Raw genomic sequence first — 230,686 nt, 5'->3', positions numbered from 1 at the left:
GATACCCCCAGCAGCGACGGCTACATGCTGCTCCATTCCACCGACGCTGCGAATGGCGGCATCCGGCTGTGGGTCAACCGCAAGGACAAATACATGAAGCAGATCAAGCAAATGTGGGAATCTGCCGCCGCCAGCCAAGCGGCGCAGGGGCAGCCCGTCCTGGCCGATCGGAACTGGACCGTCGTCCAACCGGACGAGATCCAGTAACGTCACCCCTTTCGCTCCATGAAAGCATGAAGGCCCCGGCCGGGACAACCGCCGGGGCCTTTGCTTGGACCTTCGCTTGTGCGCCCAGCATGGGCGCGTTCTTGACGGTGGAAGTCCCTCTGTAAGCTTAGTCACGGCGAACGAAGTGAAACGCAACTGCGAAAGGGTGACGATGCCGCTGTCCACCGGTCATGCTCCGATGCGGGTGGGAAGAGGCTTGACCCAGAAGCGAAGGGGTTTGGCGGTCTCCTCCCGGTCGCAGGCGTTCCTGGTCGAGCGGTGCGCCGGTGGCCGCCGCAATCATGCGGTTGCGGTCGAAGGCCGCCAGGATGAGCCCACCCGGCAAGCCGCCGAGACCGGAGAGATAGCGCTCCTCATAAGCGGCCGAACCGGAATAGAGGAACGGAAACTCACCCAGCACCGCCAGCCGCAGGGCAACCAACTCCTCCAGCCGGCCGGCAAGGACGGCGCCGGCCAGCCGCTCGATCCGAATGTCTCCCGGCTGCCGCCGCCCGCTTGGTGGCATTGGCCGCGCCGGAGGAGCGGCTGCGACGCGCCCGTCCGGGAGAGCCCGCGCGCTCACCGCGCCGGCACCGGCAGGAACCGCCTTAGGAACGCGAAGCGGGCGGATCGCGGAGCGACGGCGGTTCGCCCGAAACTCTGGGTGATGCGGTCGAGGATGATCGCCAGCAGCACGACGCTGAGGCCGCTCTCGAAGCCGAGCGCGATGTCCAGGCGCTGGATGCCCTGCAACACGACATTGCCCAGCCCGCCGGCGCCGATCATCGAAGCGATGACGATCATCGACAGCGCCATCATCATGGTCTGGTTCACCCCGGCCATGATCGAGGGCAGGGCGTTGGGCAGCTGCACCTTGAACAGCAGCTGGCGGTCATGGCAGCCGAAGGCCTTGCCGGCCTCGACGATCTCCGCCGGCACCTGCTGGATGCCCAGCGCCGTCAGGCGCACGGCCGGCGGCATGGCGAAGATCACGGTGGCGAGGATGCCCGGCACCCGGCCCAGCCCGAAGAACATCACGGCCGGGATCAGATAGACGAAGGCCGGCATGGTCTGCATGAAGTCCAGCGTGGTGCGGACGATGCTTTCGACCACGCGGTTGCGCGCCATCCAGACGCCCAGCGGCACGCCGGCCAGAAGACAGAGCAGGGTGGAGGTCAGGACCAGGCCGAGGGTGGAGGCCGTCTCCGCCCAAAGCCCCATGCCGACGATCAGCAGCAGGGAGGCGACCGTGAAGACGGCGAAGCCGACGCCGACACGCCACAGGGAGACCGCGACGATCAGCCCAATCAGCAGCCAGGCGGGCGCTCCGACCAGCACGAAATCGACGGCGGCGCCGAAGCCGTTCACCACCAGCGAGATCGCGTCGAAGGTCGATTGGAAATGGTCGAGCATGAAGCTGACCAGTTCCTCGACCCACTTGCCGATTCTGAAGTCGAAATCCATCGGTCAATCCCCCCGGACCAGAGTGTGGAGCATGAGGGCGCGCGAGATGGCGCCGAGGAAGTTGTGGTCGTCGTCGACGACCGGCACCGGCCATTCGGTGTCGGCGACAAGCGCCAGCAGGGAATGGATGGGGGTGGCGGCGTTCACGGTTTGGACGTCGGGCAGGAAGGCGTTGACGAAGCGGGGCTGCGGCCCTTTCAACTCGCGCTCCAGCGTCGTCTGCGACACGATCCCTTCGAAACGGCCGCCCTGGGTACGGACATAGCCGAAATCGTGATGGTTCTCGCGCAGCTGGTGCAGGGCCGGAGTCAGCTCGCCGGGCAGGCGGATGACGGTGTTGGTCGCCTCGTAGCGCGCCACGTCGCCGGCCCGCAGTACCTTGGAGGCGTCGACGTTGCGGAAGAAGGAGCGGACGTAATCATCGGCCGGACGGCTGAGGATCTCGTAAGGCGTGCCGACCTGCACGATGCGTCCGCCCTCCATGATGGCGATGCGGTCGCCGATGCGCATCGCCTCGTCCAGGTCGTGGGAGATGAAGACGATGGTGCGCTGGTGCTCGTGCTGCAGGCGCAGCAGCTCGTCCTGCATTTCGGTGCGGATCAGCGGGTCGAGGGCGGAGAAGGCCTCGTCCATCAGCAGGATGGTCGGGTCGTTGGCGAGCGCACGGGCGAGACCGACGCGCTGCTGCATGCCGCCGGACATCTCGCGCGGGTAGCGGTGGGCGTAGGCGCCCAAGCCCACCTGTTCCAGCGCCTGCTGCGCCGCCTTGTGACGCTCCGCCTTCGAGGCGCCGGAGATTTCCAGGCCGAAGGCGGCGTTGTCCAGCGCGCTCAGATGCGGCATCAGGGCGAAGGACTGGAAGACCATGCCCATGTTCCGGCGGCGGGCCTGGATCAGCTCGGCCTTGGACATGCTGACCAGATCCTTGCCATCCAGCAGGATTTCGCCGCTGCTGGGCTCGATCAACCGGTTCAGCAGCCGGATCATGGTGGATTTGCCGGACCCCGACAGCCCCATGATGACGAAGATCTCGCCGGTGCGAACCTGAAAGCTGGCGTCGAGCACACCGACATTGACGTTCAGCTTTTCCAGAACCTCCGCCTTGCTGGCGCCCTGGCGCAGCATCGTCAGCGCAGGCTTGGGGTCGGCGGAGAAGATCTTGTAGACGTTCCGGACCTCGAGGCGGACCGCCGCGTCGTCTCCGGCGGTCACCCCGGCGGTGCCGCGGGGTAAGCCCAGACTGGCCGGCCCGCCGACCGAAACCGCGCTTCGCATCATCGTATTCATCGACAGGCCTCCCCCGGCTTCGCGACAACGTGACCCGTGGCACTCGGAGGATCGTTTTGCATGGTCATGGAAGCATTCCCTGTTCGACAAGGCTGTCGTAGATGGCCAGCGCTCCCGCTTCGGCTGACGGGTTGACCAGCAGTTGGCCTCTTCCGCTCTTGCTCTCGGTCGCCGCCTTCAGCCGGTCCAGGGCCGAGCCGCCGCGTTTCACGCGCATCAGCTTGGGCTTCGGGCGCCACGGTCGGTGCTCGCAGTCCGACAGGAAGAGATCGGCGGTCGCCTGGACCTCCAGCGGCTCGACGACGCCCCGGCGGGCCGGGCCGAAGGCCGACGGACGCGCGGGCGGGGCGGACGGGTGGATGGCCGCCACGAGGCGGCCCGAGACGGTCAGCGCCCGCCGCTGCCCGCGCGGCAGCGCCTGGACGAGGTCGGCCTTGCCCGTCACCGCGTCCGCGACGTCGGGTGTATCGGTGGGGTCGATCCGCACCACGTCGGAGACGACCGCGGCATCGAGCCCGCGGGCGATCAGATAGGGCAGCATGCCGCTGCCTTCGCCGGTCTCCGCCTGCCGTCCGGTCAGCACCAGCGACGGGGCGAGGCGGCGCAGATGGGCGATCAGCGGTTCGACCGGATCGCTTCCCTCCGGCAGGACCAGCAGGGTCAGCCGCTCCAGCCCCATGCCGAGATAGGCGCGCAGCGCTTCGGCGTCGACGGCCGGTCCGGCATGGATCGCCGTCAGCCGCCGCGGGCGCAGCGCCAGCGCCATTTCCAACGCCTGGGCGTCGGTGGCGGCGCGGCGGGCGCGGCCGGAGACCGGATGGCGGCCGATCGACAGCAGGACGGCGACATCGCTCATGACGGCGTCAGGCATGGCGGCGCTCCCGGATGAGCCGGATCAGGGCGGGCATGACGTCCTGGGCATCGGCGACGATGGACAGGTCGGCCCGCTTGATCATCTCGGCGTGAAGGTCGGTGTTGACGGCGATCACATGCCGGACGGCGGTGATGCCCTGGAGATGCTGCGGCGCGCCGGCGATGCCGACGGCAAGATAGCAGCGCGCGCCGACCACCGTGCCCGAGGCGCCGACCTGCCGTTCGCGCGGCAGATGGCCGGCATCGCAGACCACGCGGCTGCCGGCGCGGGTGGCACCCAGCGCCTCGCCCAGTTCGGCGAAGCTCCGCCAGTCGGTCACGCCGTTGCCGGCGCTGAGGATGAAGTCGGTCTCCGACAGGGCGAGCGCGTCGGGATCGACGGCCAGCCGGCGGGCGCCGCCCAGCCTGGGCAGCCCCTCCTCCCCCGCCATGACCGGGTCGGGCAGGGCGAGCGGCCGGGCCTCGTGCCGCACGCCGTCGAGCGGCGCGAGGGCGTCCGCCGCGACCGTCATCAGCCGGGTCGGGCAGTGTCCGGTCTCCAGCGATCCGCCGGCCGACTGGCGGGTCGCCCGGTCGGGGCCGAGGCTCTGCACACCGGTGAACAGCCGCTCTCCCACCGCCGCCGCGAGCCGCCGCGCCACGTCGCCGCCGTCCTGGCTGTCCGGGAACAGGATGTGGCGGGGGGACAGCGCCGCCATCAGCGCCGACGCGGCGGCGGCCCGCCGTTCCGGCACGTAATCGTCGGCCCAGCCGTCGGGCAGGGCGACATGGCGGTCGGACCCGGCCTCTGCCAGCGCCTCGCCCGAGCCGGTACAGACGGTCACCACGGCACCGCCCCCCGCGTCGGCCAGCAGGCGGGCGGCGGCGATCACCTGCCGGTCATGTTCGCTGACCTCGCCGCCGGGGCGGTCGAGCATGGCGAGGATCAGATAGGCCGGCTCGGCGATCACCTGAACCGGGATCGCGGGGGCGGGGGCGGCGGTGCCGGCGATTGCCGCAGCGGTGCCGGTCGTGGCCGCATCGCGCGTCCAGTCGTAGCGCGGGCGCGGCTGACTCTGGACCAACGCGGCGGCCCGAAGGGCACGCGGGTCGCGGCGGCGTTCATTGACAGCGGCGGTAACCGGCTGGCGCAGCAGGCGTGGGCGCGGGCCGGTCAGGATGGTGCGGGCGGCGCGCTCGGCACGGGGATCGACACGGCGGCGGCCGATCGGGAAGCTGGTTGGGAGGCTGGTCATCGGGCGGCCTCCGTCGCGGCGAGCACCAGTTCGGCGATCTCCGCCACCTCCGGCCGGGGGCCGACGACGCCTTCCAGCATCAGGGCGCAGTTCGGGCAGGCGACGGCGACCAGCGAGGCGCCGGTCTCGCGGACATGCTCCATGCGGACGTCGGGGATGCGGCGTTCGCCCGACACGTCGGTCAGCGGGGCGCCGCCGCCGCCGCCACAGCAGCTCGACCGCAGGCCGGAGCGCAGCATCTCCCGGCGCTCCACGCCGATGGCGTCGAGCAGGACGCGCGGCGCCTCGATCTCGCCATTGTAACGGCCGAGATAGCAGGGGTCGTGGAAGGTGACGCTACGCCCGACCGGCTTGGTCACCGTCAGCGCGCCGCCGGTGATCAGCTCCAGCAGCAGGGCGCTATGGTGAACGACCGTCCAGCCGCCGCCGAAGGCCGGATATTCGTTGCGCAGCGTGTGCAGCGCGTGGGGATCGGCGGTGACGATGCGATTGAGGCGGCGGGCGTTCAGCGTCGCGATGTTGCGGGTCGCCAGCGACTGGAAGGTCGCCTCGTCGCCCAGACGGCGGGCGACATCGCCGCAATCCAGCTCGTCGTCGCCCAGCACGGCGAAGTCCACCCCGGCGCGGCGCAGCAGCAGGACGAGTGCCCGCAGCGAACGTTGGACCCGCAGGTCGAAGGCGCCGTCGCCGACCCAGAGCAGCGTATCGCAGGAGCCGCCGGCCGGCAGCCGGGGCAGCGACAGGTCGGCCGCCCAGTCCCAGCGCCGGGCGAGCGCGCGGCCGCCGGGCGTGTCGGTGGCGCGCAGCTCCTCCAGCATGATGGCGGCCTTGGCCGGAGTGGCGCCCAGCTCCAGCGTCTGGAAGCGGCGGAGATCGACGACCGCGTCCACATGTTCGATCATCATCGGGCATTCCTGCACGCAGGCGCGGCAGGTGGTGCAGGACCACAGCGTGTCGGGATGGATCATCGCATCCGGCCCGATCAGCGGCAGCGCCGCACCGCCATGGGCCTCGCCCACGCCGCGGCCGGGATGTGGATTGCCGGCATAGGCGGCGTCGCTGGCCTGGCTGTCCATGGCGGCGACCAGATCCTGCACCAGCTTCTTCGGGTTCAGCGGCAGGCCGGCGGCATAGGCCGGACAGGCGGTCTCGCAGCGCCCGCACTGGACACAGGCGTCGAAGCCGAGCAACCGGTTCCAGGCGAAATCGATGGGACGTTCCACGCCCAGGGCGCCCGGCCCGGCGGTGGTGGCATCCTCCACCGGGGCGAGCGGCAGCGGCTTCAGCCCGGTGTCGCGCCCCTTGCCGTCATGGAAGCGGGCTGGGCGCGGGTGGAAGGCCAGATGCAATGAGCCATGCACGGCATGCTTCAGCGGTCCCTTCCACACACCCCAGACCAGATCGGCCATCGCCACCCCGGCGACCGCGATCAGCGCAAGCGCCAGGACCTCCGGCATCACGCCGCCCAGCGCCTGATCAAGCGCCACCACCAGCAGGCAGCCGGAAAATCCCGGAAGCGACAGGGGAAGGCGGGCGAAACGGCCCTGCGACAGCTCCCGCGGACGCAGCACCCGGCGGCGATGCCGGACCATCAGGGCGCCAGCCAGCATGACCGCCAGCGCCAGTGCCAGCACCAGCCAGAGAATGCGCGATCCGGCCCAGGAATTGGTCATGGCGACGCCCATCGCCACCAGCAGCGCAAGCGCCGCGAGGAAACCGCCGGCGACCAGCGCATGGAAGCGGGCATTGAACGGCGTGCGCCCCACCACATGGTGGACATCCACGAGATAGCGGCCGGGCAGGGCGCGCAGGCCGGCGACCACATCGACCGCCGCCGGACGGCCGGCCAGCCAGCGCCGCGACTGCCAGCCGGCCAATGCCGCGCCGATGGCGAGAACGGCAAGGACGACGGTGGAAAGAGCGGTTGCGATCACGTCGGACGGCTCCTGTCGCGTGGCGGAGGGCGAGGTGTCAGATGTCCTTGCAGAGACGCGCCGCGTCGTAGATGGCGGCGTGGATGTTGCGGCCGGCCACCGCGTCGCCGATGCGATGCAGGGTGTAGCCGCCATGGCCGTTGGCCTGCACCGGCTGCGGCCGGCCGGCGATCAGGCTGTCGAGGTCGGTTTCGCCGCGGTTCAGCGAGCGGTCCTTCAGGTCGAAATAGAGACCGTCATTCGGCAGGGTGCCGAGTTCGACAACGATTTGGTCGACCAGCCGCTCCTCCTCCTCGTGGGTGTATTCATTGCGCAGGACCGCGACGCGGCGGTTGCCCTCCGGGTAAATTTCCACGAGCTGGTGATTGGTGGTCATCACCACGTTCAGCTTGTACAGCTCGCGCAGATGGATCGGCTGGTTGGTGGTGCCGACCTCCTCCGCGACCATGCGGTCGGGGGTGGCGATCTCCACCAGCGCCCCGCGCCTGGCCATGAATTCCGCGCAGGAGGCGCCGTGATGTTGGCCGGTGCCGTCATACATCAGGACAGTCCCGGTCGGCTCAACCGCCCCGGTCAGGATATCCCAGCTCGACACCGCCAGATCGGCGCCCTTGAAGTCACCGCGGTTGGGACGGCCGCCGGTCGCGAGGATCACCACGTCGGGAGTCTCGGCCTCGATGGCGGCGCGGTCGGCCTCCACGCCCAGACGGACATCGACACCCAGCTTGGTGACCTGCTGGGACAGCCAGCGGGTGATGCCGGTCATCGCCTCGCGCCAGGTCGCCTTGGCGGCGATGGCGATCTGACCGCCGGGAGCGGCGTTGCGCTCGAGCAGCACGACCGAATGGCCGCGCTCGGCGCAGACGCGGGCGGCCTCCAACCCGCCGGGCCCGCCGCCGACCACGACGACGCGGCGCCTGCGCTCCGCCTTCGGGATCACATGCGGCATGCTGCGCTCGCGGCCGGTCGCGGCGTTCTGGATGCACAGCGCGTCGCCGCCGACATAGATGCGGTCGATGCAATAGCCGGCGCCGACGCATTGGCGCACGTCGTCCAGCCGCCCCTCCATCAGCTTGCGCACCAGATGCGGGTCGGCGATGTGGGCGCGGGTCATGGCGACCATGTCGACATGGCCTTCCTCCACCGCGCGGGCGGCGGTGGCGAGGTCGGTCACGCGCTGGGCGTGGAAGACCGGAATGCCGGCCTCGCGCTTGATGCCGCTGGCCAGATGCAGGAAGGGCGCGACCGGGAAGGACATGTTGGGCAGCGAGATGGCGTGCGCCAGATGATCGCGCGCCTGTCCGCCCAGCACATTCACGAAATCGATCAGCCCGCGTTCGGCATAGCTGCGGGCGATGGCGATGCAGTCGTCGTGGCTGAGGCCGTCGTCGATCAGCTCATCGCCCGACATGCGCATGCCGATGACGTAATCGTCGCCGACCTCGGCGCGGATCGCCTCGAACACCTCGATGCCGAAGCGCATGCGGTTTTCCAGGCTGCCGCCATATTTGTCGGTGCGGCGGTTGGCCGACGGGCTCCAGAACTGGTCGATCAGGTGGCCATGGGCCGCCGACAGCTCGAAGCCATCCAGGCCGCCCTCCTTGCAGCGGCGGGCGGCGGCGGCATAGCCGGCGATGATCCGCTTGAAGTCGAAATCCTCCATCTCCTTGGGCGTGTTGCGGTGCGCCGGTTCGCGGGCGGCCGAGGCGGAGACGGTCGGCAGCCAGTTCTCGGTGTCCCAGCGGGTGCGCCGGCCCATGTGGGTAAGCTGGATCATCAGCGCCGCGCCATGGCGGTGCACCCGGTCGGAGAATTCCCGGAAGAAGGGGATGACGCTGTCGTCGGCGACGGATATCTGGTTCCAGGGTGCCGCCGGGCTGTCCACCGCGACCGAGGAGGAGCCGCCGAACATCGTCAGGCCGATGCCGCCCTTGGCTTTTTCCTCATGGTAGAGCTGGTAGCGCTCCTTGGGCTTGCCTTCGGACCCGTAGCCCGGCGCGTGGCTCGTGCTCATCACGCGGTTCCGGATCGTCAAATGCTTGATGTGCAGAGGCTTCAAAAGGGCTTCGGCGGGTGAGGACATGGCAGGAACGACCCCCGGTATTGAGCCTGCCTAGGATTCACCATCGCCACCATTGCCGCGTTGCCCCCCGCGACCGGGAATTACCTTTTTGCGACAGGGAGGGGACAACTTGAGGATGGTCTGTCAAATATTTGAATTATTTGAAGAAACCAAGGTCATGCCCGGTTACTCCGCCTCCGCGCCGCCTTGAGCCGCCAGTGCCGGATCTTCGAAGAGGCGACGGTCGGGCAGAAGGGAATCCCCATTCGTGCGCCGGAAAGCGGCGAGCGGTGAAAAATGCGGATCGACCTCCGCATCCGGCTCCACGGTGCGCCGGGCCTCCGACGGCGAGACGCCGAACAGGTCCCGGAACTGGCGGGAGAAATGGGCGCAATCGGCGAAGCCGGCCTCGTTGGCGATGGCGGTGACCGAGCGCTTGGTGTTGCGCAACAGCCAATGACCATAACGCAGACGCAGCGTCCGGTAGTAGGTGGCCGGGCTGGTGCCCACGGCCAGACGGAAGAGTCGTTCGAATTGTCGGGTGCTGACATTCAGCCGGTGGACGATCTCCTCCACCGACAGGGGATCGCTGATGTGCTGCTCCATCAGCAGCAGGGCGCGGCGGACCCGGTCGTTGGTGATCTCCACGACCGTCGGCGGCTGCGGTTGCGATTGGCTGGCGGGCCGGGCCTTGTCGATCAGCAGGATGTGCATGGTTTTCTGGGCTGTGGCGCGGCCCAGATGGCGCTCGATCAGGAAGGCGGCCAGATCCGCCACCCCGGCGCCGCCCGAACAGGTGATGCGGTCGCGGTCCACCACGTAAAGCTGGTCGGCCACCGGCACCAGATCGGGGAATTCCTCGATGAAATCGCGGTGATGGTACCAACTGACGCAGCAACGGCGGTTCTTCATCAGACCGATGCGGCTCAGCACGAAGCTGCCGGTACACACGCCGACCAGGGTCACGCCATAGGATGCCGCGGCGCGCAGATAGGCCAGCGCTTCGTCGTCCAATTGCGGGCCGGCATGCAGCAACCCGCCAACCACCACCACATAGTCGAAGCGGCGGGGATCGGTCAGCGGCTCCCAGCGGGCGACGCCGATACCGCAGCTGGACATCACCGGCTCCGCCCGCGACCCCATGATGGTCCAGCGGCAACGGATCTGCCGCGACCGGTCGCCCTCGTCGGCCGCCAGCCGCAGGGCGTCGATGAAGGGGGCGAGCGCCGTCAGGGTGAAGTTGTTGGTCAGGATGAACCCGACCGACAAGAGCGCGCGTTCCTCCTGCCGGGGTGCGGGATCGCTACCGCCGAAACGGCGATATTCCACTGTCTTCCCCACCAGGACAACCTCTCAGTCTGACGGCCGTTATCCGTCCTTCGGAATGTTAGCGTCAGCGGCTTGCCCCCGGAAGACAATTCATGCGGGATGCTTCTAGCGCTCTATCACCAGATCGCTGGTCGGACGGCTGCAGCAGAGCAGGATCAGCCCCTGGTCGATTTCGCGTTTGCGGATGCCGCCGGTATGGTTCATCTCCACGGTGCCGGCGATCAACCTCGTCTTGCAGGTTCCGCACAATCCTTGAGAGCAGGATGTCGGAACCCGGATATCGGCGGCCGATGCCGCATCCGCCACCGGCATATCCGGCGGGCAGGTGAAGACCTTGCCGCTCTTGGCGAATTCGACGCGGAAGCCGGTCGGGGACGGCATGTCCAGGATCGGCGCGGCCATGGGCGGCGGCGCTCCGGCGGCGAGCACGGCCGCCATTTCCTCGAAGTTGAAACTCTCCTGATGGTAGCGGCTCATATCGAAGCCACCTTCCTCCAGGAAGGCGCGCACTGCTTTCATGAAGGGGCCGGGGCCACAGACGAAAACCTCGCGGTCCTTGAAGTCCGGCGCGATCAGCCCGAGCATCGGCAGCGACAGCCGCCCGGTGAAGCCGGCCCAATGGGCCTCGCCGCCGACCTCCTCGCAGACATGGGCGACGCGCAGGTGGCGGCCGGGGCCGGTCAGCGCGTCCAGTTCGCGGCGGAAGACGATGTCGGCAGGAGTCCGGGCGGCGTGGACGAAGATGATGTCGTGATCGTCGCCCAGATCATCGAAGGTCCGGGTCATCGACATCAGGGGCGTGATGCCGCTGCCGCCGGACAGGAACAGGAACTTGCGCGGCGCTTCGGAGACGCCGGGGGTGAACTCGCCGAGCGGGCCGACCGCGCGGATGGTGTCGCCCGGCTTCAGATGGTCATGCAACCAGTTCGACACCGGGCCGCCGGGCACACGCTTGACGGTGATCGAGAGCCGGTGCGGCCGCGCGGCGGACGAGGAGACGGTGTAGCTGCGGTGAATGGTTTCGCCGCCGATGGGCAGTTCCAACGTGATGAACTGCCCCGGCTTGAACCGGAACAGGCAGGGGTGCCGCGGTGCGAAGACGAAGGTCTTCACATCTTGCGTCTCATCCCGCACCGCCCGGCACACCAGCGTGTCATCGGTCTCGGGATCCCAATTCCGGACCGGAGGCGGCCCCGCATCCTGCTGCATCGTCATCCCTCCCTGAGCCGTGGACAGCGGGCGTCGCGTCATTCGGCGGCGACACCCATGGCGGCCTGCTTGCCCAGCAGATGCTCGGACATGCGGCCGACATACCACTCCGTGAACTTCTCCACGAGCGGCTCGGTGTAGGGTGAGTAGGGGCCCGGCTCGTAGGCGGGGCTGAGGGTGCCTTTGTGCGAGATCTCGACCAGATCGGCATCCTGCTGGTTGGTCGCCTCCCACACCTCGGTCAGGCGGTTCAGGTCGTAATCGACGCCTTCCACCGCGTCCTTGTGGACCAGCCAGCGGGTGCGCAGCAGGTTGCGGTCTGGACCGAGCGGAAGCACCGAGAAGGTGACGATGTGGTCGCTCATGAAGTGGTTCCAGGAATTCGGCTGGGTCCAGAAGGACAAAGCACCCAGCTTGCGCTCGCCAATGGAGCCCAGCAGCTTCCTTGAGGCGCTGCGGGTATCCTTGGTGTGGGCCTCGCCGGCACCATCCAGCGGCAGGCGTTCGGTGCGGAAGCCGGTGACGTCGGCCAGGCGCTCGACCTCGCGGCTGGGGAAGCCGGCCGCTTCCCAGCCGGCGTGGCAGGATTGCACCAGCGCCTCGTATTTGGCGGCATGTTCCATCCGCTTCGGGTTGGTGCCATCGGGAGCGAAGCCGAAGCCGTATTCGAACAGCGGGATGGTCAGTTCCGGATGGTTGCCGACGCAGTGGTAGCATTCACGATTGTTCTCCATCGTGAGCTTCCAATTGCCCTTCTCGATCAGATCCACCGTCTTGGCGACCTTGCAGTTCCTCAGATCGTGGGGAAGGATGTAGGGCTCGATGGCCGCCGCCATGCGGTCGATGTCGTCCGGCGCCTCTTCGGCCAGGCAGATGAAGATCAGGCCACCGACCGACCGGATATGGACCTTCTTCAGATTCCGGCACTTGCGGTCGAAATCGTTGCCCATATGCTCGGCGAACAGAAGCTCGCCATCCTGGCCGTAGGTCCACTGATGATAGCTGCACACCAGATTGCCGACCGAGGTCTTATCCTTCAGGATGATGCGCGCGCCGCGATGGCGGCAGACATTGTGATAGGCGCGCAGTTCCATGTCGTCGTCCCGCATGACGATGACGGAGGTCTTGCCGATATCCACCACCATCACGTCACCCGGCTCCGGCACATCGGGTTCCACACCCACATGCAGCCAATGGCGACCGAAGATGATCTCCATGTCCAGCTTGAAGATCTCCTCGCTGGTGTAGAACGGGGCTTCCAGGCTGTACCCCTTCTTTCGGCGCGTCAGCAGGGCTTCTATGGAAATCTCGGACGACATGACGGTTGACCTTCTGCGGAAGTGGGGCCGTGCGTTCGCGGAACCGCTTCGCCCTTGACCGGGCGCCGCTTTTTCGATTCCACGACGCACAGCCTGCCGCCCGCCGCAGCGCATCGCGTTCTGGATTGCGACATCAACTTTAAAAAGGCCGACAGTCCGTCCTGTCTTTTTGCGCATGCCGGCCTGGGGCAATGGTCGGTTTGCGACATCTCGCGATCGTCCAAAAGCGAAGACCGCTTCGTTCAATCGGGAAAGTGATGGATTTCCGGGTGGATGTTCAAACACCCGCATGTGAGCCACACGGCACTCGGGGTGGTGAGACGTTTGTATGAAGTTGTCGCAAATCCGATAATAATTGCCGCTGTGATGCAGGTTTTTTGCTTTCGCGGCCCGCATTCTCGCTCAATCGGAACTGATGCCCGCGATGATGCGCGCCGGTTGGAAAACAGCTTTTCATGATTCTGGAAGCTGATCCGGCATCCGTTCAATGGATGCGGGTCCGTCACCCGATCGCGCTTACCGCCAAGACGGAGGTGACCTCCCGAGTCATAGCACGCGTCCGGCCCAAGTCCTGGCGCGATGGATCGGACAGTCGGAAACAAAAAAGACCAAACAAGCGAGTCTGAACAAACAAGCGATACGAGGAGGCTTCTTGATGAAAATCTTCGGTAAAGCCTTGGGCATGCTGCTGTCGGCGGCCATGACGGTCGGTCTGGGGACCGTCGTGATCGCAAATCCGGCGCAGGCCGCCGAGAAGTCCATCAACATCGGCTGGACCGCCTGGTCGGACGCCGAGGCGGTGACGAAACTGGCCAAGCGTGTGATCGAGGAGCGGTTCGGCTACAAGGTCGAGCTGACCATGGCCGACATCGGCATCCAATATCAGGGCATCGCCAGCGGCAAGCTGGACGCCATGCTGATGTCCTGGCAGCCGCTGACCCACAAGCCCTATCTCGACAAGGTCGGCAAGGACATCGTCGATCTCGGCCCGCTCTACACCCGCGCCCGGCTGGGCTGGGTGGTGCCGGATTACATCCCCGTCGATCAGGTCAAATCCATCGAAGACCTGAAAAAGCCGGAGGTGCAGAAGCAGCTCGGCGGCAAGATCCAAGGGATCGACCCCGGATCGGGGCTGATGCAGGCGTCGGAGAAGGCGCTGAAGACCTATGATCTGAAGGGATTGCAACTGGTGTCGGCCAGCGACGCCGCGATGCTCGCCGCTCTGGAGCGCGCCATGAAGCGCAACGAATGGATCGTCGTGACGAGTTGGAGCCCGCACTGGATGTTCGCCAATTGGAAACTGCGCTACCTCGAGGATCCGAAGGGCGCGCTGGGCGGACTGGAAAGCGTCAATGCCATTGTCCGCAAGGGCTTATATCAGGATCATCCGGAAATATTCGAATTCCTGAACCGGATGGTCCTGCCGATCGGTGACCTTGAGGCGATGATGCAGGAAGCCCGCCAGACCAGCTATGAGCAGGCGGTCGACAATTACATCAAGAACAACAAGACCCGGATCGATTACTGGGTCACCGGCAAGCTTTGATCCGCAACCGCGCCGCCGCCGGGGTGGTGGCGCACCCTTTCCCGTAACGCTTCCGGGGCGGCCGGTTCAAAGCGCAGTCGCGTGACGGACGGCCGTCTCCAGCCATTCCCGCCTTCAGCCAATCGATGATCGAGGTCGCCGATGGACTCATCAGCACTCAGTGGCGGCCGTCGCCGGCGGGGGGCTCGTTACCCGGCATGCCATCCAACGACCCCGCGATCGGCGCCTGAGGCAGGAAGGGAAGTCGCCGGTCGACGGGAACCGCCGGCCGGACCGTCATGCGCCAGAGCGCGAAGGTCAGCGCGGCACCCGCCACCAGCGCCGAAAACAGGAACAAGCCATCCTGTTCGAACACCGCCATCACCACGGAGGCCAGGAAGGGGCCGGCGATGGCGCCCGCCGAGAATCCCAGCACCATGCCGCCGCTCGCCGGCACCATCTCGGCGGGCGTCAGGAAGTCGTTGGTATGCGAGACGCAGATCGGGTAGATCGCGAAGATGATCCCGCCGAACAGGGCGACGCCGACGACGAGGGGGCCGAACCCGCTCGGGGGAAGCATCGTCATGCCGATGCTGACGATGATCAGGGCGCCGAACAGGCCGACCAGAACCAGCCGTCGGTCCAGAAGGTCGGAAAGCTTTCCAAACGGCCACTGGAGGAGCATGCCGCCAATGATGGCGGCGCTGACGAAGGTCGCTGATTGGCCGAGGTCATAGCCGAGGTGCCGGATATAGATCGGACCCAGCCCATAGAAGGCGCCGACCACCAGCCCGCTGATCACCGTGCCGGCGAACCCGAGCGGACTCGCCCGATAAAGATGACGGATATGGACGGGCGCCAGCTTCTGAAGAAGCGGCGGGGCGCTGCGGCTCAACACGACCGGGAGAAGGGCCAGGGAGATCAGGATCGACACCAGGACGAATTGTCTGAAGCCATGTGGATCGTCGACGACCATCAGATACTGCCCCGCCCCTTGCGCTCCATAGAGGGCGATCATGTAGAGGGCCAGGATCCGCCCGCGTGTGCCGGATGTGGCGCTCTGGTTGAGCCAGCTTTCGATGCAGACGAACAAGCCGGCCATGCAGCATCCCTCGACGAGGCGGAGGGCGATCCAGGCCAGGGGATCGGCTCCCAGGGTGTGTCCCAAGGTGGCCGCGACGAGAACCGTCGCCGAGGCGCTGAAAGCGCGGATATGGCCGACCTGCCCGACGAGCCGGTATGCCTGCATCGAGCCGATCGTCACCCCCAGGTAATAGGCGGCGGTCAGCGCGCCGAGCAGGATGGGCGACGCCCCCGCCGCGTCAAGGCGGACGCTGACGATGGTCGTCAGCGCTCCCGTCCCGCCCATCATCAGGAACACCGCGACGAGCAACGGGACGATCGGCTGGATGATGGACATCGCGCTTGATCCGGCGGCGGAGAAGGGAAACGCCCATATGTCGAGGCTGAGGGGCCTGACCGGGAGGAAACACCATCCTTAATGGCCGGGCGTGGCCAATGTCCATCTCGACCTGACTCGGTTTCGCGACGCACCGCTTCGGCTGATCGGTCTGCCGGCGCCAGCCCCTTTCACCGGCCATGCGGGTCGGCGGACGGGCCAGCGAGCCGGCGGGGGATGACGTCAGGCGAGGTCGACGATGATCGGCTCATAGCCGAGGCGTCTCAGGAACACCGACAAATCGTCGGGGTGCATCGACAGTGTCGCGCGGTTGGTCATCGGGTGGAAATTGACGGTGTCGCCGGCGAGAACACGCCGCTCCAGCACCAGACGGACCCGGCGCTCCTTGTCCGCCACCAGGGCCAGCGGGCTCACTCCGCCCGGCTCGATGGACAGGACCTGCTCCAGCGTGACCGGCGAGGCGAAGGACAGTTTGGCCGAGCCGATGACCGGGGCGAGTTCCTTCATGTTCACCGACTGGTCGTGCGGAAGAACGACCAGCCAGAGGACGCCCTTGGCATCCTTCAGAAGCAGGTTCTTGGTGTGCACGCCGGGGACGCTGCGCCAGTGTTCCTCGGCATCGGCGACGGTGCGCACCGGCGGATGGGCGTGCAGCTGCATCGGCGCCGACGCCAGCGCGAGTTCCCGGCACAGCTCCTCGGGAATGCCGGCCTCACGCCAGTGGCGCTGCATGGTGTCGTTGTCGTCGAGCATGTTCGCCGTCCTTGCCATTTCATGGACCGTAGCATGGCGAAAGGATCCACCCGCCGATTGTACGGGTGCGTCACCGGCGTTGAATGGGACGGCCTTGATGGAGTCTCAGCCCCTGCGGAAGACGGACGGTGTCATGCCGCGGCGTTCCTTGAAGGCGCGGACGAAGTGCGAGGAATCACAGAAGCCGACGGCGGCGGCGATCTCCGTCACCGACTGTTCGGTGTTGCGCAGCAGGAATTCGGCATGTTCCAGCCGCATGATCCGGTAGGCCTCTGTCGGCGTCATGCCCAACGCGTTCTGGAAATGCCGTTCCATCTGGCGCCGGGCGGCTCCCAGGCGGCGCGCCATCTCCGCCACCGACAAGGGCACGTCGATGTTCTGCTGCATCAGCAGCAGCGCCTTCCGCACCACCTCGTCATTGGTGGAGAAGTCGAGTGGGATGCCCGGCTGCGGCTTCTCCCCACGCAGCGCATCGTCGATGATCATGATGTGCAGGCTCTTGCGCGCCTGGGCCCGCCCGACATGCTTTTCGACGAGATAGGCCGCGAGATGGGCCGAGCTGGTCCCGCCCGAGCAGGTCAGCCGGTCGCGGTCGACGATGAAAATCTGATCGGATACCGGGGTGATCCCATCGAACTGTTCCAGGAAATCGGCATGGTGGAACCAGCTGATGCAGCAGCGATAGCCGTCCATCAGCCCGGCGCGTTGCAGGATGAAGGCGCCGGTGCAGACGCCGGCCAGCGGGATCTTCGCCGCCGCCGCCTGACGCAGATAGCCGATGTAGTCCGGGCTGAGGTTGGAGATCTCGTCGATCAGCCCGCCGATCACGACGATGTAGTCGAACTTGGCCGGGTCGCCCAGCCGTTCCGTCGGTTGAACCAGCATGCCGCAGCTTGATGCCACCGGCCGCATCTGGTCGGACAGCACCGCCCACTCGCACAGGATCGGCCGGCTGCGGTCGCCCTCGTCGGCGGCGAGCCGCAGCACGTCGACGAAATTGGCGAAGGCGCACAAGGTGAAGCGGTGGGCCAGGATGAAGCCGACGGACAGGCGCGGCGAGGCGGAGCGGGTCGGGAACCGGCCGCCCCTGGCGGCGTTGGACCTCGCAGCGCCCGCCGCGATGCCGCCACCCCCGATATCGTTCGTCATGTCGCCTCCGTCGGACGCGTCGTCGCACAGGTGACATTAAACTGACGCATCCATTCTGTCCAATGGTCGGACGCTTTCCGATACTGTCAGCACGTTGAACTTCGCGGTGCTGCCATGACCCGCTTCTCATTCTCCTCGCTGTTGACCAACGCGCTGACCGGAAACAAGAACTGGCAGCCTCAATGGCCCGATGCGGAACCGAAATCCGAATATGACGTCGTGATCGTCGGTGCGGGCGGGCATGGCCTGGGTGCGGCTTACTATCTCGCCAAGGAACACGGCATCACCAACGTCGCGGTGGTGGACAAGGGCTGGCTCGGCGGCGGCAACACCGGCCGCAACACCACCATCATCCGCTCCAACTATCTCTATGACGAGAGCGCCCGGCTCTACGAGCATGCGGTGAAGCTGTGGGAAGGGCTGAGCCAGGAGCTGAACTACAACGTCATGTTCTCGCAGCGCGGCGTGATGATGCTGGCGCACACGGTGCATGACATCCAGAGCTTCAAGCGCCACATCCACTCCAACCGCCTGAACGGCATCGACAACGAGTGGCTGACGCCGGAGCAGGCCAAGGAATACTGCCCGCCGCTGAACATCGCCGCCAACGCCCGCTATCCGGTGATGGGGGCCGCGTTGCAGCGGCGCGGCGGCACCGCCCGCCACGACGCGGTGGCCTGGGGCTATGCGCGGGCCGCAGCGGCGCGCGGGGTCGACATCATCCAGAACTGCCCGGTGACCGCCATCCGCCGCGACGCCTCCGGCCGCGTCTCCGGGGTGGAGACGGCGCGCGGCTTCATCAAGGCCGGAAAGGTGGCGGTGTCGGCCGCCGGCAACACGTCGGTGGTGATGGACACCGCCGGCGTCCGGCTGCCGCTGGAAAGCTATCCGTTGCAGGCGCTGGTGTCGGAGCCGGTGAAGCCGGCCTTCCCCTGCGTGGTGATGTCCAACACCGTGCATGCCTACATCAGCCAGTCGGACAAGGGCGAGTTGGTCATCGGGTCCGGCACCGACCAGTATACCTCCTACAGCCAGCGTGGCGGGCTGCCGCTGATCGAACACACCGTCGCCGCCATCTGCGAGGTGTTCCCGATTTTCAACCGCATGCGCATGCTGCGCAAATGGGGCGGCATCGTCGATGTCACGCCCGACCGCTCGCCGATCATCGCCAAGACGCCGGTGCCGGGGCTGTATGTCAATTGCGGCTGGGGAACCGGCGGCTTCAAGGCGACGCCGGGGTCGGCCAACGTCTTCGCCCACACCATCGCCCGCGACGAACCGCACCCGATCAACGCGCCCTTCACGCTGGAACGCTTCAAGACCGGCCGGCTGATCGACGAGGCCGCCGCCGCCGCGGTCGCGCATTGAGGAGACGACCATGCTGCTCATCCGCTGCCCCTATTGCGAAGCCGAGCGTCCGGAGGTGGAGTTCACCTATGCCGGCGAGGCGCACATCGCCCGCCCGGCGGATCCCTCCGCCCTGTCCGACGACGAGTGGCGCGACTTCCTGTTCATCCGCACCAACCCGCGCGGCCGGCATTTCGAACGCTGGCGCCACATGCATGGCTGCGGCCGCTTCTTCAACGCGGTGCGCGATACCGTGACCGACAAATTCGCCATGACCTACAAGGCGGGGGCTCCGCGTCCAAGCGACGAGGAGATCGCGCTTGCCGCCGCCACCAGCGCCGGGGAGGCGCGTCCATGAGCAATTTCCGCATCGCCGGCAAGGGCAGGGTCAACCGTGGCCGTCAGGTCCGCTTCAGCTTCGACGGCGTGGACTACACCGGTTGCGAGGGCGATACCCTGGCCTCCGCGCTCCTGGCGAACGGCGTCCATCTCGTCGGACGGTCCTTCAAATACCATCGTCCGCGCGGCATCCTGACGGCCGGGTCGGAGGAGCCGAACGCGCTGGTCGGCAGCAACCGTGGCAACGGCCGGTTCGAGCCGAACACGCGGGCGACCGTGCTGGAGGTCTTCGAAGGGCTGAAGACCGAGAGCCAGAACCGCTGGCCGTCGCTGACCCGCGACATCGGCGCGGTGAACGACGCGCTCTACAGGCTGTTCTCGGCCGGCTTCTACTACAAGACCTTCATGTGGCCGAGGAGCTTCTGGGACAAGCTCTACGAGCCGGTCATCCGCAACGCCGCCGGCCTGGGCAAGGCACCGACCGCTCCCGACCCCGACAGCTACGCCAGCCGCTTCGCCCATTGCGACGTGCTGGTCGTCGGTGGCGGTGCCGCCGGTCTCGCCGCGGCGCTGGAAGCCGGGCGCGGCGGCGCGTCGGTCATCCTGTGCGACGAGCAGAACGAGCTGGGCGGCTCGCTGCTGTCGGAACCGGCGGCCGAGATCAACGGGCAACTGGCCTGGGACTGGCTGGAGGACACCAACGCCGCGCTGGCGGCGATGCCGAACGTCACCGTGCTGCCGCGCACCACGGCCATCGGCTATTATCACCAGAATTTCGTCGGGCTGTGCCAGCGGCTGACCGATCATCTCGCCATCGTGCCGGACGGCGCCCCGCGCGAGCGGATGTGGAAGGTCCGGGCCAAGCGGGTGGTGCTGGCCCAGGGCGCCCTTGAGAAGCCGCTGGTGTTCGCCGGCAACGACCGGCCGGGCGTGATGCTGGCGGGTGCCGCGCGCACCTATCTGAACCGCTACGGCGTCAAGGTCGGCAACCGGGTGGTCGTCGTCACCAGCCACGACAGCGCCTGGCACGCCGCCTTCGATCTGGCCAAGGCGGGGGTGGAGGTCGCGGCCATCGTCGATATCCGGGGGAGCGTGCCGAGCCAACTGGCGGCGGCGGCCGACGCGCTCCGCATCAAGACGCTGATCGGCTGGACCGTCAGCGACACCAAGGGCCGGCTGCGCATCTCGTCGGTGCGGGTCAATCCGGTCACCGGCGGCAAGGTCGGCGGTGCCGAGACCATCGCTTGCGACGCCCTGCTGATGTCGGGCGGCTGGACCCCCAGCGTCCATCTGTTCTCGCACACCCAGGGTTCGCTCACCTGGAACGAGGACGGCCAGATGTTCCTGCCCGGCCATGGCAAGGAGGAGTGCCGTCTGGCCGGCGCCGGCATGGGCCGCTTCGGGCTGAAGGCCGCCTTCGAGGATGGCGCCGCCGCCGGAGCCGCCGCCGCCGCCGCCGCGGATGTCGGGTTCGCCGCCGAGCCGGCGGCCTATCATGTGGAAGGCGAGCTCTCCTTCACCGGCGTGACCAGCCGGGAGCTGCCGACCGACCGCGATCCGGGCCATGCCAAGGCGTTCGTCGATTTCCAGAACGACGTGATGGCCAAGGACATCCGGCTGGCGGTGCGCGAAGGCTTCAAGTCGATCGAGCACATCAAGCGCTACACCACCAACGGCATGGCGACGGACCAGGGCAAGACCTCCAACATCAACGGTCTGGCGGTCGCGTCGGACGCGCTGAAGCGGCCGATCCCGGCGGTGGGCCTCACCACCTTCCGCCCGCCCTACACCCCGACCAGCTTCGGCACCTTCGCCGGCTACAATAAGGGCGCGCTGTTCGAAGTGACGCGCAAGACGCCGATCGACGGCTGGGCCGCGGAGAACGGCGCGGTGTTCGAGCCGGTGTCGCTGTGGCGCCGCGCCTGGTACTTCCCCCAGGTCGGCGAGGACATGCATGCGGCGGTGGCGCGCGAGTGCAAGGCGGTTCGCTCGTCCCTTGGGATGTTCGACGCCTCCACCCTCGGCAAGATCGAGATCGTCGGTCCCGACGCCGCCGAGTTCATGAACCGCATGTACACCAACGCCTGGACCAAGCTGGCGCCCGGCCGCTGCCGCTACGGCCTGCTGCTGGGCGAGGACGGCTTCATCCGTGACGACGGCGTGATCGGGCGTCTGGCACACGACCGGTTCCACGTCACCACCACCACCGGCGGCGCCGCCCGCGTGCTGGGCATGATGGAGGACTACCTCCAGACCGAATGGCCGGACCTGAAGGTCTGGCTGACCTCGACCACCGAGCAGTGGTCGGTCATCGCGCTGCAAGGTCCGAACGCCCGCAAGCTGATCGAGCCGTTCGTCGAGGGCATCGACCTGTCGGAGGGCGCCTTCCCGCACATGGCGGTGGCGACCGGCAGGATTTGCGGCGTGCCGACCCGGCTGTTCCGCGTGTCCTTCACCGGCGAACTCGGCTTCGAGATCAATGTGCCGGCGCGCTACGGCCGCGCGGTGTGGGAAAAGCTGTTCGAGGCCGGGCAGCGCTTCGGCATCACCCCCTATGGCACCGAGACGATGCACGTCCTGCGTGCCGAAAAGGGCTACATCATCGTCGGCCAGGATACGGATGGCACGTTGACTCCGGACGATGCCGGCCTGTCCTGGGCCATCGGCAAGACCAAGCCGGACTTCGTCGGCAAACGCTCCCTGTCGCGGCCCGACATGCTGGCGACCAACCGCAAGCAACTGGTCGGCCTGCTGACCAGCGATCCGAAGACCGTGCTGGAAGAGGGCGCGCAGATCATCCTCGATCCCAACCAGCCGGTGCCGATGGAGATGGTCGGCCATGTGACCTCGTCCTACTGGAGCGCCGAACTGGGGCGGTCCATCGCCCTGGCGGTGATCCAGGGCGGCCGGGCGATGGAGGGCCGGACCGTGCATGTGCCGATGCCGGACAAGGTTCATGCCGCGACGATCACCGGCATGGTGTTCGTCGACCCCGAGAACAAACGTCTCAGCGCATAGGAGACTCACCCGTGCTTCTGGCCAATCACCCGTTGCTGGGCAAGATCATCCCCGGCGATACCGCAAGCCGGCTGAGCATCCGTGCCGCCGAGGACACCGCCCGTTTCAGCCTGCGCATCGCACCCGCCGCCGTCGAGGCGGCCGGGGCGGCTTTCGGCTCGCCGCTCCCCACCCGCATCGGCGGACTGGTGGAGTCCGGCGGGCGGGCCGCGCTTCAACTCGGCCCCGACGAATGGATGCTGACGGCGCCGGTCGCGGAGAGCGACGGCATCGCCGAGTCCTTCGCCGCCCTTCAGGAACCGCACAGCCTGGTCGATACCGGCCATCGCGAGGTCGCCATCCTGGTGGAAGGGGAGGCGGCGGCGCTCGCCCTGCGCTCGGCCATCGCCTTCGACATCGAAGCGATGGCGGTCGGCAGCGGCTGCCGCACCCTGTTCGACAAGGCGCAGATCGTCCTGGTCCGCGAGGACAAGAACCGCTTCCGGATCGAGGTCTGGCGCTCCTTCGCCGACCATGTCTGGGGACTCCTGCACGCCGTCAGCCGCGAAATCGCGCTCGGCATCTGATCAAGGAAACCGTTCATGAACCGTCATCAGTCTCTGCCAAAGCCCGATCTCGCCGATGCCGCGATCGCCGCGGCCATTGGGCGCGAATTGAACCGCCAGAAGTACGAGATCGAGCTGATCGCCTCGGAGAACATCGTCTCGGCGGACGTGCTGGCCGCCCAAGGCTCCATCCTCACAAACAAATACGCCGAAGGCTATCCGGGCCGCCGCTATTACGGCGGCTGCGCGTTCGTGGACGAGATCGAGACCATCGCCATCGACCGCGCCAAGCAATTGTTCGGCGCCGGCTTCGTCAATGTCCAGCCGCATTCGGGCGCCCAGGCCAATCAGGCCGTCTTCCTGGCACTGCTCCAGCCGGGTGACCGGGTGATGGGCATGTCGCTGGCCCATGGCGGCCACCTGACCCACGGCTCGCCGGTGACCATGTCGGGCAAATGGTTCGACATCGTCAGCTACGAGGTGCGCGAGAGCGACCAACTGATCGACTATGACGCCCTGCGTGCCAAGGCGCTGGAAACCAGGCCGAAGCTGATCGTCGCCGGCGCCTCGGCCTACCCGCGGGTGATCGATTTCGCCGAGTTCCGCCGCATCGCCGACGAGGTCGGCGCCTATCTGATGGTGGACATGGCCCATTACGCCGGGCTGGTTGCCACCGGCAACTACCCGGACCCGCTGCCGCATGCCCATGTGGTGACCACCACCACCCACAAGACCTTGCGCGGTCCTCGCGGCGGCATGATCCTGACCAACGACGAGGCGCTGGCCAAGAAGTTCAATTCGGCGGTGTTCCCCGGCAACCAGGGCGGGCCGCTGATGCATGTCATCGCCGCCAAGGCGGTCGCCTTCGGCGAGGCGCTGACTCCGGAGTTCAAGGCTTACGCCGCGCAGGTGGTGGCCAACGCCAGGGCGCTGTCCGCCACGCTGGTCAAGGGCGGCCTGGACATCGTCTCCGGCGGCACCGACTGCCACATGGTGCTGGTCGATCTGCGGCCGAAGGGCGTGAAGGGCCGCGATGCCGAACGTGCGCTGGAACGGGCCGGCCTGACCTGCAACAAGAACGCCATCCCATTCGACCCGGAAAAGCCGGCGGTGACCTCAGGCGTTCGGCTCGGCACCGCGGCGGGCACCACCCGCGGCTTCGGAGAGGCGGAGTTCACCCGCATCGGCGAACTGATCCTGACCGTCGTCGACGCGCTCGCCGCCGCCGGACCGGACGGCGATGCCGAGGTCGAGAAGCGGGTGCACGGCGAGGTTCGCGAATTGTGTGAGCGCTTCCCGATCTACGGCTGACGTGGTTTCCTGCCACCGGCAGACCCTGTCTTGGGCCGACGGATGTGACCTGACGAGGCACCGATGTTTCTCAGTGTTTTCGATGTGTTCAAGATCGGCATCGGCCCGTCCTCGTCACACACGATGGGGCCGATGACCGCGGCTGTGCGGTTCCTCGACCTGCTGCGGGCGCGGACGGAGGTCGCGCCCGTGGCGATCAGGGTCCGACTGCACGGCTCGCTCGCCTTCACCGGCAAGGGCCATGCGACGGACCGTGCCGTGCTGCTCGGCCTTCTCGATTACCGGCCGGACAATCTCGACGTCGACAAGGCTGAAGAGCGCATCGCCGAACTGTGGCGGACACGGAGACTACAGCCCGGCGGCCTGCCGGCGCTGGACTTCGATCCGGAAACGGATCTGGTCTTCGACTTCGGGCCGCCGTTGCCGGGCCATGCCAACGGTTTGGTTTTCCAGGCTCTGGACCGGGCGGGCAGGGTGGTGCTTTCGGAAATCTTCTATTCCATCGGCGGCGGCTTCGTCGTCACGGCGGCGGAGCGGGAGTCCCCACCGGCGGTGTTCGAAAACGAGTCCGCCGGCTGGCCCTATCCTTTCCACAACGCCGCGGCGATGCTGCGGATGGCGCGGGAAAGTGGCTTGTCGATCGCCGGGATGAAACGCGCCAACGAGATCGTCGTCCGCTCCGCCGCCGAGGTGGAGGAAAAGCTCGGCGATATCTGGGCGGCGATGAATGGCTGTATCGAGCGCGGTCTCGGCCTGGATGGCCAGCTTCCCGGCAGCCTGAAGGTGAAGCGGCGGGCCAAGGCCATCCACCAGCAGCTTCTGCGCGAGCGCGGGGCGAATTCCAGTCTTCCGCATGTCGCCTCAGACTGGCTCAGCATCTATGCGATGGCCGTCAATGAGGAGAATGCGGCCGGCGGCAAGGTGGTGACCGCGCCCACCAACGGGGCGGCGGGGGTCGTGCCGGCGGTGATCCGCTATTACCTCGACCATTGCGCCGGGGCCGAGTCGGCGAAGGTCGCCGATTTCCTGCTCACCGCGGCGGCGATCGGCGGCCTCATCAAGCACAACGCGTCGATCTCCGGGGCGGAGGCCGGCTGTCAGGGCGAGGTCGGGTCCGCCGCCGCCATGGCCGCGGCCGGATTGTGCGCCGTGCTGGGCGGAACGCCGGAGCAGGTGGAGAATGCGGCGGAGATCGCGCTGGAACATCACCTCGGCATGACCTGCGACCCGGTCGCCGGTCTGGTGCAGGTGCCCTGCATCGAGCGCAATGCCATCGGCGCGACCAAGGCGGTGGCCGCCGCCTCCCTGGCGCTACGCGGCGACGGCCAGCACTTCATGCCGCTGGACAACTGCATCCAGGCGATGAGGCAGACCGGCGAAGAGATGAGCACGAAATTCAAGGAAACCAGTCTCGGCGGGCTCGCGGTCAATTTGCCGGAATGCTGACGATCTTCAGAGGGAGGGGGAGAAGCGCGGCCTCGGACCGGAGACGATAAAGCCCCGAAGGGCCGGCGTCGGCCACCGCAACATTCCGCCATCGACCGGCAGTTCCGCCCCAGTGATGAAGCTCGCCTCCTCACTGGCGAGGAACAGCGACGTTTGCGCCCACAAGCCAATAATTTCCATAATTTCCGTTATGCGTTTTTACTGTGTAGGCGGGGTAGGTTCTATTCTGAAGTGCAACTTTCCTGTAATCACAGGGCTTTACGGGTGGTGAGCGCTGATGGGTGAGCATTATTCGCAGATCGATTTCGCCGAGCGCCGCCGCATCCAGGATATGCGCGACGCCAAGATGCCGGTGACGGCGATAGCCGAGGCTTCGGGTCGTCACCGGTCGACCATCCACCGGGAAATCCGGCGCAACTTCTATCACGACCCGTTTCGAGATCGCTGGGGCAAAGAGTACAAGGGCTACTTCTGCACCAGCGCCCAGAAGTATGCCCATGATCAACGCTCTCGTCGTAGATTGAAACTGACGCTCAAGCCGGTTCTGCGCGACCACGTGATCGCCAAGCTGCGGGAGGGCTGGTCGCCACAACAGATTGCTGGCCGCCTCAAGTTGGATGCTTCTGATAGCGCGACAGTGTCGCACGAGACGATTTACCGCTTCATCTACGGTCCAGAAGGGCGAACCCTTAATCTCTATGCGCTTTTGGCCGTCGCCCGGCGTCGGCGTCGCAAGCGCATGGGGCGCAAACCACGCAACAGTCCGATCCCCGCTGAGCGCTCAATCGCCAATCGTCCGGCCGAGGTGGAGACCCGGCAGAGTTTCGGGCACTGGGAATGTGACTTGGTGATCTTCAGCCCTCAGCTCGGCAAATCGAACATCACGTCTCTTCAGGAACGTCAGAGCCGATACCACATCCTCATTGCCAATGAGGATCGCCGCTCAGCCGGGGTGATTAGCCGGATCGGAACGGTGCTTGGCAAATTTCCACATCATGCATGCCGAACCATTACTTTTGACCGGGGAACGGAGTTCCTATCATACAAAAGCCTATCGTTGGACAGTTATTTTTGCAATCCGCACAGCCCCTGGCAAAAGGGTGGTGTTGAGAATGCCAACGGACGTTTGCGGCGATATTTGCCTCTGGGCGTCCCTGTAGCGGAGCGCAATGGCTCAGCACTTGCCGCCCTCGCGAAGCGGCTCAACGATACGCCACGCCGCTGCCTTGACTACAGGACGCCAGCCGAAGTCTTTGGTGAATACCAGCTACGCCTGAGCGCCATGAGAGGCCGTGAAACCAGCAGACCTCCCCTGCCCCGCCGCTCGCACCGGTGGGTCCACAGGCTTGATCCGCCATCGCGATGGAGGCGCGCGGATCAAGCCTATGGACTACCGGTACGAGCTCTCCTCTCCCAACATGATGGCTAAAAAGCTGGCCCCCCGATCAACAAAAACGTGTTGTCGCACTTCAGCTTGATTCCGCGGCAAAGCTAAACTGTCAGTCCAGCGCAACATAGACGCCGCGGTCTCCTGTCGGAAGAACCGGAGAGCGACCATTCCGATGCCAATCCTCATCATAGCCGGGTTGCACGGGAGGTAACGAATTTTAACGATCCAGGTCTGGGCTTTTCCGATTGCAACAGGCATACGGACATCGTCGATTTGGTTTTGTTGCATGGTGGCTCTTGCGGGATCGATGGCTGTACTCGATTGATCGGTGCGGATCGCCAGGCCAGGCTCTTTCTGGTCCACGAGCGGACTCCGTCATGTCTTGCCCACCGAACCGCGACTGAGATGCCCGTCCGATCGATTGGAACGATGATTGTCGGGATCTGGCAAGGCATGGGACTGCGAGCCCGCCTTGAGGTCTTTATCATTGCCGCTTTTTTCCCCCTGATCATCTTCATCGCATCGTTGTTCCAGCAACAACGGCATGCGGACATCGACCACGCCCGCCAACGCGTTCTCGCGCTTGCCACGCAGGGAGCGTCCCAGCAGGCGGAAATAATGACCCGTGTTCGCGGGACGCTGCAGACCCTGGCCATGATACCGGATGTCTATCGGTACCAATCGGAAAACTGCGGGGCGACCTTGCGCAGGATCCTGCCGTTCCAGCCCTGGAGCACCGGATTCGCCATCGCCACCCCGGATGGCCGAATCCCGTGTCGGTCGGCGCTGGGGGCAAGCATCATACAGTCCATGGCCGACCAGGGTTATTTTCAGAAGGCGCTCGCCACAAGAACCTTCAGCACCAGCGATTTCCGCATCGGGCGCGAGTCGGGCAAGGCCGTTGTCGGCGCCGCGCAACCGATACTGGACGATGACGGCACGGTGCGGATGGTGTTGCTGGCAGGGCTTGACCTGAAATGGGTCGGCGAACTGATCAAGGAGGCCGCCGAGGCGCCCGGAACCACTGTGACCATGTTCGACGCCCAGTGCACGGTCCTGGCGAGAGAGCCGGACCCGCACGGTCTGATCGGCAAGGCTATGATGGACCATCCCGTCTGCCGGGGGCTTTTCCGCGCGGATGAGGGGGTTCTGGAAGAGAACGGCCTGGACGGTCGGCCGATGATCATCGGCTTCGCGACGCTGGATGATACGGGCGGGCGAATCGCGGTCAGCATCCTCCGCGATTTTGCGCTCGAAGAGGTGAATCGCAAAACGATGTGGGGGATCACCATTCTGGCCGGTGTCGTCGCCACCATCGTCATCGGCATCTGGTTCCTGCTCGACCTGCTGGTGCTGAGAGGATTGCGGGACCTTCAGCAATCCGCCAGCGCGCTGTCGGCCGGCCGGGTCGACAGCGTTGGCGCGACGACCGCAGCCGGATTGCGGGCCCGCGAGATCGGCAATGCGGCCCAGGCGGTGCAGAACATGGGCGTCGCCTTGCAGAGCATCGCCTTCAAGGACCAGTTGACGGGCTTGGCGAACCGCAGACATCTGGAAGGCCTAATCCTGGATCTGCAGGCATCGTCCTTCGATCGCCGGAGAACGCTGGCGTTGCTCTGCATCGATCTCGACGGTTTCAAGCCGGTGAATGATCGGTATGGGCACCATGTCGGCGACGCCGTGCTGGCGGAGGTCGGTTGCCGGCTGCTCCAGTGCGTGCGCGGGAACGACGAAGCCATACGGCTGGGCGGCGACGAATTCCTTGTTTGCCTTTCACTCGCCTTGCCCGACAGGGCGATGCCGATGGAGGCCGCGTCGCGCATCATCGCCTCCCTGTCGGCACCGATGGTCCTGGGCGGGGTCGAGGTCCGGATCGGATGCAGTATCGGAATGGCGCTCTGGCCGATCGACGATGCGGATTTCGATACGGCCCTGCGCTATGCCGACCAAGCCCTCTATCAGGCCAAACGGAACGGACGGGGCAGGATCGAGCGGCACGGTACGGCGACCTCCACCGATATGAATGTCCCCGATATCAACATCCCCGACGAGAACGCCACCGACCTGAGCGCCGATGCACCCGCCGGTTCCAAGGCCGATTGACCGCCGCCCCTCCCACGCCTCGCCTTTCCGGAGCGGTCTCTTCACCGCTTCCCCCGCCCGGCCCCGTCCGTTATCGTCGCGGCCTCTCCCCTTCCCTCCCCCGTACCCCGGAGACCGCAAGACATGACCCGCAACATCGACCGGCTGCTCGACGTGATGGCGCGGCTGCGGAATCCCGACGGTGGCTGTCCATGGGATTTGGAACAGACCTATCGCACCATCGCCCCGCACACGATCGAAGAGGCCTATGAGGTCGCCGACGCCGTCGAGAAGGACGACAAGGTCGCCCTGCGCGAGGAACTGGGCGATCTGCTGTTCCAGGTCGTCTATTACAGCCAGATGGCGCGCGAGGAGGGGCTGTTCGATTTCGACGAGGTGGCCGGCGTCATCACCGACAAGATGATCCGCCGCCATCCCCATGTCTTCGGACCGGAGGAGGTGAAGACCTCAGACCAGCAGACCTCGCGCTGGGAGGAGCACAAGGCGGCCGAGCGGGCGGCGAAGGCGGCGGAGGAAGGCAGGGCGCCCTCTGCGCTGGAAGGGGTGATCGCCGGGCTGCCGGCGCTGACCCGCGCGCTGAAGTTGCAGAACCGCGCGGCGCGTGTCGGCTTCGACTGGACCGATGCCCGCGACATTCTCGACAAGATCGAGGAGGAGGTGCGGGAGTTGCGGGCGGAGATGGATGCCGGCTCGGGACAGGAACGGGTGGCGGACGAATTGGGCGACCTGCTGTTCGCGCTGGTCAATCTCGCCCGCCGGATGAAGGTGGAGCCGGAGACCGCGCTGCGCGGCACCAACGCCAAGTTCGAACGACGTTTCCATCGCATCGAAGCGCTGCTGGCCGCCGAGAGGCGCAAGCCGCAGGACGCCACGCTGGATGAGATGGAAGCGATGTGGCAGCGGGCCAAGCGGGAGGAACGCGGCGAGGCGTGACAGCCGGACGGATCGGCAAACCCGACCGATCGGCCGGGAAGGAATAGGCCAAATCGCATGGTATGGAATGGTCCATGACCAATTCCTGATTCACTTCATATGCATATAAATGTATGAAGAAATTGAGGCCCTCCGACGCTCCTTACGGGAAATCCAGATCGGTAGCCGTTGCGTAAAATCGTACGCTTCAGGCACCGGAACCGAGGATCGTCCACAAAATGACCGTCGAGCTGACAGATCTACAGGCCAAGCGACTCGCCACCTTCTCCATAACCGATGACGATCTTGCCCGATTGCGGAACAACCGCGCGTTCGCCGAACAGCGGCTCCCGGCACTTCTTGAGGAATGGCACCGGCATTTCGACGCATGGCCGGAAATACAGGCGGCCTTGAGGATGCCGGAGGTGCATGCCGCGCGGCTGGACCATTGGATGCGGGTCGCGTCCGGCCGGATCGATGCCGGGTTCGCCGAGTCCGCCGAACGGCTCGCGGGCCTGTTCTACCGGAACGGCGTTCCCGCCTATGCGGTGGCGATCTGCCACCATGTCGTCAGTTCCGGCATCGCCCGCGAACTGGGCCTCTCGGGCGACGGTGACGGTTTGGCATCCGCCTTGTTCGGCGCGGGCGCCCGCCGCAGCCGCGCCGCACAGCTTGAAACGCTGAGCAAGATCGCGTGGTTCGACATGGAACTGCTCCTGGAGACCTACAAGGCGGCGGAGGAGGACAGCAAACGAGCCACGCTCGACCAGCTCGCCACCAGTTTCGAGGACAGCGTGAAGGGCATCGTGGAAGGCACCGTCGCCGCCTCCAACCAGATGCAGGCCAATGCCAAGCGCATGTCGGAGATCGCCAGCAGCACCAGCCGCCGCTCCTGCGACGTTGCGTCGGAGACCGAGGTGGCGGCGTCCAGCATGCAGACGGTGGCGGCGGCGACCGAACAGCTCGCCAGCTCCATCGCCGACATCAGCCGCAATGTCACCCAATCGTCCCGGATCTCCTCCTCCGCCGTCGATGAGGCGGAGCGGACCAAGGAGACGGTCAGCGGCCTGGTCGAAGCGGCCCAGCGCATCGGCGACGTGGTCAGCCTGATCAACAGCATCGCCAGCCAGACCAATCTGCTGGCCCTGAACGCCACCATCGAGGCGGCGCGGGCCGGCGAGGCGGGCAAGGGCTTCGCCGTCGTCGCCAGCGAGGTGAAGCATCTCGCCAACCAGACGGCCAAGGCGACGGAGGATATCTCCGGCCAGATCACCGGCATGCAGAGCGCCGCCGCCAACGCCGCCGCTGCGATCCACGCGGTCGGGCGAACCATCACCAACATCAACGAGATCGTCACTACCGTCGCCGCCACGGTGGAGGAGCAGACCGCCGCGACGCAGGAGATCACCCGCAATGTGCAGGAGGTCGCGGTCGGCTCCCGCCGGGTCACGGAATCCATCGGTCAGGTCACACAATCCTCCTCGGAGACCGGAAACATCGCCCGTGAGGTGCTGGCGGCTTCCGGCCTGCTGCACCGGCAGGCGGACGAACTGCACCGCGGCGTCGGCGAGTTCCTGACACGGATCCGCACCGCCCGCTGATCGTCCCTCCCCCACCGCGCCTGCCCCGCGCATGGCTGCCGCGCCCGTTCCCCCGCTGGACGGGCGGGGTCGGCGGCAGGCAGCATGCCGGCATCGCCAATCAGTCGCTCAAGGGATGAGGTCGTGTCGGGTGTTGGGGACGGAATGGGATGGGGCAGGCTGACACCGAAGGCCCGGAAGCCGATGCAATGGGCCGGCCTGCTTGGCCTGTCCGCAGCGGCGACCCTGGGGCTGGACGCCGTCGGTCTGCCGGCCGCCTGGCTGATCGGTCCGATGATCGGCGCGATCGCGTTCGGCGTCGGCGGCGCCTCCATCCGGGTTCCGCCGCCGGGTTTCACCATGGCGCAGGCGATCATCGGCTGTCTCGTCGCCCATGCCGTGACGTCGTCGATCCTGCTGTCCATCGCCCGGAATTGGCCGCTGATGCTGGGGACCGTCGGGCTGACCGTGCTGGTCAGCGGCATCGTCGGCTGGCTGTTCGTCCGCTATGGCAGCCTGCCCGGCACCACCGCGGCCTGGGGTGTGTCTCCGGGTGCGGCCTCCGCCATGGTGGCGATGGCCGGGGAATACGGGGCGGATGTCCGGCTCGTCGCGGTGATGCAGTATCTGCGCGTGGTGCTGGTCGTGTTCAGCGCATCGCTGGTGACGCATGCCTTGACCGCCGGCCCGCAGGGCGGCGCCATACCGGCGGCGCCCGTTGAAGCGCTGGATCCGGGAGGATTGGCGGCGACGCTGCTGGTCGCCGTGGCCGGGGGCTGGATCGGCGTCCGTTTCCGCATTCCCTCGGGCGCATTGCTGGTGCCGATGGTGCTCGGTGCGCTGGTGCAGGGCGGCATCGGGGTGACCCTGCAACTGCCGCACCTGCTGCTGACCGTCACCTATGCCGTCATCGGCTGGAGCATTGGATTGCGCTTCACGGCCGAAGTGCTGCGCCATGCCCTGCGCGCCGTGCCGCAGATGCTGCTGTCGACCGGGTTGATGATCGCCCTGTGCAGCCTGTCGGCCTGGATGCTGGTCACGCTGCTGCCGACCGACCCGCTGACCGCCTTTCTCGCCACCAGCCCGGGCGGTCTCGATTCCGTGGTGGTGATCGCGCTGGGCAGCGGGGTGGATCTGCCGCTGGTGCTGGCACTTCAGACCCTGCGGCTGTTCGTGGTCGTCCTGTCGGGGCCGCCGCTGGCCCGGCTGATCGCCCGCCACGCCTGATGCGCGAACAGTCCGCATCATCGACCATTTGCCATCGAAACATATTGCGGCGAAATGTACGAACTGGTACGTATGTTGGCACCAATGAAACATGCCGCTGCCGAAGGGGCACCCCATGCCGTCCAGCGCTTTCACCTTCAAAAAGTCGATCGCCACCGTCTCGCTCAGCGGCACCCTGCCGGAGAAGCTGGAGGCGGCGGCGGCCATCGGCTTCGACGGGGTCGAGATCTTCGAGAATGACCTGCTGACTTTCGACGGGTCGCCCGCCGACGTCCGCCGCATCGCCGAATCCCTGGGGCTGGAAATCACCATTTTCCAGCCTTTCCGCGATTTCGAGGCGATGCCGGACCCGATCCGCGTCCGCAACCTCGACCGGGCGGAACGCAAGTTCGACGTGATGCAGGAACTCGGCACCGATCTCGTGCTGGTCTGCTCCAACGTCCAGCCCGCCGCGATCGATGATCCCGCCCGCGCCGCCGCCGACCTCGCCGAGATGGCGGAACGGGCGCGGCGCCGGGGCTTGCGCATCGGCTACGAGGCGCTGGCCTGGGGCCGCCACGTCAACCGCTGGCGCCAAGCCTGGGACATCGTGCAGCGCGCCGACCACCCGGCGCTGGGATTGATCGTCGACAGCTTCCACACTTTGGCGCTGGATGACGATCCATCCGGCATCGCCGAGCTGCCGGGCGAGCGCATCTTCTTCGTCCAACTGGCCGACGCGCCGAAGCTGTCGATGGATGTGCTGTCCTGGAGCCGCCATTTCCGCAATTTCCCCGGCCAGGGCCAGTTGCCGGTCCAGGGCTTCGTCGATGCGGTGCTGGCGTCCGGCTATCGCGGCCCGCTGTCGCTGGAGATCTTCAATGACGAGTTCCGCGCCGCCCCGGCCCGCCTGACCGCTCTCGACGGGCTGCGCTCGCTGATCCATGCCGAGGCGGAGGCCGGCTTCGGTCCCGGTTTGCCGGCGCCGCCGGTCTGCCAGGGGGTGGAGTTCCTCGAATTCGCCGTCGACGCGGCGGCACGCGACCGGCTGTCCGCCCTGCTCGCCAGCCTGGGCTTCCACCATGCCGGACGCCATCGCTCCAAGGATGTCGATCTCTATCGCCAGGGTGGCGTCAACCTCGTGCTGAATAGCGAGGAGGATTCGGCGGCGTCGGAGCATTTCCAGATGCATGGCCCGTCGGTCTGCGCCATGGCCTTCACGGTCGACGATGCCGCCCGCACCATCGCCCGCGCCGAGGCGTTGCGCTGCGTTCTGTGGCGCGAGCGGGTCGGCGACGGCGAGCGCCGCATCCCGGCGCTGCGCGCCCCGGACGGCACGCTGATCTATCTGGTCGACGACAAGGAAGCCCGCCGCAGCATCTGGGAGGACGACTTCCACCTCTTCCCCGCGGAGGAGCCGGCGACGTCGGGCGAACCGCCCCTGCTCGGCATCGACCATGTCGCCCAGGCCCTGCCCTTCGGCCGGATGGACAGCTTCGTCCTGTTCTACCGCGCCGTCTTCGGCTTCGTGCCGGAAAGCCTGTGGGAGTTGCCCGACCCCTATGGCCTGATCCGCAGCCGGGCGCTGGTCAGCCCCGATGCGGAGCCGGGCCGGGGTGTGCGGCTGCCGCTGAACATCTCCGAAAGCCGACGGACCGCGACCGGGCGTTTCGTCAGCGCCACCGCAGGGGCCGGCGTCCACCACATCGCCTTCGCCGCATCCGACGCCGCCGCCCTGGTGGGGGAGCGTCTGGCCGCCGGCGCGCCCTTCCTGCCGATCCCCGCCAATTACTATGACGACCTGGCGGTCAAGCACCCGCTGGACGATGCGGCGCTGGAGGCGCTGAAACAGCGCGAGCTGCTGTATGACCGCGACGACCAGGGTGACTTCCTGCACGCCTACACCGACAGCTTCGCCGACCGATTCTTCTTCGAGATGGTGGAACGGCGTGGCGGTTACCGCCAGTTCGGCGCCGTCAACGCCGCCGTGCGCATGGCGGTCCAGGCCCAACTGCGCGAAGGCGCCAGACCCGAGTTTCTTCTCGACTGAAAATGACCGAAACAGTGCGTTTATTGGGAGACGCCCACCGATGAGCAGCCCCGTCCTGATCCTGAACGGCCCCAACCTGAACCTGCTGGGCAAGCGCGAGCCGCACATCTATGGCCACGAGACCCTGGCGGATGTCGAGGCCGATTGCCGCCGCACCGCCGAGACGCTGGGGCTTGTCCTGGAGTTCCGCCAGTCCAATGCCGAACATGTGCTGATCGACTGGATCCACGAGGCGCGCGAGACGGCGGCCGGGCTGATCATCAATCCAGCCGGCCTCAGCCACACCTCGGTTTCGCTGATGGACGCGCTGTCGGCCTGCGCCTTCCCGATCCTGGAGGTCCATATCTCCAACATCCACCGGCGCGAGGAATTCCGCCATTTCTCCTATGTGTCGCGGGTCGCCGCCGGGGTGATCTGCGGTTTCGGCACCCAGGGCTATGCGCTGGCCGTACAGCGGATGGCCCGCCTGCTGGAAAGCGCCGCGCAATGAACGCCATCCCCCGGCCCTCCTCCGTCGCCCCCTCCATCCTCGCCGGCCTGATCGGCGCCGGCATCCAGGCCTCCCGCACCCCGGCGATGCATGAGCGGGAGGCCGACGCGCTCGGACTGCGCTGCCTCTACCGGCTGATCGATCTCGACCGCCTCGGCCTCGGCCCCGATGCCCTGCCCGATCTCCTGCTGGGCGCCGAGCGCATGGGCTACACCGGCCTGAACATCACCTATCCGTGCAAGCAGGCGATCATCCCCCTGCTGGACGCGCTGTCCGACGATGCCCGCGCCATCGGGGCGGTCAACACCGTCGTGCTGAGGGATGGCCGCCGGGTCGGTCATAACACCGACTGCTCCGGCTTCGCCGAAGGCTTCCGCCGCGGTCTCGGCAAGGTGCCGATGGAGCGGGTGGTGCTGCTGGGCGCCGGTGGCGCCGGGGCGGCGGTCGGCCATGCCGCCTTCCATCTCGGCATCGGCCGGCTGGACATCTTCGATGCCGATCCGGCGCGGGCGGCGCTGCTGGCCGACCAGTTGAATGCCCGCTTCGGCGCCGGACGCGCCGCCGCGCTCCCTGGCCAGGACGGTCTGCGTGCCGCGATGGACGCCGCCGACGGGCTGATCCACGCCACGCCGACGGGCATGGCGAAATTCCCCGGCCTGCCGCTGCCGGCCGACATGCTGCATGCGCGGCTTTGGGTGGCCGAGATCGTCTATTTCCCACTGGAGACCGAACTGCTGCGCCGCGCCCGCGCCATCGGTTGCCGGACGCTGGACGGCGGCGGCATGGCGGTGTTCCAGGCGGTGGACGCGTTCCGACTGTTCACTGGGGTTTCCCCCGATGCCGAACGCGTCCGCGCGCATTTCGCATCGATGGACGCCGGTCCGCCGGCCACGTGATACTGATTTCCAAAGACATCAAGAAACCGGCCCGTGAGGCCGGTCCCCGGGAGGACCGCATGAGACAGCTGGTCGAGGCCTATTTCACCCTGATCAAGATCCTGATGGCGCTGTGCATGGCCGGCATGGTCGTGCTGGTGTTCGGCAACGTCGTTCTGCGCTACGCCTTCAACAGCGGCATCACCGTGTCGGAGGAGCTGTCGCGCCTGTTCTTCGTCTGGATGTGCTTCCTCGGCGCCATCCTCGGCCTGCGCGAGCGGGCGCATCTGGGCGTCGACACGCTGGTCGCGCGGCTGCCGCGCGCCGGCAAGATGGCCTGCGCGGTGGTCAGTTGCGGCCTGATGCTGTGGGTCACCTGGCTGGTGCTTCAGGGAAGCTGGACCCAGACGCTGATCAACTGGGACGCCCAAGCGCCGGCGACCGGCCTGTCGATGGGCCTGCTGTACGGCGTCGGCGTGGTGTTCGCCCTGTCGACCGGCGCCATCCTGCTGCACGAGATGGTTCGGCTGCTGACCGGAAAAATCTCCGACGCCGACCTCGTGATGGTCTCGGAATCGGAGGATCTGCCGGAGGCGACCGCCCATGGCGTCCACACCGGCGGGCATCGCACGCATCAGCAGGACGCCAACCGGCAAGGGGCTCCGCCCCTGCCCTCCAACACCGCCTCCAGCCGCTGAGGACGACGGACCATGACCATCACCATCTTCCTCGGCTCCCTGCTGGGCGCCATGGCCATCGGCATGCCCATCGCCTATGCCCTGCTGCTGTGCGGGGTGGCGCTGATGATCCAGCTCGACCTGTTCGACGCGCAGATCGTGGCGCAAAACCTGATCAACGGCGCCGACAGCTTCCCGCTGATGGCCGTGCCGTTCTTCATGCTGGCCGGCGAGATCATGAACACCGGCGGCCTCGCCAAGCGCATCGTCAACCTCGCCATGGCGATGGTCGGCCATATCCGCGGCGGGCTCGGCTATGTCGCCATCCTGGCGGCGACGGTGATGGCCAGCCTGTCGGGCTCGGCCGTGGCCGACGCCGCCGCACTCGCCACCCTGCTGGTGCCGATGATGGTGGCGGCGGGGCATGACCGCAACCAGTCGGCCGGGCTGATCTCCGCCAGCGCCATCATCGCGCCGATCATTCCACCCTCGATCGGCTTCGTCATCTACGGTGTCGCCGGCAACGTCTCGGTCACCAAGCTGTTCCTGGCGGGCATCTTCCCCGGCATCCTGCTGGCCATCGGCCTGTGCGGCGCCTGGTGGTACGTGTCGCGCAAGGAGAACCTGACACCGCCGCCGCGCCGCTCCCTGCGCGAAATCCTGGCGATCCTGCGCGAGGGCGTGTGGGCGCTGATGCTGCCGGTGATCATCATCGTCGGGCTGAAGTTCGGCGTCTTCACCCCGACCGAGGCCGCGGTGGTCGCCGCCGTCTATTCGCTGTTCGTCGCCGTCTGCGTCTATCGCGAAATGTCGATCGCCGACATCTATCCGGCCCTGCTGGGGGCGGCGAAGACGACCAGCGTCGTCATGTTCCTGGTCGCGGCGGCGCTGGTGTCGTCCTGGCTGATCACGGTCGCCAACCTGCCGGGCATGGTGACCGACCTGTTGACGCCGTTGATGGACAGCCCGACGCTGCTGCTGCTGGCGATGATGGCGCTGGTGGTGGCGATCGGCACCGCCATGGACATGACGCCGACCATCCTGATCCTGACGCCGATCCTGGTTCCGGTGTGCAGGCAGGCCGGCATCGACCCCGTCTATTTCGGCGTGCTGTTCATCATCAACAACGCCATCGGCCTGATCACGCCGCCGGTCGGCACCGTGCTGAACGTCGTCTGCGGCGTGTCGAAGGTCAGCATGGAGGGCGTCATCCGCGGCGTCTGGCCCTTCATGCTGGTCCAGTTGTTCGTCCTGTTCCTGCTGACCCTGTTCCCGTCGCTGGTCATGGTGCCGGCCGCCTGGCTCAGCCACTGATCCCCCGCCCTCACCAAGAAAGAATCCCGGAGGAACCCCTATGAAGACGCGCATGAAGTCCTTGCTGGCCGCTCTGATCCTGCCCGGCCTGCTGTTCGGCGGTGCGGCCGCTTCCGCCGAGTACAAGGAGCGCTCGGTCAAGTTCGCCTTCCAGAACGTCAAGGAACACCCGCAGGGCCAGGGCGCCCAGAAATTCGCCGACATCGTCGAGGCCAAGAGCGGCGGCAAGATCAAGGTGAAGCTGTTCCCCGGCGGCACGCTGGGCGGCGACGTGCAGACGGTGTCGGCGATGCAGGGCGGCATCATCGAGATGTCGGTGATGAATGCCGGCATCCTGGTTTCCCAGGCCAAGGAATTCGCCCTGGTCGACCTGCCCTTCCTGTTCAACAGCGCGACGGAGGCGGACGCCCTGCTGGACGGCCCGGTGGGCGAACAGCTGATGGCGAAGCTGCCGGAGAAGGGGTTGGTCGGCCTCGGTTTCTGGGATCTGGGATTCCGCAACCTGACCAACAACCGCCGGCCGGTTAAGAGCGCCGCCGACATCGCCGGCCTCAAGATCCGCGTGATCCAGACGCCGATCTACATCGACATCTTCAAGGCGCTGGGCGCCAATCCGGTGCCGCTGGCCTTCCCCGAACTCTACAGCGCGCTGGAGACCGGCACCGTCGACGGACAGGAGAACCCGGCCAAGACCATCGAGCTGACCAAATTCAACGAAGTCCAGAAATACATGACGATCACGCGGCACATCTACAATCCACAATCTTTGATTGTGTCCAAGAAGTTCTGGGACACGCTGAACGCCGACGAGAAGTCGCTGTTCCAGAGCGCCGCCGCCGAGGCCACCGTCTTCCAGCGCAAGCTGTCGCGCGAACAGGAGGCCGATGCGCTGGCCTCGCTGAAGGCCAAGGGCATGACCATCGACGAGCTGCCGGCCGACGAGCTCGCCAAGATCCGCGAGAAGGTCAAGCCGGTGGTCGACAAGTACAAGGCCGAGATCGGCGAGGCTCTGGTCACCCAGGCCTATGCGACGATCGAGAAGAAGCGCGCGGCGAACTGACGCGGACACGGGCGGAGGAGCGGATTTGTCCGCTCCTCCATTCCGGTATTGTGCATTCGACCGGGTTCGTTCATTACCCCCGGCGGCGGCGCTCCGGGCGCCACAGGACTATGGGACAGGACATGACGGCGGACGACGCGACCGGAATCACCAGGACAGGCAAGCCGAGCCGCAAGAACGATCCGGAAGGCACCCGTCAGGACATCCTCGAGGTCGCGACGGAAGAGTTCGCCTCGCTGGGCTTCAGCGGCGGCCGGGTCGATGCCATCGCCGCGCGAACCCGCACGACCAAGCGGATGATCTATTATTACTTCGGCGGCAAGGAGGAGCTGTATCTCGCCGTCCTGGAAAAGGCCTATGGCGACATCCGCGCCATCGAGAACCGGCTGAATCTTCAGGACCTGGAGCCGGAAACGGCGATCCGCACCCTGATCGACTTCACCTTCGATTATCATGAGCGACACGAGGATTTCATCAGGCTGGTCAGCATCGAGAACATCCACCGCGCCGAACATATGCGGAAATCAAAGGCGATCGCCAACCTGAACGTCACCGTCATCGACACGCTGGCCCGCATTCTGGAGCGCGGCCGTGCCAAGGGCGTGTTCAAGGCCGAGGTCAAGCCCATCGACCTCCATATGATGATCAGCGCCTTCTGTTTCTTCCGGGTCTCGAACCGCCATACCTTCAACCTGATCTTCCATCAGGATCTGGCGGCGTCCGATACCCGCTCCCGCCACAAGACGATGATCGCCGATACCATCGTCAGCCTGCTCAAGACGGAACCGTCATCGGTATGAGGCGGCGGCGGCCTAATTGTCTGGCCAAGGTCCAGGTCGCCGACACCCTGTTCAAGGCGGTCGATACCGCGATCCAGGCCTGCGGCGCGCGGCTATTCCAAGGACACGGTGCTGGAATGGATTTACCCGCTATGCCAGGCAGGCCAAGCTGGTCGACGGCGCGTCGGAGGTCCGCAAGATGGTGCTGAGCCGCGGCCACCTGTCCGAAGGCGACGGCTTCCGGAACTGGGCATGAACGGCGGCTGTCCCGACGCCGGACGCAAGGCCGCCCTGGAAGGCCGCCCTGGAAGGCCGCGCGGGCTGACCGCCCGGCTGGTACCTGTGCCTCGGCGGCGCCATCGCGGCCGGCGCCTTGCTCGTATGGTTCAGGCCCGATGCGCCGCGGTCATCGGGCCTGACGGTCGCCCGCCCTCAGGAATAGCGGATCGTCACCATGTCGGCCGCCCGCTTGGCGCGCGCCCGCGCGTCGTCGGTATCGGTGCCGGTGGCGAGCGCCACCCCCATGCGGCGGTTCTTGCGGGTGGTCGGCTTGCCGAACAGCCGGACATCGACCTCCTGCTCCGTCGATCCGATGCCGAGCGCCGCGGCCAGCCCGTCGATATGGAAGCTCTCCGCTTCGCGGTCGGCCAGGATGACGGCGGAGGCCGACGGGGCGCGGCAGACGATGTTCGGGATCGGCAGCCCCAGAATGGCACGGGCGTGCAATTCGAACTCCGACAGGTTCTGCGACAGCAGCGTCACCATGCCGGTGTCGTGCGGGCGCGGCGACAGTTCGGAGAAGACCACCTCGTCGGCGGTGACGAAGAACTCGACACCGAAGATGCCGTAACCGCCGAGATTGTCGACGACGCGGGCGGCCATCGCCTTGGCGTCGTCCAGCATCGCCTGCGGCATGGCGACCGGCTGCCAGGATTCCTGGTAGTCGCCACGTTCCTGCCGGTGTCCGATCGGCTCGCAATAGAGGATGCCGTCGCGGGTGCGGACGGTCAGCAGGGTGATCTCATAGTCGAAGGGGACGAATTCCTCGACGATCACCTTGCGGCGGTCGCCGCGCATGTTCGCCACCGCATAGTCCCAGGCAGCCTCCAGACCGGCCGCGTCCCTGACCGTGCTCTGCCCCTTGCCGGACGAGGACATCACCGGCTTGATCACACAGGGGAAGCCGGTGTGGTCGGCTCCGGCACGCACCTCCTCCAGGCTTTCGGCGTAGCGGTAGCGCGAGGTGCGCAGGCCAAGCTCGGTCGCCGCGACCTCACGGATGCGGTCGCGGTTCATCGTCATGGTCGCGGCGCGGGCCGACGGCACGACGATGGTGCCGGCATCCTCGAACTCGTGCAGTACCTCGGTGCGGATCGCCTCCACCTCGGGCACGATATAGTCGGGACGGTGCTTGGCGATCGCCGCGCGCAGAGCGTCGGCATCCAGCATGGAGAACACCTCCGCCCTGTCGGCGACCTGCATCGCCGGGGCATTGGCGTAGCTGTCGCAGGCGATGACCTCGCAGCCCAACCGCTTGGCCGCGATGACGAATTCCTTGCCCAGCTCCCCGGAGCCGAGCAGAAGGATCCTGGCGGTGAACATCCACGCACTCCCATATTGGCGACAGCTGCCAGACCATAGGGCGTCGCGCCGGCCGGGCCAAGCCCCGCCGTGTGTCCCACTCCCATCGGCGACGGGGCAGGCGGGAGACCGCAGCAATATTTCCAAAAAGAAATTGTATTGGCATTGGATGGAAATGCGGATCCCGCATGTTTGTCCGTGAAAGAACTCTTGGGTTGGGAGGCGGCGGTGAAAGCGGATGCATGGCGACGTCTATCGGGTGGCAGGACCGCCTTGGCTGGTTGCCTCGCGCTGTCTCTGGCGCTTCCGGGCTGTGCCGGCAACGGCAACGACGATGTGGCGGGGGCTTTGCTGATCGGCGCGGCCGTTGTCGGGCTCGGACTGCTGGCGGCGACCGCCGGCAACGATGACGACGAGTCCGGCCGTGATCGGCACAATCGCCATCGCGGCGGCTATGACGGCTCCTACGGCAACGGCTATTACGGCGGCCGTGGCGGCTACGGCTCCTACGGCAGTCCCTATGCGGGCAATGGCCAGTGCGACGACGCGCGCTACCGCACCTCCAACGGTGGCCGGGCGGAAGCCGGGACCGACGAATGGGATTGCCGCCGCTTCGGCGACGGCCGCAAGTGAGCATCGGCCTTCCGGCAACCGGTCAGCGCCGCCGCCCTTCCAGATTCTTGCGGACGATGGCGGCGACGATCAGCAGGAAGGCCAACAGGCGCAACAGATAGACCCAACCCTGCTCCTCGCGCTCCAGCCCACCCAGGGCCAGCACGATCTGGTTCAGCGCCAGCAGAGCGAAGGCGAGCGCGAAGCTGACGAACAGCGCGTCGCGTGTCCGCTTCCAGAAACTGAGGAAGAACAGTCCGGCGGTCGCGTAGAGCGCGGCGAGCGCTCCGGTGAAAAAGCTTGAGGTGCCGGGCGGCATCACTCGGCATCCCAGATGAAGCCGTACAGCAGAACCCCCACGCCGGCCATGGCGGAGAACTGGCGCAGCGGCAGCAGATCGACCTGGGTGGGCAGGACGACGATGTCGATGAACAGCAGCAGGTTGTTGATGGCCAGCCCGACAAAGCACAGGGTGCTCCACAGCAGAAGGCGGCTGCGCGAGCGCAGATAGCTGCGCAGCAGCAACAGCATGCACAGCAGGCTGGCGGCGAAACACAGCAGATAGACCGCCGATTTCACGACGTCCATCCGAGCGCCCTCATTTCCCGCTTTCCACCCGGGACGGGCGGCGCGCATTCCCGACGATGTGAACGCCAGACGATGTGAATGGTGGTGATGTCAATCATGGGCTTCAGTCATTGGAGCGGAACCGGAAGGAATCGGCGAAGATCTGCACCTTGTTGCCGGGAGCGGCGAAGATCTCCCGGATGATGGCGGACGGACGGCTGGCATAGGCCTGCCCGATCTCCCCGACCCACTGGTCCAGAAGCGGCGCCGCCGGACGGTAGCGGTGGCGGCCGTCGGCCAGCGCCACCAGCAGACCGGCGCCGAGGAAGCCGGCCAGCGCATCCTGCACCACCACCTCGCTGCCGCGCAATTCGCTCACCAGCTCGGCGTTCGACCAGTCGCGGTCGGGGGTCCGGCGCAGCAGGAGAATGAGCTCCAGCGCCCAGACGGACCGGATCGATCCTCGCAGCAACGTCAGCGCATCGTCGGACAAAACCATGAACCGGAACCTGACCTGATAAGCGCAACCGGCGGCCCGGGGTCATGCCGCCCTCGATTTTCCTGGTCATCCCCGGACGGCCTCCGCCGGGACGAGAGGGGCCTGTGACTCCAGCGCACGCCGCAGGGCACGGGCCAGATCGCCGTTGCGGTAGGGCTTGGGCAGGGTTTCCGCCCGCGCCAGCACGGCTCCCAGCACGGCGCCGGGATCGATGGCCCGGCCGGTGTCGGTGGGTGCGCCGGCCTCCGGTTCCGGCGCGCTGGTTCCATTGGCATAGCCCGACGCGAACAGGATCCGCAAGGACGGGTGGCGGCGCAGCCCCTCCAGCGCCAGCTCGCGCCCGTTCGGACCGCCGGGCATGACGATGTCGGTGAACAGAAGATCGACCGGCTGGCGGTCCAGCAGACCGAGCGCCGCCTCCGCCCCGTCGGCCTCCAGCACACGGTATCCCAGCGCCGCGACCGCCTGGGCGGCGACCGACCGCACGTCGGCATCGTCATCCACCACCAGCACGGCCTCGCCGCGTCCGGCGAACGCCTCGTCGGCGACCTCCTCGTCGGCGGTGACGGCATGCGGGCCATCCATCGCCGCCCGCGGCAGATAGAGGCGGAAGGTGGTGCCGGCGCCGGGAACGCTGTCGATGCCGATCAAGCCGCCCGACTGCTTGACGAAGCCATGGATCATGGCGAGGCCGAGGCCGGTGCCCTTGCCCGACTCCTTGGTGGTGAAGAAGGGCTCGAAGGCACGGTCCAGGATGTCCGGCGGCATGCCGCATCCATTGTCCGACACCGACAGCAGGACATAATCGCCGGCCGGCACCGTCATGCCATGCGCCGCCCGCGGCTCCTCGAACCGGGCGTTCTCCGTGCGGATCCGCAGGGTGCCGCCGCCGGGCATGGCGTCGCGGGCGTTGATGACGAGGTTCAGCAGGGCCGACTCCGCCTGCGAGCGGTCGACCGATGCGATCCACAGCGGCCCGGCCCCGGCCGGCGGGGCCTCGATGGCGATGGCGACGCCACCGCCCAGCGTGCGTTCCATCAGCTCGCCCATGCCGGTGACCAGCGCGCCGAGATCCACCGGCTCCGGGTGCAACTGCTGGCGCCGGGCGAAGGTCAACAGCCGCCGCGTCATGTCCGAACAGCGCAGCGCCGCCTGCAAGGCCATCTCCGCCCGCCGCGCCGCCTTGGAATCGGCGGCAAGGCCGGGGGCAAGCCGTTCCAGGCTGCCGATCACCACCATCAGCATGTTGTTGAAATCATGGGCGATGCCGCCGGTCAGCCGGCCGACCATCTCCATCTTCTGCGCATGGGCGAGCTGATGCTGGGCCTGACGGGTTTCGGTCACGTCCAGGATGGTGCCGAACAGCTCGGTCGGCCTGCCATCCTCGTCGCGCACGACGACAGCCTGGTCCAGCAGATGGCGCTCGAGGCCGTCGGGGCCGCGCCAGCGATATTCCACCGTGCTCAGCCCGGTGCGATGGATCGACTCCAGCTGGCGCAGGACGCGGTCGCGGTCGTCGGGATGCAGCCGCGATTGCCAGAATTGCGGATCCTCGATAAAGCGGGCGGCGGAACAGCCCAGCACGGTCCCGGCGCTGTCCGACAGGTAGCGGAAGGGAATGCCCGGCGTCAGGCCGGCGGTGTAGAGCACGATGGGAAGCTGGCCCAGGATTAGCGCCTGCCGCTCCTCCGACCGGCGCAGCGCCTGTTCGGCCTGCCGCATATCGCGCCGCACCCGCTCATTCTCGTCCAGCAGGCGCTGCTTGGCCTCGACCTCGCGCTTCACCTCCTCCGTCTTGCGGTAGAGATCGACGAAGACCGACACCTTGCTCTTCAGGATCTGCGGATCGACCGGCTTGAACATGTAATCCACGGCGCCGGTGGCATAGCCGCGGAAGATGTGGGTCTCATCCTTGTTGATGGCGGTCAGGAAGATGATCGGGATGTGGCGCGACCTCTCCCGCAGGCGGATCAGCTCCGCCGTCTCGTAGCCGTCCATGCCCGGCATGTGGACGTCCAGCAGGATCAGGGCGAAGTCCTGACGCAGCAGATGCTTCAGCGCCTCCTCGCCCGAGCGGGCGAGCACCAGCCGCGCCCCCAGATCCTCCAGCGTCTCGCGCATGGCGAACAGGTTGCGCGGATCGTCATCGACGATCAGGATCGCGACATCCGCCTTGTCGGGGGCCCTGTCGGGGGCCTTGTCGGGCCGCGGCTGCGACTCGGTGGTCATGGTTCCGCTTTCCCATCCGGCGACGGTGGCGGCGGCTGGCGGCGTCACCACGGGCACGGGGGCCGGCAGCGGCGGAAGCGATTGGCGGACGGCGTCCGGACCGGAAGGCTGGACGCCGGCGGTGCAGAGCAGGCGCGACCGCCGGAACGGCGGGTGCCGCGCCGGACGCGCCGGCCCGAGCTTGCGGCGGGTCACGCCTGCACCCCGCCGCGCTGCTGCGTCCGAATGCTCTTGCCGGTCCAGATCCGCAGCAAGGACAGCAGATGGTCGATGTCCACCGGCTTGGCGATGTAATCGGTCGCCCCGGCCTCGATGCATTTGTCGCGGTCGCCCTTCATCGCCTTGGCGGTGACGGCGATCATCGGCAGGGCGCGGAACTCGTCGATGCTGCGGATCGTGCGCATCGTCTCGTAGCCGTCCATTTCCGGCATCATGATATCCACCAGCACGACGTCGACACCGGGGTCGGCGCGCAGCCGCGCGATCCCCTCGCGCCCGCTTTCGGCATGCAGGACCTCGATCCTGTGGGCCTCCATCACGCTGGCGAGCGAGAAGATGTTGCGGATGTCGTCGTCGATCACCAGCACCCGCTTGCCGGCCAGCGACGGGTCGTGCTGGCGCAGATCCAGGATGCTGCGCCGCTTCTCGTCGGGCAGCCGGTCGACGGCGCGGTGCAGGAACAGCGCCGTCTCATCCAACAACCCGGCCGGCGAGCGGGCGCTCTTCAGCACCACCGTCTCGGCCAGCCGACGCAGCCTTGCCTCGTCCTCCGCCGCGATGTCGGCGGCGGCATAGACCACCACCGGCATCCAGGCGAGCGTGTCGCGGGTGCGCAGCCATTCGACCAGCTCGAAATCGACGGCGACCGGGCCGGACAGGGTCGGGCTCGACAAATCCAGCACCAGGCAGTCGAAGCGGTCGGCGGTCAGCGCCGCCATCGCCGCCTCGATCGAGGTCACGGTGCGGGTCTCGACGTCGCCGTTGCCGATCAGGGCGGCGACGGCACCCGGCTGCGGGCTGTCCTTCTCCACCACCAGAAGCTTGCGGTGGCCGCGTTCCTTGAAGCTCTTGACCCGGTTCAGGGCGTCGAAGATCGCCTCGCGCTCCACCGGCTTTTCCGAATAGTCGAAGGCGCCCATCGACAGGCCGCGCCGCCGCTCGTCCTTGGCGGAGATGACATGGACCGGGATATGCCGGGTCTGCGGATCGCGCTTCAGCAGGTCGAGCAAGGCCCAGCCATCCATGTCCGGCAGCCCGATGTCGAGCAGGACGGCGTCCGGCCGGTATTTGCGTGCCAGCGGCAGCGCCGCCGAGCCGCCGCTCGACAGGATGGCGCGGAAGCCCTTTTCCCGCGCCAGATCGATCAGGATGGAGGCGAAGGTGCTGTCGTCCTCGACGATCAGCACCACCGGTTCGCCGGCGCGGATGCGGTCGCGGTCGTCGCCGGCCGGATGCATGTCCAGCAGGGCCAGCCCGTCCTGCGGGCCGGAGGCCACCACCGGGCGGGTCGCCGTGTCCGTCCGCTTCGGCGGAAGACCGGCGGGAGGAAGCACGGCGCTGGCGGCCGCGATGGCCGGGACGCCCAGCGGTGCCGCGGTTTCGGCGACGATGTCGTAGCTGCGCGGAACGAACAGGGTGAAGACGCTGCCCTTGCCGGGCGTGCTGGCGACGCGGATTTCGCCGCCCAGCAGCCGGGCGATCTCGCGGCTGATCGACAGGCCGAGACCGGTGCCGCCATATTTGCGGCTGGTGGTGCCGTCCGCCTGCTGGAACGCCTCGAAGATGATGCGCTGCTTGTCCTCGGGAATGCCGATGCCGGTGTCGATGACGGTGAAGGCCAGCACCGACGCCGCCGCGTCCAGCGTCGGGTGCGCCGCACTCCATCCCCCCGTCGCCGGGGCGACGCGGAAGGTGATGCCGCCGGTCTCGGTGAATTTGAAGGCGTTGGACAGCAGGTTGTTCAGCACCTGCGACAGCCGCTTCTCGTCGGTCTGGATCCCGGCGGGCAATGCGGCATCCATCTCGATGGTGAAGGCCAGCTTCTTCTCCTGCGCCACCTGCGAGAAGGTGCGTTCGACATGGTTGCGCAGGTCGCCCAGCACGACCTCGCCGATCTCCAGGGTCACGGTGCCGGATTCGATCTTCGACAGGTCGAGGATGTCGTTGATCAACCCCAGCAGGTCGGATCCGGCGGAATGGATGGTGCGGGCGAACTCGACCTGACGGTCGGACAGGTTGGTGTCGGGGTTGTCGGCCAGCAGCTTCGACAGGATCAGCAGGCTGTTCAGCGGCGTGCGCAGCTCGTGGCTCATGTTCGCCAGGAACTGCGACTTGTATTTGGAGGTCAGGGCGAGCTGTTCGGCCTTCTCCTCCAGCGCCGCCTTGGCGAACACGACCTCGCGGTTCTTGCGCTCGACCTCGATGTTCTGCTTCTCGAGCTGTTCGGCCTTCTCCTCCAGCGCCTCGTTGGTGGTGGTCAGCTTTTCCTGCTGGGCCTTCAGCAGCTCCTCCGACTTGCGCAGCGAGGCGGCCTGCTGCTCCAGTCGCTCGTTGGTGGCGGTCAGCTCCTCCTGCTGGCTCTGCAACTCGCTGGTCAGGCGCTGCGACTGCTTCAGCAGCCCTTCGGTGCGCATGTTGGCGGCGATCGTGTTCAGCACGATGCCGATGCTCTCGGTCAGCTGTTCGAGGAAGCTCTGGTGCGTCTCGCTGAAGCGGCCGAAGCTCGCCAGCTCGATCACCGCCTTGACGTCATCCTCGAACAGCACCGGCAGGACGATGATGTTCAGCGGCGGCGCCTCGCCCAGGCCGGAGCTGATGGCGACATAGTCGCGCGGCACGTTGGTCAGCAGGATGCGCTTCTTCTCATAGGCGCACTGCCCGACCAACCCCTCCTTCAGGTGGAAGCGGTTGGACAGGTTCTTGCGCTCCTTCAGCGCGTAGGAGGCGACCAGTTCCAGCAGCGGCTCGTCGCGGTCGCGGGTGGCGACATAGAAGACGCCATGCTGGGCGTTCACCAGCGGCGCGATCTCCGACAGGATCATGTTGGAGACGGTGACCAGATCGCGCTCGCCCTGCAACATCCGGGTGAATTTGGCGAGGTTGGTCTTCAGCCAGTCCTGTTCCGCGTTCTTCAGCGTCGTGTCGCGAAGGTTGCGGATCATCTCGTTGATGTTGTCCTTCAGCGCCGCGACCTCGCCCATCGCCTCCACGGTGATGGAACGGGTCAGGTCGCCCTTGGTCACCGCGGTGGCGACCTCGGCGATGGCGCGCACCTGGGTGGTCAGGTTGGCGGCAAGCTGGTTCACATTCTCCGTCAGATCCTTCCACAGGCCGGCCGCGCCCGGCACACGGGCCTGACCGCCCAGCTTGCCTTCGATGCCGACCTCGCGCGCCACGTTGGTGACCTGGTCGGCGAAGGTCGCCAGCGTGTCGATCATGCCGTTGATGGTGTTGGCCAGCGCCGCGATCTCGCCCTTGGCGTCCACCGCCAGCTTGCGCTTCAGGTCGCCGTCGGCGACCGCGGTGACGACGCTGGCGATGCCGCGCACCTGCCCGGTGAGGTTCGCCGCCATCATGTTCACATTGTCGGTCAGGTCCTTCCAGGTGCCGCCGACCCCCTCCACCTTCGCCTGTCCGCCAAGCTTGCCCTCGGACCCCACCTCGCGCGCCACGCGCGTCACTTCCGAGGCGAAGCTGTTCAGCTGGTCCACCATGGTGTTGATGGTCGATTTCAACTCGAAGATCTCGCCCTTCACATCGACGGTGATCTTCTTCGACAGATCGCCCTTGGCGACCGCCGTCGTCACCTCGGCGATGTTGCGGACCTGCCCCGTGAGGTTCGCCGCCATCATGTTCACATTGTCGGTCAGATCCTTCCAGGTGCCGGCGACCCCCTTCACCTGGGCCTGACCGCCCAGCTTGCCCTCGATCCCCACCTCGCGCGCCACGCGGGCGACTTCGGAGGCGAAGCTGTTCAGCTGGTCCACCATGGTATTGATGGTCGATTTCAGCTCCAGGATCTCACCCTTCACATCGACGGTGATCTTCTTCGACAGATCACCGTTGGCGACCGCGGTCGTCACCTCGGCGATGTTGCGGACCTGACCGGTCAGGTTGGTCGCCATCGCGTTCACATTGTCGGTCAGATCCTTCCAGGTGCCGCCGACCCCCTTCACCTGGGCCTGACCGCCCAGCTTGCCTTCGGAGCCCACCTCCCTTGCGACGCGCGTGACTTCCGAGGCGAAGCTGTTCAGCTGGTCCACCATGGTGTTGATGGTCGATTTCAGCTCCAGGATCTCGCCCTTCACGTCGACGGTGATCTTCTTCGACAAATCGCCATTCGCCACGGCGGTCGTCACCTCGGCGATGTTGCGGACCTGCCCCGTCAGGTTGGTCGCCATCGCGTTGACGCTGTCGGTCAAATCCTTCCAGGTGCCGCCGACACCCCTCACCTGGGCCTGACCGCCGAGCTTGCCCTCGGAGCCCACCTCGCGCGCCACCCGCGTCACTTCCGACGCGAAGCTGTTCAACTGGTCCACCATCGTGTTGATGGTGTTCTTCAGCTCCAGGATCTCACCCTTCACCGGCACGGTGATCTTCTTCGACAGATCGCCGTTGGCGACGGCGGTGGTCACGTCGGCGATGTTGCGGACCTGCCCCGTCAGGTTGGCCGCCATCAAATTCACGCTGTCGGTCAAATCCTTCCAGGTGCCGCCGACACCCTCGACGCGCGCCTGACCGCCGAGCTTGCCTTCGGAGCCCACCTCGCGCGCCACCCGCGTTACTTCCGACGCGAAGCTGTTCAGCTGGTCCACCATGGTGTTGATGGTGGATTTCAGCTCCAGGATCTCGCCCTTCACATCGACGGTGATCTTCTTCGACAGGTCGCCCGTCGCGACGGCGGTGGTGACGTCGGCGATGTTGCGGACCTGACCGGTGAGGTTCGCCGCCATCATGTTCACGCTGTCGGTCAGATCCTTCCAGGTGCCGCCGACCCCCTTCACCTGGGCCTGACCGCCCAGCTTGCCTTCGGAGCCCACCTCGCGCGCCACCCGCGTCACCTCCGAGGCGAAGCTGTTGAGCTGGTCCACCATGGTGTTGATGGTCGATTTCAGCTCCAGGATCTCGCCCTTCACATCGACGGTGATCTTCTTCGACAAATCGCCCTTGGCGACCGCCGTCGTCACCTCGGCGATGTTGCGGACCTGGCCGGTCAGGTTCTCCGCCATCATGTTGACGTTGTCGGTCAAATCCTTCCAGGTGCCGCCGACGCCCTCCACCTTCGCCTGACCACCCAGCTTGCCTTCGGAGCCCACCTCGCGCGCCACCCGCGTCACCTCCGAGGCGAAGCTGTTCAACTGGTCCACCATGGTGTTGATGGTCGATTTCAGCTCCAGGATCTCGCCCTTCACGTCGACGGTGATCTTCTTCGACAGGTCGCCCTTGGCGACCGCCGTCGTCACCTCGGCGATGTTGCGGACCTGACCGGTCAGGTTGGCCGCCATCACGTTGACGTTCTCTGTCAGATCCTTCCAACTGCCGGCGACCCCCTTCACCTGGGCCTGACCGCCCAGCTTGCCCTCGATCCCCACCTCGCGCGCCACGCGCGTCAACTCTGTGGTGACGGTGACGAGCTGCTCCACCATGGTGTTGACGTCGCGGGCGGTACGCAGGAACTCGCCCTGCAAGGGCCGTCCCTCGATCTCCAGCGCCATGGTCTTGGACAGGTCGCCCTTGGCGACGGCGCCGATGACACGGGCGATTTCCGTCGTCGGCTGGATCATGTCGCCGACCAGCGTGTTGATGCTGTCGACGCAGGTCTCCCAGCCGCCCGACGCGTTGTTCAGCTTGGCGCGCTGGCTGATGCGGCCTTCCTTGCCGATGGCGACGCTGAGCCGGCTGGCCTCGGTGGTCAGGGTCTGGTTCAGTTCGACCACGTCGTTGAAGGCGGCGGCGATCTCGCCGTCGATCCCGGTCAGGTCGAGCGGCAGCCGTACCGAGAAATCACCCTTGCGCAGGTGCCGCAGGGCCATCAGCAGAACCTTCGGATCCAACGCGTCCGCCGTCTCGACCATCGCCGTCATGCCATTCCCCAATCCGCAAGCCGCGCCCACCACGGGCCATGGCTCCGTCCATCATCAGAACCGCTTCCCCGCGCGGCCGAAGAAAACGCAAGCCCCGTGACCTGGATGCCAAATTCCCGCACGGAGACTATGCGTACTCCACTCCAATCCGGAATGTGACTCCGCAGTCCTACAGGCCCGCACGATGAAGTAAAGACGAATCCGGTCAATTTGGCCTTTCGTAGATACTCCCAAACCTTGGCGTAATATCTATGACTATGACCTCGGACGGATATGCGAGGCCCTTGATAGTTCCAGAATTTGTCACGCCCCTCGCTCCTTGGGCTCCCGACCAACGCCGCCGAGGCCCCCCTCACATCCGATCACGCAATCGTGTAGTCACCGTGATTTGCCGACCGCCGATGGCCGCCCTATGGTTAGTGGCAGGAATGGTCCGTTCGGGAGAGGGTCGATGCTGTTCAAATTCCCCACCGCGTCCCAGGCGCGCGAGGCGGAGGTCACGCCACGGGAGCTGTTCCTGTCGCGCCGAAGCCTGATGGCCGGCGGTGCCGCCACGATGGCGCTGGGCGGCCTGCCGCTGGGCAGCGCGCTGGCGGCGGCGTTCGGGGCGCCGACCACGATCAAGCCGGCCGACCCGAAATTCGATCCGACGACGCCGATGAAATCGGCCACCACCTACAACAACTTCTATGAGTTCGGCACCGGCAAGGGCGATCCGGCCGAGAATGCCGGCACCCTGAAGACCCGTCCCTGGGAAATCGCCATCGGCGGCGAGGTCGCCAAGCCGATGACCATCGGCATCGAGGATCTGCTGAAATTCCCGATGGAGGAGCGGATCTACCGCCTGCGCTGCGTCGAAGGCTGGTCGATGGTGATCCCCTGGATCGGCTTCCCGCTGGCCGAGCTGCTCAAACGGGTCGAGCCGACCGGCAACGCCCGATATGTCGCCTTCCAGACCCTGAACGACCCCAAGCAGATGCCCGGCCTGCGCTCCTGGGTGCTGGATTGGCCCTATACCGAGGGGCTGCGGCTGGACGAGGCGATGAACCCCCTGGCCCTGCTGGCCGTCGGCATGTATGGCGAAGTGCTGCCCAACCAGAACGGCGCCCCGATCCGGCTGGTGGTGCCGTGGAAATACGGTTTCAAGTCGATCAAGTCGATCGTGAGGATCACGCTGGTGAAGGACCAGCCGGCGACCGCCTGGAACAAGGCGCAGCCGCGTGAATACGGCTTCTACTCCAACGTCAATCCCGAGGTCGACCACCCGCGCTGGAGCCAGGCGACGGAACGGCGCGTCGGCGAGTTCTCCCGCCGCAAGACCCTGCCCTTCAACGGCTATGCCGAGGAGGTCGCGTCGCTTTATGCCGGCATGGACCTCAAGGCGAACTACTGACCATGACGGATCTCCGCAACGCGGCCAACGCGGCCCTGGCGTCCCGCTGGGCCAAGCCCATCGTCTTCACCCTGGCCCTGGTCCCCCTGGTCTGGACCCTCTGGCTCGCCTACACCGGCGAGTTGGGGGCCGAGCCGGTGCTGGAGAGCGTCAAGGCCAGCGGGCTGTGGGCCTTGCGCTTCCTGCTGATCGCGCTGGCGCTGACGCCGCTGCGGATGCTGACGGGGGTGGCGGGGCTGGCGCGCTTCCGCCGGATGCTGGGGCTGTTCGCCTTCTTCTACGCCGCCATCCACCTGTCGACCTATGTCGGGCTGGACCAGTTCTTCGACTGGGCAACGATCTGGAAGGAGATCGTCAAGCGCCCCTACATCACCGTCGGGATGGGCGCCTTCCTGATCCTGACGGCGCTGGCCGCCACCTCCACCGACGGCATGGTGAAGCGGCTGGGGGGCAGGCGCTGGCGCGCCCTTCATAAGAGCGTGTTCGTCGCCGGGCTGGCCGGCTGCCTGCACTTCGTCATGCTGGCGAAGGGCTGGCAGACGGCGCCGCTGGTCTATGCGCTGCTCTGCGCCGGGCTGCTGGCCTTCCGCCGCTGGCCGATCCGGCTCGGAAGCCGGACGGACGGACGGCGGAAGGATGTTCAACCGATCAAAACGACCTTGGTCAGAACACCGCCCGCAGCAACCCCACGGTCCGCCGAAGCGCCAGGACGGCACTTTCCGGATGGAAGCTTCCCCGCTCATCGCAGTTGAAACCATGCCCGGCCGGATAGACATGCACCGGCGCCCACGGATAGCGTGACCGCACCCCTTCCGCGACCGACAGCGGGATGGCATGGTCCTGCTCGCCGAAATGCAACAGCGTCGGCACGCGGGGGGCGCTGTCCAGCGTCTTGCCGATGTCGCCGCCATAATAGCAGATGGCCGCCCGCACCGGCAGCGCCGCCGCCGCCGCCCAGGCGATGCTGCCGCCCCAGCAATAGCCGACGACCGCCGCCGCCCCGTCGCCACCGAGATGGGCCAGCGTCGCGGCGACATCCTGCAAAGCGTCGGCGGTCGAAACCGCCCCCTTCAGCGCGATGCCCTTCTGGATGCCGGCGTCGTCATAGGGCAATTCCACCCCGCGTTCGGCGCGATCGAACAGGTCCGGCGCGACGGCGGTGAAGCCCTGCTGGGCGAAGCCATCGCACACGCCGCGGATGTGATGGTTGATGCCGAAGATCTCCGGGGCGACGATCAGGCGCCCGATCTCCTCGCCCTTGGCCGGCGCCTGATAGGCGCGCATCCGATGGCCGTCGGCCGCCGTCAACTCGATCCAACCGGCTGCCCAATCGGCCGCCCGGCCGATTTTCGCGTCACTCATGTCCCGAACCCTCGTCTGCAAGACCGTCCAGGCGGTCGTTGCCAATGATCATAATGGGTTGGATGATCATGGCAACCGGCGACGACACAACCCAGGGCGACGGGGTCGGGGTGGGAAAACCGTTTGCCAGCCCTCACGCCTCCGCCGCTCAAGCCGCGCGGATGCCGGCCAGGAAGGTTTCGATCTCCCGCCGCAAATCCGCCGCCTGGCGGGTCAGGCCGGTGGAGGCATCGAAGACCTGCGATGCCGCGCGGCCGGTCTGGGTGGCGGCCTCATGCACCTGCGCGATGTTGGCGCTCACTTCGCCGGTGCCCTGCGCCGCCTGCTGGATGTTGCGGGAGATCTCCACCGTGGTGGCGCTCTGCTCCTCGATCGCGGCGGCGATGGTCGCGGCGATCTCGTTCATCGTGCCGATGGTGCCGCCGATCCCCTCGATGGCGTTCACCGTCCCGTGGGTGGCGCTCTGGACGCTGTCGATCTGGGCGGAGATGTCCTCGGTCGCCTTGGCGGTCTGGTTGGCCAATTGCTTCACCTCGCTCGCCACCACGGCGAAGCCCTTGCCGGCATCCCCGGCCCGCGCCGCCTCGATGGTAGCGTTCAGCGCCAGAAGATTGGTCTGGCTGGCGATATCCTGGATCAGCTTCACCACGTCGCCGATGCGCGCGACCTCTCCGGCCAGATTACGGACGGTCCCCGTGGTATCCTGCGCTTCCCGCACCGCACGGGCGGCGACGCTGTTGGAGCGGGAGACCTGCTGGCTGATCTCGCTGATCGAAGCCGCCATCTCTTCGGTCGCCGACGCCACCGTCTGCACGTTCATCGAGGTCTGTTCCGCCGCGGCGGTGGTGGCCGACGCCTGATGGTTGGTCTGCTCCGCCAGACTGGCCATCGAGCCCGCGGTCTCGCTCAGCTGGGCGGAAGCGCCGGACACGCTGTTCAGGATGGCCGAGACGGTGCGGTCGAACTCCTGCACCATCCGTTCGACGGTCGCCGTCCGCTTCTCGCGGGCGGCGCGCTGGGCCTGCTGCTCGGCCTCCAGCCGCACGCGCTCCGCGCCGTTCTCCTTCAGAATCTGGATCGCCCGCGCCATGGCGCCGATCTCGTCCTTCTGCTCGGAATAGCCGATGTCGACTCCGAGGTCGCCGTCGGCCAGCCGGACGACGGTGGAGGTCAGGGATCCCAGGCGCCGCGTGACCTGGACCGACAGCATGAACAGCACGACGGCGAAGGTGATGCAGACCGCGGCCAGAACCACGCCGGCAAGGATCAGATGGGCCCAGGCCTGTGAGATATTCTCCTCGTTCAAGTCATGCGCCACGACGATGGCGGCGTCACGCATCACCAGGATATTGTTCAGCATCGGCGTCACCCAGGGTCGCCAGTCGGCAAGCTGGATCGGTGCCGGCGCGCCCTTCCGCGCGGCGTCGAGCACGCTTTGGAAGCGCTGCGCCCCGTCCGTCATCATGGTGGAGCGCACATGCTCCAGCGCCTTGGTCAGTTCCGGCGGGTTGCCGAGATTGAGGACGGACTGCTGCATCATCTGCCACAGCAGGGCGATCTTGCCGGTGTCCTCCGTCGCGGCCTGCTGGCGCTCGGGTCCGAACGGCAGGCCCGCCACGAACAGGCCGACGGACGCCGAACGGCCGCCGGCGATGTCGCGCATGTCCTGGGCGATACGCGCCAGATTGACATGTCCGAACAGGTCCGGACTGTTGACGATCGTCGACCGGTAGGCATCGTCGATCGCCTTGACGACGCTCTGGTTCGCCGCCGCCAGCGCGTCGACCGTCGCGGTGGTGATGGTCGGCGGGCGGGCGGGCTTCGCCTGCTCCGCCGCCTGCCGGGCCGCGCCGCGGGCGGCCTTCAACTGGGTGACCGCGCTGATGATCGGGGTGGGAGAAAGGCCCGCGGCCTCGATCTGCAACCGCGCCTTGTCCAGAGCGGCATCGGTCGCCGCCACCGCGGCATCAAGCGGCTGCGCCGTACCGCCGTCCAACGGCTTGTCGCTGTCGAACGCGACGGCCCATCGCCCGCGCTCGACCGCCAACGCCGGACCGATCTGTAGCGACGCTTCGAAGGCGGTGAGCGATCTGCCGGTCTGGTTGCTCTGCCGCAGCATGGCGACCGCGTTCCAGGCGAGGACGATCGCGATGCAAATCGGAAAGGCGGCGATCAAAATATTTGCGCATAAAATCTTCGTGCGAATATTCATGCGGTTTCTCCCACCGGCCGGCTTCCATCCCTTCAACGTGGAGACTCTAAAGCTTGCCAGGCATCGAGTCACCTAGGGGCAGTACCGATACGGGAAAGAGTCTTACTGAATCCGTAATGAGGGATGGATTCGGACCGACGGCTTCCCATCCCTCACCCGCCCCGCGGAGGCGATGAGGCTGCGGCGGGTCACGACCAGCCAGACCGGATAGCAGAGCAGGGGGAGCGTCAGCGCCTGCTTGATCCACATCTGGGTCGGCCGGTAGAACCAGCCGCCATAGAAATGCAGCCCCATACCCAGCACGACCAGCCCGAGCAGCATCGACACCGCCCCGGCCCGCGGCCGGCGATGCTCGACCAGCGCGGCCAGCGTCGCCAGAACCGCGATGCTGAGATAGGAGCCTTCCTCCGTCCGCGGGTTGAACAGCACCAGATACCAGGCGCCCAGCATCAGCGTGACGATCATGGCGGTGACCTGGTCGAGACGGCGGACGGCGGCCCAGACGACCCCGACCGCCAACAGCGCCCCAGCCAGCCGCAAGCCGGTCATGGTGGCGTAATCCGGCACCACCCCGGCTTCCGCCAGAAGCCGGGTCAGGTCGAACCAGCGGCCACTGTCGGGCGCCGCCGCCGTGGCCAGCTTGCAGATCATCGCCGCGTATTGCCCGGCGACGTAACCCGGGTCCGGGTGCAGGAACGGCACGAGGAACGCGATCAGCAGACCGGTCGCCAGCGGCCACCGCACGCCGGGCCGGGCGGCGGCGAACAGCAGGGCCGGGATCAGGGCGAGCGGCTTCAGCGCCGCCGCCAGCGCCAGCATCACCGCGCCCCGCCGGTCATGCCCGCGCGCCAGATCGACCACCGCATGCAGGATCACCGACAACATCATCAGTTCGCACTGGCCGCGCAGGATGTTGATCGACGCGGTCGGGATCGCCGCCACCAGAACCCAGGCGGCCAAGGTCCGCCCCATGGTGGGATGAAGCAGCAGCGCCACCCGGTAGACGGCGCCGGTGAACACCGCCACCATCACCAGCCGCCAGATCTGGTCCCCCACCGCCAGCGGCAGGGCCGCCAACGGCCCGAGCAGGACCGCGCTGGACGGGAAATAGAGGAAGCCATGGATACCCGGCGTGTAAACCGGGACCGATGACCACCAGTCGATCGCGGCGTTCCGGTAAATGTGCGTGATCGGCCGCTCCGGCCGGATCACCGCCAGCACCGCGATCGACAGCACGAACACACACCACACGCCCACCGCCCAGGCGTTGGCATTGCCACGCAACAGGGAAACGCCGCGCGAAAGGCGCGACGGATTCATTTCATTGAGCTTCATGAAGGATACCGGACCCCAAGCCCTTAGCAAGCGAAGCTTTTTAGGGAAACTCCTGATTTTCGAATAATTAAAACCAATTCATCATCAACCTTGAACTGTTTCACTTTTATGTCTCCACGTCATGACGATGCGTCCCGGCCCCCGTCGAACCGGACTGTGTGGCGCGGCAAGGACAGGTCGTCCCGTCGCCGGCGGCACCACCCGCGCACTCCGCTCGCCGGCGGGTCCGCGATCGAGGACCACGCTTCGGCCGGAAGCGATGATTACGATGCTTTCATGAAGAGAGCGTGGAGACGATTTCCGGCGCTTGACCTGCTCCGGCAAGGGGAGTAGAGGGGCGGCATCGTCACCGCATGATCGACCGGTCGCCCCCTTCTCCGGGTTCGGCGGCTTGGTCGAAAAGGCAAGAGATGGACAGCCCCAGTAGTCGATCTACTCACATACCCCTGACGACGTCGATCGCGGGCTGACCTGTTTTCGTGGGTCCTCCCGCGGCCCGGTGTCTTCGGGCCGATCAGAGGTGGACCATGGTGAAGTTTCTCACCAACCGGATTTCCGTGCGCCGCACCCCCACCGGGCGCGATTGTTTTTCCGTGACGGGTGATCTACGCCCGCCAAGTCGGTGATCCGACACCCCATCCTCCTGAAAAATCCGCAGCGGCGCTTCATGCGGCGCCGCTACCGTTCCTATTGCCGGCCGGTCCCAGAAGGGGGCCGCAGGATGGATATCCATGGTTTGGATCAACACGAATATTTCGGTGAAGGCGACCGACGCCACGCCGAACCGGTGGGACGTCGTCGCCCTGCCGCTGGTCATCGGGTTGCTGGCGCTGCTGGCCATCGGCGGCCACCAGATGGCGCTGCCGCTGGGCAGCATCGAAGAGGTGCCGATCACCCTCGACCCCTGGATGCTGCCGGAATACGCCCTGCGCTCCACCTTGCGCATGCTGGCGGCGATGGCGGCCTCGCTGCTGTTCACCTTCACCTACGCCACGCTGGCGGCCAAGAGCCGGCGGGCCGGCATGCTGCTGATCCCCGTGCTGGACGTGCTGCAATCGGTGCCGGTGCTGGGCTACATCTCCTTCACCGTCGTCTTCTTCCTCTCGCTGTTTCCGGGCAGCGTGCTGGGGGCGGAATGCGCGGCGATCTTCGCCATCTTCACCAGCCAGGCCTGGAACATGGCCTTCAGCTTCTACCAATCGCTGCGCACCGTGCCGCGCGACCTGGACGAGGCCGCGACCGGCTTCGGCTTTTCCGGCTGGCAGCGCTTCTGGACGCTGGAGGCGCCCTATGCCGCCCCCGGTCTGGTGTGGAACATGATGATGTCGATGTCCGGCGGCTGGTTCTTCGTCGTCGCGTCGGAGGCGATCACCGTCGGCGACAAGACCATCACGCTGCCCGGCATCGGCTCCTACCTCGCCAAGGCGATCGACGGGCAGCGGCTGGATGCGGTGGGCTGGGCGGTTCTGGCCATGCTGCTGGTCATCCTGGCCTATGACCAGCTGCTGTTCCGCCCGCTGGTCGCCTGGGCCGACAAGTTCCGGGTCGAGCTGACCGGGGCGCAGGAGGTTCCCGAATCCTGGCTGCTCACCCTGTTCCAGCGCACGCGCTTCTTCCGCGCCATCTTCGCGCCGTTCGACAGCCTGCTCGGCCGGCTGATCTGGCTGCGCCTGCCGACGGGCGGCCTGGGTCGCGGCGCGGCGGGCGGCCTGCGGTCGGTCGGCGGCCTGCTCGACCGGGTGCCGGCGCGCGCGGTCGACATGGGCTGGTATCTGCTGCTGGCGGTCACCGGCCTGTGGGCGGGCTGGTCGATGGTCGTCTTCATCGCCTCCGGCGTCGCCTGGGGTGATGTCGGCACCGTGCTGCTGCTGGGCGGCGCCACGCTGCTGCGGGTGCTGGTGCTGATCGCGCTGGCGACGCTGGTCTGGGTGCCGCTGGGCGTGCTGATCGGGCTGCGGCCGCGGCTGGCGGAAAAGGTCCAGCCGGTGGCCCAGTTCCTCGCCGCCTTCCCGGCCAACCTGCTGTTCCCGGTGGCGGTCGTCGTCATCGTCCGCTTCGACCTCAACCCCGACATCTGGCTCAGCCCGCTGATGATCCTGGGCACCCAGTGGTACATCCTGTTCAACGTGGTGGCCGGCGCCACCGCCTTCCCCAGCGACCTGAAGGAGGCGGCGGCCAACTTCCGCATCCGCGGCTGGCAATGGTGGCGTGACGTCATGCTGCCGGGCGTCTTCCCCTACTATGTCACCGGAGCGGTCACCGCGTCCGGCGGCTCGTGGAACGCCAGCATCGTGGCGGAGGCGGTGAACTGGGGCGATACCCAACTGACCGCCCATGGCTTGGGCAGCTATATCGCCCAGGCCACCACCGCCGGCGACTATCCGCGCATCGTGCTGGGCATCGCCGTCATGTCGCTGTTCGTCATCCTGTTCAACCGTCTGCTGTGGCGTCCGCTGTACGCGTTCGCCGAGCGCCGCCTGCGCCTCGCCTGAGGAGGACCCCGCCATGCTGAACACCCGCAACACCACCATCTTCGAACTGAGCGGCGTCCGTCAGGCCTATGCCAAGCCGTCGGGGCAGGATTACGTCGTGCTCGACAATGTCGACCTGACTCTGCAAGACGGCGAGGTCGTCGGACTGCTCGGCCGCTCCGGCTCCGGCAAGTCGACGCTGCTGCGCATCGTCGCCGGGCTGGTCAAGCCGACCGGCGGCTCCGTCCGCCACCATGGCGAACCGGTCACCGGCGCCACCGACGGGGTCGCGATGGTCTTCCAGACCTTCGCCCTGTTCCCCTGGCTGACCGTCTGGGAGAACGTCATGGCCGGGCTGAAGGCCAAGGGCGTGCCGACCAAGGAGGCCGAGGCGCGGACCGAGGAGGCCATCGACCTGATCGGCCTGTCGGGCTTCGAATCCGCCTATCCCAAGGAACTGTCCGGCGGTATGCGCCAGCGGGTGGGCTTCGCCCGCGCTCTGGTGGTCCATCCGGAAATCCTGCTGATGGACGAGCCCTTCTCCGCGCTGGACGTGCTGACCGCCGAGACGCTGCGCACCGATCTGCTCGACCTGTGGATGGAGCAGCGGCTGCCGATCAAGTCGATCCTGATGGTCACCCACAACATCGAGGAAGCGGTGCTGATGTGCGACCGCATCCTGGTCTTCTCCTCCAACCCCGGACGGGTGGCGGCGGAGATCCGGGTGGAACTGCCGCATCCGCGCAACCGCCTGGATCCGCAGTTCCGCGCCATGGTCGACGACATCTATGGCCGGATGACCTCGCGCAAGCCGCTGGTGGCGCCCTCTCCCGCCACGGCGCAGCCGCCGGTCTATGCGGTGCCGTTGCAGCATGTCTCCACCAACCTGCTGGCCGGCCTGCTGGAGACGCTGGCCTCGACCGCCTATCACGGCAAGGCCGACCTGCCGCATCTGGCGGCGTCGCTCCAGCACGAGATCGACGATCTGTTCCCGATCGCCGAGACGTTGCAGACGCTGGGCTTCGCCGAAGTGGCGGAGGGCGACATCCATCTGACCGAGGCCGGGCGGCTGTTCGCCGAGTCCGGGCTGGACGACCGCAAGCGGCTGTTCGCGGAGCATCTGATCCGCTATGTCCCGCTGGCCGCCCACATCCATGCCCTGCTGAAGGAATCGGCGGCGCAACGCGTGCCGAGCGGTCGCATCCATGCGGAACTGGACCCCTTCATGAGCGAGGAGTATGCCGAGGAGACGCTGAAGGCGGTCACCAGCTGGGCACGCTATGCCGAGCTGTTCACCTACGACACCGAAGCCGAGGCCTTCACCTTCGAGGATGAGGACTGACGGCTTCCGCCAGGGGGCAACCGAATGAGCAACGAAAAGGAAGCGGTGGCACTCGGCTCCATCCTGGCGAGCGGGGCGATGACGGTGGGCAAGTTCGCGGTCGGGCTGTCCACCGGCAGCCTCGGGCTGCTGTCGGAGGGGTTGCACAGCCTGCTCGATCTTGGCGCGACGGTGATGACCTGGTTCGCCGTGCGGGTCAGCGACAAGCCGGCCGATGCCGGGCATCCCTATGGCCACGGCAAGATCGAGAGCGTCACCGCGCTTGCCGAAACCGGCCTGCTGTTCCTGACCAGCGCCTGGATCGCCTATGAGGCGGTCCGCCGGCTGATCGATGGCGGGGTCGAGGTCGAGGCGACCTGGTGGTCGGTCGGGGTGGTGGTGATCTGCATCGCCATCGACGCCTACCGTGCCCGCGAGCTGTCGCGCGTCGCCAAGGAAACCCGCAGCCAGGCGCTGGAGGCCGACGCCCTGCATTTCTCCTCCGACATCCTCAGCTCGACGGTGGTGCTGGTCGGGCTGGGACTGGTGTGGCTCGGCTATCCGAAGGGCGACGCCCTGGCGGCCATCGGCGTGTCGGTGTTCGTCTGCCATGCCGGCTACCAGCTCGGCCGGCGGACCATCGATACGCTGATCGATGCGGCGCCGGCCGGCACGGCGGATCGGGTCGAAACGGCGGTGGCGCGCCTTCCGGGCGTCGCCGGGGTCCAGCGCGTGCGGGTCCGGCCGGCCGGCAGCGTGCTGTTCGTCGATCTCGACCTTCTGGTCGGGCGCACCCTGTCGCTCGACGCCGCGGGGGCGGTTCGCGAGCAGGCGATCAGGGCGGTCCAGGCCGAAATGCCGGAGGCCGAGGTTTCCGTCGCCACCCATCCGCTGGCGCTCGACGACGAGACGGTGATGGACCGGGTGGCGGTGCGCGCCGCCGGGCTGGGGCTGGCGGTCCATCACGTCACCGTCCAGCGGGTGAACGGGCGTCTGGCGGTGGGGTTCGACCTGGAGGTCGACGGCTCGCTGCCGATCGAGGAGGCGCATGCGCTGTCCTCGCGGCTGGAGGCCGGCATCCGGGAGGAGCTGGGGAGCGACATCGAGGTCGAGAGCCACATCGAGCCGTTGCAGGACAACGGCCTGACCGGTGTCGATGCCGAACCGGACCTGCTGCGTGCCATCGGGGCGCATCTCGCCGCCTCCCGTCCGGTCGCCGGCCCCTTGCGCGATGTCCACAACCTTCGGGTCCGCCGCAGCGCCGCCGGTCTGGTCGTGACGTTCCACAGCCATGTGGCACCGGGAACGACCGTCGTGGCGGTGCATGACGCCATCGATGCCCTGGAACGCGATCTGCGCGGGCGCTGGCCGGACATCGTCCGGGTCATCGGTCACTCCGAACCCGATCATGATGATCGGCCGTCGGTTGGGAGAGAGCGGGTGGCGGAGAAGCCTGGGCATCGGGGGGCACCGGATGCAGCTTGACCTGTCCGATGCCGCCGTCGCGGCGACCACCTTCCTGCGCTTCGGCATCGCCTTCGTCCTGGGGGCCTTGATCGGCTTCGAACGCCAGTACCGGCAGCGCACCGCCGGGCTGCGCACCAACGTGCTGGTCGCCGTCGGGGCCGCCGCCTTCGCCGAGATCGGCATGCGGCTGCTCGGAGCGGAGGGGGCGACGCGGATCGTCGCCTATGTGGTGTCCGGCATCGGCTTCCTCGGCGCCGGTGTCATCATGAAGGAGGGAACCAACGTCCGTGGCCTGAACACCGCGGCGACCCTGTGGTGTTCGGCGGCGGTCGGGGCCTGTTCCGGCTGCGGCCTGCCGTTGGAGGCGGTGATACTGACCTTCTTCGTGCTGGCCGGGAACACGCTGCTGCGGCCGCTGGTGAACTACGTCAACCGCCTGCCGATCGACGAACGGGTGACCGAGGCGCATTATCGGGTCCATGTCGTCGCCGACCCGGAAGAGCTTTCGGACGTCCGCGATGCCCTGGCCAGGGAGCTGGAGGCGCTCGATTACCCGATCCGCGACATCGAGGTCCTGTCGGAGAGCGAGGAGCAGGTGGAATTGGCGGCCATGCTGGTTCCCACCACTGCCAACCCCGACGAACTCGACCGCGCCGTGCTCAATCTGGAACGCACCGCCGGCATCCGCAACGCCACCTGGACCGTCAGCACCACGACGTGACCGGGGGGCGGCCGGGGCGGCATTCCCGCCTCGGCTTTCCCTTCAATGGCCGGCTTCGGACTCGATCAATGTCGGCCGCCTCACCGCGCAATGCGCCACGCATTTCTCGATCTGCGAGAAATCATCCAGCCCACACCAGAACACCTTCCACTTCTCCTGTTTGAAGCAACCGTCGGATTGGGCATAGTAGAAGATATTGATCTGGTTCTTATGACGGGAGCGCCAGAACAGTTGAGGCGTCTCCTTGCGCATCACCTTCCACACCGCGCGGCCCAGTCCCTCGCCCTGAGCCTCATCGAGCACGGCGAATTTATCCAGATAGGGAACCCCATCCTCTTCGGTCAGGATCACGGCGGCACGATAATTCTCGCTGACGTAAGCCCGAAGCAGCCGGGTGCGCTGGAAGTAATCCTCGACAAGGCGCCGGCCGAAACTGGATTCGATCAGCATGCGCAAGCGCGTCAGGTCCAACTCGTCCCAACATGTCGCGCGGGACACGCGCTCACCGCGGCGCACGAGCGTGCCGGAACCCTTGTGGGTGAACAGTTCATTGGCCAGATTGGCCGGGTTGGTGATCGAGATCGACGATTCCGGCGGCAGACGGTCCAGCAGATCCTTCATCTGCTCCACCGTGAAGGTGATCGCGCTCCGCAGGCAGGAGTCCCGGTCGAAGTGATCATACTCGGTGGACAGGTTGATCGCGTCGATCACGCGGCCATTCGCATCGAGCAAGCCACCGGCGCCGGTGAGGAAAATGATCTTGAACGGTTGCAGCAGCCGCACCAGCGCATTGGTGGCGCGATCGCACTCGATGCCGAGACTCTGGCCACCCGCCGTTTCGCCCAGGCTGCTGATCACCGGGATGGACCCGGCATGCAGGCTGGCCTCCACCGGTGCCAGCCTCACCGCACGGACCGTGCCGAGGGAACCGCGGACCTCACGGCCCAGATGCCCCGCCTCGAACACCCCCCCGGTGATCGAGGTGGCGCGCACCCCTTTCCGGCGGAGCCGCTCGACAAGGCTGCGATTCAAGGCCTGGAACGTTTCATACGGGAACGCCGGACCTGCGGGCGCCTCCCTATCCGGGCCGTCGCCGCTCTCCTCGTCAACGCCGGAGGCCGGCGGTTCCTCCCGCGATCCTGGTGCCGTTCCAAGCAGAACGATCGGAGTGAGCCCCACCGCCTGCAGGAACGACAGCGACGATGCCACAGCCTCGGCCTCCACCCCGTCGCGCAGGATGGCGTCGTTGATGTTGACCACCGCGAAGCGCTTTGCGTCCAGCTGCGAGAAGCGCTTGAGATATTGATTGATCTCTTTCGTGCTGGCCAGGATCGAGAGCAGGCGCACGATGGTCTGGCGGGTTTCGCTTTGCAGGACGGGCAAGGTCATTGGAAGCCTTCGGAAAGACCGGCGCTGCGGCCTTGAGCTGTTGAATCGGGACTGCGGACGATCGACGCGGGATCATACCCGATCGGGCCCCACCATCGGAAATTCCCACCCCACCCCGCAAGGGAAGAAGGGCCTCCGAGATCGGTGAGGTCTCGATTTCATCCCGGACCCGATGGCCATGCCTGCGGATGACGCTCCCCCAGCACCATATTTCCCAACACCAGCTGTTTACGTCACGCATGTTATACATTTGATCATCGCTAAATTGATGACATATTCCCTTGTTGCTGAATATCCTTTGATGTAGCGTCATCAACGCCTCCCCGCACCGCGAAAGCGTCGGCGGACAACGCCATGGGCGGCGGACCAACCCACCAAGAAACACCCACCAAGAAACACCAGGCATCAACCGATGAAATGGCTGCAATCGCTTCTCGTCGCCGGCCTCCTCCAGGCCGCCGCCGTCACCGCTGGCTCCTCCGCCTGGGCCCAGGCCGACCTCGACCGCATCAAGGCCGACGGCGCGCTGAAGATCGGGACCGAGGGCACCTATGCCCCCTTCACCTATCATGACGCCTCGGGCGCGCTGGTCGGCTTCGATGTGGAGATCGGCCGCGAGATCGCCAAGCGCATCGGCGTGAAGGTGGAGTTCCTGGAGGGCAAGTGGGACGGGCTGATCGCCGGCCTGGACGCCCGCCGCTACGACGCCGTCATCAATCAGGTCGGCATCACCGAGGCGCGCAAGGCCAAATACGATTTCTCAGACCCCTACATCACCAGCCGCGCCGTCCTGATCGTGCGCGGCGACAATGATGCCATCAAGGGCTTCGCCGACTTGAAGGGCAGGAAATCGGCCCAGTCGCTGACCAGCAATTTCGGCAAGCTGGCCGAGGCGGCGGGCGCGCAGCTGGTCGGCACCGACGGCTTCGACCAGTCGATCCAGCTCGTCCTCAACGGCCGGGCCGACGCGACGGTCAATGACAGCCTGTCCTTCCTCGACTTCAAGAAGCACAAGCCTGACGCCGACGTGAAGATCGTCGCCACCCGCGACGATGCCGACCAGTCGGGCATCATCGTCCGCAAGGGCGAGGCCAAGCTGGTCGCCGCCATCAACGAGGCGCTGGCCGCGATCAAGGCCGATGGCACCTATGCCACCATCTCGCAGAAATATTTCGGCGCCGACGTTTCCAAGTAAGGGCGCCGCCTTATTTCCCAGCCTGCCGCAATGCCCCCTGCCCCATCCGGGCCGGGGGCATTGTCGTTCCTTCCTCACGAGAGGCACAGTTTCCTTGCTGCACTGGCTAACCTTGATGGCGACCTCGCTGCCGTCGCTGCTGTGGGCGGCGCTGGTCTTCACCGTTCCGCTGACGCTGGCCTCCTTCGCGCTGGGCCTGATCGTCGGACTGGTGGCGGCGGTCGTCCGGCTGTTCGGGCCGGCACCGCTGGCCGCCGCCGTCCGTTTCTATGTCTGGATCATCCGCGGCACGCCGCTGCTGGTGCAGCTCTTCCTGATCTTCTACGGCCTGCCCAGCGCCGGCATCGTGCTGGACGCCTTCCCGGCGGCGCTGATCGGCTTCACCCTGAATGTCAGCGCCTACACCTCCGAGATCATCCGCGCCGTCATCGGCTCGGTGCCCAAGGGACAGTGGGAGGCCGCCTATTCCATCGGCATGAGCTGGCCGCAGGCGATGCGGCGCACCATCCTGCCGCAGGCCGCCCGCGTCGCCGTGCCGCCGCTGTCCAACAGCTTCATCTCGCTGGTGAAGGACACCTCGCTGGCCGCCGCCATCACGGTGCCCGAGCTGTTCCAGGCGGCCCAGCGCATCGTCGCCACCAGCTACGAGCCGCTGATCCTCTATGTGGAGGCGGCCCTGATCTATCTGGTGCTGAGTTCCGTCCTGTCGGCGCTCCAGGTCCGGCTGGAGCGGCGGCTCAACCGGTATGGTGGTTTCCTGGAGGCCAAGTCGTGATCCGTCTGACCAACATCGAAAAGCGCTTCGGCGACCTGACCGTGCTGAAGGGGGTGACGGTGACGGTGGCCGAAGGACGCGTCACCGCCCTGATCGGCCCGTCCGGCGGCGGCAAGAGCACGCTTCTGCGCTGCATCAACCTGCTGGAGATCCCGACCTCCGGCAGCGTGCGCATCGGCGGGGAGGAGTTGGCCTTCCACCCCGGCGGCAAGCCCGGCCGGGCGGACATCCAGCGGCTGCGCGGCCAGACCGGGATGGTGTTCCAGAATTTTCAGCTCTTCCCCCACCGCACCGCGGTGGAGAATGTGATGGAGGGGCTGGTGACCGTGCGGAAATGGCCGGCGGAAAAGGCGCGCGGCCGCGCCATGGAGCTGCTGCGCAAGGTCGGCATGGCGCACAAGGCCGATGCCTGGCCGGCGACCCTGTCGGGCGGCCAGCAGCAGCGCGTCGCCATCGCCCGCGCGCTCGCCCCGTCGCCGCGGGTGCTGCTGTGCGACGAGCCGACCTCCGCCCTCGACCCCGAACTGTCGGGCGAGGTGGTGGAGGTGCTGGGCACGCTGGCCGCCGAGGGCACCACCATGGTGATGGCGACCCACGACCTGCGCCTCGCCTCGCGCATCGCCCACGAGGTGGTGTTCCTCGACGGCGGACAGGTGGTGGAGTCCGGCCCGTCGCAGGCGCTGTTCTCCACCCCCATCCACGAGCGCACCCGGCGCTTCATCGCCACCCTGACCCAGCAGGGCCGGACCGGGACCTGACGGACCGGCCGGAGGGGCCGGGTCACGGCGCGCCCGGCCCCATCGCGCTGGCGAGGATGAACACCCCCAGGGCGATCAGGCTGATTCCGGCGAGCGCCTGAAGGGCCAGCACTTCGCCGAACAGCCACCAGCCGGCGATGGCGGCGCCGGCCATGCCGAATCCCGCCCACACCGAATAGACCAGCGAGACCGGGAAGCGCTGGAGCGAGACCGACAGCAGCCAGAAGGACAGGGCGTAGCCGATGACGACGATCATCATCGGCCCGACCCTGGACATGCCGTCGGACGCCTTCAGGGCGATGGTGGCGCTGATTTCCGCCAGGATCGCCAGGCCGAGCAGGCCATAGCCGACGGTCACCATCACGCCGCCACCGACTTGGGCAGGTTTCCGGGCAGCATGGACTCCTGAACCCCGTCGAACATGCCGAGATCGTCGGCGAACTGGTCGATGATCGACAGCCCGGCCGGGGCCGACAGGCAGGCCGGCAGATACTCCGCCAGCGTCGGCGGCAGCGGGAAGCCCTCGTCGGTCAGGCGCCCGTTGTCGAAGGCGACGCCCAGCGTGCTGAACTGATAGTAGGAGCGCATCGCCCGCAGCATGGCGACGTTCAGCGGCCCGCTCAGGCCGAAGGCCATCTGGAAGCGGGCGCGCAGCAGCTTCCAGTCCCCGGCGTCGAAGCGGCTGTAGCTGCGGCGGCCGCCCTGGGGATCGCAGCGCTCGAAGGCGGCGGCGAGATCGCTCCAGGTCGTGCGCTTGCGCAGCCCGGCGGAGAGGTGATAGGCGTCATGGGCCAGCTCCGGCTTCAGCATCAGCCCGACCAGCACCTCGGCGGTCCAGTCCACCGGCACCACGTCGATGCCGCCATCCAGATCGCCCGCCACCAGCCGCAGCCGGTCGCCGGCGCGGAACATCCAGAAGATGCTGCTGCTGGGAATGCAACCGCGGCTGCGGTGGCCGGTGACGATCGACGGGCGCACCATGACGACCGGCAGATCGGCGAACTCGTGGCGCAGCATCGCCTCGGTCGTCGCCTTGGTGCGGGTGTAGGGCACGATGTGCTCGGCCGCCGGAGCCGGCGCATCGTCTTCCCGCACGAGATCGGGCGGGTTGCCGCCGCAGATCATCGCGGTGCCGCCATAGAGGAAGCGGCACAGGCCCGGCATCCGCCGCGCCCGCTCCGCCAGGGCACGGGTCCCCTCGACATTGACGCGGTGGCAATGCTCCTGCGCCCGGAAGGAGGTGTCGGCGGCGAGATGCAGGATGTGGGTCACCGCATCCAGCCGGCGATCCTCCAGGCTCGCCGGGGCGGTGATGTCGCCGACGACGATCTCGACGCGGCGGATGGCATGACGGGCGGCGGCGGCATCCATGAAGCGGGACAGGTTTTCCAGAAGACGGTCACGGGCCTGGGCGGCGCCACTGCCCCGGACGAGGCAGATCCAGCGGACATCGGGAGTGCTGTCGAGGCCGTGGGCGAGCACCGCGCCGCCGATGAAGCCGGTGGCGCCGGTCAGGAGAACAGTCGTCATTTCCAGATGGTCCTTGGTCGGAAGGGAGGAATTCAAGGCTGCGTCGCAATTGGGCGACGTCGGCTGACCGACGGTGTCCCATCGCTGTGTGCAGATTGCGTGGAGCATCCGTCGATGCCGGGTCGGCGGGCGGCTCCAGGGGACCGCCGACCCCACTCAACGCCTTGATCGGCCGCCATCCGGCGTCTCTGCGCAATCTTGACAATCGGCCCACGGCGGCTTGACGGCCCGCGTCCATCTGTCTTCCGCGCATCGCGTGGAAAGGTTTTTTCGATGGTTTCGCTTGCCCGCCAGACACTCATACATGAATGGAAACGCTTCGCAGCGGCGATCCTGACCCTGGCCTTCTCCGGCCTGCTGATCCTGATCCAGGTCGGCCTCCTGCTGGGGCAGCTCGACGCCTTCACCATTCCGGTGACGCGCTCCAAGGCCGATCTCTGGGTCACCGCCGCCAACATCCGCAGCTGGGACCAGTCGACCATCGTTCCGGCGCGGAGCGAGGGGCTGTTCTGGTCGCACCCGGCCATCCGCGACGTCCGCGAGATGGGAATCGGCTATCTCGACTGGAAGACCGGGAACGGCACCCGCCAGAGCGTGATGGTCGTCGGCGTGCCGCTCCAGCCGGGCGCGCTGTCCGGCTTCCGGGGATTTTCCGCCGAGGCGCAGGCGATCCTGTCCCATCCCGACACCGTGGTGGTGGACGAGGCCGACATGGCCAAGCTGGGGGCGGAGATCGGTGGAACGGCTGAGATCGGCGGCAAGCGCGTGACCATCGGCGGGATCGTCCGCGGCTTCCGCAGCAACCTGCTGCCGCTGGTCTTCGCCTCGCCCTCCTCCCTGCGGTCGATCACCATGGATCCGGGCATCAACGGCCCGCCCTATTTCCTGCTGAAGCTCGACCCCCGCTTCGATCTCGCCACGGTGCGCCACCAGCTCGAAGCCTTCGACACGGCGGAAAGCTATGCCATCGCCACGCCGGACGAGCTGACCTGGATGTCGGCACAGTTCTGGCTGGAGGAATCGGGCGCCGGCACCTCCTTCGGCTTCTCGATGCTGCTGGCCCTGCTGGTCGGGGTCGGCGTGACCGGACAGACCCTGCGCGGCGCGGTGATCGCCTCGATGAAGGAATATGCCGCCCTGCGCGCGCTCGGCGTGCGGGTCGGCCAACTGCGCGCCATCGTCCTGGAACAGTCGCTGTGGGTGGCGCTGGCCGGCAACGTCGCGATGTTCGCCATCGCCGCGGCGCTCTGCGCGCTCGCCTGGTTCCTCGACATCCCGATGGTGATGAGCCCGTGGCTCTGCGCCGTCACCAGCCTGTTCGTCACCGCCATCGCCTGTGTCTCGGGCCTGCTCGCCCTGTCGGTCCTGTACCGCAGCGAGCCCGCCGACCTGCTGCGATAAGGATCCCGCGAGATGCAAGTTTCCTCCGACACCCCGGCCGTATCGGCCCGCGGCCTGCACAAATCCTACCGCAACGGCGACATCAGGATGGACATCCTGAAGGGGATCGACCTGACGGCGCGACAGGGTGAGCTGACCCTGCTGATGGGGCCGTCCGGATCCGGGAAATCGACGCTGATGTCGGTGCTGGCCGGGCTGTCGCGTCCCGACCGGGGCAGCGTCAGCATCCTCGGCCAGCCCACCGGCACGCTGGACGAGGATGATCTGACCGACATCCGCCTGCGCCATTGCGGCTTCATTTTCCAGAGCCCCAACCTGTTCGGCGCGCTCAGCGCGCTGGATCAGGTGCGCCTCGTCCTGCAGATGACCGGCACGCCTGCGGCGGAGATCACCCCTCGAGCAAGGCAGGCGCTGAAGGAGGTCGGTCTGGACGACCGCGCCCATCTGAAGCCGGTGGCGCTGTCCGGTGGCGAGAAGCAGCGCGTCGCCATCGCCCGCGCCCTGGTCAAGCGCCCCTCCCTGCTGTTCGCCGACGAACCGACCTCGGCGCTCGACCGCTACAACGGCGACATGGTCACGCTGATCCTGCGCCGCATCGCCCATCTCCACCGGACGGCGGTGCTGTGCGTCACCCATGACAGCCGCCTGATCGCCCATGCCGACCGCGTCATCACCATCGATGACGGCCGCATCCTGTCGGATGAACGGCCCGACCGCGACACCTTCCATTCACAGGATTCCGACGATGCCGCGTCTTAAGACAGTCATTCTGGCCGGGCTGGCGTCGATCGCCATAGCCTCAAGCATGGGAGCGGTCTATTCCGCCGCGGTCGGCGATGAACAGACGCATGGCGGTCCGGCCGGCGGCGAGGTGCTGTCGGTTGGCACGCCGGTGGTGGCCGCCGGACGCGGACGCGTCGACGTCGAAGGCGGCATGATCCAGATCGCCGCCCAGCGCGACGGCGTGATCACCGAGATTTTCGTGACCGAGGGAGCGGATGTGCGAGCCGGCGATCTGCTGGCCCGCCAGGACGACCGCGCTGCCCGCGCCGCGCTGGAGGAGGCCAAGGCCGCGCTTGCCGAGGCGGTGGCGCGCGGCGGCACCCTGCGGGTCCGCGTCTCCGCCGCCCGGCGCGAGCGCAACCGCCTGGACCGTCTGCGCCGCGACGGCGCCGAAGCGGTGAAGCTGTATGACGAGGCGCAAAGCCGCCTGGAGGAGGCGGAGGCCGAGCTCACCGCCCATGACGCCACCGTCCGGCTCGCCCGCGCCCGCGTCGCGTCGGCCGAGATGGAGATCGCCCAGCGCGAGGTCCGGGCCCCGGTGGATGGCCGGATCGTCCGGCTGCTGGCCCGCCCCGGCAGCGGCGCCTCCACCCTCAACGTCTCGACCCTGTTCACCTTGGTGCCCAACGAGCGCTTCATCCTGCGCGTCGACATCGAGGAGCGTCTGATGCGGCAGGTCGTTCCCGGCCAGCCGGTCACCATCCAGCTCGACAGCGGAACGGAAACGCTGTCCGGCGAGGTTCTGCGCATCGGCCAGCTCCTGGGGCAGCGCAAGCTCGACCCCAGCGACGCCCAGCAGCGCGTCGACGAGCGGGTGGTGGAGGCCATCGTGTCGCTGCCGTCCCGCCCCGACCGCCGCTATCTGATCGGTCAGCGCGGCCTGGCGAAATTCCTCGTCCCGTCCCAGCCGGCCACCGCCCTGCTGCCGGAACGGCCGGCATTGCGGACCACCAAGGAGGTGTTGCCGTGACCGCGCTCCGCAAGGCGCACCGCCGTCCGGCCCTGCTCGCCTCCCTTTGCGGAGCGGCGCTGCTCGCCGGCTGCTCGCTGGCCCCGCCCTATGAACGCCCGGCCGCGCCGATCCCCGCCAGCTATCCGGCTCCGGTGACGCTCCCCGGCCCGCCGCGAAATGCGGCGCCCTGGTGCGCGCGGCAGCCCGATCCCCGCCTGGAACGGCTGATCGCCGCGGCGCTGGAGCACAACCGCGACCTGAGGCTGGCCGTCGCCCGGGTGGCGGAGGCCCGCGCCCAGAGCGGCTTCCAGTCCGCCACCCGCCGGCCCGCCGTTTCGCTGGAGGCGACCAGCACCAACCCGCCCCAGGACAATGACTCGGCCCAGCAGCTCGGGCTCGCCCTGTCGTCCTATGAGCTGGATTTCTTCGACAAGGCCAAGAACCTGTCCGACGCCGCCCTGCACGAGCTTCTGGCGACCGAGCAGGCGCAGCGGACGGCCCGCGTCAGCCTGATCGCCGAGGTGGCGCGGGCCTATGTGACGGAGCGCGCCGCCGACGCGCGCGCCACCATCGCCCGGCGCGCCATCGCCTCGCGCAAGGCGGGCGTCGCGCTGCTGGACCGGCGGCTCGCCGCCGGCGCCTCCTCCCCGCTGGAGGTGCAGCAGGCCAGGACCCTGGTCGCCTCGGCGGAAGCCGACCTGATCGAACAGGAATTGACCCGCGAGCGTGCAGCCAACCAGTTGGCCCTGCTGACCGGCTACAGCGGCGGCGGAGCCGGCGGAGACGACGCCCGCACCGCTCCAGCCTTCGGCACCGCGGCCTTCGCCGCCGGCTGGGGGCCGTTGCAGCCGGGCCTGCCGTCCGAACTGCTGACCAAACGGCCGGACATCATGGCGGCGGAACAGCGGCTGATGGCCGCGAACGCCCAGATCGGCGCGGCGCGCGCCGCCTTCTTCCCGTCGATCCGGCTGACGACGATGGCCGGCCTCGCCTCCAACGAACTGCACTCCCTGTTCCGGGTGGGCAGCGGCGCCTGGCAGTTCGTCCCGCAGATCAGCATCCCCCTGTTCGACGGCGGCCGCAACCAGGCCAACCTCGATCTGGCGAAGGCGCGCGAGTCCATCGCGGTGGTCGAGTATGAGCGGACGATCCAGACCGCGTTCCGCGAGGTCGCCGACGCGCTGGCCGGCCAGACCATGCTGGAACGCGACGCGGCGGCGCGCCGGACGATGCGCGAGCTGGAGGGCAAGCGCCATGCCCTGACCATGAAGCGCTATCTCGCCGGGGCGGTCGGCTATCTGGAGGTGCTGGATGCCGAACGCGGCCTGTTCGCCGCCGATCAGGCGTTGATCGACGCCCAGCGGGGGCGGCTGGAGAATGCCGTGGCCCTCTACCGCGCCCTGGGCGGCTTCGGCGAGGGCTGCCGGCAGGCATCTGGATGAGGCCATCAGGGTAAAACCGGCTCTTGTGCAACGGGCCGGATAGGGTGAAGTCTTGGCTTAACATTGGCGGAGCCGCCGCGGCCCTGGACCGGCGCGGCGGTGTCCGGGAGATGAGGGACGATATGAACGCACTGGTTTTGGTTGCCGAGGATGACCCCGACGTCGCCCGGATCATCATGGGCTATCTCGATCGCGAGGGGCTGCGCACGGTCAGGGCCGAAAATGGGCAGATCGCCCTCGACCTGCACCAGCAATTGAAGCCCGACCTCGTCATCCTCGACGTGAAGATGCCGAAGCTGGACGGTTTCGAGGTGCTGATGGGACTGCGCCGCCGGGGGGACACCCCGGTGATCATGGTCACCGCCCTCGACGAGGATCTCGACAAGCTCCAGGCCCTGCGCATCGGCGCCGACGATTATATCGTCAAGCCGTTCAACCCGCTGGAGGTGGTGGCCAGGGTCAAGGCCGTGCTGCGCCGGGCGATGGGCCGGGGCGACAGCGCGGTGATCCGGGTCGGTCCGGTGGAGATCGACCAGAGCGCCTATGCCGTGACCGTCCAGGCCGGCGACGGGCGGGTGCGCGTCGATCTGACGGCGACGGAGTTCCGCATCCTCTCCCACATGGCGCGCCAGCCGACCCGCGTGTTCAGCCGCGCCGAGCTGATCGATGCCTGCCTGCCCGAAAGCGACACGCTGGAACGGACCATCGACACCCATGCCAGCAACATCCGGCGCAAGCTGCACGCCACCGGGATCGCCGCCTTCTTCGAAGGTGTCCGCGGCGTCGGCTACCGGCTGACGACCTCGTCATGAAGCCGATCAAGCCGCTGAACCGGCAGCTGGTGACGGCCATGGCCGGCGTGACCGGGATGGCGCTGGTGCTGATGTGCGCCGGCATGTTCCTGTTCTATGGCTTCATCTATTTCCGCTTCTTCATGCCGGAAGGCTTCGAGGAGGTTCCGGAGCCCGACAGCTATTGGCCATCGGTTCCCGAATGGATCGCCTTCCTGACGCTCTGGGCCATCGGGCTGACGGGGGCCATCCTGGTGGCGATGCGATTCGCCACCCAGCTCATCCGGCCGCTGGACGCCGTCGCCACCGCGGCGCGGCGGATCGCCACCGGCGACCTCGGCGCCCGCGCCACGGTCACGAAGGCCTCCTTTTCCGAAACCCGCCAACTGATCGAGGATTTCAACCACATGGCCGGCCAGCTGAGCCGGGCCGAGGCGGAGATGCGGGCCTGGCATGCCGCCGTCGCCCACGAGTTGCGCACACCGCTGACCATTCTGCGCGGCCAGTTGCAGGGCTATGTCGATGGCGTCTTCGTCCCCGACACGCCGTCCCTCCGCTCCCTTCTGGGGCAGGTGGAGGGATTGAGCCGGATCGTCGACGACCTGAAGATTTTGACCCTGGTGCAGACTGGCCGGCTGGAGCTGCGCCTGGAACCGATCGATCTGGCCCAGGAGGCGGCGTCCGTGGCGGCGGCGATCGGCCCCATGCTGCAACTGGCGGACGTCACCTTGCGGCTCGACCTTGGAACGGTGGTGGTCAATGCCGACGGCGCCCGCGTCCGTCAGGCCCTGGTGGCGCTGCTCGACAATGTCCGGCGCCACGCCTCTCCCGGCGAGGTGGTGATCGAAACCCGGCTGACCCGCGACCATGCCATCCTGCGCGTCTGCGACAACGGCCCCGGATTGCCGGAGGGGGCGGCGACCGGCATCTTCACCCCCTTCTGGCGACCCGACGAGTCCCGGTCGCGCGACACCGGCGGCAGCGGTCTGGGTTTGGCGGTGGTGAAGGCGATCGCCCAGGCGCATGGCGGCAACGTCCGGGCCAAGCCATCCGAGCCGCATGGCGCGACCTTCGAGATCGAGCTGCCGCTCCAGCCCGTGAAGAAGGCCGATCCCGCCGGATGAGAAGGATCGGCGGCGGCCCGCTCATCACGGCGCCGGTCCGGAGCCGCGCGCGTCCTGGCCGGAGGGAGGCGGCGGCACCTCGTCGCTTCCTTCGCTGCGGTCGCGGTAGAGGGCGGCGCGGGCCAGCAGCATCAGGGTGATGGGGGTGGTGATCACCATCAGGGCGGTGATCAGCGCCTCGTGCAGGATCGCCCGGGATTGCAGAACGGAGAAGACCAGCATGGAGGCCAGCAGGATGCAGCCGATGCCGAGTGTCGAGCCGAGCGTCGGGGCATGGACCCGCTGGTAGAAGCTGCCGAAGCGCAGCAGCCCGACGGTTCCGATCAGGGTCAGTCCGGCGCCGGCGAGCAGCAGCAAGGCGGCGACGGCGGCCGCCCAGTCGGGAAGCCCGGCCAGATGGTTGGTCATTCGATCACCTCCCCGCGCATCAGGAATTTCGCCAGCGCCGCCGTCGACACGAAGCCGAGCAGGGCGATGATCAGGGCCGCCTCGAAATAGAGCATGCTGGCGGTGCGGATGCCGAAGGTCAGCAGCAGCATCGTCGCCGTGACATAGAGGGTGTCGAGCCCCAGAACCCGGTCCTGCGCCCGTGGTCCCCGCAGAATCCGGAAGGTCGCGAACGCCATGGCGACGACGAGCATGATCTGGGTCAGGAAGATGGCGCCCATCAGCAACTTCAGTGTCATTCGAACAGCTCCATCAGCCGCGTCTCGTAGCGCCCCTTGATGGTGTCGATCCAAACCCGCTCGTCCACCAGATCGAGGATATGCAGGAGGATGGTGTTGCGGCGCCGGTCATAGGCGACCCACACCGTGCCCGGTGTCGCGGTGACGATGCAGGCGAGCGTCGCCAGCCCATAGGGCGCCCTGAGGTCGAGCGGGATGCGCAGGAAACCCGACACCCGCCCGCCGCTTCCCGGACGCAGGATGATCTTGGCGACCGCCCAGTTGGAGCGCAGGATGTCCACCAGCACCACCCCCAGCAGCGACAGGGCGGCCCGCGGACGGCGGAAGCGCCCGCCCGGCAGGTCCAGCACGCCGAGCGTGGCGACCGTCGCCAGCGACAGCACGCCGCCCACGAGGATCGTGCCCGGCGCCATGCTCTCGTTCAGCAGCAGCCAAACCACCAGCAGGGTCGCCGTCATCAGGGGATAGGCCAGCAATCGAGCCATCAGCCGCTTCATCGCACACCGCCTGCCGCCGGGCCCACCGTCGGGCCCGCCGTCGGGCCCGCCGTCGGAATGCCGGACAGCACGGCACCATTGTAATCCCGCGGCACATGGAGCGAGCGGGCGGTGTCCTCCATGTAGCGCATCGCCGGCCCGGCCTGGATGGTCAGCGCCAGATTGAGCGAAAGCAGCAGCAGGACGGGGGCGATCTCCGCCACCCGCACCCGCGGCACCTCGGCGGCGGGCGAGGCCCAGAAGACGTCGAGTCCCACCCGCGTCATCGCCACCACCGTCGCCAGCCCCGACAGCACCAGCGCCGCCATCAGGACCCAGGTGGTGATGGGAACCTGCGGCCCGGCGGCCAACAGCGGCGACAGGATGGCGAATTTGGCGAGGAAGCCCGACAGCGGCGGCAGGCCGGCCAGCAGCAGCGCGCTGGACAGGAAACCGATGCCGAGGATCGCCATCGTCGCCGGAATGGGAACGCCGGCGCCGCCCCCGCCTCCGCCATCGTCCGCATCCTCGTCGTCGCCTTCGCCGAAGGCCTCGCGGGTCACCGCCAGCACGTCGGCGCCGACGCCGCGGCCGCGCTCCACCAGCTCGATCAGCAGGAAGAAGCCGGCGACCGCCAGGACGGAGCTGGTCAGGTAGAACAGGGCGCCGCCGGTCACCGGCACCTGTCCGGCGCCGATGGCGGCCAGCAGGGTCCCGGACGATACCAGCACGCAGGCCCCGGCCAGCCGCGCCATGTTCTGCGTCGCCAGCACGGCGATCGAGCCGAATCCGACGGTCAGCAGCCCGCCGACCAGCAGCACGGTGCCGCCGAAGCCGCTGGACTCCCCCGCCCCGTCGCCGAACAGCAGCAGCCAAAGCCGCAGCACGGCATAGATGCCGACCTTGCTGAGGATCGAGACGATGGCGGCCGAGGCCGGGCCCAGGGTGGAATAGGTGTTGGGCAGCCAGAAGCCGAGCGGCCACATCCCCGCCTTGATCAGGAAGGCGAGGCCGAGGATCGCCGCCCCGGCCTCCAGCAGCCCGCGGTCCTCGGCGGCCAGCCCGGCGACCCGGCCGGCGAGATCGGCCATGTTGAGGGTGCCGGAAATGCCGTAGATCATGCTGACGCCGATCAGGAACAGCAGCGACGCCGACAGGTTGATCGCGATGTAATGCAGCCCCGCCCGCACCCGCGCCAGACCGGACCCATGCAGCGAGAGCCCGTAGGAGGCCGCCAGCATGATCTCGAAGAAGACGAACAGGTTGAAAAGGTCGCCGGTCAGGAAGGCGCCGTTCAGCCCCATCAGCTGGAACTGGAACAGCGGATGGAAATGCGCCCCCGCCTTCTGCCAGCGCGGCAGCGAGAAGGTCAGGGCGGCGACCCCCAGGATTCCGGTCAGCATCAGCATGAGGGCGGCGAAGCGGTCCAGCACCAGGACGATGCCGAAATGCGCCGGCCAATTGCCGAGCCGGTAGACGCGGATACCGGCCACGCCGGAATCGGCGACGGCCAGGGCCAGGACCGCCAGCGCCAGCAGCGACAGCGCCGACGCCATGCCGATCACCGCCTTCAGTGTCCGCCGCCGCTCGTCGATCAGCATCATCACCGCCCCCGCCAGCAGGGGCAGGACGATGGGGGCGATCGTCAGATGGTCCATCCAGCCGCTCACCGGCCGCTCTCCTTTCCGTCGACATGGTCCGTCCCGGTCAGGCCGCGGGCGGCGAGCAGCAGGACGAGGAACAGGGCGGTGGTGGCGAAGCCGATGACGATCGCCGTCAGCACCAGCGCCTGGGGCACCGGGTCGGCATGCATGGCCAGATTGCCGGCCCGGCCGCCCTCCAGGATCGGCGGCGCCCCGGTGCGCAGGCCGCCGGTGGAGAAGATGAAGAGGTTGACGGCATAGGACAGCAGCGACAGGCCGACGATCACCTGGAAGGTGCGGGGCCGCAGCAGAAGCCACACGCCGGAGCCGGTCAGCACGCCGATGCCGAGCGAAAGGATCAGTTCCATCAGTCGTCTCCCACGGCGGTCTCTCCCAAGGGGACCGGCACCGGTTCGGGCACCGCCGGAACCTCCGGCGGGCGGGGAGCGGCGGCGCGGTGGCCGCGCAGCGATTGGCGGGCCAGCGCGATCAGGATCAGGATGGTGGCGCCGACCACCAGGGCGAAGACGCCGATGTCGAACAGCAGCGCGCTCGCCACCGGGATCTTCCCCAGCAGCGGAATTTGCGAATAGGCGAAATAGCTGGTCAGGAACGGCCGTCCGACCGCCCAGGCGCCGAGCCCGGTGCCGGCGGCCAGCAGCAGGCCGATGCCCATCCAGCGCATCGGCAGCACCCGCAGCCGCGCCTCGACCCATTGGGTGCCGCCGAACATGTATTGCAGGATCATCGCGATGGCGACGGTCAGCCCGGCGGTGAAGCCGCCGCCCGGCAGATCATGGCCGCGCAGCAGCAGGAACAGCGCCACCAGCAGGATCAGCGGGAACAGAAGACGCGCGATCAGCGACGGGATGAACAGCCAGTCGGCCACCGTGTCGCCGTCCTTGCGGTCGGGACGCGAGGCGTCGAAGGCGCTCTGGTCACGCTGCTGTTCGGGAACGTCGACGCTGTCCGCCGCCGGGCGGAAACGGCGCAGCAGGGCATAGGCGGTCATCGCCACCACCCCGAGCACGGCGATCTCTCCCATGGTGTCGAAGCCGCGGAAATCGACCAGGATGACGTTGACGACATTGGTGCCGCCGCCCTCGCTGTAGGCCAGCTCCAGGAAATGGCGGGCCAGCAGTTCCGGCGGGAAGCGCGTCATCACCCCGAAGGCCAGCCCGGCCATGCCGGCCCCGGCGGCGACGGCGATGCCGAGATCGCGCAGGCGGCGGGTCAGGGTGACCGCCTCCGCCCCGCGGCTGCCGGGGATGTCCAGCCGCTTGGGCAGCCAGCGCAGGCCCAGCAGAAGCAGGATGGTGGTGACCACCTCCACCAGCAGCTGGGTCAAAGCGAGGTCGGGGGCGGAGAACCAGACGAAGGTGACGCAGACCACCAGCCCGGTGCCGCCGAGCAGGATCAGCGCCGCCAGCCGGTGGAACTTCGCCTGCCAGGCCGCCCCCAGCGCGCAGGCGGCCCCCAGCAGCCAGACCAGCGCCAGCACCGGGTCGATGCCGGACGGCGCCAGGTTGCCCGGCCCCACCCCGCGCGTCCACACGGTCCAGCCGGCGGCCAGCACCGCGGCGACCACCACCAGCCGGAGCTGCGGTTGCAGGCGGCGGGTGCCGAGCAGCCCCTCCGCCGTGCGGGCCAGCCGCCAGGACAGGAAGACCATCGTCCGCTCGAACATCCGCCGGCCCTCCAGGCTGCGGATCAGCGGCGGTCCCTCGATGCCCTTGGCGAGATGGCTCTGGAGCAGACGGTAGAGGATCAGCCCGGCGGCGAAGGCGGCCATGCTCATCATGAGCGGCAGATTGAAGCCGTGCCAGACGGCGAGGCTGTAGTCCGGCGTCGCCGCCCCCAGGGCGGCGCGGGCGGCCATGTCGAGATAGGGGCCGACGGTGGAGGCCGGCAGGATGCCGATGATGATGCAGGCCAGCACCAGCACCTCGACCGGGAAGCGCATCCAGGACGGCGGCTCATGCGGCTTGTGCGGCAGGTCGACCGGGTCCGGCCCGAAGAAGGTGCCGTGGATGAAGCGCAGCGAATAGGCGACGCTGAAGGCGCTGGCCACCATCGCGGCGACCGGCAGCACGTCGAAGAAGACCGGCAGCGGTTCCTTGGCGGACAAAGCCTCGGCGAAGAACATCTCCTTCGACAGGAAGCCGTTGAGCAGCGGCACGCCCGCCATGGCGCCGGCGGCGATCAGGGCGAGGCGGGCGGTGAAGGGCATGAAGCGGTTCAGCCCCGACAGCCGCCGGATGTCGCGCGTCCCCGTCTCGTGGTCGATGATTCCGGCGGCCATGAACAGCGAGGCCTTGAAGGTCGCGTGGTTGATGACGTGGAAGATCGCCGCCACCATCGCCAACTCGCTGTTCAGGCCGAGCAGCAGGGTGATCAGGCCGAGATGGCTGATCGTCGAATAGGCCAGCAGCCCCTTCAGGTCATGCTGGAAGATGGCGATGTAGGCGCCGAGCAGCAGGGTGGCGAGGCCGGCGGTGCCGACGATCCAGAACCAGGCCTCCGTCCCCGCCAGCACCGGCCACAGCCGGGCCATCAGGAAGATGCCGGCCTTCACCAGCGTCGCCGAATGCAGGTAGGCCGACACCGGGGTCGGCGCCGCCATGGCGTGCGGCAGCCAGAAATGGAAGGGGAACTGCGCGCTCTTGGTCAGGGCGCCGAGCAGGATCAGCACCAGGGCCGCCAGATAGAGCGGATGGGTCCGGATGCGGTCGCCGGCCGCCAGCACGGCGTCCAGCTCGTAGCTGCCGACGATGTGGCCGAGGATCAGCACGCCGGCGAACAGGCACAGGCCGCCGGTCGCCGTGACCGTCAGTGCCATGCGGGCGCCGTCGCGCGCCGCGGCGGTATGGTGCCAGTAGCCGATCAGCAGGAAGGAGAAGAGGCTGGTCAGCTCCCAGAAGAAGGCGAGCTGGATCAGGTTGCCCGACAGCACCACCCCCGCCATCGACCCCATGAAGGCGAGCAGGAAGGCGAAGAAGCGCGGCACCGGATCCTCGGCCGCCATGTAGTAGCGGGCATAGACCACCACCAGCGCGCCCACCCCGAACACCAGCCCGGCGAACAGCCAGGCGAAGCCGTCCATGCGCAGCGAGAAATCCAGCCCGAGCGACGGCATCCAGCCGGCCGAAAGGCGGAGCACGCCGCCCACCGAGACCGTCGGAAAGGCCGCCCACACCATCGCCAGCCCGACCAGCGTCACCCCGCCGGCCAGCCACGCCGCCGCGTTGCGCGCATGGGTGGGCAGCAGCCCGGCGGCGGCGGCACCGGCGAAGGGAAGGACGAGGGCGATCAGGAGCGGGAGTGCGTCGGGCATGAATTCCTGCGGCGGACGGGCGGCAAACCGGCGGCGAACCGGGGCGGCGGCGCTTGGCGGATGGGAGGCGGGAGGAATCAGAGCGGCGGCACGTCGTCCGGATCCCGGTCCTCCGCATCCTGATCGACGGATTGCAGGATGATCTGGGCCGCATCCTCGGGCGTCTTCGCCCCGCGCAGCCGGCGCAACGACTGCGGATCGCGCAGCCCCCCGCAGATTTCCGCCATGGCGGCCAGCAGACCCTTGCGGTTCGACGCCGGCCACAGCGCCAGGAAGACCAGATCGACCGGCTCGTCATCGCGCGCGTCGAAGTCGATCGCGCGCTGGAGCCGGGCGAACAGGACGACGGGGGCCGCAAGCCCGGCAAGCTCGGTGTGGGGAAGCGCCACGCCCCGGCCGAGCGCGGTGGAGCCGATCTTCTCCCGCGCCAGCAACGCCTCCAGGATTTCCGGCGCCGACCGCCCGCTGCGGACGGCGGCCTCCGCCGCCAGCCGGTCGAGCAGCGCCGCCTTGGTGCCGGGCGCCGCGTCGAGAATGACGTCGGTCGCGGAAAAAAGCTCGGTGATGGCCATCCGGTTCTCCATTGGGGCGCAAAATCAGGGCCGGGGGGTCGGGTCGGACACCGCGGACCGCCCGTCGCCCGTGCCACCGATCAGAACGTCGCAGGGCAGCGTCTCGATCACCTCGGACGCCGTGCTGCCGAAGAGGACGCGGGAAACGCCGCCGCGCCGGGCGGAGCCCATGGCGACCAGATCGTACCGTCCGTCCCGCGCCCGCTCGACGATCCTCCGGGCCGGAGAGCCGGCGAGCAGGATCGTCTCCACCGCCGCCCCGCCGGTCGAGCCGCCGAGCACGTTCCGGAAATCGTGCGCGATGTGCTCCCTGTCCAGGGCGATCATGTCCAGCGGCGCGGCGTCCGGCGTGGACATGGCCTGAAGCGGACCGGACTGTCCGGCGTTCCCCGGCAGGTCCAGGACATGCAGCAGGTGGATGCACCCCTCCCGCGCCAGCATCCGCGCACCGTCCACCGACGGCCGCGACCGTTCGGAGAAGTCGACCGGCACCAGCACCCGCCGATAGGGCTGGAGCGGCTTGTCCCTCACGATCAGCATCGGCGTTCCATCGGCGATGGCGATGCGCTCGACGGTGGAGGCCAGGAAGAGATCCGCCACCCAGTCCCGCTGATGCAGGCCGACAACCAGAAGGTCGGGCCGCCACAGCCCGGCATAGCCGGCGACCCGGTGCTCGACCGCCTCGCCGCGCACCGCGACCGCCTGGGCCCGGATGCCGGCCCCGCCACTCGCGGCCCGCATGTGGCGGTGCAGTTCGTTTTCCACATGGTGCGGCGGCAGGCAGCCATAAGGGCCGCCGCCGTCGATGACATGCAAGGCCGTCAGTTCCGCGTCGAACCGCCGGGCGAGCTGGACGGCACGCTCCAGGGCGCGGTCCGATTTCGGTTCCAGGTCGGTTGCCAGCAGAATGCGCCTTAAGCTCGTCATCGTGATCGTCCCGGTCCCGTGATGTCTCCGGTCTGTGCCCGCCCCCCGACGGAAATCGCTCCGCAGGAACGCTGTTAATGATCGGAAGCCGGCGGCAGTCTGTCCATGCCGGGAAATACGGACTTGAAAGGGCTGTGCGTGGCGCCGCCGGCTGTCCGTAGTAATACGGGGCGGATGATTTCACCTGATGCGGTTGGAGCCGGCTGGCGTTACCATCCCCCCCATGCCACAGACTATCCGCCACCGATGGATGTTCATTCCGGCCTATCTGGCCGCCCATGTCTTTCTCGACTGGATCAGCTTCATCCATGCGGTCTCCTCGATCAACATCACGCCGTGGAACCCGCCGGCCGGGCTGATGATGGGGCTGTCGGTGCTGCTCGGCCTCCGCGCGGCGCCGCTGGTCTGGCTGGGGCTGACCGCCGCCGACATCGTGGTGCGCGATCTGCCGGTCGTCCTGTGGCTGGCCTCCCTGTGGTCCGTCTCGCTCTGGACGCCGCTTCTGGCGAACGGCGTCGTCGCCGCGGGCTATGGCGTGGCGGGCCTGCTGCTGCGCCGCAGGATCGATCCGGGGCTGCCGCGGCTGCGCGACATCGTGCTGCTGCTGGGCGGCGGCGCGGTGGCGGTGCTGGCGATCGGGCTCTGTTTCATCGCCATCCACACCATGGCCGGGCTGTTCGAGTGGAGGCGCTTTCCGGAGGTGCTGCTGCATTATTGGACGGGCGAGGTGATCGGCATCGCCGTCCTGACGCCGATGGTGCTGATCGGCCGGCGCATGCCGGCGCCGCGCTGGTCCTGGAGCGGGGCGGCGGAGATCCCGGCCTGGGGGGCGTTGATCGGCTTCGCCCTCTGGCTCGATTTCGGACCGTTGGCCTCCTCGCAATACGAGCATTTCTACCTGCTGTTCCTGCCGGCGATCGGGATCGCGGTGCGCCACGGGCTGGGCGGCGCGGTGCTGGCCTCGGCCGCGACGCAGGCCGGGCTGATCGCCGCCATCCAGGCGACCGGCGTCGACACCGGGCGGATGGCGCATTTCCAACTGCTGATGCTGACGCTGGCGATCACCATCCTGCTGCTGGGCGCCGTGGTCAGCGAACGCCGCCGGGCGGAGGACCGGCTGCGGGTGCGGCAGTCCGACCTCGCCCATGCCTCCCGCCTGATCGAGGCGGGCGAGATGGCGGCGGCGCTGGCCCATGAGCTGAACCAGCCGCTGGCGGCGACGATGGGATACGCCCGCGCCGCCCGCAAGGTGGCGCGGCTCGAAGCGGCCTCCCCCCGGCTGACCGAGATCCTCGACAAGACCGTCGCCCAGGCGGAACGGGCCGACCGGGTCATCCGCAGCCTGCGCGATTTCGTGCGCAAGGGCGCCGGCAGCCGCGACCCGCTGCCGGTCGCCACGCTGATCGCCGACTGCCTGGCTCTGGCCGGGCCGCAGGCCAGCCGCCATTCGGTCGAGATAACGGCGGAGGTCGAGCCCGCGCTTCCGGCGATCGGCGGGGATGCCATCCAGTTGCAGCAGGCGATCCTCAACCTTGTCCGCAACGCCGCGGAGGCGATGGGCGGGATCGCGGACGACGCCCCCTCCGCCACACCGCACCCGCCCCGGCGCCGCATCGTGATCTTCGCCCGCCCGGCGACCCAGCCCGGCTTCGTCGCCATCGGCGTGCGCGACAGCGGCCCCGGCCTTGCCGAAATGGTGGAGCGCAACCTGTTCGCCCCCTTCGTCACGACCAAGCCGACCGGCATGGGGCTTGGGCTGTCCATCGTCCGCACCATCGTCGAGAGCCATGGCGGCGCCCTGACCGCCGGACGCGGCCCCGACGGAAGCGGAGGCGGCGGGGGAACCGTGTTCCAGTTCACCATTCCCGTCCATGCGGCGGACAAGGACGGAGACGCCGCATGACGACCGGGACGCAAGCCACCACACCAATCGCCTTCGTAGTGGACGATGATGAAGCCGTGCGCGACGCCCTGGCGCTCCATCTGGATCTCGCCGGGCTGGCCGTGCGCTGCTGCGCCTCGGCCGCCGAGTTCCTGGAAACGGTCTCCCCCGATCAGCCGGGCTGCGCCATCCTCGACATCCGCATGCCGGGCATGGACGGGTTGGACTTGCAGCAGGAGATGATCCGGCGTGGCCTGACCCTGCCGGTGATCATCATCACCGGCCATGGCGACGTCACTGCCGCGGTGCGGGCCTTCCGGGCCGGTGCCGTGGATTTCCTACAGAAGCCGTTCGACGAGGATCTGCTGATCGAGCGGGTGCAGGAGGCGTTCGAGCGCGACCTCGCCGCACGCCGCGCCGATGTCGAGGCCGGCGAGATCCGCCGCCGTCTCGCCCTGCTCAGCCCGCGCGAACTGGAGGTGATGGAGCTGGTCGCCCAGGGATTGCCCAACAAGACGATCGCCCACCAGCTCGCCATCGGCATCCGCACGGTGGAAACCCACCGCGCCCGCGTGCTGGAAAAGATGGAGGCCCGCAACGCCCCGGAACTGGCGCTGATGCGGATGAAGCTGGGCGGCCGCCACGACTGAACCGCAGCGGCCGGGCGTCGCTCCCGCCTACACACCGACGATGGCGTCGCGCAACTCGTCGGCGAAGGGGCCGGCCATGCCGGAGACCGCCGTGTTCGTCATCGCCACCATGCTGAGGCGTCGGGCGGGATCGACCCAGAAATGCAGCCCGAATACGCCGAACCAGCCCCAGCTTCCCGGCGACAGCGGGACGCCGGCGGCGGCCGGATCCCGGACGATGCCGACGCCCAGGCCGAATCCCCATCCCGGTCCGGGAATGAAGACCTCCGCCCCGCCGACCGCGTGGGTGGTGAGCGCGGCGACGGTCTCGGGCCGCAGGATGCCGCCGCCGCCGGTGCGCAACGCCTCCAGCAGCTTCAGATAATCCGGCGCCGTGCCGACCATGCCGCTGCCGCCGGACAGGAAGGACGCGGCATCGAACAGACGGGACGGCATGTAGGTCAACAGCCCCGGACCGAATGCCAGGGTGTCGTTGTCGGCCATCGCCGCCGGAAGCGGCTCGCGGTCGATGTAGGGGGCGCTCAGACGGTCGCGGGCGGCCGGTGCGAAGCCGGTGTCGGCCAGACCGAGCGGGCCGGTCACCAGCGCGGAGACGGCCTCGGCCAGCGTCCCGCCGAAGGCGCGCTCCACGACGGCGCCCAGGATATCGGTCGCGACGGAATAGCACCAGCCGCGGCCGGGTGGAAACAGCAGGGGCGCCGCCGCGATGCGGCGCAGATTCTCCTCCATCGGGACGCCCAGCGCATCGAGCCCGTCCGACACGCCGAGGCGGTGATAGGGACCGTCCGGCGGCTCCAGGAAGCCATAACCCAGCCCGGCGCTGTGGCTGAGAAGCTGGGCGATGGTGATGACCGGGACGGTGCCGTCGGGCAGACGGGGGCGAAACTCCGGCAGCCACTCTTGAACCGCGCCATCGAGCGACAGGATGCCCCGTTCGACCAGGGCGAGGGCGGCACAGGAGACGATGGGCTTGGTCAGGGAGGCCAGACGGAAAATCGTGCCGGCGCCCGCCGGTTTGCCGTCTTCGCGGCTGGCCCAGCCGGCAGCGATCTCCGCCACGGTTTCGCCGTCCCGCGCGACGGCGACGACGGCACCGACGATCCGGCCCGAACCCACATGCCGATCCACAACCATGCCAACGCGGTCGGACAGGCTGGAAACGGTATCGATGCCATCGCGCACAATCATTGCCGGAACCCCCAACTGGTGAATCGGAAAATTTCAGTCAACTGGACATAAGAGTCGCAAAGCAATCAGCATGCCACGCAACGCTTCGGAGAGGCGCCGGGAAAATTCATTGATATCAATATGATCAGCGAAAAATTTCTCAGGCCTCGATCCGGCCGATTCATGAATTGCGCAAATTGGCGTTTTCTTTCATGATTTGATAAAAGTTATGAACAAGAACAGTTTGCGGGAGGAGCGTTTGGAGTCCATGGACGGGCATCGCGTGCGGCAAATCTCCCTGGCGGAGGCGTCCCGCCAATCCGGCAAGCTGATGAGCCGCGGGTGCAGCGACGAGCTGGATGCGTCGGCCGCACCGACCATGCGCGAATTGACGGAATGCCTTTATTTCTCGATCGGCGACGGCCGCATCTGGCTGAACGACCGCCGCATGCTGCTGTTCGACGTCGCCAATCTGGGCATGATCCGGCGCGAACTGATGGACGCCATCGGTGTCGAGCGGACTCGCGCCCTGTTCACCCGCGTCGGCTATGCCCAGGGGGCGCGCGACGCCGACCTGATCCGCCGCCGCTGGCCCTCCGGGGACCTGACCCTGTCCTTCGCCGCCGGCCCGCGCATCCACACGCTGGAAGGCTTCGTCAAGGTCACCACCCGGCGCTTCGAGTTCGACATCGAGAAGGGCCACTATCTGGGAGAATTCATCTGGCATGATTCCGCCGAGGCCGACGAGCACATCACCCATTGCGGCATCAGCGGCGACCCGGTGTGCTGGATGCAGGTCGCCTACGCCACCGGATACACCAGCCGGATCTTCGGCAAGCTGATCCTGTTCCGCGAGGTCGAGTGCCGGGGCATGGGAGCGCCGCTGTGCCGTGTCATCGGCCAGCCGGCCGATGCCTGGGGCGACGCCGCGCTGGACATGGAGGCGCTCGGCATGAGCTGGGATAAGCCCCGGCGGCCGGGCCGGAAATCCGCCGCGTCGCCCGACCGGACGCCACCGGCGCCGCAACGGGACGCCGGGGATGACCGGGGGCCGGTGATCGGCCTGTCGGCCAGCTTCATGGCGGCGCGGCACATGCTGGAGCGGGTGGCCTCGACACGGGCGACCGTGCTGCTGGTCGGCGAATCCGGCGTCGGCAAGGAGCTGTTCGCCAGCACCCTGCACGATCTCAGCCCCCGCCGCGACGGCCCCTTCGTCGCCCTGAACTGCGCCGCCATCCCCGATACGCTGGTCGAATCCGAACTGTTCGGGGTGGAAAAGGGCGCCTACACCGGAGCCGCCGCCGCGCGGCCGGGCCGCTTCGAACGGGCCGACGGCGGCACCCTGTTCCTCGACGAGATCGCCTCGCTCAGTCCGGTGGCCCAGGGCAAACTGCTGCGCGCCCTGCAACAGCGCGAGATCGAACGGGTCGGCGGGGTTAAGACCGTCAAGGTCGATGTGCGCGTCGTCGCCGCCACCAACGTCGACCTGCGCGACGAGGTCAAGGCCGGGCGGTTCCGCGAGGATCTGTTCTTCCGGCTCAACGTCTTTCCCATCGCGCTGCCGCCGCTGCGCGAGCGTCGCGACGACATTCCGCTGCTGATGGAGCATTTCCTCGACCTCTATGCGCAGGAGCATGGCCGCCGGCCGCCGGGCTTCACCCGTCGCGCCACCGAGGCGCTGCTGAACTACCGCTATCCCGGCAACATCCGCGAATTGCAGAACCTGATCGAGCGCGGCGTGGTCTGCGCCGCCGAAGGGGAATTGATCGACATCGCCCACATGTTCCGCCCCGGCGAGATGGCGCCGCCGACCGCCTACTCGCTGGAACCGGATGGCCGCATCGGCCTTCAGGACGGCGCCGACACGGACCGCCGGGAAAGCGGCGACGTGTTCGAGCGGCTGGTCGCCGACGGCCTGCCGCTGGCGGATATGGAGCGCGGCGTGCTGAAGGCGGCCCTGGCCCGCCACAGGGGCAATGTGTCGGCGGCGGCGCGGGCGCTGAACCTGACCCGCGCGACGCTGGAATACCGCCTGAGCAAGCATGGGCTGGCACCGGGACAGGAGAAGGGCACCGAGAAGGGCGCCGCCGCCCCTCTCCTCCCCGACCCCGCCTGACGCCCGTCAGACCATGACCTTGGCAGTGCGGGCGGCATCGACCGCCGGCGTGGCGCGCGGCAGCAGGAAGCAGGCGAGCGCCGGCAGCAGGATCAGCGCGCCCAGCATGTTCCACAGGAACATGAAGGCCAGCAGGATGCCCATGTCGGCCTGGAACTTGATCGGCGACCAGTACCAGGTGGCCACCGCCACCGCCAGCGTCAGGCCGGTCAGCATCACCACCCGGCCGGTGAACAGCAGCGAGCGGTAATAGGCGACCGACAGGCTCTCCCCCGCCCGCAGATGGGACAGCACGATGCTGAGGACGTAGAGGGCGTAATCGACGCCGATGCCGACGCCGAGTGCGATGACCGGCAGAGTCGCCACCTTGACCCCCATGCCCAGAACCACCATCAGCGCCTCGCACAGGATGGAGGTGAGCACCAGCGGGATCACCGCCGTCGCCACCGCCCGCCAGGACCGGAAGGTGACGAAGCACAGGAGGATCACCGCGCCATAGACCCAGATCAGCATCTCGTGCATCGCCTTGCCGACGACGATGTTGGTCGCGGCCTCGATGCCGGAATTGCCCGCCGCCAGCAGGAAACGGACGTTCGGATCGCCGTTGCCGGCGCCATACTCCTCCACCGCCGCGACGACGCGGGCCAGCGTGTCGGCCTTGTGGTCCTGGAGATAGACGTACAGCGTCAGCAATGAGCACATCTTGTTGAAGGATTCGCGCGGCGCGATGGTCTGGGCCACGCCGAGCGCGCCCTCATTGGGGATCAGCTCGAACCATTTGAAATTGCCCTCGTTGAAGCCGACCCCCGCCAGCTTGGCGAGCGTCGCCATCGAGCTGGTGGCCTCGACACCGGGAAGCTGGCGCAGCCGCCATGCCAGCTCGTCGACCCGCGACAAGCTGCGGTAGGCGGTGCACTGGTCGTTCGGCGTCTTCACCATCACAACCAGGATGTCGGAGCTGGCGGCGTAATTGCCGACCATGAAGGCGCTGTCGCGGTTGTAGGCGGAGTCCGGCTGCAATTCCGGGGCGCCGGGATCGAGATCGCCGACTTTCAGGTCCAGGCTGACGCGGTAGCCGCCGGCCGCCAGCAGGGCCGCCACCGCGATGGCCATGGCGGCGTAGCGGCGCTGGGTGAACAGGTCGAGGAAGCGCCACGCCCAATGCTTGTTCCCGGCCTCCCGCCCATCCCCGCGCATATCGGCCTCCTCGCGCAGGCTGCGGCTGGCGGCACTGGCGCTGACCCCGAGATAGGAGAGCAGGATCGGCAGCAGGATCAGGTTGGTGAAGATCAGCACGCCGACGCCGATGCTGGCGATCACCGCCAAATCCTGGATCACCTTGATGTCGATGATGATCAGGACGGCGAAGCCGACGGCGTCGCACAAGAGCGCCGTCAACCCGGCGACGAACAGCCGGCGGAAGGTGTAGCGCGCCGCCACCACCCTGTGGGTGCCGCGCCCGATGTCCTGCATGATGCCGTTCATCTTCTGGGCGCCATGGCTCATGCCGATGGCGAAGACCAGGAAAGGCACCAGCACCGAATAGGGATCGAGTTCATAGCCCAGCAGCGACAGCAGGCCGAGTTGCCACATCACCGCCACCAGCGAGCAGCACATCACCAGCAGCGTGCTGCGCACGCAGCGGGTATAGGCCAGCACCACCAGGAAGGCGATGGCGACGGCGGCGACGAAGAACAGCAGGACCTGCTCCAGCCCGGCGATCAGGTCGCCGACGATGCGGGCGAAGCCGGTCACATGGAGCTTCACGCCCATCGGCTCGTATTTGGCCTTCAGCGCATCGAGGCTCTGGGAGAATTTGCGGTAGTCGAAGGGCTTGCCGGTTTCCGGCTCGACATCCAGCAGCGGCACGAAGATCACGCTTGAGCGGAAGTTGGCGGCCACCAGCTGGCCGATCTCGCCCGAGCGCTCGACATTGGCGCGCAACGCCTCCAGGCTGGCGGCGGAGCCGTCGAACCCGTCGGGGATCACCGTGCCGCCGTCGATGCCCTGTTCGGTCACCGCGGTCCAGCGGGTGGCCGGGGTCCACAGCGATTTCAGGAAGGGGCGGTCGACGCCGGGCAGCAGGAAGACCGCGTCGTTGATGGCGCGCAGGGTCTCCATGTAGCGCTTGTCGAAGATGGTGCCGGAAATGGTGCCGTCCGCCGCCTCGACGGCGATCCGCACCGAATTGCCGAGCCCGCCCAGCTCCGACTTGTGCGCCAGATAATTGGCGATGTAGGGATGGCCGGTCGGGATCATCTTCTCGAAACTGGCGTTCAGCCGCAGATGCGTCGCCTGCCAGCCGAGAAACAGGCTGGCGATCAGGCACAGCGCCACGACGGCGACGCGGTTGTTGAACAGCAGCCGCTCCAGCCGGCTGCCCGACTGGCGGTCGAAATCCTCCAGCCGGGCGATGACCGGGGGCTGGCCGAGGGCGTCCTCGCTGATCATGTCGGTAAGCCTTTATGTCTTAAGGGGCGGGGGCCAGCGGGGCCATTCCGCGCAGGCTGGACAGGACGGTGCGCGATCCGTCGGAAGCGGAGCCGGCGGAAGCGGAGCCGGCGGAAGCGGAGCCGGCGGAAGCGGAATTGGCGAAGGCGGCCCCCGTCAGCGGCAACCCGGTGCGCCGCACCAACGCGAAGCGGCGCCCGCCATCGCGGCTTTCCAGAACCGCTCCCGCCTGATCGACCGCCAGCGCCTGCCCGCCACTCTGGGTGATCGCGCTGATGCCGGTTTCGCTGGGCATCTCCACCTTGTCCCAATGGTCGCCGCGGTCGGCGGAGCGGTAGGCGTTGCCCTTCAGCCCATAGGCGAGAAGCGCGCCGTCGTCGAACACGGTCAGGCCGAACCAGCTTCCCTGATAGGGCGAGTCCAGCGGCGTGAAGCTCCGGCCCCGGTCGGTGGAACGCAGCATCAGCCCCTGCTCGCCGACGATGTAGAGATCGTCGGCGTTGGCTCCCCTCCCCGCCCGCAAGCCATAGAGATGCAGGCCGTCGGGGTTGGGGAGCGCCGCCATGACCGAGGTCCAGCTCGCACCGCCATCCTCGGTGCGGAAGGCGAGGCCATAGGCGCCCACGACCATCCCATCCCGATCGTTCCAGAAATGGAGGTCGAGAAAGGGCTTGTCCGGCCCGTCCTTCAGCAGCGACGCCCCGGACCTGGCGTTGGCGGCACCGGCCGGGTCGGCCGCCGCCCGTTCCGCCGCCGTGATGCCGTCGAGTTGCAGGCGCCAGCTTTCGCCGCCATCGTCGGTGCGCAGCACCACGCCGAGATGACCGACCGCCCAGCCGGTGCGCCCGTCCACGAATTGCAGCGCGGTGAGGCTGACGCTGACCGGAACCTTGGCCTGCCGCCAGGACGCGCCGCCATCGTCGGACAGCAGCGCGATGCCGCGCTCCCCAACCGCGACCAGACGGTTGCCGACCGTGGCGATGGCGAGCATCGCCGCCTCCGGCGCGCGCGCGGAGGGGGTCGAGGGACGGGACAGCACCGGAAAATCGACCCGCGCCGGAGCGGCGCCGGTGGCGGCGCCGGGTGTGACGGCCGAGGTGGCCGCGCCGGCGGATGCGGACAGCGCCAGGGCGGCGGCCAGAAGGATCCATCGATGCGGGGCGTTCATGGAGCCCTCCGTTGAAAAATGACCGTTGGGGATCGAAAGAGGTCGCCGGGCCGGATCGGATCGGATGGCCCGGCGGCCCGCCTTATTGGACGCTGCTGTTGGCCAGCGCGTCGGGGCTCCAGTCGGTTTCCGGGCGCCGGGGCACCGCGGTGTATTGCTTGCTGAGGCCGTTGGAGGCGGCGTTCAGGTAGTAGGAGCCGGTGCGCAGGTCGTAGCCGCCCCAGAAGACGTTGGTCACCACCGCCGGAACGTCCGGCGCCAGCAGGGTCAGCGAGTAGTTGTTGCGCCACAGCTTGCCCTGGGCGTCCCAGCCGTCGAACATGACGATCTGCCAGCTGTCCTCGTCCAGGTAATAGCGGCGCTTCGGCACCACATGGCGCCGGCCGTCCTTCAGCACGGCGTCCACCACCCACACCCGGTGCAGCTCCCAGCGGACCAGATCGGGGTTGAGGAATTTCGGCCCCATCAGCGTCTCGATCGGGGCGGAGGCGGCGCGGTTGTTGTTATAGGGGATGTACATCTCCTTCTTGCCGGCCAGGGTGAAGGCGTAGCCGTCCACCGGCCCGAACATCATGAAGGCCTCGTCGAAGAAGCCGACGCCGGAGGTCACGAAATCGGGGGTGTCGTAGGCGACGGAGGGAGCACGGCGGACACGGCGCTGGCCGACCAGATACTGCCAGATGGCGCGCGCCTTGCCGGCGGCCGACGGCTCATGGACCAGGATGGCCTCGCCCCGGCGCGAGGCCGGACGCTCGTTGATGAAGCGGCCGAGCTGGTTGACGCCCTCGTATTTCTCCAGGCTGCCGTCCTTGTAGTAGTAGGGATACTGGATGTACTCCTGCCCGGCGGACGGCTGGACCCGCGCCCCGTCGGGCGTGACGATCCAGGTGCCGAGCGAGAATTCGACGCTCTCGCCGTTCCAGGCCAGCCGATGGTTCCAGATCGCCTCATAGCCGTCGGCGGGAATGGGAAAGGGGATCCCGCCATAGGCTCCCTCGACGGCATAACCGTTGTCGGCCAGCTTGGCGCGGGTGGCGTTCTTGCGGGTGTTGTCATAGACCCACTGCGGCGCCGCCGCCGTCCGATGGCTGGGATAGACGTCGAGCCGCATGTCGGGATATTTCGCCAGCAGCGCCTGGACGCCATCGGCCAGCTTGTCGGCATATTTGCCGGCGGACTGTCCGGTGATGGCGTAGAGCGGCTTTTCCGAGGCGAAGGGGTCGGCGCGTTCGCCGCCGGGGGTGTAGCCGGGCAGCGGCTTGGTCATGCCGCCGGTCCAGGCCGGAATGCTGCCATCCTTATTTCCGGCCATCTCGGCGCCCATCGGGGTCAGGCTGGCGCCGAGCTTGGCGGCGTCCTGGGCCGACGACGCGGCCACGGCGGTTCCCATGCCGGCGGCCAGCAGCGAGCCGGCCATCAAGGCGGCCACCGGAACAATGGTCATGCGTTTCATTCTCGAAGACTCCTCGTGCGCTGATCGTTCCCGATGCGCGGGGTTCAGAAGGACCGCTTGGCGTAGAAGCCGACGAAATCGCGATCCTTGGAGGTCTGGGCGAAGGTCAGTTCCTGCAACGGCGTGCGCCCGGCGACCGCCGGGGTCAGGCCGACGCCGCCGCCGCCGAAGTAATGGGTCAGGCTGGCGCCGAACTGCCAGGCGGTCTGATAGGTGAAGTCGGCGCCGATGCTGATGTCGCCGCCGCGCGACACCCGGCCGGCGAAGCCGGGCACCGCCGAGGAGCGGCCATAGGGCGACCAGCCGATGCCGAGCGGGATGTTGACGTCCAGCCCGTTGGCGACCTGGAAATAGGTCACGGTGAAGATGCTGCGCAGCGCCAGCGCGCTGCGCGTGGTACGGGGATCGAGGGCCGACGGGTTCTTGTCGATGGCGAGGCGGTCGTTCCAGGCGATCTCGCCGACCAGCGAGGCGCCGTCCCACAGCGGGGTCGGCGTGAAGGCGTGGATGGCCGAGGTCTGGACATGCAGCGTGCGGCCCACCGCATAGGCCGGATTGCCGCTGTTGTTGGCGGCGTCGGTGGTGATCTGCGGATCGCTTTCCAGCGGCGCGTTCCAGCGGTAGGAGATTTCGCCCGCCACGTTGGTGCGGCCGATGACGGTGCTGGCGCTGACGCCCACCGTCTTGATGTCCTCCGGATAGACCAGACGCAGCCGGCCGATCCGGCCCGCCGCGACGTCGGCGGCCGAGGGGTTGGCGTTGGGGATCAGGTAAATCTGCGGGGTCTTGTCATGATACTTGGCGAAATAGAAGCCCAGCTCGACATCGCTGTCCTCCGGCGTGTAGCGGGCCTGGACGCCGAACTGGCCGCTGTCGCGCGCCTTCATGTCCTGGCCACGCCAGAAGGCGGCGGGCCCGCCGCCCCTGACCAGCGGGCCGCCGGCGATCAGCCGTTCGGCGCCATCGCCGACGAAATCGAAGGTGCTGAAATAGCTGCCGGCCGCCGGCAGCCGGGTCGGGCGCCACTGGAACTGGTAATAGCCGCCGACCGACAGGTTTTCCGACAGCTGGAGGCTGCCCGACGCCTGCCACACCGGCATCAGCAGTTCCTTGAACTGGGTGCCGGGAACGCTCAGCAGCTTGGCGACGTCGATGGGCTGCTGCGCCGCCGCCACGCCGTTCTGGCCGAAGAACAGGCTTTCGCCGAAGACCAGCGAATGGCGGCCAAGCCGCAGCGAGGCGCGTTTGTCATCCACCGTGAAATTGTTGTAGACGAAGGCGTCCTGCAATTCGGTATTGCGGCCATGGATGCGGCGGGTGGCGCGGGTGAAGCTGTCGGCCGGAACACTGACCGAATTGCCGAAGCCGGTCTCGTTGTCGGTCTTCTGGTTATAGACGGTGTCGTACCAGGCCGCACCGCTGAGCCGGACGCCGTAATCCTTGGTTCCGGCGGTGAATTCCGACAAAAGGTCGGCGCGGTTGGAGATCAGCCCCCGCTTGAAATTGCGGTTGCCGTCGTCGAGGTTCACGTCGGTGAGCTGGCTGTCCTTCGGATCCTGCAACCGGAAGGCGTTCGAATATTTCAAGGTGTTGTCGAAGGTGATCTTGAAGCCGTCGTCCCCCACCTCCCAGCTCGCCGCCCGGACCGGAGCCGAGGCGAGAAGGGACAGCGCGACACTCCCCAGCAATATTGTTTTCGTTGAAGGCGTCATTCTCTCTGCACTCCCTGGATTTTCGCCAAATGGTCGATGGTGTCACCTGATCGGTTGCGGTCTCGTGCCGTGCGGTCACCTCACGGCAGGCGGACCACCGGCTTGATGGTCCGTCCATGCTCCATGTCGTCGATGGCCTGGTTGATCGCGTCGAAGGGGTAGAAGCGGACCATGCGGTCGAAGGGAAAGCGGCCCTGCCGGTACAGCCCGATCAGCATCGGGATGAAGACGTCGGGGTTGGTGTCGCCCTCGACGATGCCCATCAGCCGGCGGCCGCCGCTCATGAAATGGACCTCGTCCAGCGTGATCTCGCTGCCGAACGGCGAGGCGCCAAGCAGGCCGCACAGACCACGCGGCGCCAGCGACTCCACCGCCTTGCGGATCACGCCGGCGTTGCCGGTGGTGTCCAGCGCGTAATGGACGCCGCCGGTCAGCGCCAGGATCTCCGCCGTGGCGTCGGCGGAGGCCGAATTGATGGTGTGGGTGGCGCCGAAGGAGAGGGCGGCCTCCAGCCGCGTCTCCCGGATGTCGACGGCGATGATGGTCGCCGCCCCGGCGAGCCGCGCCGCCATCACCGCCGACAACCCGACCGAGCCGGTGCCGAAGATGGCGACCGCCCGTCCGGTCTCGACCTTCAGCGCGTTGAGGATGGCGCCGGCCCCGGTCTGGACGCCGCAGGCCAACGGCCCCAGCAGTTCCAGCGGCACGTCGTCCGGCACCTTGACCACATTGCGCGCGTGGCACAGCGCATGGCTGGCGAAGGAGGACTGGCCGAAGAAATTGCCGTGGACGCGCTCCCCCTCCCTGGACAGCGCGCTGGTTCCGTCGGGCCGGGTGCCGAAGAAATTGCGGGGAAAGAACTCGTGGCAGCTGCTGGCGTGATGCTCCCGGCAGCTCGGGCAGGTGCCGCAGGAATTATAGGTCATCACCACCGGATCACCGGGGCGGACCTTGGTGACGTGGGCGCCGACCCGCTCGACGATGCCGGCGCCCTCATGGCCCAGTACCACCGGTTGCGGCGTCGGCAGATGGCCGTCCCGCACCACGAGGTCGGTGTGGCAGATCCCGGTCGCGACCACGCGCACCAGGATCTCGTCGTCGCGCGGTTCCTCCAGATCGAGGGTCTCGATCGACAAGGGGGCGCCGTTAGCGCGCGCGACCGCCGCTTTGATCTTCATCTCGGAATTTCCAGGAAAGGGGTCGTGGAGCGGCCGGCGGAGTGCGGCCGGCCGGATGGGACCGGCCGAAGCCGTCGGGTCAGAACGGATAGGCGGGAGCCGTCGGCTTGACGGTCAGCCATTGCCAGCGCGTGTATTCGCGCCAGTCCGACGGCGACCCGCCATTGCCCGAACACCCGCGTCCGCTGAACGGGTTGACGCACTCGTCGTTGACGGTCTGGTCATTCACATGGACCATGCCGGCGTCGAGCCGTTCGGCGACCGCCCAGGCGCGGGCGAGATTGGGGGACAGCACCGCCGCCGACAGGCCATACTCGGTCCGGTTGGCCAGCTCGACCGCCTCGTCGTCGCTGGCGACGGTGACGAAACTGGCGACCGGGCCGAAGACCTCCTCCTCGAAGGCGCGCATGCCGGGGCGTACGCCCGACAATACCGTCGGCCAATAGAAGCGCCCGTCATGCCGGCCGCCGGCCTCCAGCACCGCCCCGGCGCGGACGCTGTCCTCGACGATGGCGTGAACCTTCGCGGCCTGACGGTCGTTGATCAGCGGACCGAGCGCCGCCGGCTCGCGGGCGGGATCGCCGACCGGCAGATGGCGGGCCTTCTCGGCGACCTTGGCGATCAGATCCGCGGCGATCGCCCGATGAACGAGGATGCGGCCGCTGGCCATGCAGATCTGGCCCTGGTGCAGGTAGGCGCCCCAGGCGATGTTGCGGGCGGCGAGGTCGAGATCGGCGTCATCAAGGACGATCAGCGAATTCTTGCCGCCAAGTTCCAACGAGACCTTCTTCAGCCTTGCGCCCGCCAGTTCGCCGATGCGCCGGCCGACCGCGGTCGAGCCGGTGAAGCAGACCATGCCGACCGCCGGATGGGTGACCAGCGCCTCGCCGACGTCGGCCCCGCCGGGCAGGACATGCAGCAGGCCGGCGGGAAGCCCCGCCAGTTCCAGGGCGCGGGCGATGATCAGGCCGCCGCTGACCGGCGTCTGCGGATCGGGCTTCAGCAGCACGGCGTTGCCGGTCGCCAAGGCCGGCGCCACCGCGCGCAGCGACAGGATCAGCGGAAAATTGAAGGGAGAGATCACGGCCACCAAGCCATGGGGCGTGCGGCGGGCCACGCTGAAGCGTCCGGGCGCGCTCGGCAGCATCTCGCCGGACGCCTGCAACGGAATGCCGGATGCCAGATGGAACAGGGTGACCGCCTCGCGCAGCTCATGCTCGCCCTTGGCCGGGATCCCGCCGGTCTCCCGCGCGACGAAGCCGGCGAGTTCGGGGAGGTTGGTCTCCAGCAAAGCCGCCGCGCGGCGGAAGATGTCCGCCCGGTCCCGTGGCGACACCGCCACCCAGGCGCGCTGGGCGGCGACCGCGGCGGCGGCGGCCGTCTCCACATCCGCCGGTGTGGCCTCTCCGACCTGGGACAGCGGTTCGCCGGTCGCCGGCTCGATCACCTTGCGGCTGGTGGCGGCCGGACGCCAGGAGCCGTCGAACAGGCTGCCGGCCCACAGGGTGTGATCGAGAAATTCGGGATATGTCCTGTTGTCCAAAACTTCCTCCGGAAGGTCGCACCGCGGTGGTGTCGGCGGTCGAAAGCCGCGGCTTTCCCCCATCAAAGCAAGCGCCGTGCCGAAGTTGGCAAAGCTGACAGTCCATGAGCGCAACAGACAGCGGACACCGCGAAATAGCGCGTTTTGCTGACAATGATGTTTCAAAACAATCCAGGACCGCCCAGGCTATGGCGATGGCTGGAGATCGGATGCGTTCCTGAAATCCTGAAACGCGCCGGGCGGCTTCCTGAAATCCTGAAGGGGACCATGCCGGCGCGACGGATCATCCCCCAGAGGCTGGGGATTATTTCACCATGCGCAATGATGAACTGCCCAGGCCGGTCATTCCCACCGCGGGGCGGATGCAGCAGTCTGGTGGTGCGGAACGGGACTGGCCCGGTCCGGCGGATCACCGGAGTTTGACATGAAGCTCTATCACCATCCCCTGTCGGGCCATGCGCATCGGGCGCGTCTGTTCGTCTCGCTTCTCGGCCTGCCCCATGAACTGGTCGAGGTCGACCTGATGGCCGGCGCCCACAAGAGCGCCGACTTCCTGAAACTCAATCCCTTCGGCCAGGTGCCGGTCCTGGACGACGAGGGCGTCATCGTCCCGGACTCCAACGCCATCCTCGTCTATCTCGCCAAGAAGGCGGGGCGCGGCGACTGGCTGCCGGAAGACCCGGCCGGCGCGGCGGCGGTGCAGCGCTGGCTCTCCGTGGCCGCCGGGGAACTGGCCTACGGCCCGGCGGCGGCCCGGCTCGTCACCCTGTTCGGGGCGACGTTCAACGCCGACGAGGTCATCGGCCGGGCGCATACCCTGCTGGGGCGGCTTGAAAGCCGGCTGAGCGGACGGGACTGGCTGGTCGGCGACCATCCGACCATCGCGGATGTCGCCATCTACAGCTACGTCGCCCGGGCGCCGGAAGGCAACGTCGACCTCTCGGGCTACCCATCCGTCAGGGGGTTCCTCCGTCGCATCGAGGAGCTGCCGGGCTTCGTCCCCTTCGCGCGGACATCGGCCGGCCTGACGGCCTGACCCCCCGCCCTGATCTCCCCGGCCTGCCCGTACCCGCCAGCATGGGACACCGATCATGACCGCGACATTGACGACGCTGCCGACCTGGCATGAGGGCGAGACGTTCATCCAGCGGACGCTGGGGGTGGCGGAACGGATGGAGTCCGTCGGCCAGCGGGCGATCCGCGACCACATGCCCGACCAGCACCGCGACTTCTACGCCCAGCTTCCCTTCATCGTGCTGGGCAGCGTCGACCCGGCGGGCGACCCCTGGGCGACCTTCCTCGTCGGCAAGCCCGGTTTCCTGTCGTCGCCGACGCCGACGGCGCTCGACATCGCCGCCCATGCCGACCCCGGCGATCCGGCGGGCGAGGGCATGCGGGACGGCGATCCCATCGGACTGCTGGGGATCGAGATGCACAGCCGGCGCCGCAACCGCATGAACGGCGTCGTCACCGCCAACGGCTCGGGATTTCGGATCGATGTCGACCAGAGCTTCGGGAACTGCCCCCGCTACATCCGGCTTCGCGACATCGGCTATGCGCGGGATCCGGCGGAGCCGTTCACGGCGGTGGTGGAGACCCTGCCGCGGCTCGACGCCGCGGCGCGCGCCCTGATCGGGGAGGCGGATGCCTTCTTCGTCGCCACCTTCGCCGACCGTGCGGAGCGCCGTCAGGTCGACGTGTCCCATCGCGGCGGCAAGGCGGGGTTCGTCCGCGTCGCGGAGGATGGCACCCTCACGGTGCCCGACTTCAACGGCAACCTCTTCTTCGCGACCCTCGGGAACATCCTTCTCAACGGCAAGGCCGGGCTCGTCTTCGTCGATTACGCGACTGGCGACCTGCTGCAAATGACCGGAGATGCCGAGGTGATCCTGGACTCGCCGGAGATCGCCGCGTTCCAGGGCGCCGAGCGGCTGTGGAGTTTCCGGCCGCGCCGCATCCTGCGCCGGGCCGGAGCCCTGGCTCTGCGCTGGTCGTTCCGCGAGGACGGCTGGCCCCCCAGTTCCCTGATCACCGGGGATTGGGCGGAGACGGCGGCCCGCTTGCGGGCGGCCGAAGCGGGACCGGATGGGGAAAACCGCATCCAACCCGCCCTTTGACGCCTTCACCCTTTTGCCTGTCCCACTTTTGCCATCCCAAGGAGCATGCCATGTCCCGTCCGCCGCTTCCCCCCTTCACCGAAGAGTCCGCCATCGAAAAGGTCCGGCTCGCCGAGGATGGCTGGAACAGCCGCGATCCGGCGAAGGTCGCCCTCGCCTATACCGAGGACAGCCGCTGGCGCAATCGTGCCGAGTTCGTGACCGGCCGCGCCGAGGTCCAGGCCTTCCTGACCCGCAAGTGGAACAAGGAGCTGGAGTACCGGCTGATCAAGGAACTCTGGGCTTTCGCGGGAAACCGCATCGCGGTGCGCTACGCCTATGAATATCGCGACGACAGCGGCCAGTGGTACCGCGCCTATGGCAACGAGAATTGGGAGTTCGCCGAGGATGGGCTGATGCGCGCCCGGCACGCCAGCATCAACGAACACCCGATCGCCGAAGCGGACCGCAAGTTCCACTGGCCGCTCGGCCGCCGGCCCGACGACCATCCCGGTCTCAGCCATTTCGGCTTCTGACCATCACCGCCGCCCTGCCGCACGGCCTGCGGAATCGGTCCAAACTCCATTTGCCAGGCCGGCGGTCGCCCGGCTATCACGAGGAACCACCGAGGCTGGATCCGGAGGCCGGTTCGGAGTCCCTGATGAAATTCCTCTGATCGCCGGCTTCCATCTCTGGAAATGGGGTTGGGGAATGGACCGTTGGCAGGCGATGCGGATTTTCGCGAAGGTGGCGGAGACCGGGAGCTTCGCCGAGACCGCCCGCCTGATGCATCTGAGCGCACCCGCGGTGACGCGGGCCGTGGCCTCCCTGGAGGATGTGATCGGCGCCAGACTGTTCGTCCGGACGACCCGCTCGGTCAAATTGACCGAAGCGGGCATCCGTTATTTCGAGGACTGCCGCCGCATCCTCGCCGACATCGCCGAGGCGGAAGCGGCGGCCGGCGGTTCCTATGCCAACCCCGCCGGCACGCTCGCCATCACGGCCTCCGCCCTCTTCGGGCAAATGCATGTTCTGCCGATCGTGACCGAGTTTCTCGACATCCACCCCGCGATGCGCGCCCGGACGCTCTTCATCGACCGCCCCGTCAACATCGTTGAAGAAGGCGTCGACGTCGCCGTGCGGATCGGCCATCTGCCGGATTCCGGCTTCACCGCCGTCAAGGTCGGCACGGTCCGGCGGGTGATCTGCGGATCGCCGGCCTATTTCGAGCGTCACGGCGCCCCGCTGACGCCAGCCGACCTCAGGAACCATCGGATCGCGGCGTCGACCAGCGCCTGGGCGTCGCCGGAATGGCGGTTCGCCGGGGATCAGCGGGTGACGATCGATCTTGTCCTCCAATGCAACACCAACGAAGCGGCGATCGCGACCGCCAGGGAAGGCTGGGGCCTGACCCGGGTTCTCCATTACCAGATCGGCCCGGCCCTGCTTGACGGCAGTTTGCGGATCGTGTTGAGCGAGCATGAGGAACCGCCTTTGCCCATCCATGTCCTCTACCCCGAGGGCCGCCATGCTCCGGCGAAGGTGCGGGCGTTCGTCGATCTGGCGGTCGCCCGCCTGCGGGGAAACCGGCTCCTGAATTAGGAGACGGATCGACAGGTCTGTTCGGACGGGCGCCATTGCGCCGGCGCAGGGCAGGGCGGCGTTTGCGCCATACCGGAAATTCTTGATCCTCGGCCGCCTCGGCTCGATTTTAGATCATATGATCTAAAATGGTTCGGACGGTGAAGACGATGGCTCGGCCACGGAAGTTCGACGAGACGGCGGTGCTGGACGCGGCGGTGGACCGCTTCTGGACCCGGGGCTACGAAGCGACCTCGACCCGCGAACTGGCGGACAGCATGCAAATGACGCTCGCCAGCATCCACAACGCCTTCGGCGACAAGCGGGCGCTGTTCCGCCGCTCGCTGGAGCATTACCTGAACGGTTCCCTGCGCGCGCGCATCGCCCGGCACGAGGCCGCCCCATCCCCGGCCGCCGCCATCGCCGGCTTCCTGCGCGAGAGCATCGAACGGTCCCTGGGCGACGGCTGCCGGCGCGGTTGCCTGCTGGTCAATTCCGCGCTGGAGGTCACGCCCGCCGATCCGGACATGCGCGACTTCCTGAATGCGGAACTGACGACCATCGAGGATTTCTTCCACCGCTGCATCGTCGAGGGCCGGCGGAGCGGTGAGATCCCCGCCGGCATCGATGCCGGCGACGCCGCCCGCCTGCTCTTCTCCAGCCTGCTGGGCATCCGTGTCCTGGCCCGCGTCCGCCCGGAGCGCGGCCTGCTGGAGGGAGCGGCGCGCGCCGCCCTGGCGAGCCTGGGCCTGCCACCCATGCCGGACTCCGGATCGCCGGACTCCTGACGGCCATAGGGCGCCTCCCTCTTCCCGCCTTTCCAAGCAACCGGGCGGGCCGCGACCGCGGCGCCGTCAACAGGGACGCACGACCATGAGCATGACATCCGCGACCGCGACGGCAGGCCGCCCGAAGGACCGTCTCGACAGGGCCGCCTGGATGGCGACCTTCGCCGGGATCGCCGGCAGTCTCGTCGCCATCGGCTTGGCGCGCTTCGCCTATTCCCCGCTGGTCCCGTCGCTGATCGAGGCGCGCTGGTTTTCCGCCGGCGACGCCGTGACCCTCGGCGCGGCGAATTTCGCCGGCTATCTGGCGGGCGCCCTGCTCGGCTGGCCGCTCGCCGGTCTGCTGCCGAACCGGGCCCTGCTGCGGCTGCTGATGCTGGCGGCGTCGCTCGCCTTCATCGCCTGCGCCTATCCGCTGTCCCTCGGCTGGTTCTTCGGATGGCGCTTCCTTTCGGGATTGGCCGGGGGTGCGATCATGGTCCTGGTCGCAACCAGCATCCTGCCCCACATCCCGGCCTCGCGGCGCGGCTTCGTCAGCGGCATGATCTTTCTCGGCATCGGCCTCGGCATCGCCGCGTCGGGCACCGCCGTGCCGGCGCTGATGCGGCTCGGCTTGCATGAGACATGGCTGGGGCTGGGCGGGCTGTCGCTGCTGCTGACCGCCCTGTCCTGGTTCGGCTGGCCGCCCTCGAGCCCGCCCCAGGGGATCGCCGCTCCGGCGGTGGAGCATGCGCCGCGCCATGAGGAAGGTGTCCTGCGCACCCTCTACGCCGAATATGCGCTGAACGCGTTGGGGCTGGTGCCGGCCATGCTGCTGCTGGTCGACTATGTCGCCCGCGGCCTGGGTCATGGCGCGGATGTCGGCGCCCTCTATTGGGTGCTGTATGGCATGGCGTCGGTGGCCGGACCCGTCGCCGCCGGATCACTGGCCGACCGGGTCGGCTACGCCGCGGCCTACCGGATCGCCCTGCTGCTCCAGGCGGTCGCCGTCGCCGCCCTGGCGGTCAGCGGCGATCCGCTGGTCGTCGGGGCCGCTGCGGTGATCATCGGCGCCCTGACGCCGGGTGTGGTTCCCCTGGTGCTCGGCCGCATCCAGGAACTGCTACCGCACAGCCAGACCGAACAACGCGCGGCCTGGAGCCGGGCCACAACGGCCTTCGCCCTGTTCCAGGCGTTGGGCGGTTACGGATATTCCTATCTCTTCACCCACAGCGGTCAAAGCTATGCCGCCGTCTTCCTGTGCGGCGCCGTCGCCCTGGCGGCTGCGCTGGGCGCCGACATCCTGGTCAACGCCCGCCGCCGGCACCACGTCGGTCAAGCGGCGGCTGTCACCGGGTCCCGGAATTCCTGATCCGGCGACGCCTCCCGAACCGCGCCGATCAGGAATTCCTTGTTCCCTTCCGGTCCGGTGATCGGGCTTTCGGTGATGTCCAGCACACGCCAGCCCGGCAGCGCATCCAGCCAGGAGCGGATGCGGTCGCAGACCTCCTGATGCAGCTCCGGCTCACGCACCACGCCGCCCTTGCCGACCCGGCCCTTGCCGACCTCGAACTGCGGCTTGATCAGGGCGACCAGCCGCCCGCCCGGCACCACCAGGGCCAAGGCCGCCGGCAGCACGATCTCCAAGCCGATGAAGCTGGCGTCGCAAACGACGAGGTCGACGGGATCCTGGATCTCGGCCGCGGTCAGATGGCGGGCGTTGGTCTTCTCCAGAACCACCACACGCGGGTCATTGCGCAGCTTCCAGGCCAGTTGGCCGTGGCCGACGTCGACGGCATAGACCTTGGCGGCCCCACGGGTCAGCAGCACGTCGGTGAAACCGCCGGTCGACGCGCCGACATCGACCGCGGTCAGGCCGGTCGGGTCGATGGCGAAGACGTCCAGCCCCTTCACCAGCTTCAGCCCGCCGCGCGACACCCAGGGATGGTCCTGCCCCTTGACCGCCAGCGGGGCCTCCGCCACGATCAGGTCGCCGGCCTTGTCGATGCGCCGGGTTTCGGAATAGACCAGCCCGGCCAGGATCAGCGCCTGCGCCTTGGCTCGGCTTTCCGCCAGCCCGCGCTCCACCAGCGCCACGTCAACCCGCACCCGTGCCATGCCGTCAGCCCCTCGCTCATCCTCTGATCGCCGCATTCCTGACGCGGAACGGGCGGAAGGGCAAGCCCAAGGGCCGCTGTTCGTCAGGCGGCGGGAAATTCGACGGACATGCGGGTGCCATGGGGGCCGCTGTCCACGATCAGCCTGCCACGCAGCTGACCGACGAAGGCGCGCACCACCTTCAGCCCGAGCGAGTTGGCACGGCTGGGATCCAATCCGTCCGGCAGGCCGGTGCCGTGATCGGACACCTCGAGCCGCAAGCCCTCGGCGCCGTTGCGGTCGAACCGCACGTCGATGACACCGGGCGCACCGGCCGGAAAGGCGTGCCGCGCCGCGTTGCCGACCAGTTCGCTGACGATCAAGCTGAAGGGAATGATCGAGTCGACCGGCAGCTCCGCCGTCTCCGCCGCGACCCGGATGCGGTGGGCGCCGGGAAGCGTCGCCTCCAGCTCCTGGCAAAGGTCGTGCAAATGGGAGCCCGCGTCGATGCGGCCCGCGCGCAAGGCGGCATGGGTGCTCTGATGGGCCTGGGTGACGATGCCGATACGGCTGGCGGCGCTTTGCAGGGCGCGGCGGACCTCCGGATCCCGGCTCGACAGCGTTTGCAGCGTCAACAGGCTGGAAACGAGTTGCAGGGTATTCTTCAGCCGGTGGCTGACGTCGCGCAGCCGGCGATCATGCTCCGCCGCCGACTCCGGTGTCTCCTGCGCCGTGACGATCAGGGAACGGACGGCGCCGTTGACGCCCTGCATCGGGGTGACGCGCAAATCCCAGAACCGCTCCCCCGCCGCCGAGCGGTCGCCCACGGCACGGCTGGACTGCGGCAGGCCGCTGTTGCGCGCCTCCGCCAGCAGGGCGGGCGACAGGGCGGGAAAGCTCTCGGCGATACCGTCACCGGCGACAACCCCCAGAGCCCGGAAGGCGGCATTGGCGAAACTACAGCGGTCGCCCTCCCCTTCCACCAGGGCGGTCGGCGTCGGGGTCTGGTCGAGCAGGCAGCGCAGCATCGCCGGATCGTCGAGAGCGGATTGGCTGGCATTCCCTGTCCACCCGACACCGGGATCGGTGCCGAATTCCGCGTTCCGGTACGCCGTGACCGCAATGATGTGCGCCATCGCCCCTGACCCCGTAGCCGCCCCCCGCTGCCGCCGGCGCCCCCATCGTCACGGATGGGCAACCATTTCAGCTTTGACACTTTACGGCGTCGCTCGCGCTCCACACCAGTCGAACAAGCTGAAAATCCTCTAGACAAATGGCATTACGCCCTTCGGAGGGGCTCGGCGGATGGCGTTAGGCCCGCGCGGCGGCGCTCTCCATCCCCAAGGCCTGGAGCGCGGTCCGGACGATGTGCTGGGCGGTCAGGCCGGCGGCCTCATATTGCTTCGCCGGCGAGTCGTGGTCGAGATAGAGGTCCGGCAGAACCATCGGCCGGATCTTCAGCCCGCCGTCGAGCAGCCCGGCCATCGCCAGGAATTGCAGCACGAAGCTGCCGAAGCCGCCGACCGAGCCCTCCTCGATGGTGATCAGAACCTCATGCTCCAGCGCCAGCCGGCGCACCAGATCCTCGTCCAGCGGCTTGGCGAAGCGGGCGTCGGCCAGCGTGGTCGACAGGCCGCGCGCCGCCAGCTCCGCCGCCGCGCGCCGGGCCTCGCCCAGCCGGGTGCCATAGCTGAGGATGGCGATCTTGGTGCCTTCCTGGAGGATGCGGCCCTTGCCGATCGGCAGCAGGCCGCCGCGCTCCGGCAGTTCCAGCCCCACCCCCTCGCCGCGCGGATAGCGCAGGGCCGAGGCGCGGTCGTCGATGGCGGCCTGGGTCGCCACCATATGCATCAGCTCCAGCTCGTCCGCCGCCGCCATCAGCACGATGTCGGGCAGGCAGCCGAGATAGGCGGTGTCGAAGGAGCCGGCATGGGTCGCGCCGTCCGCGCCGACCAGACCGGCGCGGTCCAGCGCGAAGCGCACCGGCAGATGCTGCAACACCACGTCATGGATGACCTGATCGTAGGCGCGCTGGAGGAAGGTGGAATAGATGGCGCAGAAGGGCTTGAACCCCTCCGTCGCCATGCCGGCGGCGAAGGTCACCGCATGCTGTTCGGCGATGCCGACGTCGAAGCAGCGGTCGGGGAAACGCTCCCCGAACAGGTCCAGCCCGGTTCCCGACGGCATGGCGGCGGTGATGCCGACGATGGAGGGGTCTGCCGCCGCCTCGGCGATCAGGCTCTGGGCGAAGACGCGGGTGTAGGTCGGGGCGTTCGACTTCGGCTTGGACTGGGTGCCGGTCACCACGTCGAATTTGGCGACGGCGTGCAGCTTGTCGGCCGACTCCTCGGCCGGGCCATAGCCCTTGCCCTTCTTGGTGACGACATGGATCAGCACCGGCTTGTCGTCGTCGGCGTCCCGGACATTCTGCAACACCGGCAGCAGATGGTCCAGGTTATGCCCATCGATCGGGCCGATGTAGTAGAAGCCCAGCTCCTCGAACAGGGTACCGCCGGTGACCATGCCGCGGGCGTATTCCTCCGCCCGGCGGGCGGCGTTGCGCAGCGGGCGCGGCAGCTGGTCGGCGATCTCCTTCGCCAGATGGCGCAGGGACAGATAGGGCTTGGACGAGATCAGCCGCGACAGATAGGCGCTCATCGCGCCGACCGGCGGAGCGATCGACATGTCGTTGTCGTTGAGGATGACGATCAGCCGCGACTTGGTGGAGGCGGCGTTGTTCATCGCCTCATAGGCCATGCCGGCGCTCATCGCGCCGTCACCGATCACGGCGATGACGTTGCGCCGCTCCCCCTTCATCTTGCTGGCCACCGCCATGCCGAGGCCGGCGGAGATGGAGGTGGAGCTGTGACCGGCGCCGAACGGGTCGTGGTCGCTCTCCGAGCGCTTGGTGAAGCCGCTCAGGCCCCCGCCCATGCGCAGCGTGCGGATGCGGTCGCGCCGCCCGGTCAGAATCTTGTGGGGATAGCACTGGTGACCGACATCCCAGATCAGCCGGTCATAGGGCGTGTCGAACACGTAATGCAGCGCCACCGTCAGCTCGACCACCCCCAGCCCGGCGCCGAGATGGCCGCCGGTCACCGATACGGCGTCCACGGTCTCGGTGCGCAGCTCGTCTGCGAACTGGCGGAGCTGCTCGGGCTTGAGGGCCCGCAGCTTGGCTGGCGTCGGACAAAGGTCGAGCAGCGGGGTCTTGGTGGCGGTCACGTCGTGATGGTCCTCAAAGCTCTGGTCAGGCGCGGCGCGCGACGACGAAGTCGGCGACCGCCTTCAACATATCGGCACGCCCATCGAAAATGTCCAAGTGCTGCGCCGCCTGATCGGCCAGCATCTCGGCCTGGGCTCGGGCGCGGTCGCGGCCCAGGATCGACACGAAGGTCGCCTTGCCGGCCTGGGCGTCGCGCCCGACCGTCTTGCCGGTCTCCTCCGCCGTGCCTTCCACGTCCAGAAGATCGTCGACGATCTGGAAGGCGAGGCCGAGGTCGTGGGCATAGGCGCGCAGCGCCGTACGTTGCGGCGGGCTGGCCTTGCCCAGGATACCGCCGGCCTCGCAGGAGAAGGCGATCATCTCGCCGGTCTTCAGGCGCTGCAACCGCGTGGTGGTGCCGAGGTCGAAAGTCTCATGCTCGGCGATCAGGTCCAGCATCTGGCCGCCGACCATGCCGTGCCCGCCGGCGGCCTTGGCAAGCGCCGTCACCAGCTGGCAGCGGATGTTGGGGTCCTCATGGGTCGCCGGATCGGCCAGCACCTCGAAGGCCAGCGTCAGCAGCCCGTCGCCGGCCAGGATGGCGGTCGCCTCGTCGAACTGGCGGTGGCAGGTCGGACGGCCGCGCCGCAGCTCGCCGTCATCCATCGCCGGCAAGTCGTCATGGACCAGCGAATAGCTGTGGACCATCTCCACCGCGGCGGCGGCGCGGATGGCGCAGTCCGGGTTGACGCCGAACAGGGCGGAGGACTGCATCACCAGGAAGGGGCGCAGCCGCTTGCCGCCGTTCAGGCAGCCATAGCGCATGGCCTCGAACACCCGCGCCTCCGGCAGGTCGGTGGTCGGCAGCAGGGCGCCGATCTTCAGTTCAACGGCCTGCGCGATCTCCGCCATGGCGGATTTCAGATCGGATTGGGAAGTGGTCTGCACGTCAGTCGATCCGGGCGGGTTCGGTGCCGAGGGAACCGTCGGCGCTCACGGTGATGCGGTCGATCTTGGCCTGCGCCTCGCGCAGCTTCAGCTCGCAATGGCGCTTCAGCGCCGTGCCCCGCTCGTAGGAGGAGATGGCGTCGTCCAGCTTGCCGCGCCCTTCCTCAAGCTGGCGGACGATCCGCTCCAGTTCGGCGAGCGCGTCCTCGAAGCTGAGGGCGGCGATGTCGGGCGGAATGGGAACGCCGGAATTCGGACCTGGGGAGGCGGCAGGGTGCATGTCGGGCAGAACCATCGATGAAACCTCGAGCCCGCGAAGGTATGCCCCGCTACCGTCCGGCGCAAGACCCGAGGCGGTCCGTGGTCCCGACACTTGCGGACTATGTGCCGCATGGCTCCGGCCTATGCGTTCGGACAGTCCCCTCCCGGAAGGGAGGGGGGACCATCCGCCCGGATCGCGCCTGTCAGCAATACATCAGTTCGCGCACATGGGCGGCGCTCGCCGAGGCGAGGGCGCGCAGATTGTACCCGCCCTCCAGCACCGAGACGATCCGCGCGCCGCAATGGGTGCGGGCCAGTTCGCCCAGCTTGCGGGTGGCCCAGACGAAATCATCGTCGATCAGATGCAGACCGGCCAGCGGATCGCGCGAATGGGCGTCGAAGCCGGCGGAGATGATCAGCAGGTCCGGCTTGAAATGATCGATGGCCGGCAGGATGACATGCGTCATGGCGTGGCGGAATTCCGGCGAGCCGGCCATCGCCGGCAGCGGCGCGTTGACGCAGTTGCCGTATTCCCCCTTCTCGCCCGCATCGCCGGTGCCGGGATAGAGCGGCGACTGGTGGGTCGAGCAATAGAGCATGTCGGGGTCGTGCTGGAGGATGTCCTGCGTGCCGTTGCCGTGATGGACATCGAAATCCATCACCGCCACCCGTTGCAAACCATGGGCGGCACGGGCGTGGAAGGCGCCGACGGCGGCGTTGTTGAACAGGCAGAAGCCCATCGCCTTCTCCCGCTCCGCATGATGACCGGGCGGGCGGACGGCGCAAAAGGCGTTGCGCGACTGGCCGGTCGCCACCGCGTCGACCGCGGCGCAGACGGCGCCCGCCGCGCGCAGCGCCGCCTCCCCCGATCCGGGCGAAACGACCGTGTCGGCATCGACGCCCGCATGCTCCACCTCCGGGATCAGGGACAGCACGCGGTCGATGTGCGACCGCGGGTGCGCCCGCAGAAGCTGCTCAACCGTGGCGCGCGGCGCCTCCTGCCGTTCCAGCATGTGGAACTCCTCCGTCTCCAGGGCGGCGAGCACGGCGCGCAGGCGGTCGGAGCATTCGGGATGACCGAGACCCGTGTCGTGCTCCAGGCACGCCGGGTGGGTGAACAGGGTGGTGAACATCGATTTTCGGTCGTTATCGTTGTTTTTCGGGCGGTTTTCAGGCGGCGTCTCAGGCGTTTCCGAAAACCATTCTTCCCGCATCGCTAATGAAAGTACAGGCTGAATCCGGGACGATTCGTCACAGCCCACTTTCGGGAAGCGCGGCAATCCGCTACACGACGCTATTGGATACGAAGGGATGCGGGACGGCGCCATGAAGGACGCCCGTGAAAGGCGGCCATGGACGGCGCTCAGGCCACCCGCTCGATGACGAAGCGCAGGACGCCCCCCTCCTCCGCGACGGACAGCAGGCGGTTGCCCGTCGCCTCGCAGAAGGCCGGGAAGTCCCTGCGGGCACCGGGGTCGGTCGCCTCGACGGTCAAGGTGTCGCCGACGGCAATGGCCTTGATCGCCTTGCGCGCGCGCAGGACGGGGAGCGGGCACTGCAAGCCCTTGGTATTCAACGGGTGGTCGGTCATGGAGGAATGCTACCCCGGTCCACCGGGCACTGTCACGACGGATGGTGACGCATCACGCCGCTCCCGCCGCCAAATCCGCAACCAAGGATTTGTACGTGTACAGCGGAACTGATTATCTCCGATAGAAAAAGCGCGGACCGGCGATGACGGCGATCCTCGAGCCTATGCCAGGGCCAAGCAGTGGCGTGGTTCCCATGGAGCTTTGCGGCATGTGGACAATGCCCATCGGGTACGAATATACTAGGATACGGGCATTTTTATTTGCTTGGCCGCTCAACGATGGCACAGGCATGGCCCGGGGATGGCTCGGGCACAAAACGAATCGGAACGGACAGGGCGACGGTAGAGCGATGAAGATCGAGGATTTGCAGGCCAATGCCCGCCGAGCGAGCGCGCTGTTGAAGGCGATGTGCAACGAACGGCGCCTCTTGATCCTGTGCCACCTCAGTCAGGGGGAGCGGTCGGTGGGTGAACTGGAGGATCTGGTCGGCCTCAGCCAGTCGGCGCTGTCGCAGCATCTGGCCCGGCTGCGCAACGACAATCTGGTGCGCACGCGGCGCAGCGCCCAGAACATCTACTATTCGCTGAACGGGCACGAGGCGCAGACCATCATGGCCACGCTGCACGGGCTTTACTGCGCACCCGCCGCGGAAGACGCCGAGGGCGATGGACCAGCCGGCGACCAGGGGATCGGCCGTTCCGACCTGCGGGCCGCCACGGCGGGCTGACGCCGGTCGATCGAGCGAAGCCGGCCAGCGGGGCGCCAAGCCTCAGCCGCGCACCCGCAGCGCCGCGACCGCCAGCGCCAGCCAACCCAGCATGAAGCTCCAGCCGCCGGCCGGCGCCGTCATCGGCAGCGGCAGGGGGCCGATCGTCGCCAGCGCATAGAGCGTGCCGCAGAACAGCAGGATTCCGGCGACGAACAGCCATCCCGCCGTCCGCAGGAGCAAGCGCCCGCTCGCGGTCACCCGACCGCCCAGGGCCACCAGCAGAACCAGCGCCAGCGCATGCGCCATCTGGTACTGTCCGGCGATGCGGAACCACTCCTGCGCCTGCGGCTGGGCGGCCAGCGCGTGGCTGGCATAGGCGCCGGTGCCGACCGCCATGGCGCCATTGAGCGCAGCGAAGACGATCCAGATGCGGTCGATCATTCCCACGGGACGTGTCCTTAATCATTCCCTCGCCGCCCCTTGCGCGGTGCGGACCCCGATGGATGGTGGCATGCACAGTGGCGGATCGCGGTGTTATCCTGCCCCCTGTCTACACGCTGGCAGCCCGTCCGGACAAGAAAACGACCATGACGCCCACAGTCCCTTCCGCTCCCCTGGTCAGCATCATCACGCCCACCTGGCAGCGGGAGGAGTTCCTGCCCCGCCTGCACGCCCGCATCCAGGCACAGACCCATGGCGAGATCGAGTGGCTGGTGTTCGACGACAGCCCGCGCCCCTCCGCCTATCTGAAGCCGCTGGCCAGCCCCCGGCTCAAATATTTTTACTCGCCCAGCCGCTACGCCATCGGCGAGAAGCGCAACATCCTGGCGGACCATGCCAAGGGATCGGTGATCGTCCATATGGACGATGACGATTTCTATGCGCCGGCCTATGTGGAGCGGATGCTGGGCTGGCTGGAGCGGGGACATGATCTGGTGACGCTGTCGGGCTGGTTCCTCTACAGCGCGCCCTACCGGCGCTTCGGCTATTGGGACACCGCCCGCGGCGGCTCGCACCATCGCTGGGGCCGGCAAGGGTGCAGCTATGTGGAGGCGCCGGACAGCCCGCCCTCCCCCGATAATCTCGACGGCTACGGCTTCTCCTACGCCTACCGGCGTTCGGTGTGGGAAGAGATCCGCTTCCCCGCGGTGAACGCCTGCGAGGACACGCCCTTCGTCAGGGCCGCCCGCGAACGCTTCCGCGTCGGCACCTTCCCCGATGCGGAGGGGCTGTGCCTGCACCTGCTGCACGCCCGCAGCACCAGCCTGTGCCTGCCGCAATATGAGCTGCCGGAACTGCTGATAGACCGGCTGTTCGGTCCCGATGCCGCCGCCTACACCCGTCCCTGAACCCGCGCGCTACACCTGCACATCGAGGAACATTCCGCGGCGATAGTTGCGCGGCAGGGTCAACACGCCATTGACCACCAGCGCCGCCAATTCACGCAGGCTCGGAACCCTTTGACGCCCCTGCTGGGCGACACCGTCCGCCCGCGCACGCACGCCGGCCGCGGGAACCCGCCCGCCGCCGGCATCCGGGCGGATCGGCTCGTTCGAACGGTCACCTGTGCGACGGGTCTCTACCATAGGGCATCATTTACCATGAATGCCGGCCCCGGGGAAGTGGAGGCCGGCGATCGCGCAGGGTGATCGCGGCCGGCCGGGACCAATTTCCTCTCATTGTCCATCGCATACCTTAGTATGCGCCGCGTCCGTAATTGAAACTTTGTCAATCGGCAAATTCGATGGCGGCAAGGCTTCATTTAGGATAAGTATACGAACCATTATCAGATATTTTATTGCTCAGGACGATAGCCGTCCGACTATCCCGCCAAACCGCGATACTTGCCGAGGCATCATGACATCGGACGTCGCCCGCTTCCTTGGCTTCGCATTCGCCAATGCGGATGTGCTCATCGAGGTGGACGCCCGCGGAACCATCGGCTTCGCGGCCGGCGCGCTCCAGCATCTGCTCGGCACCACCGATGCCGACCTGATCGGCCAGTCCATCGACCGGGTGGTCGCGGCCGGAGACCGCGGGCTGGTGCGGCGTCTGCTGCGCACCGCCGGCTCCAATTGCCGGCTGGAACCGCGCGCGGTGGCCCTGGCCGGCGGAATGCAGGCGATGCTGTCGGGCTACCGGCTCGGCCGCTCGCCGAATGTCCAGCTGACGCTGACCAAATCGGAAAGCCAGGGGGCGGGCACGGCGCAGCCGGCGCGCGACGCGGAAACCGGGCTGCTCGATCCCGACGCCTTCCAGGCCCAGTTGGGCGAGCGCTTCGGCGTCGATGTCGGCAAGGCGCCGCCGAAGCTGACCCTGATCAAGATCGCTGATTTCGGCGAGGTGAAGTCGCGGCTGGGGCCGGAACTGACCCTGCGCCTTCTGGGAGAGGTCGGGGCCCTGCTGCGCGTTCATGCCGCCGACGACACGCTGGCCACCCGGTTGGGGGAGGACCGCTTCGGCCTTGTCCATGGCAGCGACCTGTCGGCCAGCACGCTCGCCGATGAGATCGCGGTGACCGGCGCCAGCCTGTCGCCGGATGGTCAGCCGCTGGCGTCGGAAAACCTGACGCTCGACATGTCGGCGCCGGGCCTCAGCCGCGAAGATGCCGGTCGGGTGCTGATGTTCACGATCAAGAGTTTCGCCGAGGATTCGACGAACTTCGACATCTCGACCATGCATGACGCGGTGAAGCTGCTGGTCGATCAGACGGTGACGCGGGTGACCAGCCTGCGCACCACCCTGACCGACGACCGGTTGAAGCTGCAATTCCAGCCCATCGTCTCGCTCGCCACCCGCGGCCTGCACCATTACGAGGCGCTGGCCCGCTTCCCCAACGGCGCCCCCGGCCCGACCATCGCCTTCGCCGAGCAGATCGGCCTGGTCCATGACGTCGACCTGCTGGTTTGCGAAAAGGCGCTGGAGACGCTCGCGGCGGATCCGACGTTGCAGATCGCCGTCAACATGTCGGCCGCCTCGCTGGGCAGCGACATCTTCGTCGTCGCCTTCCAGCGGCTGGTCGGTCGCGACCCCGCCCTGCGCTCCCGCCTGCTGGTCGAGGTGACCGAGTCGACCGGCCTGACCGACCTGCCGCGCGCCGCCCGCATCCTGGAGGAGCTGCGGCGGGCCGGCCATCGCATCTGCCTGGACGATTTCGGCGCCGGGGCCGCCTCCTTTCCCTATATCCAGGCCCTGCCCGTCGATTTCGTGAAGATCGACGGCAGCTATGTCCGCCGGCTCGGGGGCAGCCCGCGCGACGACGCCATCCTGCGCGCCATGGTCGGACTGTGCCGGGAAGTCCGCGTGCGGGTGATCGCGGAAATGGTGGAGACCCAGGACCAGGCGGCACAGCTCAACGCCTGGGGTTTCGAACTGGCCCAGGGCTATCATTTCGGCCGTCCCGCCGACCGCCCCGCCTACAGGCAGCCCAGCCTGTTCGCGCCGCCGGCATCCGCCAGGGCCTGATTCCCCGACCGAAGCCCTATAATCAAAGCCATATGGCCAAAATCTTTCCGGAAGGCCGGAATGAAAGCGGAGGCGGCGGCGTTCATCCGATCATAGGGGCGGGATGCCCCCGACAGTTGGAGGACGCCGGAATGACTGGCCGCTTTGGTTCTGGATTGAAAGCCGTGGCTCTGGGCGCTCTGCTCGCCGGATCCATGCTGGGTGCCACCGCCGGCGCCGCCGCCGCCCATGACGACTGGCGCGGCGGACCGGGATGGCGCGGTGGACCAGAATGGCACGGTGGACCGGAATGGCGTGGCTGGGACCGGCCCCACCACCCGCGTTGGCGCGAGCGCGACGTGTTCTACGCACCGCCGCCCGTCATCTACGCCCCGCCGCCGGTGGTTTATGCGCCGCCCCCGCCACCGCGGGTGATCTATGCCCCGCCGCCGCCGGTCGTCTACGCCCCGCCGGCGGTCGTCCCCGGCTTCGGCCTCAGCGTCAACATCCGCTGAGACCGGCGCCGGAGCCGTCGATCGCCTGACCTTGACCGCCTCAAACCGAAAAGGACGGCTTCCGGCGGAGCGCCTGCCGCATTATGGTGCGCCCCGTTCGGACAAGCCGCCCCGCCGGGGCGCAGCAGCCAGGGAGACGGCCTTTGCGGGTTCTTAGCGTGTGCGTCACGGTGGTGGGCAGCCTTTCGGTTGGCTTCGGGATCGCCGCCTCCGCCGCGGCGGCCGAACCGCGCCTGATGGCGGCGCTCGGCAACAACGTGCTGACGATGACCGACGTCGCGCCGAAGCACACCCAGGTGTCGGTCGACGACAAGCCGGTGTTCGAGGACAAGGAGAGCGCCATGCTGTCCTTCGTCGGCGCCTATTCCCTGAAGGACCGCTGGATCGCCCTGTTCCAGGCCGACACCGGCGCCAAGGACTGCCCGACCCGCTTCCGCATCCTGGAGTTGGGCGGGACGCAACCGATGGTCTCCTTTCCCTTCGGTTCGTGCAGCGACGCCGCCCAGGTCTCCATCGACAACGACACCCTGACCGTCTCCATGCCCCAGCCGGGCGGCGGGGGCGAGGCCGCCTGGACCTACCGCAACGGCAAGGTCGGCCGCAGCAGATAAGCCGCCAGACGGTGGCTTTGCCTGCGGTGTCCGCCGGGCTGAGGTCCGCCAGGGTCGATTGACGGGGCCGGACACAGCTTTTAAGGTCCGGGCCTCCGCACATTCCCGTTCCGGGACAGGAAGTCCGCGCCATGAATGCCAACACCGCCGGCCGGCCCAGCCGCCGCCCCGACACCCCGCTCTTCTCCTCCGGCCCCTGCGCGAAGCGTCCAGGCTGGTCGCTCGATGCGCTGGACGGCGCGCTGCTCGGCCGCTCCCACCGCTCCAAGCCCGGTAAGGCCAAGCTGAAGGAGGTCATCGACCTCACCCGCGCGGTGCTTGGCATTCCCGGCGACTACCGCATCGGCATCGTCCCCGCCTCCGACACCGGGGCGGTGGAGATGGCGCTGTGGTCGCTGCTGGGCCCGCGCGGCGTCGACATGCTGGCCTGGGAAAGCTTCGGCAAGGAATGGGTCACCGACGTCGCCAATCAGTTGAAGCTTCCCGACGTCCGCAACCTGATCGCCCCCTATGGCGAATTGCCGGACCTGTCTTCGGTCGATTTCAGCCGTGACGTCGTCTTCACCTGGAACGGCACCACCGCCGGTGTCCGCGTCGCCGACGGCGACTGGATCGCCGACGACCGCGCGGGGCTGACCATCTGCGACGCCACCTCCGCCGCCTTCGCCATGGCGCTGCCCTGGCACAAGCTCGATGTCGCCACCTGGTCCTGGCAGAAGGTGCTGGGCGGCGAGGCGGCGCACGGCATGCTGGTGCTGGGCCCGCGCGCCGTCGAACGGCTGGAGAGCTTCCAGCCCGACCGGCCGCTGCCGAAGATCTTCCGGATGACGAAGAACGGCAAGCTGATCGAGGGCATCTTCGAAGGCGACACCATCAACACCCCGTCGATGCTGTGCGTCGAGGACGCCATCGACGGCCTGCGCTGGGCGCTGTCGCTGGGCGGCCTGACCCCGCTGATCCGCCGGTCGGAACAGAATCTGCGCATCGTCGCGGAATGGGTGGAGACCAGCCCCTGGGCTGGCTTCCTCGCGAAGGATCCGGCGAACCGCTCCTGCACCTCGATCTGTCTGCGCTTCACCGATCCGGAGGTGACCGCCCTGTCGGAGGAGGCCCAGGCCGCCTTCGCCAAGAAGTTGTCGGCCCTGCTGGAGAAGGAGGAGGCCGCCTTCGACGCCGGTTCCTACCGCGATGCGCCTCCCGGCCTGCGCCTGTGGGGCGGCGCGACGGTGGAGAATGAGGATATGGAGGCGGTGCTGCCCTGGCTCGACTGGGCTTTCGCCACCGTGAAGGCGGAAATGCTCGGCCCGCAGGGCTGACGCCCGGCAACCGGGCAAGCGCGGCCGTGGCCTTCGTCCACAGCCCTGTCCGGATCCCTCGCGAGGCCCCGCTGTGGCATGACCGCCACGGTGGGGCCTTTTGCTTTGACCGGATTTGTGCCGTGCAGCGAAGCAACCAGTCGCATAGGGCAGCATTTCTGCACCAGTGTGACTGGCGCGACGCGCGGGGACGCCCCGCGCGCTTGACCATAGTTATCCACAGAACCGTGGACAAGGCGGTGGATAAGCCTGTTGAACCATCGGTCCCGCCTGTCCCAAAACCGTCATGAGGGAAGCGGCACCGATTCGCCTCCTGGGTCGCCGGACGGTCCAGGCCGCCTCCCCGGTTTAGGCGCGGTCCTATCCCGAAGATGGTCTGGCGAACCATTGGTTGTGTCCCGACTCTTGGGGATGGGTTTCCGGCTTTCCGCTGCGGCGCGGCGAAGCCGGCGCAACAAGGAAGGGCTCGAACGGACCATGGCACACTACCTCATCACCGGCGGATGCGGCTTCATCGGTTCGCATCTGGCCGACCGGCTGCTGGCCGACGGGCATCGGGTGACGATTCTCGACAACCTGTCGAGCGGCAGCCTGCAAAACAAGCCGCATGGCGCGAAGCTGGTGGTGGGCGACGTCGCCGATCCCGCCGCGGTGCGCGAGGCGATGGCGGGCGACGCCGGCGAGGGCGTGGACGGCGTCTTCCACCTCGCCGCCGTGGCCTCGGTGCAGAAATCGCGGGAATTGTGGGCGGAGACCCACCGCACCAATCTGCTGGGCACCGTCACCGTGTTCGAGGCGGCGCGTAACGCCAAGGGCGGCCATCCGGTCCCGGTGGTCTATGCCTCGTCCGCCGCGATCTACGGCGACAACACCAATACCCCGCTGAGGGAGGACGAACCGCCGCGTCCGCTGTCCGCCTACGGCGTCGACAAGCTGGGCTGCGAGATGCATGGCCGCGTCGCCTGGGCGATCCAGGGGGTGCCGACGGTGGGCTTCCGCTTCTTCAACGTCTACGGACCGCGCCAGGATCCGATGTCGCCCTATTCCGGCGTGATCTCCATCTTCGCCCGCCGGGTCGCCCGTGGCGAGGATGTGGAGATCCATGGTGACGGCCAACAGGTGCGTGATTTCGTCTTCGTCGGCGACGTGGTGCGCATCCTGGCGCTGGCGATGGAACGGCGTTTCGCCGGCGCGCAGCTCTTCAATCTCTGCACCGGCCGGGCCACCTCGCTGGTGATGCTGCTGGAGGTCCTGCAGGAGCTGTGCGGCAGCAAGGTCCGCCGCCGCCACACGGAGCCGCGCGCCGGCGACATCCGCGTATCGATCGGCGACCCGTCGCTGATGCGCGCCACCTTCGACACCATGTGCCAGATCGGCCTGCTCGAAGGGCTGAGCGCCACCCTGACCGGCCGCATGCCTTGAGGTCGGGTCCGCCGCCGGTGTATGACGGCGGCGGATCGAAACGGCGGGCGGAACATGGCTGGAGTGACGATTTCTCCTTCTCCCCCATCCACTTCTCCCCTGTGGAGCGGGGACCGGTCTTGGGCGGGTTGACATGGCCCGCCGCCGATCCCTGACCCTGCGGGGCCTGTTCATCGTCCTGGCACTGCTCGCCGCCGCCGCCGTGGCGGAGCGGGTCCACATCATACCGCCCGGCACGCTCGACCGCCTGCTGGGCGGGGAGACCCACCGCCAACGCCAGCCACGCCGCCAGGAGGCGGCCGAGCCGCCGCCGCCGGTCATCGCCCGCCCGGCCGACGGGATCGATTTCTCCGAAGTGGCCCGCCAGCTGGACGGCATCCGGGTGGAACCCGAAAAGCGCCGCGGCTATGAGCGCGAGGAGTGGCCGCACTGGCTGGCGCTCGACGGCGGCTGTCTGAACGCCCGCGAAAAGGTGCTGATCCGCGACTCCCGCCGTCCGGCGACGCTCGATGCCAAGGGCTGCGCCGTGAAGTCGGGCGACTGGACCGACCCCTACACCGGCGAGCGCTTCACCGACCCCCAGATGGTCGACATCGACCACCGGGTGCCGCTGGAGGAGGCCTATGCCAGCGGCGGCCATGGCTGGAGCCGGGAGAAACGCGCCGCCTACGCCAACGACACCAGCGACCCGCTGACCCTGCTGGTCTCCAGCCGCGAGGCGAACCGCGCCAAGGGCTCCAAGGGGCCGGAAGACTGGCTGCCGCCCAAACGCGACGGCGTCTGCCTCTATGTCGCCGACTGGATCCTGGTGAAGGCGCGCTGGGATCTCGCCATGGACGAGCGGGAACGGGTGACCGTCGGCAACATCCTGGGCGACTGCCGCAACTCGGCCGGGCAGCGGCGCTGACGGCGAGACCGCCGGGGCGGCGGCGGCCGGTTGGGACATGGTCCGCGGCAAGTGACAGCGATTTCATAGCGCGGGCGGGGCAAAGGGTGGTAATCGGCAAGACGATCTCCGACCGCCTGCGAGTGCCCGACCAATGCCCGCAAGTTCCGATTCCTCTCCCGGCCTCACCGCGCGCCTGTCCGCGGCGCGGCATTTCCTGGCCGACGTCTGGCGCCTGACCCGCCCCTACTGGTCCTCCGAAGAGAAATGGGCGGCGCGCGGCCTGCTGGCGGCGATCGTCGCCCTCAATCTCGGCGCCGTGTTCATGGAGGTCTGGTTCACCCAGATCAACGCCGACATCTTCAACGCGTTGCAGGAGAAGGACCAGGGCGCCTTCCTCCATGCGCTTCTGGTGTTCGGCGGGCTGGCGCTGGTCTTCATCGCGGTGGCGGTCTATCGCCTCTACCTGAACCAGATGCTGCAAATCCGCTGGCGACGCTGGCTGACCGAGCGCTATCTCGGCGACTGGCTGGAGAGCCAGACCTATTACCGCCTGCAATTCGCCGACACCGGCACCGACAACCCCGACCAGCGCATCGCCGAGGATCTGCGAAGCTTCGTGCAACTGACGCTGAGCCTGTCGCTGGGCTTCCTGACCAATCTGGTCTCGCTGGTCTCCTTCCTCGCCATCCTGTGGAGCCTGTCGGGATCGGTCACCATCCCGTGGCTGGGCATCGACCTGCCCGGCTACATGGTCTGGGTGGCGCTGGTCTATGCCGTCGCCGGCACCTGGATCACCCACAAGATCGGCAAGCCGCTGGCCCGCCTCAGCTTCGACCAGCAGCGTTACGAGGCCGATTTCCGCTTCTCGATGGTCCGCCTGCGCGAGAATGCCGAGAGCATCGCCCTGCAACAGGGCGAGGCGCAGGAGGCGCGCGGCTTCAACGACCGTTTCGCCCGCGTGGTCGCCAACTGGTGGGCGCTGATGCGCACGCAGAAGCGGCTGGTCTGGTTCACCTCGGCCTATGGTCAGGTCGCCGTCATCTTCCCGCTGGTGGTCGCCGCCCCGCGCTATTTCAACGGCTCCCTGCCGCTGGGCTCGCTGATGCAGACCTCCCAGGCCTTCGGGCAGGTGCAGGGGGCGTTGTCCTGGTTCATCGACGCCTATGTAAGCCTCGCCGACTGGCACGCCACCACCAGCCGTCTGACCGGCTTCCGCCATGCGGTGGAGACGGTGCGCGCCGCCAGCCGCGATCATGCCGGGGTGGAACGCGCGGCGGCGGCCGACGGCGCCCTGACGCTGGACGGGCTGATCCTGACCCTGCCGAAGGGCGGCACGCCGCTGGTCCGCGCCGACCTGACGGTTCGGCCGGGCGAGACGCTGCTGATCACCGGCCCGTCGGGATCGGGCAAGAGCACGATCCTGCGCGCGATCGCCGGCATCTGGCCCTTCGGCCGGGGCCGGATCGCCCTGCCCGCCGGCGGCACGGCCGCCGCCAATGGCGGCATGATGCTGCCGCAGAAGCCCTACCTGCCGATCGGGACCCTGCGCGCCGCCGTCACCTACCCCGCCGCCCCGGACGCCTTCGAGGCGGATGCGGTGCGCGAGGTGCTGGACGCCGTCGGCATGGCCGGCTTCGCCGACCGGCTGGCCGAGGAGGATCACTGGTCGCAACGCCTGTCCGGCGGCGAGCAGCAGCGCGTCGCCATCGCCCGCGCCCTGCTGCACAAGCCGGGCTGGCTCTATCTGGACGAGGCGACGTCGGCCTGCGACCCGGAGACGGAGGAACGGCTCTACGGCCTGCTGCGCCAGCGGCTGCCCGGCACCACGCTGATCAGCGTCGGCCACCGCCCCAGCCTCGCCGCCTTCCACGAGCGCCGGCTGGCGGTGCGGCGCGACGGCGAGGGGATCGGGGAACTGGCGGCGGTCTGAGACAGGTCAGCCTCCCCGCGCCTCCGCCAGAAGCCATTGGCGGAAGGCGGCGAAGGGCGGGTGGTTGGCCTTGCCGCGCGGATGGACGAGATGATAGGCCCGCGCGCTGCGGTGGGGCCGGTCCATCGCCGGGACCAGGGCGCCGTCGGCCAGCTCGCCGCGGACCAGCAGGGTCGGCAGCAGGGCGACGCCAAGGCCGGCCTCCGCCGCCTGGGCGGTGGTGGCGAACTGTTCGAACACCATGCCGGCGCCGGGCCGCGGGGCCAGCCCCTGGGCGGCCAGCCATTCGTTCCAGGCGTCGGCCCGCGTGCTGGTGTGCAGCAGCGGCAGCGACAGCAGGTCGGCCGGCTCCGCCACCGGATGCGCCGCGAGGAAGGCGGGGGAGCAGACCGGCAGCACCTCCTCGTCCAGCAGATGATCGCACACGGCGTCGGGCCAGTCGCCGAAACCGTAATGGATCGCCGCGTCCAGGTCGTGCAGGCGGAAATCGAAGGGCGCCAGCTTGGTGGTGAAGTGGATCGTCACCTGGGGGTGGGCCGACTGGAAGGCCGGCAGGCGCGGCACCAGCCAGCGCGTGCCGAAGGTCGGCAGGATGGCGAGGTTCAGCACGCCGCCCTTGGGTGCGGCGATGGTCCGCACGGTGGCCGCCGCGATCTGGCGCAGCGCGTCGCGGATCGGATCGGCATAGAGCGCCCCGGTCGGGGTCAGCGTCACCCGCTGGCCCTTGCGGATGAACAGCGCGGTGCCGATCTGGTCCTCCAGCGCCTTGATCTGCCGGCTGACCGCCCCTTGCGTCAGCGACAGCTCCGCCGCCGCCGCGGTGAAGCTGCCGGTGCGGGCCGCCGCCTCGAAGGCGGTCAGCATGCTCATCGAGGGAAGAAGACGGCGCTGCAAATCCATGACCGCTTCATTACCAAAGCTCATGACCGGTGGAAAGAAAGTCGTTTGCGCTCTGGCGCGCGGCGCGGCACCGTCGGTATCCTGGAGATTCGGAATAATTCCCATAGGCTGGGCGGGGCGGCATCGCGATGAAGACCGGTGGTCAATTGATCGTCGAAGCGCTGGAGGCGCAGGGCGTGCGGCGGGTGTTCGGCGTGCCGGGCGAGAGCTATCTCGCCGTGCTGGACGCCCTGCATGACAGCCCGATCGAGATGGTGGTCTGCCGCCACGAGGGCGGTGCGGCGATGATGGCGGAGGCCCAGGCCAAGCTGACCGGCCGCCCCGGCGTCTGCCTCGTCACCCGCGGCCCCGGCGCCACCAACGCCGCTTCGGGCATCCATGTCGCCCAGCAGGACGAGACTCCGCTGGTCGTGCTGGTCGGCCAGATCGAGCGCGGTATGCGTGGCCGCGACGCCTTCCAGGAGGTCGATTACGGCAAGCTGTTCGGCGGCATGTGCAAATGGGTCGCCGAGATCGACAGCGCCGACCGCGTGGCTGAAATGATCTCCCGCGCCTTCCACACCGCAATGGCCGGCCGCCCCGGCCCGGTGGTGCTGGCCCTGCCGGAAGACACGCTGACCGAGATCGCCGACGCCGGCATCGCCCCGCGCGCCATGCCGGTGGAAAGCGCCCCCACACCGTCCCAGGTCGCGGCCTTCGGCGAGTTGCTGGGCAAGGCGGAACGACCGCTGCTGGTCGTCGGCGGCTCGCGCTGGACGGCGGACTCCGTCGCGGCGCTGCAAGGCTTCGCCGAGAGGCTGGCGATGCCGGTGGCGGTGACCTTCCGCCGCCAGATGCTGTTCGACCATTGCCACCCGCTCTATGCCGGCGACATCGGGCTGGGCATCAACCCGAAGCTGGCGGCGCTGGTCAAGGACAGCGACCTGCTGATCCTGCTGGGCGACCGTTTCTCAGAAGTGCCGTCGCAGGGCTACGGACTGCTGGGCATCCCCGATCCGGACAGGATGGTCGTCCACATCCATGCCGGCGCCGAGGAGATCGGCCGCGTCTATCGCCCGACGCTGGGCATGGTCGCCACGCCGGCCGGCTTCCTCGACGCGATGGCCGCTCTCGCCGTGACGGCCAAGCCCGGCTGGGCCGCCCGCGCCGAGACGGCGCATGCCGCCTATCTGGCCTGGAGCACCCCGCCGGACGCCGGTCCCGGCGAGGTTCGGATGGGCCCGATCATGGCCTGGCTGGACGAACGGCTGGAACCGGACGCCATCTTCACCAACGGCGCCGGCAACTACGCCACCTGGATTCACCGGTTCCACCGCTTCCGCCAGTTCGGCACCCAGGTGGCGCCGGCCTGCGGCTCGATGGGCTACGGCCTGCCCGCCGCCATCGCCGCCAAGCTTCAGCACCGCACCCGCGACGTGCTGTGCTTCGCCGGCGACGGCTGCTTCCAGATGACCGGGCTGGAGTTCGGCACCGCCGTGCAGGAGGGCGCCGCCGTCATCGTGCTGGTGGTCGACAACGGCATGTACGGCACCATCCGCATGCATCAGGAGCGCGAATATCCCGGCCGCGTCTCCGCCACCATGCTGAAAAATCCGGATTTCGCCGCCTTCGCCCGCGCCTATGGCGGCCATGGCGAGACGGTGGAGACCACCGACCAGTTCGCCCCGGCCTTCGAGCGCGCCCGCGCGTCGGGCCTGCCGGCGATCATCCACATCAAGCTCGACCCGGAAGCCCTGACCCCGACCCGGACCCTGTCCGAGATCCGCGCGGCGGGAAAGGGGACGTGATTCAACTCCCCCACCCCTCAAGTCCCCTGAGAGGGGGAATTCTATACAGACCCAAGGAGCCACCCCGGTGCAGCACAGCGACATCCTCTCCCGTTTCGGCCTGACCTCCAGCGGAGCCGGGCTCACCGCCCGTTCGCCGGTGGATGGCGCCACGCTCGCCACGGTGGCGGAGACCGCGCCGTCGCAGGTGTCGGACATCGTCGCCAACGCCGCCCGCGCCTTCGAGGCGTGGCGTTCCGTGCCGGCCCCGCGCCGCGGCGAGCTGGTCCGCCTGCTGGGCGAGGAGCTGCGCGCCGCCAAGGAGGATCTCGGCCGTCTGGTCTCGCTGGAAGCCGGCAAGATCTACCAGGAGGGCCTGGGCGAGGTTCAGGAGATGATCGACATCTGCGACTTCGCCGTCGGCCTGTCGCGCCAGCTCTACGGCCTGACCATCGCGTCGGAGCGTCCGGGCCATTCCATGCGCGAGACCTGGCACCCGGCCGGCCCCTGCCTCGTCATCTCCGCCTTCAACTTCCCGGTGGCGGTGTGGTCGTGGAACGCGGCGCTGGCCCTGGTCTGCGGCGATCCGGTGGTCTGGAAACCGTCGGAAAAGACCCCGCTGACCGCGGCCGCCTGCCAGGTGATCTTCGAGCGCGCCGCCGCCCGCTTCTGCGACGCGCCGGCCAACCTGTCCCAGCTGGCCCAGGGCGGGCGTGAGATCGGCGAGGCGCTGGTCGCCCATCCCGGCTTCCCGATCGTCTCGGCCACCGGCTCCACCCGCATGGGCCGCGAGGTCTCCAAAATGGTGGCGGAGCGCTTCGGCCGCTCGATCCTGGAGCTGGGCGGCAACAACGCCATGATCGTGGCGCCGTCCGCCGATCTCGACATGGCGCTGCGCGCCATCCTGTTCTCCGCCGTCGGCACCTGCGGCCAGCGCTGCACCACGCTGCGCCGGCTGATCGTCCACCGCTCGGTCAAGGACCAGCTGCTGCCGCGCCTGAAGGCGGCCTACGCCTCCGTTCCGATCGGCAGCCCGCTGGAGTCCGGCGTGCTGATGGGTCCGCTGGTCGATGCCGACGCCTTCAAGGCGATGCGGCGCGCCATCGAGGCCGCGAAGGCCGAGGGCGGCACCGTCACCGGCGGCGAGCGCACGCTGACCGACCGCTTCCCCAACGCCTATTACGTCACCCCGGCCATCGTCGAGATGCCGGCCCAGACCGAGGTGGTCCGGCACGAGACCTTCGCGCCGATCCTCTATGTCCTGACCTACGACACGCTGGACGAGGCCATCGCGCTTCAGAACGCGGTGCCGCAGGGCCTGTCCTCCTGCATCTTCTCAACCGACGTCCGCGAGACGGAGCGCTTCCTGTCGGCCGCCGGGTCCGATTGCGGCATCGCCAACGTCAATATCGGCCCCAGCGGCGCCGAGATCGGCGGCGCCTTCGGCGGCGAGAAGGAGACCGGCGGCGGCCGCGAATCCGGCTCCGACGCCTGGAAGGCCTATATGCGCCGCCAGACCGCGACGGTGAACTATTCCTCCGCGCTGCCGCTGGCCCAGGGCATCAAGTTCGAAATCGCCGGCTGACGCCGGTTCTTGTCCCCCGGCCATCCCGTCTCCTCCGGGAGAAGGGATGGCCGGGACCTCCCGCGAAACTCACCCCATCGCCTCGGCGCCGGACACCAGTTCGAGCAGCTCCGTCGTGACCTGTTCCTGGCGCAGATGGCGGGCGGTCGCGGTCAGCTCGTCCAGCGTGGTTTCGATGTTGTGGCGGGCCGTCATCATGGTGGACAGCCGGGCGGCATTCTCCGCCGCGAAGCTCTCCATCGCGGCGTCGGCCAGCAGGGCGAAGACATATTCGTCCACCAGCCGGACGATCAGGTCGCGCGCCGGCATGTTGACCAACGGCGGCACCGGCCGCCTGCCGTCGCCGAAACGATCCTGTGGCAGATCAAGCGGCAGCAGAAGGCGGCGCGTCAGCTCCGGCGGCGCACCGGCGTTGGTCCGGCCATACAGCAACTCCACCCGCCCCAGCCGCCCGGCCGCGGCGGCCTCATAGAGCGCCCCGGCGATGCGCCGCGCGGTGACGGTGACGGCATCGGTGTTGGTCGCCATCGCCGTCGACCAGACCGGCGCCCTGCCGCGCTCCTCCAGCAGGGCGGCGCCGCGCCGCCCCACCACCCACAGCGCGCAGTCCGGCGGCGCGGCCAGGGCGGCCTCGGCCAGCCGCTCGGCGAAGCCGCCGACGAAGCCATGCTCCGGCGCGAACAGCACCCAGGCGCACCGACCATGGCCGTTGACGGGCCACGGCACCGGCGCATCACGGCTTGCCGCACCGTCCAGCAAATCCACCGCCTGGGCCAGCGCCCCGGCGATCACCCCGGCATAGGCGCGGGTGCCGGCCAGCGTGCCCAAGGCCTGCTGCAACCGCATGGCGGCGAGCGAGCGCATCACGTCGGTCACCGCCCCCAGATCCCGCACGCTGGCCCGCCGCGCCTCGACCTCGGTCAGCCGCTCCGTCATGGCGCCTCCCCGCCGAGGCCGGCCGCCGCCTGGGCGATCAGGTCGCGCAACGCCGTCTTGGTGGCATCGTCCAGGGCCTCGGCGATCCGGGGCGGATGGGCCGCGCTCAACGCGCCCAAAGCCGCCTGGAAGCGTGGAATCGCCTCCAGCGGCAAAGCGTCCAGCGCGCCGTCGGCCAGCGCCAGCAGTTGCGCCGCCTGGACCGCCAGCGGGCGGGGCGCCAGATGCCGTTGGGCCAGCAGCGCCCGCATGCGCTGGCCATGCGCCACCGCCTTGCGCGTCCGCTCGTCCACCAGCCCGCCGAAGCGGGTGAACACCTCCAGCTCCAGGAACTGGGCGTAATCGAGCCGCAACGGTTCGGCCAGGGCCCGCAGCGCCGGCGGCTGGGCCTTGCCGCCGACGCGCGACACGCTGCGGCCGATATCGACCGCCGGCTTCCGCCCCTCGTGGAACAGCTTGGCGTCCAGGCAGACCTGCCCGTCGGTGATCGAGATCAGGTTGGTCGGGATATAGGCCGACAGGTTGCCGCCCTGGGTCTCGGCGATCGGCAGGGCGGTCAGCGACCCGCCGCCCCTGGCGGGGCCGAGCTTGGCCGCGCGTTCCAGCAACCGGCTGTGCAGATAGAAGACATCGCCGGGATAGGCCTCCCGCCCCGGTGGACGGCGCAGCAGAAGCGAGAGCTGGCGATGGACCGCCGCATGCTTGGTCAGGTCATCGACGATGACCAGCGCGTGCCGGCCGCTGTCGCGGAAATGCTCGGCCATGGTGAAGCCGGCATAGGGCGCCAGCCATTGCAGGCCGGGAGCGGAATCGGCGGCGGCGACGACGAACAGGGTTCGCGCCGCGGCCCCGCCCTGGCGCACCGCCTCGATCGCCGCGCGCACACCCGACGCCTTCTGTCCGATGGCGACATAGACGCAGAAAACATCCCCATCGGCCTGGTTGAGGATGGCGTCCAGCGCGATGGCGGTCTTGCCGGTGGCACGGTCGCCGATCAGCAGCTCGCGCTGGCCGCGGCCGAGCGGGAACATGGCGTCGATCACGGCGGTGCCGGTCAGCAGCGGTTCCGACACCGCCGCGCGCTCGGCGATGGTCGGGGCCGGGCGCTCCACCGGCTCCCAGCGCTCGGCCTCCACCGGCGGGCCGTCGTCCAGCGGGGTGCCGAGCGGGTCGATCACCCGCCCCATCAGCCGGTCGCCGACCGGCACCCGCAGCACCGTCCCGGTACCATGGACGATACCGCCGGCCGCCACCGCCGCGCCATCGCCGAGCAGGACGCAGCCGATCCGGTCGTCGAGATCCATGGCGAGCCCGGCGACGCCGCCGGGAAACAGCAGCAGCTCATCGACCCGGACATCGGGCAGGCCGGAGACATGGGCGATGCCGTCGCCCACCGACTCCACCCGCCCGACCGATTCCAGCCGAGCGCCGCCCTCCAGCCCCTCCAGCCGGGTCAAGGCGCCCGGCATCCAGGCGGCGAGCGCCTGCTCAAGCGAGGGCCCGGCATCGTGCTTTTCAGCATCCTGCTTTTCGGACTCATCACGGCTCATCTCCTCCCTCGCCTCGGCCAGCGTCTGCTTCCAGCTGCGGCGGACGACCGCATGGGCGAAATGCAGCTCCACCCCGGCGATCAGCGACGGATCCTCGACCGGCTCCAGCGCCACCGGACAGCCAAGCGCCGCCGCCAGCCGGTCGCGCGCCCGCGCCATGTCCTCTTCCGGTAGCGGTCCCGCCACGGTGAGCCGCACCGGCACCGGATCGCTTCCGTCGACCAGCGCGTCGCGCCGGGGACCGGCCAATGCCTCCACCGCCGCGCAGGCCTCCGCAAGCAACGGACCGGTCAGCGCGGCGGCCGGCGCGGCGCGTAACAGCCGCGCTGCCAGCCGGGTGCCAAGCTCGGCCACGTGGCGTCGCAAGGCGTCCAGCGCCTGCGCCCGCTCCTCCGCCAGCCGGGCGCGGGCCTCCTCCATCGCCTGGCCGGCCTCGGCCCGCGCCTTGTCGAGCAGGGCGGCGCCCTCGGCCTCCGCCTCGGCACGGGCGGCGGCGATCAGCCGGTCGCGCTCGGCCGGCAGGGCGGCGCGCTGCGCCTCCAGCCCCCGCCGATCCGCCTCGGCGGCCTTGCGCGCGGCCTCCGCCTCGCTGCGGACACGCTCGGTCGCGGCCTGACGCTCGGCGATCACCGCCAGAACCGGGCGGTAGAGAAAGCGGCGCAACAGCCAGACCAGGATCAGGAAATTGACCGCCTGGAGAAGCAGCGTCCAACCGTCGATGCGCATGACGGACCTCGGGGTTGCCGCGATCAGGCGAACGGGTTGGCGAACAGCAGGAGCAGGGCGACGACCAGACAATAGATCGCCATGGTCTCGATCATCGCCAGACCGACGAACAGGGTGCGCGACAGGGTGTTGGCGGCTTCCGGCTGGCGGGCGATGGCCTCCATCGCGGCGGCGACCGCGCGCCCTTCCGCCAGGGCCGGGCCGATGGCGCCGACCGACACCGCCAGTGCCGCGCCCAGGATGCTGATGGCATGGACGTCCATGATTCCTACCCCTTCTCGATTGTTCCGACGGCGCCGCCGATGAAGACCGCGGCCAGCACCGTGAAGATGTACGCCTGGACAAGGCCCAGCAGCGCCTCCAGCGCCATCAGCGGCACCGGGACGAACAGCCCGGCCAGCGACAGCACGATGGCGATGACGAATTCCCCGCTCATCACATTGCCGAACAGGCGGATCGACAGCGAGAAGGCGCGGGTCAGCTCCGACAGCAGGTTCAACGGCAGCAGCAGCGGTGTCGGATGGGCGAAGCCCTTCAGATAGGCCCACAGGCCGCGCCGGCGGATGCCCAGCGCCTGCGAGGCCAACAGCACGACCAACGCCAGCGCCGCCGCCGTCTCCAGGAAGGCGGTCGGCGCCTTCATCCCCGGCACCAGCCCCGACAGGTTGGCGACCGCCAGATAGAGGAACAGCGTGCCGAGCAGCGGCAGGAAGGGCGTGGCGTCGGTCTGCATCGTCTCGGCGACCTGCCGGCGCAGCGTCTCCACCACCAGCTCCAGCACGGTCTGCACCGGGCCGGGCCGCTCAACCCGCAGCCGCCGGGTGGCGATAGCCGAGCCGAACGCCATCGCCGCCATCAGCCCCCAGGTGACGACGACCGGCAGCGTGACCGGGACCGGTCCCACCAGGAAAACCACCGGAGTCGTCAGCGGAGAGTCGGTCATGGCGCGCTCACCCCCATCCCACCCGCGCCCGACGTTCGCGGCGGACCACGACGCTGCGGGCCAGTTGGAAACCGGCCAGCATCGCCAGCAGCACCGCCGCCCCGCCCCAGATCGCGGCCATGGTGAAGGCGGCGGTGGCGCCGAACAGACGCAGCAGATAGAGCGGCATCGCCCGGCGGACTCCGCCCGCCACGTAGAGCCGCGCCGTCGCCGCCAGCCCGCGGAAGAACAACGCGCCAAAGGCCAGACCGGCCAGCGCCCCGGCAAGGATGGGGAGAAGAATGGGGGCGGTCATCATGTCAACGTTCCTGCTCGATTCGTATCCAGGCGAGCCATCCGCCGAGCACCACGCCCGCGAACAGCAGCGCCGCCGTCCAGAAGATTCCACCGCCCGCCCGCTCGTCCAGCCAGCGCCCGGCGAACAGCCCGGCCAGCGTCGGCACGATGACCAGCCAGCCCAGCGCCCCGATCAGGGCGAAGTTGCGGCTCATCGGCCGTTCGCCTTCGCGTTGCCAGCGCTCCCGCCGCTCGCGATGGCGGCGGACGCTGCCGGGAAGCGGGTCCTGCCCGTCGGTCATGACGCCTTCTCCCCGCTGTCCCGGCCGGGACCGAAGGGCCCGCCGGCGCGGCGTTCCGGCCGCAGATAGGCCAGGATGTGGCGGATCGCCGCCAGATGCATGCGGCGCGCACCGGACCGGGCCTCCCCCTCCTCCTCCCGGTCGCGGCGGAAGCGGGCCAGCACGTCGCGTTCCAGCGCGTGCAGATCCTCGCCGGTCACCGCCTCGCGCGTCGCCACCGCGATCCGGGCGCCGTCATGGATGGTCAGCACCCCGCCGCGCACGGCGCAATGCCCGTCCCGCCCCTGGTCATCGCGCCAGCTGATGACGGAGACCGCCAGAGCCGTCAGCAGATCGGCATGGCCCGGCCAGATGCCGAAGGCGCCGCTGGCATCCTCCGCCCGCAGATGGCGGATGCCGGTGAGCCGGGCGACGACCGAAACCGGGGTGGAGATGACGAGCGAAAGCTCCTTCGCCTGCTTTGATCCCCTCTCTCCCCGAGGGGGAGAGGGGAAAACTGACGGTTCGGCGCTCATGCCCGCCTCCCGGCGCGGTCGCGCTCGCGGGCCTGATCCAGGGTGCCGGTCATGAAGAAGGCGCCTTCGGCCCAGCCGTCGCACGCGCCGTCCAGGATGGCCCGGCAGCCCTTCAGCGTTTCGTCCAGCGGCACGCTGACGCCGCCATGACCGGTAAAGGCCTCGGTCACCAGGAAGGGCTGGGTCAGGAAGCGCTGAAGCCGGCGGGCGCGGCCCACCGCCAGCCGGTCGGCGGCGCTCAGCTCCTCCATGCCCAGCAGCGCGATGACATCCTGAAGTTCGCGGTAATGGGCGATGGTGCCGCGCACCTCCTCCGCCAGCCGGTAATGCGCCTCCCCCACCACCAGCGGATCGAGCAGGCTGGAGGTGGAGGACAGCGGGTCCACCGCCGGATAGAGCCCCTCCGCCGCCATGGCGCGCGACAGCACGATGGAGCTGTCGAGATGGCTGAACAGCTCGGCGACCGCCGGATCGGTGAAATCGTCGGCCGGGACATAGACCGCCTGGATCGCCGTCACCACCGCCCCGGCGGTCGAGGCCACCCGCTCCTCAAGCTCGGCGATCTCGCTGGCCAGCGTGGGCTGGTAGCCGACGCGCGACGGCAGCCGGCCGAGCAGCCCGGACACCTCGGCGCCGGCCTGGACGAAGCGGAAGACATTGTCCATCAGCAGCAGCACGTCGCGCCGCGCCTCGTCGCGGAAATGCTCGGCGATGGTCAGCGCGGTCAGCCCGACGCGCCAGCGCGCGCCCGGCGGCTCGTTCATCTGGCCGAAGACCAGCGCGGTGCGGTCGAGCACGCCCGACCGCTTCATCTCCTCCCACAGCTCCTGCCCCTCGCGGGAGCGCTCGCCGATGCCGGCGAAGACGGAGATGCCGCTGTGGCGCTCCACCATCTTGCGGATCAGTTCCATCACCAGCACGGTCTTGCCGACACCGGCGCCGCCGAACATGGCGGCCTTGCCACCGCGGGCCAGCGGGGCCAGAAGATCGATCACCTTGATGCCGGTTTCCATCGGATCGCGGCGCGGGCTGCGCCGGGCCAGCGGCGGCGGGGCGCGGTGGATCGGCGCCCGCGGCGTCCCGTCCGGCAGTTCGGGCCCATCATCCCGCGCCGATCCCATGACGTCGATCAGCCGGCCCAGAACGGCGTCGCCGACCGGAGCGGTCAGCGGGCCGCCGGTGGAGCGGACCGGCGTGCCGCGCCGCAAGCCGGAGGTGCCCTGCATGGCGATGGCGCGGGCCGTTCCGGCGTCGAGATGCGCCTGCACCTCCGCCACCAGCCGTTCCGGGCCGTCCCACAGGATTTCCACCGCGTCGAACAGCGGCGGCAGGGCCGCTTCGGGAAAGCGGATGTCGATGACCGACCCGCGGGCGGCGATCACATGACCGGATCCGGGGGGTGGATCGGCGGGCGGCGGCGGGGCGGATGATCGTATCGGGGCGGATGACTGTGCGGACATGGTCACTCCAGCCGGGCGGGCGGAATGGGAACCGTGCAGGATGGCCGCAGTCACGGCATCGTCAGGCAAATCCTCCCCCACCCGACCTTCCCCCGGCAAGCGGGGGAAGGGGCGCCGGGATGCTCCCTTGGATTTTTCTCAGGGGATTTCCCGCGAGGGATTTTCCTCGGGGGGATAAGTCCTCTGGGGATGTCTCGACCGGGAGCGGCGCCATCGGGGTGGAGGACAATACGTCAACCAGATCGACCACCAGCCCTCAGCATAGTCCCCTTTGCCGCGTTGCGGCATTGCGTCAGATCAAACCCTGACCCTCCGGAATCGCCCGCCCCGGACCCACCCGGTCCGAAGGCGTCGGGACCGATGCCGGTCAGGGAAGCGGCTGCTGCTGGGTGATGCAGTGGATGCCGCCGCCGCCGCGCACGATGTCCAGCGCGGCGATCTGCACGACCTCGCGGTCGGGGAAGGCCTTGCGCACCACGCGGAAGGCCTCGTCGTCGGCCGGATCCTCGAAGGCCGGCATCACGATGCCACCGTTGGCGATGTAGAGATTGGTGTAGGACAGGGTCAGGCGCACCCCGTTCAGGTCGCGGCGGGCGGGCTGCTGGACCGGAATGACCTCCAACTCGCGGCCCTTCGCATCGCGGGCGCGCTTCAGCCGGTCGAGATTGTCCTGGAAGATCTTGAAATTGGGATCGCCCGGATCGTCGGTGGTGATCGCCATCACCACGCCGGGACGCACGAACAGCGCGATCTCGTCGATATGGCCGTCGGTTTCATCGTCCTGATAGCCCTGCCCCAGCCAGATCACCGTCTCGACCCCGAGATGGTCTTTCAGGGTCCGCTCGATCTCCTCCCGCGTCAGGCCGGGATTTCGGTTGGGGTTCAGCAGGCATTGTTCGGTGGTGATCAGCGTCCCTTCCCCGTCGACATGGAAGGATCCGCCCTCCATCACCAGGGGAGCGGCGAAGCGGGGAAGCTTCAGATGGTCGAGGATCAGGCGGCCGACCTGTTGATCCTTCTCGCAGCCGTCATAATTGCCACCCCAGGCGTTGAAGCCCCAATGGACCCCGGCCAGCCCGCCCTTGCCGTCGACGACGAAGCTGGGGCCGGTGTCGCGGATCCAGGAATCGCTGATCGGCAGCGGCAATATCTGGATGCCGGGGCCGCAGGCCAGCGAGGCCTCGGCCACGTCGGCCGGGTCGCACACCATCGTCACCGGTTCGAAACGGGCGATGGCTTGCGCGACCTCGGCATAGGCGTCGCATGCGGCGTCGAAAGCACCCTCCGGCCAGGTTTCCGGCCGGCACGGCCACGCCATCCAGCAACCGCTGTGGCGCGCCCATTCACCGGGCATGTGGAAGCCTTGACCCGTCGGCATCGGGGCGTTCGGTGTCGTCATGCGTCAATCCCTCTTGAATTCTCAAAGTTCCCGGCCCGTCACGGCCGCAGCACGGAAAGCCGATGCGATCGCTTGGGATCGGGACATTTTCCATCCCAACCCACCCTAACCACGGGAGCGCGCGTTTGGCAATCGCGTCCACCGCAGCGGGGACTTGGCCTTATGGCAGAGGAACTTTTGAAAGGGACGCGACGATGCTTCGCGTCGACATGCCGGAAGAGGAGGCCGGCATGCGGTCCGGTCAGCGGCCGGACGGCGGGCGCAGGGCGCGGCGGGCGGTGACCGTACGGTTGGTCGAATAGGCAGTGGAAACGGGACTGAAGAATCCGAGCCTCAACAAGGGGAACCACAGGAGCGCGCGCATGGCACGGCCTCTTTCGCTGTTGACGATGGCCTCACCATAGCAAAAGAAACGGGCAATTGCCATCTGCGGCGGCACAGGTCTGCCAAGCGCGGGCGCATAAGTCGCACCGGACATGGGCGGACCGGCCTGTTTCCATTTCAGGCCGGCCCGCGATGTCCCGGTCAGCCGGTCTTCAACCGTTCTGGATCGCCATCTGCTCGTCGCGTTTGCGCTGACGCTCCTGCCTGGCCATGACGATGCTGGCGACGAAGATGCCGGTCGCCACCACCAGCACCATCAGGGTCGCCAGCGCGTTGATCTGCGGGCTGATGCCGAACTTCACGCTGGAGAAGATCACCATCGGCAGCGTCGTCGAGCCGGGGCCGGAGACGAAGCTCGCCACCACCACGTCGTCCAGCGACAGGGTGAAGGCCAGCAGCCAGCCGGCGACCAGCGCCGGGGCGATCAGCGGCAGGGTGATGACGAAGAACACCTTGGCCGGACGGGCGCCCAGATCCATCGCCGCCTCCTCCAGGCTGCCGTCCATGCCGGCCAGCCGCGACTGGATGACCACCGCGACATAGGACATGGTGAAGGTGGTGTGGGCGATGGTGATGGTGGTGACGCCACGGCCGTCGGGCCAGCCCAGCCATTGCTCCATCGCCACGAACAGCAGCAGGAGCGACAGGCCGGTGATGACCTCCGGCATGACCAGCGGCGCGGTGATCATGCCGCCGAACAGGGTGCGGCCGCGGAAGCGGCCGAACCGGGTCAGCGCCAGCCCGGCGCAGGTGCCGAGCAGCACCGACAGCGTCGCCGACACCGCCGCCACCTGGAAGGACAGGAGAGCCGCCGCCAGCAGCGCCTCGTTGTGGATCAGCTCGGCATACCATTTGGTCGAAAAGCCGCTCCACACCGTGACCAGCCGCGACTCGTTGAAGCTGAAGACGACCAGCAGCACGATGGGGACATAGAGGAAGGCATAGCCGAACAGCAGCGCCCAGGACAGGAATCCGACCCGTTTCATCGTCCGGCCTCCGCCTCTTTGCCCTGCACATGCTGGAAGATCATGATCGGGATCACCAGGACCAGAAGCAGCGCGATCGCCACCGCCGAGGCCACCGGCCAGTCACGGTTGGCGAAGAACTCGTTCCACAGCACGCGGCCGATCATCAGCGTATCGGGGCCGCCCAACAGTTCCGGCGTCACGAACTCGCCCACCGCCGGGATGAAGACCAGCAGCGAGCCGGCGATGATGCCGGGCAGCGACAGCGGCAGCGTCACCGCCAGGAAGGATTTGAACGGACGGCAGCCGAGATCCGCCGCCGCCTCCAGCAATGTCGGGTCCATCTTCTCCAGGGTGGAGTAGAGCGGCAGAACCATGAAGGGCAGATAGCAATAGGTCATGCCGATATAGACCGCCCAGTCGGAATAGAGGATCTCGACCGGGCCGCTGGTCAGGCCGATCCATTCCAGCAGGTTGCTGATGACGCCATTGCCCTTGAGAATGCCGATCCAGGCATAGATGCGGATCAGGAAGCTGGTCCAGAAGGGCAGGATCACCAGCATCATCAACGGCCCGCGCCGCGCCGGATCGGCCTTGGCGATGGCATAGGCCATGGGATAGCCGATGGCCAGGCACAGCAGCGTGGTGACCGCCGCGATCCGCAGCGAGTTCAGGTAGGCGAGGATGTAGAGATCATCGCCGCCCAGCCGGAAATAATTGCTGATGTTCAGCAGGATTTGCAGCTTGGAGGTGCCGGCGTCCTCGTCCCGCAGCCAGTCGACCAGCGAGGAATAGGGCGGCTGGGCGATGATCGATTCGGAGAAGCTGATGCCGAAGACGATCAGGAAGGGCACCAGGAAGAACAGCATCAGCCACAGATAGGGGACGGCGACGACCACGCCGCGACCCCACAGCCCGATCCGGCTGAGGCCGGAAACGAGGATGGCGACGACCGTCCTCATTGGGTCAGCACCACGCCGGCGAAGGGGCGCCAGGTCAGGGTCACCTCGTCCTCCCAGGTGATCGGCATTTCGGTGCGGCGGGTGACGTTGGGGGCGGTGACCCGCACCGTCTTGCCGGTCGGCAGTTCCACCAGATAGATCGACACATCGCCGAGATAGGCGATCTCGCGCACGATGCCGGTGCTGCGGTTGCGGCCGTCACCGCCGGCGGCGTCGCCGGCGACCGGCTCCTTCGACAGGGCGATCTTCTCCGGCCGGATGGCGACCGAGACCGGGGAGCCGGCCGCCGCCGGGGAGGCATGGGCGATCAGCAGCTCGCATCCCACCTCCTCCGACGCGACCAGCACCTGATCGCCTTCGGTGGAGACGACGCGGCCGTCGAACATGTTGATCGACCCGATGAACTCGGCGACGAAGCGGTTGTGCGGATATTCGTAGATCTCGGTCGGCGTGCCCACCTGGGCGATGACGCCATGGTTCATCACGGCGATGCGCGAGGACATCGTCATCGCCTCCTCCTGGTCGTGGGTGACCACGATAAAGGTGACGCCCAGCTTCTCCTGGATGTTGACCAGTTCGAACTGGGTGCGTTCGCGCAGCTTCTTGTCGAGCGCGCCCAGCGGCTCGTCCAGCAGCAGCAGCTTCGGCCGCTTGACCAGCGACCGGGCGAGCGCCACGCGCTGGCGCTGGCCGCCCGACAGCTGGTGCGGACGGCGCTTGCCGAAGGCCGACAGCTGGACCAGCCCCAGCATCTCCGCCACGCGGTCGCGGATCTCCGCCTTGGCCACCCCGTCCTGTTTCAGGCCGAAGGCGACATTCTGCTCCACCGTCATGTGCGGGAACAGGGCGTAGGACTGGAACATCATGTTGACCGGCCGCTCATAGGGCGGGATGCCAGCCATATCGACGCCGTCGATGTAGATCTTGCCCTCGGTCGGCTGCTCGAACCCCGCCAGCATGCGCAGCAGCGTGGTCTTGCCGGACCCGGACCCGCCGAGCAGGGCGAAGAACTCGTTCCGGTAGATCGACAGGCTGACCTCGTCCACCGCGACGAAGTCGCCGAAGGTCTTCGTCACCTTCTCGATGCGGACATAGGGGGTCTGGCCCGCGTCCTGCCACGGTTCCAGGCGGGTGGGCTTGCGAATCGGCTGACCGGCCATCCGGTATCCTCTTTCAAGACGATGCCCCGGCCGCTCCCCATCGCTGGGGACCGGCCGGGGCGGGCCGAAGCTTCAAGATCGACGCCTCAAGATCGGCGCCTCTATGGACGGCTTACTTGCCGGTCTTGACCTTGGTCCACACGCGGGTGCGGGCGCGGTCGGTGGCCTGCTTGATCTGCTTCAGCGAGAACAGCTTCAGCTTGCTGTCGGCCGGCAGGAAGATGCCGGGATTCGACTTGATGTCGTCGGAGACCATCGGCAGCGAGGCCGGCACGGCGTTGGCGTAGCTGACCTTGTTGGAGATGTTCGCCATGTTGGCCGGGTCGAGCACGAAATTGATGTACTCGTAGGCGCCGTCCTTGTTCGGCGCGTCGGCCGGAACCGCCAGCGTGTCCCACCACACCTGCACGCCTTCCTTCGGCGTGATGTAGTCGACCTTGGCGCTCTTGGCCTCGGCGGCGCGGGCGGCACCCTGGATGGCGTCGCCGTTGTAGGCCATGACGACGCAGGCGTCGCCACCGGCCAGGATGTTGATGTTCTCACCGGTGACGAAACGCTTGATGTAGGGGCGGACCGCCATCAGCGTCTTCTCGACCTTGTCCAGATCCTCCTTCTTCTCGGAGTTCGGGTCGAGGCCGAGATAGTTCAGCACCGACGGGATGACGTCGATTGCCGAATCCATCACGGTGATGCCGCAGGCCGCGACCTTCTTCGCCACCTCCGGCTTGAAGATCAGGTCCCAGCTGTCGAGCGCCACGTCGGGGGCGACGGCCTTGATCTTTTCCGGGATGATGGCGATGCCGACGGTCCCGCCGAGATAGGGCACGGCGTACTTGTTGCCGGGATCGGAATTCTCCAGCAGCTTCAGGACCTTCGGGTCGATGTTCTTGTAGTTGGGGATCTTCGACTTGTCGAGCGGACCCACCACCTTGGCCTGGATCAGGCGGGACAGGGTCGGCTCGGCGGTCGGCACGATCACGTCATAGCCGGACTTGCCGACGAGCACCTTCTGCTCCAGCAGCTCCAGGCTGTCATACAGGTCGACCTTCGTCTCAGCGCCGGTGGCCTTGGTGAAGTCGGCGAGGGTCGTTTCACCCAGATAGTCGTTCCAGATGTAGATGTTGACCGGCTTCTTGGCCTGGGCCATCGCCGGGCCGGCGATGGCGACCGCCGCGACCGCGCCGATGAGGCTGAGAGCGAGTTTTTTCATGATTTGCCCCGACCTGTTCGTGAGTGTTGCGGGCGGCGCCGCATCCCGACGGCTTAACCCGGCTCGCGGGCGCTATTGCACCCAGGCCCGGGCATGTTGTCAACGGTCTGGGTCATGGTCGGGGAACGGTTTTCGGAGCGGGGAAGCCACGCCCGTTCAATCCTCTACGCGGGATGCGCCCGATTGGCCGTCCGGTTTCCGCCGTCCGGGCGGCTCCATCGGGGCGGCTCAATCAGGACGCGGGCCCGCCTGCCGGCGCCACGCCCGTCGTCGCGCCCTCCCGCCTCGCCGCCCGCGCCTCGTCCAGCAGGCGCTGGGTCTCGCGGATCAGGGCGCGGCGCCGGGCGCTGTCGATGTCGTGCCGGGCCGCCGCCGCCGCGACATCGGCGCCGCAATGGGGGCATTCGGTCTCATGCGGCCAGATATACTGGTTGCAGGCGCGGCAGAGCGTCAGGCTGGGCGGCACCACGCCGCCCTCGGCGGAGCGTTCGTGGCTGTGGCGATGCACCTTGGCGGGGTCGCGCTCGGGCAGGCCGGGGGAGTCCGCGCCGGGAATCGGTTCGGTGATCAGGGCGAATTCGCCGATGGCGAACGCCTCCTTGGGGGCGTCCTTGATCTTCACCACCCGCTCGCGCAGGCCATGCTTGGCGAGGTCGAGCACCCGGTAATGGCAATAGGGGTTGTTGCCGCGCTTGCCGAGCAGCGATTCCGACGTCCAGGTGCAGCCGGCGCGGCAGGCGTCGGCGTAATAGCAGGTGCGGCAATAGCCCCACAGCTCGTCGACGGAGCGGGTGCGGGCGAAGGCCATGCGGTCGGACAGGCGCCAGATGTCCTCCAGCGTCATATCGCGGACATTGCCGGAGGCGTAGAGCGAGGTCGCCAGCGACGGGCAGCCCTTGATCGTGCCGTCGGCCTCGATGCCGATGCCGGTCTGTCCGGCCGAACAGCCGCTCCAATGCTGCGAATCGTCGCCGAAGCCGCGCCACAGCCGCTCGTACGGCCCGTAATAGCCGACATTGTTGCCCATCACCATCAACAGCCCGCGATCCACCCCCTCGCGGTAGAGCCGGGCCAGCAGCGGCATCACCTCGATCAGCCGGTGCGGCTGGAGGATCAGTTCGGGATTGTCCACCGCATTGCCCATGGCGACGGTGAACTGGATTTGCCAATGGGTGGCCCCGGCCTCGATGATGGCGTCCATGATCGCCGGCAGATGGTCCGGGGTTTCCGGGCCGATCTGGGTGTTGGCCGACACCGCCAGCCCGCGCGCCTTGGCCCGGCGCATGGCGCTGATCGCCTGTTCGTAGGATCCGGGAACGCCGCGGACGCGGTCATGCAGGTCGGGCATGCCGTCGATGGACACGCCGATCGCCTGAAGCCCGGCCTCCGCCGCGGCGTCGATGCGGGCGTCGGTCAGGTTGCGCGCCCCGGTCTGCATCGAGGTGCGCATGCCGTGGCCGCGGCAGCGCCGGACGATCTCGATCCAGTCCTTGCGCAGATAGGCCTCGCCGCCGATCAGCGAAATCTCGCGGGTGCCGAGCGCCGCCAGCCGGTCGACGAGGTCCAGCGCCTCCCCGGTGCTCAGCTCGTCCGGACGGGGACGGCCGGCGCGGGAACCGCAATGCATGCATTTCAGATTGCAGGCGAGCGTGATCTCCCACACCACATGGACGGGAACCAGCCGGCGATAATCCTCGGCATCGCAGAAGCGGGCCGGAACATGATCCTCCGACGTCCCGGACGGCGACCGATCGGGGGCGAGGCTGGGTATCGGCTGGTCCATGATGCCGGTATCCTTAGTCTGCGAACGGGGTCTGCAAGCGGGGACCGCGGGCCGGATCCGCGGGCGGGCGACGCGACGCGGCGATGATGCGGAAGGCCCCGCCCCGCCACCGGAAAGCGGCCGGGCGGGGCGGATCGGCGGCGGTCAGCCGCCGGCGGCTTCGGCCTTGGCGATCTCGACCTTCAGCAGCTGCAGCGCGGTGGGCACGTCGCCATAAGCGGCCAGAACCTCCTCGGCCTGTGACTGTAGCGTCTTCATCTGGGCGAGATCGCCCTTGGCGATGGCGTCGGTGACGGTCGCCATATACATCGGGTAATGCGGGAAATGCAGCTTTTCGGACATTGCGGAACTCTCCTGTTCGGGGGGAAGACGGGATGCTGATCGGTCTCAGGCGGCGGCTTCGGCCTTGGCGATCTCGATCTTCAGCAGCGGCAGCAACCGGGCGATGTCGCCATGCCGGGCCAGATGCTCCTCGGCGGCAGCGGCGACCTGCTTCATCGTCGCGAGGTCGCCGGTGGAGATGGCCTCGACCATGGCCGGGCCATAGGGGCGGACGGACGTCTTGTTCTGGAGTTCGTTGTTCTGCGGCTCGGTGCTCATAAGCGGAAAACTCCTGGAAAGAGGGAGAGTGGCCTTCGCCATGGAGGGCGGCAGCCGGCCGCGACCGCAGGGGCGGAAAATGCCCCTGCGGGACCTGTCGCGGCCGGCAAAGGAAGCCCTTTCCCCGGACAACGGCCTGCTGGCCATCAACCGGGCTGCCTGTCTTCAAAATTGTGTGTGATGGTATTTTTGCTCGCGAATATGCGGTCAGTTATACCGACTGAATATTTTTGGTCAATGCAGGAATCGTGTCATTCTATTTTATATCTGAAATATCATAGGCAAAATGCTGCCATATCCTTGTATTCACCAAGCAACAGACAGATGTGTGCGGATGATTTTGATGCGCTGCAAAATGAAGGTGCCGCGACTGTTGTCACGGCACCTTCATTTTTTACCGATGGTGAGAGCGCTGACTTTATTTTGAAACTTTGAGCTCCGCGCGGTCAACACCAGGCCAAGCACCACCAGCGGCGCTCCGCACCATCGCCCGGCGAAAAGACCTTCAGCACCGGATGGAAGCGGAGCGCGGCCCCGAAGCCCAGGCCACCCGGCAATCGATCGGAACGGTGGTCAGCGCTGATAAGCCCGGCCATAGCGGACCTCGAGCCGGCTTTGCACATGCTCGAAGATCAGCGACAGCATCCAATAGACCACCGCCGCCGTCAGCAGCATCTCGACATAGCGGTAGCTGGAGCGGCCATAGGATTGCGCCAGGAAATTGATCTCCCACAGCCCGGTGACCGAGACCAGCGACGAGTCCTTCAGCATCGCGACGAACTGGGCGCCGGTGGGCGGGATGACGAAACGGGTGGCCTGCGGCAGGATCACCGTCCAGGCGATCTGTCCGCGCGACAGGCCGAGCGCCATGGCGGCCTCACGCTGGCCGGGGGCGACCGACTGCACGCCGGCCCGGAAAATCTCGCTGAGATAGGCGCCGTAATTGAGCGACAGCGCCAGCACGCCGCAAGGCAGCGCCGCCGGAACCGGCCCCAACTGCGGAAGGCCGAGATAAAGCAGCAGCAGCTGCACCATCAGCGGCGTGCCGCGGAAGAAGGAACCATAGAAGGTCGCCACCCCATAGGCGACCGGATTGGTCGACAGCCGCCCGGCGGTGGCCAGCACGCCGATGACGATGCTGAGCGCGATCGACAGCAGGCAGATCAGCAGCGTCAGCGCCGCCCCTTGCAGGAAGCCGCCGGGCGTCAGGCGCAGGCCGAGCAGGAACGGCAGCTTCTCCGCGATCAGCGCGAATTTCAGGTCGAAACTCTGGAAGAACGCCAGAAGCAGAAGCGCCAGCGCCCCCCAGACCACCGCCACCTTGATCCTGAACGCCGCCTGCCGACCAGACCCCAACGCCGCCGCAACACCGTCCGTCATTCCGTCCATCCGCCTGCGCCCCGGCGGCGGCCCCGTTTCCGGGACCATCCGCCAGGATCCGCCATGTTTCCATCAGCCCGTGATGTCGATGCCGATCCAGCGCTTGGAGATGGCCGACAGGGTGCCGTCCGCCTTCAACGCCTCGATGGTCGCCTTCACCTTGGCCGACCATGCCGCATCGCCCTTTTCCACCGCAACCCAATTGGGCTCGGCATAGAGCTTGTCCGAGACGATCTTGAACTGGCCGGTGGCGTCGATGCGCTCCTTGGCGGTGATGTAGTTGGTGATGACCGCGTCCAGCCGCTTGCCGCCGCCGAGGCCGAGATCCTGGAAGGCCACCGTCTCCGTCTCGTACGGCGCCACCGTCACCTTGCCGAAGGGGAAGCTGGGTTGCTGGGCGTCGGGGGCCGTGATCTTCAGCGCGTGCTGGAGATAGGCCTCGTAGGAGGCGCCGGACTGGGCCGCCACCGTCTTGCCGGTGATGTCGCCGATGCCCTTGATCCGCGCCTCGTCCTTATGGACCACCAGGACGGCGGGCGACTCGTAATATTTCACCGGGAAATCGAGAACCTCGGCGCGCTCCGCCGTCGGGGTCATCGAGCAGATGCAGATGTCCCAGCGGCCCCGCCAATTGCCGGCGGCGATCACCTCCCAGGCCGGGGTGTCGATGGACAGCTTGACCCCGAGGCGCTCGGCGAAGGCCTTGGCGACGTCGATGTCGAATCCGACCAGCTCGTTCTTGTCGTTGATGAAGGAGAAGGGCGGATAGTCGTTCAGCAGGACGAGCTTCACCTCGCCCCGCTTGGTCACGCGGTCCAGGATCTCCCCGGCCCACGCCATCGGCGTGGCGGCCTGGATGGCGACGAAGGCGGCGGCGGCGAAGGCGAGTCGTTTCAACATGGAAAACCCTGTACAATATGTGTTATATGACCATTATTCTCCATGTTATTTATATAGATTGTCAACGCCCTTCACTTTCGATTAGGACAATCCCCCAACTCGACACCGGTTGCAACGGAGCATGGAATGACTGAGGAAACGATCATCCTGGATGGCGGCATGGGCCGGGAGCTTCAACGCATCGGCGCGCCGTTCCGCCAGCCGGAATGGTCCGCCCTCGCCCTGATCGAGTCTCCCGACCATGTCCGGCAGGCGCACGAGTCTTTCGCCCGCGCCGGCGCCGACATGCTGACCAGCAACAGCTATGCCGTGGTCCCCTTCCACATCGGCCGCGACCGCTTCGACGCGCAGGGGCTGGCCCTGGCCGACCGCGCCGGCCGGCTCGCCCGGTCGGTGGCGGACGCCCACGGCGTCAAGGCCGCCGGCTCGCTGCCACCGGTGTTCGGCTCCTACCGGCCCGACCTGTTCCTGCCCGAGCAGGTCGACGCCATCCTGCGGGTGCTGGTGGACGGGCTGGCGCCGCATGTCGATGTCTGGCTGGCCGAAACCCAGAGCGCGCTCGACGAGGCGCGGGCGGTGCGCCGCGTGCTGGGGGATGATGCGCGGCCGCTCTGGCTCTCCTTCACCCTCGACGACACCGATGCCGGGGCGGTGGCCGCCGGGCGCAGCGCCCCGGCCCTGCGCTCGGGCGAATCGGTGGCCGACGCGGCGCGGACCGCCGCCGGGCTGGGGGCGCGGGCGCTGCTGTTCAATTGCAGCCAGCCCGAGGTGATGCGGGCCGCCGTCGAGACGGCGCGGGCACAGCCGGAGGCCGCCGCGCTCAGGATCGGCGTTTATGCCAACGCCTTCCCGCCCCAGCCGAAGACGGCGGAGGCCAATGACGGGCTGGACCCGATCCGCGACGACCTCGACCCGGCGAGCTACCTGCGCTGGGCCGAAAGCTGGGTGGAGGCCGGAGCCTCCATCGTCGGCGGCTGCTGCGGCATCGGGCCCGACCACATCGCGGCGCTCGCCGGCCGGCTGACGCCGGGCGGAACCCGCATCGGCTGACGCGATCGAGGCACAGGGCGGCGTGGCGGCGGCATGCCGCCACGCGGCAAGCCCGCTCAGACGTTCAGCAGCAGGTTTTCCCGCTCCCACGAGCTGATGACGCGGTTGTAGGCCTTATATTCCGCCTGCTTCACGCAATCGACGGCGTCGATGAAACGCTCGCCGAGGATTTCCTTCAGCGGCTTGCAGGCGTTGAACTTGCTCAGCGCCTCCGACTGGTGGCGCGGCAGGGTGAAGGCGAGGCGGTAGGCCGAGCCCTTGATCGGATCGTTCGGCTCCAGCCCCTGGGTCATGCCGATATAGCCGCAGGCCAGCGACGCGGCGATGGCGAGATAGGGGTTGGCGTCGGCCCCGGCCACGCGGTTCTCGACCCGGCGGGCGTCGGGCGGCGAGACGGGCACGCGCAGGCCGGTGGTGCGGTTGTCGCGGCCCCAATGGACATTGATCGGCGCGTCGGAGTTCGGGACCAGCCGGCGATAGCTGTTGACGTTGGGCGCCAGCAGCGGCATCGCGTAGGGCAGGTATTTCTGCAACCCGGCGATGTGCGACAGGAACAGCGGGCTGTCGGTGCCGTCCGGGTTGGCGAACAGGTTGCGGCCGCTGTCGGCGTCGACCACCGACTGGTGGATGTGCATGGCGCTGCCGGGTTCGCCCTGCATCGGCTTGGCCATGAAGGTGGCGTAGACCTGATGGCGGATCGCCGCCTCGCGCGCCGTGCGCTTGAACAGGAAGGCCTGGTCGGCCAGTTCCAGCGCGTCGCCATGGTTGAAGTTGATCTCGATCTGGGCGGCGCCGGCCTCGTGGGTCAGCGTGTCGATGTCGATGTCCTGCTTTTCGCAGAAATCATAGACCGCCTCGAAGATCGGGTCGAATTCATTGACGGCGTCGATGCCGAAGGCCTGCCGCCCGCTCTCCATCCGGCCGTTGCGCCCGACCGGCGGAACCAGCGGATAGTCGGGGTCCTTGTTGACCTGGACCAGGAAGAATTCCAGCTCCGGCGCCACCAGCGGCTTCCAGCCGCGCTCCTCGTACAGCGACAGCACCCGCTTCAGGACATGGCGCGGCGAAACATCGACCGGGCGGCCATCAGCATAGACGCAATCGGTGATGACCTGCGCCGTCGGCTCGGTGTACCAGGGAACGAAGCGGATCGTCCGTTCGTCCGGGATCATGTAGATGTCGGAGTTCTCGTCCGAGGTGATGTCCTCGTCATCGGGAAACTCGCCGGTCACGGTCTGGACGAAGATCGCCTCGGGCAGGCGCAGACCGCGGTCGCGCAGGATGCGGAGGAATTTTTCGGCGGGAACGATCTTTCCCCGCGCGATGCCCGACATGTCGGGCACAAGGCATTCGACTTCGGTGATGCGGTTCTTCTTGATGAAGTCTTCCATGAAACCCATGGGTATGGCGGACCGCCCCGAACGATGGCAGCCCCCTCCGTGCTGTGAACGACAGCGACACTATGACGCCGTTCAGGCGGAGCGCGCCAGAGGCTTCAGCATGACGCTTCGGTGAAAACGCCGCCTTTCCGTTGACCTGACCCCATGGCCGGGACTTAACTGCGGCCATGCCGAAAGCCACTTACCTCAACAGCTGGTACGCGGCCTCCGCCGCGCCGCGCATCGACCACCCCGTCCTGGAGGGCGCGATCGCCTGCGACGTCTGCATCGTCGGCGGCGGCTACACCGGCCTGACCACGGCGCTGGAACTGGCCGAGCGCGGCTTCGACGTCGTGTTGCTGGAGGCGGAACGCTGCGGCTGGGGGGCCTCGGGCCGCAACGGCGGCCAAATCATCACCGGCTACAACAAGCCGATGGCGACCGTCGAGGGCTGGGTCGGCAAGGAGGACGCCCGCCGCCTGTGGGCCTTCGGCGAGGAGGCCAAGGCCCAGCTTGCCGAACGCGTCGAACGCCACGCCATCGCCTGCGACCTGACCTGGGGCTTCGCCTACGCCGCGCTGAAGCCGCGCCACATGCAGGACGTGGCGGCGATGGAGCGCGAGATGCGCGAGGGCTACGGCTATGACCGGGTGCGGCGGCTCGACCGCGACGGCATCCGCGCGCATATCGGCAGCGACGCCTATATCGGCGGCCTGCTGGACGAGGGCAGCGGCCATCTGCACCCGCTGAACTACGCGCTCGGCCTCGCCCGCGCCGCCGCCGGCGCCGGGGTTCGCATCTTCGAGAACAGCCGTGCGGTCGCCATCGACAGTGGGGCGGCCCCCTGGGTCCGCACCGAGCGCGGCCGGGTGACGGCGAAGCATCTGATCCTGGCCGGCAACGCCTATCTCGGCGGCGTCATCCCGGCGCTCGACCGCACCATCATGCCGGTGGCGACCTATATGATCGCCACCGAGCCGCTGGGAGAAAAACGAGCGCTCGCTCTGTTGCCGACGAACATCGCCGTATCCGACCTGAAATTCTCGCTGAACTATTTCCGCCGCTCCGCCGACCACCGGCTGCTGTTCGGCGGTGGCGTCAGCTATTCCGGGGTGGACGCGCCGGGGCTGAAACAGGCGATGCGGCTGAAGATGCTGGCGGTCTATCCCGGCCTGAAGGATGCCAGGGTCGAGTATTTCTGGGGCGGGCGGGTCGCCATCACCATGAACCGCATGCCGCATCTGGGCCGGCTGTCGCCGACGACGCTTTACGCCCACGGCTATTCCGGGCATGGCGTGGCGCTTGCCGGCATGGCAGGGCGGCTGATGGCGGAGGCGGTGAGCGGCACCGCCGGGCGCTTCGACGTGTTCGCCCGCCTGCCGCACATCCCCTTCCCCGGCGGGCGGCGGTTCCGCACGCCGGCACTGGTCCTCGCAATGATGTGGTTCCGGCTGCGCGATCTGCTGTAGTCTGCTGAGGCAACCGACGGCCACCCCACCCGATCCCCAACACCCGCCCCCCGAGTCCCGCGCCCGCCCATGACCGACATCTCCAGCAGCGACGAGACCGCCGCCCCTTCGGAAGCCGCTCCGGAGGCCGCCATCGCTGAAAAGGCCGCCCAGGAGAATGTGCTGGTCCAGCCGATGCGGGACACCCATTTCGATTTCAAGCACAAGGTTTTCAGCCTGCCCGGCGCCTTCTTTTGCCAGGAGCCGAACAGCAAGGACGCGGTGCTGAACATCCTGCTGGGCGACCTGAAGGTGGCCCTGGCCTTTCCCACCCTGATGGAGTCCTTCCAGATCGAGGATGGCAGCCACGACGCCCGCCTGCTGGAGGTCATCGAACAGGGGTTGGCCTTCGTGAAGCAGATCAGGCCGGGCGAGGAAATCCCCGGCGAGCTGCTGGACGGCCGGGCCTCCTGGTCGGTGGAGGACAGGCACCGCATCACCGCCAAAGGGCGGCTGACCATGCAGATCGTCTCGTCCTTCACCGGCAACGAGATCATCGTTTCCGACCAGTCGGAGCTTGAGCAGCTGCTGGAGGATCCGCAGACCCAGGAGAAGATGAAGGCGGCCTTCGGCAAGATCGCCGAACGGCTGAAGCTGACCAACAATGCAGAACAATATCTGACCGACCGCATCGACGATCTGGCGCAGGAACTGTCCTACATCGAGGCGCTGCGCGACCGGTTCAAGCATATCCGCCGGATCGACCAGTCGATGGGCAAGCTCGCCACGATCTACCGCACCGACCGCACCTTCTGTAGCGAGCTGAACCGCATGCAGGGGCTGATCCGCAAGCCGGTGCGCGAATATGACATGATCTTCGATCAGGCCGACGCCCAGACCGGCGACATCGTCGGCGCGCTGCGCAACTTCCACCCGACCGTGCAGTTCATCCGCAAGATCCGCGACGACCTGCGCGCCAAGCTGCTGGAATGGGAGGATCTTCTGCGCGGCTGGGACGAGATCGGCATGGAGCGCTCGCCCAAGGTCGAGGCGTTGCAGAAGCAGACCTACCGGTTCCTGGCCAGCCGCTACATCGAGACGACGGTGTGGAAGCGGGGGGGATGAGCTTAGACACTTCGCTACAGATTTTGCAGCCACTCCGCGATGCCGTCACCCGTGCCATGATGGACGTTTCATGCTTCGCTCCTTGAAGACGACCAACATCGGTCCCGCCCCCCTATTCGAAATGGAGTTGGGAGAACGGATGACCGTTCTCACTGGCGACAACGGACTAGGTAAGACACTGCTGTTGGACGTGGCCTGGTGGGTCTGCGCCCGCGACTGGCCCGATGGCCCCGCGATCCCCAACCGCTTCATCCTGCCGATCGCGGATCGTGACGCGAAGAGGAAGAGGGTCGGGGAAAGCACGATCACCGCCGTCACCTGCGGCCGGTCCGGGAAAGACATACCGCAGGAGTTTTCTTTCGATCCGACAATCGCCGACTGGAGACGAAAGGCACGAACGCGCCCGCCGATTCCCGGGCTGGTGATCTACGCCCGCCTCGATGGCGGATTCTCCGTCTGGGATCCCGCCCGCCATTACTACCGGGTGGCACCATCGCAGGGCATCGACGACCCGGACCGTGCGCCGGCCTTCCACTTCACCAAGGATGAGGTGTGGAACGGCAAGCGTGTGCCCGACGCGTTCAAGGGCGAAGTGACGGTTTGTGAAGGACTGGAGCGCGACTGGCTGGAATGGGAAAAGCGCGAGCCGGCCCTGTTCGACACCTTCATCGCGGTTCTGGCTCATCTCTCGCCCCCCGGCGAGACGATGCGGCCCGCCTCGTCCCCGGTCCGGATGCCCGGCCCGGACGTATCGAGCATCCCCGCGCTTCAAACGCCCTATGGCATCGTTCCGCTGCGTCATGCGTCGGCGGCGATCCGCCGCATCCTGGCGCTGGCCTATTTCCTGGTCTGGACATGGCACCAGCACGACCTCCAGTCCGAGGTCATCGGCTCCCATCGGGAAAGGCGGATCATCCTGATCCTCGACGAGATCGAAGCCCATCTTCACCCCAAATGGCAACGCCGCATCCTGCCATCACTGCTGACGGTGGCCGAGCTTCTGGACAAGAAGGTTACGGTACAGATCCTCGTCTCCACCCATTCTACACTGGTCCTGGCATCGCTCGAACCGGAATTCGATGAAAAGCGGGATCGATTGTCCCACCTGCAACTCGTGAAGGGCGAGGCGCAACTCAACCCGGAGATCTGGCAACGGCGTGGCGAGGTCGGCCGCTGGCTGACCTCCGATATCTTCGCCCTCGATGAGGCCCGCTCGCTGGATGCGGAACAGGCGATCAACGAGGCAACCGCCTTGATGCGCAGCCGAACCCGAACGAAAGGCGTGCGCCCGCCCGACGCCGATATCAAACGGATCGATGGGCTCCTGGCCCGATTGCTTCCCAGCATGGATCCGGTCTGGGCCGAATGGGTGCTTTTCAAACGCTCGCTATCCGGCGAAAAGGCGGACTGATGAGGCGCTTTACCCCAAAGGAAGAGCCGGATGGGTTCAGGAAAGAGGTAAGGGATCGCGGAAACGCCTGGCTTGCGAGGAATCCGGACAAGAAGGCCTCCCAATATCCCGATTACTGGAACGAATACCGTTTGGCTGTTCAAGACGCTTTCGATGGATGCTGTGCCTATATGGGCTTCAGTATAGCATTAGGCCAAGTGGATCACTTCATCGCCAAGGATGTTAATTCAGCCTATACGTATGAGTGGCTCAATTACCGATATGCCGAACCTCGGGTCAATCTTCTAAAGAAGAAGAAAGCCTTTCTCGACCCGTTCAAGGCTGAGCCAGGATGGCTGGACATCGATCCAATCACATTGGAATACATCATCGGTCCCACCCTTCCGCCCCCCATGCGGGCCGTCGCCGAGGATATGCTGTCGGTTCTCAACGACAAGGAACTGGTGGTTGGCCGCCGGTACATGCTCCGTTGGTACAGGTCGGAAGACGGAAGCTGGGATCTCAACAAATTGCAGGGCCTGTTTCCACTGCTTGCCGATGCTGTGAAAAGGCTTCAGGTTGCAAACCCGGCGCCCACCGCAGCCTCCCGATCGCAAGCCCCTGCGGACTGACCAGCAAAACCGGCATCACGCCACCCCGCGCAGTTCCTCCGCCCGGCTGAGATCGACGCTGACAAGCTGCGACACGCCGCGCTCGACCATCGTCACGCCGAACAGGCGGTCGACCCGCGCCATGGTCAGGCGGTGGTGGGTGATGATCAGGAAGCGGGTGTCGCCCTGGCGGGCGATGTCCTCGACCAGATCGCAGAAGCGCCCGACATTCGCCTCGTCCAGCGGAGCGTCCACCTCGTCCAGCACGCAGATCGGCGCCGGGTTCGAGCGGAAGACGGCGAACAGCAGCGACAGCGCGGTCAGGGCCTGCTCGCCACCCGACAGCAGCGAGAGCACCTGGAGCTTCTTGCCCGGCGGGCTGGCGTAGATCTCCAGCCCGGCATTCAACGGATCCTCGGCGTTGACCAGCTCCAGATAGGCCTTGCCGCCACCGAACAGGCGGGTGAACAGCTCCTGGAAATCGCGGTTGACCACGTCGAAGCTGGCGACCAGCCGTTCGCGCGCCTCGCGGTTCAGGCTGGAGATGCCCTGGCGCAGGCGGGCGATGGCGGCGGTCAAATCCTCGCGCTCGCCATGCAGACCGGCGATCTGGGCTTCAAGTTCCTGCGCCTCGATCTCGGCGCGCAGATTGACCGGCCCCATCCCCTCGCGCTCGCGCGTCAGCTTGTCCAGCCGGGCCTCCACCGCCGCCGCGTCGGGCATCGGTTCGGCGGGGTCGAGATCGGCGGCGGCGCGGGTGTCCTCCGGCCGGCAGTCCAACCGCTCGGCGATGCGCTCGGTCAGGGTGCGTTCCTGCTGCAAAGCGGCCGATACCGCGGCCTCGGCATGGGCACGGGCCTCGCGGCCATCGGCCAGCGCGGCTTCGGCGTCATGCAGGGCCTGTTCGGTCGCGGCCAGCCGGGACTCGGCCTCGGCCAGGGCGGTGGCGGCGCGCTTGCGGTCGCGCTCCGCCAGGGCGATGCGGTCGAGCAGATCCTGCCGTTCCGCCGCGATCCCGGCCGGACGGCCGGACAGGGTGGCGATCTCGCCTTCCGCCTCTCCGGCGCGCTGGCGGAGTTCGGCCACACGCCCGCCGGCCCCGGCGGACCGGTTGTCCCAGGAGGCGGTTTCCGACTGGATGGCGGCCAGACGCTGGCGTCGGGCCTGCGCCTCGCGGGTCAGGCGGTCGAGCGCGTTCTGCCGTTCGGTCAGAACGGCGCGGCGTTCGGCGAGCGCCGCGCGCTGGTCGTTCACCCGCTCCCGCCCTTCGCGCGGGTCGGGCAGCGACGCCAGCAGGTCCAGCGCCTCGTCGCGCCGGGCGGCGGCCTCGGCCTCTTCGGCGGCAAGCCGCTCCACCGCCTCGACCAGGGCGGCAAGGCGGGAGGACGCGGCGTCGGCCTCGCGCGCCAGCTTGGCATGGTGGTCGCGGGCGGCGTTCAGCGCGGCGAAGCCGTCGCGCACGGCGTCGCGGGCGCGGCGGTCGGCCTGGGTCGCCTCCTCCACCGCCAGTTTCGCGGCGTCCAGCGCCTCGCGCGCCAGATCGACCTGTTCCTCGGCAAGCTCAAGCTCGCCGCGCAGTTCGGCCAGCCGGTTGCGCTGCTTCAGCCGGATGGCGGCGGCGGTCGGAGCACCGGCCTGCACGGTCAGCCCGTCCCAACGCCACGCCCCGCCGTCGCGGCTGACCAGCACCTGTCCCGGCGCCAGCGTCGCCGCCAGCGCCGCCCCCTGGGCGGCGTCGGCGACCACCGCGATATGGGCGAGCGCCCGGCCGGCGGCGGGCGGCCCCTGCACATGGTTCGACAGCGGCACGGCACCGGCCGGCAGCGGCGCCGCGGCCTCATAGGCGGGAAGCATGCGCCAATGCACCGGCGCCGCCATGTCCAGCGGCGCGGTCAGCGCATCGCCCAGTGCCGCGGCCAGCGCCCCCTCATAACCGGGCGCCACCGCCACCGCATCGACCAGCGGCGGGAACAGCCCGCCCGCCCCGGCCTCCAGCAGTTCGGCCAGCGCCCGCTCCTCGGCCCGCAGCCGGGCATGGGCGGAGTCGGCGGCGGACAGCGCCTCGCGGGCGCGGGATTGGGCAGGCTCGGCCTGTGCCTTCGCCTGCTCGGCGGCTTCGGCGGCGTCGCGGGCCTGTTCCAGCCGCTGCTCGGCCAGCTCGACCGCCAGTTCCGCCTCCGACAGGTCGGCGCGGGCGGCGATCTCGGCTTCGAGGGCGGCACGCTGGGCCTGCTGCTCGGCCAGCCGCTTGGCGAGGCCGGCGGCGCGGGTTTCCAGTTCAGCGGCCTGCCGCTGGCTGGCGGCGCGGCGGGCCTCGTCGGCGGCGACCGTTTCGGTCAGGCGGGTCAGTTCGCGGTCGAGCGCATCGACCTGCTCGCGCGCCCCGGCCAGCGCCTCGGCGGCGGCCTCCTCCAGCATCTCCTCGTCGGCCTGTGCCGCGATCAGGCGGTCACGCTCGGCCTCCAGCCGGGCCAGCGCCTCGCCGGCATCGGCGGCCAGGGCCTCCTCACGGCCGAGATCACCGGCGATCTGGCGCAGCCGCGCCTCAAGACCGCGCCGCTGCTCGGCGACGCGCCTTTCCTCGGCGTCGAGCTGTTCGCGCGCGATCACCAGCCGTTGCAGGGCGCCGGCGGCCCGCGCCTCGTCCTGGCGCCGCTCGGGCAGGCCGGCGGCGGCCTCGGTCCGGCGGGCGGTCAGTTGGTTGACGGCCAGCATATGGTCGCGCACCAGCGCCTCGGCCGCCGCGAAGGCGGCATGGGCGCGGGCGCTCTCCTCCTGGGCGGCGAGCCAGCGCAGATGCCACAGCACCGCTTCCGCCCTGCGGATCTGGTCGGACAGATTGCGGTAGCGCGTGGCCTGCCGCGCCTGCTTCCTCAGGCTTTGCAACTGGGTGTCCATCGCCCCGATCACATCGTCGAGGCGGGTCAGGTTGGTCTCCGCCCCCTTCAGCCGCAATTCGGCCTCGTGACGGCGGGAATGCAGGCCGGTGATGCCGGCCGCCTCCTCCAGCAGGGCGCGGCGGTCCTGCGGCTTGGCGGCGATGATCTGCGCCACCTTGCCCTGGCTGACCAACGCCGGGGAAGCGGCGCCGGACGCGTTGTCGGCGAACAGCAGCTGGACGTCGCGCGCCCGCACCAGCTTGCCGTTGATGCGGTAGTCGGAACCGGAGCCGCGCTCGATCCGCCGGGTGATCTCCAGCTCGTCATGGTCGTTGAAGCCGGCGGGGGCGGTGCGTGACCGGTTGTCGACCGCCAGCGTCACCTCGCCCAGATTGCGGGCCGGACGGCTGGAGGTGCCGCCGAAGATGACGTCGTCCATGTCGTCGCCGCGCATCCGCTTGGCCGAGGTCTCGCCCATCACCCAGCGCAGCGCCTCCACCAGATTGGATTTGCCGCAACCATTGGGACCGACGATGCCGGTCATGCCGGGTTCGATGACCAGATCCGTGGCATCGACGAAGGACTTGAAACCCGACAGGCGGAGACGCGTGAACTGCACTGGGGAAAAACCTTTGGTGTACCGGGCTTCGAGCTGGCGCGAGCCGTGGAAAAAACCTGCCCTCCGCCCAACCCTCCCCCGCTCTCGCGGAGGGAGGAGGGCGTCGCCGGCAAAGACCGTGCGAAGGGCCTTACTTCAGCAGCTTGTCGATTTCCTTGGCGAACGCCTCGAACGGCTGCGCACCTTCGATGCGGACCTTGCCGTCATTCAGGATGAAGGTCGGGGTCGCCTCGACCTTGTACTGGTTCTGGCCGGTCAGGCGGCTGTTCAGGATGGCGTCGGCAAGCTCCTTGTTGGCGAAGCAGGCGTCGATGGTCTCCTGGCTCATGCCGGCCAGCTTGCCATATTGGGCCAGCGCCTTGGCCGGATCGGCGGCGCGGCTCCAGGTCGGCTGGCTCTTGAACAGCACGTCGGTCAGCGGGAAATAGCGCTCGACCGGGGCGCAGTGGGCCAGCATGCTGGCGCTGAGCGCCGCCTGGTCGAAGGGGAAGTCGCGGAAGACCAGCTTCACCTTGCCGGTGTCGATGTAGGCCTCCTTGATCTTCGGCAGGATCTCGGCGTGGAAATGGGCGCAGTGCGGGCAGGTCATCGACGAATAGTCGAGGATCGTCACCGGCGCCTTGGGATCGCCCAGGACACGCTCGGCCATCAGTTCCGACAGCGGCGGCAGGGTGGCCGCCGCCTGCGCGGCCGGCGGGGCGGCGGTCAGGGTGGCGCCGAATGCCGCGGAGGCGCCGATCGCGAGAAGGCCGGCCAGTCCGAAATCCCTGCGTCCCAAAATCTTGCGGTTCACTTTGTCCTCGTTCCTACCAGATGTTGACGTATAGACAATGACGCCCCGGCCAGTCCAGCACAGGTCGGCTGACGGCGGGGCCGGTGATAAGGATCCACCCGCGCCCTATCGGGCCGCGCGCTTCGGCCGCGCCATCAGCGAACGGCCGAAGCGTTCCAGGGTGGCGCGCAGTTCCTCGTCCTCGACCGTCGCGGTGGCGGCGGTGATGCCGGTCTCCTCGTCCATCGTCAGGGCGCGCGGGCGCACCACCGGCGACGGGGCGGACGGCAGGGCCGCATGGATGAGCTTGATCTTCGCCACCGCGCGATAGCCGAAGAAGCTGTTGATGCGTTCGATGATCTGCGGCTCCAGATGCTGAAGCTCCAGCGCGATGGCTCCCATGGCGCGGATGTGCAGCGTCGCCTCCTCCCGCTTGCCGCGGGGAAAGCTGAGCTTGTCGGGAGCGGTCCGCAGAGAGAGCTGGTGACCGACGATGGACGGCCAGTCGGTGATCAGCGCGCCGAAGGCAAGCCCGCGCTTGCCCAGCACCTTGCCGGCGACCTCCGGGACGGATTGGCCGATACGACGCGGTCCGGTCATGCTCTGCGATCACTCCTGTGCGGCCCGGCGCGTGCCGGTTCCGGGTCATGTGGGGTGGCGGCACCCTAGCGCAAGCGGGGGCCGATGCACAGCGTCCGACCAGCCGCCCGCCGGAACCACCGGAGGGAGCGCCGGAAAGGCCGCAGACAGGGCCGCAGACAGGGCCGCAGACAGGGCCGCCAACAGGCCTGTCGCGCGCCACCCTTCCCTGGACGCCGGGAACCCTCTATTTCTTCCCCTCATGATTCAAGATTCCGATCAGGCCGCCCGGCGGCTGCTGTCCTGGTACGACCGCCACCGCCGCGACCTGCCCTGGCGCGCCAAGCCGGGGGAGACCGCCGATCCATACCGGGTCTGGCTGTCGGAGATCATGCTCCAGCAGACGACCGTTCCCGCCGTCGCCCCCTATTTCCGCAACTTCACCGAACGCTGGCCGACCGTGCGCGATCTGGCCGACGCGCCGCTGGACGAGGTGCTGGTCGCCTGGGCCGGGCTCGGCTATTACGCGCGGGCGCGCAATCTGCACAAATGCGCCCGCGCCGTGGCGGACGGGCATGGCGGAAATTTTCCAGGCACCGAGGCGGCCCTGCTGGAGTTGCCGGGCATCGGCGCCTACACCGCCGCCGCCATCACCGCCATCGCCTTCGGCCGCAAGGCCACCGTGGTGGATGGCAATGTCGAACGGGTGGTCGCCCGCATCTTCGCGCTGGAGGAACCGCTGCCCAACGCCAAGCCGGCGCTGCGGCGGCTGGCCGCCACCCTGACGCCCGACTTCCGCCCCGGCGACTATGCCCAGGCGATGATGGATCTGGGTGCCACCGTCTGCACACCGCGCAAGCCGAAATGCATGCTCTGCCCATGGGCCGAGTTCTGCGAGGCCCGCGCCGCCGGCATCGCCGAAAGCCTGCCGCGCAAGGCCGCCAAGGCGGAGAAGCCGACCCGGCGTGGCGTCGCCTATTGGCTGCTGAACCCGGACGGCGCCGTGCTGCTGCGCCGCCGGGCGGAGGAGGGGCTGCTGGGCGGCATGGCGGAGATCCCCTCCACCAGCTGGGGACCGGAGTTGCCCGGCGAGGCGGCGGTGGCGGCGCAGCAGCCGCTGCCGGCACGCTGGCGGCGGCTGCCCGGTCTGGTCCGCCATACATTCACCCATTTCCACCTGGAACTTGAGGTGGTCACGGCACGGGCCGGCGACGGCTGGCGAACGGCCGAGGGCAGCTGGGTGCCGGTCGACCGGCTGGGTGATCACGCCCTGCCGTCCGTGATGGTGAAGGTGGTGCGCCATGCCCTGGCGCACCCCTGATGGACGGCTGAACCGCTCAGCGGGCGCTGAGGGCGGCGAAATCCGCATTGGAGATGCCGCGGGACTTGTGCAGGAAGGCGGCGACCTGCCACAGGGTCTCGTCCGGCGTGCTCTTGCCGAAGGCGGGCATGCCGGTCATCCGCACGCCGGTCTTGATCACCCAGAACATCTTGGCCGGATTGTTCTTGCGGGTGGCCTTCAGCAGCAGGGGCGCTTCGGGATTCAACCCCTGGGCCGCCGGGCTCGCCGCGATGCCGGGAGCGCCGTGGCAGACGACGCAATTGTCCTTGTAGAAGCGGGCCCCGGCCTGGACGGCCTCGGGCGTTTCAAGGTTCTCCGGAGCCTGGAGGCCGGCGACGGCGCGATCCGTCGACCGCTCATAGGTCTCGTGCATCGCCCAGCCGACCAGAGGATCATGGGGCGTCGTCGCCGTGACGTCGTAGATGCCCGAATAGATGAAGGCGAGAGCCCCGCCACAGCCCATGACCACAAGCGCTGCGGCCCCCGCCACGACTTTCACTGCGAGCCTGCTCATAACGTTACCTCGGAATTGGCATGTGGTATGCCGTTTTCCGTATTCCCCAATTCGCATGTGGTCAAATGAAGGATTTTCTCGGAGCTTTGGGACAGCCATGCCGAATCAACGGGAATCCGGTTGATTCATCTCATTGACCGCGAATCCCGCATGCCCGGCGTGGAGGACGCCCATCGCCACCGCGGCGAACAACGAGCCTTGAAATGGCGACGGCGCGCGATCACATGGCGGTGCGAAGCCTCGCCAAGCAAAAGAGCGAGCGTTCGTAATTTCAGGAGCGGTCCCAGGTGGAACAGGTTGATTTCCTGGTGATCGGGGCCGGCATCGCCGGAGCCTCCGCGGCCTACGAACTGGCCGCCCATGGCCGGGTGCTGGTGCTGGAACGCGAATCGCAGCCCGGCTATCATTCGACCGGCCGGTCGGCGGCGCTCTACACCCAGACCTATGGCCCGGCGCCGATCCGCGCCCTGACGGTGGCGAGCTGGGATTTCTATACCAATCCGCCCGCCGGCTTCGCCGACCATCCGCTTCTGACGCCGCGCGGCGTGCTGATCGTCGGACGCGATCATGAAACAGACCGGCTCGATGCCGAATATGAGCAGGGTCGCCGCCTGACCCCATCGGTCGAGCGCCTTGACCGAGCCCGGGTCCTGGCCCGCGCCCCCTTCCTGCGTCCGGACCATGCCGCCGGCGGCGTGTGGGAACCGGACGCCCGTGACATCGACGTGCATGCCCTGCACCAGGGCTATCTGCGCGGCGTGAAGGCGCGGGGCGGACGGGTGATGACGGATGCCGAGGTGCGAGCGCTCGCTCGGGAAAACGGATCGTGGGTGGCGGAGACCAATGCCGGGACCTTCGCGGCACCGGTGCTGGTGAACGCCGCCGGGGCCTGGGCCGACGCGGTGGCGAGGCTGGCCGGCGTCGCGACGGTCGGGCTGGTGCCGAAGCGGCGTACCGCCATCACCTTCGATCCGGTGTTCGAGGATCCGGCCGACAAGGCCGGTCTCGACGGCTGGCCGATGGTGTCCGACGTGGCCGAGACCTTCTACGTCAAGCCCGACGCCGGGCGCCTGCTCGCCTCCCCCGCCGACCAGACTCCGGTCGAGCCCTGCGACGTGCAGCCGGAGGACATCGACGTCGCGGTGACGGTGGACCGGCTGGAGCAGGCGTCGCGCTTCGCCGTCCGGCGCCTCGCCCATCGCTGGGCCGGTCTGCGCAGCTTCGTAACGGACAAGGTGCCGGTCGTCGGCTTCGCCCCCGATGTGGAGGGGTTCTTCTGGCTGGCCGGACAGGGCGGCTACGGCATCCAGACCGCACCGGCCATGGGCCGGGTGGCGGCGGGACTGGCAAGCGGCCGGGGGCTGCCGGAGGATGTGCTGGCGTTGGGCGTGGTCGAAGCCGACCTGTCACCGGCCAGGATCCGATAGACGCGCCCGGATGGTCGGCGACATGAGCGGAGGGGATGTGCGATGGCAGCAGGGATGATCTTGCGGCGGTCGGTCACGGGGCCGGTGGCGCAACGGGTATTTTGCCTCATCGCTTTGGCCGCCGTCGGAGCGCTGGCCGGCTGCGCCAATCCGGCGGCGGACGGGGCGCTGGCGGCACAGGCGGCCCTGATTGGCATGCCCAAGGAAACGCTGCTGTCCTGCGCCGGGGTGCCCGAACGCCGGGCCGCCGTCGACAACCGCGAATTCTTCACCTATCGCAGTTCCCGGCTGGTTTCCTATCCAAGCCCGCCGCCTGTCGGCTATTATGGCGGCTGGGGTTGGCCTTATCATGGCTATGGCGCCCCTTGGCCGTCTTATGGCTATGAGGTCGACAGCTTCGACTGCGAGGCGACGTTCAGTTTGCGCAACGGCGTCGTTGAACGTGTGGTGTATGGCGGCGCCACCGGCGGCTCGGCCGGACTTGGCCAATGCTACGCCATCGTGCAGAACTGCATGGCGTTGGTTCCCCAACAGACGATCAAACCAAGCCCTTGATTTCCTTGTCCATGCGACAACTCGTCACTGTTGCAGAGCTGCTGCATCGGTTTAGGAACGGTTGTACCCCCTCTAGTACCCGCACTCGGTGTCTGGTAATAGCTCCATCGGCTGATGCCACAGAACAGCAACAACGCATTGCCTGGAGCAGACCCCATGACCATCCTGTCGCGCGCCGCCGCCGCCCTGCTGGCGACCTCGGCCCTTGTCGCCATCGCTTCCCCGTCGCTCGCTCAGGACTTCAAGGGCAAGTCGGCCGGCGACATCGTCGTCCGCGCGCGCGGCCTGGCCGTGCTGCCGCAGGAAAAGGGCGATATCAAAAACTCGGCACTCGGTAACCTCGGGTCTGCCAAGGTCGGCAACGACTTCATCCCGGAAGTCGATTTCTCCTACTTCTTCACCGACAACATCGCCGCCGAGCTGATCGCCGGCACCAGCCGTCATCGCGTCAAGGGCAACCTGATCTCCGCCGTCGGCGGCTCCACCGAAGTCGGCAAGGTGTCGCTGCTGCCGCCGACCCTGACCTTGCAGTATCATTTCCTGCCGAAGGAGCGCATCAGCCCGTATGTCGGCGCCGGTGTGAACTACACCCTGTTCTACAACGAGGATGCGGCCAACAACCCGAACTCGGCCGGCCTGCGCATCACCGACACCAACTACAAGAACCGCTTCGGCTGGGCCCTGCAGGCCGGTGTCGACGTCGCCCTGACCGGCAACTGGTCGCTGAACGTGGACGTGAAGAAGATCTTCCTGAAGACCGATGTGACCGCCAATGCCCGCCTGGGCGCCGCCGTCGTTCCGGTCAGCTCGAAGGTCACGCTGGACCCGTGGCTGGTCGGCGTCGGCGTCGGCTACCGCTTCTAAGACGCTCCGGGCTCGTTCCCAAAAGCTCCGGGCTCGGCATTGGATATGGCGGCCTCCCCCATCCGGGGAGGTCGCCATTTTCTTTTATTATTGGCCTTGCAGATTGTACGTATATCCCCATGATTCCGCTATAGGGGTTATCGGAAGGGAGGCCGTACCGCCATGCATGTCGCAGCCGTATTGAAGCGCAAGGGCAACCGGATCGTCTCCGCCGCACCGGACGACAGCGTTGCCGCCGTCACCCGCCTGCTGACCGAACATCGGATCGGCGCCGTGCTGGTGATGGATGATGACGGAAAGCCGGTCGGCATCCTGTCGGAGCGCGACATCGTGCGGGCGGTCGCCCGCGATGGCGCCGCCGCGCTGGAGCGCCCGGCGACGGACCTGATGACGCGCGACCTGATCACCGCCAGCCCGAACGACACCATCGCGGACATGATGGCGGTGATGACCGAGCGGCGCATCCGCCATGTGCCGATCCTGGATTCCGGCCGGGTCGTCGGCGTCATCAGCATCGGCGACGTGGTGAAGGCCCGCATCGACGACGCCGAACTGGAGGTCGAGTCGCTGCGGGGCTATGTCGCCGGCATGGGATGAGCGATTGGGATAGGCGCTGCCCTGATATGAAGCGACCCGCCGGATTGGTCCGGCGGGTCGCTTCATACTCTTGATTTCATCCTGCCGCCAAAAGGCGGGTCAGGCGGAATGTGACTGCGGGAACGCCATCGCCGCCTGGGTGCGGTTGCGCACGCCCAGCGACTTGAAGATCGCGGTCATGTGAATCTTGACCGTGCCTTCGGACAGGCCAAGCTCATGGGCGATCTGCTTGTTCGACTTGCCTTCACGCAAACGGTCCAGCACCTCGCGCTGACGCTGGGTCAGCAACTGCTCAAGCTGGGGATCGGTCGGCGGAATGACCCCGCCGCCGCTGCGCTGGTCGGGCTCCGCCCCCTCACGCAACACCGTGGCCGGCACATAGACGCCACCGGAGAAGATCAGGTCGAGCGCACTCAACATGATCTTCACGCTGGAGGATTTCGGGATATAGCCGGCGGCGCCGTTTTCCAGCGCCTCCCGCACATCGGATTGCGCTTCCGAAGCGGACACGACGACAACTTTCGCGTTCGGCTGACGATCGCGCAGCATGCCGATACCGGAGAAGCCGGGCCAGCCCGGCATACGCAGATCGGTCAGCACAAGGTCATAGGCTTCATCCTTCGACGCCGCCATGTCCAGAAGCTCGTCGAAATTGCTTGCCTCCGCAAAGGTAGCATTCTCGCGAAGCTGCTCAAGCAGACGGCGAAGACCTTCCCGGAACAGGACGTGATCATCACCGATCAGGATCTTCATCGCTCAAACTCCCGAACCATGCCTGCCCCTCCAAAAGACGCCCATAAGGCTTGAGAAAGGGAGGGGGCTGTCGCCACCCGCATATTCCCTAAAATCCAAAGGATATAGCAGGCACCAGCCGAACGTAATCTCTACTGAGATGTAACACGCAGGAACGAGAAGCGACAACCGGAAATTAACTTTTATCACCGCCCTCCCGGTCGATCGGATGGAGGCATCCCTCCCGCACGGCGATATTTCCAAAGGGCTATGACAATTCCGGGGCAACATGCGGCCGGGTCGGCAACGCTTGCAAATGGTTAAGAAATTGGCCGCTCCGCTGCCGCCCAGGCAGCGGAGCGGCCATGCCGTCCCATGTCCAGCGGGGCTGTGGCGCGCGAACCGTCCCCGGACGCTCAGAATGCCGCCGCCTCCAGTTCCATCAACGGCTTGGCACCGGCGGCGATGGTGATGAACAGGCTGTTCGTCTGCGGCAGCAGCTTGGCCATATAGAAGCGCGCGGTCTTGATCTTGGCCTCATAAAAGGCGGCGTTGCCCTCGCCGGCCTCGAGCTTGGCCTGCGCCTTCTCCGCCATGGTCAGCCAGCTCCAGCCCAGCGCCACCAGGCCGAACAGGCGCAGATAGTCACTGGCGGCGGCACCGGCCTCCTCCGGATCCTTAAGGCCCTTCTGGGCGATCAGGGCGGTGGCCTGCTGTAGCTTGGCGAAGGCCTTGGCCAGCGGCATCACGAATTCACCCAGCTCGTCCTTCTCCATCGCCGCCTCGATGTCACGGCCGACGGGGTGGAAGAAGTGGCGCAGCAGACGGCCGACATCCTGCGGCAGCTTGCGGCCGACAAGGTCGAGCGCCTGGATGCCGTTGGTGCCCTCATAGATCTGGCAGATGCGGGCGTCGCGGACATATTGCTCGACGCCGGTCTCCCAGATGAAACCGTGGCCGCCATGGACCTGCACGGCGATGTTGGCCGAGTCGAAGCCGATGTCGGTGAACAGCGCCTTGACGATCGGCGTCATCAACTGGACGAACTCGTCAGCGTCGCGGCGGGTGCGGGGGTCGGGGTGCTTCTCCGCCACGTCGAGCTTATAGGCCGTCAGCGCGCCCAGGGCTCGCGCGCCTTCGGTGAAGGCGCGGGCGGTCAGCAGGTTCCTGCGCACGTCGGGATGGACGATGATCGGGTCGGCCGGCTTGTCCGGCGCCTTCACCCCCGACAGCGAGCGGCCCTGGAGCCGTTCGCGGGCATAGGTGACGGCGTTCTGATAAGAGACCTCGGCAAGCCCCAGCCCCTGGATGCCCACGGCCAGACGGGCCGCGTTCATCATCACGAACATGGCGCGCATGCCCTTGTGCGGCTCGCCGACCAGCCAGCCGGTGGCGTCCTCGAAGTTCATGACGCAGGTCGACGACGCCTTGATGCCCATCTTGTGTTCGATGGAGCCACAGGCGACGCCGTTTCGGTCCCCCGGCGTTCCGTCGGCGTTGGGCATGAATTTCGGCACCAGGAACAGGCTGATGCCGCGGGTCCCGGCCGGCGCGTCCGGCAGGCGGGCCAGCACCAGATGCAGGATGTTCTCGGTCAGATCATGCTCGCCGGCCGAGATGAAGATCTTGGTGCCGGTGATCTTGAAGGACCCGTCCCCCGCCGGCACCGCCCTGGTACGGATGATGCCGAGGTCGGTGCCGCAATGCGGCTCGGTCAGGCACATGGTGCCGGACCAGGTGCCGTCGACCAGCTTGGGCAGGAAGCGCTGCTTCAGCTCATCCGAGCCGTACATCGCCAGCGCGTTGTAGGCGCCGAGCGACAGGCCGGGATACATGCCGAAACTGAGGTTGGCGGAGCAGATGAACTCCTCCAGCATGATGTTGACCAGCTTCGGCAGCCCCTGCCCGCCATAGGCCGGGTCGCAGGCCAGCCCCTGCCAGCCGGCCTCGATGTAGGTGCTGTAGGCCTCCTTGAAGCCCTTGGGCGTGCGGACCTCGCCATTCTCGAAATGGCAGCCCTCGCCGTCGCCCGACTGGTTCAGCGGGAACAGAACCTCCTCGCACAGCTTGGCGCCTTCCTCCAGCACCTGGCCGACGAGTTCCGGCGTGGCGTCCTCGTAACCCGGCAGGGCCGACAGCTTGTCCAGACCGACGATCTCGTCCAGGACGAAGCGCACATCCTCAAGCGGAGCCTTGTAGATCGGCATCTCTCGTTCCTCCCCCTCAGTTCCGCAGCGGCTTGCCGGTGAGCAGCATATGCTCGATCCGGTCGATGGTGCCGCCGGTGCGCACCAGCCCCATGAACGCCTCGCGCTCCAGTCGCAGGATATGGTCCTCGCCGACCGGCTTGGAGATGTCGGCCTCCTCGCCGCCGCTCAGCACCTCCGACAGGGCGGCGCAGACCAGCTTGTCGTGCGGCGTGACCTTGCCCTGAAGGGCGAAGCCCTCCACCGCCAACTCCATCGCCGCCTTGGCGCTGGGACCGGCCAGGACATAGCTGGTGGTCTTCTCCGGCGGGGTGTAATTGGCCGCCAGTTCCAGCGCCTTGGCCTTGGCGTCGGCCAGCAGCCGGTCGCGGTTCATGGTGATGCCGTCGGTGGCGCGGAAATACAGCAGTTCCTTGGCCTCGGCCGCCGATTTGGCGACGGTGGCGGTGCTGATGATCTCGAAGGCCTTGGCGGTGCCCGGCATCGGTCCGCGCGGCGCCTTCGGGTTGGCCTGATGGCGCGCCAGCATCTCGGTGCAGCCGCCCCAGGCCGGGATCAGGCCGACTCCGACCTCGACGAGGCCGACATAGGTCTCGGCATGGGCCTGGACATGGTCGGAATGCAGCAGGATCTCGCAACCGCCGCCGAGCGCCATGCCGCTGGGTGCGGCCACCACCGGGAAGGGGGCGTATTTCAGCGCGCGGTAGGTGCGCTGGCCACCCTCCACCATCTCCTCGATCTGCGGCCACAGGCCGATGTTCAGCGCGAACAGGGCGAGGCCCAGATTGGCGCCGACCGAGAAATTGTCGGCCTCGTTGTGGATGACCAGCGCCTTCCAGTCGCCTTTTCCATCGCCGATCAGGCGCATCGCCTTCTCGTAGGCGGCCATGATGTCGGCATCGACGGCGTTCATCTTGCTGGTGAACTCGACGCACAGCACGCCGTCGCCGATGTCCCACAGGCTGGCGGAGCCGTTCTTCCACACCGGCTTGCCGGCGGCGCGCTTGATGTCCGACAGCAGCAGGACGCCGTCCGGGCGCACCACGGTGTCATAGACGCCGGCCGTGGTCAGGTGCTGGAGCTTGCCGCCCTCGACCCGGTAGAAGGGACGGCCGGCCGCGGTCTCGACCAACGCCGGGACCGGAATGCCTTCGGCGCGGCACAGCTCGGCGAACCACTCGGTGCCCAGCCGGTCGATCAGTTCGAACGGACCCTGCTTCCAGTTGTAGCCGAGCCGCATGCCCTCATCGACGGCGACGATGCTGTCGGCGATCTCCGGCACCAGGCTGGCGGCATAGGCCAGCGTCTGGGCCAGGACGCGGCGGGCGAAGCGGCCACCCTTGTCCGGGTGTTCGCACAGCTTGCGCAGGTCGCGGCCGGCGGCCGACACGCTGTCCAGCCGGGCCTTCTCCGACGGGGCGTAGTCGCCGGTCCGGAGGTTGACCGACTCCTTGACCTTGCCGCCGCCGGTCTTGTTGATGCGGTAGAAGCCGCCCTTGCCCTTGCGGCCGGTATAGCCCTCGGCGATCATCTTCGTGATGACCGGGTGCTCGCGCATCTGGCCGCGATAGGCGTCGCCCGCCGGCAGGGTGGCCGACATGCTCTTGGCGATGTGCGGCATCAGGTCGAGCCCGACCAGATCCATCAGACCGAAGATTCCGGTCTTCGGGATGCCCATCGGACGGCCGCCGACGGCGTCGGCCTCCTCCACCGTCAGGCCGAGATCGACCGCGGCATTCACCGCCGCCTGGATCCAGAGGACACCGATGCGGTTGGCGATGAAGCCCGGCGTGTCCTTGCAATGCACGACGCCCTTGCCCAGGCGGCGGTCGCAGACATCGGCGATGGCGGCCATGGCGTCGGGCCGGGTGTGGGCGCCGCCGACGATCTCCAGCAGCCGCATGTAGCGCGGCGGGTTGAAGAAGTGGGTGATCAGGAAGTCCTTGGCAAACTGCTCGCCCTGCCCCTCGGTCAGCACCGCCAGCGGGATGGTCGAGGTGTTGGACGACACCACCGAACCGGCTTTGCGCACCGGGTCGATGCGCTTGTAGAGGTCGGCCTTGATCGCCGGATTCTCGACGACCGCCTCGACGATCCAGTCGACGTCGGCCAGCAGGCTCAAATCATCCTCAAGATTGCCGGGCGTGATCAGCTTGGCGTTCTTCGGATGCATGAAGGGGGCCGGATCGGTCTTCAGCATCTTCGCCACCGCCCCCCTGGCGATGGCGCTGCGGTCGGCCCCCTCCTTGGCAGGGATGTCGAGCAGGACGCAGGGGATGCCGGCGTTGGCGAAATGGGCGGCGATGCCGGCCCCCATCACGCCCGCACCGATCACGGCGGCGCGTTCGATCTTCATGGTCGTTTCCTCCCCGATCCCGTTCGTCACACCGCTTCCAGGATGGTGGCGATGCCCTGGCCGCCGCCGATGCACTGGGTCGCCAGCGCGAACTGCTTGCCTTCGCGCTTCAGCAGGGCCGCCGCCTTGCCGGTGATGCGGGCGCCGGTGGCCCCCAGCGGGTGGCCGAGCGCCAGCGCGCCGCCGTCCGGATTGACGCGGGACGGGTCGATGTCGAGGTCGCGCATGCAGGCGATGGCCTGGGACGAGAACGCCTCGTTGATCTCGATGATGTCGATGTCGTTGATCGACAGGCCGGCACGGGCCAACGCCTTGCGGGTGGCCGGAACCGGCCCCAGCCCCATCAGTTCCGGCGCGCAGCCGGCGACGGCGACCGAACGGATCTTCGCCAGGATCGGCAGTCCGTTGGCACGGGCATACTCCTCCGTCGTCACCAGCACGACCGATGCGCCGTCGGTGAGCGGCGAGGAGGTGCCGGCGGTGACGCTGCCGTCGGCGGTGAAGGCCGGCTTCAGGCCCGACAGCCCCTCGGCGGTGGTGCCGGGGCGGATGCAACCGTCCTTGTCGACCAGACCGGCCGGGGTCTGGATGCCGACGATCTCATCGGCCAGACGGCCGGCGGCCTGGGCCTCGGCCGCCTTGGCGTGGGAGGCGACGGCGAGCGCCTCCTGCTCGGCGCGGGAGATGGCGTATTTGCGGGCGACATTCTCCGCGGTGATGCCCATCGAGCAATAGGCTTCCGGGTAGGACTCCTTCAGCGCCGGGTTGGGCATCGGGTTGAAGCCCATGATCGGCACGCGGGTCATCGATTCGACGCCGCCGCAGACGAAGACCTCGCCGGCCCCCATCTGGATGGCGCCCGCCGCCTGATGGATCGACTGCATCGAGGAGCCGCAATAACGGTTGACCGTGGTCGCCGCCGCCGTCAGCGGCAACTTGGCCAGGAAGGAGATGCCGCGGGCGACGTTCAGCCCCTGCTCGCCCTCGGGAAAGGAGCAGCCGACGATGACGTCCTCGACATCCTCGGTCTTCAGGCCGGTGCGCTCGACCAGCGCCGCGATGACGCGGGCCAGCAGATCGTCGGGGCGGACCTTGGTCAGTTCGCCCTTGTGGGCGAAGGCGAAGGGTGAACGGGCGTAACCGGCGATGACGACCGACTTCATGACTGCTTCTCCTCCATGTCCTGCGTCTCCGTGATGCCGTTGCGGCGAAGATGCTCGGAGATCTGGGTGTCGATGGTGCACAGCTCCGCCAATGTCTGTTGGACATCGGCAAGCTGCTGTTCAAGTGCCGAAATCCGACGGCGGGCGATCGTGCGCATGTAGCGCATCTGTTCGATCCGGGCGTCGTCGGTGTCGTAAAGGTTCAGGAATTCCTTGATCTCGGCCAGGCTGAACCCCAGCCGCTTGCCCCGGCAGATCAGCGCCAGCCGGGCGCGGTCGCGTCGGCCATAGATACGGGCGCTGCCGATCCGCTCCGGCGCCAGCAGCCCCTCATCCTCGTAATGGCGGATGGTGCGGTGGGTCAGACCGAACTCCCCGGCCAGCTCGCCGATGCCAAGGTGCGGCACGCCGGCGCGACCGTCAGTCCCGTCCCCCTCTTCCGTCCCCAACGGGCCGATGCAGACCGAAACCAGATCCACGCCGCCATTCCCTTCCCTGACGTTTACGTAAAGGTAAGGTCGATGCCCAAAGCTGTCAACAGGCTTTGTTGACCGTGCAAATCAATTCGGCGGCCGGTGCGGCGCGCCCGCACAGTGACAGGATGCCACGCCCCGGTATGACCGGCGGCTGTGGCAGGCTTTGCCGTCAACGCCCGCATCCGCCTTTTCCTTGCCCCACCCTCCCAACCGGGATCGCGGGCATTCGGAAAATGTGGGACTTGGATGCGAAGAAAAACAGGCGGCGGAAATGCCGTGACGGATTCAGGGCGGGTTGAGTTGTTCGGCGGATCAGGGCACGGGACAGGAGACAACCCATGTCGGCGCGCGCCATCGTATCGTTGGGCGTCTGGATATTGGCCATGGTGCTGGTCGGCACCCTGACCGTGGGCCTCGCATTGGCCTTCTACGTGATGCTGACCCTGTGCTTCGCGGTCGTGGTCGCAGCATTGAGCCTGTTCGTCCGGCGGCGGGAGAACCACCGCAGGGAACAGAGCTATCTTTAGAAAACGCCTTTAGGGCGGATCGCGTGAAATCGGACTCGATTTGAAGCGTGAATCCGATCGTCAGACATAAAGCCATGGCGTCGCGCGTTTCATGGTAAACGCACGACGCTAGAGAAATCACCGATGTCCGGAGGGGGGACCGTTCCCGGTCCCCCTCTCCCTGTCGATGACCTCACTCCGGCAGCACGCGCAGCCGGGAGGCCGCGGTGCGGGCGGACAGATGGGGGCGTTGCAGATCCTGCACCTGGGCGCCGGGGGCGGCGAAATCGCCGGGAGTGACGGCGCGGACCAGATAGACCAGCCGGAAACGCGGGGCCGTCTTGGGCAGGTCGACCGCGGCCAGGAAGCGGTCCTCGCGGAACTCGACATTGCGAACCGCCGACAGTTCGCCGAGCCAGGACAGCTTGCCGAGCTGGCCGCTGTTGGCAAGGCGGACATTCTCGATCTCCAGCCCCGCCGGCAGCGGATCGCTGACCAGAACCGAATGGTCGAGCGGGTCACCGACCTCGCCTTCCAGGATCACCACCAACAGGTCATTGTGGCGGATTCCGGCCGGATCGACCGGACGTCCGGCCATGTCGAACAGGCGGCGGCGGATGGTCATCCCCTGCTCCTCGGCACCGGCCGGCTGCTCGGGAATGCCGGCCACCGACAGCGTCTGCCGGACCTCGCCGCCCAGATTGCGGATCGCCGGCGGCGCGGCCGGGTTGACGGGCAGGATCTGCGGTTTGGCGTTGTCCACCGTCTGGTCGCCGATGGCGAGCTTCATCGGCGCCGCGCGGTCGATCAACGCCTTGGCGGCCAGCAGCAGCCAGGCCTGCTCCTGTAGGTTGGTGGTCCGCACGGCGGCGAAGGTCTTCGCCACGCGCTCGCCGGCCTGGAAGATGCGGTCGCGGTCCACCGCCCCGCTCTCGCCCATCAGCGCCACCACACCCGCCTCGTCCCTGAGCGAGGAGCCCTGGTCGCGCAGGCTGGCGGTCACCATGCGGGCCCCGGTCAGCTTGGAAAAGGCCTCCGTCGCCCCGGCCTGATCGCCCAGAACGGCGGTCGCCGCGGCGATCTGGGCCCGGCCGAAGTCGGTTTGCAGCCGGTCCCAGTAATTCTCACGGAAATAGCGCACGGCGCCGGCATCGATCATCTTCGCCCGCGCCAGCACATAGAGCGCATAGGCGCGGCCCGGCAGGTCGGCGGTCTCGACCCAGGAATTGTCGATGGCCTGCTTCAGCCAGTCCAGGCCCTTGCGATAGGGCTGGTCGGGAATGCGGTAGCCGGCGGCCTTGGCCCGGCCAAGCACATCGACCGCGTAGGCGGTCAGCCAGGGGTCGAGATCGCCCTTGGGCGACCAGGCGGCGAAGGCGCCGTCGAGCCGCTGGAAGGTCATCAGCCGGTCGACGCCGCGCTGGACGCGCGCCTTGATGCGGTCCTCCGGCGCGATGCCGAGGCCGGCGGCCACATCGCTCATCGACAGCAGCGGCAGCAGGCGGCTGGCGGTCTGCTCCGTCCCGCCCACCGTCGCGCGGTCGAGCGCGAAGAGCAGCCCCGGCACATCAAGATCGGGCAACGGAGCCACGGTCGCGCCGACCGACAGGGTCTCCGGCCGCAGGCCGGCGGTAAGGTCGGCGGGAAGGGTCAGGCTCTTGTCGGCCGGCAGGGCGGCGGTGGCCCGGCGCGACACCGCCGAGGTGGCCGGACGAACGGTGACGTCCCAGCGCCGGGTGACGCGGACGCCCTCCGGACCGGTCACGTCCAGCGTGACATGGCCGGACCCGACCGCGGTGGCGGTCAGGACGCGGCCGGCGGTCGCCCGCTTGCCGCGCGCCAGCTTCGGCACCGCCAGATCGGCGCCCGGCTCACCACCCGACTCGCCCCGCGCGATGGAGACGGCCCCCTCGGCGGTCAGACTCATCCGGTAGTCGCCGGACGGGCCGTTCAGGTTGTCGAGCGACAGCAGCACCTGCGCCGAGTCGCCGGGAGCGAGGAAGCGCGGCAGCACGGCGTCGGCGACCACAGGGTCGCGGACGAGAACCTGGCTTTCGGCATGGCCGACGCGCCCCTCGCTCCAGGCGACGGCCATCAGGCGCAGGCGTCCCTGGAAGTCGGGCAGTTCGAAGGGTACGGAGACCTTGCCGTCGGCCCCGACGGTCAGGATGCCGGAATAGAGCGAGACAACCCGTTCCGATTTGGGCGGGACCAGCCCGGCGACCTGATGCAGGCGCGGCGCCGGCTGGGCCGGCGGACGGGTGGCGTCCAGCCCGGCCGGGTCGATCAGGCGGCCATAGGAGTCGCGCAGTTCCACGCTGAGCGGCCGCTTGCGCAGATAATGGCGGGCCGGATCGGGCGACGGCTGGTCGGTCAGCTGCATCACCGCCTCGTCGACGGCGGCCAGGGTGACGAAGGCCTGCTTGCCCTCCGCCACCTCGGTGACGGTGACGTCGGCGGACATGGCGCGGCGCGGCTCGGTCTCCGCCGGGGCGGAGAGGCGGACATCCAGCGTGCGCGGCGCCTTGTCCATCGCCAACCACGCCAGACCGACGGCGCGGCGCGGCGGCTTCCTCGACTGCGGATCGGAGGTGGCGAAGGCGGTCGCCAGGATATGGGCGCCGCTGGTCCAGCCCTGCCCGACCGGAATTTCCAGGAAGGCGCCCTGCGGGCCGATGGCGCGGGTGACGGCATAGGTGACGCCACGGTCGGCCACGGCGACCAGAACCTGGCTGTCATAGGGCGGCTTGACGAAGACCCAGGCGCTTTCGCCGACACGGTAGGCCGGCATCATCACCGAGACGTCGACGGCGTCCGGCCGCTCGCCGGCGGTCGGGGTCATCCACCAGCCGGCGGCGAAACGGAAGCTGCTGGCGACGCCGGTCTTGGGGTCGAACACCTCCAGCCGATAGCGGCCGGCGGCCACCGGGGTCTCCACCGCGACCGGCGCGGCGGCCTGGGCCGACAGCGAACCGCCGGTCACCCGCTGGTCCTTCACCGTGACCTTGTAGTCCCAGCGGCCGTTCGCCTCGTACCACGCGTAATCATACTCCTCCTCGAACAGCTCGTAGGAGAGGTCGGCGCGGTCGGTCGGCTTGCCGTCGGGACCGACGGCGACGACGTCGAAGCCGGCGGTGGCCCCCTCCGGCACGCCGTCACCCTCGAAGCGCGGCTTGATGCCGATGGCGAAGGGCTGGTGGCGAACCGGCAGCACGAAGTCGCGGCCGACCGGACGGCCGCCGATGTCGAACAGGGTGGCGCGCACCACCGCCTCCAGCGGACGGGTGCTTTCGGGCGGACGCGGCAGCTTGACCTTCAGGCGGGCGGAACCGTTGGAGTCGGTGATGAAGCCCGGCAGGTCGGCGCGGGCCGGCTTCACCTCCTCCTGGACCAGGCCGAAATGATAGCCCGGCAGGCCGGGATAGGGGTTGGCGGCGGTGCGCAGCGTCACCGTCAGCTCGCCCGGCAGGCCGGAGGCGGGCGCGCCGTAGAGGTAATGGCTGTCGAGCGCGATGTCGGCCTCGCCGTCGGCCGCCAGCTCCGTCGTCGGGGAGGCCAGCGCCACGTCGAGCCGCGGCGGCACGAAATCCTCCAGCAGGAACTCGGCCTTGCCGATGGCCGGACCGTCCGGCTCGGCATGGGCGGTGACGACCCAGTTACCAGGATAGGCGTTCATCGGCAGTTCGACACGGGTGGCATAGCCGCCGGCCCCGCTGTCGGTCAGGCTGCGGCGTTCGACCTCGAAACCATCGGGGCGCAGGATGCGGATGGTCAGCGGTTTGCCGGCCGGCGGGTTCAGGTCGGCGTCGCGCAGGAGCGCGGTCACATGCACCGTCTCGCCCGGCCGGTAGATGCCGCGTTCGGTGTAGAGATAGGCGTCGAGCCCGCCGGTGACCGGACGGACGGCGGTGGCCGGCCTGTCGGGCGCCTCGGCCGGCGGGGCGCCGCCGGCGGTCAGGTCCAGAAAGGCGAAGTCGCCGTCGCCACGCGCGGCGAACAGGGCCTGGACCGGCTCGGCCCCGGCGGCGCGCAAGGCGGCGAGGTCGAAGCGGCCAAGCCCGTCCTCCCCGGTCTGGACCCGCCCCAGCTCGGTGCCGTTGCGGGCGACCAGACGCAGCTCCACCCCGGCGGCCGGCGCCGCCGACTGGGCGGAGCGGGCGAAGACCACCAGCGAATCCTCGCCCAGGATGGTGTTGAGGCCAAGGTCGGAGACGACGAACCACTGGGTCGCCTTGCGGTCCCAGCCGCCCGGCTTGATCTCGTCGGCGCCGGCGACGGCGACATAGACGCCGGGGTCGAGCTTGCCCAGCACGGCATCGATGGGAAAGGCGGTGGTGACGGTGCGGTTGGGCTGGTTGCCGATGCCCATCTCGCCCCGCCAGACCTCCTGGCCCGACTTGTCGAGGATCTCGCCGATGTCGTAGTCGGTCATCTGCTGGGTGATGCGGCCGAAATAGATCTTCTCGACCAGCGCCCGGTCGGTGATGCGCAGCACCTGGAGCTTCGCCCGGTCCAGATTGATCGAGCGCAGCGGCAGCCCGTCCGCGCCGACGCGCGGCAGGATGTAGCCGGCGCCGCGGAAGGCCAGCGACGGCTTGCGGTTGGGCACCTGCACCTCGCGGGTGTCGGCCGCCGGAAGCCGCTTGCCGTCGGCGCCGGGAAGCCCGTCCCTCAGCGTGACGCGGTAGGTCTCGCCATGCTGGAGCCCCTCGACGCAGAGCGTGCGGTCGCGGGCGATGGCGGCGCCGTCCACCGCCGGCTCCACCGCGACATAGTCGCGGTAGTTGACGGCGCGCGAGCGCTCCAGCCGGTCGGTGAAGGTGAAGCAGGCCTGTGGCGTATCACGCTCCGCCACCACCTCGACGCTGGCGACGCCGAAGGGCACCGGTTCGGCCGGCGGGTCGGCGGCGAAGGTCTGGGATACGGTGAGCGTGCCGGAGCACGCGACAAGAACGGCACAGACACGCGCCAGCGCACGCAACATTCGAGACAGGCCCCAATTCCGCGGGTGGATCCGGAAGCACGCGGCCGGGGACAGCCCTGGCGTCGGCTCGGACCTGGACAAAACCGGCGCGGAGTATGCCCAAGCGGCGGGGGTTTCGCCATGGCTTTGCGGCGCCGCCGCGAAGATCGCCGACATGGAGGAGGGCAGCGGCCCGATCGGAACGGTCAGGCGGTGAATTCCAATGTGATCTGGCTGCCCTGGCCGGGCCGGCTGTCGATGCGCAGACTGCCGCCATGCGCCTCGATCAGCGACTTGACGATGGGCAGGCCGAGGCCGGTGCCACGGCCCGGATGGGCGACGAGGGCCGCCGTCTGGCCGAAGGGGACGGAGGCCTGGCGCAGTTCCTCCGCCGTCATGCCGATGCCGGTGTCGGTGATGCGGACGATGCAGCGGCCATGGGTCCCACGCCCGACGCTGACCAGCACCCGCCCATTCTCCGGGGTGAATTTCAGGGCGTTGCTCAACAGGTTCAACAGCATCTGCTTCAACGCCCGCTCATCCGCCCGCACCAGGGTCGGGGACGGTGGCCGTTTGATCTCCAGGTGGATCGATTTCTGCTCCGCCTGGGGCGTCACGATGCGGATCGCCCACTCGGCGGCGGCGACCGGATCGACATCCTCCATCAGCAGGGCGAACTTGCCGGCCTGCAACCGGGACAGGTCGAGGATGTCGTCGATCAGGGTCAGCAGATGCTGGCCGGAGGTGTGGATGTCACGGGCGTAGTCGGCATAGCGGGGACCGGCATCGGGTCCGAACATCTGGTCCTTGATGATCTCGGAGAAGCCGATGATCGCGTTCAGCGGCGTGCGGAATTCATGGCTGACACGGGCGAGGAAATCGCGGTTGACCGCCAGCGCCGCCGCCAGCCGCTCGGCGTTGCGGTGCTGGACCAGCAGGAAGCCGGCGACCAGCAGGACCGAGACGCTGAACAGGCCGGCGATGATCCGCATCTGCCCGCGGAAGCCGGCGACCTCGGCGTCGATGTCCTTCACGGCGATACCGACGACGAGGATCAGCGGATAGCCCTCCACCGGCCGGTAGGCGTAGGCGCGGCGCATGCCATCGGCGATGCTGTCCTGCCAGAACACCCCGGTCAGCGATTGCCGCACCGCCGTCCACAGGTTCGAGCGGGTGCTGTCGAGCCCGACGGCGTCCTTGCCATCCTTGGAGCCGCGGGCGCGGATGATCCGGTCCAGCCCGACCAGCGTGACCACCCCATTGCGGCCGACATCGGCCTGCCGGTAGAAATCGGACAGATAATCGGGATCGACATTGGCCACCACCACCCCGGCGAAGTCCCCCGCCGCGTCCTCCAGCCGGCGCGAGACGCGCAGCAACGGCCGCCTGGCCGCCGAGCCGGTGACGGGCGGGCCGACCTTCATCAGCGACCGCCCCTCCCCCTGGTGATAGGCGGTCAGGCCGCTGCCCTCCAGCGTGTCGGGCGGGCCGTTCCCCTCGCTGCGGAAGCGTTGGAGGCCATCTGGCCCGAAAACGCTGAAATGATGGATCAGGGAGCTGTCATAGAGGCCGTCGTCGATGATGCGGCGCGCCCGCGGCAGCCCGCCTTCGGCATAGCGTTCGGCGAAGGAGCGCAGCGTCGTATCGACATCGTGCAGGGTGCGGCTGGTGCTGCTTTCATAGGCGCGCGCGGTCGTCTGGGCATTGACGATCGCCTCCCGCATCTGGGACTCCAGCATGGAGGAGGCCATCACGGCATAGCCGACCCACACCCCGGCCAGCGCCAGGGCGGCGATGGCCAGGACGCCGTTGCGGAAGGACGGCATCCTGATGGATGGCAACCGAAGGGTCGGGAGACGTGGCATGACCTGCGCTCCGCCGTTCCACCGTCCCCGCGCCGGTCCGCCATGTCGGGGCGGGACCGGTGGGGGATAAACCGATCATCGCACCAATCGATTAAGACTTGCCGAATATTTAGGTATTCACCTCATGAGATGAGCAAGGGAGTCAAGCCCTATCGCGATACGAACCGGCTGCGCAGCCGGTCGATGGCGCCGTCGAGCACTTCATCCCTTTTGGAAAAGCAGAAGCGCACCACGTTGGTCGGGGCGTTTTCCACGAAAAAGGCGCTGACCGGAATGGCGGCGACCTTCGCCTCGGCCACCAGCCAGCGGCAGAAGGCCTGATCGTCGCCGTCGAAGCCGAAACGGGAAATGTCGGCGGCGACGAAATAGGTGCCGGCGCTGGGCAGCACCTCGAAGCCGGCCGAGGCCAACCCGGCCGACAGCCGGTCACGCTTGGCCTGGAGTCCGGCGGCGAGCCCGGTGAAATAATCCTCCTCCTTGCCCAGGCCGTAGGCGACGGCGGTCTGGAGGTTCGGCGGGGTGGTGAAGGTCAGGAACTGGTGCGCCTTGGCCACCGGCTGCAAAAGATGCGGAGCGGCGGTGACATAGCCGACCTTCCAGCCGGTCAGCGAGAAGGTCTTGCCGGCCGAGCCGATCTTCAGGCAGCGGTCGCGCATCCCCGGCAGCGTCATCAGGGGGATGTGGCGGCGCCCGTCGAAGACGATGTGCTCATACACCTCGTCGCAGACGGCGAAGGCGTCATGACGCTGGACGAACTCGGCGATCAGCTCCAGCTCCGCCCGCTCGAAGACCTTGGCCGCCGGGTTCAGCGGATCGTTGATCAGCACCAGCTTGGTCCGGGGGGAGAAGGCGGCCTCCAGGTCGGCGCGGCTGAAGCTCCAATCCGGCGCCTTCAGCGAGACGAAGCGCGGCACGCCGCCGGCCAGCCGGACAATGGGCAGATAGCTGTCATACATCGGCTGGAAGAGCACGACCTCGTCGCCCGGGTTGATCAGGCCGAGCAGGCAGGCGGTCAGCGCCTCGGTCGCGCCGGAGGTGACCATCGTCTCGGTCCTCCAGTCGATGTCGAGACCGTAGAAGCGGCCGGCGTGGGCGGCCAGCGCCTGACGCAGGTCGGGGGTGCCCATCATCGACGGGTACTGGTTCCAGCCGGTCAGCAGCGCGTCGGCCGCGGTCCGCAACACGTCGGCGGGGCCGCGGTCGTCGGGAAACCCCTGGCCCAGGTTGATCGCGCCATGCTCCTCCGACAGGCGGGACATGACTTCGAAAATGGTGGTGCCATAGCTGGACAGCAGCGCGTTGCCCGACTTCACCGGAAAGCCTCCTCATGCGAACGGACGCACAAGATGGAGGCTGCGGGGCAAGGCTGTCCAGTACCGGCTTCCGCAGGCAGGGCAATCGCTTGAAGCGGCGCTTGACGCATCGAGTTTAAACGCGGTTGTGGATTCCCTCTGAAGGGCGGGCATGATTCATAGGAGCCTCCATTGATGGGAGGCAGGTATGGCGGAAGGGGCTGGCAAGTCGCTGTTGGATCACTTCTCGGCGCTGGAGGATCCGCGTCAGGCATGGAAGGTCGTATATCCGCTGCCGGAAATCCTGCTCCTGGTGCTGTGTGCCACCCTGGGTGGGGCGGAGAACTTTGTCGAGATCGAGGAGTGGGGCGAGGATCGCCTGGACTTTCTGCGTCGTTTCCTGCCCTACCGGCGAGGCATCGCCAGCCATGACACGCTCAACGACGTGATGAACGCGCTTGATGGCGAGCTGTTTTCGTCCTGCTTCACGGCGTGGGTGGACGGGTTGCGCGAGGGCGAGCCGGACATCGTCGCCATTGACGGCAAGACCTCCCGGCGCGCTCACGCTCGGGCTCAGGGGCGCAACCCGCTGCATCTCGTCTCCGCCTGGGCCAGCCGACAGCGGCTGGTGCTGGGCCAGCAAGCCTGCGAGGCGAAGTCGAACGAGATCACCGCCATTCCACTGCTGCTGGAGCGCTTGGCCCTGACCGGAGCATTGGTAACCATCGATGCCATGGGGTGCCAGACCAAGATCGCCCAAGCCATTCTCGACAAGGGTGCCGACTATCTGCTGGCGGTGAAGGGCAACTGGCCGATCCTGTGCGGGGAAATCGAGCGCTACTTCAGCGAGGCACGCGACGGCGTATCCGACACGTTCACCACCACCGACGGCGACCATGGCCGGATCGAAGTCCGCCACCATGTCGTCAGCCACGACGTCGACTGGCTGTCCACCGACCGCCGCTTCCCGGGCGAGCCCCGCTTCCCCGCCTTGACCAGCATCGCCATGGTCGAGGCCGACGTCGAGCGGGAGGGTAAGCCCAGCCGAGAACGGCGTTACTTTCTCTCCTCGGCACGCCTCGACGCCCGTCTCCTGGCCCACGCTGTCCGCTGCCATTGGCATGTCGAGAACCGCCTGCACTGGGTGCTTGATGTCGTCTTCCACGACGACCTCTCCCGCTTGCGGTCCGGCTTCGGCCCTCAAAACATGGCCGCCATCCGGCACATGGCCATAAACCTCATCCGAAAGGCCCCAGGCAAACAGAGCCTGACCGTCAAGCGTAAGAAAATGTCCTGGAACGCCGACTACCTCGAAACCGTCATCCGGCAGCGCGGCTAACGTCGGTCAAGCGATTGCCCTGCTTCCGCAGGGCAGACCATGGGCGGCCGGCGGAGATGAAACATTTGAAACACCGTGGAACGGATTTCCGGGGATGTTCCATTGTTCCAACGGCCGGACATGCCCCCCAGACGAACGGAAACGCTTCCGCCCATTCCTATCACCGGCGGGTCCGGGCGATAAGAGTTCCCGCGAAAACCGCGCCGGTCAGCCGCCGTTCATCTTGCGCAGGCGGCGGGCGCGCAGCTTCTGCCGGATGCGTTCGACGGGACCGAACATGCGGGGATAACGCCGCTTGGTCCGGACGAACAGACGGCGGGCGTCGGCGGAGTTGCGCAGCACCAGCACGCCGCCCAGCAGCATCACCGGCAGCCCGCCGGGACCGGGCAGAGGGGCGATCAGCAGGCCGAGCAGGATGATCGTGCATCCGGCGCCGATCAGGGCCAACTGTCGCACGCGCGCGAGAGACAGCGTCTGGGCGGTATCGGGAGGACTCATCTGCGGGTCGCCAGGCTCCATGCTTTCCGTTCGCCTGCATATGGGCCGGCGGGGACGGGGCGAAAAGACCCCCCTCACCCTTATCACGGGCGCGAGACGGCGATTCTCAATGCAGCATCCGCGCCGGCTCGGTCGGAGCATGGCGCAGACGGGCGGGATCGAGACGGCTGAGAGCGGCGTCCCGCTCGGCGGGCTTGGGCTCCCACCCGAATTCGCGGACCAGCTGGTCGCGGGCGGCCCCGGCACGGCGGGACAGGTGGGCGCAATCGTCGTGATAGGCGCCCTGATGCCCATTCCGGCGCGGCGGGCGGCAGCGGCGGTCGGCGCAGCTTTCCAGCATCAGGCGGATCATGCGTTCGCGCTTGGCGGCGTCGACATAGCCCATCTGGTCGAAATACAGCTTGGTGAAGGCCAGCTCGGTGACGCGGGGCAGGGTTCGGCGATCACCGACGATCACCGCCGCCACCAGCTCCACGCAGCGGCCGGCGAAATGCGGCAGCGGCGCCGTGCCGTCGTCGGCACGGTCGAGCAGTCTGCTCGGCAGATCGACCAGCCGGCCGGTCACGTCCTTCACCAGATAACGACGCCAAACCGACATGTCAGCCTCCTGTCCGGCCGAGCCGGTTCATGGGCCTTGCGATGGGAGAAGCCTACATCAGACCGGCCAGTGACGGAACCTCGCAAAGCGTCGATGCGAAGCGGACCGCGAATCCTGCGACTCCCGCCGCAACGGCGCGGAAGACAACCGAAGGATGCCCGTCATCACATCGCATGGATGCCCATGCTCATAAAATTATGCAACGCTCGCATCGTCATATTCACAATCCGAAATTTGATGACATACATTCGTAATGATCGTAGGGTAACGATCATTGGATGGCTTTTCACCAATACTTCAATCGGGAGATGTGCGGATGAAGTTGTCTGTCAGGAAAATGATCTTTATCATGGCACCACTCCTGATCATCGCCTTCTCCGCAAACATCATATCATTTATTCTCTTAAGCAACGCCAGGGACTCTTTGACGGCAGCGGAAGCCACAAGATACAACTCCTATCTGCTGGCCGATGAATTGCGGCAGAGCTCCGACGACTTGACCCGGCTTGCCCGCACCTACGTCGTCACTGGTGATGCGAAATACGAAGCCCAGTATTGGGATGTGCTCGCCATCCGCAACGGGCAGAAACCTCGCCCGCTGGCCTACCACCGAATCTATTGGGATTTCGTCGCCGCGACCGGCACCAAACCGCGCAACGACGGGCCCGCGGTCCCCCTCCAGACGCTGATGGAACAGGCCGGCTTCACGGCGGCGGAATTCGGAAAGCTCAAGCAGGCGCAGGCCAATTCCGACGGGCTGGTGAAGCTCGAGACCAGGGCGATGAACGCCGTCAAGGGCCAGTTCGACGATGGGCGCGGCAACTACACCGTGAAGAAGGAGCCTGATTTCGAGCTTGCCCGCAACCTGATGCATTCAAAGGAATATCACACCTTCAAATCGGAAATCATGGCGCCTGTCGATGAGTTCTACGTGCTGCTGGAGCAGCGCACGCAGGGCGCGATCGACGCGGCGGAACGGAACGTGGCCTTCTACCACACGGTCAATGTGACGACGCTGGCGTTGCTGGGCCTCATCCTGGCGCTGGCCGGCTGGATCCTCGTGGCGAGGGTCTCCGCCCCGCTCGATGCCCTCAAGGTCGCGATGACCCGGCTGTCCCGCAACGACCATGGCGTGACCATTCCCTGTCTCGACCGGAGCGACGAGATCGGCGAAATGGCGCGCGCCACCGATGTGTTCAAGCGTGGGCTGGAGGAGGCCGAGACCGCCCGCTCGACCCAGCAGGAGCGGGACCGCCGCCAGGAGGAGGAAAAGCGGCGGACGATGGCGAAGCTCGCCGACGAGTTCGAGGCATCGGTGTCCCGCATGGTGTCGGAAGTACGCTCGGCCACCGGCAGCGTCCAGGAGGATGCGCGCGCCCTGTCCGCCACCGCGCAGGACGCGTCCCACCAATCGGACTCCATGTCGGCGGCCGCCCTCCACGCCACGGAGAATGTCGAGGGGGTGGCGGCCGCGGCGGAGGAGTTGGCCGCCTCCGTCGCCGAGATCGCCCGTCAGGTGTCCGGCGCCTCGTCGGTCGCCCGGAACGCCGTCAGCGAGGCCAACGCCACCAATGAAAGCGTGAAGGGGCTGGCCGCCACCGCGCAGCGCATCGGCGACGTGGTCAACCTGATCCAGGTGATCGCCAGCCAGACCAACCTGCTGGCGCTGAACGCCACCATCGAGGCGGCGCGGGCGGGCGAGGCCGGCAAGGGTTTCGCCGTCGTCGCCAGCGAGGTGAAGAATCTCGCCAACCAGACCGCCAAGGCGACGGAGGACATCCAGGCCCAGGTCAGCGCCATCCAGGAGGAGACCGCCCACGCCGTCCAGGCCATCGACAGCATCACCCGGACCATCGGCAACATCTCCACCATCACCGTCGCCGTCGCCTCGGCGGTCGAGGAGCAGGGCGCCGCGACCCAGGAGATCACCCGGAACGCCCAGGAGGCCGCGCGCGGCACGCGGGGCGTGTCGGCCAATGTCGGCGGCGTCACCGACGCGGCCGACCGCACCCGGCGCTCCGCCGACACGCTGCTGGCCGCCGCCGACACCCTGTCACGGCAGAGCGCCGCGCTGAACACCGAGGTCGACGGCTTCGTCCGCAGGGTGCGGCAGCCCTGACCGGCAACGGCCCCCCGCGCGTCACCCATGGATGTCCCATGCGCCCCTGCATGGGACATCCGGCCCCTCGCTTCTATCGCGGCACCAGCGGCCAGAACAGCGCGATGGCCGCCGTGCCGATCACCACCACCATGATCGACAGCGGCAGACCGAGCCGCCAGTAATCGCCGAAGCGGTAGCCGCCCGGCCCCATCACCAGCGTGTTGCACTGGTGGCCGATCGGGGTGAGGAAATCGCAGCCCGCGCCGATGGCCACCGCCATCAGGAAGGCATCGGGCCGGAGCCCGAGATGGGTGGCGAGGCTGGCGCCGATCGGCGCCATCACCAGAACGGTCGCGGCGTTGTTGAGGAAGGGCGTCACCGCCATCGCCGCCACCATGATCATGGCGAGCGCGCCGATCGGCGGCAGGCCTTGCGAGGCGTCGGACAGGAAGCCGGCGATCAGCTCGGTGCCGCCGGTGGTCCGCAGGGTCTCGCTGACCGGAATGAGGGAGCCCAGCAGAACCAGGATCGGCCATTCGACGGCGTCATAGGCCTCGCGCAGGCTGACCACCTTCAGCGCGGTCATCGCCACAGCCGCCCCGAAGAAGGCGATGGCGACCGGCAGCGTTCCGGAGGCGACCAGCAGGACGGTCAACCCCAGCACCGCCACCGCCGCCGCCCGTTTCGGCGTGCGGCCGATGGCGAGGTTGCGCTCGGCCAGCGGCAGACAGCCCAGCTCGGCCAGCGTGTCGGCGACGGCGGCCTGCCGGCATTGCAGCACCACCAGATCGCCCGATTGCAGGCGGACCCGGCGCAGCCGCTGACGGATCGGACGGCCGCGCCGGCTGAGCGCCAGCAGATTGGCACCGAAGCGCTCGCGCAGGTTCACCTCCTCGATGCTGTGGCCGATCATGGCGGAGCGCTGTTCCACCACCGCCTCGACCACGGCGATGTCATCCTCGTTCTCGACCTCCTCCTGGTCCTTGTCATGGATCATGCGCAGGCCGGCGCGCTTGACCAGATCGGCCAGCGCCGTGGTGTCGCCCTCCAGCACCAGGATGTCGTCGGCGAACAGCACCCAATGGCCCGACGGGACATAGCGGCGGTAATTCTCGCGCACGATGGCGGCGACGGTCACCTCGGCCTCGCCGAAGGCTTCCAGCTCCGCCACGGTGCGGCCGACGAACTGCGATCCGACGGGCAGCAGCACCTCCGCCGTATAGTCGTCGATGTTGAAGGCCGGCCCCGCCCCCGCCGCCCGCCCCTTCGGCAGCAGCCGGTAGCCGACGGTGAGGAAGGCGACGCCGAACAGGGCGATCACCAGCCCGACGGGGGTGAAATCGAACATGTGGAAGGGCTCGCCCGTCATCTCCGCCCGCACGCGCGAGACGATGATATTGGGCGAGGTGCCGACCAGCGTCATCAGCCCGCCCAGCAGCGAGCCGAAGGCCATCGGCATCAGCAGCACCGACACCGGCGTGCCGGTGCGCCGCGCCACCTGCACCGCGATCGGCATGAGGATGGCGAGCGCGCCGATGTTCTTGACGATGGCCGACAGCAGGGTCACCGCCCCGGCCAGCACCGCCACCTGGGTCCAGACGCCGGTCATGCGGACGGTCAGCGGGCGCATCGCCGCCTCGACCACGCCGGAACGGCCGACCGCGGCGCTGACCACCAGGGCGGAGCCGACGATGACGACGATGTCGTCGGAGAAGCCCTGGAACGCCTCCTTGGCCGGCACGATGCCCGCGGCCACCGAGGCCAGCAGGGCGATCATCCCGACGAGGTCATAGCGCAACCGGTCCCAGATCAGCAGCGCGATCACCACGCCGATGATGCCGAAGGAAAACATCTGGTCGATGGTCATGGGGAGGGGAAGCGTCCTTCTCCTGTGGTCCGGGGCCGGGGACATGCGGGCAGGCGGCAGGCGGGCAGGGGGATGAAATCCGGCATCCGGTCAGCGCGCCGATCCCGACGGCTTCCCGGTCGCACCGTCCTCCCCGCGCCCGTTGCCCGACCCGCCGGCCGCCGGCGCCCCCTTGCCGGGGGAGCGGGCATCCCGCACCAGCCGGCCACACTGTGGCTGCTCATCGCCGCCCGGGTCAAGGAAGGGCAACATGCCGGCCAGCGGAGTCAGCAGCACGCCCAGCGCCGCCGCCGCCGCCCCGCGCGCCGCCGACTCGGTGGGGTCGACGCCGATGTCGGGACCGCCCAGCGTGCCGCCGACCAGGACCGGGACATGGGTGGCGAAGAGCTGCGGCGATTTCGCGTCGCCGACGATGCGCAGATCCAGCGACTCGCTGCGCAGGCTGATCCGGCCCTTGCCAGTGATCAGCGTCTCCGGGGTGTCGAGCACCAGCGCCTCGACCTCGGCGATGCCGTCGCGCACCGCAAGGTTGCCGACCAGGCAGTTGAAGGGCATCGGCTTCGATCCTGAAATCACCACGCCGAGCGTTTCCAGGATGTTGGTCTTCAGCCCCTTGACCGCCAGGCTGGTGACGCGGCCGCCATCCACCGCGACGCCGATCTTGCCGTCGGAGCCCGCCAGCAGGTCGGCGACCGTCCTGCCGCCACCGGCAAGCTCGATTCGTCCGGCGACCGTGCCGCCGACCTGCCCGGCCAGCGCGCTCTCCGCGAAGAAGGCGGACAGCTTCATGGCGCGGATGTCGAGGTCGGTGCGCATCGCCGGCAACTTGCCGGAGCCGTCCAGCCGCACCGTGCCGGCGATCCGGCCGCCGCCGATGCCGAGCGACAGCGGATCGACCCGCAGATCGCCGTTGGTCAGCCTGACCGTCATGTCCAGCCCCTCCAGCGGGGCGAAGGGAGCCTCGACCCGCTTGCCGCGCAGGCGGACCTCCATGTCGGCGTTGCGCAGCTTCTCCACCGGGATCGGGGTGGCGGGGATGACGCGGCCGGGGCCGCGGGTCGGGTAATCGCCGCCGCCGCGCGGCGAGGCGCCGACCAGGCCCGCCAGATCCAGCGCCGCCAGCCGGTTGGAGGTGAGGTCGGCGCGCAGCATCGGCCGGTCGGCGCCGGTATCGACCAGCAGGTCGCCGGACAGATCGCTTTCGCCGACCTTTCCGTTCATGCCGCGAAAGCTCCAGACGGTGCCTTCGCGCCCGAGATGGCCGGAGATGGAATAAGGCCGCGTCTTCGGCGCCGGAATGCCGAGGATGGGGAAGATCTCGGCCATGTCGTCGCCGCCGAGCCGCACCGACAGGTCGACGCCCTCCAGCTTCACCGGTTCGGCCACCGAGCCTTCGATATGGCCCCGGGTCGCGCCGACGGCGGCCTCCACCTTCAGCGGATAGGGCTTCGGGTCGTCGCGCAGATACAGCAGCGAGCCGCCCTCCGCCGCCAGGGTGAAGGGCCTTCCGGCGAAACTGCCCTTGCCGGTCAGCCGGACGACGTCGCCGCCATCGCCGCCGGTCGCGGTGTCGATGGCGTTGTCGATGTCGATGCCGCTGGTGGGATCACGATAGCGGAGCCGGCCTTCGGCGATCGCCAGCCGCCCGATCACCGGGATGTCGCCGCGGTCGTCGGGCGTGGCGGCCCGCTTCGCAACCTCCTTTTCCAGGGTGGGCGGGCCGAACTCCCAATTGGCCTCCCCCTTGCCGTTCTTCTCCAGGATCAGCGTCGGCCCCTGGATGTTCACCTCCGGCAGCTCCCAATCGCCACGCAGCAGCGGCCATGGGCGCAGCGTGGCGTCCAGCGCCCGGATCTCCGCCATGCTCCCGTCCCGCGCCCAATCGGCGTTGGCGACGCGCAGCCCCTCCAGATGGATGCGGATCGGATCGCCGAGGCGGACACGAAGATCGCCGTCGATGGCGACCTCGCGGTTCAGGGCGGCGGAGGCGCGGCGGGCGATGACGCCGCGCGCGTCGTTCCAATCGAACAGCGCCAGCATGGCGGCGATCCCGGCGGCAATGAGCCCGGCAACCCCCAGCAGGGCATAGCCGGTCCACCTGACCACCGATCGCACAGCCGCCGTCATGCCTCCAGCCCTCCCGCACCGTCCTTGTCATCACAACGGACGTCGGGGGCCGCCTGTCGACGTCCGGCGGCGGAGGTACCGCGAGAGCGCCGGCGAGGCCGTTTGAAAGTGATATGATTTCGCCGTCACTTATGTTGGATTTAACACAAAATTCAGCCTCTTGCCCTCGTAATCAGTCTCGTAATCGGATTGTCATCAGACTCCCGACACTCCCCGGCGCCACGGCAGCAGGACACGATGCGTTCCCTGACCAACTTCGCCCCCTCCACCTTCGAGGAACGTGGTGCCGCCGTGGCTTTCACCACGCCGGTCCTGGCCCAGACCCGGGTGCGCAAGGACAGCCGCGACCAGTTGGAGGTGCTGGTGCCCAACCTGTCGGAGGGACGGGGCGTCTATGTGGTGCCGTGGAAGTCGCTGCCGCTGGCCTTCCCGATGACGGTGCATGACCGGATGCTGCATGACCTGATCGCCAAGGCCGACGGCTGCTCCCCCGACGACATCCGCAAGGCGGTGCTGGAGGCCGCGCGCTGCGGTCTGGCCGGCGGCGGCGCCGTGGCGGCGGCCGAGGCGGCGCTGAGCGACGACGACGACCAGCGCCTGCTGATCAACTATCAGCTGATCGTGGAGGCGCTGAAGGCGGTCGGGCTGGAATCGACCGAGATCCTGCGGGTCGGGCTGACCTCCGCCGAAGGGCAGAAGCTGACGCGCGACCTGATGATGAAGGCGGCGCAGCGCCTGGCGCTGGAACCGACCGAACTCTATGGCCGCATCGCCGAGCTGGCGGTGATGATGGAGGCGATCGGGCTGGCCACCTCGCCCAAGCCGGCGCGGCTGCGGCGGCTGATGCGCGACCTCCAGGGTTTCCGCGACAGCATGACCGACTGGGCGACCGACAATGTGTCGGAGGCGGCCCCGATCGGCGGTTTCTGCGCCGAGGTGGCGGAACACACGGTCAACCATGCCCGCACCGTCATCGGTCAGCTCGATCAGGCGATGGCCTCGTTCGAGCTGCTGCTGCGCCAGTGGGAAACCAAGCGGCCGCAGATCCGCAAGGCATGCAGCCGGCTGTCCTGGCTGCTCGACGGCTGGGAATTCCTGATCCTGCTGTGGAGCGACGCGCTGACCCAGGACCGGCACAGCCAGGACATCGCCGTCCATGACATCTTCCGCGTCATCCCCCTGCTGCCCAGGGACGAGGGCCGCGCCGACCAGTCGATGCTGGCCGACAAGCTGATCTCCAGCCATAAGCGGTCGGTGCGCGCCTATGTCGACTGGCGCAGCGGCCAGCTCGACGTCGATCTGGTCATGCGGATCGAGACGATCAAAGGGAAGGCGGCCTGACCATGGAGATGAGGGATCTGGTCGCGCTGGGCGACAAGCTTCTGGACATCGACGAGGCCAAGTTCCGTCAGGTCGTCGATCTGCTGGAGCAGATGAACGACCATCCCGACATCCAGCGCACCATCGCCGTCATCCGTCCCCGGTTGGTCGAGCTGCGGCTGCACCGCCGCCCGACCCTGAAGCGCCTGTTCTGCGACCCGTTCGAGGATCTGTTCGAAGCGCTGGGCAAGTCCGACCCGGTGCCGCTGAGCGTGATCGAACGGGCGCTGATGAACAGCCTGTGGCCGCTGGTGGAGGCACAGATCGGCAAGGAGCGGCTGCGCGCCTTCCGCCCCGCCGCCCTGCGGGACGGACCGGAGCGCAAGGCGCTGACCGAGGCGTTCTGGGCGGAATGCGCGGTCGCGGTCACGGAGATCGCCAAGGGGGCGGTGGCCGGTCATTACAGCGAGGCGCTGGAGTTGCGGATGAATCCCGACCGCGCCCGCGCGCTGTCGGACATCGCCGTCATCCTGTCCATCGCGCCCGAGGTGGCGGAGCTGAAGGCGGCGCTGGCGCCCAAGCCGGTGCCGAAGCTGCACGGCGACCATGTCGAGGCGATCCGGACCATCGGCCGCCGGCTGTCCCGCGCCCGGCCGGAGGCGCTGAAGATCTTCATCCTGCTGGCCGCGTCGCGCCTGACCGACCCGTCGGTCCTGCTCAGCGGACTGTGGGACATGGATCTGGGCCAGAAGCCGGCCGACCGCGCCGCCCTGTTCATGGCGCTGAGCGGCACCGTCGTCGCCCAGATCGAAGACCGCTCGCGCGAGGGCGGCGCCGGTCCCGCCGGCGACCGCATGGCGGTGGCCGATCTGGCGCTCGACCTCGTCGCCAGCCTGGACGCCACCCGCGCGGCGATGGAGCACAGCCGCAACAGGGAGTTCGACCAAAGGCTGAAGCAGGTCCGCAATTCGGTCCATGCCATGGTGAAGGCCCAGGTTCTGCTGGATGCAGACCTCGGCATCGTCGCGGCGATCGGCGCGCTGGACGGCGGCAGCGAGGGCCGCGCCCAGCTCGCCCAGGCGGAGAACCATGCCCGGGCGCTGCGCAAATGCGCGACCATCGCCGATTCGCTGGGGCTGCGCGGCGAATTGCGGGAGGTGACGCAAAAGGCCACCGCCTCGCTGACGGAAAAGGCACGACAGGCGCTGTCCGGACCGGCCGGCGGCGCGCGGTCCGGCTATACCGCCATCCGCATGATCGAGCTGATTGCCGGACCGGCCGAAGCGACTAGAATTATGGACGGGATCATGAACGGCGGCCGGCGTTGATGCTGTCGGCGCCTTGCGGTTCGGGGGTACGGGTGATGGGTTCGGACTATACCGGGTGGGAATTGCCGGCCGACGAGCGCGGCCGCCTGCTGGCTCTGGTTCCGCCGCGCTATGACCGGCTGGTCGCCGATCATGTGACCTTCGGCTTCGGCGCCGGCCCGCAGGAGCCGCTGCCCACCGCCACCGAGGCCGAGGTGATCGGCTGCGCCGACGACGGCGAGGGGGTGCAGGCCCTGGTCGTCGCCATCGACGGCACCAGCGAACGGCCGGACGGCTCGACCTACCACATCACATGGTCGCTGGCGGAGGGACGGCGGGCGGTCGAATCCAACGACGTCATCCGCGATTACGGCTGGCGGCCGGTCGAGCCGTCGACCGTCAGGCTGGTCCCGCGCCATTTCGGGTCCTGAGGCGGGAACCGCGCCTTTTGGTTGCGGGACGGCCGCAGCCTCAGGGTATCTCGGCCACGCCCTCGGCGGCGACACCGCGATTGAGGCGCTGTTCGCGGTAGACGATGAACAGGCCGCTGCCGATGATCAGCGCCGCCCCCACCGCCATGCGCAGCGTCGGCGCGGTGCCCCAGACCAGCAGGTCCAGCACCACCGCCCACAGGATCGACACATACTGGAACGGCACCACCACCGCCGCCGGGCTGAGTTGCAGCGAGCGGTTCATCATCGCATGACCGGCCAGCGCGGTGACGCCGAGCAGCCCCAACAGGAGGAAGCCGAGCCAACCCGGCGCCGCCCAGGACCAGGGCAGCGCCACCCCGCCGATCAGGATGCCGCCGACCATCTGGTTGCCGACCAGCGTCAGGCTGGAGGCCGAGCGCAGCATGCGGGTCGAGATCACGCCGCTTGAGAAGATGAAGGCGCCCAGCAGCGCCACCAGCGACGGCCACAGATCGAAGCGCCCGGTCGGGTTCAACACGATGACGACTCCGGCGAATCCCACCAGCACCGCGACCCAGCGGCGCCAGCCGACGGTTTCGCCGAGCACCAGCACCGACAGCGCGGTGACGATCAAGGGTGCCGACATATAGATCGTCATCACGTCGGCCAGCGGCAGATAGCCGACCGCCCAGTAGAAGCAGCCGATATCAACCGTCATCAGGACCACGCGCAGGATGTGCAGCGGCAGCCGGTCGACGGCGAAGACCGCGGCGACGCCGTCGCGCCAGATCATCGGCGCCAGCACCGCCAGCCCGAACAGGCTGCGCACCGCGACCAGCATGGCGACCGGATGGTCGGCCACCAGCCATTTGCCGAGCGCGTCGTTCAGCGTGAAGAGGGTCATCCCGCCCAGCATCATCAGAATGCCGGGGCGGGTGTCGGTGGCGGATGCCGCGGTCATGGAATGGCCCGGAGATTGTTGAAAGCGAGAGTCCGCGGGAACAGGCCCGAGGCCTGCGCGGGGACCGATATTGCGGGATCGGTGGACGAACACAACCCCCGCCCGAAGAACGGGAGCCTTGCGGATCGGGAGCGATCCGTCAGGCGCCTGGGTGGCTCTCCCGAGGCGTCGTTATGGCGTTAGACAATTATTAATCTCAGCCCAAACGTTAATTCAGAGTCTTTCTGAATTTAATGGAATATAAAATTTGTAATACACGTGATCATAAGAATCACATCCATATACAAGTTGCATAAAAGGTAGCGAATTATATCGTTTTAACTATTCATTAATCCTGTTGGCAAATTTTGATCACAGAACTTTGCGGCCCATCTCCACGAAAATTGTGAAGGCGGCAGAGATTTTCTAAATATCCAGCAGGTCGACCGCCATAAATATGGCGTTCGGTCCAGGAGGCGACGATACGATGATCAGCTTTGCAGACCTGTCGATAGCCAAGAAACTCGTGGTGGCTTTCGTGTCTCTGGTGGCGGTTTCGATGGCCGTCGCCGGCTTCAGCTATTCGAAGCTGTCCTTCATCGAGAAGTCGAACGGCTGGACCATCCATACCTACGAGGTCCTCGAAGAGGTTTCACGGATCATGGCGTCGATGGTGGATCAGGAGACCGGCATCCGCGGTTATCTGGTCGTCGGCGACGACAAGCTGCTGGAACCCTACCGCATCGGCCAGCGTCACTATGCGGAGTCCCTGGCGAAGGCGAGGCAGCTGACGGCGGACAATGCGGCGCAGCAGGCGCGCTTCGCCGAGGTGGACCGCCTCGCCCAGACCTGGCGGACGACGGTCGCCGAACAGGAGATCGCGCTGATGGCCAAGCCGGAAACCCGCGACCAGGCGCGCGCCCTGGAGGCTTCGGGCGCCGGCAAGGCGTCGATGGACGGCCTGCGCGCCAAGATCGCGGAGATCGACAAGGCGGAGCGTGATCTCCTCGCCAAGCGCGCCGAGGATCAGGCCAACGCCTTCTCCTCCTCCTACAGCGTCAACCTGCTCGGTGGCGGAGCGATGATCGTCATCGCGCTTGGCGCCGGCATCCTGCTGTCGCGCGGCATCGCCGTGCCGATCCGCGCCATGACCGCCGTCATGGGCCGTCTGGCCGCCGGCGACAACGGCGTGACGATCGAGGGGCAGGAGCGTGGCGACGAGATCGGCGCCATGGCCAAGGCCGTCGAGGTGTTCAAGCGGAACGCCATCGACAACGCCCGCATGACCGCCGAACAGGACGCGCTGAAGGCCAAGGCCGAGGCCGACCGCAAGGCGGCGATGGCGGCGCTGGCACACAGCTTCGAGGCCAGCGTCAAGGGGGTGGTGGAAAGCGTCGCCGCGGCGTCGGGCAAGATGCAGGCGGTGGCGACCTCGATGGTCGGAACGGCGGAACAGACCAGCCATCAGGCCGGCGCCTCGGCGGCGGCGGCCGAACAGACCTCCGCCAATGTCCAGACCGTCGCCGCGGCGGCGGAGGAGATGTCGGCCTCGCTGGTCGAAATCTCCAAGCAGGTCAGCACCTCCTCGCAGATCTCGGCCCAGGCGGTCCAGGACGCGGCGCGGACCAACGACACCGTGGCCGGTCTGGCCAACGCCGCGCAGAAGATCGGCGAGGTGGTGACCCTGATCCAGTCGATCGCCGGCCAGACCAACCTGCTGGCGCTGAACGCCACCATCGAGGCGGCGCGGGCCGGCGACGCCGGCAAGGGCTTCGCCGTGGTGGCGTCGGAAGTGAAGAATCTCGCGACCCAGACGGCAAGGGCGACCGACGAGATCGCCGCCCAGATCGCCACCATGCAGGCGGTGACCGGCGACGCCGTCGAGGCGATCAAGGGGATCAGCGCCACCATCACCCAGATGAGCGGCATCGCCACCGCCATCGCCTCGGCCGTCGAGGAACAGAACGCGGCGACCGGCGAAATCTCCCGCAACGTGACGGAGGCGGCGTCCGGCACCAGGGAGGTCACCGTCAACGTCGTCCAGGTGCAGCAGGCGGCCAACCAGAGCGGCAGCATGGCCGGGCAGGTGCTGGACGCCGCCGGCGAACTGTCGCGGGAGGCCCGGACGCTGAGCGGCGCCGTCGACGAGTTCCTGCGCGGCATCCGCGCCGGCTGAGATCGCCCGGCAACGGGGGATGTCGACAGGGGATGTCGACAGGGGATGGCGACGGGGGATGGCGACGGGGGATGGCTGGAGATACCGGACGGCCAGCGGGATGCCGCCTTCGCGAGGCGGCATCCCCCCTTGCGGCTTTGAAAGATTCCAATCACAGGGCCGCAACGTTCCGCAAGCGATCTGGCGGGATTCCCAGCAAGGCCGGAATTTTCATGTGCTGTATTTCAGAATACAGGATTCACCTTATACGAAACTGAGATCAATAAGACTTATCCCTGATGTTTCAGGGCTGTCACATTAACTTCGGTTTAAAGCGGAAAGGGAAGGATAACGGAAGCCGTCTTGCGAGAAGCTATATGAACGGTTTTATTTCTTTGCAAGACACCTTCTGCTGGATGCACGGACTTCGTCATAGCGATCACAATGTAGGGTTGGGGGACAACAAGACCATGGTCAATTTTGCAAACCTGTCGATAGCCAAGAAACTGGTGGCGGCTTTCGCGTTCCTGGTCACGGTCGCCATGGCGGTCGCCGGCTTCAGCTATTCGAAGCTGTCCTTCATCGAGAAGTCGAACGGCTGGACCGTCCATACCTACGAGGTCCTCGAAGAGGTTTCCCGGATCATGGCGTCCATGGTGGACCAGGAGACCGGCGTCCGCGGCTATCTGGTGGCCGGCGACGACAAGTTCCTGGAGCCGTACCGGGGCGGTCTGCGCCACTATGCGGAAGCCCTGGCCAAGGCGAAGCAGCTGACATCGGACAATGCGGCGCAGCAGGCGCGCTTCGCCGAGGTGGACCGCCTCGCCCAGACCTGGCGGACGACGGTCGCCGAACAGGAGATCGCGCTGATGGCCAAGCCGGAGTCCCGCGACCAGGCGCGCGCCCTGGAGGCGTCGGGCGCCGGCAAGGCCTCGATGGACGGCCTGCGCGCCAAGATCGCGGAAATCGACAAGACGGAGCGTGATCTTCTTGTCAAGCGTGCCGAGGATCAGGCCGACGCCTTCTCCTCCTCCTACACCGTCAACCTGCTCGGTGGTGGTGCGATGATCGTCATCGCGCTTGGTGCCGGCATCCTGCTGTCGCGCGGCATCGCCGTGCCGATCCGCGCCATGACCGCCGTCATGGGCCGTCTGGCCGCCGGCGACAATGGCGTGACGATCGAGGGGCAGGAGCGCGGCGACGAGATCGGCGCCATGGCCAAGGCGGTCGAGGTGTTCAAGCGCAACGCCATCGACAATGCCCGCATGACCGCCGAACAGGAAGAATTGAAGGCCAAGGCCGAGGCCGAGCGCAAGGCGGCGATGGCGGCGATGGCCCAGCGCTTCGAGGCCAGCGTCAAGAGCGTGGTGGAAAGCGTCGCCACGGCGTCGGGCCGGATGCAGTCGGTGGCGACCTCGATGGTCGGAACGGCGGAACAGACCAGCCATCAGGCCGGCGCCTCGGCGGCGGCGGCCGAACAGACCTCCGCCAACGTCCAGACCGTCGCCGCGGCGGCGGAGGAGATGTCGGCCTCGCTGGTCGAAATCTCCAAGCAGGTCACCAACTCGTCGCAGATCGCCGCCCAGGCGGTCCAGGACGCGGCGCGGACCAACGACACCGTGGCCGGTCTGGCCAACGCCGCGCAGAAGATCGGCGAGGTGGTGATCCTGATCCAGTCGATCGCCGGCCAGACCAACCTTCTCGCCTTGAACGCCACCATCGAGGCGGCGCGGGCCGGCGAGGCGGGCAAGGGCTTCGCCGTGGTGGCGTCGGAAGTGAAGAATCTCGCGACCCAGACGGCAAGGGCGACCGACGAGATCGCCGCCCAGATCGCCGCCATGCAGGCGGTGACCAGCGACGCCGTCGAGGCGATCAAGGGCATCGGCGCCACCATCACCCAGATGAGCGGCATCACCACCGCCATCGCCTCGGCCGTCGAGGAACAGAACGCGGCGACCGGTGAAATCTCCCGCAACGTGACGGAGGCGGCGTCCGGCACCAGGGAGGTCACCGTCAACGTCGTCCAGGTGCAGCAGGCGGCCAACCAGAGCGGCAGCATGGCCGGTCAGGTGCTGGACGCCGCCGGCGAACTGTCGCGGGAGGCCCGGACGCTGAGCGGCGCCGTCGACGAGTTCCTGCGCGGCGTCCGCGCGGCGTAAGACCGATCGGTCAAGGCGATACCGGACCGCCCTCTCCCGGATCGGGGGAGGGCGGTCAGCGATGGGGCTCCTCCAGCACGGGCAATCGGTTCGTCGCCTTCATCTCCCGCAGCGACAGGTTGGACCGGATGCTCGCCACCCCCGGAAGCGTCCTCAGCACCGTGTCGACGAAGCGGCTGTAATCGTCGAGATCGCGGGCGACGACGATCAGCAGGAAATCCGCCTCCCCCGTCGTGTTGTGGCAGCTCAGCACATGGGGGCAGGCCTGGATGATCCGCTCGAACGCCGCGGTCACCTCCCCGCCATGCTGGGTGCAAACGATCTGCACGAAGGCCATCACGCCGAAGCCCAGCTTCCGGCGGTCGAGAACCGCCTGATAGCCCGTGATCACGCCACACTCCTCCAACCGCTTCTGGCGCCTCCAGCAGGAGGCCTCGCTGAGCGCCAGCTGTTCGGCGAGCTTGGCGTTGGACAGCCGGCCATCCTGTTGCAGCCGGTCCGCGATCGCGGCATCCATTTTATCAAGAACGGTCATGCCGGAGCATTCCTTCAAGAATACGATGTATTCTGAAAGAATCCTTCATATCCCAGGGCCGCCCCCTCTTCAATTGAAAAGCAATTTCAGGGCGTTCCCCATAGAATGCGGGAAACCTCCAGAAGGGGATTCCCGATGAAAGCCGTGGTCTACGAGGCGTTTTCCGCACCCCCTCGCATCATGACCGTTCCCGACCCGACACCGGAGCCGCATGGCGTCGTCGTCAAGGTGATGGCGACCGGGGTCTGCCGCAGCGACTGGCATGGCTGGGTCGGTCACGACACCGACATCCAGCTTCCCCATGTGCCGGGCCACGAGCTGGCCGGCATCGTCGAGGCGGTCGGGAGGGACGTGACGAAATGGCGGATCGGCGACCGGGTGACGGTGCCGTTCGTCGGCGGCTGCGGCGCCTGTCCCGAATGCCATTCCGGCAACCATCAGGTGTGCGACCGGCAGTTCCAGCCCGGCTTCACCCATTGGGGCTCCTTCGCCCAATATGTCGGCCTGCATCAGGCGGACATCAATCTGGTGCGGCTGCCGGAGACGATGGATTTCACCACCGCCGCCAGCCTCGGCTGCCGCTTCGTGACCTCCTTCCGCGCCGTCGTCGATCAGGGCAAGGCGTCGGCCGGCCAATGGGTGGCGGTGCATGGCTGCGGCGGCGTCGGCCTGTCGGCGGTGATGATCGCCAACGCGCTGGGCGCCAACGTCGTCGCCGTCGACATCTCCGAAGACAAGCTCGCGCTGGCCCGCGCGCTGGGCGCCGCCGCCACGGTGAACGCGGCGGAGGTGCCGCAGGTCGCCGAGGCGGTCATCGAGATCACGCGCGGCGGCGCCCATGTCTCGCTCGACGCGCTGGGGCACCCGACCACCTGCTTCAACTCGATCAGCAATCTGCGCAAGCGCGGCAAGCATGTGCAGGTCGGGCTGATGCTGGCCGAGAACAGCACCCCGGCCATTCCGATGGACCGGGTCATCGCCAAGGAACTGGAAATCCTCGGCAGCCACGGCATGCAGGCCCACCGCTATGACGCGATGATGGAGATGATGCGCTGCGGCAAGCTGGCGCCCGAGAAGCTGATCGGCAGGACGATCAGCCTGGAGCAGTCGATCGACGCCCTGATGGGCATGGACAGGTTCGAGGTCGCCGGCGTCACCGTGGTGACCGAATTCTGAATCGGGGGCCGGACGGTCGATGCCGTCCGGCTCTCACTCCCAATGTCAGATCACGCCCTTTCAGATCACGCCCTTGTCCCGCAGGGCGGCGATGTCGGCTTCCCCGAGCCCCAGCGACTCCGCCAGCACCGCGTCGGTGTGCTGGCCCAGCGTCGGCGGGGCGGTGTCATGGACCAGCGGGGTGCCGCTGTAGCGGATCGGGCTCGCCACCGTCGGCACGCTGCCCTGGGTCGGGTGCGGCAGATCCTGGCGGATGGCGCGGGCCTGGACCTGCGGGTCGGCGAAGACCGCCGCCAGATCGTTGATCGGCCCGCAGGGAACGCCGACCCGCTCCAGCGCCGTCAGCCAATCCTGGCTGTCGCGCGTGCGGATCAGCGCCTCCAGCAGGGGCACCAGTTCCTTGCGGTTGGCGACGCGGGCCGGGTTGGTGGCGTAGCGCTCGTCCGCCGCCAGTTCGGGATGGCCGGCGACGGCGCAGAATTTGGCGAACTGGCCGTCATTGCCGACCGCCAGGATGATGTGGCCGTCGCAGGTGGCGAAGGCCTGATAGGGCACGATGTTGGGATGGGCGTTGCCGAGCCGCTGCGGCGGCTTGCCGCCGACCAGGCAATTCATCGCCTGATTGGCCAGCACCGCGACCTGGACGTCAAGCAGGGCAAGATCGACCTGCTGCCCCTCGCCGGTGCGGTCGCGGTGGGCGAGCGCGCCCATGATGCCGATGGTGGCGTAGAGGCCGGTGAAGATGTCGGTCACCGCGACACCGACCTTGACCGGCCCGCCGCCCGGCTCGCCATCGGTCTGGCCGGTGACGCTCATCAGCCCGCCCATGCCCTGGATCATGAAATCGTAGCCGGCGCGGTTGCGGTAGGGCCCGGTCTGGCCGAAGCCGGTGATCGAGCAATAGACCAGCCGCGGATTGACCGCCTTCAGGCTGTCATAGTCGAGACCGTATTTGACCAGCCCGCCGACCTTGAAATTCTCGATGACCACATCGGCCTGGGCGGCGAGCCCGCGGACAAGCTCCTGGCCCTCCGGCCGCTCGAAATCGATGGTGATCGAGCGCTTGCCCCGGTTGGTCGAGAGGAAATAGGCCGACTGGTCGCCGGCCCAGGGCGGACCCCAGGCGCGGGTGTCGTCGCCGGCTCCCGGCCGTTCCACCTTGATCACGTCGGCGCCGAGATCGGCCAGCGTCTGGGCCGACCAGGGTCCGGCCAGCACGCGCGACAGCTCCAGCACCCGGATGTGCGACAAGGGTCCGGCCAAGGTCTTCCTCCTGTTGGTTCTTATCACCCTCTCCCGTCCCGGGAGAGGGTGGGACCCGCCGAAGGCGGGAGGGTGAGGGGTGATCCGGACATGGCTCTCATATCCTTGGATCCCCCCCCTTCCCAAGCTTCGCTTGGTCCCCTTCCCTCTCCCAGGGCGGGAGAGGGAGCCTATTACGCCGACACCAGCTCTTCCAGCGACCGCTCGATGATGTCCAGGCCCTCGTCGACCAGGGCGTCGGAGGCGGTCAGCGGCACCAGGATGCGGATGACGTTGGCGTAGGTGCCGCAGGACAGCAGGACCAGGCCCTTTTCCGCCGCCTTGGCGACCAGCGCCTTGGTCAGGTCGGCGGCCGGCTCCTTGGTCTCGCGGTCGGTCACCAGCTCCATGGCGACCATGGCGCCCAGGTTGCGGACATCGCCGATCACCGACAGGCTGTTGCGCTGGGCCATGGCGCGGAAGCGGCCGGCGATGTGCTCGCCCAGCTTCTCGCTGCGCTCGACCAGCTTCTCCTCCTCGATGACGTTGATGACGGCCAGCGCCGCCGTGGTCGCCAGCGGGCTGCCGGCATAGGTGCCGCCGAGGCCGCCGGGGATCGGAGCGTCCATCAGCGCCGCCTTGCCGGTGACCGCCGACAGCGGGAAGCCGCCGGCCAGGCTCTTGGCCATGGTGACGAGGTCCGGCTCGATGCCGGCATGCTCGACGGCGAACATCTTGCCGGTGCGGGCGAAGCCGGTCTGGATCTCGTCGACGATCATGACGATGCCGTGCTTGTCGCAGACCGCGCGCAGCGCCTGGAGGAAGGACGGGGAGGCGATGTTGAAGCCGCCCTCGCCCTGCACCGGCTCGATGATGATCGCGGCGACGCGGGCCGGATCGACGTCGGACTTGAACAGGTTCTCCAGCGCCTTCAGGCTCTCGGCCTCGCTGATGCCGCGATAGGCGTTGGGGAACGGCACATGGAAGATCTCGGCCGGGAACGGGCCGAAGCCGACCTTGTAGGGCACGACCTTGCCGGTCAGGCCCATGGTCAGCAGGGTGCGGCCGTGGAAGCCGCCGGAGAAGGCGACCACGCCCGGACGGCCGGTGGCGGCGCGGGCGACCTTCACGGCGTTCTCGACCGCCTCGGCGCCGGTGGTGAAGAAGGCGGTCTTCTTCGGCTCACGCCCGGGGACCAGCGCGTTCAGCTTCTCCGCCAGCTCGACGAAGCTGTCATAGGGGGTGACCATCGCACAGGTGTGGGTGAAACGGTCGAGCTGGGCCTTCACCGCCTCCATCACCTTCGGGTGGCGGTGGCCGGTGTTGAGCACGGCGATGCCGCCGGCGAAGTCGATGAAGCGCTTGCCCTCGACATCCCACATCTCGGCATTCTCAGCGCGGTCGATGTAGACCGGCATGCCGGCGGAAATGCCACGGGAGACGGCGGCCTCGCGCCGGGCGACGAAAGACTGGTTGGTGGTCATGGTCGTGTTTCCTTTGCCGAAGGTCAGGCGCCGAGGCCGACGCAGAGATATTTGACTTCCATGAAATCATCGAGGCCGTACTTGGAGCCTTCGCGGCCGATGCCGGACTCCTTGACGCCGCCGAAGGGGGCCATCTCGGTCGAGATGATGCCCTCGTTGATGCCGACCATGCCGTATTCCAGCTTTTCCGCCACGCGCCAGACGCGGCCGATGTCGCGGCTGTAGAAATAGGCGGCAAGGCCGAATTCGGTGTCGTTCGCCATGCGGATGGCGTCCTCTTCCGTCTCGAACTTGAACAGCGGGGCGACCGGGCCGAAGATCTCCTCGCGGGCGACGCGCATCTCGGTGGTGATGCCGGTCAGGATCGTCGGCTCGAAGAAGGTGCCGCCCAGCGCGTGGCGCTTGCCGCCCAGCGCGACGGTGGCGCCCTTGGCGACGGCGTCGCCCATCAGCTCCTCCACCTTGGCGATGGCGTCGGCGTTGATCAGCGGCCCCTGGGTGACGCCCGGCTCGACGCCGTTGCCGACCTTCAGCGCCTTGACCGCCTCGGCCAGCTTGGCGGCGAAGGCGTCATAGACGCCGGCCTGGACCAGCAGGCGGTTGGCGCAGACGCAGGTCTGGCCGGCATTGCGGTACTTCGACGCCATGGCGCCCTTGACCGCCTCGTCGAGGTCGGCGTCATCGAAGACGATGAAGGGGGCGTTGCCGCCCAACTCCAGCGACACCTTCTTGACCGTGCTGGCGGCCTGCCGCATCAGCAGCTTGCCGACCTCGGTCGAGCCGGTGAAGCTGACCTTGCGGACGATCGGGCTGTGCGTCAGCTCGTTGCCGATGGCGGCCGGCTCGCTGCCCATGACGATGTTGAAGACGCCGGGGGGGAAACCGGCACGCTCCGCCAGCTCGGCGAGCGCCAGGGCGGACAGCGGGGTATCCTCGGCCGGCTTGACCACCACGGTGCAGCCGGCGGCCAGGGCCGGGGCGCATTTGCGGGTGATCATGGCGTTCGGGAAGTTCCACGGCGTGATGGCCGCGACGACGCCGATGGCCTCCTTCAGCACGACGACGCGCTTGTTGCTGGCGAAGGTCGGGATCACGTCGCCATAGGCGCGCTTGCCCTCTTCCGCGAACCACTCGATGAAGGAGGCGCCATAGATGACCTCGCCGCGCGATTCGGTCAGCGGCTTGCCCTGCTCGGCGGTCATCAGCTGCGCCAGATCCTCCTGCGCCGCCAGGATCAGGTCGTACCAGCGGCGCAGGATGGCCGCGCGCTCCTTGGCGGTCTTGGCCTTCCAGCCCGGCAGGGCGGCGTTGGCGGCGTCGATCGCCTCGCGCGTTTCGGCGGCACCCATGTCGGACACCTCGGCGATGACGGCGCCGGTGGCCGGGTTGGTGACCGGGAAGCTCTTCCCGGACTCGGCCGCGCGCCACGCACCGTTGACGTAGCCCTTGGTTCGGAGAAGCCCCTGGTCGTTCAGCGACAGCATGTTCTATCCGCCCTGCATGAAGGATTATGGAACCGGCAGGCCGCGCCCGGCGAAATCTTCTTTCGTCTCAAGGACCTTTTGCGCGGGGGCCTGGACCTGGGACCGAAGCCTACCATGTTTAATAAATTAAACAACCCCTGTTTAACTGTTCATATTCTGATGACGGGGTTGCGCGAATGGGCTATTGCCTAGAACAGGTGAGGAGCAGGAGTCCGGTGATGGAATTCGATGTCGGCGCCAGGTTGAAGCAGATCCGCGAGCAGCATGGGCTGTCTCAGCGGGCGCTCGCCCAGCGGGCCGGGGTGACCAACGGCACGATCTCCCTGATCGAGCAGAACCGCAGCAGCCCGTCGGTGTCGTCGCTGCGCAAGGTGCTTCAGGGCATCCCGATGTCGCTGGCCGAATTCTTCTCCTCCGACGATCTGCCGCCGCCCGAGCAGATCTTCTTCAAGGGTGACGAGCTGATCGAACTGGCCGGCGAGCTGAAGGGCACGGTCGGCCAGGTCTCCTTCCGGCAGGTCGGCGACCTGCGCAGCCGCAACCTGCAAATCCTCCACGAACGCTACGCCCCCGGCGCCGACACCGGCCGCACCATGCTGCAACACGAGTCCGAGGAAGGCGGCATCGTCATCAAGGGACAGATCGAGCTGACGGTGGGCGACCGCAAGCAGCTGCTCGGTCCCGGCGACGCCTATTTCTTCGACAGCCGGGTGCCGCACCGCTTCCGCAACATCGGCGAGGTGGAATGCGAGCTGATCAGCGCCTGCACGCCGCCCTATCTGTGACGGCGGCGTGCAGGCGCTGATCAGAGCAGCTTGACCACCGCGGTGGCGATTCCCAGGAGGCCGGCGATCGCGGTGAGCTGCCATGCCATCATCTTGCCGAACCAGATTTTCAGATCCCGCTCCATGATCTGAACATCGCCGCGAACGGTGACGCCGAGCGCGGAAACGTCGGCCTTGGTGGCGATTTCCTGGCTCGTCGCCTCGGCGAAAGCCTCCGCCGCCGCACGCGCCTGCTCCACCGTGAAGCCGCCGGCCTGCAGTTTCGTCGCAAAACGCAAGGTGTCGAACGGCACTGCGGACATCGCGATCCCTCGTCACAGCAACCGGAAAGAAGATAGGGCAGAGCGGTCGGACTTTCCACCACCGCGATGTTGCGGCCGCTCCGCCACCTGTCCAATCAGCCCGCATTCCCCTTCAGCCGCTCGTTGCGGCGGCGCAGGAATTCCAGCGCCGACAGCATGCAGACCGAGATCACCGTCAGCACCACCGCCACCGCGGTGATGGTCGGGCTGATGTTCTCGCGGATGCCGCTGAACATCTCTCTGGGCAGGGTGCGCTGTTCCGGTCCCGCCAGCAGCAGAACCGTCACCACCTCGTCGAAGCTGGTGGCGAAGGCGAACAGCGCGCCAGACGCCAGGCCCGGCAGGATCAGCGGCAGGATCACCTTGCGGAAGGTCAGCAGCGGCGGCGCCCCCAGCGAGGCGGCGGCGCGCGCCAGCGTCATGTCGAAGCTTTGCAGCGTCGCCGACACGGTGATGACGACGAAGGGCGTCGCCAGCGCGGTGTGGACCAGGATCAGGCCGAGATAGTTGCCGGTCAGCCCCAGCGGCGCGAAGAAGAAATAGACGCCGACCGCGGTGATGACGACCGGAACCACCATCGGCGACAGCACGATGGCCAGCACCAGCGGCTTCCACTTGCTCTTCCACTGGGCGAGCCCGAGCGAGGCGACGGTGCCGAGCGCCATCGACAGCAGCGAGGAGGCGACGCCGATGATGACGCTGTTCTTCAGCGCGTTGATCCAGCGCGCCGAATTGACGAAATCCTCATACCAGCGCAGCGACAGGCCGGGCAGCGGATAGGTCAGGTAGGTGCTGGAGCTGAAGGAGAGCGGCACGATGGCCAGGATCGGCGCCATCAGGAAGAACAGCACCAGCGTGGCGGAAACCACCGTGGCGATCCAGGCGACGCGCTGGCTGGTGGTCTGGGGGGAGTGGTTCGCGCTCAATTCTTCAGACCTCCCGTCGTCTGGCGGCCGAGCGCCAGCTTGCCGTAGAGCACCGCCAGCACCACGGTGGAGAGCAGCAGCACCGCCCCCAGCGCCGAGGCGAGGCCCCAATTGACCGTTTCCGTGGTGTAGAAGGCGATGAAGTAGGAAATCATCTGGTCGGCGGCCCCACCGACCAGCGCCGGGGTGATGTAGTAGCCGATGGCCAGGATGAAGACGAGCAGGCAGCCGGCACCGATCCCCGGAATGGTCTGCGGCAGATAGATGCGCAGGAAGGCGGTGACCGGCGGCGCGCCCAGCGAGGCGGCGGCCCGCATGTAGGCCGGCGAGACGCCGCGCATGACGCTGTAGAGCGGCAGGATCATGAAGGGCAGCAGCACATGGGTCATCGCCATGTAGACGCCGAAGCGGTTGTAGATCAGCCGCAGCGGCTCGTCGATCAGCCCCAGCCATTGCAGCGAGCCGTTGACGATGCCCTCGCTCTGGAGGATCACGATCCAGGCGCAGGTGCGCACCAGCAGCGAGGTCCAGAAGGGCAGCAGCACGAAGATCATCAGCAGGTTCGAGCGGCCGGTCGGCAGGTTCGCCAGCAGATAGGCCACCGGGAAGCCGAGGATCAGGCACAGCGCGGTGACGCCGAAGCCGATCTCGAAGGTGCGCAGGAAGACGTCGCGGTAGATCGCCTGGTCCTGCGGCGCCGCGACGATCGCATGGTCGGCGTTGCGGGTCAGATCGACCGCCGCCAGCAGGTAATAGCTGGTGACCGGGCCGCTGGCGCTCTTGATCGCGGTCCAGCTTTCGCGCTCGCCCCAGGCCGGCGCGATGGCGATCAGCGTGTCCTTGGCGGTGCCGGGGGCCGGCTGCTCCTTCAGCTTGCGCCCGGTGGAGAGCAGCGTGGTGCGGAAGCCGTTGACGACATAGTTCAGCCGCTTGGCGGCGACCGCCAGATTGCCGGCGTCGCGCGCGGCGCGGATGTCGGCGGCAAGGGCGGCGAAGGCGGTTTCGTCGGGCAGGCCCTGGCCGTTCCAGCGCTCCAGCGCCGCGACGGTCTGCGGCATCACCTGCGGCACCTCCCAGTCATCCACCGACTTCCAGATCATGCCGGCGATCGGCACGATGAAGGTGAACAGCAGGAAGGCCAGCAGCGGCAGCACCAGACCCAGCGCGCGGAGCTGCCGGGCGCGCTCGGCCCGTTTCAATCGACGCTTCAACGGCACGTCGGCGCCGGCAACGAAGGCGGCTGTCATCGGCATTGTCCTGTTGAGAAGACGCTAGAGATGCTTGCGCACTTGCCACCATCCCCTCTCCCGCCCCGGGAGAGGGTGGCGCCGAAGGCGCCGGGTGAGGGGTGATCCAAGGAACCATGCGGTTCGGGATTCTTGTGGTGCCCCTCACCCTTCCCGCCGCGTCGCGGCGGGCCCCTTCCCTCTCCCAGGACGGGAGAGGGAAGGGAAGACATCACAACAAACTACTTACTTCGCCGCCCACTTGTTGAAGCGCTCGGTCAGGCGGTCGATATTCTCAAGCCAGAAGTCGGTGTTGATCTCCACCGCGCTCTTCATGTTGTCCGGCGCGGTCGGCAGGTCGGCCAGGATCGCCTTCGGCAGCAGCGACGGCGCCTTCTTGTTCGACGTGCCGTAGGCGATGCCTTCGGACAGCTTGGCCTGGTTCTCCGGCTTGCCGACGAAGTTCAGGAACTTGTAGGCGGCATCAACGTTCGGGCTGCCCTTCAGGATGACCCAGCTGTCGATGGTGTAGAGCGCGCCGTTCCACACCATGCCGAAATTCTTGTTTTCCTTCTTGTTGGCGGCGTCGATGCGGCCGTTGTAGACAGAGGTCATCGCCACCTCGCCCGAAGCCAGCAGCTGCGGCGGCTGGGCGCCAGCCTTCCACCAGACGATGTCGTTCTTGATGGTGTCCAGCTTCTTGAAGGCGCGCTCGACACCGGCGTCGGTGCCCAGAACCTTGTAGACGTCGGCCGGCGCCACGCCGTCGGCCATCAGCGCGATCTCCAGCGTCGTCTTGGCGCCCTGGCGCAGGCCGCGCTTGCCCGGATACTTCTTGGTGTCGAAGAAATCGGCCCAGCTCTTCGGCGCGTCCTTCAGCTTGTCCTTGTCGTAGCCCAGCACGAAGTCATAGACGATGGCGCCGACGCCGCAGGCGTTGACGGTGGACGGCAGATAGGTGTCCTCGCCGCCGATCTTGGAGAAGTTCAGCTTCTCGTACAGCCCCTCGTCGCAGCCCAGCGCCAGCTCCTCGCTCTCGACCTGGACGACGTCCCAGGTGGAGGCGCCGCCCTGGACCTTGGCGCGCAGGACGCCGACGCCGCCGTCCCAGGATTCGTCGTTCATCGGCGTGCCGGCGGCCTTGAACGGCTCGAAATACACCTTCTTCTGGACGTCCTGATAGGCGCCGCCCCACGACACGACGGTGAGGTCGCGGGCGCTGGCGGCCGAGGCCAAGGCGGTGAGGGCGGTGAAGGTCGCAGCGAAACCGAGAGCCACCTTAATCTTCGACATGATCCCCGTCCTTATTCGTCGCGGTTGTTGTTGCTGGAAGGCACCCTGGCGCTGAGGAGCCACGTCCTCAGACCGGATCGAGCGCCCGGCAGTCCTCCGGGCGGAAAGCGATGTAGACGTCCTGGCCCGGCACCAGCCCGGCATAGGAGCCGGCCGGCAGCTTGACCATGAATTCCGGGTTGGCCGGCGAGCTCAGCACCGCCAGCGTATGGTCGCCGAGATAGATCAGGTCGGTCAGCGTCGCCGGCAGGCGGTTGGTGGTCGCATCACCGCTGTCGCCGGTTTCGATGGCGACGCGCTCCGGCCGGATCGACAGCGACGTGCGGGTGCCGGCGCCGCCGACATTCACCGCCTGCGCCACCACCGAACCGCCGGCATCGAGCGCCACGCGCGCCCAACCCTGTTCGATATTTTCAACAACGCCGCTGAGAACATTGTTCTCGCCGATGAAGTTGGCGACGAAGCTGTTCACCGGCCGCTCATACAGCGCGTCGGGGCGGTCGATCTGCTGGACGATACCATCGTTGAAGACCGCGATGCGGTCGGACATCGTCAGCGCCTCGCCCTGGTCGTGGGTGACATAGACGACGGTCAGGCCCATCGTCTCGTGCAGGCGCTTGATCTCCAGCTGCATATGCTCGCGCAGGCGCTTGTCCAAGGCACCCAGCGGCTCGTCCATCAGCACCAGCGCCGGGTTGAAGACCAGGGCGCGGGCGAGCGCGACGCGCTGCTGCTGGCCGCCGGAGAGCTGGCCGGGACGGCGGTTGGCGAGATTGCCGAGCTTGATCATGTCGAGCGCGGCCTTGACCCGCTCCTTGACCTCCGCCTTGGCGACGCCGCGCACCGACAGCGGGAAGGCGACATTCTCTTCGATCGTCAGATGCGGGAACAGGGCGTAGTTCTGGAAGACCATGCCGATGTCGCGCTTGTGCGGCGGCATGTTCTTGATCGGCCGGTCGCCGATGAAGATGTCGCCATGGGTCGGCACCTCGAACCCGGCCAGCATCATCAGCGTGGTGGTCTTGCCCGAGCCCGACGGCCCCAGCAGCGTCAGGAACTCGCCCTTGCGGATGTCGAGATCGAGGCTCTTCACCACGAGATGCTCGCCATCATAGGTCTTCTGCACCCCGGTGAAGCGCACCAGGGTCTCTGTCGTCGCGATCATCCCGCCGTCCATCCGTCCGCTCCCGTCACAGGCGACCTGAGGCCGGGTAGCCACCCCGGTCCGTCATTTCGGTCCCGACGGTACCACGCGTTTAAGAAAATAGACAAGAAGAATGACTATGACTTGATCAATTCAACAGCTTGCCGATTTTTTGTGCAACAGCGAAGGTTTTGCTCACGCTTCGACCGGCAGTGTGCTCCATCCGCGTGCGATTGAGAAGGCCGATAATCGCACCGACAGACAGACGAAAATACGAAAATCAGCCGGTGCCGCGAAAGGGGAGGCGAATCGCCGCAGAATCGCCACGGCTCTCCCCCTCCCCCGCCGTCGCCTCAGCGCTGCTGCGCCGCCTGGCTGTAGACGAAGCTGTCGAAGCCGTTCTCGGCGACGCGGAACCACAGCCGTTCCTGATCCAGGAAGGGCTTCCAGCCGTCATAGACCTTCTTGAAGCGCGGGTTGCCGGCGGCGAGCTTGTCGTAGAACTCGAACGACGCCTTCTCGCAGGCCTGCATCATGTCGCGCGGGAAGGGACGCAGCACGGCGCCGCCGGCGACCAGCCGCTTCAGCGCCGCGGCGTTCAGCGTGTCGTATTTGGCGATCATCCAGCTGTTGGCCTCCCAGCAGGCCTGTTCCAGGATGGTCTGGTAGGATTTTGGCAGGGCCTCCCAGGCCTGGATGTTGAACATCAGCGGGATCTGGGCCGAGCCCTCCCACCAGCCGGGGTAATAATAGTATTTGGCGACCTTGTGGAAGCCGAGCTTCTCGTCGTCGTAGGGGCCGACGAACTCCGCCGCGTCGATGGTGCCGCGCTCCAGCGCCGGATAGATGTCGCCGCCGCCGAGCTGCTGCGGGACGAGACCGAAGGGCGTCAGGATCTGGCCGACCAGACCGCCGATGCGCATCTTCAGACCCTTCAGATCCTCCAGGCTCTTGATCTCCTTACGGAACCAGCCGCCCATCTGGGCGCCGGTGTTGCCGGCCGGGATGTGGTGGATGTTGTAATCCTTGAACACCTCCCGCATCAGCTCCAGCCCGCCGCCATGCATCATCCAGGCGATGTGCTGGCGCGTGTTGAGGCCGAAGGGCATGGCGGTGTCGAAACAGAAGGTCGGATCCTTGCCGACATAGAAATAGGCCGCCGACTGGCCGCATTCGACGGTGCCGTTCTGCACCGCGTCCAGCACCTGGAGCGCCGGGACGATCTCGCCGGCGGCAAAGGTTCGGATCTGGAACCTGCCGTCGGTGGCGTCGGACACGCGCCGGGCGATGAACTCCGCCGCGCCATAGATGGTGTCGAGGCTCTTGGGATAGCTCGACGCCATGCGCCACTTGACCTCCGGCTGCGAGGCCTGGGCGATGGCCGGGGCCGCGACGGTCCCGGCGGCTCCGGCGGCGGCGAGGCCGACGCCGGCATTGGTGAGGAACGCACGCCGTTTCATGATGACGCCTCTTCCCGTTTTCATGGTTCGTTGGGCCGGCATGATAGCCCAACCAACCATTCGGGGAATCCCCTTCCGCCGGGCCGCCGCCGAAGGAGGGAAGAATCTTGCGTCATAAACGAAAAATCCAGCCGCAACGGGCTGGATTTTCGGCGACGCAGCATTATTTATTGTTTCGATCGCCTTTCAGGCGTTTCCTCCCTAAACTCGGGCCGCGGCTGTATAGCTAGCGGCCTTTTCCTTTTTACGCAATATGCTGAACGTCAGTGTCACAAACTTTTTTGGGGTTGCGAACTCCAGAGAGGCGATCGGAATGGATTTCTCACACCTTCAGATTGTGCGATCCGCCGGTGCTTCCGCTTAAGCCCTCATAATGGGCTGGAATGAGAGAGCCCCTCCACGAGATCGGCTGGGCGGGGAGCTAACGCCCCTCCACTCCCCGCACCATGCCGTTCATGAAGCCCAGCTTTTCGATCACCGCCGGGGACAGGATGAAGGGATAGAGATCCGGCTGGCCCATGCTGCGGTTCAGGCTGTTCACCGCATAGGTCAGCGGCAACCAGGAGTCGATCAGTTCCTCGACCCGCCGCGCCCGATGGGGGTTGAAGTCGATCTCAGCCTCCAGTTCCGCCCCCTCGGTGATGCGCGGGCGGATCTTCAGGCCGAAGGCGCGGGCGGTTTCCAGCGTGTCGACGATGTGCAGGTAATGCGCCCAGGTCTCGGCGAAATCCTCCCACGGGTGGGCGGTGGCGTAGCTGCTGACGAAGCCGTCCTGCCAGTCCGGCGGCGCGCCGTTGGCGTAGTGGTGCTTCAGCGCCTCGCCGTAATCCTGCCGTTCGTCGCCGAACAGGGCGCGGAAGCGTTCCAGCAAGGCCGGATCATCGCGCACCAGCCGGTCCCAGATGTAATGGCCGCTCTCATGCCGGAAATGGCCGAGCAGCGTGCGGTAGGGCTCGCCCATCTCGGCGCGGCGCTTCTCGCGCTCGGCATCGTCGGCCTCGGCGACGTTGATGGTGATCAGGCCGTTGGCATGGCCGGTCAGCACCGGCGTCACCGTGCCGTCGGCGGCGACGCTGTCGGACAGGAAGTCGAAGGCCAGCCCCTCCTGCGGATTTTCCGTCCGGGTCCGCAACGGCAGTTTCAGGTTGGTCAACGTGTAGAACAGATGATGCTTGGCCAACTCCAGCTTGCGCCAGCGCGGCAAATTGTCGATGTCGGACAGGTCGGGGATGGTGTGATTGTGCCGGCAGGCGGCGCAATGGCTGTCGGATGACTCGGCCGGCAGCATCCAGTTGCAGGCGTCCAGTTCGGCATTCGCACAGAATTTGTAAAGCGGCTCGCTGGCGGCGAGCGCCCGCCACACCCCGTCATCGCCGGTGGGGTCGATCGCCGACAGGGTGCCGACGTCCGGCAGATAGCCGAGCCGATGGCCGCAGCGCTCGCACAGCGTGTTCTCGAAATAGAGAGGCTGGCGACAGTTCTGGCATTCGAAGAGTTTCATGGCGGGGGTCCGGGGGGTCGGAGGATCCCCTCTCCCCGGGGGGAGAGGGGGATTGAGCATCGGGTCAGGCCGGTTTCCTCGTGTCGGGGGTGGACTGCGCATCCGCTTCCGCCTTGACCGGTTCCTCGACCTCCCCACCCTCCCCCGCCCCGGCGCCCTCCTCGCCATAGGACGACACCGTCGTCGGGCTTTCGGCGACGCTGCGCAGCGCGCGGGCGGCACGGCGCAGCGCGAAGGAGGTCTTGCCCTCCGGTTCCAGCGCCAGCAGCAGCAGCGAGCGCCCCGTCACCACATAGCCCTCGCCGGTGTTGACGCGCGGCGCCTCGTCGGGCTCCGGCAGGTTGGTGTCGACCAGACAGCGCCAGACGCTGCCGCCGGTCACCTCCGGCAGCGTGAACTCCACCACGTCATGATGGGCGTTGATCACCAGCAGCAGGGTGGCGTCCATCGCCGGACGCTTGATGCCGCTGGCCTGCGCCCGGCCGTCCAGCAGCATGCCGAGGCAGCGGGCGTTGCCGTCATGCCAGTTGGCCTCCGCCATCTCGTCGCCGCCGGGGGTCAGCCAGGTGACGTCCTTGACGTCGAATTCGGCATTGTATTCACCGGACAGGAACCGGCCGCGGCGCAGCATGGGGAAGGACTGGCGCACCGCCACCACGCGGCGGACGAACTCGACCAGCGACTGCCCCTCCTCGTCGATGTCGTCCCAGTTCAGCCAGGCCGTCTCGTTGTCCTGGCAATAGGCGTTGTTGTTGCCGTGCTGGGTGTTGCCGAACTCGTCGCCGGCCAGCAGCATCGGCGACCCCTGCGACAACAGCAGCGTCGCCAGCATGTTGCGCTTCTGCCGCTCCCGGAGCGCTCTGATTTCCGGATCGTCGGTCGGCCCCTCCACCCCATGGTTCCAGGACAGATTGTGGGAGTGGCCGTCGTTGTTGCCCTCGCCGTTCGCCTCATTGTGCTTGTGGTTGTAGGAGACGAGGTCGTTCAAGGTGTAGCCGTCATGGGCGGTGATGAAGTTCACGCTGGCCCAGGGCTTGCGCCCGCGCTTGTCGAACAGGTCGGCCGAGCCGCACAGGCGCGGCGCCACCTCCGGCAGCTTGCCCTCGTCGCCCTTCCAGAAGGCGCGGACGGTGTCGCGGTAGCGGTCGTTCCATTCCGCCCAGCCCGGCGGGAAATTGCCGACCTGATAACCGCCGGGGCCGCAGTCCCACGGCTCGGCGATCAGCTTGACGCTGTTCAGGATCGGGTCCTGGAGACAGCTGTCGAGGAAGCCGCCGCCCTCGTCGAAGCCGTAGGGCTCGCGGCCGAGGATGGTGGCGAGGTCGAAGCGGAAGCCGTCGACATGCATCTCCGTCGCCCAGTAGCGCAGGCTGTCGGTGACCATTTGCAGGACGCGGGGGTTGCTGAGATTGACGGTGTTCCCGGTCCCGGTCTCGTTGATGTAGTAGCGCTTCCGGTCCGGGATCAGCCGGTAGTAGGAGGCGTTGTCGATGCCCTTGAAGGACAGGGTGGGCCCGCGCTCGTTGCCCTCGGCCGTGTGGTTGTAGACGACATCGAGGATCACCTCCAACCCGGCATTGTGGAGATGGGCCACCATCTCCTTGAATTCCTTGATGGCGTTGCCCGATGCGGCATAGCGCGGCTCCGGCGCGAAGAAGCCGATGGAGTTGTAGCCCCAATAATTGGCCAGTTCCTTGTCGACCAGATGCTGGTCCTGGACGAAGGCGTGGACCGGCAGCAGCTCCACCGAGGTGACGCCGAGCGAACCGATATAGTCCACCACCTCCTTCACCGCCAGGCCGCCATAGGTGCCGCGCAGGCTGTCGGGCACCGCCGGATGCAGCCTGGTGAAGCCCTTCACATGGGTCTCGTAGAAGATGGTGCGGTCCCAGGCGATGCCGGGCTTGTGGTCGCGGCCCCAGGTGAAGGCGGGGTCGATCACCTTGCATTTCGGCATGAAGGGCGCGCTGTCGCGCTCGTCGAAGGTCAGATCGTCGCCCGATTCCATCACATAGCCGAAATGGGCCGGGTTCCAGCGGATCTCGCCGACCAGCTCCTTGGCATAGGGGTCGAGCAGCAGCTTGTTGGGGTTGAAGCGGTGCCCCTGCTCCGGCTCGTAGGGGCCGTGGACCCGGTAGCCGTAGAGCAGGCCGGGCCGGGCGTCGGGAAGATAGCCGTGCCAGATCTCGTTGGTGAATTCGGGAAGCTCGATCCGCTCAAGCTCCTCCTCGCCGCTCTCGTCGAACAGGCACAGCTCGACCCTGGTCGCGTTGGCCGAAAACAGGGCGAAGTTGACGCCGAGCCCGTCCCATGTCGCGCCCAGCGGAAAGGGCAATCCTTCACCGAGCCGCGTCGCCTGCCTCAGGATGTTCGCCATGATCGCCCGCTTCTCCGCCTGGATCGAAAATCACGCCCGCGCTCCCCGACAGTGAGGAGCGTGGGCCGTGCCTTCAACCCGGCCGATCGGCGCTTGTTCCGTCCCGCCGCCATTCAGCCCTTCAGGATCGGCCCTTCAGGATAGGACCGGTCCGGTCCCGGCCGGCATCCGGCGGCGCAACAGGTCGACCAGTTCGCGCAGGCCGCGGTCGCGCGGGTCGCTGGCGCGCCAGACCAGACCGACGACGCGGCCGGGCGGCGTGCCGGCCTCGAAGGCGCGATAGTCGACCAGCCCGCCGACGCTGGCCGCCGCCCCGTCATCCCCCGTTGTCGCCAGCAGCGGCATCAGCGTGCAGCCGGCGCCGGCCGCCACCATGTGGCGCAGCGTCTCCAGCCCGGTGGCGTGGACGCCGCCGCCCCGCGCGCTGAGCCCGCAGGCGGCCAGCGCCTGATCGCGCAGGCAATGCCCCTCCTCCAGCAGCAGCAGCTCGGCCGGGTCGAGATGGTTCAGCGACAGGCCGGGCGTGGCGCGGAGGCGATGGCCGGTGGGGTGGGCGAGCAGGAAGGGCTCGAAGAACAGCGGTTCCGCCGTCAGCCCCTCGCCCTCCACCGGCAGGGCCAGCAGAACGGCGTCGATCCGGCCGTCGCGCAGTTCCTCCAGCAGGCTGTCGGTGCGGCCCTCCGACAGGATCAGGGTCAGCTCGGGCCAGGCGGCGCGCAGCGGCGGCAGGATGTGGGGGAACAGATAGGGGCCGAGCGTGTGGATGGCCGCCAGCCGCAGCCGGCCGGTCAGCGCCCCGTCCGAACCGTCGGCCAGCGCCAGCAGCCGCCGCGCCTGCTCCAGCACGACGCGGGCCTGCGTCACCACCGCCTCGCCGCGCGGGGTCAGCAGGACCTTGCGGCTGGTCCGCTCGAACAGGGAGAGGCCGAGAGCCTCCTCCAGCTTGCGGATCTGGGCGCTGAGCGAGGGCTGGCTGACGGCGCAGCGCTCGGCGGCGCGGCCGAAATGGCGCAACTCGGCGACGGCGACGACATATTCCAGATCCCGCAGGGACAGGCCGGCGATATTCATAGACGGTGCCTATTGGTGCATTTCCTTCAATGTCTTGGATATATCGTTCAAGACGCCGGATAACCAGAGGCGAGACAATGACGCCGCGTCGCACGACAGCAGATCGGGCGGCACCGCCTTCTGAGAGGATGACCCGGATGAGCACCCTGACCACCAGCTTCGGCCAGCCCGTTCCCGACAACCAGAATTCGCTGAGCGCCGGGCCGCGCGGTCCGCTGCTGCTGCAGGACTTCCACCTGATCGAGAAGCTGGCCCACTTCAACCGCGAACGCATTCCCGAACGCGTGGTCCATGCCAAGGGCGCCGGCGCCTACGGCACCTTCCGCGTCACCCGCGACGTGACGCGGTGGACCAAGGCCGCCTTCCTGTCGGATGTGGGCAAGGAGACCGGCGTGTTCCTGCGCTTCTCCACCGTGGGCGGCGAGAAGGGCTCCGCCGACGCCGAGCGCGATCCGCGCGGCTTCGCCATCAAGTTCTACACGGAAGAGGGCAATTACGATCTGGTCGGCAACAACACGCCGATCTTCTTCCTGCGCGATCCGCTGAAGTTCCCCGACTTCATCCACACCCAGAAGCGCAACCCGGCCACCAACCTGAAGGATCCCACCGCGATGTGGGACTTCTTCTCGCTGTCGCCGGAGACGATGCACCAGCTGACCATCCTGTTCAGCGACCGCGGCACGCCGCGCGGCTATCGCCACATGGACGGCTTCGGCAGCCACACCTTCTCCTGGATCAACGCCGCCAACGAGCGCTTCTGGGTCAAGTACCATTTCAAGACCCGCCAGGGCATCCAGAACTTCACCGCCGCCCAGGCGACGACGATGGCCGGCATCGACCCCGACCACGCCACCCGCGACCTGTTCGCCGCCATCGAGGACGGCGATTTCCCGGCCTGGACCGTCTCGGTGCAGATCATGCCGGAGGCCGAGGCCGACGCCTACCGCATCAACCCGTTCGACCTGACCAAGGTGTGGCCGCACGCCGATTACCCGCTGATCGAGATCGGCGAGCTGGTGCTGAACCGCAACCCGGAGAATTTCTTCGCCGAGACCGAGCAGTCGGCCTTCAGCCCGGCCAGCGTGGTGCCCGGCATCTCCTTCAGCCCCGACAAGATGCTGCAAGGCCGGCTGTTCGCCTATGCCGACGCCCACCGCTACCGTCTGGGCGGCAATTACGCCCAGATCCCGGTCAACAAGCCGCAGGGCTGCCCGGTCCACAATTACCAGCGGGACGGCGCCATGCGCACCGACGGCAATGGCGGCGGCCGCCCGAACTACGAGCCGAACAGCTTCGGCGGTCCGGCCCAGACCGGGGTGGCGAGCGAGCCGCCGCTGCGCATCAGCGGCGACGCCGCCCACTATGACCACCGCGAGGGCAACGACGACTACGCCCAGGCCGGCGCGCTGTTCCGCCTGATCGGGGTGGAGGCGCAGGACCGGCTGATGGACAACATCGCCGGCAGCCTGAGCAAGGCCCCGCTGTTCGTCCAGCAGCGCCAGCTGAAGCATTTCCTGGCCGCCGATCCGGCCTATGGCGAGGGCATCGCCAAGCGCCTGGGCCTGACCACGTTGCAGGCGGCGGAGTGAGGTGAGTTCGCGTTGAGTTTCCCGGCCCATCCGCCGCGATGCGGAGGGGCCGGGTGTGAGGTGCCCCGCCCGCCAACCCCCTTTTGGGCGGCGGCATGAGTGCCGGCATCGCGCCGCGCATTTCCCCGACCGACTTGCGGCCCTCCTCCCGGCGACGGGGGGAGGGCCTTTTTTCGTCAGCCGCCCCCTCCCCCCACCCAAACGGCGCGGTCGCCGCTTGGGGGCAGACAAAGCCGGCCGCGCCGTCCTAAAGTCCGCCTTCAGCGCGAGGGTGACGAATACGGCATGGGACGCGACAGCAACATCGAAAGAACCACCACCGGCCTGACCGGAAAGGGACTGGATACCCTGCTGGCGGCGGCGGAGACGCTGGCGCATGCGCCGGAGGATGGCTGGCGGCTCGACCTGCTGCGGGTGGCGCTGCGCATCGCCCGCTCCACCGAGGATCCGATCGACCTGGAGCGCGCCAATCTGGCCTTCAAGGCGCTGCCGCGCCGGCTGCGCACCCCGCTGGTCGACCGCGCCGCCATGCTCGCCCGGCGCGAGGCGGAGCGCGCCCAGATGACGGAGGAAGAGGCGGAAAGACCGAAGTCCGGCGGGTTGCTGGGCGGATTGTTCGGGCGATCCGGCGGACCGCCCAGCCGCAAGACCGCCAAGGAGCGGCTGCTGCGCGAGTTGGCGACCCGCCGCGACCCGGACGACGACCGCGAAAGCTGAGGGCCGGGGAAGCGGAGGCCGCGCCGGACGGCAGATGCCCGTCCGACCGCTTGCCAGACCGAAGGAGCGCGGACCACCCTCCCCCTCCGCGCTCCCCGGCCGAGGCGAAGGTCACAGTCGGGACGGTTTACGGCGGGTCGGGAATGTGCAAAGGTCGCTACCTCCCAATTGGGCTTATCCACAAGTAGATGCGAACGATGACCGGGGGTTCCGTGCGTCGCCTGAAGCCATTGCTGACCTGCGCCGCCCTGACCGCGCTGCTGAGCGCCTGCGCCAGCGGCGGCGGCAGCCATCGCACCGCCACGCCGGCGGAAATCGACGCGCATGTCGCCGAAGCCTCCAAGCGCTTCGACATGCCCGAGCTGTGGATCCGCGAGGTCATCCGCCAGGAGAGCGGCGGGCGCACCACCGTCAACGGCCAGCCGATCGTCAGCAAGGCCGGCGCCATGGGCCTGATGCAGCTGATGCCCGCCACCTATGAGGAGATGCGGCGCAAGCACAATCTGGGATCCGACCCCTTCGATCCGCATGACAACATCATCGCCGGCACCGCTTATCTGCGCGAGATGTACAATCTGTTCGGCGCGCCGGGCTTCCTTGGCGCCTATAATTGCGGTCCGGGCTGTTACGGCGATTATCTGGCCGGCAAGCGCGGCCTGCCGGGCGAGACCCGGCGCTACATCGCCTCGGTCAGCCCGCGGCTGAACCGCACCCCGGCTCCCAACGGCGCCGACATCGTGCTGGTCAGCGCGCCGCCCTCCACCTCGACGGATTCGCCGCCGGATTACGGCTCGCCCTATGCCCGGCCGTCCGCCTCCTCTTCGCCGGCCCCCGTCTACACGCCGCCCCCCAATCCGGCGCCGGCCTATTCCCCGCCGGTCGAGACCAGCCAGCCGGCGCCAAGCCGCGGCCCCATCGCCGTGGCGGCCCTGCCGGCCCCGATCCAAACGACCCAGGCGGTGCGCGTGGTGGCGCCCGACACCTCCACCCCCGACGCCCCGGCGCCGCGCGCGGTGGCGACGATGGCCGGGGCCGCCAGTGCCGGCGGCGGGATTTGGACGGTGCAGCTCGGCGCCTTCCGCTCGCCCGACGACAGCCAGCGGGTGATCGACCGCGCCCGCAGCAGCATGCCGATGCTGTCGCGCTCGCAACGCATCGTCCAGGCGGTGGATACCCAGACCGGGCCGCTCTATCGCGCCCGCCTGTCCGGCCTGTCGCAGCAGGACGCGGCCAACGCCTGCAACGGGCTGGTCAGCCAGGGCATGGCGTGCTTCGTGGTGGCGCCGGGGGCCTGACCCCCGGCGGACACCGATCAGCCCGCCCGGATCAGACCTCGCTGACGCGGCGGCAGCGCCGCTTGATCAGGGCCAGCGCCTCTTCGGCGCGGTCGCCGGTAAGGTCGAAGACCCGCTCGTCCAGCAGCGCGCCGTCGGAATTGTAGGCGCGGACCTGCAAGCCCTCCGCCGTGCCGCCGACCGCCACATCGAGGATGCCGTCCCCGGTCTCGTTGCCGGCGATGTCGAGGAAGTCATTGACCTCGTCGAAATTGGCGTCGATATCGTCGGGCCAGACCCCTTCGGCGGTGAAATCCAGCAGGTCGTTCAGCCCGCCCACCGGCTCGCAACGCTTGACCCGCGGGTCGGCCGCCGTCACCGCCTCGGCGAAGGCAGCCATCGACTGGCGGATGCGCTCCTGCTCGATCGGATCGATTTCCATCTCCTGCCCCTCGCCGCCGAAGCCGAGGTTGAGCGGGTCGGGCATCGCCTCGCCCTCCTGCTCCGCGTCCTCCTCGATCACCAGCCCGACGACGGAGACGAGACGGGACCCGATGTCGTCGGCGGAGGCGACCAGATCCTGGTCGCGGACGAAAGCCTCCGCCGCCCCGGTCGAGTCGATCAGTCGGCGCAGCAGGGTGCGGCGGTCGGCGGCCTCAAGATAGGACAGCGGTTCCGGATCCAGCCACAGCGGCAGCAACCGCATGTCGGTGGCCTTCTCCAGCAGCCCGGCGGAATCCAGCGCCCGTTCGATGGCATCGACCGACGGCGGCTCGTCCAGCCGGCCCTCGACCTCCAGCACCAGCCAGAACAGGGTCGACAGGGTCGGGTCGCCATGCTCGTCGGTGCTCTGCGCCGTTTCCGAGAAGGCCTCGACCTCGTCCATGAAGTCGTAGCCTTCCTCCTCGCGCAGCTTGCCCAGCGCCGCTTCGATCACACCCTGGCGGTTGGAGTCCAGCACCTCGTCGAGCAGGGCGCCGAAGCGCTCGTCGTTGTTGCGCCACAGCCGGACCAGCCGGTCGGCCGGCGTCCCGCTGAACTGGCCGCCCTTGCCGTTGACTCCGTCCTTCTTCGCCATGATGCGCCCGTTCCTTTCTGCATTCGCCCGGTCAATCGGCGTGACCATAGGAGCGCCGCGCCGTCCTGTCGACCGAGATATGGTGACGGTTTTCCGCAACGCCCGCGGCGACGATTGGCCCCTTTCCCCCGCACGGGAAAGCGGTAGGATCCCGGTCTTCTCCTTTCGGATGAGCCGCCATGACCGAACGTCCGGTTTTCCCCAAAGAGTTCCTGTGGGGCGCCTCCACCTCCGCCTACCAGATCGAGGGCGGAGCCGACGCCGACGGGCGGGCGCCCAGCATCTGGGATCTGTTTTGCCGGCTCAAGGGGCGGGTCGACAATGGCGACAGCGGCGATGTCGCCTGCGACCATTACCATCTGATGCCGCAGGACGTCGATCTGATGGCGGAACTGGGGTTGCGGGCCTACCGCTTCTCGGTCTCCTGGCCCAGGGTGCTGCCGCGCGGGCGGGGGGCGCCGAACGACAAGGGGCTGGATTTCTACGACCGGCTGATCGACCGGCTGCTGGAAAAACGGATCGAGCCGTGGCTGTGCCTCTATCACTGGGATTTGCCGCAGGCCTTGCAGGATCTGGGCGGCTGGAGCACCCGCGACAGCATCGGCTGGTTCGAGGATTACGCCGCGCTCTGCGCCCGGCGCTATGGCGACCGGGTGAAACGCTGGGCGACCTTCAACGAATTCTCGGTGTTCACCCTGTTCGGCTGGGCCTTCGGCTGGGGGGCGCCCAGCATCGCCGACCGCGCCACCCATCTGAAGGTCATCCACCACGTCAACCTCGCCCATGGCGCCGGGGTCGATGTGCTGCGCACCCTGGTGCCGGGAGCCTCGATCGGCGCGGTGCACAGCGTCCAGCCGATGCGGCCGGAGACCGACAGGCAGGAGGATGTCGAGGCGGCGGCCCTGTTCGACGAGCATTGGAACCGCGCCTTCCCCGACGCGCAACTGCTGGCCCATTACCCGCGCCGCATCGCCGAGGCGATCGAGCCGTACGTCCTGCCCGGCGACATGGCGCGCATCGCCCGGCCGCTGGACTGGTTCGGGCTGAACCATTACGCCCCGGTCTATGGCCGCAAGGACGACAGCCTGATCTGGGGCTTCGGCTTCGGCTCTCCCCCGCCGGGGATGAAGCGGACGGCCATCGGCTGGCCGTATGATCCGGACTGCTTCCGCGACACGCTGCTGGATCTGACCCGACGCTACCGCCTGCCGATCTATGTCACCGAGAACGGCTATGGCACCAAGGCGGCGGAGACGCCCGACGCCGAGGGGCGCGTGGTCGATGCGGAGCGGCTGGCCTATCTGCAAGCCTACATCGCGGCGATGGCGGAGGCCAAGGGGCTGGGCGCCGACGTTCGGGGATATTTCGTCTGGTCGCTGCTGGACAATTTCGAATGGGGCGGCGGCTACGGCACGCGGTTCGGCATCGTCCGGGTGGATTTCGAAACCCAGGCGCGGATCCCGAAGGAGTCCGCACGCTGGTATTCCGACCTGATCCGGGGGTATGAGTGAAGTCAGCGACATGTCCCCTCTCCCCCAAGGGGAGAGGGAGGCCCCCTTACTTCAGAAACGGCAGGTTCAGCCCCTGTTCCTTGGCGCAAGTGATGGCGATGTCATAGCCGGCGTCGGCGTGGCGCATCACGCCGGTGGCCGGGTCGTTCCACAGCACGCGCCCGACCCGCCGGGCCGCCTCGTCGCTGCCGTCGCAGACGATGACCATGCCGGAATGCTGCGAGAAGCCCATGCCGACGCCGCCGCCATGGTGCAGGCTGACCCAGGTCGCCCCGCTGGCGGTGTTCAGCAGCGCGTTCAGCAGCGGCCAGTCCGACACCGCGTCGGAGCCGTCCTTCATCGCTTCCGTCTCGCGGTTCGGGCTGGCGACGGAGCCGCTGTCGAGATGGTCGCGGCCGATGACGATCGGCGCCTTCAGCTCGCCCGACTTCACCATCTCGTTGAAGGCGAGGCCGAGGCGGTGGCGCTGGCCGAGGCCGACCCAGCAGATGCGGGCCGGCAGGCCCTGGAACTGGATGCGCTTGGCCGCCATGTCGAGCCAGTTGTGCAGGTGCGGATCGTCGGGGATCAGCTCCTTCACCTTGGCGTCGGTCTTGCGGATATCCTCCGGATCGCCGGACAGCGCGGCCCAGCGGAATGGGCCGATGCCGCGGCAGAACAGCGGACGGATATAGGCGGGGACGAAGCCGGGGAAGTCGAAGGCGTTCTCCAACCCCTCCTCCTTCGCCATCTGGCGGATGTTGTTGCCGTAATCGACGGTCGGGATGCCCATGGCATGGAAGGCCAGCATCGCCTCCACCTGCACGCGCATCGACTTGCGGGCCGCGGCGGCGACGGCGGCCGGCTGGCTTTCGCGGGCGCCCTCCCACTCCTCCAGCGTCCAGCCCTGCGGCAGATAGCCGTTCACCGGGTCATGGGCGGAGGTCTGGTCGGTGACGATGTGCGGCCGGGCCTTGATGTCGGTCTCGGCGCGGCGCGCCAGTTCGGGGAAAACATCGGCGGCGTTGCCGAGCAGGCCGACGGAGATCGCCTCGCCCTTGGCGCAGGCCTCGTCGATCCAGGCCAGCGCCTCGTCCAGGTCGGCGGTGTGGCGGTCGAGATAACCGGTGCGGAGCCGCATCTCGATGCTGCTGGGGCGGCATTCGACCGCCAGCATGCAGGCGCCTGCCATGGTCGCGGCCAGCGGCTGCGCCCCACCCATGCCGCCGAGGCCGCCGGTGAGGATCCATTTGCCCTTGAGGTCGCCGTCGTAATGCTGGCGCCCGGCCTCGACGAAGGTCTCGTAGGTGCCCTGCACGATGCCCTGGCTGCCGATGTAGATCCAGGATCCGGCGGTCATCTGGCCGTACATCGCCAGACCCTTGCGGTCCAGCTCGTTGAAATGCTCCCAGGTCGCCCAGCGCGGCACCAGGTTGGAGTTGGCGATCAGCACGCGCGGCGCGTCGGCATGGGTGCGGAAGACGCCGACCGGCTTGCCCGACTGGACCAGCAGGGTCTCGTCGTCGTTCAGCGTCTTCAGCGCGGCGACGATGCGGTCGAAGCTTTCCCAATCACGGGCGGCGCGGCCGATGCCGCCATAGACGACCAGCTCCTGCGGCCGTTCGGCGACGTCGGGGTCGAGGTTGTTCATCAGCATGCGCATCGGCGCCTCGGCGAGCCAGCTCTTGCAGCTCAGTTCGGGGCCGTGCGGGGCACGGATGACGCGCTGGTTATCGAGGCGGGATGACATCGGTCGATGGCTCCTGGTGGGAGGGATGTGCGTTTCGAGGTCTTATGTTCGTCAGGAGGGCGGAAGCTGGAACCGCGCCCCCAGCCGGTAGCGGCTGCCGGGATGGACCAGCATCGCCACCGTCACCACCCTCCCCTGGACCCACGTCCGGCGGGTGACGCGCAGACAGGGTTCGGTGACGGGGATGTCGAGCAGGCGGGCGATCTCCGGCGTCGGCGCCACCGCTTCGATGACATGCTCGACCTGCGGCGAGGCCTCCAGCCGGATCAGATACTCGCCCGGCGTCTGGCGGGTGAAGTCCTGGTCCAGATAGTCGGGCGCCACCGCCGGGTTGACCCAGCGTTCCTCCAGTTGGACCGGCACGTCGCTTTCGCTGTGGACGACGACGGAATGGAACAGTTTCGCCCCGACCGGCAGGTTGAAGCGGCGGGCCAGCCCGGCATCGGCGGTGACCGCGAGCAATCGCTCCACCCGGCAGCCATGGATGTTGCCGCGTTCGGCGATCTCGTCGGCGATGCTGCGCAGTTCCACCACGTCGGTGCTGGGCGGCCGTTCGGCGACGAAGGTGCCCAGCCCCTGCACGCGGGTCAGCAGCCCCTCGTCGGTCAGGTCGCGCAACGCGCGGTGGACCGTCATCCGGCTGACCGAGAATTCCTCCAGCAGTTTGTGCTCCGATGGGATCTGGAAGCCCTCCGGCCAGTCGCCCGAGCTGATGCGGCGGCGGATGGCTTCCTTGATCTGGGCGTAGCGCGGCTGGGCGGTGGAGATGGTGTCGCTCACGCCGCCTCCGCTTCGACGCGCGGCTTGCGGACCACGCCGCCATTGACCACCGCCATGCAGGGGTTGAGGCCGATGGCGTAGGCCAGTTCCGCCGGATGTTCGATGCGCCAGACCGCCAGATCGGCGCGCTTGCCCGGCGCGATCACGCCGCGATCCTTCAGCCCGAGAGCCTTCGCCGCATGGCGGGTGACGCCGGCCAGCGCCTCCGCCGGGGTCAGGCGGAAGAAGGTGCAGCCCATCGACAGCATCAGCAGCAGCGAGGCGACCGGCGAGGTGCCGGGGTTGTTGTCGGTGGACAGCGCCATCGGTACGCCGTGACGGCGCAGCAGATCGATCGGCGGCAGTTTGGTCTCGCGCAGGGCATAGAAGGCGCCGGGCAGCAGAACCGCCACCGTGCCGGCCTTGGCCATGGCGACGACGCCCTCCTCGTCCAGATGCTCGACATGGTCGGCGGACAACCCGCCGAACTCCGCCACCAGCCGGGCGCCGCCGAGGTTGCTGAGCTGTTCGGCATGCAGCTTCACCGGCAGGCCGAGCCGCTTCGCCGCCTCGAACAGCCGGCGGGTCTGGGCGACGGAGAAGCCGATCCCCTCGCAGAAGGCATCCACCGCGTCGGCGAGGCCCGCTTCGGCGATCGCCGGCAGCGTCTCGGCACAGATGCGGTCGATGTAGCCGTCGGGGTCGTTCCTGAATTCCGGCGGCAGGGCGTGGGCGCCGAGATATGTGGTTCGCACCTCCACCGGACGGCGCTGGGCCAGCCGGCGGGCGACGCGGAGCATGCGCGTCTCGGTCTCGCTGTCGAGGCCATAGCCGGACTTCACCTCCACCGTCGTCACGCCCTCGGCCAGCAGGCTGTCCAGCCGCGGCAGGGTGGCGGCCAGAAGCTGGTCCCCGCTGGCGGCGCGGGTGGCGGAGACGGTGGACAGGATGCCGCCGCCGGCCCGCGCGATCTCCTCATAGCTGGCGCCGTTCAGCCGCATCTCGAACTCGCGGGCGCGGTTGCCGCCATGAACGAGGTGGGTGTGGCAGTCGATCAGGCCGGGGGTCATCCAGCCGCCCCGACCGGAATGGATCTGCGTCGCCAGCGCGTCGGGCGCATCGGTCAGCGCGGCGCGGCGGCCGACGAAGGCGATGCGGCCGTCCTTGATGCCGACCGCGGCGTCGGCGATGGCGCCATAGCCGTCATCGTCGCCCATGGTCGCAACGGACAGGTCGATCCACAGGGAATCCCACGGCGCGCTGGTCGGCATCGGTCGGTTCCTTTGAGACGCCCTCCCCCGCCCCGGGAGAGGGAAAGTTTGTACCGCAACCCTCTTGGCAGCGGGTTGCCTATACTTGTATAGTGTTGTCTATAATAGCGAGGACGCCCTCATGAGCAACCTGTTTTTTGCCTCGGCGCTGCTGCCGGACGGCTGGGCGGAGGATGTGCTGGTCACGGTGGAGGACCGAGGCCGGATCGTCTCGGTGGCGCCCGGTGCCAACTGCCCGGCCGATGCGGAGCGCTTCGCCGGGGCGGCTGTCGCCGGTATCGCCAACCTGCATTCCCACGCCCATCAACGCGCCATCGCGGGGATGGGCGAATCCTCCGGCGAGGGATCGGACAGCTTCTGGAGTTGGCGCGAGGTGATGTATCGCGCGCTCGACCGCATGGATCCGGAGGATTTCGAGGCGGTCGCCGCCCAGCTCTATGTCGAGACGCTGAAGGCCGGCTTCACCGCCATCGCCGAATTCCATTACCTGCACCATGACCGCGACGGCAGCGCCTACGCCGACCCGGCGGAGATGGGCCACCGCGCCATTGCCGCCGCGCGGGCCGCCGGGCTGCCGATCACCTTGCTGCCGGTGCTCTACAACGCGTCCGGTTTCGGCGGCACGCCGCCGACCGCCGGGCAGCGCCGCTTCATCCATGACGGGGCAGGGTTCGCCCGGCTGACCGACGCCCTGCGCGGCGCCTATGGCGACTCCTCCGATGTGCGGCTGGGCATCGCGCCCCATTCGCTGCGCGCGGTGCCGGACGGGCTGCTGGCGGAGAGCGTCGCCGCCCATCGGCAAGGCCCGATCCATATCCACATCGCCGAACAGCGCCGGGAGGTCGAGGATTGTCTCGCCCACCATGGCCGCCGCCCGGTCGAGCATCTGCTGGAAACCCAGCCGGTCGATGAGCGCTGGTGCCTGATCCACGCCACCCATATGACTGAAACGGAAGTGGCGGGCGTCGTCGCCCGTGGTGCGGTCGCCGGCCTGTGTCCGACCACCGAGGCCAATCTCGGCGACGGCTTCTTCGCCGCCGAGTCCTACCTGGGCCGGGGCGGGCGCTGGGGCGTCGGGTCGGACAGCCACATCTCCGTCAGCCCGGTCGAGGATCTGCGCTGGCTGGAATATGGCGCGCGGCTGACCAGCGGCCGGCGCACCGTGCTGGCCGGCGGTCCGCGCCGCTCCACCGCCCGCCGGCTGGTGGAGGACGCCCAGGCCGGCGGGGCGCAGGCGACGGGCTTCGAGGCCGGGCGCATCGCCGCAGGGCTCCGCGCCGATATCGTCGTGCTCGACACCAACCACCCGCTGCTGGCGGCGCGCAAAGCCGACGCGCTGCTGGACGGCTGGATCTTCGCCGGCAACGCTCCCCTGGTGCGGGACGTGGTGATCGCCGGACGCGCCGTCGTCCGCGACCGCCGCCACCCGCGCGAGGAGGAGATCGCCGACCGCTTCAAGAACACTCTTGGGAGACTTCTGGGATGAGCGAGAGCATCACTCTGGTTCCGGGCGCGCTGTCGCTCGACACGCTGCGCAGCATCTACCGCGGCCGACCGGCCCTGACGCTCGACCCGGCGGCCTATCCGCGGATGGAGCGCTCGCGCGCCCTGATCGACCGGATCGCCGGCGGCGAGGAGGCCGTCTATGGCGTCAACACCGGCTTCGGCAAACTGGCCCATACCCACATCGCGGCCAGCGACCTGGAAACGCTCCAGCGCAACCTGATCCTGTCGCACGCCACCGGCGTCGGCGCCCCGCTGGCCGATGGCGTGGTGCGGCTGATCCTGGTGATCAAGGCGGCCAGCCTCGCCGTCGGCGCTTCGGGCGTGCGGCCGGCGCTGGTCGATGCGCTGCTGAAGCTCCATGAGGCCGACGTGCTGCCGGTGGTGCCGGGCAAGGGTTCCGTCGGCGCCTCGGGTGATCTGGCGCCGCTGGCCCATCTGTGCGGCGTGCTGCTCGGCATCGGCCATGTCCGGGTGAAGGGCGAGACGCTACCGGCGGAAGAGGGGCTGCGCATCGCCGGCCTGCCGGTCTTCGAGCTGAAGGCCAAGGAAGGGCTGGCGCTGATCAACGGCACCCAGGTGTCCACCGGTCTGGCGCTGGCCGGGCTGTTCGAGATCGAGCGCACCTTCAAGGCGGCGCTGGTCGCCGGCTCCTTGTCGGTGGAGGCGGTGATGGGCAGCCACCGGCCCTTCGACGCCCGCATCAGCGCGCTGCGCGGCCAGCCCGGCCAGATCGCCGTCGCCGCCGCCTTCCGCGAGGTGCTGTCCGGCAGCGCGCTGAACGCCAGCCACCAGGGCCCCGACTGCCACCGGGTGCAGGATCCCTACAGCCTGCGCTGCCAGCCGCAGGTGATGGGCGCGGTTCTGGACCAGATGCGGCAGGCGGCGCGCACGCTGGTGATCGAGGCCAACGGCGTCACCGACAACCCGCTGGTCCTGGTCGACACCGACGAGGTGCTGTCCGGCGGCAATTTCCATGCGGAGCCGGTGGCGATGGCCGCCGACCAGCTCGCCATCGCCGCGTCGGAGATCGGTGCCTTGGCCGAACGCCGGATCGCCATGCTGATCGACACCACCATCAGCGGCCTGCCGCCCTTCCTGGTGGCGGAGCCGGGGCTGAATTCCGGCTTCATGATCGCCCATGTCACCGCCGCCGCGCTCGCGTCGGAGAACAAGACGCTGGCCCACCCCGCCAGCGTCGACAGCCTGCCGACCTCCGCCAACCAGGAGGACCATGTCAGCATGGCGACCTTCGCGGCGCGCCGCCTCGGCGACATCGCCGGCAATGTCGCCGACATCGTCGGCATAGAGCTTTTGGCCGCGATTCAGGGGCTGGAATTCCATCGCCCGCTGAAGACCACCGAGCGGCTGGAAGACGCCATCGCCACCATCCGCGCCGAGGTGCCGCGCTATGACGTGGACCGCTACTTCGCCCCGGATCTGGCCGCCATCGGCGCCCTGGTGCGCAACGGCGCGCTGGACGGCGTGATGCCGGTTTCGCTGGAGGCCGGACAATGAGCGGCGCCGTCTTCGATCTGGCGCGGGGCGACGGGCCGCTGGTCATCAGCATGCCCCATTGCGGCACCGAGCTCTCCCCCGGTCTGGCGGAACGGCTGACGGAGGAGGCGCTGACCCTGCGCGATACCGACTGGCACATGCCGCGGCTGTACGGCTTCGCCGGGGACCAGGGGGCGACGCTGCTGAGCGCGCGTTACTCCCGCTATGTCATCGATCTCAACCGGCCGCCCGGCGGCGAAAGCCTCTATCCCGGTCAGGCGACCACCGGCCTGTGCCCGGACATCCTGTTCGACGGCACGCCGCTCTACCGTGACGGACAGGCGCCCGACGCGGCCGAGGTGGCGCAGCGGGTCGAAACCTATTGGCGCCCCTACCACGCGGCGCTGGTGGCGGAACTGGCACGGGTGAAGGCGCGCCACGGTTTCGCCCTGCTCTACGACGCCCATTCGATCCGCAGCCATGTGCCGCGCCTGTTCGACGGACGGCTGCATGACCTGAATCTCGGCACCGCAAGGGGCGGCAGCACCGATCCGCAACTGGCCGCCCGCATCGTCGCGGCGATGGAGAACGCGGCGGCGGTGGAAGGAATGACCTGCGTCACCAACGGGCGTTTCGTCGGCGGCCACATCACCCGCGCCTATGGCCAGCCGGCGAACGGTGTCCAGGCGATCCAGATGGAGCTGGCGCAGGACAATTACATGGACGAGGACGCCCCACCCTTCGCCTACCGTCCCGAACGGGCCGAACGGCTGCAACGGGTGCTGGCGGCGGTGTTGGACGCCTTCACCGGCTGGCAACCGGTGCGGAACTGACCTTCAGCGGGGGCGCGGAACCGTCCCCGCCCGTCTTGCGTTCCCCTGCGGCGCCCATTCCGGGGCGCGTGGATGCGGGGAATGGCAGTGAACGGCATCACCGAACAGAGCGGCATCGAGACACCGGGCGGCGGCATCGGCTATGGCGGGCGCCCCGCCCCCGCCGCCCTTCGACCCGCCCTGACCACCGTCGACAGCCTCGACGCCCAGCTGCATGACATCGTCACCTGCGATCCCGGCCCGCTCGGCGCCGCCCTGGCAACCGCGGGCCATTACGTCATAAAGCGTCATGTGCTGATCCCCGGCTTCGCCATCGCCGGCATCGTCGGCCTGCTGACCGGACAGGCGGATCTGCGCCGCGCCGGCAGCGTGGGCGTCGCCGGGCTGGTGGCGACCGCCAGCGCCAGCCGCTCGATCAAGCGCTACGTCAAACGCCGCCGCCCCGACGAATGCGCCCCACGACGCAAGCCGGGCTGGCAGATCAGCGCCCGCTCCCTGCCATCCGGCCATGCCGCGAGCGCCTTCGCCGCGGCGACAGCGCTCGCCACGGTCAGCCGCTCGCCGGCACAAAGCCTCGTGATTTATGGGACGGCCGCGGCCCTGGCGAGCGGGCGGGTGGTCCGGCATCGCCATTGGACTTCCGATGTGCTGGCCGGCGCCCTGTTGGGCACGGCGGTCACTCTGCTGGCGCGGCGACTGCTGCCGCGCTGAGCGCCGTTATGCATCAAATAGCCGTCCGATCCCGGCTTCTGGGATCGTCGCGATAATGGTCCGTATAGAGGGCCCCGCTCCGCGCGCCGGCACGGAACTGTCTGACCATGCGGGAATAGGCATCCGCCCCGGCATCATCGGGAATGCGGTTGAGCATCAGGCCCGGCACATGCCGGGTGCAGTGGTGGACGGCATGACCGCCACGCTCCACCCACAGGCTGGGAAATTCCTGGAACGATGGGCACCATGACGCCTGACTGATGAACAGCTGGTGCTGCTGGGCATTGGCCTGCGCGAGGATGCGCGCCATCGCGGTCCAGTCGGTGTCCGCCCTGGCCGTCAGGCTTCCCGACGTGCTGTGGAAGACGAGGGTCACGCCCGCGTCGGAATATTCCTGCCAAAGGTCCGGAAACTTCTCTTCCATGCAAATCAGGATCCCGCAGCGGATCCCCTTCACGTCAAAGATCACGGGATGGTCGCCGGGGGTGTGGCAGGTCAGATCCCCGACCGAACAACGCCGCTTGTCGTAACGGTCGGCGATCCGCCCCTCCGGCGTGACGACATAAACGGAATTGTGCGGGTGATTGCCGCCTGTGAGCCTGTGGCTGCCGCCAATCACTCCCCAGACGCCATGGCGGCGACAGGTGTCCATCACCTGCCGCATCTCCCGGCGCAGGTCCGTCCAGTCATAGCCGTCCCAACTGGGAAAATTCGCTCTGCAATAACCCGAGAGCGCGCATTCGCCGAAATGGACGATCTCCGCCCCTTGTGCCGCCGCTTCCGCGACGAAGGCGCGAATGTGCGCTCCATTGCGTCTCGGATCGGCGGAAACCGGGAACTGGCAGGTCGCGACGGTCAGCGTCATGCCATCCTCCCGAGACCGTCCGAAAGTCTATTTCTTGGGCAGCGGCAAGCTCGCCTGTTCCGTCTTCGCAGGGTCGGCAAGTCGCTTGGCGCGCTTGTTGCGGACCTCCGCCACCTCTCCCGCCTTCAGCGGCACGAAACCGTCCGGACGCATGGCATTGCCGACGATCTGTTTCAGCAGATCGATGTTGGTGGTCTGCACGCGGCGGCCACGGCGGACCTGATCGAGGAATTTCTGCGACGGCGTCAGCACATAGTCGATGGCGTCGATGCGCTTGCCGACCTTGGTGTATTCCTTGTCGGCGACATCGAGGATGCCCTCATCGACCAGCGCATCGACGGCGGAGGTGACCACGCGCAAGGTGTCGCGGCGGCGCGACCACTCGTTCATGCCGCTGTTCTTGATGATCTCGTCGGCGCTGATCGACACCGGTTTCGCCTCGTCGTCGGCGGTGTCGTATTCGATCGACAGCCGGTTGTAGAGCCAGCGCGACACCGGCGACTTCAACTTCATCAGCCAAGCGTAGGAGACCGGCTTGAACTCCAGGTCGCGGATGGCGGCCGAGACCAGCGGGTTGAATTCCAGATAGGTCTCCTCGACCCCGCCATCCTCGTCGACGAGATCGGGACGGGAGCGGATCGCCAGCACCGGAAAGGCGGTCGATTCCAGCAGGTTCTGCCCGCGGCTCTTCTTGCCCGGCTCGGCGCTGCCGCCGGTGGAGATGATGATGCGCGAGCGCGCCAGGATGGTCAGGGATTCGCGGATGTCCTGGATCGACAGGGTGTGGTTGACCGCCCGCAGCTCCCGCTGGATTTCGTAGAGGCTGAACCGCATCTGCACCTTGTCGCGGTTCTCACCGGTCAGTGACAGGCGCGAGCGGTCCATGGCGAGACGGCGGACGACCTGTTCCACCACCTGCTCGCGCTCCGACGGAAAGATCTCGACTTCGACCAGGTCCGGGCCGGTGGCGGGCGCCCGGTCATCGCGCTTGACCGAACCGAGGCGGTCGATACGGGCGGGCTGGACGGTCAGGCGATAGTTGCGGCCACGGAACGCGAACTCGCGCCGCACCGACTTCATGAAATTGTCCTTGGTGACCAGTTCGCCCTTGTCCTTCGCCACCTTCTCCTTGTCGTTGTCGCGGGAGACGAACACGAACCGCGGCGCCAGATCGTAGAGCGCGATCAGGTGCGATTGTGAACGGTCTTCCAGCTCGAACAGGATGAGCTGTGCGGCGCTGGTCGGGGCCATCTTGGTCATGAACGTCTCCGAAGGTCGGGAGTAACCATGGCGCGCCGGACCGGCAGGTGCAACAGAGTGCCGTGAAATTACCGCCTCCGGCATGGAGCGACAGCCCGCGCATATGGTGCGGTACCCCGCGATGGTGGAGCAAAGGCCCGCAGTTATGGAGCGATAGCCCGCGATTGGCGTCGGGAGCCTGCGACGGTTGGGTTTCGAACCGCGACTCTTTGAAGAATCGGGGAGAATCGGCGCCGGCCCGCAATGGTCTCCGGGCGGGGAAACCGCGGGCTGCGGCTCCATGCGGACCGGACTGACGATCAGCGGGGGTATGATACGGTCCAATGGCCCGCGACCAATCCCATCAGCCGGCAATCGCGGGCTGATGCTCCATGATCGCGGCCGATGATCGGTCCCGTAATGGGGTGGCAATCGCGGGCAAGAACTCCATGACCGCGACCAAAAGCATCAGGATTCCGATTCGGGACGGCAGCGCGGGCCGATGCTCCATGGTCGCGGGCAGCGGCTTCAACGTCGCGGGCTATCGCTGACCATGCGCGGGCTGCCACTCCATGGGCATCTTATGGAGTTGATGCCCGCGATTCGACTCTGCGACGAAGCGCTTCGAATCCTCCATCCCAATCGCCACAGCGCACATCCGCGGCTCAAAGCCGAGGCCGAAACGGCGCCATCGGCGCGGAGGAGTATCGCCAGAGATGACTGACACCAGAACAAGCCCGAACAGAGGCGGGCAAAACCGTTGGGGCCGGATTCCGGCCTGGTGGCTCGATCACCCGGAACTCGATGCCGACGGCCTCGCCGTACTGGCGGCGCTCAGCACCTATGCCGACGAAGCGGGGGTCTGCTGGCCTTCGCAAGCGACGCTCGCCGACAAGCTGAAACGCAGCCGCCCCACCGTCAACCGGATCCTGGGACGGCTGGAATCGCTGGGGCTGGTGGACATCGAACATCGCCGCTCCGCCAATGGCGGCCGCCTGAGTTGCCGCTACCGGCTGGTTCTGACCGTTTCGGCACAGGAAGGTCCGGGTGCAGGGATGGACATTCCCGGTGACTCGGCAATGGACTCCCCCTGTTCACCCATGAGTCAGAAACAGCCTGAATCAGAACATATTTCACAGACACACGCTCCGCGTCCGGGCGGGAAGAAACCCGTCTATGCGGAACCCGTTCCAACGGATTGGTCCCCATCGGCGGTCGATCGGCGATGGGCGGCGACCCGCTTTCCAGGCGTCGATGTCACCGCCCATGCGGAGCGTTTCGTCCAGCAATGCCTTGCCCATGGTTATCGTTACCGTGACCCAGCCGCGGCATGGCGGTCATGGCTGCTGAAGGATGCCGACCATATGGAGCAACAGCCCGCGGCACGCTCCCATCGATCGAACACCCGCAAGACCATGACCATACCGCGCTCCGCCACCGACGGCGTTGCGATCGCGGAACAGCGTCTGTCAGCCTGGGCCAGCGTCGCCATGCGCCTGGACAGCGGCCCATCCGCCACAGCCGCCACCCCCTGGGGCATCGCATGAGCAACCTTCATCCGTTTCCCGGCTCCTCCTCCGCCCCGCAAAACCTGCCATTGCCCTTCGATCCGGCGATGGCTCCCGCTCCGCGTTGCCGGATACTGCACCAGTCATTGCCGGAACCGTTGCGGCAGGTGATCGATCAGGGACGGATCGAACGCCACAGCCGCTTCAGCGAGGAGGGCTTCGCCGATGTGGTCGAGACCTGGACCCCGCCGGAGGGGATGACGCCACGCCATGCCGCGTTGGCCCGCCGGGCGCTCGCGGAAATCGATGAAACCATCCTGGCGCCGGCACCGGCCAACCATCTGCTTGGCCGTGTCCTGGCGTTGCTCAGTCATTTTCCGGCGAAGGCGACCACGCCGGAGGTGGAGCAATTGCTCGCGATGGATTGGGCTGACGACCTTGGCGAATTCCCGGCCTGGGCCATCGATCACGCGGCGCGCCGGTGGCGGCGTACCCGCAAATGGCGACCGAGCATCGCCGAGATCCGCGCCCTGTGCGAGGAGGCCTGTGCGGGTGAACGGGCTTTGGCCGACCGCTTGCGCGCAATCGCGCTGGCAGGGGAACGGCTTGGCGAGACGGGCCACGGCTCCGGCGACTTCCGGCCGATGCTGGCGTCGGCACTGCGCCGCATGTGGTGACATGTGCTATTTTCTGTCTTATCTGGCGGCTCTGTGGCAGGATGGACACCTTGCCGGGGCTCCGGAAAGTTAAGACATGTCTTAGATTTGCGCCACGGCCGCGCTTTGGTAAAAGGGTTTGGCAGCCGATGGCGTGCTGACGC

192 protein-coding genes and 3 pseudogenes (1 of these 195 cut by a window edge) are annotated in these 230,686 nt (G+C 67.8%); 89 read left to right on the top strand and 106 right to left on the bottom strand.

The window, feature by feature from the left end; translation table 11 throughout:
* Window positions 1–207, top strand: partial view of an HAD family hydrolase gene (locus AZL_RS25520; protein ID WP_042445830.1) — the 3' portion only. 831 nt of this gene lie to the left of the window's left edge; the window shows 207 of its 1,038 coding nt (coding positions 832–1,038); its start codon lies beyond the left edge, outside the window; the stop codon is at window positions 205–207.
* 127 nt (window positions 208–334) lie between these two features.
* On the opposite strand, the gene AZL_RS36710 is transcribed toward AZL_RS25520, so the two are convergent.
* The 10 genes from AZL_RS36710 to AZL_RS25470 all read right to left on the bottom strand — a co-directional run bounded on the left by AZL_RS36710 (window position 335) and on the right by AZL_RS25470 (window position 12,919).
* A complete protein-coding gene (locus tag AZL_RS36710; RefSeq protein WP_193760108.1) occupies window positions 335–649 on the bottom strand; it encodes a hypothetical protein in 315 nt (104 codons plus the stop codon).
* A gap of 137 nt (window positions 650–786) precedes the next feature.
* Window positions 787–1,671, bottom strand: a complete 885-nt coding sequence (locus tag AZL_RS25510; protein WP_012977308.1) for an ABC transporter permease — start codon at window positions 1,669–1,671, stop codon at window positions 787–789.
* A gap of 3 nt (window positions 1,672–1,674) precedes the next feature.
* Complete coding sequence (gene proV, locus AZL_RS25505; RefSeq protein WP_148219643.1) at window positions 1,675–2,958, bottom strand: glycine betaine/L-proline ABC transporter ATP-binding protein ProV; 1,284 nt, start codon at window positions 2,956–2,958, stop codon at window positions 1,675–1,677.
* 64 nt (window positions 2,959–3,022) lie between these two features.
* On the bottom strand, window positions 3,023–3,829 hold the full coding sequence (locus tag AZL_RS25500) for an electron transfer flavoprotein subunit beta (RefSeq protein WP_012977306.1): 807 nt from the start codon (window positions 3,827–3,829) through the stop codon (window positions 3,023–3,025).
* Window positions 3,822–5,066, bottom strand: coding sequence for an electron transfer flavoprotein subunit alpha/FixB family protein (locus tag AZL_RS25495; protein ID WP_012977305.1), 1,245 nt, complete (start codon window positions 5,064–5,066; stop codon window positions 3,822–3,824). Before AZL_RS25495 ends, AZL_RS25500 begins: the two co-directional genes overlap by 8 nt.
* Window positions 5,063–7,000 (bottom strand): DUF3483 domain-containing protein, encoded by a 1,938-nt coding sequence (locus tag AZL_RS25490; RefSeq protein ID WP_012977304.1) that lies wholly within the window; start codon window positions 6,998–7,000, stop codon window positions 5,063–5,065. Before AZL_RS25490 ends, AZL_RS25495 begins: the two co-directional genes overlap by 4 nt.
* 37 nt (window positions 7,001–7,037) lie before the next feature.
* Complete coding sequence (locus tag AZL_RS25485; protein WP_012977303.1) at window positions 7,038–9,083, bottom strand: NADH:flavin oxidoreductase; 2,046 nt, start codon at window positions 9,081–9,083, stop codon at window positions 7,038–7,040.
* 165 nt (window positions 9,084–9,248) lie between these two features.
* Entirely contained in the window at window positions 9,249–10,391 is a 1,143-nt protein-coding gene (locus tag AZL_RS25480) for a GlxA family transcriptional regulator (protein ID WP_042445624.1), read from the bottom strand.
* Window positions 10,392–10,496: 105 nt separating this feature from the next.
* On the bottom strand, window positions 10,497–11,600 hold the full coding sequence (locus AZL_RS25475; protein ID WP_052293790.1) for a hybrid-cluster NAD(P)-dependent oxidoreductase: 1,104 nt from the start codon (window positions 11,598–11,600) through the stop codon (window positions 10,497–10,499).
* Window positions 11,601–11,638: 38 nt separating this feature from the next.
* The gene (locus AZL_RS25470; protein ID WP_012977300.1) at window positions 11,639–12,919 is read right to left on the bottom strand and encodes an aromatic ring-hydroxylating oxygenase subunit alpha; all 1,281 of its coding nucleotides are present in this window, start codon (window positions 12,917–12,919) and stop codon (window positions 11,639–11,641) included.
* A gap of 54 nt (window positions 12,920–12,973) precedes the next feature.
* On the opposite strand from AZL_RS25470, the gene AZL_RS35845 reads away from it, so the two are divergent.
* The gene (locus tag AZL_RS35845; RefSeq protein WP_148219642.1) at window positions 12,974–13,177 is read left to right on the top strand and encodes a hypothetical protein; all 204 of its coding nucleotides are present in this window, start codon (window positions 12,974–12,976) and stop codon (window positions 13,175–13,177) included.
* Window positions 13,178–13,574: 397 nt separating this feature from the next.
* On the top strand, window positions 13,575–14,465 hold the full coding sequence (locus AZL_RS25465) for a glycine betaine ABC transporter substrate-binding protein (RefSeq protein ID WP_012977299.1): 891 nt from the start codon (window positions 13,575–13,577) through the stop codon (window positions 14,463–14,465).
* Window positions 14,466–14,622: 157 nt separating this feature from the next.
* Here the strand turns inward: AZL_RS25465 and AZL_RS25460 are convergent, their stop codons facing one another.
* The 3 genes from AZL_RS25460 to AZL_RS25450 all read right to left on the bottom strand — a co-directional run bounded on the left by AZL_RS25460 (window position 14,623) and on the right by AZL_RS25450 (window position 17,766).
* On the bottom strand, window positions 14,623–15,864 hold the full coding sequence (locus AZL_RS25460; protein ID WP_012977298.1) for an MFS transporter: 1,242 nt from the start codon (window positions 15,862–15,864) through the stop codon (window positions 14,623–14,625).
* 222 nt (window positions 15,865–16,086) lie between these two features.
* Complete coding sequence (locus AZL_RS25455; RefSeq protein ID WP_148219641.1) at window positions 16,087–16,617, bottom strand: YbaK/EbsC family protein; 531 nt, start codon at window positions 16,615–16,617, stop codon at window positions 16,087–16,089.
* A gap of 105 nt (window positions 16,618–16,722) precedes the next feature.
* Complete coding sequence (locus AZL_RS25450) at window positions 16,723–17,766, bottom strand: GlxA family transcriptional regulator (RefSeq protein ID WP_012977296.1); 1,044 nt, start codon at window positions 17,764–17,766, stop codon at window positions 16,723–16,725.
* Window positions 17,767–17,880: 114 nt separating this feature from the next.
* Between AZL_RS25450 and AZL_RS25445 the strand changes: the two genes are divergently transcribed.
* From AZL_RS25445 to AZL_RS25420, 6 genes are all read left to right on the top strand, one after another.
* Complete coding sequence (locus AZL_RS25445; protein WP_012977295.1) at window positions 17,881–19,134, top strand: sarcosine oxidase subunit beta family protein; 1,254 nt, start codon at window positions 17,881–17,883, stop codon at window positions 19,132–19,134.
* Window positions 19,135–19,144: 10 nt separating this feature from the next.
* Window positions 19,145–19,471 carry a sarcosine oxidase subunit delta gene (locus AZL_RS25440; RefSeq protein WP_012977294.1) on the top strand — a complete coding sequence of 109 codons (327 nt, stop codon included), beginning with the start codon at window positions 19,145–19,147 and terminating at the stop codon, window positions 19,469–19,471.
* A complete protein-coding gene (locus AZL_RS25435; protein WP_012977293.1) occupies window positions 19,468–22,470 on the top strand; it encodes a sarcosine oxidase subunit alpha in 3,003 nt (1,000 codons plus the stop codon). The genes AZL_RS25440 and AZL_RS25435 overlap by 4 nt, the downstream gene beginning before the upstream one ends.
* Window positions 22,471–22,481: 11 nt before the next feature.
* On the top strand, window positions 22,482–23,036 hold the full coding sequence (locus tag AZL_RS25430; protein ID WP_012977292.1) for a sarcosine oxidase subunit gamma family protein: 555 nt from the start codon (window positions 22,482–22,484) through the stop codon (window positions 23,034–23,036).
* Between the two features lie 15 nt (window positions 23,037–23,051).
* Window positions 23,052–24,326, top strand: a complete 1,275-nt coding sequence (glyA, locus tag AZL_RS25425) for a serine hydroxymethyltransferase (protein ID WP_012977291.1) — start codon at window positions 23,052–23,054, stop codon at window positions 24,324–24,326.
* A 63-nt stretch (window positions 24,327–24,389) separates the two neighbouring features.
* Window positions 24,390–25,772 carry an L-serine ammonia-lyase gene (locus tag AZL_RS25420; RefSeq protein ID WP_012977290.1) on the top strand — a complete coding sequence of 461 codons (1,383 nt, stop codon included), beginning with the start codon at window positions 24,390–24,392 and terminating at the stop codon, window positions 25,770–25,772.
* Between the two features lie 6 nt (window positions 25,773–25,778).
* Here AZL_RS25420 and AZL_RS37180 read toward each other — a convergent pair.
* Window positions 25,779–25,931 (bottom strand): annotated as a pseudogene (locus AZL_RS37180) (SDR family oxidoreductase); the annotation flags it as partial.
* 118 nt (window positions 25,932–26,049) lie between these two features.
* Between AZL_RS37180 and AZL_RS34765 the strand changes: the two are divergent.
* The 13 genes and pseudogenes from AZL_RS34765 to AZL_RS37175 form a co-directional block, all read left to right on the top strand.
* Window positions 26,050–27,201, top strand: a complete 1,152-nt coding sequence (locus AZL_RS34765) for an IS30-like element ISAzs27 family transposase (RefSeq protein ID WP_012977289.1) — start codon at window positions 26,050–26,052, stop codon at window positions 27,199–27,201.
* A 414-nt stretch (window positions 27,202–27,615) separates the two neighbouring features.
* Window positions 27,616–29,265 (top strand): sensor domain-containing diguanylate cyclase, encoded by a 1,650-nt coding sequence (locus tag AZL_RS25410; protein ID WP_158306016.1) that lies wholly within the window; start codon window positions 27,616–27,618, stop codon window positions 29,263–29,265.
* Window positions 29,266–29,388: 123 nt separating this feature from the next.
* Window positions 29,389–30,198: a nucleoside triphosphate pyrophosphohydrolase gene (gene mazG, locus AZL_RS25405; RefSeq protein WP_012977287.1), complete on the top strand. Its 810-nt coding sequence runs from the start codon at window positions 29,389–29,391 to the stop codon at window positions 30,196–30,198.
* A 218-nt stretch (window positions 30,199–30,416) separates the two neighbouring features.
* Window positions 30,417–31,778: a globin-coupled sensor protein gene (locus AZL_RS25400; protein WP_012977286.1), complete on the top strand. Its 1,362-nt coding sequence runs from the start codon at window positions 30,417–30,419 to the stop codon at window positions 31,776–31,778.
* A gap of 144 nt (window positions 31,779–31,922) precedes the next feature.
* Window positions 31,923–32,984: an AbrB family transcriptional regulator gene (locus tag AZL_RS25395; RefSeq protein WP_012977285.1), complete on the top strand. Its 1,062-nt coding sequence runs from the start codon at window positions 31,923–31,925 to the stop codon at window positions 32,982–32,984.
* Between the two features lie 115 nt (window positions 32,985–33,099).
* Window positions 33,100–35,013: a bifunctional sugar phosphate isomerase/epimerase/4-hydroxyphenylpyruvate dioxygenase family protein gene (locus AZL_RS25390; RefSeq protein ID WP_042445810.1), complete on the top strand. Its 1,914-nt coding sequence runs from the start codon at window positions 33,100–33,102 to the stop codon at window positions 35,011–35,013.
* Between the two features lie 40 nt (window positions 35,014–35,053).
* A complete protein-coding gene (aroQ, locus tag AZL_RS25385) occupies window positions 35,054–35,503 on the top strand; it encodes a type II 3-dehydroquinate dehydratase (RefSeq protein WP_012977283.1) in 450 nt (149 codons plus the stop codon).
* Window positions 35,500–36,399 carry a shikimate dehydrogenase gene (locus AZL_RS25380; protein ID WP_012977282.1) on the top strand — a complete coding sequence of 300 codons (900 nt, stop codon included), beginning with the start codon at window positions 35,500–35,502 and terminating at the stop codon, window positions 36,397–36,399. The genes aroQ and AZL_RS25380 overlap by 4 nt, the downstream gene beginning before the upstream one ends.
* A gap of 59 nt (window positions 36,400–36,458) precedes the next feature.
* A complete protein-coding gene (locus tag AZL_RS25375; RefSeq protein WP_012977281.1) occupies window positions 36,459–37,076 on the top strand; it encodes a TRAP transporter small permease in 618 nt (205 codons plus the stop codon).
* Window positions 37,077–37,088: 12 nt separating this feature from the next.
* Window positions 37,089–38,369, top strand: coding sequence for a TRAP transporter large permease subunit (locus tag AZL_RS25370; protein WP_012977280.1), 1,281 nt, complete (start codon window positions 37,089–37,091; stop codon window positions 38,367–38,369).
* Between the two features lie 40 nt (window positions 38,370–38,409).
* The gene (locus AZL_RS25365; RefSeq protein ID WP_012977279.1) at window positions 38,410–39,429 is read left to right on the top strand and encodes a TRAP transporter substrate-binding protein; all 1,020 of its coding nucleotides are present in this window, start codon (window positions 38,410–38,412) and stop codon (window positions 39,427–39,429) included.
* 122 nt (window positions 39,430–39,551) lie between these two features.
* Entirely contained in the window at window positions 39,552–40,229 is a 678-nt protein-coding gene (locus AZL_RS25360; RefSeq protein ID WP_042445805.1) for a TetR/AcrR family transcriptional regulator, read from the top strand.
* Between the two features lie 20 nt (window positions 40,230–40,249).
* Window positions 40,250–40,464, top strand: a pseudogene (locus tag AZL_RS37175) (acyl-CoA dehydrogenase family protein); the annotation flags it as partial.
* Window positions 40,465–40,640: 176 nt separating this feature from the next.
* Here AZL_RS37175 and purT read toward each other — a convergent pair.
* Window positions 40,641–41,810 carry a formate-dependent phosphoribosylglycinamide formyltransferase gene (gene purT / locus AZL_RS25355; protein WP_012977277.1) on the bottom strand — a complete coding sequence of 390 codons (1,170 nt, stop codon included), beginning with the start codon at window positions 41,808–41,810 and terminating at the stop codon, window positions 40,641–40,643.
* A gap of 252 nt (window positions 41,811–42,062) precedes the next feature.
* On the opposite strand from purT, the gene AZL_RS25350 reads away from it, so the two are divergent.
* Window positions 42,063–42,422, top strand: coding sequence for a hypothetical protein (locus AZL_RS25350; protein ID WP_247894489.1), 360 nt, complete (start codon window positions 42,063–42,065; stop codon window positions 42,420–42,422).
* A 22-nt stretch (window positions 42,423–42,444) separates the two neighbouring features.
* On the opposite strand, the gene AZL_RS25345 is transcribed toward AZL_RS25350, so the two are convergent.
* The 5 genes from AZL_RS25345 to AZL_RS25325 form a co-directional block, all read right to left on the bottom strand.
* Window positions 42,445–42,720 (bottom strand): DUF5985 family protein, encoded by a 276-nt coding sequence (locus AZL_RS25345; RefSeq protein ID WP_012977275.1) that lies wholly within the window; start codon window positions 42,718–42,720, stop codon window positions 42,445–42,447.
* On the bottom strand, window positions 42,720–42,989 hold the full coding sequence (locus tag AZL_RS25340; protein ID WP_042445612.1) for a DUF5985 family protein: 270 nt from the start codon (window positions 42,987–42,989) through the stop codon (window positions 42,720–42,722). The genes AZL_RS25345 and AZL_RS25340 overlap by 1 nt, the downstream gene beginning before the upstream one ends.
* Window positions 42,990–43,092: 103 nt before the next feature.
* Window positions 43,093–43,467 carry a hypothetical protein gene (locus tag AZL_RS25335; protein WP_012977273.1) on the bottom strand — a complete coding sequence of 125 codons (375 nt, stop codon included), beginning with the start codon at window positions 43,465–43,467 and terminating at the stop codon, window positions 43,093–43,095.
* Between the two features lie 66 nt (window positions 43,468–43,533).
* Entirely contained in the window at window positions 43,534–45,891 is a 2,358-nt protein-coding gene (locus AZL_RS25330) for a response regulator (RefSeq protein ID WP_052293778.1), read from the bottom strand.
* Window positions 45,888–51,770: a hybrid sensor histidine kinase/response regulator gene (locus AZL_RS25325; RefSeq protein WP_012977271.1), complete on the bottom strand. Its 5,883-nt coding sequence runs from the start codon at window positions 51,768–51,770 to the stop codon at window positions 45,888–45,890. Before AZL_RS25325 ends, AZL_RS25330 begins: the two co-directional genes overlap by 4 nt.
* 460 nt (window positions 51,771–52,230) lie before the next feature.
* Between AZL_RS25325 and msrP the strand changes: the two genes are divergently transcribed.
* Together msrP and AZL_RS25315 are read left to right on the top strand one after the other, a co-directional pair.
* Complete coding sequence (gene msrP, locus AZL_RS25320) at window positions 52,231–53,172, top strand: protein-methionine-sulfoxide reductase catalytic subunit MsrP (protein ID WP_012977270.1); 942 nt, start codon at window positions 52,231–52,233, stop codon at window positions 53,170–53,172.
* A 2-nt stretch (window positions 53,173–53,174) separates the two neighbouring features.
* Entirely contained in the window at window positions 53,175–53,924 is a 750-nt protein-coding gene (locus AZL_RS25315) for a sulfite oxidase heme-binding subunit YedZ (protein WP_012977269.1), read from the top strand.
* Here AZL_RS25315 and AZL_RS25310 read toward each other — a convergent pair.
* From AZL_RS25310 to AZL_RS25300, 3 genes are all read right to left on the bottom strand, one after another.
* The gene (locus AZL_RS25310) at window positions 53,836–54,534 is read right to left on the bottom strand and encodes a dienelactone hydrolase family protein (protein WP_012977268.1); all 699 of its coding nucleotides are present in this window, start codon (window positions 54,532–54,534) and stop codon (window positions 53,836–53,838) included. The two genes, AZL_RS25315 and AZL_RS25310, sit on opposite strands and share 89 nt — an antisense overlap.
* Before the next feature lie 148 nt (window positions 54,535–54,682).
* Window positions 54,683–56,653 (bottom strand): methyl-accepting chemotaxis protein, encoded by a 1,971-nt coding sequence (locus AZL_RS25305; RefSeq protein ID WP_247894488.1) that lies wholly within the window; start codon window positions 56,651–56,653, stop codon window positions 54,683–54,685.
* A 195-nt stretch (window positions 56,654–56,848) separates the two neighbouring features.
* The gene (locus AZL_RS25300) at window positions 56,849–58,081 is read right to left on the bottom strand and encodes a glycosyltransferase 87 family protein (protein WP_012977266.1); all 1,233 of its coding nucleotides are present in this window, start codon (window positions 58,079–58,081) and stop codon (window positions 56,849–56,851) included.
* A gap of 731 nt (window positions 58,082–58,812) precedes the next feature.
* On the opposite strand from AZL_RS25300, the gene AZL_RS25295 reads away from it, so the two are divergent.
* From AZL_RS25295 to AZL_RS25280, 4 genes are read left to right on the top strand one after another with little or no spacing between them, the layout of a single operon-like run.
* Window positions 58,813–60,573, top strand: coding sequence for an ABC transporter permease (locus AZL_RS25295; protein WP_012977265.1), 1,761 nt, complete (start codon window positions 58,813–58,815; stop codon window positions 60,571–60,573).
* A gap of 13 nt (window positions 60,574–60,586) precedes the next feature.
* A complete protein-coding gene (locus AZL_RS25290) occupies window positions 60,587–61,894 on the top strand; it encodes an ABC transporter ATP-binding protein (protein ID WP_012977264.1) in 1,308 nt (435 codons plus the stop codon).
* A gap of 24 nt (window positions 61,895–61,918) precedes the next feature.
* Window positions 61,919–63,358 carry a cation diffusion facilitator family transporter gene (locus tag AZL_RS25285; protein ID WP_012977263.1) on the top strand — a complete coding sequence of 480 codons (1,440 nt, stop codon included), beginning with the start codon at window positions 61,919–61,921 and terminating at the stop codon, window positions 63,356–63,358.
* Complete coding sequence (locus AZL_RS25280; protein ID WP_012977262.1) at window positions 63,348–64,061, top strand: MgtC/SapB family protein; 714 nt, start codon at window positions 63,348–63,350, stop codon at window positions 64,059–64,061. Before AZL_RS25285 ends, AZL_RS25280 begins: the two co-directional genes overlap by 11 nt.
* A gap of 42 nt (window positions 64,062–64,103) precedes the next feature.
* Here AZL_RS25280 and AZL_RS25275 read toward each other — a convergent pair whose 3' ends face one another.
* Window positions 64,104–65,450, bottom strand: a complete 1,347-nt coding sequence (locus AZL_RS25275) for an acetylglutamate kinase (protein ID WP_012977261.1) — start codon at window positions 65,448–65,450, stop codon at window positions 64,104–64,106.
* A 412-nt stretch (window positions 65,451–65,862) separates the two neighbouring features.
* Here AZL_RS25275 and AZL_RS25270 point away from each other — a divergent pair, with 412 nt between their 5' ends.
* From AZL_RS25270 to AZL_RS25260, 3 genes are all read left to right on the top strand, one after another.
* Entirely contained in the window at window positions 65,863–66,645 is a 783-nt protein-coding gene (locus tag AZL_RS25270) for an amino acid ABC transporter substrate-binding protein (RefSeq protein ID WP_012977260.1), read from the top strand.
* A gap of 94 nt (window positions 66,646–66,739) precedes the next feature.
* A complete protein-coding gene (locus tag AZL_RS25265; protein WP_012977259.1) occupies window positions 66,740–67,420 on the top strand; it encodes an amino acid ABC transporter permease in 681 nt (226 codons plus the stop codon).
* A complete protein-coding gene (locus tag AZL_RS25260) occupies window positions 67,417–68,178 on the top strand; it encodes an amino acid ABC transporter ATP-binding protein (protein ID WP_012977258.1) in 762 nt (253 codons plus the stop codon). The genes AZL_RS25265 and AZL_RS25260 overlap by 4 nt, the downstream gene beginning before the upstream one ends.
* Window positions 68,179–68,200: 22 nt before the next feature.
* Here the strand turns inward: AZL_RS25260 and AZL_RS25255 are convergent, their stop codons facing one another.
* Window positions 68,201–68,539, bottom strand: coding sequence for a DMT family transporter (locus AZL_RS25255; protein ID WP_042445606.1), 339 nt, complete (start codon window positions 68,537–68,539; stop codon window positions 68,201–68,203).
* On the bottom strand, window positions 68,539–69,708 hold the full coding sequence (locus tag AZL_RS25250; RefSeq protein ID WP_012977256.1) for an SDR family oxidoreductase: 1,170 nt from the start codon (window positions 69,706–69,708) through the stop codon (window positions 68,539–68,541). The genes AZL_RS25255 and AZL_RS25250 overlap by 1 nt, the downstream gene beginning before the upstream one ends.
* Window positions 69,709–69,981: 273 nt before the next feature.
* On the opposite strand from AZL_RS25250, the gene AZL_RS25245 reads away from it, so the two are divergent.
* From AZL_RS25245 to AZL_RS25220, 6 genes are all read left to right on the top strand, one after another.
* Window positions 69,982–71,109, top strand: a complete 1,128-nt coding sequence (locus AZL_RS25245) for an ABC transporter permease (protein ID WP_012977255.1) — start codon at window positions 69,982–69,984, stop codon at window positions 71,107–71,109.
* Between the two features lie 12 nt (window positions 71,110–71,121).
* Window positions 71,122–71,868: an ABC transporter ATP-binding protein gene (locus tag AZL_RS25240; RefSeq protein ID WP_012977254.1), complete on the top strand. Its 747-nt coding sequence runs from the start codon at window positions 71,122–71,124 to the stop codon at window positions 71,866–71,868.
* The gene (locus tag AZL_RS25235) at window positions 71,855–72,862 is read left to right on the top strand and encodes an HlyD family secretion protein (protein WP_012977253.1); all 1,008 of its coding nucleotides are present in this window, start codon (window positions 71,855–71,857) and stop codon (window positions 72,860–72,862) included. Before AZL_RS25240 ends, AZL_RS25235 begins: the two co-directional genes overlap by 14 nt.
* On the top strand, window positions 72,859–74,286 hold the full coding sequence (locus AZL_RS25230; protein WP_012977252.1) for an efflux transporter outer membrane subunit: 1,428 nt from the start codon (window positions 72,859–72,861) through the stop codon (window positions 74,284–74,286). Before AZL_RS25235 ends, AZL_RS25230 begins: the two co-directional genes overlap by 4 nt.
* A gap of 122 nt (window positions 74,287–74,408) precedes the next feature.
* On the top strand, window positions 74,409–75,098 hold the full coding sequence (locus AZL_RS25225) for a response regulator (RefSeq protein WP_012977251.1): 690 nt from the start codon (window positions 74,409–74,411) through the stop codon (window positions 75,096–75,098).
* On the top strand, window positions 75,095–76,201 hold the full coding sequence (locus AZL_RS25220; protein ID WP_012977250.1) for an ATP-binding protein: 1,107 nt from the start codon (window positions 75,095–75,097) through the stop codon (window positions 76,199–76,201). The genes AZL_RS25225 and AZL_RS25220 overlap by 4 nt, the downstream gene beginning before the upstream one ends.
* Before the next feature lie 24 nt (window positions 76,202–76,225).
* Here AZL_RS25220 and mnhG read toward each other — a convergent pair whose 3' ends face one another.
* The 8 genes from mnhG to AZL_RS25180 form a co-directional block, all read right to left on the bottom strand.
* Window positions 76,226–76,609: a monovalent cation/H(+) antiporter subunit G gene (gene mnhG, locus AZL_RS25215; RefSeq protein ID WP_012977249.1), complete on the bottom strand. Its 384-nt coding sequence runs from the start codon at window positions 76,607–76,609 to the stop codon at window positions 76,226–76,228.
* Window positions 76,606–76,887 carry a K+/H+ antiporter subunit F gene (locus AZL_RS25210; protein ID WP_012977248.1) on the bottom strand — a complete coding sequence of 94 codons (282 nt, stop codon included), beginning with the start codon at window positions 76,885–76,887 and terminating at the stop codon, window positions 76,606–76,608. Before AZL_RS25210 ends, mnhG begins: the two co-directional genes overlap by 4 nt.
* Window positions 76,884–77,372, bottom strand: a complete 489-nt coding sequence (locus AZL_RS25205; RefSeq protein WP_012977247.1) for a Na+/H+ antiporter subunit E — start codon at window positions 77,370–77,372, stop codon at window positions 76,884–76,886. Before AZL_RS25205 ends, AZL_RS25210 begins: the two co-directional genes overlap by 4 nt.
* A gap of 8 nt (window positions 77,373–77,380) precedes the next feature.
* Complete coding sequence (locus AZL_RS25200) at window positions 77,381–79,021, bottom strand: monovalent cation/H+ antiporter subunit D (RefSeq protein ID WP_012977246.1); 1,641 nt, start codon at window positions 79,019–79,021, stop codon at window positions 77,381–77,383.
* Between the two features lie 8 nt (window positions 79,022–79,029).
* Window positions 79,030–79,374 carry a Na+/H+ antiporter subunit C gene (locus AZL_RS25195; protein WP_012977245.1) on the bottom strand — a complete coding sequence of 115 codons (345 nt, stop codon included), beginning with the start codon at window positions 79,372–79,374 and terminating at the stop codon, window positions 79,030–79,032.
* Window positions 79,374–82,340: a monovalent cation/H+ antiporter subunit A gene (locus AZL_RS25190; RefSeq protein WP_012977244.1), complete on the bottom strand. Its 2,967-nt coding sequence runs from the start codon at window positions 82,338–82,340 to the stop codon at window positions 79,374–79,376. The genes AZL_RS25195 and AZL_RS25190 overlap by 1 nt, the downstream gene beginning before the upstream one ends.
* A 77-nt stretch (window positions 82,341–82,417) precedes the next feature.
* Window positions 82,418–82,912 (bottom strand): PTS sugar transporter subunit IIA, encoded by a 495-nt coding sequence (locus AZL_RS25185; RefSeq protein ID WP_012977243.1) that lies wholly within the window; start codon window positions 82,910–82,912, stop codon window positions 82,418–82,420.
* Window positions 82,913–82,936: 24 nt separating this feature from the next.
* On the bottom strand, window positions 82,937–83,839 hold the full coding sequence (locus AZL_RS25180) for a universal stress protein (RefSeq protein ID WP_012977242.1): 903 nt from the start codon (window positions 83,837–83,839) through the stop codon (window positions 82,937–82,939).
* A gap of 223 nt (window positions 83,840–84,062) precedes the next feature.
* Between AZL_RS25180 and AZL_RS25175 the strand changes: the two genes are divergently transcribed.
* Complete coding sequence (locus AZL_RS25175; protein ID WP_247894486.1) at window positions 84,063–85,742, top strand: ATP-binding protein; 1,680 nt, start codon at window positions 84,063–84,065, stop codon at window positions 85,740–85,742.
* Window positions 85,739–86,371: a response regulator transcription factor gene (locus AZL_RS25170; RefSeq protein ID WP_012977240.1), complete on the top strand. Its 633-nt coding sequence runs from the start codon at window positions 85,739–85,741 to the stop codon at window positions 86,369–86,371. The genes AZL_RS25175 and AZL_RS25170 overlap by 4 nt, the downstream gene beginning before the upstream one ends.
* A 27-nt stretch (window positions 86,372–86,398) precedes the next feature.
* On the opposite strand, the gene AZL_RS25165 is transcribed toward AZL_RS25170, so the two are convergent.
* Entirely contained in the window at window positions 86,399–87,559 is a 1,161-nt protein-coding gene (locus AZL_RS25165) for a serine hydrolase domain-containing protein (RefSeq protein ID WP_012977239.1), read from the bottom strand.
* Window positions 87,560–87,806: 247 nt separating this feature from the next.
* Between AZL_RS25165 and AZL_RS25160 the strand changes: the two genes are divergently transcribed.
* On the top strand, window positions 87,807–89,654 hold the full coding sequence (locus AZL_RS25160; RefSeq protein ID WP_012977238.1) for a sigma-54-dependent Fis family transcriptional regulator: 1,848 nt from the start codon (window positions 87,807–87,809) through the stop codon (window positions 89,652–89,654).
* A 6-nt stretch (window positions 89,655–89,660) separates the two neighbouring features.
* Here AZL_RS25160 and AZL_RS25155 read toward each other — a convergent pair whose 3' ends face one another.
* The 6 genes from AZL_RS25155 to AZL_RS25130 form a co-directional block, all read right to left on the bottom strand.
* Window positions 89,661–92,105 carry an efflux RND transporter permease subunit gene (locus AZL_RS25155; protein WP_012977237.1) on the bottom strand — a complete coding sequence of 815 codons (2,445 nt, stop codon included), beginning with the start codon at window positions 92,103–92,105 and terminating at the stop codon, window positions 89,661–89,663.
* Window positions 92,106–92,124: 19 nt separating this feature from the next.
* Window positions 92,125–93,273: a WD40/YVTN/BNR-like repeat-containing protein gene (locus tag AZL_RS25150; RefSeq protein WP_012977236.1), complete on the bottom strand. Its 1,149-nt coding sequence runs from the start codon at window positions 93,271–93,273 to the stop codon at window positions 92,125–92,127.
* An 82-nt stretch (window positions 93,274–93,355) separates the two neighbouring features.
* On the bottom strand, window positions 93,356–94,726 hold the full coding sequence (locus tag AZL_RS25145) for a DUF1329 domain-containing protein (protein ID WP_012977235.1): 1,371 nt from the start codon (window positions 94,724–94,726) through the stop codon (window positions 93,356–93,358).
* A 44-nt stretch (window positions 94,727–94,770) separates the two neighbouring features.
* Window positions 94,771–96,438 (bottom strand): DUF1302 domain-containing protein, encoded by a 1,668-nt coding sequence (locus tag AZL_RS25140; protein ID WP_012977234.1) that lies wholly within the window; start codon window positions 96,436–96,438, stop codon window positions 94,771–94,773.
* 80 nt (window positions 96,439–96,518) lie between these two features.
* Window positions 96,519–97,616: an NAD(P)-dependent alcohol dehydrogenase gene (locus AZL_RS25135; RefSeq protein ID WP_012977233.1), complete on the bottom strand. Its 1,098-nt coding sequence runs from the start codon at window positions 97,614–97,616 to the stop codon at window positions 96,519–96,521.
* A gap of 79 nt (window positions 97,617–97,695) precedes the next feature.
* Complete coding sequence (locus tag AZL_RS25130) at window positions 97,696–99,159, bottom strand: benzaldehyde dehydrogenase (protein ID WP_042445603.1); 1,464 nt, start codon at window positions 99,157–99,159, stop codon at window positions 97,696–97,698.
* Between the two features lie 424 nt (window positions 99,160–99,583).
* Here AZL_RS25130 and AZL_RS25125 point away from each other — a divergent pair, with 424 nt between their 5' ends.
* From AZL_RS25125 to AZL_RS25100, 6 genes and pseudogenes are all read left to right on the top strand, one after another.
* Entirely contained in the window at window positions 99,584–100,195 is a 612-nt protein-coding gene (locus tag AZL_RS25125; RefSeq protein WP_012977231.1) for a glutathione S-transferase family protein, read from the top strand.
* Window positions 100,196–100,250: 55 nt separating this feature from the next.
* Window positions 100,251–101,234 (top strand): annotated as a pseudogene (locus tag AZL_RS25120) (pyridoxamine 5'-phosphate oxidase family protein); the annotation flags it as partial.
* Window positions 101,235–101,326: 92 nt separating this feature from the next.
* Complete coding sequence (locus AZL_RS25115; RefSeq protein WP_012977229.1) at window positions 101,327–101,791, top strand: DUF1348 family protein; 465 nt, start codon at window positions 101,327–101,329, stop codon at window positions 101,789–101,791.
* A gap of 175 nt (window positions 101,792–101,966) precedes the next feature.
* Window positions 101,967–102,857, top strand: coding sequence for a LysR family transcriptional regulator (locus AZL_RS25110; protein WP_012977228.1), 891 nt, complete (start codon window positions 101,967–101,969; stop codon window positions 102,855–102,857).
* Window positions 102,858–103,006: 149 nt separating this feature from the next.
* A complete protein-coding gene (locus AZL_RS25105) occupies window positions 103,007–103,624 on the top strand; it encodes a TetR/AcrR family transcriptional regulator (protein ID WP_012977227.1) in 618 nt (205 codons plus the stop codon).
* 91 nt (window positions 103,625–103,715) lie between these two features.
* A complete protein-coding gene (locus AZL_RS25100) occupies window positions 103,716–104,972 on the top strand; it encodes a YbfB/YjiJ family MFS transporter (protein ID WP_012977226.1) in 1,257 nt (418 codons plus the stop codon).
* Here the strand turns inward: AZL_RS25100 and AZL_RS25095 are convergent.
* The 7 genes from AZL_RS25095 to AZL_RS25065 all read right to left on the bottom strand — a co-directional run bounded on the left by AZL_RS25095 (window position 104,936) and on the right by AZL_RS25065 (window position 111,702).
* The gene (locus AZL_RS25095) at window positions 104,936–105,718 is read right to left on the bottom strand and encodes a TlyA family RNA methyltransferase (RefSeq protein ID WP_012977225.1); all 783 of its coding nucleotides are present in this window, start codon (window positions 105,716–105,718) and stop codon (window positions 104,936–104,938) included. The two genes, AZL_RS25100 and AZL_RS25095, sit on opposite strands and share 37 nt — an antisense overlap.
* 83 nt (window positions 105,719–105,801) lie before the next feature.
* On the bottom strand, window positions 105,802–106,833 hold the full coding sequence (locus tag AZL_RS25090; RefSeq protein ID WP_012977224.1) for a sensor histidine kinase: 1,032 nt from the start codon (window positions 106,831–106,833) through the stop codon (window positions 105,802–105,804).
* A gap of 175 nt (window positions 106,834–107,008) precedes the next feature.
* Window positions 107,009–108,922 carry a 1-deoxy-D-xylulose-5-phosphate synthase gene (dxs, locus tag AZL_RS25085; RefSeq protein ID WP_012977223.1) on the bottom strand — a complete coding sequence of 638 codons (1,914 nt, stop codon included), beginning with the start codon at window positions 108,920–108,922 and terminating at the stop codon, window positions 107,009–107,011.
* A 25-nt stretch (window positions 108,923–108,947) separates the two neighbouring features.
* Window positions 108,948–109,814 (bottom strand): polyprenyl synthetase family protein, encoded by an 867-nt coding sequence (locus tag AZL_RS25080; protein ID WP_042445794.1) that lies wholly within the window; start codon window positions 109,812–109,814, stop codon window positions 108,948–108,950.
* A 37-nt stretch (window positions 109,815–109,851) separates the two neighbouring features.
* The gene (locus tag AZL_RS25075; protein WP_148219637.1) at window positions 109,852–110,145 is read right to left on the bottom strand and encodes an exodeoxyribonuclease VII small subunit; all 294 of its coding nucleotides are present in this window, start codon (window positions 110,143–110,145) and stop codon (window positions 109,852–109,854) included.
* Window positions 110,146–110,314: 169 nt separating this feature from the next.
* The gene (locus AZL_RS25070) at window positions 110,315–111,244 is read right to left on the bottom strand and encodes a histone deacetylase family protein (RefSeq protein WP_012977220.1); all 930 of its coding nucleotides are present in this window, start codon (window positions 111,242–111,244) and stop codon (window positions 110,315–110,317) included.
* A 230-nt stretch (window positions 111,245–111,474) separates the two neighbouring features.
* Window positions 111,475–111,702, bottom strand: coding sequence for a sulfurtransferase TusA family protein (locus tag AZL_RS25065; RefSeq protein WP_012977219.1), 228 nt, complete (start codon window positions 111,700–111,702; stop codon window positions 111,475–111,477).
* A 350-nt stretch (window positions 111,703–112,052) separates the two neighbouring features.
* Between AZL_RS25065 and AZL_RS25060 the strand changes: the two genes are divergently transcribed.
* Window positions 112,053–112,430 carry an ArsR/SmtB family transcription factor gene (locus AZL_RS25060; RefSeq protein ID WP_012977218.1) on the top strand — a complete coding sequence of 126 codons (378 nt, stop codon included), beginning with the start codon at window positions 112,053–112,055 and terminating at the stop codon, window positions 112,428–112,430.
* Between the two features lie 42 nt (window positions 112,431–112,472).
* Here the strand turns inward: AZL_RS25060 and AZL_RS25055 are convergent, their stop codons facing one another.
* Window positions 112,473–112,853, bottom strand: coding sequence for a DUF423 domain-containing protein (locus AZL_RS25055; RefSeq protein ID WP_247894485.1), 381 nt, complete (start codon window positions 112,851–112,853; stop codon window positions 112,473–112,475).
* A 146-nt stretch (window positions 112,854–112,999) separates the two neighbouring features.
* Between AZL_RS25055 and AZL_RS25050 the strand changes: the two genes are divergently transcribed.
* Complete coding sequence (locus AZL_RS25050; protein ID WP_012977216.1) at window positions 113,000–113,761, top strand: glycosyltransferase family 2 protein; 762 nt, start codon at window positions 113,000–113,002, stop codon at window positions 113,759–113,761.
* A gap of 9 nt (window positions 113,762–113,770) precedes the next feature.
* Here the strand turns inward: AZL_RS25050 and AZL_RS25045 are convergent, their stop codons facing one another.
* Entirely contained in the window at window positions 113,771–113,998 is a 228-nt protein-coding gene (locus AZL_RS25045) for a hypothetical protein (protein WP_012977215.1), read from the bottom strand.
* A 271-nt stretch (window positions 113,999–114,269) separates the two neighbouring features.
* Between AZL_RS25045 and AZL_RS25040 the strand changes: the two genes are divergently transcribed.
* The 7 genes from AZL_RS25040 (at window position 114,270) to AZL_RS25010 (ending at window position 122,539) form a co-directional block, all read left to right on the top strand.
* A complete protein-coding gene (locus AZL_RS25040; RefSeq protein ID WP_148219636.1) occupies window positions 114,270–115,877 on the top strand; it encodes an EAL domain-containing protein in 1,608 nt (535 codons plus the stop codon).
* A gap of 164 nt (window positions 115,878–116,041) precedes the next feature.
* Window positions 116,042–116,371, top strand: coding sequence for a hypothetical protein (locus AZL_RS25035; protein WP_052293774.1), 330 nt, complete (start codon window positions 116,042–116,044; stop codon window positions 116,369–116,371).
* 143 nt (window positions 116,372–116,514) lie between these two features.
* A complete protein-coding gene (locus AZL_RS25030) occupies window positions 116,515–116,982 on the top strand; it encodes a hypothetical protein (protein ID WP_247894484.1) in 468 nt (155 codons plus the stop codon).
* 131 nt (window positions 116,983–117,113) lie between these two features.
* Entirely contained in the window at window positions 117,114–118,298 is a 1,185-nt protein-coding gene (locus AZL_RS25025; protein ID WP_012977212.1) for a phosphoserine transaminase, read from the top strand.
* A 477-nt stretch (window positions 118,299–118,775) separates the two neighbouring features.
* The gene (locus tag AZL_RS25020; protein WP_012977211.1) at window positions 118,776–119,720 is read left to right on the top strand and encodes an SDR family NAD(P)-dependent oxidoreductase; all 945 of its coding nucleotides are present in this window, start codon (window positions 118,776–118,778) and stop codon (window positions 119,718–119,720) included.
* Window positions 119,721–119,853: 133 nt separating this feature from the next.
* Window positions 119,854–120,627 carry an HNH endonuclease family protein gene (locus AZL_RS25015; RefSeq protein WP_012977210.1) on the top strand — a complete coding sequence of 258 codons (774 nt, stop codon included), beginning with the start codon at window positions 119,854–119,856 and terminating at the stop codon, window positions 120,625–120,627.
* 133 nt (window positions 120,628–120,760) lie between these two features.
* Window positions 120,761–122,539 carry an ABC transporter ATP-binding protein/permease gene (locus AZL_RS25010; RefSeq protein WP_012977209.1) on the top strand — a complete coding sequence of 593 codons (1,779 nt, stop codon included), beginning with the start codon at window positions 120,761–120,763 and terminating at the stop codon, window positions 122,537–122,539.
* Between the two features lie 6 nt (window positions 122,540–122,545).
* Here AZL_RS25010 and gcvA read toward each other — a convergent pair whose 3' ends face one another.
* Entirely contained in the window at window positions 122,546–123,439 is an 894-nt protein-coding gene (gene gcvA, locus AZL_RS25005) for a transcriptional regulator GcvA (RefSeq protein WP_012977208.1), read from the bottom strand.
* Between the two features lie 128 nt (window positions 123,440–123,567).
* Here gcvA and AZL_RS25000 point away from each other — a divergent pair, with 128 nt between their 5' ends.
* Window positions 123,568–125,226, top strand: coding sequence for a thiamine pyrophosphate-binding protein (locus tag AZL_RS25000; RefSeq protein WP_012977207.1), 1,659 nt, complete (start codon window positions 123,568–123,570; stop codon window positions 125,224–125,226).
* A gap of 67 nt (window positions 125,227–125,293) precedes the next feature.
* A complete protein-coding gene (locus AZL_RS24995) occupies window positions 125,294–126,790 on the top strand; it encodes an L-piperidine-6-carboxylate dehydrogenase (protein WP_012977206.1) in 1,497 nt (498 codons plus the stop codon).
* 69 nt (window positions 126,791–126,859) lie between these two features.
* On the opposite strand, the gene AZL_RS24990 is transcribed toward AZL_RS24995, so the two are convergent.
* From AZL_RS24990 to AZL_RS24905, 18 genes are all read right to left on the bottom strand, one after another.
* Window positions 126,860–127,726 carry a F0F1 ATP synthase subunit gamma gene (locus AZL_RS24990; protein WP_012977205.1) on the bottom strand — a complete coding sequence of 289 codons (867 nt, stop codon included), beginning with the start codon at window positions 127,724–127,726 and terminating at the stop codon, window positions 126,860–126,862.
* A complete protein-coding gene (locus tag AZL_RS37705) occupies window positions 127,723–130,002 on the bottom strand; it encodes a F0F1 ATP synthase subunit alpha (RefSeq protein ID WP_012977204.1) in 2,280 nt (759 codons plus the stop codon). Before AZL_RS37705 ends, AZL_RS24990 begins: the two co-directional genes overlap by 4 nt.
* A 23-nt stretch (window positions 130,003–130,025) precedes the next feature.
* Window positions 130,026–130,265 (bottom strand): F0F1 ATP synthase subunit C, encoded by a 240-nt coding sequence (locus tag AZL_RS24980; protein WP_012977203.1) that lies wholly within the window; start codon window positions 130,263–130,265, stop codon window positions 130,026–130,028.
* A 5-nt stretch (window positions 130,266–130,270) separates the two neighbouring features.
* Complete coding sequence (locus AZL_RS24975; protein ID WP_012977202.1) at window positions 130,271–130,945, bottom strand: F0F1 ATP synthase subunit A; 675 nt, start codon at window positions 130,943–130,945, stop codon at window positions 130,271–130,273.
* 7 nt (window positions 130,946–130,952) lie between these two features.
* Complete coding sequence (locus AZL_RS24970; protein WP_247894483.1) at window positions 130,953–131,243, bottom strand: ATP synthase subunit I; 291 nt, start codon at window positions 131,241–131,243, stop codon at window positions 130,953–130,955.
* A 1-nt stretch (window position 131,244) separates the two neighbouring features.
* A complete protein-coding gene (locus AZL_RS24965) occupies window positions 131,245–131,523 on the bottom strand; it encodes an AtpZ/AtpI family protein (protein ID WP_012977200.1) in 279 nt (92 codons plus the stop codon).
* On the bottom strand, window positions 131,520–132,038 hold the full coding sequence (locus AZL_RS24960) for a F0F1 ATP synthase subunit epsilon (RefSeq protein WP_012977199.1): 519 nt from the start codon (window positions 132,036–132,038) through the stop codon (window positions 131,520–131,522). Before AZL_RS24960 ends, AZL_RS24965 begins: the two co-directional genes overlap by 4 nt.
* Window positions 132,035–133,498 (bottom strand): F0F1 ATP synthase subunit beta, encoded by a 1,464-nt coding sequence (atpD, locus tag AZL_RS24955; RefSeq protein ID WP_012977198.1) that lies wholly within the window; start codon window positions 133,496–133,498, stop codon window positions 132,035–132,037. Before atpD ends, AZL_RS24960 begins: the two co-directional genes overlap by 4 nt.
* 367 nt (window positions 133,499–133,865) lie before the next feature.
* Complete coding sequence (locus AZL_RS24950; protein ID WP_012977197.1) at window positions 133,866–134,897, bottom strand: agmatine deiminase family protein; 1,032 nt, start codon at window positions 134,895–134,897, stop codon at window positions 133,866–133,868.
* A gap of 536 nt (window positions 134,898–135,433) precedes the next feature.
* On the bottom strand, window positions 135,434–136,267 hold the full coding sequence (locus AZL_RS24945; protein ID WP_012977196.1) for an ABC transporter permease subunit: 834 nt from the start codon (window positions 136,265–136,267) through the stop codon (window positions 135,434–135,436).
* The gene (locus AZL_RS24940) at window positions 136,264–137,208 is read right to left on the bottom strand and encodes an ABC transporter permease subunit (protein WP_012977195.1); all 945 of its coding nucleotides are present in this window, start codon (window positions 137,206–137,208) and stop codon (window positions 136,264–136,266) included. Before AZL_RS24940 ends, AZL_RS24945 begins: the two co-directional genes overlap by 4 nt.
* Entirely contained in the window at window positions 137,205–138,368 is a 1,164-nt protein-coding gene (locus AZL_RS24935; protein WP_012977194.1) for an ABC transporter ATP-binding protein, read from the bottom strand. Before AZL_RS24935 ends, AZL_RS24940 begins: the two co-directional genes overlap by 4 nt.
* A gap of 112 nt (window positions 138,369–138,480) precedes the next feature.
* Complete coding sequence (locus AZL_RS24930; protein ID WP_012977193.1) at window positions 138,481–139,578, bottom strand: extracellular solute-binding protein; 1,098 nt, start codon at window positions 139,576–139,578, stop codon at window positions 138,481–138,483.
* A 232-nt stretch (window positions 139,579–139,810) separates the two neighbouring features.
* A complete protein-coding gene (locus AZL_RS24925; RefSeq protein ID WP_012977192.1) occupies window positions 139,811–141,361 on the bottom strand; it encodes a GDL motif peptide-associated radical SAM/SPASM maturase in 1,551 nt (516 codons plus the stop codon).
* A gap of 144 nt (window positions 141,362–141,505) precedes the next feature.
* Entirely contained in the window at window positions 141,506–141,703 is a 198-nt protein-coding gene (locus tag AZL_RS24920) for a DUF1843 domain-containing protein (RefSeq protein ID WP_042445598.1), read from the bottom strand.
* A 45-nt stretch (window positions 141,704–141,748) separates the two neighbouring features.
* Window positions 141,749–141,961 (bottom strand): DUF1843 domain-containing protein, encoded by a 213-nt coding sequence (locus AZL_RS24915; RefSeq protein WP_042445596.1) that lies wholly within the window; start codon window positions 141,959–141,961, stop codon window positions 141,749–141,751.
* Between the two features lie 573 nt (window positions 141,962–142,534).
* The gene (locus tag AZL_RS24910) at window positions 142,535–143,341 is read right to left on the bottom strand and encodes an amino acid ABC transporter permease (RefSeq protein WP_173380522.1); all 807 of its coding nucleotides are present in this window, start codon (window positions 143,339–143,341) and stop codon (window positions 142,535–142,537) included.
* A gap of 72 nt (window positions 143,342–143,413) precedes the next feature.
* Window positions 143,414–144,241, bottom strand: a complete 828-nt coding sequence (locus tag AZL_RS24905) for a transporter substrate-binding domain-containing protein (protein WP_012977190.1) — start codon at window positions 144,239–144,241, stop codon at window positions 143,414–143,416.
* Between the two features lie 126 nt (window positions 144,242–144,367).
* Here AZL_RS24905 and AZL_RS24900 point away from each other — a divergent pair, with 126 nt between their 5' ends.
* The gene (locus AZL_RS24900; RefSeq protein ID WP_012977189.1) at window positions 144,368–145,291 is read left to right on the top strand and encodes a homocysteine S-methyltransferase family protein; all 924 of its coding nucleotides are present in this window, start codon (window positions 144,368–144,370) and stop codon (window positions 145,289–145,291) included.
* 56 nt (window positions 145,292–145,347) lie between these two features.
* Here the strand turns inward: AZL_RS24900 and AZL_RS24895 are convergent, their stop codons facing one another.
* The gene (locus AZL_RS24895; RefSeq protein ID WP_012977188.1) at window positions 145,348–146,691 is read right to left on the bottom strand and encodes a glutamine synthetase family protein; all 1,344 of its coding nucleotides are present in this window, start codon (window positions 146,689–146,691) and stop codon (window positions 145,348–145,350) included.
* 167 nt (window positions 146,692–146,858) lie between these two features.
* Between AZL_RS24895 and AZL_RS24890 the strand changes: the two genes are divergently transcribed.
* From AZL_RS24890 to AZL_RS33640, 4 genes are all read left to right on the top strand, one after another.
* Window positions 146,859–148,139, top strand: coding sequence for an NAD(P)/FAD-dependent oxidoreductase (locus tag AZL_RS24890; RefSeq protein ID WP_012977187.1), 1,281 nt, complete (start codon window positions 146,859–146,861; stop codon window positions 148,137–148,139).
* 69 nt (window positions 148,140–148,208) lie between these two features.
* A complete protein-coding gene (locus AZL_RS24885) occupies window positions 148,209–149,243 on the top strand; it encodes a hypothetical protein (protein WP_012977186.1) in 1,035 nt (344 codons plus the stop codon).
* A 139-nt stretch (window positions 149,244–149,382) separates the two neighbouring features.
* Window positions 149,383–150,654 carry an AAA family ATPase gene (locus tag AZL_RS24880; RefSeq protein WP_158306015.1) on the top strand — a complete coding sequence of 424 codons (1,272 nt, stop codon included), beginning with the start codon at window positions 149,383–149,385 and terminating at the stop codon, window positions 150,652–150,654.
* On the top strand, window positions 150,654–151,265 hold the full coding sequence (locus AZL_RS33640) for a hypothetical protein (protein WP_012977184.1): 612 nt from the start codon (window positions 150,654–150,656) through the stop codon (window positions 151,263–151,265). The genes AZL_RS24880 and AZL_RS33640 overlap by 1 nt, the downstream gene beginning before the upstream one ends.
* A 15-nt stretch (window positions 151,266–151,280) precedes the next feature.
* Here AZL_RS33640 and smc read toward each other — a convergent pair whose 3' ends face one another.
* The 3 genes from smc to AZL_RS24860 all read right to left on the bottom strand — a co-directional run bounded on the left by smc (window position 151,281) and on the right by AZL_RS24860 (window position 156,114).
* Window positions 151,281–154,742: a chromosome segregation protein SMC gene (smc, locus tag AZL_RS24870; RefSeq protein WP_012977183.1), complete on the bottom strand. Its 3,462-nt coding sequence runs from the start codon at window positions 154,740–154,742 to the stop codon at window positions 151,281–151,283.
* Window positions 154,743–154,872: 130 nt separating this feature from the next.
* Entirely contained in the window at window positions 154,873–155,535 is a 663-nt protein-coding gene (locus AZL_RS24865; RefSeq protein ID WP_012977182.1) for a DsbA family protein, read from the bottom strand.
* Window positions 155,536–155,640: 105 nt separating this feature from the next.
* Window positions 155,641–156,114: a DUF721 domain-containing protein gene (locus tag AZL_RS24860; RefSeq protein ID WP_012977181.1), complete on the bottom strand. Its 474-nt coding sequence runs from the start codon at window positions 156,112–156,114 to the stop codon at window positions 155,641–155,643.
* A gap of 241 nt (window positions 156,115–156,355) precedes the next feature.
* Here AZL_RS24860 and mutY point away from each other — a divergent pair, with 241 nt between their 5' ends.
* Window positions 156,356–157,414, top strand: a complete 1,059-nt coding sequence (gene mutY, locus AZL_RS24855; protein ID WP_012977180.1) for an A/G-specific adenine glycosylase — start codon at window positions 156,356–156,358, stop codon at window positions 157,412–157,414.
* Window positions 157,415–157,430: 16 nt separating this feature from the next.
* Here the strand turns inward: mutY and AZL_RS24850 are convergent, their stop codons facing one another.
* Window positions 157,431–157,949: a c-type cytochrome gene (locus AZL_RS24850; protein ID WP_042445592.1), complete on the bottom strand. Its 519-nt coding sequence runs from the start codon at window positions 157,947–157,949 to the stop codon at window positions 157,431–157,433.
* Window positions 157,950–158,236: 287 nt separating this feature from the next.
* Here AZL_RS24850 and AZL_RS24845 point away from each other — a divergent pair, with 287 nt between their 5' ends.
* The 4 genes from AZL_RS24845 (at window position 158,237) to AZL_RS24830 (ending at window position 161,392) form a co-directional block, all read left to right on the top strand.
* The gene (locus tag AZL_RS24845) at window positions 158,237–159,376 is read left to right on the top strand and encodes an NAD(P)/FAD-dependent oxidoreductase (protein WP_012977178.1); all 1,140 of its coding nucleotides are present in this window, start codon (window positions 158,237–158,239) and stop codon (window positions 159,374–159,376) included.
* A gap of 42 nt (window positions 159,377–159,418) precedes the next feature.
* Window positions 159,419–159,931, top strand: coding sequence for a hypothetical protein (locus AZL_RS24840; protein WP_012977177.1), 513 nt, complete (start codon window positions 159,419–159,421; stop codon window positions 159,929–159,931).
* Window positions 159,932–160,087: 156 nt separating this feature from the next.
* Window positions 160,088–160,795 carry an OmpW/AlkL family protein gene (locus AZL_RS24835; RefSeq protein ID WP_247894482.1) on the top strand — a complete coding sequence of 236 codons (708 nt, stop codon included), beginning with the start codon at window positions 160,088–160,090 and terminating at the stop codon, window positions 160,793–160,795.
* Window positions 160,796–160,957: 162 nt separating this feature from the next.
* A complete protein-coding gene (locus tag AZL_RS24830; protein ID WP_012977175.1) occupies window positions 160,958–161,392 on the top strand; it encodes a CBS domain-containing protein in 435 nt (144 codons plus the stop codon).
* Between the two features lie 99 nt (window positions 161,393–161,491).
* On the opposite strand, the gene AZL_RS24825 is transcribed toward AZL_RS24830, so the two are convergent.
* From AZL_RS24825 to AZL_RS24805, 5 genes are all read right to left on the bottom strand, one after another.
* Complete coding sequence (locus AZL_RS24825; RefSeq protein ID WP_012977174.1) at window positions 161,492–162,145, bottom strand: response regulator; 654 nt, start codon at window positions 162,143–162,145, stop codon at window positions 161,492–161,494.
* 395 nt (window positions 162,146–162,540) lie between these two features.
* On the bottom strand, window positions 162,541–164,331 hold the full coding sequence (locus AZL_RS24820; RefSeq protein WP_012977173.1) for an acyl-CoA dehydrogenase C-terminal domain-containing protein: 1,791 nt from the start codon (window positions 164,329–164,331) through the stop codon (window positions 162,541–162,543).
* A 16-nt stretch (window positions 164,332–164,347) separates the two neighbouring features.
* Window positions 164,348–166,687 (bottom strand): 3-hydroxyacyl-CoA dehydrogenase/enoyl-CoA hydratase family protein, encoded by a 2,340-nt coding sequence (locus AZL_RS24815; RefSeq protein WP_012977172.1) that lies wholly within the window; start codon window positions 166,685–166,687, stop codon window positions 164,348–164,350.
* A 26-nt stretch (window positions 166,688–166,713) separates the two neighbouring features.
* Window positions 166,714–167,850 (bottom strand): thiolase family protein, encoded by a 1,137-nt coding sequence (locus AZL_RS24810; protein WP_012977171.1) that lies wholly within the window; start codon window positions 167,848–167,850, stop codon window positions 166,714–166,716.
* Entirely contained in the window at window positions 167,847–168,329 is a 483-nt protein-coding gene (locus tag AZL_RS24805) for a MerR family transcriptional regulator (RefSeq protein WP_012977170.1), read from the bottom strand. Before AZL_RS24805 ends, AZL_RS24810 begins: the two co-directional genes overlap by 4 nt.
* Before the next feature lie 335 nt (window positions 168,330–168,664).
* Here AZL_RS24805 and AZL_RS24800 point away from each other — a divergent pair, with 335 nt between their 5' ends.
* On the top strand, window positions 168,665–168,853 hold the full coding sequence (locus tag AZL_RS24800; protein WP_042445589.1) for a hypothetical protein: 189 nt from the start codon (window positions 168,665–168,667) through the stop codon (window positions 168,851–168,853).
* A gap of 172 nt (window positions 168,854–169,025) precedes the next feature.
* Here the strand turns inward: AZL_RS24800 and AZL_RS24795 are convergent, their stop codons facing one another.
* From AZL_RS24795 to AZL_RS24785, 3 genes are all read right to left on the bottom strand, one after another.
* Window positions 169,026–173,816 carry an alpha-2-macroglobulin family protein gene (locus AZL_RS24795; RefSeq protein WP_042445587.1) on the bottom strand — a complete coding sequence of 1,597 codons (4,791 nt, stop codon included), beginning with the start codon at window positions 173,814–173,816 and terminating at the stop codon, window positions 169,026–169,028.
* A 185-nt stretch (window positions 173,817–174,001) separates the two neighbouring features.
* Window positions 174,002–175,660 carry a sensor histidine kinase gene (locus tag AZL_RS24790; protein ID WP_012977168.1) on the bottom strand — a complete coding sequence of 553 codons (1,659 nt, stop codon included), beginning with the start codon at window positions 175,658–175,660 and terminating at the stop codon, window positions 174,002–174,004.
* 149 nt (window positions 175,661–175,809) lie between these two features.
* Entirely contained in the window at window positions 175,810–176,973 is a 1,164-nt protein-coding gene (locus AZL_RS24785) for an aminotransferase (protein WP_012977167.1), read from the bottom strand.
* A 187-nt stretch (window positions 176,974–177,160) separates the two neighbouring features.
* Between AZL_RS24785 and AZL_RS24780 the strand changes: the two genes are divergently transcribed.
* Window positions 177,161–178,291 (top strand): ISAs1-like element ISAzs15 family transposase, encoded by a 1,131-nt coding sequence (locus tag AZL_RS24780; protein WP_012974918.1) that lies wholly within the window; start codon window positions 177,161–177,163, stop codon window positions 178,289–178,291.
* Between the two features lie 207 nt (window positions 178,292–178,498).
* Here AZL_RS24780 and AZL_RS24775 read toward each other — a convergent pair whose 3' ends face one another.
* Both AZL_RS24775 and AZL_RS24770 read right to left on the bottom strand, forming a co-directional pair.
* Window positions 178,499–178,789, bottom strand: a complete 291-nt coding sequence (locus tag AZL_RS24775) for a hypothetical protein (RefSeq protein ID WP_052293771.1) — start codon at window positions 178,787–178,789, stop codon at window positions 178,499–178,501.
* A gap of 106 nt (window positions 178,790–178,895) precedes the next feature.
* Window positions 178,896–179,387 carry a hypothetical protein gene (locus AZL_RS24770; protein ID WP_012977166.1) on the bottom strand — a complete coding sequence of 164 codons (492 nt, stop codon included), beginning with the start codon at window positions 179,385–179,387 and terminating at the stop codon, window positions 178,896–178,898.
* A 316-nt stretch (window positions 179,388–179,703) separates the two neighbouring features.
* Here AZL_RS24770 and AZL_RS24765 point away from each other — a divergent pair, with 316 nt between their 5' ends.
* Window positions 179,704–181,506 carry a methyl-accepting chemotaxis protein gene (locus AZL_RS24765; protein ID WP_052293770.1) on the top strand — a complete coding sequence of 601 codons (1,803 nt, stop codon included), beginning with the start codon at window positions 179,704–179,706 and terminating at the stop codon, window positions 181,504–181,506.
* A 73-nt stretch (window positions 181,507–181,579) separates the two neighbouring features.
* Here the strand turns inward: AZL_RS24765 and AZL_RS24760 are convergent, their stop codons facing one another.
* Window positions 181,580–183,355, bottom strand: a complete 1,776-nt coding sequence (locus AZL_RS24760; RefSeq protein ID WP_012977164.1) for an SLC13 family permease — start codon at window positions 183,353–183,355, stop codon at window positions 181,580–181,582.
* Between the two features lie 90 nt (window positions 183,356–183,445).
* On the bottom strand, window positions 183,446–185,482 hold the full coding sequence (locus tag AZL_RS24755) for an AsmA family protein (protein ID WP_012977163.1): 2,037 nt from the start codon (window positions 185,480–185,482) through the stop codon (window positions 183,446–183,448).
* A 237-nt stretch (window positions 185,483–185,719) separates the two neighbouring features.
* Here AZL_RS24755 and AZL_RS24750 point away from each other — a divergent pair, with 237 nt between their 5' ends.
* The 3 genes from AZL_RS24750 to AZL_RS24740 are packed head-to-tail and all read left to right on the top strand — an operon-like array spanning window position 185,720 to window position 188,540.
* Window positions 185,720–186,823, top strand: a complete 1,104-nt coding sequence (locus AZL_RS24750) for a hypothetical protein (RefSeq protein ID WP_012977162.1) — start codon at window positions 185,720–185,722, stop codon at window positions 186,821–186,823.
* A gap of 2 nt (window positions 186,824–186,825) precedes the next feature.
* Entirely contained in the window at window positions 186,826–188,130 is a 1,305-nt protein-coding gene (locus AZL_RS24745; RefSeq protein ID WP_012977161.1) for a hypothetical protein, read from the top strand.
* 35 nt (window positions 188,131–188,165) lie between these two features.
* A complete protein-coding gene (locus AZL_RS24740) occupies window positions 188,166–188,540 on the top strand; it encodes a hypothetical protein (protein WP_042445583.1) in 375 nt (124 codons plus the stop codon).
* Window positions 188,541–188,580: 40 nt separating this feature from the next.
* Here AZL_RS24740 and AZL_RS24735 read toward each other — a convergent pair whose 3' ends face one another.
* Window positions 188,581–189,483, bottom strand: a complete 903-nt coding sequence (locus AZL_RS24735; RefSeq protein ID WP_042445580.1) for a DMT family transporter — start codon at window positions 189,481–189,483, stop codon at window positions 188,581–188,583.
* A 466-nt stretch (window positions 189,484–189,949) separates the two neighbouring features.
* Between AZL_RS24735 and AZL_RS24730 the strand changes: the two genes are divergently transcribed.
* Both AZL_RS24730 and AZL_RS24725 read left to right on the top strand, forming a co-directional pair.
* Window positions 189,950–191,638, top strand: a complete 1,689-nt coding sequence (locus tag AZL_RS24730) for a methyl-accepting chemotaxis protein (protein ID WP_012977158.1) — start codon at window positions 189,950–189,952, stop codon at window positions 191,636–191,638.
* 449 nt (window positions 191,639–192,087) lie between these two features.
* Window positions 192,088–193,776: a methyl-accepting chemotaxis protein gene (locus AZL_RS24725; RefSeq protein ID WP_042445765.1), complete on the top strand. Its 1,689-nt coding sequence runs from the start codon at window positions 192,088–192,090 to the stop codon at window positions 193,774–193,776.
* A 55-nt stretch (window positions 193,777–193,831) separates the two neighbouring features.
* Here the strand turns inward: AZL_RS24725 and AZL_RS24720 are convergent, their stop codons facing one another.
* Window positions 193,832–194,311: an Lrp/AsnC family transcriptional regulator gene (locus AZL_RS24720; RefSeq protein WP_012977156.1), complete on the bottom strand. Its 480-nt coding sequence runs from the start codon at window positions 194,309–194,311 to the stop codon at window positions 193,832–193,834.
* Window positions 194,312–194,446: 135 nt separating this feature from the next.
* On the opposite strand from AZL_RS24720, the gene AZL_RS24715 reads away from it, so the two are divergent.
* On the top strand, window positions 194,447–195,487 hold the full coding sequence (locus AZL_RS24715) for a zinc-dependent alcohol dehydrogenase family protein (protein ID WP_012977155.1): 1,041 nt from the start codon (window positions 194,447–194,449) through the stop codon (window positions 195,485–195,487).
* Between the two features lie 60 nt (window positions 195,488–195,547).
* On the opposite strand, the gene AZL_RS24710 is transcribed toward AZL_RS24715, so the two are convergent.
* The 3 genes from AZL_RS24710 to AZL_RS24700 form a co-directional block, all read right to left on the bottom strand.
* Window positions 195,548–196,750: a CaiB/BaiF CoA transferase family protein gene (locus AZL_RS24710; RefSeq protein ID WP_012977154.1), complete on the bottom strand. Its 1,203-nt coding sequence runs from the start codon at window positions 196,748–196,750 to the stop codon at window positions 195,548–195,550.
* A gap of 173 nt (window positions 196,751–196,923) precedes the next feature.
* Window positions 196,924–198,213 (bottom strand): 4-aminobutyrate--2-oxoglutarate transaminase, encoded by a 1,290-nt coding sequence (gene gabT / locus AZL_RS24705; protein WP_012977153.1) that lies wholly within the window; start codon window positions 198,211–198,213, stop codon window positions 196,924–196,926.
* A 23-nt stretch (window positions 198,214–198,236) separates the two neighbouring features.
* Window positions 198,237–199,697, bottom strand: a complete 1,461-nt coding sequence (locus tag AZL_RS24700) for an NAD-dependent succinate-semialdehyde dehydrogenase (RefSeq protein ID WP_012977152.1) — start codon at window positions 199,695–199,697, stop codon at window positions 198,237–198,239.
* Window positions 199,698–199,915: 218 nt separating this feature from the next.
* Here AZL_RS24700 and AZL_RS24695 point away from each other — a divergent pair, with 218 nt between their 5' ends.
* Window positions 199,916–200,482: a cupin domain-containing protein gene (locus AZL_RS24695; RefSeq protein WP_012977151.1), complete on the top strand. Its 567-nt coding sequence runs from the start codon at window positions 199,916–199,918 to the stop codon at window positions 200,480–200,482.
* A gap of 20 nt (window positions 200,483–200,502) precedes the next feature.
* On the opposite strand, the gene AZL_RS33635 is transcribed toward AZL_RS24695, so the two are convergent.
* The 9 genes from AZL_RS33635 to AZL_RS24650 form a co-directional block, all read right to left on the bottom strand.
* Window positions 200,503–200,784: a hypothetical protein gene (locus tag AZL_RS33635; RefSeq protein WP_012977150.1), complete on the bottom strand. Its 282-nt coding sequence runs from the start codon at window positions 200,782–200,784 to the stop codon at window positions 200,503–200,505.
* 95 nt (window positions 200,785–200,879) lie between these two features.
* Window positions 200,880–201,710, bottom strand: a complete 831-nt coding sequence (locus AZL_RS24685) for an ABC transporter permease (RefSeq protein WP_042445576.1) — start codon at window positions 201,708–201,710, stop codon at window positions 200,880–200,882.
* The gene (locus AZL_RS24680) at window positions 201,707–202,957 is read right to left on the bottom strand and encodes an ABC transporter permease (RefSeq protein ID WP_042445573.1); all 1,251 of its coding nucleotides are present in this window, start codon (window positions 202,955–202,957) and stop codon (window positions 201,707–201,709) included. Before AZL_RS24680 ends, AZL_RS24685 begins: the two co-directional genes overlap by 4 nt.
* 225 nt (window positions 202,958–203,182) lie before the next feature.
* Entirely contained in the window at window positions 203,183–204,229 is a 1,047-nt protein-coding gene (locus AZL_RS24675; protein ID WP_012977147.1) for an ABC transporter substrate-binding protein, read from the bottom strand.
* A 67-nt stretch (window positions 204,230–204,296) separates the two neighbouring features.
* Window positions 204,297–205,406, bottom strand: a complete 1,110-nt coding sequence (locus AZL_RS24670; RefSeq protein ID WP_012977146.1) for an ABC transporter ATP-binding protein — start codon at window positions 205,404–205,406, stop codon at window positions 204,297–204,299.
* A gap of 320 nt (window positions 205,407–205,726) precedes the next feature.
* Window positions 205,727–206,833 carry a TRAP transporter substrate-binding protein gene (locus tag AZL_RS24665; RefSeq protein WP_012977145.1) on the bottom strand — a complete coding sequence of 369 codons (1,107 nt, stop codon included), beginning with the start codon at window positions 206,831–206,833 and terminating at the stop codon, window positions 205,727–205,729.
* Window positions 206,834–207,254: 421 nt separating this feature from the next.
* Window positions 207,255–208,334 (bottom strand): zinc-binding metallopeptidase family protein, encoded by a 1,080-nt coding sequence (locus AZL_RS24660; RefSeq protein WP_012977144.1) that lies wholly within the window; start codon window positions 208,332–208,334, stop codon window positions 207,255–207,257.
* 64 nt (window positions 208,335–208,398) lie between these two features.
* Window positions 208,399–210,711, bottom strand: coding sequence for a glycogen debranching protein GlgX (gene glgX / locus AZL_RS24655; RefSeq protein ID WP_012977143.1), 2,313 nt, complete (start codon window positions 210,709–210,711; stop codon window positions 208,399–208,401).
* Window positions 210,712–210,846: 135 nt separating this feature from the next.
* The gene (locus tag AZL_RS24650) at window positions 210,847–211,782 is read right to left on the bottom strand and encodes a LysR substrate-binding domain-containing protein (RefSeq protein ID WP_012977142.1); all 936 of its coding nucleotides are present in this window, start codon (window positions 211,780–211,782) and stop codon (window positions 210,847–210,849) included.
* A 128-nt stretch (window positions 211,783–211,910) separates the two neighbouring features.
* Between AZL_RS24650 and AZL_RS24645 the strand changes: the two genes are divergently transcribed.
* The 3 genes from AZL_RS24645 to AZL_RS24635 all read left to right on the top strand — a co-directional run bounded on the left by AZL_RS24645 (window position 211,911) and on the right by AZL_RS24635 (window position 215,383).
* A complete protein-coding gene (locus tag AZL_RS24645; RefSeq protein WP_012977141.1) occupies window positions 211,911–213,371 on the top strand; it encodes a catalase in 1,461 nt (486 codons plus the stop codon).
* A 285-nt stretch (window positions 213,372–213,656) separates the two neighbouring features.
* Window positions 213,657–214,088 carry a hypothetical protein gene (locus AZL_RS24640; protein ID WP_042445570.1) on the top strand — a complete coding sequence of 144 codons (432 nt, stop codon included), beginning with the start codon at window positions 213,657–213,659 and terminating at the stop codon, window positions 214,086–214,088.
* A gap of 197 nt (window positions 214,089–214,285) precedes the next feature.
* Window positions 214,286–215,383, top strand: a complete 1,098-nt coding sequence (locus AZL_RS24635; RefSeq protein WP_148219635.1) for a lytic transglycosylase domain-containing protein — start codon at window positions 214,286–214,288, stop codon at window positions 215,381–215,383.
* 31 nt (window positions 215,384–215,414) lie between these two features.
* On the opposite strand, the gene AZL_RS24630 is transcribed toward AZL_RS24635, so the two are convergent.
* On the bottom strand, window positions 215,415–216,440 hold the full coding sequence (locus tag AZL_RS24630; protein WP_042445567.1) for a hypothetical protein: 1,026 nt from the start codon (window positions 216,438–216,440) through the stop codon (window positions 215,415–215,417).
* Between the two features lie 179 nt (window positions 216,441–216,619).
* Between AZL_RS24630 and AZL_RS24625 the strand changes: the two genes are divergently transcribed.
* Entirely contained in the window at window positions 216,620–217,951 is a 1,332-nt protein-coding gene (locus AZL_RS24625; RefSeq protein ID WP_012977137.1) for a GH1 family beta-glucosidase, read from the top strand.
* A 46-nt stretch (window positions 217,952–217,997) separates the two neighbouring features.
* Here AZL_RS24625 and hutU read toward each other — a convergent pair whose 3' ends face one another.
* Genes hutU through hutI form a run of 3 tightly spaced genes read right to left on the bottom strand, consistent with a single transcriptional unit; the run spans window position 217,998 to window position 221,710 of the window.
* Window positions 217,998–219,680, bottom strand: a complete 1,683-nt coding sequence (gene hutU, locus AZL_RS24620) for a urocanate hydratase (protein WP_012977136.1) — start codon at window positions 219,678–219,680, stop codon at window positions 217,998–218,000.
* Window positions 219,681–219,731: 51 nt separating this feature from the next.
* Window positions 219,732–220,460 carry a histidine utilization repressor gene (gene hutC, locus AZL_RS24615; protein WP_012977135.1) on the bottom strand — a complete coding sequence of 243 codons (729 nt, stop codon included), beginning with the start codon at window positions 220,458–220,460 and terminating at the stop codon, window positions 219,732–219,734.
* Window positions 220,457–221,710 (bottom strand): imidazolonepropionase, encoded by a 1,254-nt coding sequence (gene hutI, locus AZL_RS24610; RefSeq protein ID WP_012977134.1) that lies wholly within the window; start codon window positions 221,708–221,710, stop codon window positions 220,457–220,459. Before hutI ends, hutC begins: the two co-directional genes overlap by 4 nt.
* A 121-nt stretch (window positions 221,711–221,831) precedes the next feature.
* Here hutI and AZL_RS24605 point away from each other — a divergent pair, with 121 nt between their 5' ends.
* The 4 genes from AZL_RS24605 (at window position 221,832) to AZL_RS24590 (ending at window position 226,254) form a co-directional block, all read left to right on the top strand.
* Window positions 221,832–223,196, top strand: coding sequence for a formimidoylglutamate deiminase (locus AZL_RS24605; protein ID WP_012977133.1), 1,365 nt, complete (start codon window positions 221,832–221,834; stop codon window positions 223,194–223,196).
* Window positions 223,193–224,731, top strand: coding sequence for a histidine ammonia-lyase (hutH, locus tag AZL_RS24600; RefSeq protein ID WP_012977132.1), 1,539 nt, complete (start codon window positions 223,193–223,195; stop codon window positions 224,729–224,731). The genes AZL_RS24605 and hutH overlap by 4 nt, the downstream gene beginning before the upstream one ends.
* Window positions 224,728–225,543 (top strand): N-formylglutamate deformylase, encoded by an 816-nt coding sequence (gene hutG, locus AZL_RS24595; protein WP_012977131.1) that lies wholly within the window; start codon window positions 224,728–224,730, stop codon window positions 225,541–225,543. The genes hutH and hutG overlap by 4 nt, the downstream gene beginning before the upstream one ends.
* Before the next feature lie 81 nt (window positions 225,544–225,624).
* Window positions 225,625–226,254, top strand: a complete 630-nt coding sequence (locus AZL_RS24590) for a phosphatase PAP2 family protein (protein ID WP_247894480.1) — start codon at window positions 225,625–225,627, stop codon at window positions 226,252–226,254.
* Window positions 226,255–226,267: 13 nt separating this feature from the next.
* On the opposite strand, the gene AZL_RS24585 is transcribed toward AZL_RS24590, so the two are convergent.
* The gene (locus tag AZL_RS24585) at window positions 226,268–227,119 is read right to left on the bottom strand and encodes a carbon-nitrogen hydrolase family protein (RefSeq protein WP_012977129.1); all 852 of its coding nucleotides are present in this window, start codon (window positions 227,117–227,119) and stop codon (window positions 226,268–226,270) included.
* A gap of 27 nt (window positions 227,120–227,146) precedes the next feature.
* Entirely contained in the window at window positions 227,147–228,379 is a 1,233-nt protein-coding gene (locus tag AZL_RS24580) for a hypothetical protein (protein WP_042445564.1), read from the bottom strand.
* A 371-nt stretch (window positions 228,380–228,750) separates the two neighbouring features.
* On the opposite strand from AZL_RS24580, the gene AZL_RS36415 reads away from it, so the two are divergent.
* The 3 genes from AZL_RS36415 to AZL_RS24570 all read left to right on the top strand — a co-directional run bounded on the left by AZL_RS36415 (window position 228,751) and on the right by AZL_RS24570 (window position 230,543).
* Complete coding sequence (locus AZL_RS36415; RefSeq protein WP_158306014.1) at window positions 228,751–228,909, top strand: hypothetical protein; 159 nt, start codon at window positions 228,751–228,753, stop codon at window positions 228,907–228,909.
* Window positions 228,910–229,074: 165 nt separating this feature from the next.
* The gene (locus AZL_RS24575) at window positions 229,075–229,905 is read left to right on the top strand and encodes a helix-turn-helix domain-containing protein (protein WP_012977127.1); all 831 of its coding nucleotides are present in this window, start codon (window positions 229,075–229,077) and stop codon (window positions 229,903–229,905) included.
* Window positions 229,902–230,543 (top strand): hypothetical protein, encoded by a 642-nt coding sequence (locus AZL_RS24570; RefSeq protein ID WP_012977126.1) that lies wholly within the window; start codon window positions 229,902–229,904, stop codon window positions 230,541–230,543. The genes AZL_RS24575 and AZL_RS24570 overlap by 4 nt, the downstream gene beginning before the upstream one ends.
* Window positions 230,544–230,686 lie beyond the last annotated feature (143 nt).

It is taken from the genome of Azospirillum sp. B510 (genome assembly GCF_000010725.1).
Lineage (GTDB): Bacteria > Pseudomonadota > Alphaproteobacteria > Azospirillales > Azospirillaceae > Azospirillum > Azospirillum lipoferum_B.
This window is presented reverse-complemented; position numbering and strand designations above follow the sequence as displayed.

What these genes read in the sequence shown, in the direction of transcription:
- AZL_RS25155 (WP_012977237.1), bottom strand. Translation starts at nt 92,105, where the DNA reads ATGATCAGCGAGGACGCCCTCGGCCAGCCCCCGGTCATCGCCCGGCTG.
- AZL_RS25280 (WP_012977262.1), top strand. Translation starts at nt 63,348, where the DNA reads ATGCAGCTTGACCTGTCCGATGCCGCCGTCGCGGCGACCACCTTCCTG.
- AZL_RS25055 (WP_247894485.1), bottom strand. Translation starts at nt 112,853, where the DNA reads ATGATCGACCGCATCTGGATCGTCTTCGCTGCGCTCAATGGCGCCATG.
- AZL_RS25495 (WP_012977305.1), bottom strand. Translation starts at nt 5,066, where the DNA reads ATGACCAGCCTCCCAACCAGCTTCCCGATCGGCCGCCGCCGTGTCGAT.
- purT (WP_012977277.1), bottom strand. Translation starts at nt 41,810, where the DNA reads ATGTTCACCGCCAGGATCCTTCTGCTCGGCTCCGGGGAGCTGGGCAAG.
- AZL_RS25290 (WP_012977264.1), top strand. Translation starts at nt 60,587, where the DNA reads ATGCTGAACACCCGCAACACCACCATCTTCGAACTGAGCGGCGTCCGT.
- AZL_RS25040 (WP_148219636.1), top strand. Translation starts at nt 114,270, where the DNA reads ATGACATCGGACGTCGCCCGCTTCCTTGGCTTCGCATTCGCCAATGCG.
- AZL_RS24965 (WP_012977200.1), bottom strand. Translation starts at nt 131,523, where the DNA reads ATGACCGACGGGCAGGACCCGCTTCCCGGCAGCGTCCGCCGCCATCGC.
- glgX (WP_012977143.1), bottom strand. Translation starts at nt 210,711, where the DNA reads ATGGCGAACATCCTGAGGCAGGCGACGCGGCTCGGTGAAGGATTGCCC.
- mutY (WP_012977180.1), top strand. Translation starts at nt 156,356, where the DNA reads ATGATTCAAGATTCCGATCAGGCCGCCCGGCGGCTGCTGTCCTGGTAC.
- mazG (WP_012977287.1), top strand. Translation starts at nt 29,389, where the DNA reads ATGACCCGCAACATCGACCGGCTGCTCGACGTGATGGCGCGGCTGCGG.
- AZL_RS24570 (WP_012977126.1), top strand. Translation starts at nt 229,902, where the DNA reads ATGAGCAACCTTCATCCGTTTCCCGGCTCCTCCTCCGCCCCGCAAAAC.
- AZL_RS24960 (WP_012977199.1), bottom strand. Translation starts at nt 132,038, where the DNA reads ATGAGCGCCGAACCGTCAGTTTTCCCCTCTCCCCCTCGGGGAGAGAGG.
- AZL_RS25315 (WP_012977269.1), top strand. Translation starts at nt 53,175, where the DNA reads ATGACGGATCTCCGCAACGCGGCCAACGCGGCCCTGGCGTCCCGCTGG.
- AZL_RS24665 (WP_012977145.1), bottom strand. Translation starts at nt 206,833, where the DNA reads ATGAAACGGCGTGCGTTCCTCACCAATGCCGGCGTCGGCCTCGCCGCC.
- AZL_RS24795 (WP_042445587.1), bottom strand. Translation starts at nt 173,816, where the DNA reads ATGTTGCGTGCGCTGGCGCGTGTCTGTGCCGTTCTTGTCGCGTGCTCC.
- AZL_RS24775 (WP_052293771.1), bottom strand. Translation starts at nt 178,789, where the DNA reads ATGAGTCCTCCCGATACCGCCCAGACGCTGTCTCTCGCGCGCGTGCGA.
- AZL_RS24760 (WP_012977164.1), bottom strand. Translation starts at nt 183,355, where the DNA reads ATGACCATCGACCAGATGTTTTCCTTCGGCATCATCGGCGTGGTGATC.
- AZL_RS25175 (WP_247894486.1), top strand. Translation starts at nt 84,063, where the DNA reads ATGCCACAGACTATCCGCCACCGATGGATGTTCATTCCGGCCTATCTG.
- AZL_RS25015 (WP_012977210.1), top strand. Translation starts at nt 119,854, where the DNA reads ATGGCCCGCCGCCGATCCCTGACCCTGCGGGGCCTGTTCATCGTCCTG.
- AZL_RS25420 (WP_012977290.1), top strand. Translation starts at nt 24,390, where the DNA reads ATGTTTCTCAGTGTTTTCGATGTGTTCAAGATCGGCATCGGCCCGTCC.
- AZL_RS24625 (WP_012977137.1), top strand. Translation starts at nt 216,620, where the DNA reads ATGACCGAACGTCCGGTTTTCCCCAAAGAGTTCCTGTGGGGCGCCTCC.
- AZL_RS25245 (WP_012977255.1), top strand. Translation starts at nt 69,982, where the DNA reads ATGGTTTCGCTTGCCCGCCAGACACTCATACATGAATGGAAACGCTTC.
- AZL_RS24780 (WP_012974918.1), top strand. Translation starts at nt 177,161, where the DNA reads ATGGCGGAAGGGGCTGGCAAGTCGCTGTTGGATCACTTCTCGGCGCTG.
- AZL_RS24930 (WP_012977193.1), bottom strand. Translation starts at nt 139,578, where the DNA reads ATGAAAAAACTCGCTCTCAGCCTCATCGGCGCGGTCGCGGCGGTCGCC.
- AZL_RS25200 (WP_012977246.1), bottom strand. Translation starts at nt 79,021, where the DNA reads ATGGACCATCTGACGATCGCCCCCATCGTCCTGCCCCTGCTGGCGGGG.
- AZL_RS24905 (WP_012977190.1), bottom strand. Translation starts at nt 144,241, where the DNA reads ATGTTGAAACGACTCGCCTTCGCCGCCGCCGCCTTCGTCGCCATCCAG.
- hutI (WP_012977134.1), bottom strand. Translation starts at nt 221,710, where the DNA reads ATGCCGACCAGCGCGCCGTGGGATTCCCTGTGGATCGACCTGTCCGTT.
- AZL_RS34765 (WP_012977289.1), top strand. Translation starts at nt 26,050, where the DNA reads ATGGGTGAGCATTATTCGCAGATCGATTTCGCCGAGCGCCGCCGCATC.
- AZL_RS25365 (WP_012977279.1), top strand. Translation starts at nt 38,410, where the DNA reads ATGAAGACGCGCATGAAGTCCTTGCTGGCCGCTCTGATCCTGCCCGGC.
- AZL_RS24755 (WP_012977163.1), bottom strand. Translation starts at nt 185,482, where the DNA reads ATGACGGCGGCTGTGCGATCGGTGGTCAGGTGGACCGGCTATGCCCTG.
- AZL_RS25235 (WP_012977253.1), top strand. Translation starts at nt 71,855, where the DNA reads ATGCCGCGTCTTAAGACAGTCATTCTGGCCGGGCTGGCGTCGATCGCC.
- AZL_RS24735 (WP_042445580.1), bottom strand. Translation starts at nt 189,483, where the DNA reads ATGACCGCGGCATCCGCCACCGACACCCGCCCCGGCATTCTGATGATG.
- AZL_RS25145 (WP_012977235.1), bottom strand. Translation starts at nt 94,726, where the DNA reads ATGAAACGCATGACCATTGTTCCGGTGGCCGCCTTGATGGCCGGCTCG.
- AZL_RS24770 (WP_012977166.1), bottom strand. Translation starts at nt 179,387, where the DNA reads ATGTCGGTTTGGCGTCGTTATCTGGTGAAGGACGTGACCGGCCGGCTG.
- AZL_RS25170 (WP_012977240.1), top strand. Translation starts at nt 85,739, where the DNA reads ATGACGACCGGGACGCAAGCCACCACACCAATCGCCTTCGTAGTGGAC.
- AZL_RS25060 (WP_012977218.1), top strand. Translation starts at nt 112,053, where the DNA reads ATGAAGATCGAGGATTTGCAGGCCAATGCCCGCCGAGCGAGCGCGCTG.
- AZL_RS25140 (WP_012977234.1), bottom strand. Translation starts at nt 96,438, where the DNA reads ATGACGCCTTCAACGAAAACAATATTGCTGGGGAGTGTCGCGCTGTCC.
- atpD (WP_012977198.1), bottom strand. Translation starts at nt 133,498, where the DNA reads ATGTCCGCACAGTCATCCGCCCCGATACGATCATCCGCCCCGCCGCCG.
- AZL_RS25460 (WP_012977298.1), bottom strand. Translation starts at nt 15,864, where the DNA reads ATGTCCATCATCCAGCCGATCGTCCCGTTGCTCGTCGCGGTGTTCCTG.
- AZL_RS33640 (WP_012977184.1), top strand. Translation starts at nt 150,654, where the DNA reads ATGAGGCGCTTTACCCCAAAGGAAGAGCCGGATGGGTTCAGGAAAGAG.
- AZL_RS25095 (WP_012977225.1), bottom strand. Translation starts at nt 105,718, where the DNA reads ATGGCACGGGTGCGGGTTGACGTGGCGCTGGTGGAGCGCGGGCTGGCG.
- AZL_RS24585 (WP_012977129.1), bottom strand. Translation starts at nt 227,119, where the DNA reads ATGACGCTGACCGTCGCGACCTGCCAGTTCCCGGTTTCCGCCGATCCG.
- AZL_RS25335 (WP_012977273.1), bottom strand. Translation starts at nt 43,467, where the DNA reads ATGGTTTTGTCCGACGATGCGCTGACGTTGCTGCGAGGATCGATCCGG.
- AZL_RS25475 (WP_052293790.1), bottom strand. Translation starts at nt 11,600, where the DNA reads ATGCAGCAGGATGCGGGGCCGCCTCCGGTCCGGAATTGGGATCCCGAG.
- AZL_RS24645 (WP_012977141.1), top strand. Translation starts at nt 211,911, where the DNA reads ATGACCCGGATGAGCACCCTGACCACCAGCTTCGGCCAGCCCGTTCCC.
- AZL_RS24670 (WP_012977146.1), bottom strand. Translation starts at nt 205,406, where the DNA reads ATGGACGGCGGGATGATCGCGACGACAGAGACCCTGGTGCGCTTCACC.
- AZL_RS25485 (WP_012977303.1), bottom strand. Translation starts at nt 9,083, where the DNA reads ATGTCCTCACCCGCCGAAGCCCTTTTGAAGCCTCTGCACATCAAGCAT.
- AZL_RS25360 (WP_042445805.1), top strand. Translation starts at nt 39,552, where the DNA reads ATGACGGCGGACGACGCGACCGGAATCACCAGGACAGGCAAGCCGAGC.
- AZL_RS25065 (WP_012977219.1), bottom strand. Translation starts at nt 111,702, where the DNA reads ATGACCGACCACCCGTTGAATACCAAGGGCTTGCAGTGCCCGCTCCCC.
- AZL_RS25390 (WP_042445810.1), top strand. Translation starts at nt 33,100, where the DNA reads ATGCCGTCCAGCGCTTTCACCTTCAAAAAGTCGATCGCCACCGTCTCG.
- AZL_RS25380 (WP_012977282.1), top strand. Translation starts at nt 35,500, where the DNA reads ATGAACGCCATCCCCCGGCCCTCCTCCGTCGCCCCCTCCATCCTCGCC.
- AZL_RS24720 (WP_012977156.1), bottom strand. Translation starts at nt 194,311, where the DNA reads ATGACCGTTCTTGATAAAATGGATGCCGCGATCGCGGACCGGCTGCAA.
- AZL_RS25440 (WP_012977294.1), top strand. Translation starts at nt 19,145, where the DNA reads ATGCTGCTCATCCGCTGCCCCTATTGCGAAGCCGAGCGTCCGGAGGTG.
- AZL_RS25370 (WP_012977280.1), top strand. Translation starts at nt 37,089, where the DNA reads ATGACCATCACCATCTTCCTCGGCTCCCTGCTGGGCGCCATGGCCATC.
- AZL_RS25465 (WP_012977299.1), top strand. Translation starts at nt 13,575, where the DNA reads ATGAAAATCTTCGGTAAAGCCTTGGGCATGCTGCTGTCGGCGGCCATG.
- AZL_RS24725 (WP_042445765.1), top strand. Translation starts at nt 192,088, where the DNA reads ATGGTCAATTTTGCAAACCTGTCGATAGCCAAGAAACTGGTGGCGGCT.
- AZL_RS24715 (WP_012977155.1), top strand. Translation starts at nt 194,447, where the DNA reads ATGAAAGCCGTGGTCTACGAGGCGTTTTCCGCACCCCCTCGCATCATG.
- AZL_RS24860 (WP_012977181.1), bottom strand. Translation starts at nt 156,114, where the DNA reads ATGACCGGACCGCGTCGTATCGGCCAATCCGTCCCGGAGGTCGCCGGC.
- AZL_RS25455 (WP_148219641.1), bottom strand. Translation starts at nt 16,617, where the DNA reads ATGCTCGACGACAACGACACCATGCAGCGCCACTGGCGTGAGGCCGGC.
- AZL_RS25075 (WP_148219637.1), bottom strand. Translation starts at nt 110,145, where the DNA reads ATGGTTCTGCCCGACATGCACCCTGCCGCCTCCCCAGGTCCGAATTCC.
- AZL_RS25270 (WP_012977260.1), top strand. Translation starts at nt 65,863, where the DNA reads ATGAAATGGCTGCAATCGCTTCTCGTCGCCGGCCTCCTCCAGGCCGCC.
- gcvA (WP_012977208.1), bottom strand. Translation starts at nt 123,439, where the DNA reads ATGGATTTGCAGCGCCGTCTTCTTCCCTCGATGAGCATGCTGACCGCC.
- msrP (WP_012977270.1), top strand. Translation starts at nt 52,231, where the DNA reads ATGCTGTTCAAATTCCCCACCGCGTCCCAGGCGCGCGAGGCGGAGGTC.
- AZL_RS24815 (WP_012977172.1), bottom strand. Translation starts at nt 166,687, where the DNA reads ATGAAGATCGAACGCGCCGCCGTGATCGGTGCGGGCGTGATGGGGGCC.
- AZL_RS24660 (WP_012977144.1), bottom strand. Translation starts at nt 208,334, where the DNA reads ATGAAACTCTTCGAATGCCAGAACTGTCGCCAGCCTCTCTATTTCGAG.
- AZL_RS25500 (WP_012977306.1), bottom strand. Translation starts at nt 3,829, where the DNA reads ATGCCTGACGCCGTCATGAGCGATGTCGCCGTCCTGCTGTCGATCGGC.
- hutU (WP_012977136.1), bottom strand. Translation starts at nt 219,680, where the DNA reads ATGTCATCCCGCCTCGATAACCAGCGCGTCATCCGTGCCCCGCACGGC.
- AZL_RS25070 (WP_012977220.1), bottom strand. Translation starts at nt 111,244, where the DNA reads ATGTTCACCACCCTGTTCACCCACCCGGCGTGCCTGGAGCACGACACG.
- AZL_RS24885 (WP_012977186.1), top strand. Translation starts at nt 148,209, where the DNA reads ATGACCGACATCTCCAGCAGCGACGAGACCGCCGCCCCTTCGGAAGCC.
- AZL_RS25445 (WP_012977295.1), top strand. Translation starts at nt 17,881, where the DNA reads ATGACCCGCTTCTCATTCTCCTCGCTGTTGACCAACGCGCTGACCGGA.
- hutH (WP_012977132.1), top strand. Translation starts at nt 223,193, where the DNA reads ATGAGCGAGAGCATCACTCTGGTTCCGGGCGCGCTGTCGCTCGACACG.
- AZL_RS25090 (WP_012977224.1), bottom strand. Translation starts at nt 106,833, where the DNA reads ATGGCGCACATCATTGCGGTCACGGCGTACCGGAACGCGGAATTCGGC.
- mnhG (WP_012977249.1), bottom strand. Translation starts at nt 76,609, where the DNA reads ATGACCAACCATCTGGCCGGGCTTCCCGACTGGGCGGCCGCCGTCGCC.
- AZL_RS24900 (WP_012977189.1), top strand. Translation starts at nt 144,368, where the DNA reads ATGACTGAGGAAACGATCATCCTGGATGGCGGCATGGGCCGGGAGCTT.
- AZL_RS25080 (WP_042445794.1), bottom strand. Translation starts at nt 109,814, where the DNA reads ATGGCGGAGATCGCGCAGGCCGTTGAACTGAAGATCGGCGCCCTGCTG.
- AZL_RS24950 (WP_012977197.1), bottom strand. Translation starts at nt 134,897, where the DNA reads ATGACGACACCGAACGCCCCGATGCCGACGGGTCAAGGCTTCCACATG.
- AZL_RS25185 (WP_012977243.1), bottom strand. Translation starts at nt 82,912, where the DNA reads ATGGCCATCACCGAGCTTTTTTCCGCGACCGACGTCATTCTCGACGCG.
- AZL_RS25000 (WP_012977207.1), top strand. Translation starts at nt 123,568, where the DNA reads ATGAAGACCGGTGGTCAATTGATCGTCGAAGCGCTGGAGGCGCAGGGC.
- AZL_RS24695 (WP_012977151.1), top strand. Translation starts at nt 199,916, where the DNA reads ATGGAATTCGATGTCGGCGCCAGGTTGAAGCAGATCCGCGAGCAGCAT.
- AZL_RS25240 (WP_012977254.1), top strand. Translation starts at nt 71,122, where the DNA reads ATGCAAGTTTCCTCCGACACCCCGGCCGTATCGGCCCGCGGCCTGCAC.
- AZL_RS24920 (WP_042445598.1), bottom strand. Translation starts at nt 141,703, where the DNA reads ATGTCCGAAAAGCTGCATTTCCCGCATTACCCGATGTATATGGCGACC.
- AZL_RS24740 (WP_042445583.1), top strand. Translation starts at nt 188,166, where the DNA reads ATGGGTTCGGACTATACCGGGTGGGAATTGCCGGCCGACGAGCGCGGC.
- AZL_RS24980 (WP_012977203.1), bottom strand. Translation starts at nt 130,265, where the DNA reads ATGGACGTCCATGCCATCAGCATCCTGGGCGCGGCACTGGCGGTGTCG.
- AZL_RS24990 (WP_012977205.1), bottom strand. Translation starts at nt 127,726, where the DNA reads ATGACGGAGCGGCTGACCGAGGTCGAGGCGCGGCGGGCCAGCGTGCGG.
- AZL_RS25340 (WP_042445612.1), bottom strand. Translation starts at nt 42,989, where the DNA reads ATGGACGTCGTGAAATCGGCGGTCTATCTGCTGTGTTTCGCCGCCAGC.
- AZL_RS25010 (WP_012977209.1), top strand. Translation starts at nt 120,761, where the DNA reads ATGCCCGCAAGTTCCGATTCCTCTCCCGGCCTCACCGCGCGCCTGTCC.
- AZL_RS25025 (WP_012977212.1), top strand. Translation starts at nt 117,114, where the DNA reads ATGAATGCCAACACCGCCGGCCGGCCCAGCCGCCGCCCCGACACCCCG.
- AZL_RS25375 (WP_012977281.1), top strand. Translation starts at nt 36,459, where the DNA reads ATGAGACAGCTGGTCGAGGCCTATTTCACCCTGATCAAGATCCTGATG.
- AZL_RS24605 (WP_012977133.1), top strand. Translation starts at nt 221,832, where the DNA reads ATGAGCAACCTGTTTTTTGCCTCGGCGCTGCTGCCGGACGGCTGGGCG.
- aroQ (WP_012977283.1), top strand. Translation starts at nt 35,054, where the DNA reads ATGAGCAGCCCCGTCCTGATCCTGAACGGCCCCAACCTGAACCTGCTG.
- AZL_RS25150 (WP_012977236.1), bottom strand. Translation starts at nt 93,273, where the DNA reads ATGAACGCCCCGCATCGATGGATCCTTCTGGCCGCCGCCCTGGCGCTG.
- AZL_RS24910 (WP_173380522.1), bottom strand. Translation starts at nt 143,341, where the DNA reads ATGACGGACGGTGTTGCGGCGGCGTTGGGGTCTGGTCGGCAGGCGGCG.
- AZL_RS24915 (WP_042445596.1), bottom strand. Translation starts at nt 141,961, where the DNA reads ATGAGCACCGAGCCGCAGAACAACGAACTCCAGAACAAGACGTCCGTC.
- AZL_RS24940 (WP_012977195.1), bottom strand. Translation starts at nt 137,208, where the DNA reads ATGAGGACGGTCGTCGCCATCCTCGTTTCCGGCCTCAGCCGGATCGGG.
- AZL_RS24800 (WP_042445589.1), top strand. Translation starts at nt 168,665, where the DNA reads ATGTCGGCGCGCGCCATCGTATCGTTGGGCGTCTGGATATTGGCCATG.
- AZL_RS25180 (WP_012977242.1), bottom strand. Translation starts at nt 83,839, where the DNA reads ATGACGAGCTTAAGGCGCATTCTGCTGGCAACCGACCTGGAACCGAAA.
- AZL_RS25510 (WP_012977308.1), bottom strand. Translation starts at nt 1,671, where the DNA reads ATGGATTTCGACTTCAGAATCGGCAAGTGGGTCGAGGAACTGGTCAGC.
- AZL_RS33635 (WP_012977150.1), bottom strand. Translation starts at nt 200,784, where the DNA reads ATGTCCGCAGTGCCGTTCGACACCTTGCGTTTTGCGACGAAACTGCAG.
- AZL_RS25205 (WP_012977247.1), bottom strand. Translation starts at nt 77,372, where the DNA reads ATGGCTCGATTGCTGGCCTATCCCCTGATGACGGCGACCCTGCTGGTG.
- AZL_RS24650 (WP_012977142.1), bottom strand. Translation starts at nt 211,782, where the DNA reads ATGAATATCGCCGGCCTGTCCCTGCGGGATCTGGAATATGTCGTCGCC.
- AZL_RS25225 (WP_012977251.1), top strand. Translation starts at nt 74,409, where the DNA reads ATGAACGCACTGGTTTTGGTTGCCGAGGATGACCCCGACGTCGCCCGG.
- AZL_RS24640 (WP_042445570.1), top strand. Translation starts at nt 213,657, where the DNA reads ATGGGACGCGACAGCAACATCGAAAGAACCACCACCGGCCTGACCGGA.
- AZL_RS24575 (WP_012977127.1), top strand. Translation starts at nt 229,075, where the DNA reads ATGACTGACACCAGAACAAGCCCGAACAGAGGCGGGCAAAACCGTTGG.
- AZL_RS24925 (WP_012977192.1), bottom strand. Translation starts at nt 141,361, where the DNA reads ATGGACCAGCCGATACCCAGCCTCGCCCCCGATCGGTCGCCGTCCGGG.
- AZL_RS24880 (WP_158306015.1), top strand. Translation starts at nt 149,383, where the DNA reads ATGACCGTTCTCACTGGCGACAACGGACTAGGTAAGACACTGCTGTTG.
- AZL_RS25125 (WP_012977231.1), top strand. Translation starts at nt 99,584, where the DNA reads ATGAAGCTCTATCACCATCCCCTGTCGGGCCATGCGCATCGGGCGCGT.
- AZL_RS24975 (WP_012977202.1), bottom strand. Translation starts at nt 130,945, where the DNA reads ATGACCGACTCTCCGCTGACGACTCCGGTGGTTTTCCTGGTGGGACCG.
- AZL_RS25195 (WP_012977245.1), bottom strand. Translation starts at nt 79,374, where the DNA reads ATGGAACTGATCCTTTCGCTCGGCATCGGCGTGCTGACCGGCTCCGGC.
- AZL_RS25255 (WP_042445606.1), bottom strand. Translation starts at nt 68,539, where the DNA reads ATGGTGACCGTCGGCTATGGCCTGCTCGGCCTGGCGATCCTGGCGGAA.
- AZL_RS25020 (WP_012977211.1), top strand. Translation starts at nt 118,776, where the DNA reads ATGGCACACTACCTCATCACCGGCGGATGCGGCTTCATCGGTTCGCAT.
- AZL_RS25325 (WP_012977271.1), bottom strand. Translation starts at nt 51,770, where the DNA reads ATGGTCGAGACGGCGGACGCGTTGGATCCGAAGGTTCTGCTGATGGCC.
- AZL_RS24895 (WP_012977188.1), bottom strand. Translation starts at nt 146,691, where the DNA reads ATGGGTTTCATGGAAGACTTCATCAAGAAGAACCGCATCACCGAAGTC.
- proV (WP_148219643.1), bottom strand. Translation starts at nt 2,958, where the DNA reads ATGAATACGATGATGCGAAGCGCGGTTTCGGTCGGCGGGCCGGCCAGT.
- AZL_RS24835 (WP_247894482.1), top strand. Translation starts at nt 160,088, where the DNA reads ATGACCATCCTGTCGCGCGCCGCCGCCGCCCTGCTGGCGACCTCGGCC.
- AZL_RS25300 (WP_012977266.1), bottom strand. Translation starts at nt 58,081, where the DNA reads ATGAAGCTCAATGAAATGAATCCGTCGCGCCTTTCGCGCGGCGTTTCC.
- AZL_RS37705 (WP_012977204.1), bottom strand. Translation starts at nt 130,002, where the DNA reads ATGCGCATCGACGGTTGGACGCTGCTTCTCCAGGCGGTCAATTTCCTG.
- AZL_RS24580 (WP_042445564.1), bottom strand. Translation starts at nt 228,379, where the DNA reads ATGACCAAGATGGCCCCGACCAGCGCCGCACAGCTCATCCTGTTCGAG.
- AZL_RS24790 (WP_012977168.1), bottom strand. Translation starts at nt 175,660, where the DNA reads ATGCCACGTCTCCCGACCCTTCGGTTGCCATCCATCAGGATGCCGTCC.
- AZL_RS24850 (WP_042445592.1), bottom strand. Translation starts at nt 157,949, where the DNA reads ATGAGCAGGCTCGCAGTGAAAGTCGTGGCGGGGGCCGCAGCGCTTGTG.
- AZL_RS25395 (WP_012977285.1), top strand. Translation starts at nt 31,923, where the DNA reads ATGGGATGGGGCAGGCTGACACCGAAGGCCCGGAAGCCGATGCAATGG.
- AZL_RS25220 (WP_012977250.1), top strand. Translation starts at nt 75,095, where the DNA reads ATGAAGCCGATCAAGCCGCTGAACCGGCAGCTGGTGACGGCCATGGCC.
- AZL_RS24890 (WP_012977187.1), top strand. Translation starts at nt 146,859, where the DNA reads ATGCCGAAAGCCACTTACCTCAACAGCTGGTACGCGGCCTCCGCCGCG.
- AZL_RS24700 (WP_012977152.1), bottom strand. Translation starts at nt 199,697, where the DNA reads ATGCTGTCGCTGAACGACCAGGGGCTTCTCCGAACCAAGGGCTACGTC.
- AZL_RS24750 (WP_012977162.1), top strand. Translation starts at nt 185,720, where the DNA reads ATGCGTTCCCTGACCAACTTCGCCCCCTCCACCTTCGAGGAACGTGGT.
- AZL_RS25115 (WP_012977229.1), top strand. Translation starts at nt 101,327, where the DNA reads ATGTCCCGTCCGCCGCTTCCCCCCTTCACCGAAGAGTCCGCCATCGAA.
- AZL_RS25100 (WP_012977226.1), top strand. Translation starts at nt 103,716, where the DNA reads ATGACATCCGCGACCGCGACGGCAGGCCGCCCGAAGGACCGTCTCGAC.
- AZL_RS25135 (WP_012977233.1), bottom strand. Translation starts at nt 97,616, where the DNA reads ATGAAGATCAAAGCGGCGGTCGCGCGCGCTAACGGCGCCCCCTTGTCG.
- AZL_RS24680 (WP_042445573.1), bottom strand. Translation starts at nt 202,957, where the DNA reads ATGACAGCCGCCTTCGTTGCCGGCGCCGACGTGCCGTTGAAGCGTCGA.
- AZL_RS24675 (WP_012977147.1), bottom strand. Translation starts at nt 204,229, where the DNA reads ATGTCGAAGATTAAGGTGGCTCTCGGTTTCGCTGCGACCTTCACCGCC.
- AZL_RS25310 (WP_012977268.1), bottom strand. Translation starts at nt 54,534, where the DNA reads ATGAGTGACGCGAAAATCGGCCGGGCGGCCGATTGGGCAGCCGGTTGG.
- AZL_RS24830 (WP_012977175.1), top strand. Translation starts at nt 160,958, where the DNA reads ATGCATGTCGCAGCCGTATTGAAGCGCAAGGGCAACCGGATCGTCTCC.
- AZL_RS24590 (WP_247894480.1), top strand. Translation starts at nt 225,625, where the DNA reads ATGGCAGTGAACGGCATCACCGAACAGAGCGGCATCGAGACACCGGGC.
- AZL_RS25210 (WP_012977248.1), bottom strand. Translation starts at nt 76,887, where the DNA reads ATGACACTGAAGTTGCTGATGGGCGCCATCTTCCTGACCCAGATCATG.
- hutG (WP_012977131.1), top strand. Translation starts at nt 224,728, where the DNA reads ATGAGCGGCGCCGTCTTCGATCTGGCGCGGGGCGACGGGCCGCTGGTC.
- AZL_RS24840 (WP_012977177.1), top strand. Translation starts at nt 159,419, where the DNA reads ATGGCAGCAGGGATGATCTTGCGGCGGTCGGTCACGGGGCCGGTGGCG.
- AZL_RS24765 (WP_052293770.1), top strand. Translation starts at nt 179,704, where the DNA reads ATGAAGTTGTCTGTCAGGAAAATGATCTTTATCATGGCACCACTCCTG.
- AZL_RS25190 (WP_012977244.1), bottom strand. Translation starts at nt 82,340, where the DNA reads ATGCCCGACGCACTCCCGCTCCTGATCGCCCTCGTCCTTCCCTTCGCC.
- AZL_RS25400 (WP_012977286.1), top strand. Translation starts at nt 30,417, where the DNA reads ATGACCGTCGAGCTGACAGATCTACAGGCCAAGCGACTCGCCACCTTC.
- AZL_RS24825 (WP_012977174.1), bottom strand. Translation starts at nt 162,145, where the DNA reads ATGAAGATCCTGATCGGTGATGATCACGTCCTGTTCCGGGAAGGTCTT.
- AZL_RS24745 (WP_012977161.1), top strand. Translation starts at nt 186,826, where the DNA reads ATGGAGATGAGGGATCTGGTCGCGCTGGGCGACAAGCTTCTGGACATC.
- AZL_RS36415 (WP_158306014.1), top strand. Translation starts at nt 228,751, where the DNA reads ATGATCGCGGCCGATGATCGGTCCCGTAATGGGGTGGCAATCGCGGGC.
- AZL_RS24810 (WP_012977171.1), bottom strand. Translation starts at nt 167,850, where the DNA reads ATGAAGTCGGTCGTCATCGCCGGTTACGCCCGTTCACCCTTCGCCTTC.
- AZL_RS25305 (WP_247894488.1), bottom strand. Translation starts at nt 56,653, where the DNA reads ATGCTGCGGCAGAGCAACCAGACCGGCAGATCGCTCACCGCCTTCGAA.
- AZL_RS24935 (WP_012977194.1), bottom strand. Translation starts at nt 138,368, where the DNA reads ATGGCCGGTCAGCCGATTCGCAAGCCCACCCGCCTGGAACCGTGGCAG.
- AZL_RS25345 (WP_012977275.1), bottom strand. Translation starts at nt 42,720, where the DNA reads ATGCCGCCCGGCACCTCAAGCTTTTTCACCGGAGCGCTCGCCGCGCTC.
- AZL_RS25250 (WP_012977256.1), bottom strand. Translation starts at nt 69,708, where the DNA reads ATGACGACTGTTCTCCTGACCGGCGCCACCGGCTTCATCGGCGGCGCG.
- AZL_RS24635 (WP_148219635.1), top strand. Translation starts at nt 214,286, where the DNA reads ATGACCGGGGGTTCCGTGCGTCGCCTGAAGCCATTGCTGACCTGCGCC.
- AZL_RS25450 (WP_012977296.1), bottom strand. Translation starts at nt 17,766, where the DNA reads ATGACGAACGATATCGGGGGTGGCGGCATCGCGGCGGGCGCTGCGAGG.
- AZL_RS25295 (WP_012977265.1), top strand. Translation starts at nt 58,813, where the DNA reads ATGGTTTGGATCAACACGAATATTTCGGTGAAGGCGACCGACGCCACG.
- AZL_RS25470 (WP_012977300.1), bottom strand. Translation starts at nt 12,919, where the DNA reads ATGTCGTCCGAGATTTCCATAGAAGCCCTGCTGACGCGCCGAAAGAAG.
- AZL_RS25045 (WP_012977215.1), bottom strand. Translation starts at nt 113,998, where the DNA reads ATGGTAGAGACCCGTCGCACAGGTGACCGTTCGAACGAGCCGATCCGC.
- AZL_RS24820 (WP_012977173.1), bottom strand. Translation starts at nt 164,331, where the DNA reads ATGCCGATCTACAAGGCTCCGCTTGAGGATGTGCGCTTCGTCCTGGAC.
- AZL_RS25110 (WP_012977228.1), top strand. Translation starts at nt 101,967, where the DNA reads ATGGACCGTTGGCAGGCGATGCGGATTTTCGCGAAGGTGGCGGAGACC.
- AZL_RS24970 (WP_247894483.1), bottom strand. Translation starts at nt 131,243, where the DNA reads ATGATGACCGCCCCCATTCTTCTCCCCATCCTTGCCGGGGCGCTGGCC.
- AZL_RS25105 (WP_012977227.1), top strand. Translation starts at nt 103,007, where the DNA reads ATGGCTCGGCCACGGAAGTTCGACGAGACGGCGGTGCTGGACGCGGCG.
- AZL_RS25050 (WP_012977216.1), top strand. Translation starts at nt 113,000, where the DNA reads ATGACGCCCACAGTCCCTTCCGCTCCCCTGGTCAGCATCATCACGCCC.
- AZL_RS25285 (WP_012977263.1), top strand. Translation starts at nt 61,919, where the DNA reads ATGAGCAACGAAAAGGAAGCGGTGGCACTCGGCTCCATCCTGGCGAGC.
- gabT (WP_012977153.1), bottom strand. Translation starts at nt 198,213, where the DNA reads ATGACCACCAACCAGTCTTTCGTCGCCCGGCGCGAGGCCGCCGTCTCC.
- AZL_RS25275 (WP_012977261.1), bottom strand. Translation starts at nt 65,450, where the DNA reads ATGACCTTGCCCGTCCTGCAAAGCGAAACCCGCCAGACCATCGTGCGC.
- AZL_RS25160 (WP_012977238.1), top strand. Translation starts at nt 87,807, where the DNA reads ATGGACGGGCATCGCGTGCGGCAAATCTCCCTGGCGGAGGCGTCCCGC.
- AZL_RS24630 (WP_042445567.1), bottom strand. Translation starts at nt 216,440, where the DNA reads ATGGCGAAGAAGGACGGAGTCAACGGCAAGGGCGGCCAGTTCAGCGGG.
- AZL_RS25435 (WP_012977293.1), top strand. Translation starts at nt 19,468, where the DNA reads ATGAGCAATTTCCGCATCGCCGGCAAGGGCAGGGTCAACCGTGGCCGT.
- AZL_RS25410 (WP_158306016.1), top strand. Translation starts at nt 27,616, where the DNA reads ATGGGACTGCGAGCCCGCCTTGAGGTCTTTATCATTGCCGCTTTTTTC.
- AZL_RS24730 (WP_012977158.1), top strand. Translation starts at nt 189,950, where the DNA reads ATGATCAGCTTTGCAGACCTGTCGATAGCCAAGAAACTCGTGGTGGCT.
- AZL_RS24945 (WP_012977196.1), bottom strand. Translation starts at nt 136,267, where the DNA reads ATGAAACGGGTCGGATTCCTGTCCTGGGCGCTGCTGTTCGGCTATGCC.
- AZL_RS25165 (WP_012977239.1), bottom strand. Translation starts at nt 87,559, where the DNA reads ATGATTGTGCGCGATGGCATCGATACCGTTTCCAGCCTGTCCGACCGC.
- glyA (WP_012977291.1), top strand. Translation starts at nt 23,052, where the DNA reads ATGAACCGTCATCAGTCTCTGCCAAAGCCCGATCTCGCCGATGCCGCG.